General features: G+C 66.5%; 216 protein-coding genes, 1 tRNA gene and 5 pseudogenes (1 of these 222 running past the window's edge). 155 read left to right on the forward strand and 67 right to left on the reverse strand.

All coding sequences use genetic code 11. The annotated features are described in order from the left end of the window. Positions 1 to 286 carry the 3' portion of a tyrosine-protein phosphatase gene (locus tag P3L18_RS03530; protein ID WP_276113257.1) on the forward strand. 521 nt of this gene lie to the left of the window's left edge, so the window shows 286 of its 807 coding nt (coding positions 522-807); the start codon falls outside the window, past its left edge; it ends in the stop codon at positions 284 to 286. Between the two features lie 58 nt (positions 287 to 344). Beyond that, positions 345 to 1904 carry a DUF1266 domain-containing protein gene (locus tag P3L18_RS03535; RefSeq protein WP_276113258.1) on the forward strand — a complete coding sequence of 520 codons (1560 nt, stop codon included), beginning with the start codon at positions 345 to 347 and terminating at the stop codon, positions 1902 to 1904. A gap of 28 nt (positions 1905 to 1932) precedes the next feature. Here the strand turns inward: P3L18_RS03535 and P3L18_RS03540 are convergent, their stop codons facing one another. After that, positions 1933 to 2418: a PaaI family thioesterase gene (locus P3L18_RS03540; protein ID WP_079931272.1), complete on the reverse strand. Its 486-nt coding sequence runs from the start codon at positions 2416 to 2418 to the stop codon at positions 1933 to 1935. A gap of 42 nt (positions 2419 to 2460) precedes the next feature. Between P3L18_RS03540 and P3L18_RS03545 the strand changes: the two genes are divergently transcribed. The 7 genes from P3L18_RS03545 to P3L18_RS03575 all read left to right on the forward strand — a co-directional run bounded on the left by P3L18_RS03545 (position 2461) and on the right by P3L18_RS03575 (position 7796). Next, positions 2461 to 3066: a TetR/AcrR family transcriptional regulator gene (locus P3L18_RS03545; protein WP_006372502.1), complete on the forward strand. Its 606-nt coding sequence runs from the start codon at positions 2461 to 2463 to the stop codon at positions 3064 to 3066. A 129-nt stretch (positions 3067 to 3195) separates the two neighbouring features. Beyond that, the gene (locus tag P3L18_RS03550) at positions 3196 to 3873 is read left to right on the forward strand and encodes a DUF4166 domain-containing protein (protein ID WP_006372503.1); all 678 of its coding nucleotides are present in this window, start codon (positions 3196 to 3198) and stop codon (positions 3871 to 3873) included. Positions 3874 to 3950: 77 nt separating this feature from the next. After that, on the forward strand, positions 3951 to 4391 hold the full coding sequence (locus P3L18_RS03555; RefSeq protein WP_014358903.1) for an SRPBCC family protein: 441 nt from the start codon (positions 3951 to 3953) through the stop codon (positions 4389 to 4391). 232 nt (positions 4392 to 4623) lie between these two features. Beyond that, entirely contained in the window at positions 4624 to 5136 is a 513-nt protein-coding gene (locus P3L18_RS03560; RefSeq protein ID WP_006372505.1) for a DUF6764 family protein, read from the forward strand. A 107-nt stretch (positions 5137 to 5243) separates the two neighbouring features. After that, on the forward strand, positions 5244 to 6191 hold the full coding sequence (gene ppk2 / locus P3L18_RS03565; RefSeq protein ID WP_006372506.1) for a polyphosphate kinase 2: 948 nt from the start codon (positions 5244 to 5246) through the stop codon (positions 6189 to 6191). A 28-nt stretch (positions 6192 to 6219) separates the two neighbouring features. Next, complete coding sequence (locus P3L18_RS03570; protein WP_253194117.1) at positions 6220 to 7026, forward strand: hypothetical protein; 807 nt, start codon at positions 6220 to 6222, stop codon at positions 7024 to 7026. 74 nt (positions 7027 to 7100) lie between these two features. Continuing rightward, positions 7101 to 7796, forward strand: coding sequence for a rhomboid-like protein (locus tag P3L18_RS03575; protein WP_346348418.1), 696 nt, complete (start codon positions 7101 to 7103; stop codon positions 7794 to 7796). 23 nt (positions 7797 to 7819) lie between these two features. Here the strand turns inward: P3L18_RS03575 and P3L18_RS03580 are convergent, their stop codons facing one another. Genes P3L18_RS03580 through P3L18_RS03590 form a run of 3 tightly spaced genes read right to left on the reverse strand, consistent with a single transcriptional unit; the run spans position 7820 to position 10127 of the window. Further along, the gene (locus tag P3L18_RS03580) at positions 7820 to 8725 is read right to left on the reverse strand and encodes an acyl-CoA thioesterase domain-containing protein (RefSeq protein WP_079931278.1); all 906 of its coding nucleotides are present in this window, start codon (positions 8723 to 8725) and stop codon (positions 7820 to 7822) included. Further along, positions 8722 to 9201: a cupin domain-containing protein gene (locus P3L18_RS03585; RefSeq protein WP_079931279.1), complete on the reverse strand. Its 480-nt coding sequence runs from the start codon at positions 9199 to 9201 to the stop codon at positions 8722 to 8724. The genes P3L18_RS03580 and P3L18_RS03585 overlap by 4 nt, the downstream gene beginning before the upstream one ends. An 11-nt stretch (positions 9202 to 9212) precedes the next feature. Then, positions 9213 to 10127: a fumarylacetoacetate hydrolase family protein gene (locus P3L18_RS03590; protein WP_276113259.1), complete on the reverse strand. Its 915-nt coding sequence runs from the start codon at positions 10125 to 10127 to the stop codon at positions 9213 to 9215. 98 nt (positions 10128 to 10225) lie between these two features. On the opposite strand from P3L18_RS03590, the gene P3L18_RS03595 reads away from it, so the two are divergent. Then, positions 10226 to 10621, forward strand: coding sequence for a RidA family protein (locus tag P3L18_RS03595; protein WP_079931281.1), 396 nt, complete (start codon positions 10226 to 10228; stop codon positions 10619 to 10621). 78 nt (positions 10622 to 10699) lie between these two features. On the opposite strand, the gene P3L18_RS03600 is transcribed toward P3L18_RS03595, so the two are convergent. Then, a complete protein-coding gene (locus P3L18_RS03600) occupies positions 10700 to 11677 on the reverse strand; it encodes a helix-turn-helix domain-containing protein (RefSeq protein WP_079931282.1) in 978 nt (325 codons plus the stop codon). 185 nt (positions 11678 to 11862) lie between these two features. Here P3L18_RS03600 and P3L18_RS03605 point away from each other — a divergent pair, with 185 nt between their 5' ends. Next, positions 11863 to 12957 (forward strand): LLM class flavin-dependent oxidoreductase, encoded by a 1095-nt coding sequence (locus P3L18_RS03605; protein ID WP_079931284.1) that lies wholly within the window; start codon positions 11863 to 11865, stop codon positions 12955 to 12957. A 102-nt stretch (positions 12958 to 13059) separates the two neighbouring features. Here P3L18_RS03605 and P3L18_RS03610 read toward each other — a convergent pair whose 3' ends face one another. The 11 genes from P3L18_RS03610 to P3L18_RS03660 form a co-directional block, all read right to left on the reverse strand. Continuing rightward, positions 13060 to 13899, reverse strand: a complete 840-nt coding sequence (locus P3L18_RS03610) for a PaaX family transcriptional regulator C-terminal domain-containing protein (RefSeq protein ID WP_079931283.1) — start codon at positions 13897 to 13899, stop codon at positions 13060 to 13062. Between the two features lie 94 nt (positions 13900 to 13993). Further along, positions 13994 to 15712, reverse strand: a complete 1719-nt coding sequence (locus tag P3L18_RS03615; RefSeq protein WP_276113260.1) for a thiamine pyrophosphate-binding protein — start codon at positions 15710 to 15712, stop codon at positions 13994 to 13996. Next, a complete protein-coding gene (locus tag P3L18_RS03620; protein ID WP_276113261.1) occupies positions 15709 to 17316 on the reverse strand; it encodes an NAD(P)/FAD-dependent oxidoreductase in 1608 nt (535 codons plus the stop codon). The genes P3L18_RS03615 and P3L18_RS03620 overlap by 4 nt, the downstream gene beginning before the upstream one ends. Next, positions 17313 to 18119 (reverse strand): cyclase family protein, encoded by an 807-nt coding sequence (locus tag P3L18_RS03625; protein WP_276113262.1) that lies wholly within the window; start codon positions 18117 to 18119, stop codon positions 17313 to 17315. Before P3L18_RS03625 ends, P3L18_RS03620 begins: the two co-directional genes overlap by 4 nt. Positions 18120 to 18216: 97 nt before the next feature. Beyond that, complete coding sequence (locus P3L18_RS03630) at positions 18217 to 18627, reverse strand: PaaI family thioesterase (RefSeq protein WP_172398924.1); 411 nt, start codon at positions 18625 to 18627, stop codon at positions 18217 to 18219. Continuing rightward, positions 18624 to 20909, reverse strand: coding sequence for an FAD-dependent monooxygenase (locus P3L18_RS03635; protein ID WP_079931289.1), 2286 nt, complete (start codon positions 20907 to 20909; stop codon positions 18624 to 18626). Before P3L18_RS03635 ends, P3L18_RS03630 begins: the two co-directional genes overlap by 4 nt. A 10-nt stretch (positions 20910 to 20919) precedes the next feature. Beyond that, the gene (locus P3L18_RS03640; protein ID WP_079931290.1) at positions 20920 to 21162 is read right to left on the reverse strand and encodes a hypothetical protein; all 243 of its coding nucleotides are present in this window, start codon (positions 21160 to 21162) and stop codon (positions 20920 to 20922) included. A gap of 40 nt (positions 21163 to 21202) precedes the next feature. Then, positions 21203 to 22528, reverse strand: a complete 1326-nt coding sequence (locus P3L18_RS03645; protein WP_079931291.1) for a phenylacetate--CoA ligase family protein — start codon at positions 22526 to 22528, stop codon at positions 21203 to 21205. Between the two features lie 251 nt (positions 22529 to 22779). Beyond that, a complete protein-coding gene (locus P3L18_RS03650; RefSeq protein ID WP_276113263.1) occupies positions 22780 to 24513 on the reverse strand; it encodes a flavin reductase in 1734 nt (577 codons plus the stop codon). Then, positions 24510 to 25736: a styrene monooxygenase/indole monooxygenase family protein gene (locus tag P3L18_RS03655; protein WP_276113264.1), complete on the reverse strand. Its 1227-nt coding sequence runs from the start codon at positions 25734 to 25736 to the stop codon at positions 24510 to 24512. The genes P3L18_RS03650 and P3L18_RS03655 overlap by 4 nt, the downstream gene beginning before the upstream one ends. A 76-nt stretch (positions 25737 to 25812) precedes the next feature. Next, a complete protein-coding gene (locus tag P3L18_RS03660; RefSeq protein WP_079931866.1) occupies positions 25813 to 26622 on the reverse strand; it encodes an SDR family oxidoreductase in 810 nt (269 codons plus the stop codon). A 235-nt stretch (positions 26623 to 26857) separates the two neighbouring features. On the opposite strand from P3L18_RS03660, the gene P3L18_RS03665 reads away from it, so the two are divergent. Then, a complete protein-coding gene (locus P3L18_RS03665; protein ID WP_276113265.1) occupies positions 26858 to 27937 on the forward strand; it encodes an AraC family transcriptional regulator in 1080 nt (359 codons plus the stop codon). Positions 27938 to 28081: 144 nt separating this feature from the next. Here the strand turns inward: P3L18_RS03665 and P3L18_RS03670 are convergent, their stop codons facing one another. The 3 genes from P3L18_RS03670 to P3L18_RS03680 all read right to left on the reverse strand — a co-directional run bounded on the left by P3L18_RS03670 (position 28082) and on the right by P3L18_RS03680 (position 32517). Beyond that, entirely contained in the window at positions 28082 to 28810 is a 729-nt protein-coding gene (locus P3L18_RS03670; protein ID WP_276113266.1) for a tellurium resistance protein, read from the reverse strand. Between the two features lie 72 nt (positions 28811 to 28882). Beyond that, positions 28883 to 30835 (reverse strand): hypothetical protein, encoded by a 1953-nt coding sequence (locus tag P3L18_RS03675; RefSeq protein WP_276113267.1) that lies wholly within the window; start codon positions 30833 to 30835, stop codon positions 28883 to 28885. Positions 30836 to 30840: 5 nt separating this feature from the next. Further along, positions 30841 to 32517: an Hsp70 family protein gene (locus P3L18_RS03680; protein WP_276113268.1), complete on the reverse strand. Its 1677-nt coding sequence runs from the start codon at positions 32515 to 32517 to the stop codon at positions 30841 to 30843. A 77-nt stretch (positions 32518 to 32594) separates the two neighbouring features. On the opposite strand from P3L18_RS03680, the gene P3L18_RS03685 reads away from it, so the two are divergent. Beyond that, on the forward strand, positions 32595 to 33116 hold the full coding sequence (locus P3L18_RS03685; protein ID WP_276113269.1) for a nucleotide exchange factor GrpE: 522 nt from the start codon (positions 32595 to 32597) through the stop codon (positions 33114 to 33116). A gap of 4 nt (positions 33117 to 33120) precedes the next feature. Here the strand turns inward: P3L18_RS03685 and P3L18_RS03690 are convergent, their stop codons facing one another. The 4 genes and pseudogenes from P3L18_RS03690 to P3L18_RS03705 all read right to left on the reverse strand — a co-directional run bounded on the left by P3L18_RS03690 (position 33121) and on the right by P3L18_RS03705 (position 39235). Next, positions 33121 to 35211 (reverse strand): prolyl oligopeptidase family serine peptidase, encoded by a 2091-nt coding sequence (locus P3L18_RS03690; RefSeq protein WP_276113415.1) that lies wholly within the window; start codon positions 35209 to 35211, stop codon positions 33121 to 33123. Positions 35212 to 35739: 528 nt separating this feature from the next. After that, positions 35740 to 37028: pseudogene (locus P3L18_RS03695) on the reverse strand (DUF222 domain-containing protein). Positions 37029 to 37418: 390 nt separating this feature from the next. Beyond that, complete coding sequence (locus tag P3L18_RS03700) at positions 37419 to 38654, reverse strand: NADH:flavin oxidoreductase (protein ID WP_276113270.1); 1236 nt, start codon at positions 38652 to 38654, stop codon at positions 37419 to 37421. Next, a complete protein-coding gene (locus P3L18_RS03705; protein WP_079931294.1) occupies positions 38651 to 39235 on the reverse strand; it encodes a TetR/AcrR family transcriptional regulator in 585 nt (194 codons plus the stop codon). Before P3L18_RS03705 ends, P3L18_RS03700 begins: the two co-directional genes overlap by 4 nt. A 130-nt stretch (positions 39236 to 39365) precedes the next feature. On the opposite strand from P3L18_RS03705, the gene lpdA reads away from it, so the two are divergent. Further along, on the forward strand, positions 39366 to 40751 hold the full coding sequence (gene lpdA, locus P3L18_RS03710; RefSeq protein WP_026920339.1) for a dihydrolipoyl dehydrogenase: 1386 nt from the start codon (positions 39366 to 39368) through the stop codon (positions 40749 to 40751). Positions 40752 to 40848: 97 nt separating this feature from the next. Here lpdA and P3L18_RS03715 read toward each other — a convergent pair whose 3' ends face one another. Beyond that, on the reverse strand, positions 40849 to 41613 hold the full coding sequence (locus tag P3L18_RS03715) for a hypothetical protein (protein ID WP_014358915.1): 765 nt from the start codon (positions 41611 to 41613) through the stop codon (positions 40849 to 40851). A gap of 163 nt (positions 41614 to 41776) precedes the next feature. On the opposite strand from P3L18_RS03715, the gene P3L18_RS03720 reads away from it, so the two are divergent. The 5 genes and pseudogenes from P3L18_RS03720 to P3L18_RS03740 all read left to right on the forward strand — a co-directional run bounded on the left by P3L18_RS03720 (position 41777) and on the right by P3L18_RS03740 (position 46672). Further along, on the forward strand, positions 41777 to 42658 hold the full coding sequence (locus P3L18_RS03720) for a 3-methyladenine DNA glycosylase (RefSeq protein ID WP_079931296.1): 882 nt from the start codon (positions 41777 to 41779) through the stop codon (positions 42656 to 42658). A gap of 129 nt (positions 42659 to 42787) precedes the next feature. Next, entirely contained in the window at positions 42788 to 43624 is an 837-nt protein-coding gene (locus P3L18_RS03725; RefSeq protein ID WP_079931297.1) for an ABC transporter permease, read from the forward strand. Between the two features lie 14 nt (positions 43625 to 43638). Then, a complete protein-coding gene (locus tag P3L18_RS03730) occupies positions 43639 to 44391 on the forward strand; it encodes an ABC transporter ATP-binding protein (protein ID WP_020172352.1) in 753 nt (250 codons plus the stop codon). Between the two features lie 102 nt (positions 44392 to 44493). Beyond that, positions 44494 to 45534, forward strand: a complete 1041-nt coding sequence (locus P3L18_RS03735) for an ABC transporter substrate-binding protein (protein ID WP_006372524.1) — start codon at positions 44494 to 44496, stop codon at positions 45532 to 45534. Then, positions 45531 to 46672, forward strand: a pseudogene (locus tag P3L18_RS03740) (LLM class flavin-dependent oxidoreductase). Before P3L18_RS03735 ends, P3L18_RS03740 begins: the two are co-directional and overlap by 4 nt. On the opposite strand, the gene P3L18_RS03745 reads toward P3L18_RS03740, so the two are convergent. Both P3L18_RS03745 and P3L18_RS03750 read right to left on the reverse strand, forming a co-directional pair. Beyond that, positions 46623 to 47270, reverse strand: a complete 648-nt coding sequence (locus tag P3L18_RS03745; protein ID WP_276113271.1) for a methyltransferase domain-containing protein — start codon at positions 47268 to 47270, stop codon at positions 46623 to 46625. The pseudogene P3L18_RS03740 and the gene P3L18_RS03745 overlap by 50 nt on opposite strands. A gap of 10 nt (positions 47271 to 47280) precedes the next feature. After that, positions 47281 to 47817 (reverse strand): carboxymuconolactone decarboxylase family protein, encoded by a 537-nt coding sequence (locus P3L18_RS03750; RefSeq protein ID WP_014358922.1) that lies wholly within the window; start codon positions 47815 to 47817, stop codon positions 47281 to 47283. A 25-nt stretch (positions 47818 to 47842) separates the two neighbouring features. Here P3L18_RS03750 and P3L18_RS03755 point away from each other — a divergent pair, with 25 nt between their 5' ends. Then, complete coding sequence (locus P3L18_RS03755; RefSeq protein WP_020172349.1) at positions 47843 to 48310, forward strand: MaoC family dehydratase; 468 nt, start codon at positions 47843 to 47845, stop codon at positions 48308 to 48310. 12 nt (positions 48311 to 48322) lie between these two features. On the opposite strand, the gene P3L18_RS03760 is transcribed toward P3L18_RS03755, so the two are convergent. From P3L18_RS03760 to ramB, 4 genes are all read right to left on the reverse strand, one after another. Next, positions 48323 to 48508 carry a hypothetical protein gene (locus P3L18_RS03760; RefSeq protein ID WP_014358924.1) on the reverse strand — a complete coding sequence of 62 codons (186 nt, stop codon included), beginning with the start codon at positions 48506 to 48508 and terminating at the stop codon, positions 48323 to 48325. Positions 48509 to 48588: 80 nt separating this feature from the next. Beyond that, the gene (locus tag P3L18_RS03765) at positions 48589 to 48768 is read right to left on the reverse strand and encodes a hypothetical protein (RefSeq protein WP_014358925.1); all 180 of its coding nucleotides are present in this window, start codon (positions 48766 to 48768) and stop codon (positions 48589 to 48591) included. 71 nt (positions 48769 to 48839) lie between these two features. Then, on the reverse strand, positions 48840 to 51116 hold the full coding sequence (locus tag P3L18_RS03770; RefSeq protein WP_276113272.1) for a protein kinase: 2277 nt from the start codon (positions 51114 to 51116) through the stop codon (positions 48840 to 48842). Positions 51117 to 51203: 87 nt separating this feature from the next. Beyond that, positions 51204 to 52640, reverse strand: coding sequence for an acetate metabolism transcriptional regulator RamB (gene ramB / locus P3L18_RS03775; RefSeq protein WP_276113273.1), 1437 nt, complete (start codon positions 52638 to 52640; stop codon positions 51204 to 51206). A gap of 92 nt (positions 52641 to 52732) precedes the next feature. Between ramB and P3L18_RS03780 the strand changes: the two genes are divergently transcribed. From P3L18_RS03780 to P3L18_RS03795, 4 genes are all read left to right on the forward strand, one after another. Continuing rightward, positions 52733 to 53533 (forward strand): hypothetical protein, encoded by an 801-nt coding sequence (locus tag P3L18_RS03780; RefSeq protein ID WP_276113274.1) that lies wholly within the window; start codon positions 52733 to 52735, stop codon positions 53531 to 53533. A gap of 493 nt (positions 53534 to 54026) precedes the next feature. After that, positions 54027 to 55313 (forward strand): isocitrate lyase, encoded by a 1287-nt coding sequence (gene aceA / locus P3L18_RS03785; RefSeq protein ID WP_006372536.1) that lies wholly within the window; start codon positions 54027 to 54029, stop codon positions 55311 to 55313. 184 nt (positions 55314 to 55497) lie between these two features. Beyond that, the gene (locus tag P3L18_RS03790) at positions 55498 to 56382 is read left to right on the forward strand and encodes a 3-hydroxybutyryl-CoA dehydrogenase (protein ID WP_276113275.1); all 885 of its coding nucleotides are present in this window, start codon (positions 55498 to 55500) and stop codon (positions 56380 to 56382) included. 200 nt (positions 56383 to 56582) lie between these two features. Continuing rightward, positions 56583 to 57356, forward strand: coding sequence for a heparin-binding hemagglutinin (locus P3L18_RS03795; protein WP_079928634.1), 774 nt, complete (start codon positions 56583 to 56585; stop codon positions 57354 to 57356). Positions 57357 to 57390: 34 nt separating this feature from the next. On the opposite strand, the gene P3L18_RS03800 is transcribed toward P3L18_RS03795, so the two are convergent. Next, a complete protein-coding gene (locus tag P3L18_RS03800) occupies positions 57391 to 57972 on the reverse strand; it encodes a helix-turn-helix transcriptional regulator (RefSeq protein WP_079928635.1) in 582 nt (193 codons plus the stop codon). Between the two features lie 29 nt (positions 57973 to 58001). Between P3L18_RS03800 and P3L18_RS03805 the strand changes: the two genes are divergently transcribed. Both P3L18_RS03805 and P3L18_RS03810 read left to right on the forward strand, forming a co-directional pair. Next, positions 58002 to 59240 carry a benzoate/H(+) symporter BenE family transporter gene (locus P3L18_RS03805; protein WP_276113276.1) on the forward strand — a complete coding sequence of 413 codons (1239 nt, stop codon included), beginning with the start codon at positions 58002 to 58004 and terminating at the stop codon, positions 59238 to 59240. Between the two features lie 308 nt (positions 59241 to 59548). Then, positions 59549 to 60139 carry a hypothetical protein gene (locus P3L18_RS03810; protein ID WP_276113277.1) on the forward strand — a complete coding sequence of 197 codons (591 nt, stop codon included), beginning with the start codon at positions 59549 to 59551 and terminating at the stop codon, positions 60137 to 60139. Between the two features lie 214 nt (positions 60140 to 60353). On the opposite strand, the pseudogene P3L18_RS03815 reads toward P3L18_RS03810, so the two are convergent. The 4 genes and pseudogenes from P3L18_RS03815 to P3L18_RS03830 form a co-directional block, all read right to left on the reverse strand. Continuing rightward, positions 60354 to 61628: pseudogene (locus tag P3L18_RS03815) on the reverse strand (DUF222 domain-containing protein). Between the two features lie 626 nt (positions 61629 to 62254). Then, positions 62255 to 63130, reverse strand: coding sequence for a PPK2 family polyphosphate kinase (locus tag P3L18_RS03820; RefSeq protein ID WP_276113278.1), 876 nt, complete (start codon positions 63128 to 63130; stop codon positions 62255 to 62257). A gap of 57 nt (positions 63131 to 63187) precedes the next feature. After that, complete coding sequence (locus tag P3L18_RS03825) at positions 63188 to 63973, reverse strand: SDR family NAD(P)-dependent oxidoreductase (RefSeq protein ID WP_276113279.1); 786 nt, start codon at positions 63971 to 63973, stop codon at positions 63188 to 63190. Beyond that, a complete protein-coding gene (locus tag P3L18_RS03830) occupies positions 63970 to 64803 on the reverse strand; it encodes a TetR/AcrR family transcriptional regulator (protein WP_244421216.1) in 834 nt (277 codons plus the stop codon). The genes P3L18_RS03825 and P3L18_RS03830 overlap by 4 nt, the downstream gene beginning before the upstream one ends. Positions 64804 to 64855: 52 nt before the next feature. On the opposite strand from P3L18_RS03830, the gene P3L18_RS03835 reads away from it, so the two are divergent. From P3L18_RS03835 to P3L18_RS03875, 9 genes are all read left to right on the forward strand, one after another. Beyond that, positions 64856 to 66190 (forward strand): DUF445 family protein, encoded by a 1335-nt coding sequence (locus tag P3L18_RS03835; protein ID WP_014358936.1) that lies wholly within the window; start codon positions 64856 to 64858, stop codon positions 66188 to 66190. A 105-nt stretch (positions 66191 to 66295) separates the two neighbouring features. After that, positions 66296 to 66814: a helix-turn-helix transcriptional regulator gene (locus P3L18_RS03840; RefSeq protein WP_079928641.1), complete on the forward strand. Its 519-nt coding sequence runs from the start codon at positions 66296 to 66298 to the stop codon at positions 66812 to 66814. 61 nt (positions 66815 to 66875) lie between these two features. Beyond that, positions 66876 to 68051 (forward strand): heparin-binding hemagglutinin, encoded by a 1176-nt coding sequence (locus tag P3L18_RS03845; RefSeq protein ID WP_276113280.1) that lies wholly within the window; start codon positions 66876 to 66878, stop codon positions 68049 to 68051. Between the two features lie 39 nt (positions 68052 to 68090). Then, the gene (locus P3L18_RS03850) at positions 68091 to 68405 is read left to right on the forward strand and encodes a DUF2516 family protein (RefSeq protein WP_006372550.1); all 315 of its coding nucleotides are present in this window, start codon (positions 68091 to 68093) and stop codon (positions 68403 to 68405) included. Positions 68406 to 68590: 185 nt separating this feature from the next. Then, complete coding sequence (locus tag P3L18_RS03855) at positions 68591 to 69073, forward strand: Rrf2 family transcriptional regulator (protein WP_006372551.1); 483 nt, start codon at positions 68591 to 68593, stop codon at positions 69071 to 69073. Positions 69074 to 69127: 54 nt separating this feature from the next. Beyond that, entirely contained in the window at positions 69128 to 70318 is a 1191-nt protein-coding gene (locus P3L18_RS03860) for a globin domain-containing protein (protein ID WP_079929420.1), read from the forward strand. Further along, complete coding sequence (locus tag P3L18_RS03865; RefSeq protein WP_020172334.1) at positions 70315 to 70749, forward strand: hypothetical protein; 435 nt, start codon at positions 70315 to 70317, stop codon at positions 70747 to 70749. The genes P3L18_RS03860 and P3L18_RS03865 overlap by 4 nt, the downstream gene beginning before the upstream one ends. A gap of 93 nt (positions 70750 to 70842) precedes the next feature. Continuing rightward, positions 70843 to 71799, forward strand: coding sequence for a MerR family transcriptional regulator (locus P3L18_RS03870; protein ID WP_276113281.1), 957 nt, complete (start codon positions 70843 to 70845; stop codon positions 71797 to 71799). Positions 71800 to 71839: 40 nt separating this feature from the next. Further along, positions 71840 to 72931 carry an alpha/beta hydrolase gene (locus tag P3L18_RS03875; protein WP_079929418.1) on the forward strand — a complete coding sequence of 364 codons (1092 nt, stop codon included), beginning with the start codon at positions 71840 to 71842 and terminating at the stop codon, positions 72929 to 72931. Here the strand turns inward: P3L18_RS03875 and P3L18_RS03880 are convergent. From P3L18_RS03880 to P3L18_RS03890, 3 genes are read right to left on the reverse strand one after another with little or no spacing between them, the layout of a single operon-like run. Further along, positions 72876 to 74276 (reverse strand): HAMP domain-containing sensor histidine kinase, encoded by a 1401-nt coding sequence (locus tag P3L18_RS03880; protein WP_276113282.1) that lies wholly within the window; start codon positions 74274 to 74276, stop codon positions 72876 to 72878. The two genes, P3L18_RS03875 and P3L18_RS03880, sit on opposite strands and share 56 nt — an antisense overlap. Beyond that, positions 74273 to 74938: a response regulator transcription factor gene (locus P3L18_RS03885; RefSeq protein ID WP_276113283.1), complete on the reverse strand. Its 666-nt coding sequence runs from the start codon at positions 74936 to 74938 to the stop codon at positions 74273 to 74275. Before P3L18_RS03885 ends, P3L18_RS03880 begins: the two co-directional genes overlap by 4 nt. A gap of 59 nt (positions 74939 to 74997) precedes the next feature. Next, positions 74998 to 75717 (reverse strand): DUF5666 domain-containing protein, encoded by a 720-nt coding sequence (locus tag P3L18_RS03890; RefSeq protein WP_276113284.1) that lies wholly within the window; start codon positions 75715 to 75717, stop codon positions 74998 to 75000. Positions 75718 to 75901: 184 nt separating this feature from the next. Here P3L18_RS03890 and P3L18_RS03895 point away from each other — a divergent pair, with 184 nt between their 5' ends. The 3 genes and pseudogenes from P3L18_RS03895 to P3L18_RS03905 all read left to right on the forward strand — a co-directional run bounded on the left by P3L18_RS03895 (position 75902) and on the right by P3L18_RS03905 (position 79430). Further along, a complete protein-coding gene (locus P3L18_RS03895) occupies positions 75902 to 77206 on the forward strand; it encodes a DUF1800 domain-containing protein (RefSeq protein WP_276113285.1) in 1305 nt (434 codons plus the stop codon). A 131-nt stretch (positions 77207 to 77337) separates the two neighbouring features. Next, a pseudogene (locus P3L18_RS03900) lies at positions 77338 to 77808 on the forward strand (DUF1501 domain-containing protein); the annotation flags it as partial. 332 nt (positions 77809 to 78140) lie between these two features. Further along, a complete protein-coding gene (locus P3L18_RS03905) occupies positions 78141 to 79430 on the forward strand; it encodes an HNH endonuclease signature motif containing protein (RefSeq protein ID WP_276113286.1) in 1290 nt (429 codons plus the stop codon). A 502-nt stretch (positions 79431 to 79932) separates the two neighbouring features. Here the strand turns inward: P3L18_RS03905 and P3L18_RS03910 are convergent. Continuing rightward, on the reverse strand, positions 79933 to 81012 hold the full coding sequence (locus P3L18_RS03910) for a UDP-N-acetylmuramate dehydrogenase (protein ID WP_276113287.1): 1080 nt from the start codon (positions 81010 to 81012) through the stop codon (positions 79933 to 79935). A gap of 68 nt (positions 81013 to 81080) precedes the next feature. Between P3L18_RS03910 and P3L18_RS03915 the strand changes: the two genes are divergently transcribed. The 6 genes from P3L18_RS03915 to P3L18_RS03940 all read left to right on the forward strand — a co-directional run bounded on the left by P3L18_RS03915 (position 81081) and on the right by P3L18_RS03940 (position 85945). Continuing rightward, positions 81081 to 81575 carry a DUF2505 domain-containing protein gene (locus P3L18_RS03915; protein ID WP_276113288.1) on the forward strand — a complete coding sequence of 165 codons (495 nt, stop codon included), beginning with the start codon at positions 81081 to 81083 and terminating at the stop codon, positions 81573 to 81575. A 15-nt stretch (positions 81576 to 81590) separates the two neighbouring features. Next, the gene (locus P3L18_RS03920) at positions 81591 to 82100 is read left to right on the forward strand and encodes a DUF2505 domain-containing protein (RefSeq protein WP_006372565.1); all 510 of its coding nucleotides are present in this window, start codon (positions 81591 to 81593) and stop codon (positions 82098 to 82100) included. 34 nt (positions 82101 to 82134) lie between these two features. Next, the gene (locus P3L18_RS03925; protein ID WP_276113417.1) at positions 82135 to 82887 is read left to right on the forward strand and encodes a class I SAM-dependent methyltransferase; all 753 of its coding nucleotides are present in this window, start codon (positions 82135 to 82137) and stop codon (positions 82885 to 82887) included. A gap of 9 nt (positions 82888 to 82896) precedes the next feature. Next, a complete protein-coding gene (locus P3L18_RS03930; RefSeq protein WP_079928646.1) occupies positions 82897 to 83724 on the forward strand; it encodes a carbon-nitrogen hydrolase family protein in 828 nt (275 codons plus the stop codon). A 33-nt stretch (positions 83725 to 83757) separates the two neighbouring features. Next, the gene (locus P3L18_RS03935) at positions 83758 to 85023 is read left to right on the forward strand and encodes an LmeA family phospholipid-binding protein (protein WP_276113289.1); all 1266 of its coding nucleotides are present in this window, start codon (positions 83758 to 83760) and stop codon (positions 85021 to 85023) included. Between the two features lie 73 nt (positions 85024 to 85096). Further along, a complete protein-coding gene (locus P3L18_RS03940; RefSeq protein WP_271354914.1) occupies positions 85097 to 85945 on the forward strand; it encodes a DUF1542 domain-containing protein in 849 nt (282 codons plus the stop codon). Positions 85946 to 86027: 82 nt separating this feature from the next. Here the strand turns inward: P3L18_RS03940 and deoC are convergent, their stop codons facing one another. Beyond that, a complete protein-coding gene (gene deoC, locus P3L18_RS03945; protein WP_006372570.1) occupies positions 86028 to 86705 on the reverse strand; it encodes a deoxyribose-phosphate aldolase in 678 nt (225 codons plus the stop codon). A 28-nt stretch (positions 86706 to 86733) separates the two neighbouring features. Here deoC and purU point away from each other — a divergent pair, with 28 nt between their 5' ends. After that, positions 86734 to 87690, forward strand: a complete 957-nt coding sequence (purU, locus tag P3L18_RS03950; protein ID WP_020172324.1) for a formyltetrahydrofolate deformylase — start codon at positions 86734 to 86736, stop codon at positions 87688 to 87690. Positions 87691 to 87733: 43 nt separating this feature from the next. Here the strand turns inward: purU and P3L18_RS03955 are convergent, their stop codons facing one another. Together P3L18_RS03955 and P3L18_RS03960 are read right to left on the reverse strand one after the other, a co-directional pair. Continuing rightward, the gene (locus P3L18_RS03955) at positions 87734 to 88723 is read right to left on the reverse strand and encodes an NAD(P)/FAD-dependent oxidoreductase (protein WP_276113290.1); all 990 of its coding nucleotides are present in this window, start codon (positions 88721 to 88723) and stop codon (positions 87734 to 87736) included. Further along, positions 88720 to 89610: a class I SAM-dependent methyltransferase gene (locus P3L18_RS03960; protein ID WP_276113291.1), complete on the reverse strand. Its 891-nt coding sequence runs from the start codon at positions 89608 to 89610 to the stop codon at positions 88720 to 88722. The genes P3L18_RS03955 and P3L18_RS03960 overlap by 4 nt, the downstream gene beginning before the upstream one ends. Before the next feature lie 48 nt (positions 89611 to 89658). Between P3L18_RS03960 and P3L18_RS03965 the strand changes: the two genes are divergently transcribed. Both P3L18_RS03965 and P3L18_RS03970 read left to right on the forward strand, forming a co-directional pair. Beyond that, on the forward strand, positions 89659 to 90249 hold the full coding sequence (locus P3L18_RS03965) for an XRE family transcriptional regulator (RefSeq protein ID WP_006372574.1): 591 nt from the start codon (positions 89659 to 89661) through the stop codon (positions 90247 to 90249). 58 nt (positions 90250 to 90307) lie between these two features. Then, a complete protein-coding gene (locus tag P3L18_RS03970; protein WP_006372575.1) occupies positions 90308 to 91564 on the forward strand; it encodes an Ig-like domain-containing protein in 1257 nt (418 codons plus the stop codon). A gap of 19 nt (positions 91565 to 91583) precedes the next feature. On the opposite strand, the gene P3L18_RS03975 is transcribed toward P3L18_RS03970, so the two are convergent. After that, complete coding sequence (locus P3L18_RS03975; RefSeq protein ID WP_276113292.1) at positions 91584 to 92339, reverse strand: SDR family NAD(P)-dependent oxidoreductase; 756 nt, start codon at positions 92337 to 92339, stop codon at positions 91584 to 91586. A 122-nt stretch (positions 92340 to 92461) separates the two neighbouring features. Between P3L18_RS03975 and P3L18_RS03980 the strand changes: the two genes are divergently transcribed. Genes P3L18_RS03980 through P3L18_RS03990 form a run of 3 tightly spaced genes read left to right on the forward strand, consistent with a single transcriptional unit; the run spans position 92462 to position 95576 of the window. Beyond that, positions 92462 to 93592 (forward strand): ROK family transcriptional regulator, encoded by a 1131-nt coding sequence (locus P3L18_RS03980; RefSeq protein ID WP_276113293.1) that lies wholly within the window; start codon positions 92462 to 92464, stop codon positions 93590 to 93592. Positions 93593 to 93645: 53 nt separating this feature from the next. Beyond that, complete coding sequence (locus P3L18_RS03985) at positions 93646 to 94458, forward strand: transglutaminase family protein (protein WP_276113294.1); 813 nt, start codon at positions 93646 to 93648, stop codon at positions 94456 to 94458. A gap of 5 nt (positions 94459 to 94463) precedes the next feature. Then, positions 94464 to 95576, forward strand: coding sequence for a putative zinc-binding metallopeptidase (locus tag P3L18_RS03990; RefSeq protein WP_276113295.1), 1113 nt, complete (start codon positions 94464 to 94466; stop codon positions 95574 to 95576). A 31-nt stretch (positions 95577 to 95607) separates the two neighbouring features. Here P3L18_RS03990 and otsB read toward each other — a convergent pair whose 3' ends face one another. The 4 genes from otsB to P3L18_RS04010 all read right to left on the reverse strand — a co-directional run bounded on the left by otsB (position 95608) and on the right by P3L18_RS04010 (position 99676). After that, positions 95608 to 96390: a trehalose-phosphatase gene (gene otsB / locus P3L18_RS03995; RefSeq protein ID WP_276113296.1), complete on the reverse strand. Its 783-nt coding sequence runs from the start codon at positions 96388 to 96390 to the stop codon at positions 95608 to 95610. Next, entirely contained in the window at positions 96387 to 97958 is a 1572-nt protein-coding gene (locus tag P3L18_RS04000; RefSeq protein ID WP_276113297.1) for a trehalose-6-phosphate synthase, read from the reverse strand. Before P3L18_RS04000 ends, otsB begins: the two co-directional genes overlap by 4 nt. A gap of 3 nt (positions 97959 to 97961) precedes the next feature. Next, complete coding sequence (locus P3L18_RS04005) at positions 97962 to 98126, reverse strand: hypothetical protein (protein ID WP_172398723.1); 165 nt, start codon at positions 98124 to 98126, stop codon at positions 97962 to 97964. 122 nt (positions 98127 to 98248) lie between these two features. Continuing rightward, a complete protein-coding gene (locus P3L18_RS04010) occupies positions 98249 to 99676 on the reverse strand; it encodes a threonine/serine exporter family protein (protein WP_276113298.1) in 1428 nt (475 codons plus the stop codon). 4 nt (positions 99677 to 99680) lie between these two features. Here P3L18_RS04010 and P3L18_RS04015 point away from each other — a divergent pair. The 47 genes from P3L18_RS04015 (at position 99681) to P3L18_RS04245 (ending at position 125815) form a co-directional block, all read left to right on the forward strand. Then, positions 99681 to 99752 (forward strand) — tRNA-Thr (locus P3L18_RS04015). A gap of 389 nt (positions 99753 to 100141) precedes the next feature. Beyond that, entirely contained in the window at positions 100142 to 100375 is a 234-nt protein-coding gene (locus P3L18_RS04020; RefSeq protein WP_276113299.1) for a helix-turn-helix transcriptional regulator, read from the forward strand. Beyond that, entirely contained in the window at positions 100375 to 100833 is a 459-nt protein-coding gene (locus P3L18_RS04025; protein ID WP_276113300.1) for a WhiB family transcriptional regulator, read from the forward strand. Before P3L18_RS04020 ends, P3L18_RS04025 begins: the two co-directional genes overlap by 1 nt. A 216-nt stretch (positions 100834 to 101049) precedes the next feature. Further along, positions 101050 to 101334 (forward strand): hypothetical protein, encoded by a 285-nt coding sequence (locus tag P3L18_RS04030; RefSeq protein WP_276113301.1) that lies wholly within the window; start codon positions 101050 to 101052, stop codon positions 101332 to 101334. After that, on the forward strand, positions 101331 to 101597 hold the full coding sequence (locus tag P3L18_RS04035; protein ID WP_276113302.1) for a hypothetical protein: 267 nt from the start codon (positions 101331 to 101333) through the stop codon (positions 101595 to 101597). The genes P3L18_RS04030 and P3L18_RS04035 overlap by 4 nt, the downstream gene beginning before the upstream one ends. 43 nt (positions 101598 to 101640) lie before the next feature. Next, on the forward strand, positions 101641 to 101994 hold the full coding sequence (locus P3L18_RS04040) for a hypothetical protein (RefSeq protein WP_276113303.1): 354 nt from the start codon (positions 101641 to 101643) through the stop codon (positions 101992 to 101994). Beyond that, positions 101987 to 102832 carry a DUF2303 family protein gene (locus tag P3L18_RS04045; RefSeq protein ID WP_276113304.1) on the forward strand — a complete coding sequence of 282 codons (846 nt, stop codon included), beginning with the start codon at positions 101987 to 101989 and terminating at the stop codon, positions 102830 to 102832. Before P3L18_RS04040 ends, P3L18_RS04045 begins: the two co-directional genes overlap by 8 nt. After that, on the forward strand, positions 102832 to 103086 hold the full coding sequence (locus P3L18_RS04050) for a hypothetical protein (protein WP_276113305.1): 255 nt from the start codon (positions 102832 to 102834) through the stop codon (positions 103084 to 103086). Before P3L18_RS04045 ends, P3L18_RS04050 begins: the two co-directional genes overlap by 1 nt. Before the next feature lie 173 nt (positions 103087 to 103259). Continuing rightward, the gene (locus tag P3L18_RS04055; protein WP_276113306.1) at positions 103260 to 104048 is read left to right on the forward strand and encodes a hypothetical protein; all 789 of its coding nucleotides are present in this window, start codon (positions 103260 to 103262) and stop codon (positions 104046 to 104048) included. Then, positions 104045 to 104275: a hypothetical protein gene (locus P3L18_RS04060; protein WP_276113307.1), complete on the forward strand. Its 231-nt coding sequence runs from the start codon at positions 104045 to 104047 to the stop codon at positions 104273 to 104275. Before P3L18_RS04055 ends, P3L18_RS04060 begins: the two co-directional genes overlap by 4 nt. Next, positions 104272 to 104424 (forward strand): hypothetical protein, encoded by a 153-nt coding sequence (locus tag P3L18_RS04065; protein ID WP_276113308.1) that lies wholly within the window; start codon positions 104272 to 104274, stop codon positions 104422 to 104424. The genes P3L18_RS04060 and P3L18_RS04065 overlap by 4 nt, the downstream gene beginning before the upstream one ends. A 15-nt stretch (positions 104425 to 104439) precedes the next feature. After that, positions 104440 to 105189 (forward strand): hypothetical protein, encoded by a 750-nt coding sequence (locus P3L18_RS04070; protein ID WP_276113309.1) that lies wholly within the window; start codon positions 104440 to 104442, stop codon positions 105187 to 105189. Between the two features lie 2 nt (positions 105190 to 105191). Then, complete coding sequence (locus P3L18_RS04075) at positions 105192 to 105689, forward strand: hypothetical protein (RefSeq protein ID WP_276113310.1); 498 nt, start codon at positions 105192 to 105194, stop codon at positions 105687 to 105689. 74 nt (positions 105690 to 105763) lie between these two features. Then, positions 105764 to 106429: a hypothetical protein gene (locus tag P3L18_RS04080; RefSeq protein WP_276113311.1), complete on the forward strand. Its 666-nt coding sequence runs from the start codon at positions 105764 to 105766 to the stop codon at positions 106427 to 106429. A gap of 77 nt (positions 106430 to 106506) precedes the next feature. Continuing rightward, positions 106507 to 106722, forward strand: a complete 216-nt coding sequence (locus P3L18_RS04085; RefSeq protein ID WP_276113312.1) for a hypothetical protein — start codon at positions 106507 to 106509, stop codon at positions 106720 to 106722. Beyond that, a complete protein-coding gene (locus P3L18_RS04090) occupies positions 106719 to 107393 on the forward strand; it encodes a site-specific DNA-methyltransferase (RefSeq protein ID WP_276113313.1) in 675 nt (224 codons plus the stop codon). The genes P3L18_RS04085 and P3L18_RS04090 overlap by 4 nt, the downstream gene beginning before the upstream one ends. Then, on the forward strand, positions 107393 to 107890 hold the full coding sequence (locus P3L18_RS04095) for a hypothetical protein (protein WP_276113314.1): 498 nt from the start codon (positions 107393 to 107395) through the stop codon (positions 107888 to 107890). The genes P3L18_RS04090 and P3L18_RS04095 overlap by 1 nt, the downstream gene beginning before the upstream one ends. After that, positions 107887 to 109038 (forward strand): DNA polymerase III subunit beta, encoded by a 1152-nt coding sequence (gene dnaN, locus P3L18_RS04100; protein ID WP_276113315.1) that lies wholly within the window; start codon positions 107887 to 107889, stop codon positions 109036 to 109038. The genes P3L18_RS04095 and dnaN overlap by 4 nt, the downstream gene beginning before the upstream one ends. Next, complete coding sequence (locus P3L18_RS04105; RefSeq protein ID WP_276113316.1) at positions 109038 to 109385, forward strand: hypothetical protein; 348 nt, start codon at positions 109038 to 109040, stop codon at positions 109383 to 109385. The genes dnaN and P3L18_RS04105 overlap by 1 nt, the downstream gene beginning before the upstream one ends. Further along, positions 109382 to 109711 carry a DUF4406 domain-containing protein gene (locus P3L18_RS04110; RefSeq protein ID WP_276113317.1) on the forward strand — a complete coding sequence of 110 codons (330 nt, stop codon included), beginning with the start codon at positions 109382 to 109384 and terminating at the stop codon, positions 109709 to 109711. Before P3L18_RS04105 ends, P3L18_RS04110 begins: the two co-directional genes overlap by 4 nt. Further along, the gene (locus P3L18_RS04115; RefSeq protein ID WP_276113318.1) at positions 109708 to 109908 is read left to right on the forward strand and encodes a hypothetical protein; all 201 of its coding nucleotides are present in this window, start codon (positions 109708 to 109710) and stop codon (positions 109906 to 109908) included. The genes P3L18_RS04110 and P3L18_RS04115 overlap by 4 nt, the downstream gene beginning before the upstream one ends. Continuing rightward, entirely contained in the window at positions 109905 to 110609 is a 705-nt protein-coding gene (locus tag P3L18_RS04120; RefSeq protein ID WP_276113319.1) for a DNA methyltransferase, read from the forward strand. Before P3L18_RS04115 ends, P3L18_RS04120 begins: the two co-directional genes overlap by 4 nt. Before the next feature lie 10 nt (positions 110610 to 110619). Next, the gene (locus tag P3L18_RS04125; protein ID WP_276113320.1) at positions 110620 to 111084 is read left to right on the forward strand and encodes a hypothetical protein; all 465 of its coding nucleotides are present in this window, start codon (positions 110620 to 110622) and stop codon (positions 111082 to 111084) included. 30 nt (positions 111085 to 111114) lie between these two features. Further along, positions 111115 to 112011: an SPFH domain-containing protein gene (locus P3L18_RS04130; RefSeq protein WP_276113321.1), complete on the forward strand. Its 897-nt coding sequence runs from the start codon at positions 111115 to 111117 to the stop codon at positions 112009 to 112011. Then, entirely contained in the window at positions 112011 to 112451 is a 441-nt protein-coding gene (locus P3L18_RS04135) for a hypothetical protein (protein WP_276113322.1), read from the forward strand. Before P3L18_RS04130 ends, P3L18_RS04135 begins: the two co-directional genes overlap by 1 nt. Before the next feature lie 594 nt (positions 112452 to 113045). Next, the gene (locus P3L18_RS04140) at positions 113046 to 113402 is read left to right on the forward strand and encodes a hypothetical protein (RefSeq protein ID WP_276113323.1); all 357 of its coding nucleotides are present in this window, start codon (positions 113046 to 113048) and stop codon (positions 113400 to 113402) included. A gap of 13 nt (positions 113403 to 113415) precedes the next feature. Next, positions 113416 to 113889 carry a hypothetical protein gene (locus P3L18_RS04145; protein WP_276113324.1) on the forward strand — a complete coding sequence of 158 codons (474 nt, stop codon included), beginning with the start codon at positions 113416 to 113418 and terminating at the stop codon, positions 113887 to 113889. A 356-nt stretch (positions 113890 to 114245) separates the two neighbouring features. Then, positions 114246 to 114737, forward strand: a complete 492-nt coding sequence (locus tag P3L18_RS04150; RefSeq protein ID WP_276113325.1) for an HAD family acid phosphatase — start codon at positions 114246 to 114248, stop codon at positions 114735 to 114737. Beyond that, positions 114734 to 115177 (forward strand): DUF3310 domain-containing protein, encoded by a 444-nt coding sequence (locus P3L18_RS04155; RefSeq protein WP_276113326.1) that lies wholly within the window; start codon positions 114734 to 114736, stop codon positions 115175 to 115177. The genes P3L18_RS04150 and P3L18_RS04155 overlap by 4 nt, the downstream gene beginning before the upstream one ends. Continuing rightward, positions 115174 to 115593, forward strand: a complete 420-nt coding sequence (locus P3L18_RS04160; protein ID WP_276113327.1) for a hypothetical protein — start codon at positions 115174 to 115176, stop codon at positions 115591 to 115593. Before P3L18_RS04155 ends, P3L18_RS04160 begins: the two co-directional genes overlap by 4 nt. Beyond that, the gene (locus P3L18_RS04165; RefSeq protein WP_276113328.1) at positions 115590 to 115790 is read left to right on the forward strand and encodes a hypothetical protein; all 201 of its coding nucleotides are present in this window, start codon (positions 115590 to 115592) and stop codon (positions 115788 to 115790) included. Before P3L18_RS04160 ends, P3L18_RS04165 begins: the two co-directional genes overlap by 4 nt. After that, positions 115768 to 117120 carry a DNA (cytosine-5-)-methyltransferase gene (gene dcm / locus P3L18_RS04170; RefSeq protein WP_276113329.1) on the forward strand — a complete coding sequence of 451 codons (1353 nt, stop codon included), beginning with the start codon at positions 115768 to 115770 and terminating at the stop codon, positions 117118 to 117120. The genes P3L18_RS04165 and dcm overlap by 23 nt, the downstream gene beginning before the upstream one ends. Before the next feature lie 649 nt (positions 117121 to 117769). Beyond that, entirely contained in the window at positions 117770 to 120100 is a 2331-nt protein-coding gene (locus tag P3L18_RS04175; protein WP_276113330.1) for a bifunctional DNA primase/polymerase, read from the forward strand. Then, positions 120088 to 120702, forward strand: coding sequence for a hypothetical protein (locus P3L18_RS04180; protein ID WP_276113331.1), 615 nt, complete (start codon positions 120088 to 120090; stop codon positions 120700 to 120702). The genes P3L18_RS04175 and P3L18_RS04180 overlap by 13 nt, the downstream gene beginning before the upstream one ends. 13 nt (positions 120703 to 120715) lie before the next feature. Further along, positions 120716 to 121174, forward strand: coding sequence for a hypothetical protein (locus tag P3L18_RS04185; protein WP_276113332.1), 459 nt, complete (start codon positions 120716 to 120718; stop codon positions 121172 to 121174). Beyond that, the gene (locus P3L18_RS04190; RefSeq protein ID WP_276113333.1) at positions 121171 to 121764 is read left to right on the forward strand and encodes an exonuclease domain-containing protein; all 594 of its coding nucleotides are present in this window, start codon (positions 121171 to 121173) and stop codon (positions 121762 to 121764) included. Before P3L18_RS04185 ends, P3L18_RS04190 begins: the two co-directional genes overlap by 4 nt. Then, on the forward strand, positions 121761 to 122135 hold the full coding sequence (locus P3L18_RS04195; protein ID WP_276113334.1) for a hypothetical protein: 375 nt from the start codon (positions 121761 to 121763) through the stop codon (positions 122133 to 122135). Before P3L18_RS04190 ends, P3L18_RS04195 begins: the two co-directional genes overlap by 4 nt. Further along, entirely contained in the window at positions 122132 to 122275 is a 144-nt protein-coding gene (locus P3L18_RS04200) for a hypothetical protein (protein ID WP_276113335.1), read from the forward strand. The genes P3L18_RS04195 and P3L18_RS04200 overlap by 4 nt, the downstream gene beginning before the upstream one ends. A 167-nt stretch (positions 122276 to 122442) precedes the next feature. Beyond that, positions 122443 to 122787 (forward strand): endonuclease VII domain-containing protein, encoded by a 345-nt coding sequence (locus tag P3L18_RS04205; protein ID WP_276113336.1) that lies wholly within the window; start codon positions 122443 to 122445, stop codon positions 122785 to 122787. Next, entirely contained in the window at positions 122774 to 123079 is a 306-nt protein-coding gene (locus P3L18_RS04210) for a hypothetical protein (protein WP_276113337.1), read from the forward strand. The genes P3L18_RS04205 and P3L18_RS04210 overlap by 14 nt, the downstream gene beginning before the upstream one ends. After that, complete coding sequence (locus P3L18_RS04215; RefSeq protein WP_276113338.1) at positions 123079 to 123330, forward strand: hypothetical protein; 252 nt, start codon at positions 123079 to 123081, stop codon at positions 123328 to 123330. Before P3L18_RS04210 ends, P3L18_RS04215 begins: the two co-directional genes overlap by 1 nt. Continuing rightward, complete coding sequence (locus tag P3L18_RS04220) at positions 123327 to 123506, forward strand: hypothetical protein (protein WP_276113339.1); 180 nt, start codon at positions 123327 to 123329, stop codon at positions 123504 to 123506. Before P3L18_RS04215 ends, P3L18_RS04220 begins: the two co-directional genes overlap by 4 nt. Beyond that, a complete protein-coding gene (locus tag P3L18_RS04225) occupies positions 123503 to 124456 on the forward strand; it encodes a hypothetical protein (protein ID WP_276113340.1) in 954 nt (317 codons plus the stop codon). The genes P3L18_RS04220 and P3L18_RS04225 overlap by 4 nt, the downstream gene beginning before the upstream one ends. Before the next feature lie 62 nt (positions 124457 to 124518). Continuing rightward, a complete protein-coding gene (locus P3L18_RS04230; RefSeq protein ID WP_276113341.1) occupies positions 124519 to 124707 on the forward strand; it encodes a hypothetical protein in 189 nt (62 codons plus the stop codon). 73 nt (positions 124708 to 124780) lie between these two features. Beyond that, positions 124781 to 124936, forward strand: coding sequence for a hypothetical protein (locus P3L18_RS04235; protein WP_276113342.1), 156 nt, complete (start codon positions 124781 to 124783; stop codon positions 124934 to 124936). Between the two features lie 61 nt (positions 124937 to 124997). Then, positions 124998 to 125234, forward strand: a complete 237-nt coding sequence (locus P3L18_RS04240) for a hypothetical protein (RefSeq protein ID WP_276113343.1) — start codon at positions 124998 to 125000, stop codon at positions 125232 to 125234. Further along, positions 125231 to 125815 (forward strand): DUF5565 family protein, encoded by a 585-nt coding sequence (locus P3L18_RS04245; RefSeq protein ID WP_276113344.1) that lies wholly within the window; start codon positions 125231 to 125233, stop codon positions 125813 to 125815. Before P3L18_RS04240 ends, P3L18_RS04245 begins: the two co-directional genes overlap by 4 nt. A gap of 218 nt (positions 125816 to 126033) precedes the next feature. On the opposite strand, the gene P3L18_RS04250 is transcribed toward P3L18_RS04245, so the two are convergent. Further along, positions 126034 to 127632: a TROVE domain-containing protein gene (locus tag P3L18_RS04250; protein WP_276113345.1), complete on the reverse strand. Its 1599-nt coding sequence runs from the start codon at positions 127630 to 127632 to the stop codon at positions 126034 to 126036. A gap of 574 nt (positions 127633 to 128206) precedes the next feature. On the opposite strand from P3L18_RS04250, the gene P3L18_RS04255 reads away from it, so the two are divergent. The 4 genes from P3L18_RS04255 (at position 128207) to P3L18_RS04270 (ending at position 129709) form a co-directional block, all read left to right on the forward strand. Beyond that, on the forward strand, positions 128207 to 128428 hold the full coding sequence (locus tag P3L18_RS04255) for a hypothetical protein (protein ID WP_276113346.1): 222 nt from the start codon (positions 128207 to 128209) through the stop codon (positions 128426 to 128428). Positions 128429 to 128769: 341 nt separating this feature from the next. Further along, positions 128770 to 128979 carry a type II toxin-antitoxin system HicA family toxin gene (locus tag P3L18_RS04260; RefSeq protein ID WP_276113347.1) on the forward strand — a complete coding sequence of 70 codons (210 nt, stop codon included), beginning with the start codon at positions 128770 to 128772 and terminating at the stop codon, positions 128977 to 128979. Continuing rightward, positions 128976 to 129416, forward strand: coding sequence for a HicB family toxin-antitoxin system (locus P3L18_RS04265; protein ID WP_276113348.1), 441 nt, complete (start codon positions 128976 to 128978; stop codon positions 129414 to 129416). The genes P3L18_RS04260 and P3L18_RS04265 overlap by 4 nt, the downstream gene beginning before the upstream one ends. Then, the gene (locus P3L18_RS04270; RefSeq protein ID WP_276113349.1) at positions 129413 to 129709 is read left to right on the forward strand and encodes a hypothetical protein; all 297 of its coding nucleotides are present in this window, start codon (positions 129413 to 129415) and stop codon (positions 129707 to 129709) included. The genes P3L18_RS04265 and P3L18_RS04270 overlap by 4 nt, the downstream gene beginning before the upstream one ends. Before the next feature lie 4 nt (positions 129710 to 129713). Here the strand turns inward: P3L18_RS04270 and P3L18_RS04275 are convergent, their stop codons facing one another. The 3 genes from P3L18_RS04275 to P3L18_RS04285 form a co-directional block, all read right to left on the reverse strand. Next, a complete protein-coding gene (locus P3L18_RS04275; protein WP_276113350.1) occupies positions 129714 to 130013 on the reverse strand; it encodes a hypothetical protein in 300 nt (99 codons plus the stop codon). Between the two features lie 139 nt (positions 130014 to 130152). After that, positions 130153 to 130371: a hypothetical protein gene (locus P3L18_RS04280; protein WP_276113351.1), complete on the reverse strand. Its 219-nt coding sequence runs from the start codon at positions 130369 to 130371 to the stop codon at positions 130153 to 130155. Between the two features lie 846 nt (positions 130372 to 131217). After that, positions 131218 to 132129, reverse strand: a complete 912-nt coding sequence (locus P3L18_RS04285) for a hypothetical protein (RefSeq protein ID WP_276113352.1) — start codon at positions 132127 to 132129, stop codon at positions 131218 to 131220. Positions 132130 to 132856: 727 nt separating this feature from the next. Here P3L18_RS04285 and P3L18_RS04290 point away from each other — a divergent pair. The 35 genes from P3L18_RS04290 to P3L18_RS04460 all read left to right on the forward strand — a co-directional run bounded on the left by P3L18_RS04290 (position 132857) and on the right by P3L18_RS04460 (position 164440). Next, a complete protein-coding gene (locus P3L18_RS04290; protein WP_276113353.1) occupies positions 132857 to 133039 on the forward strand; it encodes a hypothetical protein in 183 nt (60 codons plus the stop codon). Further along, on the forward strand, positions 133036 to 133308 hold the full coding sequence (locus P3L18_RS04295) for a hypothetical protein (RefSeq protein WP_276113354.1): 273 nt from the start codon (positions 133036 to 133038) through the stop codon (positions 133306 to 133308). Before P3L18_RS04290 ends, P3L18_RS04295 begins: the two co-directional genes overlap by 4 nt. Positions 133309 to 133400: 92 nt before the next feature. Next, on the forward strand, positions 133401 to 133682 hold the full coding sequence (locus P3L18_RS04300; protein WP_276113355.1) for a hypothetical protein: 282 nt from the start codon (positions 133401 to 133403) through the stop codon (positions 133680 to 133682). 75 nt (positions 133683 to 133757) lie between these two features. Continuing rightward, on the forward strand, positions 133758 to 134228 hold the full coding sequence (locus tag P3L18_RS04305) for a phage terminase small subunit P27 family (protein ID WP_276113356.1): 471 nt from the start codon (positions 133758 to 133760) through the stop codon (positions 134226 to 134228). Between the two features lie 55 nt (positions 134229 to 134283). Next, the gene (locus P3L18_RS04310) at positions 134284 to 134514 is read left to right on the forward strand and encodes a hypothetical protein (protein ID WP_276113357.1); all 231 of its coding nucleotides are present in this window, start codon (positions 134284 to 134286) and stop codon (positions 134512 to 134514) included. A 190-nt stretch (positions 134515 to 134704) separates the two neighbouring features. Further along, positions 134705 to 135247: a hypothetical protein gene (locus P3L18_RS04315; protein ID WP_276113358.1), complete on the forward strand. Its 543-nt coding sequence runs from the start codon at positions 134705 to 134707 to the stop codon at positions 135245 to 135247. A gap of 3 nt (positions 135248 to 135250) precedes the next feature. After that, positions 135251 to 135559 carry a hypothetical protein gene (locus P3L18_RS04320; RefSeq protein WP_276113359.1) on the forward strand — a complete coding sequence of 103 codons (309 nt, stop codon included), beginning with the start codon at positions 135251 to 135253 and terminating at the stop codon, positions 135557 to 135559. 61 nt (positions 135560 to 135620) lie between these two features. Next, positions 135621 to 137327 (forward strand): terminase TerL endonuclease subunit, encoded by a 1707-nt coding sequence (locus P3L18_RS04325; RefSeq protein ID WP_276113360.1) that lies wholly within the window; start codon positions 135621 to 135623, stop codon positions 137325 to 137327. A 14-nt stretch (positions 137328 to 137341) separates the two neighbouring features. Then, the gene (locus P3L18_RS04330) at positions 137342 to 137590 is read left to right on the forward strand and encodes a hypothetical protein (protein WP_276113361.1); all 249 of its coding nucleotides are present in this window, start codon (positions 137342 to 137344) and stop codon (positions 137588 to 137590) included. Continuing rightward, the gene (locus P3L18_RS04335) at positions 137577 to 139154 is read left to right on the forward strand and encodes a phage portal protein (RefSeq protein ID WP_276113362.1); all 1578 of its coding nucleotides are present in this window, start codon (positions 137577 to 137579) and stop codon (positions 139152 to 139154) included. The genes P3L18_RS04330 and P3L18_RS04335 overlap by 14 nt, the downstream gene beginning before the upstream one ends. Continuing rightward, positions 139141 to 140460 carry a hypothetical protein gene (locus P3L18_RS04340; protein ID WP_276113363.1) on the forward strand — a complete coding sequence of 440 codons (1320 nt, stop codon included), beginning with the start codon at positions 139141 to 139143 and terminating at the stop codon, positions 140458 to 140460. Before P3L18_RS04335 ends, P3L18_RS04340 begins: the two co-directional genes overlap by 14 nt. A 3-nt stretch (positions 140461 to 140463) precedes the next feature. After that, positions 140464 to 141963: a phage major capsid protein gene (locus P3L18_RS04345; RefSeq protein ID WP_276113364.1), complete on the forward strand. Its 1500-nt coding sequence runs from the start codon at positions 140464 to 140466 to the stop codon at positions 141961 to 141963. 81 nt (positions 141964 to 142044) lie between these two features. Beyond that, positions 142045 to 142215 carry a hypothetical protein gene (locus P3L18_RS04350; RefSeq protein ID WP_276113365.1) on the forward strand — a complete coding sequence of 57 codons (171 nt, stop codon included), beginning with the start codon at positions 142045 to 142047 and terminating at the stop codon, positions 142213 to 142215. Next, the gene (locus tag P3L18_RS04355; RefSeq protein WP_276113366.1) at positions 142212 to 142784 is read left to right on the forward strand and encodes a hypothetical protein; all 573 of its coding nucleotides are present in this window, start codon (positions 142212 to 142214) and stop codon (positions 142782 to 142784) included. Before P3L18_RS04350 ends, P3L18_RS04355 begins: the two co-directional genes overlap by 4 nt. Next, complete coding sequence (locus tag P3L18_RS04360; protein ID WP_276113367.1) at positions 142781 to 143125, forward strand: hypothetical protein; 345 nt, start codon at positions 142781 to 142783, stop codon at positions 143123 to 143125. The genes P3L18_RS04355 and P3L18_RS04360 overlap by 4 nt, the downstream gene beginning before the upstream one ends. A gap of 47 nt (positions 143126 to 143172) precedes the next feature. Beyond that, positions 143173 to 143496 carry a hypothetical protein gene (locus P3L18_RS04365; RefSeq protein WP_276113368.1) on the forward strand — a complete coding sequence of 108 codons (324 nt, stop codon included), beginning with the start codon at positions 143173 to 143175 and terminating at the stop codon, positions 143494 to 143496. 11 nt (positions 143497 to 143507) lie between these two features. Continuing rightward, positions 143508 to 143903, forward strand: coding sequence for a hypothetical protein (locus P3L18_RS04370; RefSeq protein WP_276113369.1), 396 nt, complete (start codon positions 143508 to 143510; stop codon positions 143901 to 143903). A gap of 10 nt (positions 143904 to 143913) precedes the next feature. Further along, a complete protein-coding gene (locus tag P3L18_RS04375; protein WP_276113370.1) occupies positions 143914 to 144903 on the forward strand; it encodes a hypothetical protein in 990 nt (329 codons plus the stop codon). A 157-nt stretch (positions 144904 to 145060) separates the two neighbouring features. Beyond that, the gene (locus tag P3L18_RS04380) at positions 145061 to 145459 is read left to right on the forward strand and encodes a hypothetical protein (protein ID WP_276113371.1); all 399 of its coding nucleotides are present in this window, start codon (positions 145061 to 145063) and stop codon (positions 145457 to 145459) included. 158 nt (positions 145460 to 145617) lie between these two features. Then, positions 145618 to 145893: a hypothetical protein gene (locus tag P3L18_RS04385; RefSeq protein ID WP_276113372.1), complete on the forward strand. Its 276-nt coding sequence runs from the start codon at positions 145618 to 145620 to the stop codon at positions 145891 to 145893. A gap of 11 nt (positions 145894 to 145904) precedes the next feature. After that, complete coding sequence (locus P3L18_RS04390; protein ID WP_276113373.1) at positions 145905 to 151148, forward strand: phage tail tape measure protein; 5244 nt, start codon at positions 145905 to 145907, stop codon at positions 151146 to 151148. Next, a complete protein-coding gene (locus tag P3L18_RS04395; RefSeq protein WP_276113374.1) occupies positions 151145 to 152062 on the forward strand; it encodes a hypothetical protein in 918 nt (305 codons plus the stop codon). The genes P3L18_RS04390 and P3L18_RS04395 overlap by 4 nt, the downstream gene beginning before the upstream one ends. Positions 152063 to 152133: 71 nt before the next feature. Beyond that, complete coding sequence (locus P3L18_RS04400) at positions 152134 to 152553, forward strand: hypothetical protein (RefSeq protein ID WP_276113375.1); 420 nt, start codon at positions 152134 to 152136, stop codon at positions 152551 to 152553. A 19-nt stretch (positions 152554 to 152572) separates the two neighbouring features. Then, complete coding sequence (locus P3L18_RS04405) at positions 152573 to 156109, forward strand: hypothetical protein (protein ID WP_276113376.1); 3537 nt, start codon at positions 152573 to 152575, stop codon at positions 156107 to 156109. A 9-nt stretch (positions 156110 to 156118) separates the two neighbouring features. Next, positions 156119 to 156952 carry a hypothetical protein gene (locus tag P3L18_RS04410; RefSeq protein ID WP_276113377.1) on the forward strand — a complete coding sequence of 278 codons (834 nt, stop codon included), beginning with the start codon at positions 156119 to 156121 and terminating at the stop codon, positions 156950 to 156952. Between the two features lie 3 nt (positions 156953 to 156955). Next, positions 156956 to 158386 (forward strand): hypothetical protein, encoded by a 1431-nt coding sequence (locus P3L18_RS04415; protein ID WP_276113378.1) that lies wholly within the window; start codon positions 156956 to 156958, stop codon positions 158384 to 158386. Between the two features lie 130 nt (positions 158387 to 158516). After that, entirely contained in the window at positions 158517 to 159740 is a 1224-nt protein-coding gene (locus P3L18_RS04420; protein ID WP_276113379.1) for an SGNH/GDSL hydrolase family protein, read from the forward strand. A gap of 17 nt (positions 159741 to 159757) precedes the next feature. Beyond that, a complete protein-coding gene (locus tag P3L18_RS04425; protein WP_276113380.1) occupies positions 159758 to 160198 on the forward strand; it encodes a hypothetical protein in 441 nt (146 codons plus the stop codon). After that, positions 160198 to 160929, forward strand: coding sequence for an alpha/beta fold hydrolase (locus P3L18_RS04430; protein ID WP_276113381.1), 732 nt, complete (start codon positions 160198 to 160200; stop codon positions 160927 to 160929). Before P3L18_RS04425 ends, P3L18_RS04430 begins: the two co-directional genes overlap by 1 nt. A 12-nt stretch (positions 160930 to 160941) precedes the next feature. Further along, positions 160942 to 161889 carry a glycoside hydrolase domain-containing protein gene (locus P3L18_RS04435; protein ID WP_276113382.1) on the forward strand — a complete coding sequence of 316 codons (948 nt, stop codon included), beginning with the start codon at positions 160942 to 160944 and terminating at the stop codon, positions 161887 to 161889. Further along, positions 161886 to 162500 (forward strand): hypothetical protein, encoded by a 615-nt coding sequence (locus P3L18_RS04440; RefSeq protein ID WP_276113383.1) that lies wholly within the window; start codon positions 161886 to 161888, stop codon positions 162498 to 162500. Before P3L18_RS04435 ends, P3L18_RS04440 begins: the two co-directional genes overlap by 4 nt. Before the next feature lie 35 nt (positions 162501 to 162535). Beyond that, positions 162536 to 162922, forward strand: coding sequence for a hypothetical protein (locus P3L18_RS04445; RefSeq protein WP_276113384.1), 387 nt, complete (start codon positions 162536 to 162538; stop codon positions 162920 to 162922). Between the two features lie 80 nt (positions 162923 to 163002). Then, positions 163003 to 163371, forward strand: a complete 369-nt coding sequence (locus tag P3L18_RS04450; protein ID WP_276113385.1) for a hypothetical protein — start codon at positions 163003 to 163005, stop codon at positions 163369 to 163371. Next, positions 163368 to 163727 carry a hypothetical protein gene (locus P3L18_RS04455; protein WP_276113386.1) on the forward strand — a complete coding sequence of 120 codons (360 nt, stop codon included), beginning with the start codon at positions 163368 to 163370 and terminating at the stop codon, positions 163725 to 163727. Before P3L18_RS04450 ends, P3L18_RS04455 begins: the two co-directional genes overlap by 4 nt. A gap of 2 nt (positions 163728 to 163729) precedes the next feature. Further along, positions 163730 to 164440 carry a hypothetical protein gene (locus P3L18_RS04460; RefSeq protein ID WP_276113387.1) on the forward strand — a complete coding sequence of 237 codons (711 nt, stop codon included), beginning with the start codon at positions 163730 to 163732 and terminating at the stop codon, positions 164438 to 164440. A gap of 130 nt (positions 164441 to 164570) precedes the next feature. Here the strand turns inward: P3L18_RS04460 and P3L18_RS04465 are convergent, their stop codons facing one another. Next, on the reverse strand, positions 164571 to 164822 hold the full coding sequence (locus P3L18_RS04465) for a hypothetical protein (RefSeq protein ID WP_276113389.1): 252 nt from the start codon (positions 164820 to 164822) through the stop codon (positions 164571 to 164573). 68 nt (positions 164823 to 164890) lie between these two features. Continuing rightward, complete coding sequence (locus tag P3L18_RS04470) at positions 164891 to 165715, reverse strand: tyrosine-type recombinase/integrase (RefSeq protein WP_276113390.1); 825 nt, start codon at positions 165713 to 165715, stop codon at positions 164891 to 164893. A 366-nt stretch (positions 165716 to 166081) separates the two neighbouring features. Between P3L18_RS04470 and P3L18_RS04475 the strand changes: the two genes are divergently transcribed. Then, positions 166082 to 167305 (forward strand): arginine deiminase, encoded by a 1224-nt coding sequence (locus tag P3L18_RS04475; protein WP_276113391.1) that lies wholly within the window; start codon positions 166082 to 166084, stop codon positions 167303 to 167305. 2 nt (positions 167306 to 167307) lie between these two features. Further along, the gene (locus tag P3L18_RS04480; RefSeq protein WP_276113393.1) at positions 167308 to 168852 is read left to right on the forward strand and encodes a carboxylesterase/lipase family protein; all 1545 of its coding nucleotides are present in this window, start codon (positions 167308 to 167310) and stop codon (positions 168850 to 168852) included. Positions 168853 to 169255: 403 nt separating this feature from the next. Here the strand turns inward: P3L18_RS04480 and P3L18_RS04485 are convergent. Next, positions 169256 to 169432 (reverse strand): annotated as a pseudogene (locus P3L18_RS04485) (HNH endonuclease); the annotation flags it as partial. A 446-nt stretch (positions 169433 to 169878) separates the two neighbouring features. On the opposite strand from P3L18_RS04485, the gene selD reads away from it, so the two are divergent. Both selD and P3L18_RS04495 read left to right on the forward strand, forming a co-directional pair. Continuing rightward, positions 169879 to 170877 carry a selenide, water dikinase SelD gene (gene selD, locus P3L18_RS04490; RefSeq protein WP_276113394.1) on the forward strand — a complete coding sequence of 333 codons (999 nt, stop codon included), beginning with the start codon at positions 169879 to 169881 and terminating at the stop codon, positions 170875 to 170877. Between the two features lie 107 nt (positions 170878 to 170984). Beyond that, a complete protein-coding gene (locus P3L18_RS04495) occupies positions 170985 to 172148 on the forward strand; it encodes a GGDEF domain-containing protein (protein ID WP_079930583.1) in 1164 nt (387 codons plus the stop codon). On the opposite strand, the gene nrfD is transcribed toward P3L18_RS04495, so the two are convergent. The 4 genes from nrfD to P3L18_RS04515 are packed head-to-tail and all read right to left on the reverse strand — an operon-like array spanning position 172132 to position 179927. After that, positions 172132 to 173241: an NrfD/PsrC family molybdoenzyme membrane anchor subunit gene (gene nrfD / locus P3L18_RS04500; RefSeq protein WP_276113395.1), complete on the reverse strand. Its 1110-nt coding sequence runs from the start codon at positions 173239 to 173241 to the stop codon at positions 172132 to 172134. The genes P3L18_RS04495 and nrfD overlap by 17 nt on opposite strands. Before the next feature lie 7 nt (positions 173242 to 173248). Further along, on the reverse strand, positions 173249 to 174298 hold the full coding sequence (locus P3L18_RS04505) for a 4Fe-4S dicluster domain-containing protein (protein ID WP_079928789.1): 1050 nt from the start codon (positions 174296 to 174298) through the stop codon (positions 173249 to 173251). After that, entirely contained in the window at positions 174299 to 177634 is a 3336-nt protein-coding gene (gene fdh, locus P3L18_RS04510; RefSeq protein WP_276113396.1) for a formate dehydrogenase, read from the reverse strand. Next, complete coding sequence (locus P3L18_RS04515; protein WP_276113397.1) at positions 177624 to 179927, reverse strand: ATP-binding protein; 2304 nt, start codon at positions 179925 to 179927, stop codon at positions 177624 to 177626. The genes fdh and P3L18_RS04515 overlap by 11 nt, the downstream gene beginning before the upstream one ends. A 91-nt stretch (positions 179928 to 180018) precedes the next feature. Between P3L18_RS04515 and P3L18_RS04520 the strand changes: the two genes are divergently transcribed. Both P3L18_RS04520 and P3L18_RS04525 read left to right on the forward strand, forming a co-directional pair. Next, positions 180019 to 180642, forward strand: coding sequence for a response regulator (locus P3L18_RS04520; protein ID WP_276113398.1), 624 nt, complete (start codon positions 180019 to 180021; stop codon positions 180640 to 180642). A gap of 135 nt (positions 180643 to 180777) precedes the next feature. After that, on the forward strand, positions 180778 to 184881 hold the full coding sequence (locus P3L18_RS04525) for an Ig-like domain-containing protein (protein WP_276113399.1): 4104 nt from the start codon (positions 180778 to 180780) through the stop codon (positions 184879 to 184881). A gap of 79 nt (positions 184882 to 184960) precedes the next feature. Here P3L18_RS04525 and P3L18_RS04530 read toward each other — a convergent pair whose 3' ends face one another. Then, complete coding sequence (locus tag P3L18_RS04530) at positions 184961 to 185692, reverse strand: hypothetical protein (protein WP_079928800.1); 732 nt, start codon at positions 185690 to 185692, stop codon at positions 184961 to 184963. 383 nt (positions 185693 to 186075) lie between these two features. On the opposite strand from P3L18_RS04530, the gene P3L18_RS04535 reads away from it, so the two are divergent. The 5 genes from P3L18_RS04535 to rlmB all read left to right on the forward strand — a co-directional run bounded on the left by P3L18_RS04535 (position 186076) and on the right by rlmB (position 190202). After that, complete coding sequence (locus tag P3L18_RS04535; protein ID WP_006372593.1) at positions 186076 to 186564, forward strand: CarD family transcriptional regulator; 489 nt, start codon at positions 186076 to 186078, stop codon at positions 186562 to 186564. 57 nt (positions 186565 to 186621) lie between these two features. Beyond that, positions 186622 to 187305 carry a 2-C-methyl-D-erythritol 4-phosphate cytidylyltransferase gene (ispD, locus tag P3L18_RS04540; protein WP_276113400.1) on the forward strand — a complete coding sequence of 228 codons (684 nt, stop codon included), beginning with the start codon at positions 186622 to 186624 and terminating at the stop codon, positions 187303 to 187305. Continuing rightward, positions 187302 to 187772: a 2-C-methyl-D-erythritol 2,4-cyclodiphosphate synthase gene (ispF, locus tag P3L18_RS04545; protein ID WP_079928804.1), complete on the forward strand. Its 471-nt coding sequence runs from the start codon at positions 187302 to 187304 to the stop codon at positions 187770 to 187772. The genes ispD and ispF overlap by 4 nt, the downstream gene beginning before the upstream one ends. An 84-nt stretch (positions 187773 to 187856) precedes the next feature. Then, positions 187857 to 189251 carry a cysteine--tRNA ligase gene (gene cysS / locus P3L18_RS04550; protein ID WP_079928806.1) on the forward strand — a complete coding sequence of 465 codons (1395 nt, stop codon included), beginning with the start codon at positions 187857 to 187859 and terminating at the stop codon, positions 189249 to 189251. Further along, complete coding sequence (rlmB, locus tag P3L18_RS04555; RefSeq protein WP_276113401.1) at positions 189252 to 190202, forward strand: 23S rRNA (guanosine(2251)-2'-O)-methyltransferase RlmB; 951 nt, start codon at positions 189252 to 189254, stop codon at positions 190200 to 190202. It abuts the gene before it with no gap. 4 nt (positions 190203 to 190206) lie between these two features. On the opposite strand, the gene P3L18_RS04560 is transcribed toward rlmB, so the two are convergent. Next, positions 190207 to 190992, reverse strand: a complete 786-nt coding sequence (locus tag P3L18_RS04560) for a 5-oxoprolinase subunit PxpA (RefSeq protein WP_276113402.1) — start codon at positions 190990 to 190992, stop codon at positions 190207 to 190209. Positions 190993 to 191015: 23 nt separating this feature from the next. Here P3L18_RS04560 and P3L18_RS04565 point away from each other — a divergent pair, with 23 nt between their 5' ends. Beyond that, entirely contained in the window at positions 191016 to 192635 is a 1620-nt protein-coding gene (locus tag P3L18_RS04565) for a carboxylesterase/lipase family protein (protein WP_079928812.1), read from the forward strand. A gap of 69 nt (positions 192636 to 192704) precedes the next feature. On the opposite strand, the gene P3L18_RS04570 is transcribed toward P3L18_RS04565, so the two are convergent. Then, positions 192705 to 193511: an alpha/beta hydrolase gene (locus P3L18_RS04570; protein ID WP_276113418.1), complete on the reverse strand. Its 807-nt coding sequence runs from the start codon at positions 193509 to 193511 to the stop codon at positions 192705 to 192707. Between the two features lie 281 nt (positions 193512 to 193792). On the opposite strand from P3L18_RS04570, the gene P3L18_RS04575 reads away from it, so the two are divergent. The 4 genes from P3L18_RS04575 to P3L18_RS04590 are packed head-to-tail and all read left to right on the forward strand — an operon-like array spanning position 193793 to position 200529. Then, positions 193793 to 195760: a hypothetical protein gene (locus tag P3L18_RS04575; RefSeq protein ID WP_276113403.1), complete on the forward strand. Its 1968-nt coding sequence runs from the start codon at positions 193793 to 193795 to the stop codon at positions 195758 to 195760. Between the two features lie 10 nt (positions 195761 to 195770). Then, positions 195771 to 197309, forward strand: coding sequence for a hypothetical protein (locus P3L18_RS04580; protein WP_276113404.1), 1539 nt, complete (start codon positions 195771 to 195773; stop codon positions 197307 to 197309). Continuing rightward, entirely contained in the window at positions 197306 to 198865 is a 1560-nt protein-coding gene (locus P3L18_RS04585; RefSeq protein WP_276113405.1) for a glycosyltransferase, read from the forward strand. Before P3L18_RS04580 ends, P3L18_RS04585 begins: the two co-directional genes overlap by 4 nt. After that, positions 198862 to 200529: a glycosyltransferase family 39 protein gene (locus P3L18_RS04590; RefSeq protein ID WP_276113406.1), complete on the forward strand. Its 1668-nt coding sequence runs from the start codon at positions 198862 to 198864 to the stop codon at positions 200527 to 200529. Before P3L18_RS04585 ends, P3L18_RS04590 begins: the two co-directional genes overlap by 4 nt. Positions 200530 to 200558: 29 nt before the next feature. Here P3L18_RS04590 and P3L18_RS04595 read toward each other — a convergent pair whose 3' ends face one another. Further along, positions 200559 to 201686 carry a beta-mannosidase gene (locus P3L18_RS04595; protein ID WP_253193870.1) on the reverse strand — a complete coding sequence of 376 codons (1128 nt, stop codon included), beginning with the start codon at positions 201684 to 201686 and terminating at the stop codon, positions 200559 to 200561. Between the two features lie 36 nt (positions 201687 to 201722). On the opposite strand from P3L18_RS04595, the gene P3L18_RS04600 reads away from it, so the two are divergent. Then, the gene (locus P3L18_RS04600; RefSeq protein WP_079928824.1) at positions 201723 to 202295 is read left to right on the forward strand and encodes a DUF2599 domain-containing protein; all 573 of its coding nucleotides are present in this window, start codon (positions 201723 to 201725) and stop codon (positions 202293 to 202295) included. A gap of 22 nt (positions 202296 to 202317) precedes the next feature. On the opposite strand, the gene P3L18_RS04605 is transcribed toward P3L18_RS04600, so the two are convergent. The 5 genes from P3L18_RS04605 to P3L18_RS04625 all read right to left on the reverse strand — a co-directional run bounded on the left by P3L18_RS04605 (position 202318) and on the right by P3L18_RS04625 (position 206938). Beyond that, on the reverse strand, positions 202318 to 203205 hold the full coding sequence (locus P3L18_RS04605; RefSeq protein ID WP_094601913.1) for a metal ABC transporter permease: 888 nt from the start codon (positions 203203 to 203205) through the stop codon (positions 202318 to 202320). Then, on the reverse strand, positions 203202 to 204029 hold the full coding sequence (locus P3L18_RS04610; protein ID WP_276113407.1) for a metal ABC transporter ATP-binding protein: 828 nt from the start codon (positions 204027 to 204029) through the stop codon (positions 203202 to 203204). The genes P3L18_RS04605 and P3L18_RS04610 overlap by 4 nt, the downstream gene beginning before the upstream one ends. Then, a complete protein-coding gene (locus P3L18_RS04615; protein ID WP_006372623.1) occupies positions 204029 to 204973 on the reverse strand; it encodes a zinc ABC transporter substrate-binding protein in 945 nt (314 codons plus the stop codon). The genes P3L18_RS04610 and P3L18_RS04615 overlap by 1 nt, the downstream gene beginning before the upstream one ends. Positions 204974 to 205073: 100 nt before the next feature. After that, positions 205074 to 205685 carry a TetR/AcrR family transcriptional regulator gene (locus P3L18_RS04620; RefSeq protein ID WP_276113408.1) on the reverse strand — a complete coding sequence of 204 codons (612 nt, stop codon included), beginning with the start codon at positions 205683 to 205685 and terminating at the stop codon, positions 205074 to 205076. Further along, on the reverse strand, positions 205682 to 206938 hold the full coding sequence (locus P3L18_RS04625; protein WP_276113409.1) for a cytochrome P450: 1257 nt from the start codon (positions 206936 to 206938) through the stop codon (positions 205682 to 205684). Before P3L18_RS04625 ends, P3L18_RS04620 begins: the two co-directional genes overlap by 4 nt. Positions 206939 to 207084: 146 nt before the next feature. Between P3L18_RS04625 and mshA the strand changes: the two genes are divergently transcribed. Next, positions 207085 to 208425, forward strand: coding sequence for a D-inositol-3-phosphate glycosyltransferase (gene mshA / locus P3L18_RS04630; protein ID WP_020172289.1), 1341 nt, complete (start codon positions 207085 to 207087; stop codon positions 208423 to 208425). 56 nt (positions 208426 to 208481) lie between these two features. Next, positions 208482 to 209069, forward strand: a complete 588-nt coding sequence (locus tag P3L18_RS04635; RefSeq protein ID WP_006372627.1) for a YbjN domain-containing protein — start codon at positions 208482 to 208484, stop codon at positions 209067 to 209069. Positions 209070 to 209572 lie beyond the last annotated feature (503 nt).

The raw sequence follows: 209572 nt of genomic DNA on the forward strand, positions 1-209572 counted from the left end.
ATCCTTTCTCGCCTTGATGGGCGTGGCGAAAGACGATGTCTACCATGACTATCTGCTGACCAACGAGCGCCTCGTCCCGGCGCTGCGACCGATCTTCGACGACTTCGCCGCCGCCGGTGGCGATCCCGACCTACTGATTCCGGTGCTCGGGGTGGATGCCGCCTACCTCGACGCGGCCTTCGCCGAGGTGGACTCGACCTACGGCGGGATCGAGGGATATTTCAGCCGCGGTCTCGAGATCGGTGTCGAGGACCAACGGCGGCTCCGGGAGTCCTTCCTGAACTGACGTCGCGGGCCGGCGGTGCCGGCACGGCTGCAGCGCCACCGCGGTAGCGTCCTCGCTCATGACGACTCCGTCCGTGGGCGACGACATCGCCGGCTACCGAATCGTGCAGAGGCTGCGGCCGAGTGCTGCCGGGGATCGCTATCTGGCCGACCACCCGCGGCTGCCCCGACGCGATGTCCTGACTGTGCCGCATCCCGGGTCGGATGAGGATGCCGACGCCCGCGCCCGATTCACTCGCGCGGTCGACATCGCCTCGTCGCTGCTGCATCCGCATATCGTCCCGGTCCACGATCGTGGCGACAGTGGCTGTGGCAGTGATGGGGACGGGATGCCGTGGGTGTCGACGGCGTACGTCGACGGCGGTGATGTCGGGACCCTCCTCGCCGAATCCGGAACGAAGCTGTCGGCGGACACGGTGACCAAGATCGTCACGGCGGTCGCCGACGCCCTCGATCACGCGCACGCGCACGGCCTCGCGCACACCGACATCCGGGCCGGCGAGATACTGCTCGACGCGCACCACCGCCCCTACCTGACGGGCTTCGTCCTCGCCGATCCCGCCGAACTCGTCGACGATCAGACGCAGCTCGCCCGCACCGCGATCGACATGCTCGGGAGCGCGGTGGACTCTCAGATCGAAAGGGTGACCAGCCGTGCCTGCGCGGCCGACCCCGCCCGGCGTTACCCGTCGTGTCGTGACTTCGCCGCCGCGCTGCGAGCGGCACTGTGTGGCGCTGAGGACGGTGTGGCGAGCTCGCCAACCGTCGTCACGGCGACCGCCCCGCCCACGGTTGTCCCCGCGCCGCCCACTGTGGTGGCTGCTCCGCCGACCATGGTTGCGGCGCGACCCACGATGGTGGCCGCGCCACCGACCATGGCTGCGCCGCCGATGCCGGTCACCGGTGGCCCGATCCGATGGAGCGGCTATCCCGGAACCGTCGAGCAACTCCGCGGCGTGGCGTGCGGCGCCTACTTTGCCGTCACCACGTCGCAGGATCCCGTCGACCACCTGACGATGGCCGAAAGCGACCGCTCGATCCGCAAGATCGTCCGTCGGGCATGGGCGATCACCGACACCGCGTCGGCCATCGACACCACCGAACTACTGGCCCTCGGGCTGGTCACCGCCGACTACGACGCCGTCCTCGCGGGACTGACGCGCATGCAGCCGGGAGTGCCGCGGTCGGCGATGAGGTTCGACCCGGGGGCTGCCGACGCGATCACCGCCGCGAGTGGTGTGGATGCCGCACGAGCCCGGACCGTCGTGCAGACCGTCGCACTGTCGCACAACCTGCCGCAGCAGGTGCCGGTCAGCACCGCGGCGTGGGAACTCGGGCAGGCCGTCGAGTTGGTGCGGATGTGTCATCGCGCGGGACTGGTCGAGGAGATCTGGGCATGGGCGGCGATCGTCGACCTGGGCCGGCGCGCACAGCAGCGCTACGCCGACTGGATGGCGTTTGCGCTCGGATTCGAGTGGGGTCGGGCGCTGGCCTCGGCCGAGGATACCCGTGACCCTGCTGCCGCGGCCGACGAGTCCTGCGCCCGCACGCGTCCGGTGCTGAGCATGCTGCTCACCGATCCGAGCAGCCCCTGGACGCGGATACCGCTGCAGCAGTAGGTATTCCGACGCCCCCAAGGGATCGGCGCTACCGGAACACGATGCACGTCGTCGTGCCGTGTGCGACCAGCTTTCCGTCGGCGGAGAACACCTTGCCCTCGGCGGTCGCGGTGCGTCCGCCGACGTGGATGACGGTGCCGACGCCGGTCAGCTCGTCGGCGTCGAGGGCCACCGACCGGATGTAGTTCACCTTCAGTTCGAGGGTGGTGTAGCCGACGCCGGCGGGCAGGGTGGTGTGAACCGCGCAGCCCATCACCGAGTCGAGCAGGGTGGCACAGATGCCGCCGTGCACGGTGCCGAGCGGATTGGCGAAGTCTGCCTTGGGGGTGACGGCGAAGTGCACCTCGCCCTCCTTGATGCGGACCGGCCGCATACCGAGCAACCGGCCGATGCTGGGCCGGTCGTCGTCGGGGGTCGACTGCCAGGCGCGCAGGAGTTCGAGCCCCGACATCGCGCTCGGGTCGGTGGCGGCGGATGTGTTCGTTGAGGTCGTCACGATTATGTATGGTTGCATAGAAGCACCGAATTATGAAGGCCTACATAGGAGTGATGCCCGATGGGTGACGAGGCCACCGACATCGTGACGACCAAGACCCGCTCACGCGGACCGCGTGAGCGCATGGTGGTGCACGCCGCCGATCTGATCGGTCGCGACGGTGTGGCGGCCACCTCGATCGGCGACGTCATCGCGGCCAGTTCGGCCCCACGCGGCTCGATCTATCACCACTTCCCGGGTGGCAAGACGCAGCTGATGACCGAGGCGGTGCGCTATGCAGGTGACTTCATCGCCACCCGCATCGGAGGTCAGCATCCGGGTTCGCCCGCCGAGGCCATCATCGGCATCGGCGACGTGTGGCGGCGGATGCTGGTCGCCACCGACTTCCAGTTCGGCTGCCCGGTGCTCGCCGGGGGTCTCGCCCGTCGGTCGGAGCCGTCCGTCGCCGACGAGGCCGACGAGATCTTCGGAAACTGGCTGCGGCTGATCGCGGCCCGACTGGTCTCCGAGGGGGTCGCCCCAGAGCGTGCGGATTCCTTGGCCAACCTGGTCGTCGCCGCCATCGAGGGGGCCGTCGGGCTGTGCCAGACGCAGCGCAGCGTGGCGCCACTCGATCAGGTCATCGGCGAGCTCGCACGCCTCTGCGACGACGCCGCCGCACACTGATCCCCGCCCGTCGGGCCCTCGGGGTCGCGCGGGCCCCGACCACCTCGGGCTCCCGATGTGAACGACGACAGAGTAGGTTTCTCGTTCAAACATGTCGTGGGACACACATCTGCGGGAGGTGGTGGGGCGATGACACCGGTGTACCGAGATGTCCTCGGCTCCGACTTCGACCGTCTGCACCCCAACATCGCGTGGCGCTACAGCATCGACTCCACCTCGAACGTCGCCCAGATCGGGACCGGCATCCTCGAGTCGGTCTACATCACCCCGGCGCTGCCGCCACCGTTCTTCTGGTACTACGGCAAACGCAACGCGCTGCCCTCGAAGACGAGCCGGATGGTGCCGTTCAGCCAGGGACATTATTGCTACACCGACGAATTGGGTCGAGAGAATCTGGCCGTGCTGCGCAGCTTCGACTACACCTCGGGGACCCGCAAACTGAATTCGCTGCTCGTGGCCGGACGCACCGGCCTCGTCGACTATTTCGGCGACGGACCCGAACTGCTCTACCCGATCGAGCCGTCGGTGACCGCCGCCGGTGAACTGCTGCTGGAGAGCGGGCCGATGCGCTGGCTGGGCCGCGGCCCCAAGGTCGGGATGAAGGGCCTGTTCGGCGCCCAGATGAAGTACATCGAGGGATGGGACGAGGAACGTCAGCGGTTCCGGTGCGACGCCACCGTCCGCAACCCGGTGATCGGGGAGATCCTGCACTTCCGCGGCTGGTTCACCGCCACCGACATCGCCTGCAGCGTGCGCGACATCCCCGACGAGGCGTGGCCGCTGAACCTCGTCGACCGCGAGGTCTGACGGAGCTGCAGCCGGATCCGGCCCGCTCCGACGAGGTTCTCCTGCCGCGGCACTTCACCGCGCGGTACATTCTGCGCATGGCTGTCTCTGCGAGAACCGAGTTCGATGTCGCCGCACCCCCGTCGGTCGTGATGGAGGTGCTGATGGATGTCGAATCCCTGCCCGAATGGTCCGGTCCGCACAAGGCGGCCGCCATCGTGTCCGAACACGACGACGGCACGCCCGATCAGGTCACCATGACCGTCTCGGCCGCCGGTGTCAACGATGATCAGACCGTCTCCTATGCGTGGACCGACAACACCTGCTCGTGGAGTCTCATCGAGTCCAAGATGCTGGCCGAGCAACAGGGCAAGTACACGGTGACACCGTCGGGCGACGGGTCGCACGTCGAGTTCGAGCTCGAGATCGACCTCAAGGTGAAGCTGCCCGGCATGCTCGTCAAACGTGGCCAGAAGACGGCTGTGGAGACAGCCAAGAAAGGTCTCACCGCGGAGTCGGAGCGCCGCGCAAAAGCCTGATTTCAGACGTCAAAACTCAACGGGGCCTGCCGATTTCGATCGGCAGGCCCCATTGGCGTCCGGGTGGTCCGGTGCGGGGCGACCCGTCCGCGGGCAATAGATGCCGTTCCGTGACCGAGTCGGTCGGGCGGGTGTCGGTGACGGGAGTACGCTGTGCTCAGTCTGACCATCTGGTCATCACTTCCGCCATCGCCAGATGGCTGTCCCAATACGGCGAGGAGGCCGATTCACGTTGCGTACTCACAGGTTTGCGGCACGGGCCCTGATTGTCGCCGTCGGCGGCGCAGGAGCGATCTGGGGTCTCGGCCTCGGTGGCGGTGGTGCCCAGGCGGTCACCTGCAACGCGACGAATGGCCATGAGGTGCAACAGATTCAGGGCACCAGCGGGTGCGGCGCGCGCGCCGGTGTGGGCAGCAGTGCCAGCGCGCAGGAGACCGGTGGGGGTACGGCGGTGGCCGTGTCCGACCGCGGCGGCAACGCCAACGCGATCAACCAGGCGCCCGGTTCGTCGGCGCTGGCCGGGGCCACCACCAACGGCACCTCCTACTCCATCACCACCGGACCCAAGGCGCTCTCGGTCGCCCAGGCCCGCGCCGGCGGGTACTCGGTCGCCATCGGCGGCTGGGGAGGCCAGGCCTACTCGGGTCAGCCCGGCGTCGGCTGCTCGGGCGGTTTCGCCGCCGCCGCCGACACCACCAGCGGCAAGGCGTGCCTGAAGTACGGCTCGATCGACCTGCACAACTGATTTTCACGGGTCCGACTCCTCAGGTCTGTCTGACTTCACAGATCTGAGGGTCTCCTCGTTCACCCCTTCGACACACGACGTTCGTGACCGCGGCATATCGTTGATCCGTGACCGAGTTACACGACCTGGAAACCCTGGGCCCCGACTTCAGCAAGCTCAACGGGCGCGAAGCGCTGCAGAGCCTCGTCGATCTACACGACACCACCCAGTTCGAGGTGAATGACGACGATGACGACGATCCGGTGCTGCTGACGCTGCCCGAGCGCAACGTCGTCGACACCTGGCGTGAGGATTACCCGTACGAGGAGCGGATGAGTCGCCGCGAGTACGAGGTGACCAAGCGCAGGCTGCAGATCGAACTGCTGAAACTACAGAAATGGTCCAAGCAGACCGGCCAGCGTCACCTGCTGGTGTTCGAGGGCCGCGACGCCGCGGGCAAGGGCGGGACGATCAAGCGGTTCAACGAGCATCTCAATCCCCGCGGCGCCCGGGTCGTCGCGCTGGAGAAGCCCTCGGAACGGGAGTCCACCGAGTGGTACTTCCAGCGGTACGTGCAGCATCTGCCCGCGGGCGGCGAGATGGTCTTCTTCGACCGCTCCTGGTACAACCGGGCCGGCGTCGAGCGTGTGATGGGTTTCTGCACCCCCGAGCAGTACGACCAGTTCATGGATCAGGTCCCGGCGTTCGAGAAGATGCTCGTCGACGACGGCATCAACCTGGTGAAGTTCTGGTTCTCGGTGAGCCCGCTCGAACAGCGCACCCGCTTCGCGATCCGGCAGATCGACCCGGTCCGCCAATGGAAGCTGTCCCCGATGGACCTCGCGTCGCTCGACAAGTGGGATGCCTACGGTGCGGCCAAGGAGGCGATGTTCGCCAAGACCGACACCGACATCGCGCCCTGGACGGTGGTGAAGAGCAACGACAAGAAGCGCGCGCGGATCAACGCGATGCGCCACGTGCTCAGCCTGTTCGACTACAAGGGCAAGAACGACGAGCTCGTCGGCACCCCCGATCCGCTGATCGTCGGCCGGGCCCGGGTCATCGCCGACGAGTGAGCGAATCTCGGCAGGTACCCTCGTGCCGGTGCGAACGTTTCTCAGTGCGCTGCTGACCCTTGTCGCGATGGTGGCCATCGTCGTCGCCCTGCCGTCGATGTGGGCCGCCGAGCGGGTGGTCGATGCCGACGGTTTCGCCGATGTGGCTGCGCCGCTCGCGCACGACCCGCAGGTGCAGGCGTTCATCGCCGACGAGATCACCGAGCAGGTGTCCTCCCGGGTCAACGTGCCCGGAGCGTCGACGCTGATCGAACCGTTCGCGAAGCGTTACACGCAGGGACAGGACTTCCCCGCCGACTTCGCCGATCTCGTCCGCCAGCAGCATTCCTGGCTCTTCGATCCCGCCCCCGCGGGTGGCTCCCAGGAGATGCAGCTCGATATCACCGCGATGGTGAACCGGGCGCTCAAGAGTGCCAACCTGCCTTTGGTGACCTCGGTGCCGGGCAAGATCGAGGTGCCGATGGCCGAGGGCAGCGGGCTCGATGCCGGTCGGTATCACAAAGTCGGACAACAGATCACGACGATCGGATACGTCGCGACCGCGGTCGCCGTGATCGCCGGCCTCCTTGCCCTGCTCATCGCCCGACGACGCGGGACGGTGCTGATCGCTCTCGGTCTGGGTGGGTTGCTGGCAGCTTTGCTGAGCTGGCTGGCGGCGCTCAACGCGACGACTCTGGTCAACCGCCAGTTCGTCAATCACTCCACCGGCAACGCATTGACCCGAGCGGCCACCGATGCGTTGGCCAACGACCTCACCTGGTGGGCGACGGTCGGTGCGATCGCCGGGGCGATCGGGATCGTGCTCGGCATCGTCGTGCGGCTCATCGCGCGCTGAGTGTGTCCCGGTCCCCGGCGCGGGCGTCGCTCGACCGGCACACTGATCATCGGGGCTGACGAGTGGGAGACGAGGTGGACCGACTGACGAGCGCCGGCGCGTGGATCTGGGATCGAATCCGTTCCGCTCCCGTGACCTGTGTGTGGCTCGTGATCCTGCTGATGACGACCATCCTGCAGCACTCGATGTCGCCGAGGCATCTCAACCACGTGCTCGGTCATCAGTCGACCAATATCGTCAATCTGCAGAAGGATCCGTTCCAGGTTCTCCTCGCGAGCCTGTTCTGGCTCGACGGTTCGTACTGGTTTCCGTATCTGATCCTCTTCTGCATCTTCCTGATCCCGGCCGAACGATGGCTCGGCACCGCACGTTTCGTCGTGGTCGGTCTCAGCGCACACGTCGTCGCCACCTATGCCAGTGAGGGATTGCTGCGGCGTGCCATCGCATCCGGTGATGCGAGTGCGGACCTGGTACACATCCACGACGTCGGCGTCAGTTACTTTCTGGCGGCGGTCGCGGCGGTGCTGGCCTATCACATCGCCCGCCCGTGGCGGTGGGCGTACGTCGCCGGTTGCGTGGTGATCTACGTCGTCCCGCTTCTCTCGCACATCACCGTCACCAACATCGGGCACGCGTGTTCGGCCCTGATCGGATTCGCCTGGTACCCACTCACCCGCGGCCTCGCCGGGCAGCAGTGGGACCCGATGGTCGTCGTCCGGGCGATTCGGCGGCATCTCGGTTCCCGGCGCCGGTCACAGCCGGGCCGGTAGCCCCCGAAGGCCCGCCGGCGTTTCTATGATTCCGACGGTAAAGCCAACATGCCCTCTTGCACGACGCTGGCCAGGAGAACACCAGCGGAGTCGTAGATCTGGCCTCGTGCAAGAGCTCGCCCATTGCCGCTGATCGGGACGTCCTGGACCAGTGCGATCCATTCGTCGGCACGGCCGTCGTTGTGCCACCACATCGCGTGATCGAGGCTCGCGGTCACCACACCCTCATCGGCCCAGGCGTAACCGTGATACCGCAGCGCCGGCTCGAGCAGGGTGTAGTCGCACAGATACGCCAATGCCTGACGATGTACTGCCGGATCGTCGGGTAGTGCGTGAAATGCTTTGAGCATCACTGTTTGTCGGTGCACGCGCGGTCCGGTGATGCTGGTGTAGATCGCGCCCGGATCGTGGCGGATGTCGAAGTGGCGCTGATACGACCAGTACCGCGCGTCGCGCACCGTGGACCCGACGAGCAACTCTGCCGACGTCGGCAGCGACTGGGGATCGGGCAGTTCGGGGGCTGGTTCCTGATGCGCCGGCGAGCCCGCGCCGGTGTGGAAGGACGCCAGACCGGTGAAGATCTCCTTGCCCTTCTGCACGCCGGTCACCGCGCGCGCCGAGAATCCGCGTCCGTCGCGAGTACGGTCGACGGTCCAGCTGGTGGGTTCGTGCACGTCGCCGGGCCGCAGGAAGTAGCCGTGGAAGGAGTGGATGGATTTCTCGTCGCCGACGGTCTTCGACACGGCGGTGACCGCCTGAGCCACCACTTCGCCGCCGTAGGCGCGACCCGACGGGATCACCTGATGGCGCGCGGTGAAGGTGTCGGGCGCATCGGCGGCGGTCGGGTCGGTCTGGGGTGTCAGATCGAAGGCGTCGAGGAGGCTGAAGGTCTCGGTGCCGGGGGTCTCGGTCTGGGTCGGGGTGCTCATCCTCGGACGTACCCTTCCAACGTCGCGTCGTCGACCTCGTCGAGGTTGATGACGATGTTGTCGGGAGTGCGCGCGGTCAGCCAGACGAGTTCCTCGGTGGTGCTCATGTTGGCCTCGACGTGCGGCATGAACGGCGGCACGAAGACGAAGTCGCCGGCGTACATGTCGACATACTCGGAGTAGTTCTCGCCGAAGTAGATGCGGCCGTGCCCGGTCAGCACGTAGCCGCCGGTCTCGGCTTCGCCGTGGTGATGGGGCAGCGAGCGGTAGCCCGGCTCGTTGGAGACCTTGCCGTACCAGATCTTGGTGGCCGGGGTGTGCTGCGGACTGACGCCCGAGACCCGCACGGCCCCGCCGGACTGCGCGGTGGCACTGAACTCGTGGCCGTGTTTGGTGACGACAGGGACAGTGCCGCAGGGGAATTGGTCAGAATAGACGGTTGGCGCGGGGTTGGTGGCGGATTCCGTGGTGGACATGGTGGTACCTCTCATTCGTGTGTGGTGGGCTGGGCGGGTGCCGGGCTGATCACGATGCGGTTGGCGCACCGCCCCAGTCCGTCGATCTCGGTGACCACGACGTCGCCGTCACCCAGATAGTGCGGTGGTGTGCTCGCGGCTCCCACACCTGCCGGGGTGCCGGTCAGCACCACGTCGCCGGGACGCAACGTGGTGAAGGTCGAGATATAGGCGAGTAGGTCGGCGGCGGTGAACACGAGATCGTTCACGTCGGATTTCTGCTCGACGGTGGTGTTGACGGTGCACCGGATCTCATGGCCGTCGGCTGGATCGAACCCGCCCGCGGTGTCCGGGGTTGCGGCTGTGACCAGCACCGGTCCGATCGGGGTGGTCGCGTCGAATGCCTTGCCCGGCAACCACTGTCCGGTGTGACGTTGCCACGGACGGATCGAGATGTCGTTGGCGACGGTATAGCCGGCGATCGCGGCCCGGGCTGTTGCGGCGTCGACGTTTCTGATCGTGGTGCCGACGACGACGGCGAGTTCGGCTTCCCAGTCGAGACCGACGGCCGCTGCGGCGTCGATGACGATGTCGTCGTGTGCGCCGATCAGCGTGTCGGCGAACTTGGCGAAAATCGTGGGATGCGTGGGTATCTCGCGACCCATCTCGGCGATGTGGCCGCGGTAGTTGTGGCCACAGCACAGCACCTTGGTCGGGGTGGTGACCAGCGGCGCGTAGTCGGCGTCGGCAGCAGAGACGGTGTCGACGGGAGCCACCTGTGTCTGCGCAGCCGACCCTCGCCAGCCTGGCTCCCTGAGCAGGGCGCCGACATCGGCGCTGGGCAGCAACGAATAGGTGTCGTCATCGATGCGTATTGCGGCGCGGGTACCCGCAGGCGTACGCAGAGTGGCCAGGACGGCCGGACCGCTGGCGGTGGTTCCGGTCACGGGTTCTCTCCTCGAAATGTCGTATAGCGTGCACATGACGATCGTGACAACTACGATATAACAGAATGCCCCACTCTGCACCTGTTGAGGAGAATCCCATGTCCGTCTCGTTCGTCAATCCGGATACCCTGCTCAAGCCGTCGGGGTTCTCCCACGCCACCCGCCACGGCGACCTCATCTTCCTGGCCGGCCAGACCGCGCTGACCACGAAGGGAAAGATCGTCGAGGGCGGCATTATCGAGCAATTCCGCCAGGCCTTCGGCAACTTCCTCACGGCTCTCGAGGCGGCCGGCGGCAGCCCGGCAGGACTGCTCTCGGTGACCATCTATCTCACCGACATCCCCGAGTACCAGGCCAACGGCAAAGAGATCGGCCGCATCTGGCGCGAGATGACCGGCGTCTCGGACTATCCGGCGATGGCCGGTATCGGCGTCACCGGCCTGTGGCAGCCTGAGGCGAAGATCGAGATCCAGGGCGTCGGCGCCGTCGTATGAGGCGGGTTGACCCCCACTCGACACGCCCCCACACTGCGCCCTCCGGGGACGGCGGGGTGTGGGAGTCGGGCCGTCGGTCTATCGGTGACGTCGCAGCGTCTGGCTCGGCGTCTCGCCGTAGCGGACCCGATAGTCCCGGGAGAATCGTCCCAGATGCGCGAAGCCCCAGCGGGTTGCGGCGTCGGTGACGTGCTCGACCGTGCCGGAGGTCAGATCGGCGCGCGCCCGATCCAGGCGTACGCGACGCACATGTGCGGTCGGGGTTGTGTCGAGATGAATCCGAAACGCACCCTGAAGTTCTCGTACGGATAGGCCCGCGGACGCGGCGATCTCGGCAACGGTCAGCGGCTCGGCACAGCGACTCTCGACGATCTCCAATGCGTTCCGCAGCCGCCGCGGCGTGACGCGGGCCCGAGTCGATGCATGGTCTGAGTTGGTTCGGCAGGCAGCCAACAGTCCATCGACGACGGCCGACGAGAGCGATGCGACGAAACGCGCGTCGTGCGTGGGATCGTTGCCTTCGGCAAGGGTCAGGTCGAGGAGGGTGCGCCACGTGTGTCCGGCGCCGCTGGTCAGATCGAGTACCACTGATGCGTTCACCTCGGTAGCCGCGGTGAACGGTTCGGCTCGTGCGGCCCATGCGGCGGCATCGATCCGGATCATCAGTCGCGGATTGTCGTAGCCGTAGGTCATCCGCAGCGGCACGGCAGTCGGAGTGATCACCGCTTGGCCGACGCCGACGATGCGATCGTCGCCCTGTGCACTGATGACGCAGTGCCCGGCGATCGGAATCTGTACGAGGATGAACGGCAAGCCTTCGGTGCTGACCTCGGCGCCGCCGCGATAATCGATGTAGTGAAAGCCGCACTCACCCAGCGTCGTCACGTTGTGGACTGCGCGAACCACAGAGCCGGTGGCGCGCAAGCGATGCGGGCACAGGGATCGCCCGACCGACGCCCGCGCCTCGTCGAGATCATCGGTGGTCAGGACGTTGTGATTGGCGAGCGGGGTCAGGGACAGGCTGGTTGCCTGGATGGGTCCGGCATCGACGGTCATGGGGCTCCTCGTCGTCGCTGTGATTCCCAGCGTCCGACCGACGTGTAACGAGTTCGTGACGGTGGTGTCACTCTCACAATAAACGTCGTCGGGGGATAGTGGACGCGCTTGCTGGATAGTGCGATGCGGATGAATCGTCGACCATGACAGTCGATCTCTTTCACCTACTGCACAAGGGGCTGTCCATGTCAGCAACCACTCCGGCCGACCGCTTTCAACTCGGGCTGTTCTCGTCGAACTGTTCCGGGGGTTTGGCGGTCACCACCATCGACGACCGCTGGTCGGGTTCCTGGGCCGACAATCTCGCCCTTGCCAGGCTCGCCGACGAGGTGGGCATCGACTTCATGCTGCCGATCGCCCGCTGGATCGGCTACGGCGGGCAGACGAACTTCCATGAGGGAGTGCTCGAACCGATTCCGTGGGCCACCGCGATCCTGGCGTCGACGACCCGGCTGCGCGCGTTCGCGACCGTGCACACCGCGTTCAATCATCCGGTCGTGACGGCCAAGCAGATCGCGACGATGGACCAGGTGGCCTCGGGACGGGCCGGAATCAACGTCGTCGCCGGCTGGAATCAGCCCGAATATCTGGCGATGGGCGTCGACCTGCCACAGGATCACGATTCACGATATGCCTTGGCGCAGGAGTGGTTCGACGTCGTCACCGATCTGTGGAGCCGCGACGGTCGGTGGGATCACACCGGCGAGTTCTGGAACCTCACCGGTCTGGAGGGGGCGCCGAAGCCCCGCGGCGGTCGGGTGCCGGTGCTGAATGCCGGATCGAGTGCGCAGGGCAAGGACTTCGCCGCCCGCAACGCCGATCTGGTGTTCACCATCGTCGGCGATCCGGTCCAGGGTGCCGACGTGGTGACCTCGATTCGCGCCGCGTCGACTGCGCTGGGGCGCAGCACCGGAGTGCTGACCCCGACGCATGTGGTGTGCCGGCCGACACGCGCCGAAGCCGAGGACTACCTGCACTACTACGCCGTCGAGAACGCCGACTGGGAGGCGGTGGACAACCTGATGACGCTGCAGGGCATGCACGCTCAGTCATTCACCAAGGAAATGCTCGCCACCTTCCGCGGACGATTCGCCGCCGGACACGGTACCTGTCCGCTGATCGGCAGCCCCGACGACGTCGCCGCGCAGATCGCACAGTTCGCCGACGCCGGCTTTGACGGCATCACCATGTCGTTCGTCGACTACATCAGTGAGCTGGAATACTTTGCTGCCGAGGTACTTCCGCGTTTGGAGAAGATGGGCGTCCGGGCAGCCGGATAGTCGCGCCGCCGCCGGCTCGTTCCCTCGATTCCGCCCAGCAACGACGACCGGATTGCAACGCGCAATCCGATCCTCGAGCGGGGGTGGAATTGCGGGGACGCGTCAGCCGGGGTGGACGACGTTCTGGACGTGCTCGCGTGCACGGGTCTGTAGTGCCGAGTCGAGGTCGCCGAAGACCTGACCGGCGTCGACGCCGGGCCACTGTGCCGGCAGCAACTCCAGGGGTAGGCCGGGGTCGAGGTAGGGGAGTCGGCGCCAGGTGGTCAGCATCGGCACGTAGTCGGCGAATGCGGTTCGAGCGTCGATGCTCTCGGTCATCTCCTCGAGAACCGGGTGATAATGGTCCAAGAAGCTGCGGTACTGGGCGGCGAGCTCATCCAGATTCCACCACTTGGCGACCTTCGACGGTGCGTCGGCATCCAGCCGGCAGCCCTCGAACAGGTCGACGTAACGATCCATCCCGTTGCGGTGCAGCATTTTACGAACCTCGCCGATGATCACTGCGGGAGCGATCCATACGCCGGGAGCGGCGATGCCGAAGCCGAGGCGGGTCAGCGCGGTGCGCAGGGCATGTCGCTTGTCGCGCTCGGACTCGGGGATGGAGAACACCGCGATCACCCACCCGTCGTCGAGGGCGGCGCGGCGGCGACTGAAGATGCGGGCGTCCCCATCGTTGATGGTGTCGAGGACCGGCTGCGACAGCGAATAGCCGGCCTGCCCGTCGTGCCGCACACTGGTGAGGATGTTCTTGCGCTTGAGCCGCGAGATCGATGACCGCACCGACGGTCCGTCGACGCCCAGATCCTCCATCAGCCGCACGACCGAGGCCACCGACAGCCAATTGTTCTCCGGCCGTGCATACATGGCAAACAGTGTCACGATGAGGTGACGAGGTGCAGGAGCGGTGAGGGCAGGCGGCTGCGCATGGGCGACGGTCGTCATTTTTACACCATACGGGGGCCGGTGGTGGTTGTCGCGTCGGGGCGCTGGTGCCTGACGATCGCCTCCGGCTCAGTGCCTGACGATCGCCTCCGGCTCAGTGCCCCGCGAATGCCTCCGCCAGCCACCACGCGCCACCGTCGGCTGCGATTTTGGCGTCGATCACCAAGGGCCCGACGTCGGAGCCCGACACCGCCGCGGCCACCCACGTGCGGACCGGTTCCAGGTCGTCGAGGGACCGTACCGTCACGCCGGTTGCGCCATAGCCTGTGGCGATCGCGGCGATGTCGACCTCCGGGAAGGTCACCGTCGTCATGTCCGCGTCACCGAAGTGGTGGACCTCGGCGCCGTAGGCGGAGTCGTTGTAGACCACGATCGCCAGCGGAATCCGCAGGCGTACTGCCGTTTCCAGCTCCGAGATCGCCATCAGGAACCCGCCGTCACCGGTGCCGAGCACCGGCAGCCGGTCGGGGCGGGCGGTGGCCGCGCCGACCGCGGTGTAGAGCCCGAGGCCGATGGACTGGAAGGCCTGGGTGAAGCAGAAGCCAAACTCGTCGGGCACGCTCAGATGTGTCGACGGGTAACCCATGAAGTTGCCGGAGTCGATCGAGACGATGCGGTCGGCGGGCAGCACGTCGTCCAGGGCGATGGTCAGCTTTCGCGGATCGATCTGCTCGGTGGTGGAGATGTCGTCGACGGGGACGTCACGCCAGCGCGAGGTCGCCGCGATCGTCGCCGCGACCTCGGGGGTGCGGTAACCCGTCGGGGTCAGGTTCCCCCGCGCCGACAGCACGTCCAAGGCGTCTGCGGCGGTCAGTGCGCAATCGCCGATGACGCCGAGATGCACCGCACGGTGGGCGCCGATCGCATCGACGTCGACATCCACCTGCGCGACAACGGTATCGGAGCCGATCAGCTTGCCGTGACGCATCGTCCACATGTTCAGGGCGCAGCCCCAACCGACGATCAGGTCGGCCCCGGCCACGAGGTCGGCGGTCGTCGCCGACGAGAAACCGCCGGAGATGCCCAGCGAGAACGGATTTCCGGCGAACAATCCGTTCGCGACGGCCGAGGTGGCCACCAGGGCGCCGGTCGCCTCCGCCAATGCCGCGATCTGCGGTCCGGCGTCGCGGGCACCGCGTCCGGCGACGAACACCGGTCGCGCTGCCGCAGCGATGAGTGCCAGCAACGAGGCCACCGAGCCCTGGTCGGGACGCACCCGCGGGCGGGTGAGGTCGGCGACCACCGGCCCGGACACCGACGCGGGCGAGCCGGCGACGTCAATCGCCACGTTGAGCACGACAGTGCGACGCTGCGTGATAGCGGTTCGCATGGCCCGCACCACATCGGCGACGACGGTGTGTGCGCCGTGGACGCGCTCACTGACGGCGCCGACACTGGTGACCAGTGCCGCCTGATCGATGCGGAAGTTGGAGCGCAGGTCGGCGCTGGGGGCGTCGGCGGTCAATACCAGCATCGGGGTGCGGCTCTTGGCGGCTTCACCGATGCCCGTCATCGCATTGGTCAGGCCGCACCCCTGGTGCAGCGACACGACCCCGACCTTGCCCGACATCCGCGTGTATGCGTCGGCCATCGTGGCCGCGCCGCCCTCGTGGCGGGCGGCGGTGTATCCGACGCCGCCGGCGCGCAGGGCGTTGGTCATCGCGAAGTTGCCGCTACCCACCACACCGAAGACGTGACCCACACCGAGGTCGGCGAGGACGCGCCCGACGACGTCGGCGACGGTCGGACCGTAGGTCGACGGCGCTGTGGCAGAACCGGAGTGGGTGTCCGGGGCCGGTGCGAGAGAGGTCATGAGAAGAACCTTCGGATCGGGTTGCGGGAGGCCGGGGCAAGCAGATGCTGGGCGACGAGGTGTCCGGAGCCCGCACCGAGGCCGGGACCGGGATGGGTGGACGCACCGATATGCCACAGGTGCCCGACCGCGGTGCGGTGGCGGCCCTGGGAGGTGATCGGACGCCACCGCAGATTCTGGTCGAGTTCGGCACTGCCACAGTAGGGATCACCGTTGACCGCGTTGGCGTTGTGGGCTGCGAGATCGGCCGGTGAGAGGACATCGGACGCCAGAATCGTCGACGTGAAACCCGGCGCTAATGCCTCGATCTGGCCCAGCACGCGATCGACGTATCCTGCGGTGACCTCCGGAGTCCAGGCGCCGGCGGTCGCGATCTCGGCGGCTGCGTCGCTGGTAGGATCAAACGGCAACTCCTGCAATTGAATCCAGAGCGTCGACTTGCCCGCGGGGGCGCGGGAGGGATCCAGCAGGGACTGCTGGCCGACGACGATAGTCGGCCGCGCCGGCAGCATCTGCGCCTGCGCCTGGGCGCACGAAACACCCATCGTCGACGAGCCGTCTGTGACGTGGATCAACGGGACCTCACGCAATCGTTCGTCGGTCCAGGCGACCGGGGCGTCGAGGGCGAGGTGGATCTGCATCGCCGCACGCCCGTACCGGTACGTGCGTGCCTGCTCGAACGTGTTTGACGACACCGCATCGCGCGGCAGGAGCTGGGTATAGAGGGCCTGCGGGGTGACTCCGGCGACCACCGCGTGATCGGCGAGGTACTCCTCCTCGGCGGTTCGGACTCCGGTGGCGACGCCGTCGCGGACGACGATCTCGGTGACCGACTGCCCGAGTACCACCTGGACCCCGTGGTCGGCGAAGAGTTGGCTGAAGGCGTCGATGAACTTCCCGGCACCGCCGCGCACCACGGGCAGACCGAACTCGTGCATGGTGCCGGCCATCAGCGGCAGCATGACGCCGCCGGTCGCCGAGTCCGGGCCGAGGCCGGCGTGCAGCAGCCACGGCGACCACAGTCGGTCGGTCTCCCAGCCGGCGAACCGGCCGTCGAGATAGCTCCGGCCACTGGCCAATCCGTCGCGGATGAGGGCTTCGGTGCCGGCGATGCGCTGCCCCTTGAGGGTGGTCAGGGCGAGTTTGGCCATCGACGCCGGATCGAGTTCGGCACCGAGCGCGCCGAAGATGGTGGCCGCCCGGCTTTCGAGGTTGCCGAGCATGCCCAGGTAGGCGTCCTTGTCTTCAGACGCCGAGAAGCCGGCGAGGGTGGCGTCGACGTCGCGGTAGGCGACGGCAACCTGCCCGTCGGTGCCGGCGCCCGCGGTCACCGCACCGTCGGTGTTGTCGTAGGCGAGCCCGCGGGCGTGCAAGGCCTCACCAAGCACCGCGTAGGCGCCGCCGGAGACGAACAGCGGATGCCACGAGGAGAACGTGTCGTGGATGAAGCCGGCGGCCGTGCGCTCACCCGAGCCGATGAAGCCGCCCAACACCGGATTGGCCTCGATCAGGGTGACGCTGCGGCCGGCCAGTGCGAGTTCGGCGGTGGTGACCAGTCCGTTGATGCCGGAGCCGATCACCACCACATCGCTGCGCGAACTCATGCGCCCGACCCCGTCTCCAGCAGCGCCAGCACGCGCGACGGGCTGCCGGTGCCGCCGACGATCGGCAGTGGTGCGACCACCAGCATCGCGCCGGTTGCGGGGAGTTGCCCCAGGTTGCGCAGTGAGGTGATGCCGTACTTGTCGTTGCCGAGGAAGTGATAATGCACCGGGAAGGCGGGCTCGAAACCGCCGGCCATCCCGGCGTCGACGCCGACGGTTTCCACGCCGAGGCCGGTGATGGGACGCTGCGTGGCCAGCCACTGCGCGCACTCGACGGCGACACCTGGTGTGTGCGAACCGGTCTCGTCGGCATTCAGGAACTCCTGCTGCGATCCGCCGCGGACCTCCCAGCCGGTGCGCAGAAGCACCCAGGCGCCCTGTGGCAGGGCCCCGTGGGCGGCTTCCCACTCCCGCACGTCGGCGACAGTCAACAGGTAGTCGGGATTCTCGGCGACCTTCTCGGTCAGGTCGATCACCGCGGCCGGACCGATCAGCCGCTGTACCGGGATCTGCGACACGTCGTGTCCGTCGCGGCCGCTGATCCAGTGGATGGGTGCGTCGAGATGGGTGCCGATGTGCTCGCCGGTGTGAATATTGTTGTGCCGCCAGAACGGACCCGGCTCATTGTAGGCGCTGACCTCCTCGAGACTGAAGTCGATGAGGTTGACGAACGGGTCCGGCAGCACCAGGGCGGGGGTGTCGCTGCTGAGTGGGGTCGTCAGATCCAGGACGGTCACCGAACCGTCGGTGAGTGCGCTGAGGAAGGACGCGACGGCGCTGGGGGTGGTGAGTGACTCGGTCATGGTGGGCCTTTCGTCGGCCGGAGAACGGGCGAGTGGAGCGGGTGCGGTAGCGGGGGTGGACAAGTGTTGAAGGGGAGTCTAGTGGCCGGGCTGCGGCTCAGCTCGGCGTTCGCGCAAGGTAATTGGTGACACGGATACTCGAGAGCAGGGTGCCGTCGTCGGCCCGCAGGTCGACCTGGTGCACCGTCAAGCGCCGCCCCAGCGACACCGCACGGCAGTCGGCGTGGACCTCGCCGGTGTCGGTGCCGCCGACGTGGCTGGCGGTCAGTTCGGTGCCCAACGCCACCCGCCCGGCACCGGCATGCACCGACGCCGAGAGGGAGGCGATGGTCTCAGCGAGCGCGGCGTACGCCCCGCCATGTACCCTCCCGGTGACCTGGGTGTTGCCGGCCACCGGCATCACCGCACGCGAATGCGCGGCGGAGAGCTCGATGACACGGATACCGAGGGTGTGATCGAGCGGGCCCTGGGGGTATCCCAGCGCCTGCTCGACCAGATCGGTGGTCACGGGGTCTGCTCGCGCCGCCGCGCGCTGCGGCCCGAACGGTACTGCTTGGGCATCGGGCCGGGGCGATACCCCTGATCCAGTGCGGCATTGAGCGTCCAGTACGGGTCCACCAGATGTGGCCGGGCGATGGCGCACAGGTCGGCGCGGCCGGACAACACGATGGTGTTGACGTCGTCGACCGAGGCGACCGCGCCGACGGTGATGGTCGGGATGCCCAACACGTTGCGGATGCGATCGGAGAACGGCGTCTGGTAGAGCCGGCCGTAGGCGGGCTTCGCCTTGACCGAGGTCTGCCCGGTCGAGACGTCGATCAGGTCGGCGCCGTGCTCGGCGAAGATCGTCGACATGGTCATCACGTCGTCGTCGCTGATCCCGTCGTCGACCCAGTCGGTGGCGCTGATGCGGACGCTGATCGGGCCGTCGAACACTTCACGCACGGCGTCGAGGATCAGGGTGCCGAAGCGGGCCCGGTTCTCGATCGACCCACCGAAGTCGTCGGTGCGCTGATTGGTCAGCGGCGAGAGGAACGCCGAGAGCAGATAGCCATGGGCGTAATGCAATTCGATCATGTCGAAGCCGGCCTGCGCGGCGCGGATCGCCGACTCCCGGTACGCCTGCACCATCGCACCGATGTCGTCGACGCTCATCTCGCGCGGCACCTGGCTGTCGGGACGGTAGGGGATCGCCGACGGCGCGAGGATCTCCCAGGCGCCCTCCTCCAGCGGGTCGTCGATCCCTTCCCACATCACCTTGGTGGCACCCTTGGGGCCCGAATGTCCGAGCTGCAGAGCGATTTTCGCGTCCGAGGACTCGTGGACGAAGTCGACGATCTGCGCCCACGCGTCACGTTGGTCATCGTTCCAGATGCCCGGGCAGCCGGGCGTGATGCGGCCGTCCTCGGTGGGCGCGGTCATCTCGGTGACGACCAGGCCGGCACCGCCGACCGCACGCGAACCCAGGTGCACCAGATGCCAATTGCCGGGCACGCCGTCGACCGCACTGTACTGCGCCATCGGCGAGACGACGACGCGGTTGGGCAGGGTCAACCCGCGCACGGTGAACGGGTAGAACATCGGCGGCGTCGACGGGTCGACCGGCACCCCGGCACGGTTGTCGGAGCCGGCGAACCACTCGTCGAGGCGGCCGACGAAGTTCGCGTCGCGCAGTTTGAGGTTGTCGTAGGTGACGCGCTGGCTGCGGGTGAGGAGTTGGAACACGAACTGCTCGGCCGGGATGTCGCGATAGCGGTCGATGTCCTCGAACCACTCCATCGAGGTCTGCGCCGAGCGTTGCAGGGATGCGGCGACCGGCATCCGTTCGCTCTCATAGGCTTCGAACGCTGCGCCGACCTCATGGGCTTCGGTGACCCCGCGCAGGGCACTGGTCAGGGCGATGGCATCCTCCATCGCCATCTTGGTGCCCGAGCCGATCGAGAAGTGTGCGGTGTGTGCGGCGTCGCCGATCAGTACCGTGTTGCCGTCATGCCAGGACTTGTTGCGGACGACGGTGAAGTTCAGCCAGCCGGAGTTGTTGCCCAGCAACGGATGTCCCTGGAGGTAGTCGGCAAAGACCTCCTCGCAGAACTTCAGTGACGCCTCGTCGTTCTCCCCGGGCCGCCGCGGCACCTCGGCGTAGACGTCGAGGCCGGCGTTGCGCCAGGTCTGTGGTGAGCATTCGACGATGAAGGTCGACGTGTTCTCGTCGAATGGGTAGATGTGTGCCCAGAACATGCCGTGTGGGGTGTCGCGGAAGACGAACCGGAAGCAGTCGACCGGCGTGGTGGTTGCGAACCACACGTACTTCGACGGCCGCCGATCCAGGCTCGGCGAGAGCGAATCAGATAGTGCAGCACGGGTTCCCGAGTTGACGCCATCGGAAGCGATGACCACGTCGCTGATGGCGCGCAGTTCATCCAGGTCGGGTGCCTGTGTCTGAAACTCGACGTCGACCTTGAGTTCGGTGGCGCGCTCGCCGAGCAGTGTCAGCAATTGCTTGCGGGCCATCGCAGCGAAGGAGTGACCGTCAGAGCGGTCGATGTGACCGTGGTAGTCGACATCGATCGGCGCCCAGTAGCGGTAGTGGCTGCGCATCCGGTCCAGCAGAACCGGGTCGGCGGCCTCGAGATTGGACAGCGTGTCGTCGGAGAACACCACGCCGAAGCCGAATGTGCTGTCGGAGGCGTTGCGTTCGTAGACGGTGATGTCGTGCGACGGATCGTGCTGTTTGAGCAGAATGGCCGACAGCAGGCCGCCGGGCCCACCGCCGATGATCGAGTACTTCACGGTGTCTCCCTCAGCAGTTCAGGTCGGTGAGCGGTTCGAACTCGACGGCCAGATCGGTCAGCACGAGGCTGACCGCGGCCAGGGCGGCTCGCGCGTTGGATGCCGCGCACGGGGCGATCGAGTCGTCGGCTACCAGGCGCTTGAGCGCCTGGTAGACGTCGAGCAGGGTGGATTCGGTCGAGTCGAGTGGCGTGCCGAGGAGATCGGTGCGCGCCGCCGACCCGCCGAGCGTGACGGTTGCGTTGGGGGACATGACTGGTGCCTTTCTTCTTCAGTTCGCCTGGGCTCGACCGTCAGCGGTTGTCGACGAGACGCTTGGCCTTGAGCTCGAAACGGGGCAGCGTGCCGGCGTCGGCACGTTCGATGTGGAATCGCAAACCTTCGTGTGCGTCGGCGAGTTCGCGTCCGAGCTTGTCGGCGACGCCTTTCCAGGTATCGTCGGTGACCGAGGTGAACGGTTCGGCGGCCAGAAAGATCTCGTCGCGGATATCGTGGCGTTCGATGCGGATCTGGAATTCGTCGATCTCGCCGAAGGTCCGCACGATGCTCTCCACCGCACGCGGGTAGACGTTGGTGCCGCGCACCAGCTTCATGTCGTCGACCCGGCCGAGGATGCCGCCCTCATAGAGGTCCCAGGTGCGACCACTGCCGGCGACGGTGTGCGGGACCTTGACGACCATATCGGCGCTGCGATAACGGATCAGCGGGATGGTGGCGCGTCCGAACGAGGTACAGACGCGCTCGCCGCGCTCGCCGTAACCGAGTTCCTTACCGGTTTCCGGGTCGATGACCTGCTCGATGAAGTGGTCTTCGATGATGTGGCAGCCGCCGGGCTGATCGGCCGGCTCGAACATGAAGATGGTCGAGACCTCGGTCATGCCCGCAGTGTCGAAACACTTGGCACCCCATTGGCTTTCGATCAGCGCCTTGGTCTCGGGGATGGAGCCGGCCGGTTCGCCGGAGAGGATGACTGTGTGTACTTTGCTGGTCGGCAGGTCGATGCCGAGAGCTTGGGCCTCCTGCGCCAGGCGCAGCGCGTAGGTGGGCGTGGAAGCGACGACGGTGGCGTCGAAGTCGATGATCTGCCGGATGCGCTGGGTGGTGTTCTGGGCGCCGCCGGGGATGGTCAGCGCCCCCAACTTCTCCAGGCCGTTGTGCAGCCCCCAGAAGCCGATGAAGGAGCCGTAACCGAAAGCGACATAACCGATGTCGTGTGGACGGACGCCGGCGCCCCAGAGCGCGTAGCACCACATCTCCGCCGACCATGCCCAGTCCTTGCGCGAATCGAGTGCGCGCAGCGGGGTCTTGCCGCTGGTGCCGCTGGTGGTGTGCATGCGGATGGCGCCGACGTGATCGGTGACCGGCAGTTCACCATACGGCGGGAACTGCTCCTGGCTGCGCATCCAGTCCTCGCGGGTGAGGAAGGGGATGCGGTCGATGTCGGCGCGCGTCCTGAGCTGCTCGGGCGAGAAGCCGGCTGCGGCGAAGGTCCGCTGGTAGAAGGGGCTGCGCGCGGCCGCCCATTCGGTCAGGCGCCGCAGTTTGGTGAGTTGCAGGGCGTCGAGTTCAGCACGATCGAGCTGCTCGGTCTTGGGATTCCAGAAGGGCTGGTCGTTCATCGGAACTCTTCTCCATCTGTGGTGGCGGATGGGCGGATGGGGTGCGGTGCACGAGGAGTGGAGGTGGCGTCGGGGTGGACTCCGAAGCCTGGCGGGCGGGGCTGGTACCGGTGGCGGCGGCAACAGCCGCCATTCGATATTGCGATATTTTGACTGCCGTCGCAACAGCGATATATGAAGGTTTACACGTCCGTAACCACGGCCGGTGGTGGCGTGGGTGGGAGTGGGTGGCGGCCGCCCGCCACTGTCGGTCAGGTGTAGTCGGGATGCGTCGCGACCAGGCGATAGCCGCCAGAATGGAACACCAGCGGGTCGCCGCCGGGTGCGGTGAACTCCTCGATCTCGCCGAGGAAGATCACGTGATCGCCGGCGTCCACACGCGCCACGGTGCGGCATTGGAACTGTGCGACAACGCGATCGAGCAGTGGCGTGCCGCCGACGCCGTCGCGATGCTCGACCCCGGCGAACTTGTCGTCCGACGGCGTGGCGAACTGTCGGGACAGGTCGTGCTGGTCGGCGGCGAGGATGTTCACCGCAAACCGTCCGGCCGCCGTCAGATCGGCCAGGCTCGGCGCGGTGCGGGCGGGGCAGAACGAGACCAGCGGCGGATCGAGGGACACCGAGGTGAACGAGTTGGCGGTGAGCCCGATCTTGCGGCCTTCAGGCGATTTTGCGGTGATCACCGTGACGCCGGTGACGTACTGGCCCAGTGCCCGACGCAGTTCGCGCTGGTTGAGCACCGACTTGGCCTCTCGGCGGGCGGTCTCGACCAGTCGCTGGGCTTCGTCGGCAGAGAACCACCAGCCCTGCACGGTGCGCGGATCGTCGAATCCGCGAACCACCGCATCGGCGACCGTGGACAACTCCGAGGCATTGCCGAACACCGCCGCGATGTGGTCGGGGATGCCGCCGAGGACGCTGTTGGTCCACGCTACGGACCACTGACCCCAACCGCGCCAATACTTCTCGAAGGTGCGGTTCATCCAGGCGGCATCGAACGGGCGGTCGCCGCGCGCGAGGATCGCCTGGTGATAGGTGTGGGCCGAGTGCACCGCATTGTTGCTCCCCTGACCGGTGATCGGGTCGTTGAGTACCACCACGTCGGCCATGCCGAGTACCCGTCGTCCGTTGCACAACTGTGCGACCGGATGCCGCACGGTCGGGGTGACGGCACCGTGCAGCGTCGCATTGAGGTCGGTGAGGGCGATGTCGGCGGCCTGGGCGGCGATATCGGGGAAGTGCTCGGTCAGTGCGTTGGTGACGTAGTCGAGCCGCGCGGCTGCCGTGCTCAGCTCGCTTGCCGGATCCAGTGGACCGCCTGGTACCGCCTCGATCAGGATGATCTGACACGTCCCGCTGACGGTCAGCGCCGGCATCGTCAGGCACTCGCCGACGCCGGGCACCACGGTCATGGTCAGTTCCGCAGTCTCTTCGACATCCATTCCCGAGACGTAGACCAGGGTGGACACCCGCTGCGGTGCGTCGTAGACGGTGCGGTTGCCGTCGACCGAGAATAGCTGGGCGAGTGTGCCTTTGCCACTGGCAGCGATGGTCAGATCGTGGGTTTCGCTCAGTTCCTCGAGTTCGGCGGTACCGACCTCGCCCAGGCGCAGCGTGCCGCCGAGTTCGGTGAAGTCGTCGATCCACCGTGCGCACTTGAGTCGCTGATCCAGCGACGCGGCATGCTCGTCGAGTTTGCCAACCAACGACACCGCAGGCGACGGGGTGCCGCCGCCCGTCGGAGCGACCCTGATCGCCATCCGGTTGATCGCGGGCACATCGCCGGGCCAGTGATCGAGTCCGAGATCGGATTCGATGGCCAATGCCGAAGAGAACATGCACTGGCTGGAAAGTACTGGGCCGGTACGGATGTCATTGGCGCTGCGATCGGTGGCCAAGGTGACGTCGTAGCCGTCGCGGCGCAGGGCCAGCGCGAGTAGTGCGCCCGACTGGCCCGCCCCGACGATCGCGATCCTGCGGCTCATGACGCCACCGGTTGCAGGTACTCCGAGGCGGCCAACGCCGGGTCCATGAACCAGTTGAAGAAGTCACGCGGGTCGTCGAAGCCGTTGGCGAAGCGGCGGGCGATGCGGCTGTCACCGGTGGCGCCACCGAGCAAGGCCAGGACGTGCTCCGGCGGCGGCGAGAGCAGCGCGTTGGTCCAGTCGACGACGTACTTGGCGTAATCCCAGTAACGTTCGAAGGTTTCGGACATGAAGGCCGCATCGAACGGTGCATCGCCGTGTTCGAGGATGCTGGCCAGATACGAGGAGGCGCACTTGCTGGCGTTGTTGCTGCCCTGTCCGGTGATCGGATCGTTGAGCACCACCACGTCGGCCATGCCGAGGACCGGCGCGCCTGAGGGCAGTGTCGCGACTGCGTGTCGGATGGTGGGCGGGAACCGGCCGGCGAGGGTGCCGTTGGCGTCGGTCAGTTCGATGTGTGCCGAGCGGGCCGACTCCCACGGGGTGAAAGTGTCGACGACCCACTTGGCGCGTTCGAGATGCTCTGCGGGACTCGATATGTCACCCCAGCAATCCATCGGCCCGCCGGGGATCCCCTCCATCACCATGATCTCGCACGGACCGGCGGTGGTCAGTGCCGGGAATACGAAGTACTCGCCGACACCCGGGATCAGGTTGAACGCGACCGACGAATAAGGTTCGCGGGGAGGCATTCCGGTGACGTAGGTCAGGGCGAGGGCACGTGCGGGTGCAGTGTGCACCGAGCGGGCGTCATCGCGGGCGAACATCTTTGCGATCTCGCCCTTGCCTGCTGCGACGATCACCAGATCGCTGGTGGTGGCGTAGTTCTCAAGCGCTGCGACATCGGCGGCGGCGATCACAAGTGTGCCGCCGCGACGCTCGAACTCGTCCATGAACTTCGGCATCTTGACGCGTTGATCGACCGACTGGGCGGGCAGATCCAGGCGTGAGGACCAACTGAAGGCCGGGGTGCCGTCCGGGCCGGGTACGGCGAAGCCGATGCCCTCGACAGATGGACAGTCCTTTGCCCAGAAGTCCAGTCCCAGAGCGGCCTCGCGAGCCAGAGAGGATCCGAACATGCACTGGCTGGAACTGACCTTGCCGCCAGCGATCTGTTCGGGTGTTCGGTCGGAGACGATGGTGACGTCATAGCCGTTGTCCAGCAAGCCGATGCCGAGCTGGAGGCCGGACTGTCCGGCACCGATGATGGTGATGGTGGTCATGGGGGTGATGCTCCTCAGTAGACGGTGGGTGGGGATGACGCGAGTGGAAATACGTTGGGGTGCTGGATGTGTCAGGTCACTCGGCGAGCAGCGGGATTGCCGGCGCGGCGCGCTCTGGTCCCATGGCGGAGTACCCGCCGTCGACGGCCCAGTCGGCACCGGTGACGCCGGAGGCCAGATCGGAGGCGAGGAAGGTGATCACATTGCCGACTTCGTCGGGGTCGCCAACGCGGCCGTTGAGGTGAAAGGGGGCGGCTACCGCGTCGGTCTTGGCACGGTCGTCGCCGGAGAGTTCGCGCATGATCTTCGACCACGTCCAGCCAGGGCTGACCGAGTTGACGCGAATGCCGTCGGCCGCGTAGTCCATCGCCATTGACCGGGTCACCTGCACGACGGCGGCCTTGGACGCGGGATAGACCCAGCGGCCGGTCTGGGCGATTTTGGACGAGATCGAACCGAAGTTGATGATCGCGCCACCGCCGCGGGCCTTGAGCTGGGGGCGGACGGTTTCACTGAGCATGACCGCGCTGACGAGGTTGACATCGAGTGCGGCCAGCCACTGCGAGCGGGTGGTCGCAGCGCCCTCGTCGAGATACGAGCAGGCGAGGTTGACGAGGATGTCGATGCCGCCGAAGGTGCCGACCGTGGTCGAGACGGCCGCGGTCAACGACGCGTCGTCGGTGAGGTCGGTCTCGACGAAGATGATGCCGGCGTTGGTCTCGGCCAATGCCTTGCCGCGGTCGGCGTCTATGTCGGCGACCGCGACCTGTGCGCCCGCGGCGCGAAGGCGGTGCACGACGCCCCATCCGAGGTCGGTGGCTCCGCCGGAGACGAGCGCGACACGACCGGCGAGTGAGCCGGCGGCTGGGCTGGTGGTGGATGTCATGTGTCTCTTCTCCCTGGTTGGGCCGAAACCGCCGGATCGGCGATGTGGTGTGGGCCACGCTAGGCAGCGCAGACGTGCCGGTCTATGCGCGATGCGCAGGCTCTATCCGGAACGCGCAGCGGTGGAAAACGTTGACATCGGGGAAGCAAATACGGAACAGGCTTTTAACACGATTCTGTGACGACGGTCAGAATTGCGCAGTAGCGTGGCTGTCACACTCACGGAAGACGGCCCCATGATCTCTGCAGAGCGACGTACCCGCGACTTCTCCGCCATCGATCTCGCCGGCCCCGATCGCGACGGGGACGACCTCGGTGCGCTTTCGTGGACCAGGCCGGTGGTCCCGTCGACACCGCTGTCGAACTTCGAACTGGCCTACGCCGACGATGTCGACGCCGCGCGCGCCAGCGTCGGGGACGCCTTCTGCCGCCACGGGCTCGCGCCGATGGAACGCGCCGACGGATTCATGGCGCGTTTCCACGGCGTCCAGCTCGGCGGCGTCGGACTGTACTACCTCGACTACGGTGCCAGCGTCCGCATCGATCCGACCGCCCTCGACGATTTCTATCTGGTTCAGATCCCACTGTCTGGAAGTGCGGTGATCGTCGGCGAAGACTGGGACATGGTGTCCACGCCAAAGTCGGCGTCGGTGCTGCAGCCCGATGAGAAGATCTCGATGCGCTGGGCGGCGGGCAACCGGCAACTACTGGTCCGCATCGACAGCGTTGTGCTGCACGAGCAGCTCCGCAAACGACTGGGGCGCATTCCGCGCCAGCACCTGCGATTCGCGCCGGCCCTGTCGACCACGAGCCACGCCGAGCGTGCGTGGCTGGCGTTGGTACACACCCTTGTCGACAGTGTGGATACGTTGGGTCCCCACTCGAATCAGCTGGCGGTCGGTGAGCTCGGCGCAGCCGTCGTCAATCAACTGCTGCTGAGTCAGCCGCACAACTACAGCGCCGAGGTGCACGGCATCAGCGCGGCGACGCCGGTGCCCCGTGCGGTTCGACGCGCCGCGGACCTGCTCGCCGAGCGCGCCGATCAGCAGATCAACATCCCCGACATCGCCGACGAAGTGGGGCTGAGCGTGCGGTCGCTGCAGACCGGATTCCGCACCCACTTCGAGACCTCGCCGACCGAGTACCTGCGCACCGTCCGCCTGGAACGCGTGCGGACGGCGTTGATCGATGCCGACGCCACGCGCGCCACCGTCGCCGACATCGCGCTCCGTTGGGGATTCGTGCACCTGGGCCGGTTCGCGGCCACCTACCGGGCCGCCTACGGCGAGAGCCCGGCGACGACCCTGCGGCGGTAGTCCCCAAACTACCCGTCGTCGACCCCGAAATTCCGCCCGGGAGCGGGGTTCGGATTGCGTATTGCAATCGGTGTCCGGCTCCCGGGTGGAATTTGGGCGGCCGGGGCGGTAGCCAGGGTGGAATTTCAGGCCCGGGACGGCCCGCTACTTGCGGCCAGCCTTCCAGTTCAGGCCCCAGCGGTAGGCCTCGTCGACCTTGGACTGTGACCCGCGGATGTAGCGCACCTCGCGATTGACGACGAGTTCGCCGCCGCGGTTCTCCAGCAGTGCGATCGCGCACGAGATGGCGCCCTGATCGGCTTCGTCGAGGCGCACCTCGATCTGCGGTCCGCTCGCCGGGAAGAGGGTCACCACGCCGTTGGCGCTCGCCCAGTTGGGGGTGCCCTCGTAGATGTAGGCGAAGATCAGCACGCGACGGATCTGATTGGACGCCGACAGGTCGATGTACATGTTCTCGCCGCCGGTGTTCGAACCGGAGCGGTCGTCGCCGTCGAGCCAGATGATCGACCGTCCCTGGTACGGCGCCTGGAACGAGTTGCCGAGGGCCTGCACGATGCCCTTGCTGCCGTCGGTGAATTCCCAGAGGCAGGCGAGGTCGAGGTCGACGCCGGTGGCGCGCTTGAACAGTCCGCCCTTGGAGCCGGCGGTCCAGTTGAGGTTCACCCGGACCTGACCGGTCGCCGAACCCTGCTTGGTCAGCGACACGCTCGGCGCGGACTTGGTGAGTGTCACCTTCGACAACGACACCGGCGGCTGGGCTGGAGCCTGGTTCGGGTAACCCTGCGGCGGTTGCTGATACGGCTGTGCCTGTGGAGTCGGCTGTGGCTGTGGGGCCGGCGGCGTCTTTGGTCGCTTGGTGTAGTCGATTCCCATGGCAGGTGATTCCCCTCTGAATCAGGTGGTCGAGGTCGGTGATGTCCGATTCGGCGAATTCAGCCTAGCGAATCACGGGCGTGGGTTGGTGTTCGTCGCCGGCAGGGCCGCGCGCGCTCGGGGACCGAAGGCGGCGGCGACGGTCAGCGCGCCGCTGCCGTCGCGCCGGCACGCCGCCACCGCGATGTGCCCGGGACGTGCGATGGAACCGGGGATCGCGAACCCGCCGTCGATGGCGTAGCGGGTGTTGGTGATCTTCTTCGCCCACGCCGCCGGGTCGGTCGGCGACTGCGGAGGTGCATCCGCCCGAATGACGACGAGGGCCTCGGTGACGCCGTCGGGCCACGCGAAGATCACCCGGTCCCCGTCGACGCGGACGTCGGTGACGGCGGGCAGATTGTCGGTCGGTGGCGTGGTGGGAGCGGTGGGTGTTGTGGGTGCAGGGCCCGGGGGTCGGGGCGGGGGCGGCGGGTTACCGGAGATCGCGACGTCGGAGTGCACGCCCGCGCGGGTTGCGGTGACCTCGTAGGTGGGCAATGGGGTTGCGGTGCCGACGCCACCGTCGTCGAGTGCGGTCTCCGAGGTGCGGCCGACCACCTGCCTGCGGCCGTTCGGCTCGACGCGGGTGACCCGATAGCTCACCCCCGCGGAGGGTGAGGGTTCCCAGCTCACCCGCACGGTGCCGTCGACCGCCTCGGCCCGGACCTGCGACGGCGCTGCGGGGCGCGGCTCCGCTGACGCTGCCGCTGCCGGAGGCGGCCCTGGTGCCGGGGCCGGTTCGGGTGGCGGGGCGGTGGCGTCCAGGGTTCGCTGGGCCTCGTCGGCGACCGCATCGATCTGACGGAGTGCGGTGGGGTCGTCGCCGGCGGCCGCGCGCGCCTGTGCACATCGCCGTCGGGCTTCTTCGGGACGACCTTTGCGCAAAGCCTGTCTCGCCGAGCGCAATTCGCGCTGCCAGTCGCCTGATTCCGGGGCGGCGGCCGGCGGCGCAGGCGGGGTGGATGTGGGGCTCGTGGCCGCCGGTGGAGGGCTCGGCTCCTCGACGGCGCCGTCGTACTCGGCCGCGATCGTGGCGATCAGCCGGCGCGCGTCGCGGGTGCCGAGACCGAGTTCACGCGCCTCGTCGAGCATGAACTGGTGATCGTCGGGGTGCAAGCGATCCTCGACGAGGATCGCCGCCCGGATACGGGGCCGCAGATGTTCGGTGACCCGGTCGGTGACCGAGGCGAGGTACGCGTCGGTGACCTCGACGGGTCCGAGCAGGATCTCCTCGATGTCGATGAGGAGCTCGTCGACGATGGCGCGCATGCGGCCGGCGGGTAGTTCCCGTGCGCGGTGGCGCATTCCGTCGACGCGCAGCCGGATCTCGCCGCGGTCGGCGGCGTTGTCGGAGGTGAGATCGAGTACCGCGAGCAGTGTGTGGGCAGGCGGTCCGCTCCGGCGGCGGCTGAACTCGGTGAGCAGCTCGGTGATCTGGGAGAGTTTGTGGGCCGACAGCGTTTGCGGCGCGGCAGGAGTGGAAGCCGTTGCCCCGGAGGGGGTATCGGACACCACGCGGTGTCTGCGCAGTCGGGTCGCGACCTCGTCGGTACTGAGTCCACCCATCGCCCCGATCTCGTCGAGACCGGCGCGCTTTCCCTCCGGGATGTCGCCATAACGGGCGACGAGGCGTTCGATCGCGCTGTCCAACAACTGATATCGCTGCTCATCGAGCGCGGTGCGGCGCGCCTGCACGGACCGGGCCAGCGTCACGCGGCGAACCGACTCACGTAGCGGTGCACTGCGGTCGCCGTGTTCGGCGACCAAATGCTCCACGAGCATCCGGTACTTGGGGTGATCGCGTTGTTTCTGCCAGAACGCCCACACCTCGTCGATCCGGGCGGCCACCTCGGGGTCGGAGAGGGTGGCGGCCTCGGCGATCGGGATGTCGTACAGCTCGAAGGGGTCGGATTCCTCGACGCCGCCGCGGCGTTCCACCGCGGCGAGGACGCGTTTGCGGTAGTCGTTGCCGACGAAGGGTTCCACGGCGCTCAGACGTCCCGGCGTCGACTGCGGTGGACCTGGTCGAGTTCCCGCGCGACCTCCGACTGGGACAGCGTCGCACCGGTTTTCGCGGTGAGGGTCAGCGGTATGTCCGCCTCGACATGACGGGCTCTGACGTGCAGCACGCCGTCGAATCCCATCTCGAAGGTGACCCGCACCTCGCTGTTCTCGTCGTGGCCGGGCGGGATGTCCTCGATGGCGCCCTCGATCAGCATCTTCGCGTCGCGCGGTGAGGGCGAGACCTCCTGCCCGAGTTGTTCGACCACGGTCAGCTCGATGCGCCGCTGGTCGGCGCGCACCGTCCCGAAGGAGCGCTGGACGCGGATCGGCAAGGGCTGGTTGCGATGCACCAGCCAGGTGACCTCGAGTTCGCCGTTGCGACCGCTGACCGCGAGTACCCCGAAGCCGCGAGAAACCACGGTGTCGACGCTGATCTGGAGCATTCGACGGACTCCGGCGACCGGTATCGCGAACGCCGCGGCCACCCGGGCGGCGGCCTCGTCGACATCGGCCGGCGCGGCGTCGACGAGCGTCGCACCGGGCGCCAATCGACCTCGGGTGATCAGGTCGGCGGTGACCAGACGCTCGATCTCGAGTTTCTCCCCGTAGATCGCCGCACCACGCGCGACCGCCAGATCCGGATCGCGCAGTTCGGGGGTGATCCCGAGCCGCGCCGTGATCTCGCGTGTCACCGCAGGCATCCGGGACGAGCCGCCGACCAGCAACACCCGATCCACCTGTGCCACCCCGCGTCGGCGGGCGCCGGCCACACACGAGTCGGTGAGATCGAGGGTGCGTGCGAGGAGTCCGGCGGTGAGTTCCTCGAGTTCGGTGCGGGTCACGGTCAGTACCGACCGCACGCCGTCGTGCGAGACGATCACCGATGTCGAGTTTGATTCGCTGAGTTCGTGTTTCGCACGTTCGGCGGCCATGATCAGGGCCTGCGAACCGGCCGAGTCGTCGAGGGGATCCTCGGCGTCGGGGTGCTCCTCGCAGAACTTCCGCGACAGGTGCAGGGCGAGTCGCTCGTCCCAGTCGGCGCCGCCGAGCTGATGGTCGCCGTCGACGGCAAGCACCGAGATGCGCCGGTCGGCGAGTTCGATCACCGTGGCGTCGAAGGTGCCGCCGCCGAGGTCGTAGACGAGGACCGTCTCGTCGGGTGTGGCCGTGGCGACGGTGTCGGTCAACCGGCTGAATCCGTAGGACAGCGCCGCCGCGATCGGCTCCGACAACACCCCGGCGACGTCGAGTCCGGCGTAGGTACCCGCCTGGATGGTGGCGCGGCGTTCCTCGTCGCCGAAGTAGGCGGGCACGGTGATCACCGCGCGCTCCACCTTCTCGCCGGCGAATTCGGCGTTGGAGACCAACGATTTCAGGATGAGCGCCGAGATCGCCGGGGCCGACCAGCTCCGGCCGTGGGCGACGAATCGCCAATCTGCATCGCCCATGCGACGTTTGACGAGCGCACACACGTTGTCGGGGTCCAGTCGTGCCTGCCTGCGGGCACCCTCGCCGACGACGTGGTCGTGCGCCGACGGCAACAGCACGACCGACGGTGTCGTCGGCGCACCGTTCCAGTCGCCGATCACCTCGGGCCGTCCGTCGCGGTCGATCGCCGCGATCGCCGAATTCGTCGTGCCCAGATCGATGCCGTATACGCCCACGGTCGGGGATCGTAACAGCGCGACGCGCCCCGGGCAGGCGCCTGCATGTCGGGAACGCCGGGTTCTACGCTGGTCGGATGACCGAGGGTGCAGGCGACGTCGCCGGTGCGGACAACGTGGGTGGTGCCGATAACGTGGGTGGTGCCGACGAGGTGGCCGAGCCGTTCCGCCGCCTCGACGAGCGGCTCGAGGATCTCGGGCGGGTGATTGCCCGGCAGTCGCAGTCGCTGGACCGGCTCCTCGACGCCGAGAAGAAGCGGTCGGCGCGCGATGCGGCCGGCGCGGACCTGGCCCTGCTGGTGGACCTGCTGGCGCTCCACGGGGACGCCGCGGGCTGTGCGTCATCGTCGACCGACGCCGCCGACCGCGCCGCGTTCACCGCGCTGGCCGACGGCCTCGAACGCGTGATCGTCGGCCGCGGAGGCACGCTCGTGACACCGCGGATCGGCGACGACTTCGACGCCGTCACCATGGACGCCGTCGACACCCGGGAGACCGGCGCGGCCGACCGGTCACGGACGGTCGCCGACGTTCTGCGGCCGGGACTGAACGTCGGGCCGCGGTCGGTGCGGCCCGCGGCGGTCATCGTCTACCGTTGACCGCTCATTGGTCGGCCGATCCGATGGTGCGCCACAGGAATTCGTACGCCAGCGCCGACTTGAAGGCCGCCTGCTTGTTGTCGGCGGCACCGCCGTGCCCGCCCTCGATATTCTCGTAGTAGCGGACGTCGTGACCGTACTCCTCGAGTCGCGCAACGAGCTTGCGGGCGTGCCCGGGATGGACGCGGTCGTCGCGGGTGGAGGTGGTGACGAGAATCGGCGGGTAGGTCTTCTCGCGTGTGAGGTTCTGATACGGCGAGTACTCACCGATGTAGGCCCACTCGTCGGGGTCGTCGGGGTTGCCGTACTCGGCCATCCACGACGCGCCCGCCAGCAGCAGGTGGTAGCGACGCATGTCGATCAGCGGGACCTGACACACCAACGCGCCGAACAACTCCGGATATCGGGTGAGCATCACGCCCATCAGTAGGCCGCCGTTGGAACCGCCCTGCGCGCCGAGTTGGGCCGGGGTCGTCAGTCCACCTGCGACGAGGTCCTTGGCAACACTCGAGAAGTCCTCGTACACCAGGTGACGACCGGCCTTCTGGGCTTGGGTGTGCCAGGCCGGGCCGTATTCGCCGCCGCCACGGATGTTGGCGATGACATAGATGCCGCCGCGTTCGATCCAATTGCGTCCCGAGAGCGCCAGATAGCCCGGCGTCAGCGAATTCTCGAAGCCGCCGTAGCCGTAGAGCAGTGTGGGGCCGCTGGTCACGTCGCGGCGCCGGATCACGAAGTAGGGGATCGGGGTGCCGTCGTCGGACGGGGTGAAGAACTGTTCGGCCACCACCGATTCCGCGTCGAAGAACTGCGGGGTCTGTTTGATCACGGTGACCTCGGTGCCGCTGTTGCCGTGCAGCAGGCTCGGTGGCGCGGTGAACGACGTCGCCGACCAGAACACCTCGTCACTGTCGTCGGGATCGGTGTCGAGGACCGAGACGGTCGCGAGTTCGGGGAGCCCGGGTTGTGGCACGACCGTCCAGTCGCCGAGAGTGCGCACGGTCACCTCGGTGTGCACGTCGTGGAGGGTGAGCACGATCAGGTGTGACCGAGTGAAGGAGAATGACTGCAGGCTGGTGTGCGCGTCCGGGGTGAACAGCACCGTGTGTTCGCGCGCCCCGGCGAGGTAGGACGGGTAGTCGAAGACGAGCAGAGTGCCTGCCGGATAATCGGTTCCGCCGACTTCCCAGTCCGAACGGGGGCGGACAAACATCCAATCGTGGTGCACGCTGACGTGGGCATCGGTCGGCACGTCGAGCAAGATCTCCTCGGTGCCGCGGAGCTCGTAGGTGAGCTCGTTGAAGAAATCCGTTGCGCGCGAGACGAAATGACGCTCGAATCCAGGCGTGTGGTCGTACCCGGCGCTCACCGCCACATCGTCGACAGAGCCGGCGAACACCGTCGGCGCCGCATCGACCGGAGTGCCGCGCGTCCACCGTTTGATGACGCGCGGATACCCCGAGGTGGTCAGTGATCCGTCGCCATCGGACTGTATCCCGAAATCGGTTCCGACATAAACGGTGTCGCGGTCGATCCAGGAGATCGACGACTTCGCCTCGGGGAGCGTGAAGCCGTCGTCGACCCAGCTACGGGTCGCGACGTCGAACTCCCGGACGACGGCGGCGTCGGCACCGCCACGCGACATCGAGATCAGGGCGCGGTCGTACCCGGGCCGGTTCATGGTCGCCGATTTCCACACCCAGTTCTCGTCCTCGGTAGCGGCGAGGGCGTCGACGTCGATGAGGACATCCCACTCGGGGGAGTCGGTGAGGTATTGCTCGAGCGTGGTCCGCCGCCACAGTCCGCGGGGGTGCGCCGCGTCGCGCCAGAAGTTGTAGAGGTACTCGCCCCGGCGACGCACGTAGGGGATGCGGTCGTCGGTGTCGAGGATCTCCAGCGCTTGCGCTTCGAGCTGGGAGAACCGGTCCGAATCGGTGAGTTCGGCAAGGGTGGGCGCGTTGTGGTCACGCACCCAGGCGAGTGCCTCGTCGCCGGTAACGTCCTCGAGCCACAGGTACGGGTCGTCGGCGGAGGTGGTGGTGTTGCTGTCGGTCACCTCGCCAACGTACCCGGCCGCGGCCGGCGCGTCCCACATGCCACATGCTGAGCTCACACGTCGACCACGAACTTTCCGACCCCGTCCGTCTCGTCCAATGATGCCGGGCGCTCCCCAACCCAATGGTCGAGGTGACCCGCAACGGGATGCACCTGCCGTGCCACTCCCGATGGTCGAGGTATGGGCGAGGTGCCGAAGAGCGCCAGAGACGAGACTCGAGACACCGTGCGCCGAAATATATTCGGTCCACGGTGGTGCGAATCCAGCACCGGTGCAGTCGGTCTCGAGGCTCGCCGCACGCGGCTCGCACCTCGACCAGCGGGGTATGCTCCCCTCGAACGATGCTGACGCCCTCTCCACCCGGTGGCCTCCCCTCCCGGTGGTCGAGGTGCACGGCGCCCCTGGCGCCGGGCCTCGAGACCCCTTGTGCCGAAAGGATTCCGGGCCACGGACGGCACGACACCTCGACCATCGGGTGGGGATTATCTCTATGGAGTTCTCAAACAACAGATGCGGTCCCGGCCGGGCCGGGTGCAGGGAATCAGGCTGTAGTAGAGGCGCTTCGGGTCAGGCTGCTGCGTCGTCGAGTCGCATGGTGCGTCGGTGATACGACGGCACCGGCCGGCGTTGCGGATCGATGCTGGCGGGTGGAATCAGCCAGGGATGTCGGTCGAATCCCATGATGATGTCCCACCCGTGGTGGTGCACATCGTCGTGGCAACTGGTGCAGAGGAGGCAGCCGTTGTCGAGGTCGGTGGGCCCACCCTTACTCCAATGCTCGAGGTGGTGTCCTTGGCAGCGTCCGGCGTGCGCACCGCATTTGATGCACCCGCGGTCACGCACCAGCAACGCTTTCCGTTGTCCTGGGGTGAAGAAGCGTTTCTCTTCACCAACACTGAGGGGCACCCCGTTGGGATCGAGCATGATTTTCGTGATGGTGGTGTCACACGACAACATTTTGGCGGTGGCTTCGGTGATGGCACCCATGTTCTGCAAGTTCCCGCCGAGCGCGGGGTTGTCCGCCGACCACGTCCATAACAGTCCGTTGGTCGGTTTCGCCGAGAAGGTGGTGTCGGCCAATCCTTGTGCCGCCAACTCCACGATCGTTTCGAATGCGGCAGCGCAGATTTGTTCGGGTGTCCGCGGATCGGGGGACCCATCGGGCTGAGGTTCGGCGCCGACAAGGTGTCCATCAAAGTCCGTGTCTTTTCCCCGGCGACGATGTCGAGGTTCGCCGAGATCTCCAACCGTCCGTCGTCGGTGATGCGGTCGGTGTAGGAGTTGATCGACTTGTCCTCGGCAGCCGGTAACCCACCGGGTGTCTCGGCCGCCAGCTCGTTCCCCAGCTGCCGCGAGTAGAGGTTGATCTCGGCGGGGGTGAAACCGGCGAAGTAGTGCGACAGCAGCTTCCGCAGGTATTCACACCGTTGCACGGTGTCGACGGGTTCGGGGCATCGGGTGTCGATGTGCGCCAATCCGCGGACGATGGCATCGGTGTGTTCGGACGAGATGGACCCATCCGCCGCGTGCGCCAACAACAGATCCACATCGGTGGTGGCGGCAACCCGCACATATCGCGAAGCGACGGCGGGTGCGCAACCCATGCTGATCAACAACTCCCGCAGCCGGGTCGTCTTGTGATCGGCCACGCCCAGCCGGTCCATTTCACCGGTGAGGGTGGTCGCGTGATGATCAACCAGGTTCCGCAACAACAGGACTTGCTTCATCGCACCGAAGGCCTGGGGTCCGGTCATGTCCGGATTCCATTGCAGGTCGCTGAGTCGGGTGACGATGTCGGCGAAAACTGCTTCGGCGTCGACAGTTCCAGCGTCGAGAGCTTCAGTGGTGTCGATCATGGCCCCTCCCCGGTCGCTGATCGGTGTGATGGGTCCACTCTACTCGAACATGTGGATTAGGGCAAGGGTGTTCGATAGTTCTGTGGGGGGAAATATGCTTGTGGACAACGGGTTTCGGGGGTGGGCTGGCGGCAGTTTTCTGTCGGTGGGATGTGGTAGGCGGTGCGGTTTTCGCTGCGGCTGTTCGATGTGGTTGGGAAGCGTGTTGTCTCACCGGGTCTCGAGGCCCGGCGCCTTGGGCGCCGTGCACCTCGACCATCGGGGGGAAGGCCCGGCGCCTGGGGCGCCGTGCACCTCGACCATCGGGGGTCTCGACCAGCGGGGGAAGGGGCACATGACCATGGTGTCGCTCATCGCCGATTTCCAGGAGTCACATCGTGTGCGGTGGTCTCACCCACGTACCGGGCACTCGGTGCGTGTGTAGATCGTCGGCATGCACAGGTTGCAGTGGATGCATTGCGACGTCGTCGACGGGTCGGCGCTGATCCGTTGTGGCAGATCGGGTTCGCGGAGTAGGGCGCGTCCCATGGCGAGGAAGTCGAAGCCCTCGGCGAGCGCCGCATCCATGGTGGCACGGTCGGTGATGCCGCCGAGCAGGATGATCGGCAGATCGACCGCCTCCCGCAGCCGACGTGCCAACGGCAGCAGATAACCGGGGTGGTACTCGTAGTGCTTCAGGAAGAACGGGCCTGCGGCCTTCAGCCCCCAGCGCATCGGTCCGGTGAACGCGTCGGCGAACGCGGTCCGCGGCGCCTGACCGTGAAACAGGTACATCGGGTTGAGAAGTGAACTGCCCGCGGTGGGTTCGATGGCGTCAAGGTATCCGTCGGCTTCGAACAGCCGCGCCGCCGCGCACGCCTCGTCGACGTTGAAGCCTCGCCACCGGCGTGCGGGTGCGCCGACGGCTCCGACGCCGTCGTACATGTTGAGCTTGACCCAGATCGCGACATCGCTGCCGACCTCTTCGCGCACCGACTCGAGTACCTCGCGGGCCAGCCGGGCGCGGTTGACCAACGAGCCGCCATACCCGTCGCGACGGCGGTTGAGTAGCGGGGACAAGAAGCTGCTGAGGAGATAGTTGTGGCCGCAATGGATTTCGAGTGCATCGAAGCCGGAATCGACCGCGATGCGTGCCGCGCGGGCGAATGTGGTGCGCAGCGCGGCGATTTCCTCGACGGTGGGTGAGTGCGTCATCGACATCCCCATCGGCGCCGGGATCGGTGAGGCGGCCAACGCCCGGGCCCTGTTCGACACCGAGTTGGCGACCGGACCGGCGTGACCCAATTGTGCTGCCGCACGGGCACCTTCGGCATGAATGGCCTCGGTCAGCAGGACCAGTCCGGGCGCGGCCTCCGGGCGAAGCCAGATCTGATGCCGGTCGGTGCGGCCCTCCGGGGAGATCGCACAGTAGGCGACGGTACTGATCCCGACCCCGCCTGCCGCCACCTCCCGGTGAAACTCGATGAGATCGTCGGTGACGAGGGCGTCGGGGGTGCGGCCCTCGAAGGTCGCGCACTTGATGAGGCGATTGCGCAGGTGCAGTGGACCGAGCCGGGCGGGCGCGAACGGGTCCGGCGCTGAGGGGTCCGGCGCTGATGAGTCCGACGCAGTGGTGTTGGTGGTCATGACAACTCCTTGGAGACAACCGGTGCGCCGAGTCCGGCGACCACGAACGCGCGCAGTGCCGCGATCGCGTCGTCGGAGAGGGGCCCGTTCCCACCGAAGCGGTGGAGGATCAGCGTGAACGCGAGCGCCCACCGGCGTCGTGCAGCGCGGGTGTCGAGGCCGGGAACCAATGGCGTGAGCAGATCCACCCAGTCGTCCAGACGGAACCAACGGCGCGTCCACGCCGCGTCGCGATGGGCGTCGACGAAACGGGTCAGCAACTGCAGATGCAGATGACCGACGGGGTCGGCCCGAAGGCGGACGAGCGGGTCGACGACGAGGTCGATGAGGTCGGCGATGGTGTGGTCGGCGAGGTCGACGCCGCCGAGGGCGTCGGCCCAGAGCGGTGCCAACCGGTCTTCCAGCAGGGCCGCGACCAGGTCGTCCTTGGATCCGAAGTGATAGTGCACGGCCGCCGGATTGACCCCGGCCTCGGTGCAGATGGCCCGCACCGACACCGCGTCGGGTCCGTCGGTCAGGAATAGTCGTTCGGCGGCCATCAGCAGGTGTTCGCGCGTCACCTGGGCGCGTGTCGGTGCCATGCCTGTCGATCAAAGCAGATCCCCATCACTGATTCAATCAGTGATGGAAACCGTCGGTGTTCGAGGTGGTTACCGGCCAGTACCGGGGACGCTCTGCGCTGGTACCCGACGCCGTCGTAGGGTGGTGGCCGTGGCTGAACACTTCCAAACAGTTGTCCTGGGTGCTGGTCCAGGTGGGTACGTGGCCGCGATCCGGTCCGCCCAGCTGGGCATGAAAACCGCCGTCATCGAAGAGAAGTACTGGGGCGGTGTGTGCCTGAACGTCGGATGTATCCCGTCGAAGGCACTTCTCCGGAACGCCGAGCTGGCGCATATCTTCAACCATCAGGCGAAGACCTTCGGCATGTCCGGTGAGGTCTCCTTCGACTTCGGTCCGGCATTCGACCGCAGTCGCAAGGTCAGTGAGGGCATCGTCAAGGGTGTCCACTTTCTGATGAAGAAGAACAAGATCACCGAGATCGACGGATACGGTGTGTTCCAGGACGCGAAGACCCTGAAAGTGGGGGACCGCGAGATCACCTGGGACAACCTCATCATCGACACCGGATCGACCGTCAAGCTGCTGCCGGGCGTCGAGCTGAGCGACAACGTCGTCACCTACGAGACCCAGATCCTCACCCGTGAGCTCCCCGAGTCGATCGTGATCGTCGGTGCCGGCGCGATCGGCATGGAATTCGGGTACGTGCTGGCCAATTACGGGGTCGACGTCACGATCGTGGAATTCCTCGATCGGGTCCTGCCCAACGAGGACGTCGACGTCTCCAAGGCCATCGCCAAGGAATACAAGAAGCTCGGCGTCAAGGTGCTGACCTCGACCAAGGTGCAGACCGTCACCGACAACGGTGACAGCGTGACCGTCACCTACAAGGACGCCAAGGACAACGACGGTGAACTGACCGTCGACAAGGTCCTGATGTCGGTCGGCTTCGCCCCGCGCGTCGACGGCTACGGCCTCGAGAAGACCGGCGTCGAACTCACCGAACGCGGCGCCATCGCGATCGACGACCACATGCGCACCAACGTCGACGGCATCTATGCGATCGGCGACGTGACCGCCAAGCTGCAACTCGCACATGTGGCCGAGGCGCAGGGCGTGGTCGCCGCCGAGACGATGGCCGGCGCGGAGACGATGACACTGGGCGACTACCGCTTCATGCCGCGCGCGACGTTCTGTCAGCCGCAGGTCGCCTCGTTCGGTCTCACCGAGGCACAGGCCAAGGACGAAGGCTACGACGTGACCGTGTCGACCTTCCCGTTCTCCGCCAACGGCAAGGCGCAGGGACTCGGCGAGACCGCCGGCTTCGTCAAACTCCTCACCAACTCCGAGACCGAGGAACTCCTCGGCGGACATCTGGTGGGCGACAACGTCTCCGAGATGCTTCCCGAGCTGACGCTGGCCCACAAGTGGGACCTCACCGCGCGTGAGCTGGCACGCAATGTCCATACCCACCCGACGATGAGCGAAGCGCTGCAGGAAACGTTCCACGGCGCGATCGGACACATGATCAACCTCTGAGTCACGCGACGAACGCGGCCCGTCCCGGCCAACGCCCGTGGTGCACACCGGCGCGGACCGGGACGGGCCGCGTTCGTCGTGTTCGACGCCGGAGCGCTCAGCCGTCGGCGGCCACCTTGTTCACCGCCGCGGTGAAGAACTGCCGGAAGGCGGCGTCGTCGGGAGCGGAGCCCGGTGTGGTCGCGGTGTAGAGGGCCGAGACGCTGTACCCCTTCACCGACGCGAAACCGGTGTAGGTGGTGACGGTCACGACCTGGCCGGCCGTGGAGACCTTCTGGTCCTGACGCAGCACCAGGACATCGCCCGGATCCGCCTGGGTGGCCGGTGCGGGTATCACGGTGTTGGTCGCGGTCGCGGTGGTGCCTGCGGCCGCGCCGGTGTTGATCGTGATCGAGAAGTTCTTGCAGGGTCCCGTGGCCCTCGCCCGTGCCGCGGCGACGTCGCTCGACTGCGCGGCGAGGCCTTCGCTGAGAATGCCGCCGCTCGTCGAGGTCGCGACCGCGACACCGAGCTTCGAGGCATCCACGTCCGGCAGCTTCTGCAGATCGGCGCACGCGGACGGGGTGATCGTCGCGTTGCGGGTGGTCCCCTGGAACTGCGACACCGCCTGCTGGAACTGATCCTCCGGCAGCGGGGTGAGGGTGAATCCGGCCGGGAGATCGGCAGCGGTGACCACCAGGGCCTTGACCTTCGCCGGATCGCCGCTGGTCGTCGATACGGTGCTCGGCGACGCCGTGGACGGACCTGCCGACGTTGTGTCAGCGGCCTGCGGTGTCCCCGACGTCGTGCAGCCTGTGATCAGCAGAACCGAGGTGGTGGCCGTCGCGGCCGCCAGAGAACTGCGGATGACCGTGTTGCGCATGAAGTGCCCCCTGTGTCGATGGTTCCGGGCACACCGGAGCCACCGATGAGGGTAACGGCCGGCTGGGCGTCCTTTCCACGGATGGTCGTTCGCGTGAACGCCTCGTCCGCGGTGGTTCGTCCCCGCCCGGGAGTGTCGGGAACGATGGATACAGTCGAGGACGATGAACGCCGAGCGCACCAGGGTGTGGACGCCGCCGGGACCGGTGGATCTGCGATACACGCTGGGACTGCACCGGCGCGGCGGAGGTGACCCCGCGTTCCGCTACGGCCGCGACGGGTCGGTGTGGCGCGCGAGCCACACCCCGGACGGAGCGGCAACCCTGACCGTGCGTGTCGACGGTGAGCGCATCGTCGGCCGCGCGTGGGGCGACGGCGCCGACTGGCTGCTCGAATCGATGCCCGCAATGCTCGGCGGCGACGACGCCCCCGAGTCCATGCCCGTCCACGACGACGTGGTCGCCGGACTCGTTGCCCGCTCGCGCGGGTTGCGCATCGGGGCCACCGGGCGCGTGTGGGAGGCGCTCGTGCCGGCCATTCTCGAACAGAAGGTGGTCGGTGCCGAGGCCTGGCGGGCGTGGCGATACCTGGTGCGCCGCCACGGTTCCCGGGCGCCGGGGCCGGTGCCCGACGACATGCGGGTGCCGCCGCCGCAGGAGCTGTGGCCCTCGATCCCGGTGTGGGACTGGCACCGCAGCGGCGCCGAGCCGGTGCGGATGCGCACGATCCGAGGCGCCACCTCACTCGATGTGGAACGGCACGCCGGTCGGCTCGACATCCTGCGCGGTGTCGGCCCGTGGACCGTCGCCGAGACCCGGGCGCGTGCGGTCGGCGACGCCGACGCGGTGCCCGTCGGCGACTACCACATTCCGTCGGCGGTCGGGCAGACGCTCATCGGGGAGCCGGTGGATGACGCGCGCATGCTCGAACTCCTCGAACCCTATGCCGGACACCGCTATCGGATCATCCGGATGGTCGAGATGCACGGCTCGCGTCCCCAGCGACGGGGCAACCGGATGAGCGTGCGCGACTATCGCTCGATGTGATCCCCACCCGGCCCCGGCCTGCTCCGATACCTGCTGTCGCCGGACGGGGAGGTGGCACAGGGCACTTCGCCTCAGGCTGAGCGCAAGTGTTCTGTCGGCGTCGGATCTGCCGCATCATTGCCCACCATCATGGCTATCTCTCTTTCTTCCACGTCGCCGTCCGCGGCGCCACCGGGCACCAAGTCGGCTGCGCAGATACGCGCGGCACGACGCTCACGTGTGCTGACGTGGATTCGGGTCCTCTCACCCATCGGGGTGCTCGCACTCTGGCAACTCGGCAGCGCCCTGGGAGTACTGCCGCAGGACAAACTGCCCGCACCCTCGCTGATCGCCGAGGCGGGTTGGGAGAAGCTGCAGAGTGGTGAACTCACCGACGCCATTGTGGCCTCCACCGAACGCGTGGCGATCGGCCTGGGGCTCGGTGTGGTCATCGGCATCGGGCTCGGGGTGATCGTCGGACTGAGCCGGCTCTCGGATGCGATCATCGACCCCAACATGCAGGCGATCCGGGCGCTCCCGCTGTTCGGTCTCATCCCGCTGTTCATCCTGTGGTTCGGTATCGAGGAGACACCGAAGATCCTGCTGGTGGCCCTCGGTGCGATCTTCCCGCTGTATCTCAACACCTCTGCGGCGATCCGCCAGATCGACCCGAAGCTCCGTGAGAATGCCAAGGTGCTCGGATTCGGCCGCCTGCAGACGATTCGGGAGTTGGTCATCCCCAGTGCCATGCCGCAGATCCTCGTCGGACTCCGGCAATCACTGGCGATCGCCTGGCTCAGTCTGATCGTCGCCGAACAGATCGCCGCGACTTCCGGGCTGGGATACCTGATCAACAACGCGCGTGACTTCCTCCGCACCGACGTCGTGTTCTTCGGCCTGATCATCTATGCGGCACTGGGATTGATCACCGACGCGATCGTGCGCGCGTTGGAGAAGTACACCACGCGCTACCAACGGACCAACTGAAGGAGGGCCGGCCCATGACTGCCACCATCGATGCCGCGAGCGCCACGCGGACAACGCAATCGACCGAGATCGCCGGGCAGGTATCCGCGGCGACCTTCGCCTACGGCGACGCGGAACCGGTGCTGCGCAACGTATCCCTGACCGTGCGCACCGGCGAGATCGTCGCCATCATCGGCCGCAGCGGCAGCGGCAAATCTACCCTGCTGCGGCTGCTCGCCGGCCTGTCGCAACCCTCGACGGGTGACGTCACCACGTCCGGGGCACCCGCGGTGGCATTTCAGGAGCCCCGACTGTTCCCGTGGCGCACGGTGCGCCGCAACGTCGAATTCGGGGTCGTCCGTTCCCGACTCAAGGGTGCGGCGGCCGCCGCCCGGGTCAACGACACGCTCGCCGAGGTCGGGCTGGCCGACAAGGCCGACGCGTGGCCGGCGCAGCTGTCCGGCGGTCAGGCCCAACGGGTCTCGTTGGCGCGCGCCCTGGTTGCCGATCCGCAACTGTTGCTGCTCGACGAACCGTTCGGTGCTCTGGACGCATTGACGCGGGCGGCCATGCACCGGCTGCTGATCAACCTGTGGCAGGCCCACGGATTCAGCGTTCTCGTCGTGACCCACGACGTCGACGAGGCGCTGCGCCTCGCGGACCGGGTGGTCGTGCTCGCCGACGGGCACATCGCCGCCGACGTCACCGTCGACGCGCCACGTGATCCCGACGGCGCAGCGCAGACCGCGCATCTGCGGACCCGGCTGCTCGACGCTCTCGGCGAATAGGGCACTCACCGCAACCTCCCGCTCACCAGTTTTCTCGTGCCCGACGTCTGTCGGGTCGGCATCATCGAAAGGCTCGTGGAAGAAATGTCTCGTGGTTCACGCATGTCCGCCGGAGGGTTCCGCGGACGTGCGACGGTACTCGTCGTCCTGGCCGGGATTCTCGCGCTGGCGCTCAGTGGCTGTGTCAGCAAAGAGGATTCGACCGGCGCCGTGGCCGACGCCAGCGTCGATCCCGCACAGTTGGCCGGCCTGACGTTGCGCGTCGGCGACCAGAAGGGCGGTACCGAATCGCTCATGCGCGCTGCGGGAGAACTCGATTCGCTGCCGTTCAAGGTCGAGTTCTCGACGTTCACCTCGGGTCCGCCCGAGATCGAGGCCGCCACCGCGGGCAAGATCGACTTCGCCGTCACCGGTAACACGCCCCCGATCTTCGGTGCGGCGTCGAACGCGAAGATCAAGATCGTCTCCGCCTACACCAACAACGCCGGTGGTGACGTCATCCTCGTGCCCGCCGGCTCCACCCTGACCTCCGTCGAACAACTCAAGGGCAAGAAGGTCGCTGTGGCCAAGGGAAGTTCGGCCCACGGCAATCTCCTCGAGCAGTTGAGCAAGGCGAACCTGAAGCTCGGCACCGACGTCACCCCGGTCTTCCTGCAGCCCGCCGACGCGTTGTCGGCCTTCTCCAGCGGGGCGGTCGATGCGTGGGCGATCTGGGACCCGTATACGGCTATCGTGCAAAAGGATTCGGGTGCGAAGATCCTCGCCTCGGGGACCGGGGTGGTCAACGGCTACGGCTTCGGCATCGCGTCCAATGAGGCCCTTGCCGACGCCAAGCGCAACACCGCGCTGCGGATCTTCGTCGAACACCTGGCCAAGGCCAGCAAGTGGGCGTCAGCCAACGTCGAGACCTGGTCGCAGCAGTACGCGAAGGCGATCGGCATCGACCCGCAGGCCGCACTGGCGGCACAGCAGCGCAGCGTCCGGCCGGCCATCGAGATCGACGACACCGTGGTCGCCTCGGAGCAGAAACTGGCCGACGCCTTCGCCGCCGCCGGCCAGCTCGACCACAAGCCCGTCATCGCCGACTTCGTCGACAAGCGCTTCAACTCCACCGTGGCGCCCTACGCAGTGAGTACGCAATGACCGCAGAAGCCCAGCGCGAGGCGCACTTCCACTGGTTCCTGCCGACCTCCGGCGACGGACGCGAGGTCATCGGCGGATTGCAGTCGGCAGGCATCCTGGGCACCGCGTCCGCGATCCGGCCACCCGATCTCGACTATCTCGCGCTGGTGGCGAAGACCGCCGAACGGTTGGGTTTCGAGTCGGTGCTGACCCCGACCGGAACCTGGTGCCACGATGCGTGGCTGACCACCGCCGCACTCATCCGGGAGACGAGCCGCCTGAAGTTCCTCGTCGCCTTCCGGCCCGGGCTGATCACCCCGACGCTGGCCGCCCAGCAGGCCGCGACCTTCGCCGAGTTCTCCGGCGGCCGTCTCGCCCTCAACATCGTCACCGGCGGTGACGCGCAGGAGCAGGCGCGGTTCGGTGACCGGCTCACCAAAGGGCAGCGCTACGCCCGCACCGGGGAATTCCTGCAGATCGTCCGGCACGCCTGGTCGGGGACGCCGTTCGATTTCTCCGGTGAGCATTACGACGTCACCGGCGCGGTGGTGGGCCATCCGCCGAACCCGGTGCCGCAGGTGTTCTTCGGTGGTGCCAGCGAGTACGCGCGTGAGGTGGCCGCGGCCACCGTCGACACCTATCTCACCTGGACCGAACCGCCGGAGAAGGTGGCCGCACTCGTCGAGGACGTCCGTGCCCGCGCCGCCCGGCACGGCCGGGAGCTGACCTTCGGCATCCGGGCGCACGTGATCACCCGCGACACCCGCGAGGAGGCCTGGACCGAGGCCCGCAAGTTGGTCTCGCGGATGGACCCGGCATTGATCGAGCTTGCCCGCCAACGGCTCTCGCAGTCGGAGTCCGAGGGCAACGCCGGCAGCTCGCCCTCAACGCCGACCTCGACAACCTCGAGGTGTACCCGGGGCTGTGGGCGGGCTATGGTCTGGTTCGCCCGGGAGCCGGAACCGCGTTCGTCGGCAGCCACGCCGAGGTCGCCGACCTCATCGCACAGTATCGGGCGATCGGCATCGACCACTTCATCCTGTCCGGGCAACCGCACATCGAGGAGGCCTTTTGGTTCGCCGAAGGCGTGGCGCCGCTGGTGCGTTCGGTCAGTGCCGGCCGGGAGCCTGCGCCAGCACGTACTGCCCCTCACCGATGACGGTCTGCTCGATGTGCTCGGCACCGCCACGGCGTAGCGCGCCGGTGATCTCGTCGCGCCCGAAGACGCGGTAGCCGCCGATGGCCGCCAGCGTCTTCACCCCGGGCACCGTCGAGACCGGTCCGGCCACCGAGGTGAACACCACCAGCAGCGCACCGGGGCGCGCCACCCGCAGCATCTCGTCGAGCACAGGGAGCGGGTCGGGGATCAGGTAGAGCGCTGCCAGGCAGATCACCTCGTCGAAGGTGTTGTCGGCGAACGGGATCGCGTGCGCGTCGACACGGAGGTAACTCGCGCGGACGATGCTGTTGGTGGCGACCGCGGTGTGCAGCATCGACGGTGAGTAGTCGATGCCGACCACGCGTCCATCGCCGGTGAGACCCGCAGCAATGTCCCGGGTGTAATTGCCGGGCCCACAAGCGATGTCGAGAACCATACGTTCACCGGGCCGGCACAGGTAGGCGCGCAATGCGGCGTCGTAGTCGGCGGTCTCGGGACTGCCGAGACTGAAGCCGCGGGTGAACACCGGCCGCCATGCATGCTCGTAGACGCGGGAGAACAGGGGGTTACGCATCATCCGCGCGGCAAACGACCCCATCGCCGAACGCCTAGGCGCGAACGTCGAGCTGCACGCGCAGGGTGTGCAGGGTGGTGGCGAGCATGTCGTACTGACCGACGAGCAGAAGCAAGCCGATGGTGCGGCGCTCGTCGAGATGGCGGCGCAGCGCCTCCCACGCGACGTCGTCGACGTCGTGGGTGGTCACCAGTTGGTCCACGACGCGCAGGATGGCGCGCTCGCGATCCCCCCACCCGGCGTCGGGACCCTCGAGGATGCGCGCGAGTTCGTCATCGGTGATGCCCGCGCGTTTGCCGATCCGACGATGATGGTCGAGCTCGTAGGCCGACCCGCGCAGGTGCGCGACGCGGATGATCACCATCTCGGAGTCCTTGCGGGACAGCGTCCCGAACGGCATCAGCCGCGCCCCGAAGTACAGCCACGCCCGGAACAGACCACGGGTGCGGCCCAGCGTGGAGAAGATGTGGGTGTCATGGACACCGGTGACGCGCGCGGCGAGGCGGGTGAAGGCCCAATTGGCGGGACCGAGGTCACGGAATCCGCCGGGAGCGATCCGAGGGGTGCTCATGGCATCACGGTAGACTACGGCGACTATGACGACTATCACACCGCGCGTGTTCGGCTCCCTCGATGACGTCAAGGCCGCGATCGGCGAAGACCTCGGCTCCGGGGAATGGCTCGAGATCACCCAGGAACGGGTCAACCAGTTCGCCGAGGCCACCGGCGACCACCAGTGGATTCACGTCGACCCGGAGCGCGCGAAGGCCGGGCCGTTCGGTGCGCCCATCGCACACGGCTTCCTGACACTCTCGTTGCTGCCGATGCTCGCCGGGTCGATCTTCACCGTCGAGGGCCCCAAGCTCGTCATCAATTACGGCATGAACAAGGTGCGTTTCCCCAATCCGGTGCCGGTCGGGTCCCGGATCCGCGCCAACGCCGTGATCACCTCCGTCGAGGAGGGTCCCAAGGGCGTGACCATGGTGGTGCGCAACACCGTCGAGATCGAGGGCGCCGACAAGCCCGCATGCGTCGCCGAGAACGTCCGGGTGATGGTCTACTGACCCTCGTGCGGATCAGGGCGGCGGCGCCCCGGTGACGGTGGTCGTCGTGGTGTAGGTCGCGGTGGTGCTCACGGTCACCGTACTCACGCGCACCGTGGTGTTGGTGACCGTCGTCGTCTGTGTGGTTCCCGAACCGCCCCCGCACGCGGCGAGACAGGAGACCACGACCAGCGCCGCCACGCCCACGGCGAGGCGCATTCGCGTCCAGCGGACCGGCGGTCGTGTGTGATCAACCTGTGGCACAGCCGTTTTCCGGCGGTGCTTGTGGATGTGGCTCATCACGACGTCTCCGTGGCGGTCACCGTCGCGACCGTCGACGTCGTGGTGGTCGTGGTCGTCGTCTCGATGACCGTCGTCCGGGTCACCGTCTGCACGGTCGGCGCCGAATCGTTGCCGCACGCTGCCAGGCCGAGTGTCGCGACGGCGACGGCCACCAGTGCGCCGGTGAGGCGTTTCATGAGGCTCCCTGTTCTTGTGGTGGGCTGTCTGCCGGTGAACGGCTGTGCGCACGTGCTGGTTGCCGGCGGGGTCATGACGGGAGGTTCACCACCGCAGTCGGGCGGGTGACCGGCGACGTACCGAACTGATTGTTGCCGACCTGGCCGACTTCGTTTGCGCCCCAGCAGTAGATGACGAGATCGGAGATCGTGCAGGCCGTACTCCGGGCGGTGGTGATCGCGGTGACCCCCCTGTCCATTCCCGTGACGAGTTGCGGAACGGTGGGCTGGTTGCCGTCGTCGGTCGAGCCGGTACCGATCTGCCCGTCGTCGTTGTCGCCCGCGCAATAAGCCCTGGCCCCGGCGACCAGGCAGGTGGCGAAATATCCGGCCGAGATGTCGGTGACCGGTCCCGTCGGTCCGGTCACCGCCGTCGGCGCGTTCACCGGTGACGACTCGCTGCTGCTGATCTGATGAAAAGTGTTGTTGCCCCAGCAATATGCCTTCTCGTCGGCAACCGCGCAGCTGTGGTAGTAGCCGGCGCTGATGCGGGTGACGGTACCGGCGATACCCGGGACCGCCACGGCGGTGGTGCTGTCGGCGGTCGAGCCGTTGCCGACCTGTCCGTCGGAGTTGTAGCCCCAGCAGTACACCGCGCCCCCGGCTATCGCACAGACCGTGCGATACGCCGACGAGATCGCGCTCACGCTGCTCGGCAGTCCCTGCACGAGCGTGGGTGTGACGACGTCCGAGGCCGACTCCTCGACGCCGTTGCCGAGCTGGCCGCCCGAGTTGTAGCCCCAGCAATAGGCTTTTCCGTCAGCGACGGCACAGGTGCTGTAGAAGCCGATCGCGATGTCGGTCACCGTGCCGGGCAGGCCCTTCACCTGTGCCGGGCGAGCAACCGTAGTCGACGACGCCTGGCCGGTCCCGAGTTGCCCATTGCTGTTGTCGCCCCAGCAATACGCCGTGCCCGCGGCCACCGCGCAGCTGTGATCCGACCCGGTGACGACCTTGTCCACCTTGTCGACACCCTCGACGCGGGTGGGTGCCAGCACATACTCGCTCGTGCCGTCCGACGGCGCCGGATCGCCGTTGCCGACCTGGCCGCTGGAGTTGTCACCCCAGCAGTAGGCGTGGTGATCGACGACGGCGCAGGTGGTCTCGCCACTGGAGGACAGTGCCGTCGCACCGACGCGGGGTGGCGCGGGAGACGGCCGGGTGAGCACCACGGTGGTGACGGCGACGCCGACGACGAGCAGCAGCGTGAGGACAACCGAGCTGCCGATCAGCAGTGACCGTCGCCGTCGACGTTGTCTCGGCGGAGCGGCCGGCCACGCCGGTGGCGCTCCGGGATGACCCGCGCCGGGATAGCCGAGGCCGGGGTGACCGAACGGCACCGGGCCCGGCGGCGGCCCGGGTGGGGGATAGGAGCCGAACGCGGGCGGCGACGCCACCATCGTCGCCGGCGCGGGCAGCATGGCCGGACCGGACGGGGCGGCGGGACCGGACGGTCCCCACACGGGGCCGATGATCGTCGGCGGCGCCGGTGGGGTCGCCAGCGCCGATGCCAGCGCCTCGGCGAAGTCCGAACAGGTGCCGAAGCGCTGCGCGGGATCGGCGGCGAGTGCGCGCGCCAGCACGGGGTCGGCCGCGGCGTACGCCGGCTGGGTCGGTGCCAGCGGCGGCACGGGTTTGGTCAGCTTCGACGCGAGCAGCGCCGCGGGGCCTTCCCCGCCGAACGGTGCACGGCCCGAAAGGATTTCGTACGCGGTGCAGGCCAACGAGTACTCGTCGGAGGCCGCGCTCGCCGGTTCGCCGTCGATCACCTCGGGAGCAGCGTGGACGAGGGTGCCCAGGAACAGGTTGGTCGCTGTCACGTGCGGGGACTCCGCGGCGCGGGCGATCCCGAAATCGAGCGTCACCACCCGATCGATGGCGCCGGTTCCCGCGTCGCGGGTGACGACGATGTTCGCGGGCTTGATGTCGCGATGGATCACGCCTCGACGGTGCGCGTGATCGAGGGCGTGTGCGATCGCCGTGATCACGGTGGTCGTCTCGCCGGCCGAGAGCCTGGCATGGGACAGGTCGGCACCGTCGAGGTAGGGCATCGTGAACCACGGAAGGCCGTCCTCGACGCCGAAGGCGTGGATCGCGATGATGTTCGGATGATCGAGGGACGCCACCGTCCGCGCCTCGTTGATGAAGCGTTCCCGCAGGCCGGGGGAGTGGGCGGCGCCCGCGATGACCTTGAGTGCCTGCTTGCGTCCCAACGCGGGATGCTCGACGAGGTACACCTCGCCCATTCCGCCCGCCCCGAGCTGTCCGATCACCCGATGACCGGCGAAGACCTGACCTTGTTCCAGCATCGAATCCCCCCGTCGATCCGATGAGGATAGCGAACGGTCGATGCACCGCCGTGATCGGTGCTGCATTCGCCGGCCGGGGCGGTCTCGTCAGATGTTCATGTACGGCGAGACCGTGCTCCCGTGCTCGTTGACCCGCAGACGCGTGCCCAGCGAGGGGAAGGCACGTTGCGCGCAGTGCTGGCGCTCGCACACACGGCAACCGGCACCGATCGGGGTGATCCGCGCCTGCGGACCGATCTCGAGCCCGTCGGAGTAGATGACACGCGCGGCATGTCGTAGCTCGCATCCCATGCCGATCGCGAAGGTCTTGCCGGGTTGGCCGAAGCGTGCCGCCCGACGCTCCACGGTCCGCGCGATCCAGAAATATTCACGGCCGTCGGGCATCTCGGCGATCTGGGTGAGGATCTTGCCCGGTGATCCGAACGTCTCGTACACGTTCCACAGCGGGCAGGTGCCGCCGGAGGAGGAGAAGTGGAACCCGGTGGCGGACTGGCGTTTCGACATGTTGCCGGCCCGGTCGACACGCACGAACGACCACGGGATGCCGCGCAGATTGGGCCGCTGCAACGTCGAGAGCCGGTGACAGATCGTCTCGTAGGAGACAGCGTAGAACGCCGAGAGCCGTTCGATGTCGTACCGGAAATCTTCGGCCGCACCGTGGAACTGGCTGTAGGGCAACAGGGTTGCGGCCGCGAAGTAGTTGGCCAGGCCATACCGGGCCAGCGAGCGTGCCTCGTCGCTGGTGAACGTGCCGGCCTCGACGAGCTCGTCGATGAGATCACCGAATTCGAGCAGCGCCAATTCGGTCGCGAGTTTGAAGGCACGCTGCCCCGACGACAGCGCCGCCGACACCTCCAGTCGGCGGGTGTCCGGGTCGAACCGGTGCAGCACATAGTCACCCAGGTCCACGCGGCGGACGACGGTGACCCCGTGACGCTTCTCCAGGCGATCGATGATCTCGCGGCGCACATCACCGGAATGCATACGCATCCGGGTGGTCGTCTCCTCTGCGGCGACGTCGAGTTCGTGAATGTAGTTGCGGCGCTGATAGAAGTAGTCACGCACTTCCTCGTGCGGTGCGGTGATCGCGCCGCGCATCGATCGGTCGCCGCGTTCGTCGGTCGCCGCGGCGAGCTGATCGGAGGAGTTGCGGTAGCGCCGGTACAGCGTGACCATCGCGTTCGCGATGTCGGGGTGCCCGGCGACCATCGCGCTGATCTCCTGCGGGTCGAGCGCGGTGTCGGTGGCCTCGACGTCGTCGTCGAGCAGCACCTCGCGGAGCTCGGCAACGAGGCGGACGTCGTCCTGGGAGTCGAAGAATCCGGCGTCGACGCCGAAGGTCTCGGTGATCCGGGCGAGCACCTTGGCGGTGAGCGGCCGCGCATCGTGCTCGATCTGGTTGAGATAGGACGGGGAGATCTCGAGTGTCTGGGCCAACGCGACCTGCGACAGGCCGCGCTCGGAACGCAGTTGGCGTAGGCGTGAACCCACGTAGGTTCGCGCACCCGCATAGGTCTTGGTCACCACACACCTCCGCTGCTCACCGTCGCCGGGACCCGCCCGGCCGATGCGCCCGATCCCGGGGGAGTCGATGAGCTTCAGGGTACGGTGACGGCGTGCGGGTAGGGCGCGCTCATCGGCGCAGGGGGACGGGCTCGCGGCCGGCGGCGCTGGTGGTGGGCCTCGTCGCGGCGGTGACGGTGGCGTGTGGTCATGCACCGACGACCGTCCCCGATCTGGCGGCCGCGCCGGCCGACCTGCTGCTCGACCCGTCGACGCTGCCGGTCGGTTTCACCGCCACCGAGTTGTCGGTGCCCCAGCTCGTCGACGCCAACTCCACGCAACTCAAGGCCTCCGACGCCACCGAGATCACTCCGCCGCAATGCCGGCCCACCGCCGATGCGAAGCTCAACCCGACCCTGACCGAGGCGAATTCGGCGGTACTGGCCGCGCAAGCCTCCTTCGGCGGGCTCGTCGAGTTGGTGACCACACAGATGCGCGACATCGGCGCCGACGTGGCCGCCATGACCGGTGCCTGTGCGCGCACGCAGACGATGATCACGACGGGCAACCTCACCGGGACGAGCATCGTCACCGAGCACACCGAGATGGCCACGCCCGAACTCGGCAAGGACGCGGAGAAGGTCGAGCAGATGCTGCTCGTGAAGTCGGCGACGACGACCACCCTGGCGGATCGGTCGGTCCGCACGCGCATCGACTACGTGGGCTACGCGATCGTCGCCCGCCCGGGCGGGGCCGCTCCGGTCTCGGTGAGTCTCACGGTGTCCGGTGACCCGACCGACGCCGTCGCGCCACCCGCAGCGCCGCCCGCCGCCCAGCCCCCGCTCGCCGAACAGGACTTCGTGACGCTGTTCGGCAGTGCGCTGTCGGTGGCCGCGGCGGGCCGCAAGAGCTGACGACGGCGTCGCGCCGGGGCATTCTGCGGTGGCCCGCCGGCGATGGGCTGTCCGATTTTGTGTGAAGGTCGTCACATCCTCATGGCCGGGCGAGGCGGGCCGGCGCTCACGCTGGTTGCCCGCCCTCGCATCGAGGGCGTCGGTCGGATCGTCGAAAATCCCAGTACGCGCGTACTTTTTTATGAAACGCGCGCGGCCTTCACACATCGCCTTTCGCAAAATTTGCAAAACCGAGGGGAATCATGGCCAGTGTTCACACCACAAACCTCACTGGACCTGCGGCTTTGCCCTGTGGCACTCTTGGTTGCAGACACAACCGGATCGCTTCGGCGAGTTCGCAAAAGTGACGGCGGCCCTCGGGTCCCGGCCATCGATTGCACCACTCACCGAAACCGGGCGTCTGTCAGCAAGGGATTCGGCTCGGGTTTCACGCACGGGCCGGACCACCATCGGTCACGTCGGGCCGAGTAGTACAACGAAAGCGAAGTGGCTAATGAGCAACGTCGGAAAGCCCCGTACCGCCGCGGAGATCCAGCAGGACTGGGACACCAACCCGCGCTGGAAGGGCATCACCCGCGAATACACCGCCGACCAGGTCGTCGAGCTGCAGGGCTCGGTCGTCGAGGACCCCACCCTGGCCCGTCGTGGCGCCGAGATCCTCTGGGAGGGTGTCAACGGCGACAACTACATCAACGCGCTCGGTGCCCTCACCGGCAACATGGCCGTTCAGCAGGTGCGCGCCGGCCTCAAGGCCATCTACCTGTCCGGCTGGCAGGTCGCCGGTGACGCGAACCTCTCCGGTCACACCTACCCCGACCAGTCGCTCTACCCGGCCAACTCGGTGCCGTCGGTCGTGCGCCGCATCAACAACGCGCTGCTGCGCGCCGATGAGATCGCCAAGGTCGAGGGCGACACCTCGGTCGACAACTGGGTCGTGCCGATCGTCGCCGACGGCGAGGCCGGCTTCGGTGGCGCGCTCAACGTCTACGAGCTCCAGAAGGCCATGATCGCCGCGGGTGCCGCCGGTACCCACTGGGAGGACCAGCTCGCCTCGGAGAAGAAGTGCGGCCACCTCGGTGGCAAGGTGCTCATCCCCACCCAGCAGCACATCCGTACCCTGACCTCGGCTCGTCTGGCCGCCGACGTCGCCGGCGCGCCGACCGTCGTCATCGCCCGCACCGATGCCGAGGCCGCCACCCTGATCACCTCCGACGTGGACGAGCGCGACAAGCCGTTCCTCGATGGGACCCGCACCGCGGAGGGTTTCTACGGTGTGAAGAAGGGCATCGAGCCCTGCATCGCCCGCGCCAAGGCCTACGCCCCGTACTCCGACCTGATCTGGATGGAGACCGGCAAGCCCGACCTGGAGCTGGCCCGCAAGTTCGCCGAGGCCGTCAAGAGCGAGTTCCCGGACCAGTTGCTGGCCTACAACTGCTCCCCGTCGTTCAACTGGAAGCAGCACCTCGACGACGCGACCATCGCGAAGTTCCAGAACGAGCTCGGCGCAATGGGTTTCAAGTTCCAGTTCATCACGCTGGCCGGCTTCCACGCCCTCAACTACTCGATGTTCGATCTGGCCTACGGCTACGCCCGCAACCAGATGAGTGCCTACGTCGAGCTGCAGGAGCGCGAGTTCGCCGCCGAGGAGCGCGGTTACACCGCCACCAAGCACCAGCGTGAGGTCGGTGCCGGATACTTCGACAAGATCGCCACCACCGTCGATCCCAACACCTCGACCGCAGCCCTCAAGGGCTCGACCGAGGAAGGTCAGTTCCACTAGGACTCGACTGTCCGCGATTGTGCGTACCAGACAGGCGGCCCGCGACTCACGTTGCGGGCCGCCTGTTCCTGTACGGGCGGGGTGTGGTCTCCCGTACAGGTGTCACGCGTCGTCGCCGAAGTTCGTTGTCGTGTAACGACATCGAGTGCTGGGTTCTTATTGATCTGTCGCTAGGAGTGCTGCAATGTCCGGTGAGATCATCTCGCGCGTGGGTGTCGTCGGCGCGGGGCAGATGGGTGCCGGGATCGCCGAGGTGTGCGCCCGCGCCAACGCCGACGTCCTGGTCTACGAGGCCACACGGGAACTGACCAGTGCCGGGCGGTCGCGCATCCTGCGCTCCCTCGACCGCGGTGTGTCGAGCGGCAAGCTCACCGAGCGCGAACGCGAACAAGCCTCGTACCGGCTGCGATTCACCTCCGATCTCGGGGATTTCGCCGATCGGCAGATCGTGTGCGAGGCGATCGTCGAGGACGAACTGGTCAAGACCCAGGTCTTCGCGCAACTCGACAAGGTCGTCACCGATCCCGATGCGGTGCTCGCCTCCAATACGTCGTCGATCCCGATCATGAAGCTGGGCATGGCAACCCACTGCGCCGGCCGGGTGATCGGCATGCACTTTTTCAACCCGGTGCCGGTACTGCCGCTCGTCGAACTGGTCACCACGTTGGAGACCGCGACCGAGGTGAGCGAGCGCGCCGAGGCCTTTGCCCACGACGTGTTGGGCAAACAGGTGATCCGATCGGCCGATCGCTCCGGGTTCGTCGTCAATGCGCTGCTCGTGCCGTATCTGTTGTCGGCGATCCGGATGGTCGACACCGGTTTCGCGACCGTGGAGGACATCGACAAGGGCATGGTGCTCGGTTGTGCGCACCCGATGGGGCCGATGCGGCTGGCCGACCTCGTCGGCCTCGATGCCGTCAAGGCGATTGCCGATTCGATGTACGACGAGTTCAAGGAACCGCTCTACGCGCCGCCACCGCTGCTGTTGCGGATGGTCGAGGCAGGTCGGATCGGTAAGAAGGCCGGGCGTGGTTTCTACTCCTACCCCGAAGGGGTCGCCGACGCGTAGCGGTAAGCGTGGCCGGTCGGCTATGACGGTGCTAACAAAGCGCTTGCAATTGCTAGCGAAGCGTGGATACTGGTACATGGAAGCGCCGCAACACCGACGATCTCGACCAGCTTTCACCGTCCCGACGATCACTCAGTGATCTCGAGAATCGACATTCGTTGCGCTGCTGAACTTCTGACAACCCCACCAAGGAGGCCGCAATGAGCACCGCCGAACGAACCCTGGCAAATCCCTTCTACGCAGTCGTCGGCGCGGGCGATCTGGCCATCGCGCAGGTGACCGATGCCGTCGCGCAGCTGCGCGAGCGGACCGAAACCGCCACCGAGACCGCGAGCACCCGCTTCGAGGAGACCAAGAGCCGGTTGAACAATCTGCCCGACGAGGTCCCGAGCATCGACGAGCTGCGTGCCAAGCTGAACCCCGAAGAGCTGCGCAAGGTCGCCGAGCCCTACGTCGAGCTGGCCACCACCTTCTACAACTCGCTTGCCGAGCGCGGTGAGGAGACCCTCGAGCGCCTGCGTCAGCAGCCGCTGGTCCAGGAGGGCCTGACCCGCGCCGAGAAGACCTACAACGACGCGGTCGACCTCACCGAGGACGCCCTCGGGGTCGTGTCGACCCAGACCCGCTCGGTCGGCGAGCAGGCCGCCAAGATCGCCGGTCTGGTCGGAGCCCGCGTCGGTGAGGCAGGCGACGCACTCGATGACGCAGCCGATGCCATCGGCGACAAGGTCGACGAGGCTGCACTCGAGGCCGGCGAGAAGCTCGACGAGGCCGCCGAGGCTGTCACCGAGGCCGGCGAGACCGTCAAGGCGCAGGCCGCGACCGCCGCATCCAAGATCGACGGGGCCGCAGGCACCGTGGAGGGCAAGGCGCGTACCGCGAACGACTCGCCCGCCAAGAAGATCGCTGCCGCCAAGAAGGCTCCGGCGAAGAAGGCTCCGGCCAAGAAGGCTCCCGGTCGCGCGACCAGCTGAGCTGACCCGGACTGAAACGAATTCTCAACGCCCCCTACGGCTTCGGCCGTGGGGGGCGTTTTCTGTCGGGTGGTTGTCTATCGGGGGTGTTGGGCGTCTCGGGTGAGTCGATGGTGAGCACCGCCAGCGCACCGTCGTCGCTTCGATAGCTGTGGTCGGTATCCGACATCCATTGCAGCGATCGGCCGGGTCCGGCGGTGTTCTCGGCCCCGAGCGGGCCGGCGGTGACGTGCCCGCGTACCACCCGGACATGTTCGACGACGCCGGGTCCGTGGGCGGGTGAGATCGTGGTGCCGCCTGGATGAACCGCGAGCCAGAACACCTCGGTGGTGGCACCGCCGGGATGGTGTTCGACATGCAGGAGTCGCGCCGAGAGGTGCGGGCCCGAGCCCTCGGTGCCCGAGTCCTCGCCGAGTAACGCGGTCAGCGGTACCCCGAGCGGGCCGGCGACGGCGTACAGAGTGTCGAGAGTCGGGTTGCGCCTGCCGGATTCGAGTTCGGACAGCGATCCCTTGCCGATGCCGGCGGCGCGGGCGAGTGCCGACAGACTCATGCCGCGCCGCTCCCGGGCCGCGGTGATACGCGCACCGACCGCAGATCTCCCCGGGTGTTCCATAAACAGAACGATAGCGTTATGGTGGCCCGATGACCACCTCCCCGGCGTCGTCGATCAGTGAGCCGATCACCGCGGGAATCATCACCGCGCTGGTCGGCTTCACGTCGTCGTTCGTCGTGGTGGTCGCCGGGTTGCGTGCGGTCGGTGCCGATCCCGGGCAGGCGGCGTCGGGTCTGCTCGCGCTCACCGTGACCTTCGCGGTCGGGATCATCGTTTTGTGCGTGGCCACGCGGAAGCCGATCACCCTGGCCTGGTCGACTCCGGGAGCGGCGATGCTGGTGGCCGCGGGCGCGGACTATCACGCCGGCTGGCGGGCTGCGGTCGGGGCTTTCCTCGTCGTCGGAATCCTGATCCTGGCGACGGGGCTGATCCCGGCTCTGGGTGATCTGATCGGCCGGATACCGACGCCGATCGCGCAGGCGATGCTGGCCGGCGTCCTGTTGACGCTATGCCTGGCACCCATGAAATCGCTTGCAGCGCAGCCGCTGCTGACGCTGCCGATTCTCGCCGTGTGGCTCATTGCGACTCGATGGCTGACCCGCTGGGCGTTGCCTCTGGCATTGGTGACTGCCCTCGTCGTGATCGGCATCTACGTCGCGGTGCACGGTGTCGGCGCGGGTGTGACGACGCAGTGGTGGCCGCAAATCGCCTGGACCACGCCGAGATTCGATGTGTCGGCGATCGTCGGGTTGGCCATCCCGCTCTATGTGGTGACGATGGCGTCACAGAATGTTCCCGGCGTGGCGGTGTTGAAGTCGTTCGGATACGACACCCCTTGGCGTCCTCCGATGTTCGTGACCGGGATGGGTACGGTCGTCGGCGCGCCGTTCGGTGGGCACGCCATCAACCTGGCTGCCTTGTCGGCGGCGCTGGCCGCGGGAGAGGAGGCGGGCGCCGACCGAACCCGGCGATGGATCGCCGGGGTGTCCGGCGGCATCAGCTATCTGGTGCTGGCGGTGGCTTCCGGAGCACTGGTCACCATCACCGCGATTGCGCCGCAGGGGTTGCTGGAGTCCGTGGCCGGGCTCGCACTGCTGGCAACGTTCGCCAACGCTTTACTTGGTGCGTTCACCCACAACGAATTTCGGATCGCATCGGGTCTGACGTTCGTCACCGCTGCCGCCGGCGTGACGTTCTGGGGGATCAGCGGCGCCTTCTGGGCCATCGTCGTCGGGCTCGTGTCCCACGGTGTGCTGCGTCGTCGAGGGTCAGCGTCCGGACCCGACGGGCATCGCGGAGTTGAGGATCGGCAGCGTAGCGCTCAGTGACTTGTGGGCCGATGCGGACAGGCAGCCGAACCTACTTCGAGATCGACTCCATCGCGTTTTGGTGATCGTGGCATGTCCGCGATCGCTTACCATGACGCTCGACCGCCGTCGCCCGGACGGATCCAGTGGCGCTCAGGAATGGGCTGCTTGGACGATGAACAGGACGAGTCCGACTGCATCTGGAATCTCGAAAACTCCGACGACTCTGGTGACCTCGCGGGCACCAACCGTGTGTTGTCGACACTGAGCGGCGACACTGCGCTGGGCGTTGTACGCGAAGACGGTATTGACCGCAGTACGCTCTATGCGTGGGGAGTTTCGTTTTCGATGAGAAGAGTCGCGTCGACGAGATTGGCGACGGAATTCGTGTCTCGCGCGTCGTCGATCGAGGTCTGGATCGTGCTCTGGCCCGGGATGCGCTACGGGCATCGTCGGCGCGAATAGTGGGGTCCACGGTTGCGAATGTACTGACAGTATCGATGGTGTGTTTCGCGCTGTCCCAGTTCGTTTCTCGGGGCACGGTGGTAGGATTTGCGGCGGGTTATCTGCTGTATGAATTGCTTCGCGTGCTCGCAGCTGTCATAGATCCATTTGTCCGATGGCGTCGGCTGCTGCAACCGGGCCAATGGGTATGGGCGGAGTTTGCGCCCGATGTGGTGATCACTGGCACCGACAACGCATCGGATGCGGTCTCTCGGGACAAGATCGTGAATGTGCGCTCAGGTCACGCCACCCTGATCCTCACGACCGAAAGTGGCCAGACCTCAATCGTTCCCAGGGCACTCACGCCGCCGTCCGTCGAAACCCAGCTTGTTCGACGCTTCCAGGGAATGAGTCCTGCGCAACCATCATCGGCCGAGTCTGGGGATGTACGCAACTCGGCCCAGTCGGACAACTGAGATCACGGAAGTCGGGGCCATGGTTCCGATGGCTCTCACGGCCGAATTGCTTTCGCGCCTGCGCGTTCGATAAAGGCACCTTGACCATCCGGTGGTGACCCCCGTCCGCCGGGGGCCACCACCGTGGGGTTTCGCTATGGAGTTGTCAAAGATCGGATGCGGTCCCGGCAGGGCCGGGTGCGGGGAATCAGGCTGTAGTGGAGGCGCTTCGGATCTAGGCTGCGGTGTCGTCGAGTCGCATGGTGCGTCGGTGATACGACGGCACTGGTCGGCGTTTCGGGTCGATGCTGGCGGGTGGGATCAGCCAGGGGTGTCGGTCGAACCCGAGGATGATGTCCCATCCGTGGTGGTGGACATCGTCGTGGCAGCTGGTGCAGAGGAGGCATCCGTTGTCGAGGTCGGTGGGACCACCGTCGGCCCAGTGGTGCGCGTGGTGTGCTTGGCAGCGGCCGGCGTGTGTTCCGCATTTGATGCATCCACGATCCCGGACGAGTAGTGCTTTGCGTTGTCCTGGGGTGAACAACCGTTCTTTGAGTCCGACGTCGAGGGGTACGCCGTCGGTGTTGAGGATGATTTTGGTGATGGTGGTGTCACACGACAACATCCGGGCGGTGGCTTCGGTGATGGCACCCATGTTCTGCAACTCGCCGCCGAGCGCGGGGTTGTCCGTCGATCAGGTCCACAACAAACCGTTGGTCGGTTTCGCGGAGAAGGTGGTGTCGGCCAAGCCTTGTGCCGCGAGTTCAACAATCGTCTCGAACGCGGCAGCGCAGATCTGTTCGGGTGTCCGGGGATCGGGGGATCCGTCGGGTTGGGGTTTGGGCGCCGACAAGGTTTCCATCAGGGTGCGTGTCTTTTCCCCGGCGATGATGTCGAGGTTCGCCGAGATTTCCAGTCGTCCGTCGTCGGTGATGCGGTCGGTGTAGGAGTTGATCGTCTTGTCTTCGGCGGCCGGTAACCCGCCCGGTGTGTCGGCCGCCAACTCGTTCCCCAACTGCCGCGCGTAGAGGTTGATCTCGGCGGGGGTGAATCCGGCGAAGTAGTGCGACAAGAGTTTCCGCAGGTATTCACAACGTTGGACGGTGTCGAGGGGTTCGGGGCATCGGGTGTCGATGTGCGCCAACCCGCGGACGATGGCGTCGGTGTGTTCGGACGAGATGGACCCGTCCGCTGCATGCGCCAACAACAGGTCGATATCGGTGGTGCCGGCGAACCGCACATACCGACTTGCGACGGCGGGTGCGAAACCCATGCTGATCAATAACTCGCGCAGCCGGGTGGTCTTGTGATCGGCGACGCCCAGCCGATCCATCTCGCCGGTGAGGGTGGTGGCATGGTGATCAACCAGGTTCCGCAACAACAGGACCTGCTTCATCGCACCGAAGGCTTGCGGCCCGGTCATGTCCGGATTCCATTGCAGGTCGCTGAGTTGGGTGACGATCCCGGCGAAAACCGTTTCGGCGTCAAGAGCTTCGGTGGCGTCGATCATGGGCCCCTCCCCAGTGGCTGATCGGTGCGATGGGTCCAGTCTACACAAGTACGTTCGATGCAAGGGGTATTTTTGATCAATTCTGCTTGTGGACAACATGTTTCGACGCTGATTTTCTGTCGGTGGCGTGTGGTAAGGGGTTCGCTTTCGTTTGTCCTGCTCTCGATGTGGTTGGGAGGCTGGTTATCTCGCGGGGTCTCGAGGCTCGCCGCACGCGGCTCGCACCTCGACCAGCGGAAGGAAGGGGTGCCCGAGGCGATCGGGGGAAGGTGCCCGACCAGCGGGGAAGGTGCCCGACGATCGGGGGAGGGATCGACTGTCGGGCGCAATCGTCCGCGGCCCCAATGTGCAGACGCGGCTGGCGCAGCGGGGGCGTTTGAGAATTCGGCTCGCGTTCAGGTCGTGTGACGGTGAATGTGGTTGGGAGGCGTGTTGTCTCGCCGGGTCTCGAGGCTCGCCGCACGCGGCTCGCACCTCGACCAGCGGGGGACGGGCACTCGGTCATCGGTGGAAGGCGCCTTGACCATCGGGGGAAGGACACTCGGTCATCGGTGGAAGGCACCTCGACCAGCGGGAGGGGGACACCACGACCATCGGTGAGAAGAGTTGCTCGACCAAACCGAAGGTCAGTCGGGGAGGGCGGCCAGGCGCTTCTTCTCGGCGTCGACATCGAAATCGGCGGCGGGCCAATCGAGGTCGAGACCTGTCAGGGCATCGATGAGTAGTTCGCAGATCGCCAGGCGGGAGAACCACTTCCGATTGGCGGGGATGAGGTACCACGGGGTGGCGTCGGAGTCGCAGCGGTCGAAGATCGCTTGGTAGGCCTCGAGGTAGTCGTCCCAATAGGCGCGCTCATCGAGGTCGGCCGGGTTGTACTTCCAGTACTTGTCGGGACGGTCGAGGCGTTCGGCCAGTCGGGCCTTCTGCTCGTCCTTCGACACCACCAGAGCGCATTTCACCATCGTGGTGCCGGCGTCGACGAGTTCGTGCTCGAATCGATTGATGATGTCGTAGCGTGCTTCCCACTCCGATTGCGGTACCAGGGAATGCACGCGCACCGGCAGGACGTCCTCGTAGTGGGAGCGGTCGAAGATGCCGATGCGTCCGGCCGGGGGCAGCGCCTTGCGGATGCGCCATAGGAAGTCGTGGGAGAGCTCCTCGGGTGTGGGCTTGCCGAATCCCTTGATGCTCAGGCCTTGTGGGTCGAGCAGTCCGCCGACGTGTCGCACGATCCCGCCCTTGCCTGCGGTGTCCATGCCTTGTAGGACCAGCAGTACCGAGCGGTGGTCGCCGGCTCTGCCGTTGGCGAAGAGCAACTCCTGCAAACCTGCGAGGATCTCACCGCGTTCGGTGAGCAACTCCTCGCCGAGACGACGGTCGCCGTCGAATCCCGGTGTGCTGTCCGGGTCGAAATCGGCGATCGAGCCGACAGTACCCACGCGCAATGCGTCGATCGGTTCTTGTGCCCAGCCCTTCGTCGAACCTCCGCCGCGCCTGCCCATGATGCAACCTCCTCGTCGTGTGGTCCAGAGGGTACCCAACGCGACCAGGGCCGCGGGTCAGGTCGGCGGGTAGAGTGGACCGCCGCCGAAGGCGCCGCGATGCGAATCGGGCTGCGTGCCATCATTGTTGACGATTCCGTGCTCGCGCCCGTACTCCGCGCTGATCAGGGTGTGTCCGGTCAGGTTCGGCAGTGCCGGGTCGTCGGCGAGCGCCGCGATGACCCGACCCACGAACTCGGGGTCCTCCGCGCGCTCCAACGAGAACCCCGCGAACTCCTCGACGCCGAGGGACAGCAGCAACTCGGTACGGATCAGGCCCAGCCACAACGACACCGCGTGGACGCCGGTGCCCTGCAGTTCGACGGCCATGTCGGCGACCATCTTGTCCAGTGCCGCCTTGCTCATGCCGTAGAGCACCGAGTGCAGGTGACCGCGTGTCCCGAACGACGAGATGTTGACGATCAGACCCGACCCGGCGGCCACCATGAGTCGGCCGGCATGCACCGAGGCCACGTAATGGGCGCGCACGCCGACCCCGATCAACGAATCCCAGTCGCCGACCGGTCGCTGCCAGAACGGTTCGCTGAATCCGCCGAACCCGCGGGGTGCCGCCCACACGTTGTTGACCAGCAGATCGAGGTGGCCCTCGGCGTCGTCGATCGTCTCGAAGACCTCGCCGACGGCGGCATCATCGGTGTGATCGCAGGTGATCACCCGGGCCCTGTCGGGCCCGCGTCCACTGCGCGCGGTGGTGTAGACGGTCCATCCGGCGTCGAGAAGTGCGGTGGCCACCCCGAGACCGACGCCGCGACTGGCGCCGGTCACCAACGCCACCCGACTCACCGGAGTGGCGTCTCGTCGTCAGCCGAACCGGGCTCGTGATCGTCCCGGTCTCCCTCGGTTGCTGCGGGCTCGGGCAGCGGCGGAGGGTCGGCCATGAATGCGGTGCGGGAGCCGTTCACCGCGGCGACCCCGACGATCGAACTCCACACCATCATCGTCAGGTAGTCGATGAGATCGTCGACGCCGATGGATCGTTCACCCATCCACCAATCGACGGCGCGCTGGATACCGCCGACGAGGGTGTAGGCCCACACCTGGGCGCCCGCGGCATCACCGTCGCGTTCGCCCAGACGCATCACGATGGTCGAGGTGAGCAGCTGGGCCACCAGCTTCTCCGACTCCGCGGAAGTCACCGACGAACTCGGCGACGCCGACAACGCGAACCGATACAACGCGGGCTCGTCGGCGACGGCATGGACGTAGACGCTGATCACGGTCCGGGTCAGCGTGTACTCGTCGACGTCGTCGGTGATGGTCTCGATCAGCCGGGGCATCAGGGTGGTCTCGAAGAACCGCACCGTCGTGGCGACCCCGAGATCGTTCTTGTCGGTGAAATAGCGGTAGAGCACCGTCTTGGAAACGCCGATGTGCCGGGCGATCTCGTCCATCCCGACGTCCGCGCCGAGTTCACGGACCGCAGCGATTGTGCCGTCGGTCAGTTCGGTGCGGCGCTCCCGCTTGTGGGTTTCCCAGCGCTGCCGGCGACCATCGGGTTTGGAGCGCTCCTCGACCGCCCCGCCGAGCAACGCCTGCTCGATCCCGCGGGTCACGTTCGTCGCCGCCGACACCGCAGCGCGCGCCGCCGCGGCCGGACTGGGACGATTTGCGATCACCCGGCCAGCGTAGTCGCTGCCGGCAGGTAGAAATGGATGGGTGTCAACTGTGACGACCGACGTTTCCGGTACCGGCAGGCATCGGGCTGCGCCGACAAGTGCGCCCGGGTTCTCCTCGGGCGGTTCCGCGTCCGACGACCGCCGTCGCCGTGATCTGCGCAAGATGAAACTGCTGGCGACCAGCTTCCTCATCGTCGCCGCCGTCATCTACCTGTTCACCCGCTACCTCGAACACCGCGACGGCGCCGACGTCGCCGCATGGGTCGGCTATGTGCGCGCGGCGTCGGAGGCCGGCATGGTCGGCGCGCTGGCCGACTGGTTCGCGGTGACGGCGCTGTTCCGGCACCCGCTGGGCATCCCGATCCCGCACACCGCCCTGATCCGCAAGAAGAAGGACGACATCGGCGATCAGCTCGGTGGCTTCATCGAAGAGAACTTCATGACGCCCGAGGTGATCGTGCAGCGCGCCGAGCAGCTGGACCTGCCACGTCGTGTCGCGACCTGGCTGGCCGATCCGAACAACGCCCCACGGGTGTCCGACGAGGCGGCCCGCGCCATCAAGCTCGCGTCAGAGATGTTGCGCGACGAGGACATCGAGCAGTTCATCCAGGCCACCCTGCGGTGGGCGGCCGAACCCGAATGGGCGCCGCCGATCGGGCGCATCCTGCATCAGCTGATCGCCGAGGACCGTCTCGAGCCGGTCTTCCAACTCCTGTGCGACCGCGCCCACGACTGGGCGCTCGGTAGCCAGGACCTCATCGACCGGGTGGTGGAGAGCGACGTCGGACCGGCCTGGAAACCGAAGTTCGTGACCAACCTCATGGGCGATCGGATCTACCGCGAGCTCGTCGATTTCACCTACAAGGTCCGTGCCGACCCGAATCACGAGATGCGCCGGTCGATGCACGAATTCGTCGAGCAGTTCGCCGACGACCTGCAGAACGACCCCGAGATGGTCGCCCGGTTCGAGAACATCAAACGTGAACTCGTGGGCAGCGAGGAAGTGGCCGGCGCGGCGTCGACCGCCTGGAACACCGGCAAGGCCGTCATCGAGCAGATGCTCGCCGACCCGAACAGCACGTTGCGCAACACCCTGACCGACGCCGCGATCAACCTCGGCATACGGATCCGCGACGACCGGCCGCTGCAAGAGAAGATGAACTGGTGGGTCGCACGTGTCGCCAATCACCTTGCCACCAACTACTCGCGGGAGATCATCTCCGTCATCACCGAGACCGTGCGCGGCTGGGACGCCGAGGACACCAGCCGCAAGATCGAGCTCCAGGTGGGCCGCGACCTGCAGTTCATCCGCATCAACGGCACCGTCGTCGGATCGCTGGCGGGACTGGTGATCTACACGATCTCGGTCCTCATCTTCCCCTGACCGGCCCCGAGGGAGGGCTTCGACGCCGCGGCGCGCTGCATGCACTGTGCTTGCACGTGTTAGCACTGGGGTCGATACTGGGCTCGGTGAGCCACGGGAGGTGACATGACAGCGAAGAGGCCCCACAACAGCACATCCGAGGACCGCTCGGGCGACGATCCCGTCGATGAGGCGTCGAGCCCCGACGAGGACGATCGCGACACCGGCGGCGTCGGACACACCGTGGAAGCCGTCACCGCCGTCACCGCGGTGGCCTCGGATGCGGTCGCAACCGCGGCACAGGACATCGGCGGGTTCATCCGATCCCAGCGAATGGCCGCAGAGGTGTCGTTGCGGCAGTTGGCCGAACGGGCCGGCGTCAGCAATCCGTACCTCAGTCAGATCGAGCGTGGACTCCGCAAACCCTCGGCAGATGTGTTGGCGCAGATCGCCAAGGGCCTGCGGGTGTCGGCCGAGGTGCTGTACGTTCGGGCCGGGATCCTCGAAGAACGGCCGGCCAGCCCGGTGCGTGATGCGCTGATCGCCGACGACTCGATCAGTGAACGCCAGAAGCAGATGCTGCTCGAGATCTACGAGTCCTTCCGCAAGGAGAACGCCACCGAGGAGCCGATCCCCGACGAGTGACCACAGGGTGACTCGGGCGGTCGATTCACCACCCGCACAAGCGAATCGAGGAGTTCCGATCATGCCGGACAACCCGTTGTCGACAGCGTTGGGTCAAGTGTCGGCCCTGCTCAACGATTTTCGTGAGCGCGGTGAGGCCGCCACCGAGCAGGCCCAGACAAAGATCGCCGAGAGTATCGAGTCGGCGCAGGAACGGATCACCGAGTCGCGCGAGGACCTCACCGAACGCGTCGCCGAGCGAGTCGATTCCGCGCAGTCCACCCTCGACGAGACGCTGGCCACCGCGCTGGCGACGTTCGAGGAGGCCAAGAGCAAACTCGCCGCCCTGCCCGTCGAACTGCCCGCCGAGATCGAAGAACTGCGCGCGCGATTCTCCCCGGAAGAACTGCGCAAGGTCGCCGACGCCTACCTCGCGGTCGCGGCCGCGCTGCTGGCATCGTTGTCCGAACGCACCGAAGAGGTCGTCGACCGACTCAAGGCCCAACCTCTCGTCGGTGAGAACCTGCCGAAACTGGAGAAGGTCTACAACGACGCCGTCGCCCTCACCGAAGACGCACTGGGAACCCTGGCGACGCAGACCAAACTGATCAGCGGCCAAGCCGCCCGCGGAACCGGTGTGGGACAACTGACTTCGCGACGAACCGCCAAGAAAGCCGCTCGCGCAAAGGGTTCGGCCACCGAGGCGCTGCCCGCGGCGAAGAAGGCTGCCGTGACGAAGGCCGCGCCGGCGAAGCAGGCCGCGCCGGTCAAGGTCGCGGCCAAGGAAGCCGAGGCGAAGAAGGCTGCCGTCGTCGCGCAGGCGCCCGCGAAGAAGGCTGCGGCGAAGAAGGCTGCGGCGAAGAAGACGGCGGCGAAGAAGTCGGCGGCGAAGAAAACGGCGGCCACGAAGTCGGCAGCAACGAAGGCTCCGGCGAAGAAGGCCACGACACCGGCGGCCAAGAAGACTGCGACACCGGCCAAGAAGACCGCTGCGAAGAAGGCCGCTGCAACAAAGGCTCCGGCCAAGAAAGCCGCTGCCAAGAAGTCTCCGGCAAAGAAGACGGCAGCCACGAAGACCCCGGCCACGAAGACCCCGGCCACGAAAACAGCAGCCACGAAAACAGCAGCCAAGAAGACAGCAGCCAAGAAGACAGCAGCCAAGAAGTCCACCGCAGCAAAGAAAACCGCAGCCAAGACCACCGCAGCCAAGAAGAGCCCCGCGAAAAAAACGACCGCACGCAAGTCGCCGCGCTCCTGAGCGTCCGACAAAACCGACATGGAGAGCTAGAGTGGTCGCGTGAATTTCGTCAACGTCCTCGCCGCCGGTCAGAACCTCGTGTTGTGGGTGCTGACCGTGGTCGCCGGTGTCGCGGCCATCGTCGCCCTCGTCCACGCGTCCCTGCAGCGCAAAGACGCCTTCCCGGCGGTCGACAAGCAGAGCAAGGTGCTCTGGGTGTCGTTGCTGGCCCTCGCGACCCTGTTCATCTGGCTGTTCCAGGCGCCGACGCTGTTCTACCTCATCGGCGTCGTCGCGCTGATCGTCTACCTCGTCGACGTCCGGCCGCGCGTCGACTCCATTCAGAACAAGCATTGGTTCCGCAAGATCCGTTGAGCTGAACCCGGGTCCGCGCACCCGTCTGCGCCGCGCAGGTTTCACCAGCCGCCCGCGACCGTCCTCGTGACGGTCGCGGGCGGCTCTCGTATGACACGACGCCGGCGATGGCCCGCACCGACGAGTGACGAGCGCCACAGGCATTTAATATGCATCTCAGATGCAAATTATGATCTGATGATCACATGCAACTGACCCGCTTCACCGACATCGGCTTGCGCGTGGTGATGCGCCTGGCCGTCTCGGACGGGTCGATGACCACCCGGGTCCTCGCCGAGGAGATGGCCGTGCCGTATACGCATGTCACCAAGGTGACCGGGCGCCTCGCTGAACTCGGCGTCGTCCACTCCCGGCGGGGTCGCGCGGGTGGGCTGGTGATCACCGAGTTGGGCCGTACGGCCCGAATCGGTTGGCTCGCAGCAAGTCTCGAAGGTGAAGGAGAAGTCGTCGACTGCGACGGCGAAACGCCGTGTCCGCTGCGTCGGGCGTGCCGGTTGCGCGGTGCGCTCGCCGCCGCCCGTCGTGCCTTCTTCGACAGCCTCGACGACGTGACCGTCGGGGACCTCGTGACCGACCCCACCGGAGCGGTCCTGCTCTCCCTCGACCCCCCGCGTCGCGCCGAGGCGACGCCCCACGGTCGAGCGGAATCTCACAGTCAAGCCGAATAGGTTCGGCAACAAACGATTCCGCCACCGGGCGGAACAGATCAGATCGGAGTCGTCGTGCTCACCATGCCCACTCGCGAGGTCATCGCGGCCACCCTGCCCGCCGTCGACGGAGCACTCGGGGAGATCACCCCGAACTTCTACGCGCGGATGTTCGCAGCCCACCCGACGTTGCTCGACGACATGTTCAACCGCACCCATCAGCGGTCCGGTGAACAGCCGATGGCGTTGGCGGGGTCGATCGCGGCATTCGCCAAGCTGCAACTCGAGCCCGATCTGCGGCGGCAGCGATTCATCATCGACCGCATCGCGCACAAGCATGCGTCCCTCGGGGTCACGCGTGATCAGTACTCGATCGTCCACGAGCACCTGTTCGCCGCGATCGTCGAGGTGCTCGGTGCCGCGGTGACGCCGGAGGTCGCCAATGCGTGGGACGAATTGTATTGGGAGATGGCCGATGTGCTGATCCGTGAAGAAGCCGGCCTCTACGCCGCGGCCGGCGTCGAACCGGGTGCGGTGTGGCGCGATCTCGTTGTGACCCGACGCGATCAGGTGGCCCCGGACGCGGTGTCGTTCATCCTGGCCGCGCCCGACGGTGCGGATCTTCCGGCATTCTCTCCCGGGCAGTACATCTCGGTGCAGGTGCCGCTGACCGACGGCGCGCATCAGATCCGCCAGTACAGCCTGATCGGCACGCCGCAGGCGCGCGACGAGTGGCGGATCAGCGTCAAACTCGCCGGCGAGGTGTCGGCGTTCCTGCACGAGAACGTCTTCGAGGGCGACGCGGTGCACGTCTCGATGCCGTTCGGTGATCTCGTTCTGCCCGAAGATGATTCGCCATTACTGCTGGCATCTGCGGGCATCGGGTGCACACCGGTGATCGGGCTGCTGACCGCGCTCGCCGAGTCGGGCACCGACCGCCCGGTGACAGTCCTGCACGCCGACCACTCGCGGGCCGGCCAACCTCATCGTGGGCAACTCGGCGCCCTCGTCGAGCAGATCGATTCCGCACGGCTCTTCCAGTGGTATCAGCATGGTGCCGACCATCTGGTGTCCGACGCGGTGCGTACCGGCCGGATGTCGTTGGACGGCATCGACCTTGCCGACGGCGTCCACGCCATGCTGTGCGGTCCCACCGGATTCCTCGACTCGGTCCGCACCCAGCTACTCGACCGGAATGTGCCCTCCGAGCGCATCCACTTCGAGACCTTCGGGCCGGAATTGTTGCGCACCGGCGCCTCGCGATGAGCGTGTCGTACGCGGTGGCGACCGCGGTCATCTTTGTCTGGTTGGGCATGGTGATCGCGATCTCGTTCCTCGAGGCGCCGCTGAAGTTCCGTGCTCCGGGTATCACCATTCCGCTGGGTCTGGGGATCGGCCGGCTGGTGTTCCGCGCGCTCAACGCCGTCGAGGCGGGTGCGGCGATCGTGCTCATCGTGTGCGCGGTCGCCGGGGGATGGGTGGGGCAACCCGCGGGCATCCTCGCCGTGGCTGTGGTGGTGGTGCTGGCGGTCCAGCTCGTCGGTATCCGGCCCGCATTGAACCGCCGCTCGGACGAGGTGCTCGCCACCGGAGACGCCGACGGTCCGCGCAGTCACGCGCACCTGGTGTACGTGGCTGCCGAGGTCGTCAAGGTGGGCGTGCTGATCGCTACCGGCGTCGTGCTGCTGGCCGGATGACACGGTGCTCTTTGCCGGATGACCGGACGGGAGAGGCGAGTCGTCGGGCGCGGGTCGTCGGGCGTACGACATCCGGCGAATACACTGTCATTCGTGGCTGAGTATCGGATCAACGACCTGGCAGAGGCGTCCGGCGTCAGCGTCCGCAACATCCGGGTCTATCAGGATCGTGGGCTGCTGCCGCCGCCGACGATCCGCGGTCGCACCGGCTGGTACTCCGACGATCACCTCAATCGCCTGAATCTCATCTCGCGGATGCTCGAACGCGGATACACCTTTGCCACCATCAGTGAGCTCCTGCATGCAGCCCACTACGGGATGAAGGTCGAGCATGTGTTGCGTGGCGCGCCCACCAAGGGCGGCCGATTCCGCAACTTCAAGCGCGCGGCCACGATCACCTTCACCGAATTGCGCAAGACGCTCAACGCCAGCGAGCGCTCCATCGCGCTCAGCCAGAAACTCGGGCTGCTCGTCAAGGACGGCGCTCATTACGCGATCAAGAACCCGGAGGTCCTCGAGGGCGCCGAGGTGCTGGTCAAGAGCGGCGTCGACATCGACGTGCTGCTCGACCGCTTCGTGCGTGTGCAGGACGATCTCGAGGATGCGGCCCGCAGTTTCGTCTCGATCATCACCGACAAGTACCTCAACGAGAACCTGCCGACCCTCGGCGAGGCCAAGGTCAGCAAGATGGCCGAATTGATCCAGACGGTCCGGCCGATGGCTCACGAGATCGTGGAGACCACCTTCCGCAAAGCGCTCGACGACGAGATCACCCGGGCGATCGGCGAGGCGTCGACGTACTTCGACGTCGCCGACACCGATGTTCCCGCCCCCGATGTTCCCGCCCCCGATGTTCCCGGTGCCGACGTCGCCGACGGACCCGCTTCGGGCATCGATCCCGAGACCGCAGGCGATGGCGCCCCGAACATGACAACGGGTAGTGTTACATCGGATGCTGTGTCCCCCGACACGTCCGAGGACCCGACGCCGGGCACCGAGGAGCCGGTGGACACGCCGCGAACACACCGTCCGACTCCGCGATCGTCCTGATCGCCGCGCCCGGCCGGTGTCCTGGGGAGAGGGTGGACACATGAGTCGACGTGGGTGGGCCATCGGTGGCGTCGCCGCCGGGGCAGGTCTGATCGGGGTCGGGGTGGGCACCATCGGTGCCGGACTGGTACGCGAAGCACTACACGGCGATCCGGCCGTCGACGACGGGCCCGACGATCTGCTGGCCACCCCGACGGCCCCGAGTGACACCAGAACCGTCCGCGCCGCCGACGGCACCCGGCTCAACGTGGTCACCTACGGTCCCGGTGCTCGCGGTGACGACGACGCCGGTGATGTGATCGTCGCGGTGCACGGATGGACGTGCAACACCACCTACTGGTATCCCCAGATCAACGCCTTCGCCGGTGAACGCACCGTCATCACCTACGATCAGCGCGGACACGGAGCCAGTGAACTCGGCCGCAAACGACCCACCGTCGCGACCCTCGGCCAGGACCTCGACGCCGTACTCGACGCCGTCGTGCCGCCCGGGCGCCGAGCGATCCTCATCGGACACTCCATGGGCGGCATGACGATCATGTCGTGGGCGGCGCAGTACCCGCACAAGGTGTCCGATCGCGTGTCGGCGGTGGTGCTCGCCTCCACCGCGGCCAAGGCGGTCATGCAGAATCACCTGCTCATCCCGCTCGACCTGCCGCGCTACAGCAAACCGTTCGCGCCTGCGGTCACCAAGCTCATCACCTCGGCGCCACTTCCGGTGCCGCGCAGCTCGTATGGGCCGCGGATGTCGCAGTACATCGCGCTCGGCTCCACCGCTCGCGCCTCGCATGTCGAGTTCGTGGACAACATGATCATGAGCTGCCCGCCCCGTGCGCGGGCCCGCTGGGGCGCGGCGATGGGCAAGCTGGATGTGACCGCGGGGCTGGACGCGCTGACGGTCCCGACGACGATCGTGGTCGGCAGTGCCGACCGCCTGACCCCGCCCTCACACGCCGAACAGATGGCAGAGGTGTTGCGGCGTAAAGGAACCCTCCGTGATCTCGTCGTACTCGACGGGGTGGGTCACATGTCGACGATCGAGGCCGGGGCCGTCGTCGACGAGGCCCTCGCGGCGGTCATCGCGGATGCGGAGCAGCCGACCCCGCAGACCGATCACGTCCCGTCGGTCTGAACGGCAACTCCAGGCGGAACACCGCGCCCTGTGTCGCGCCGTCCGGTGTGCGCGGAAGCAGGCGCACCTCGCCCCCGTGGGCGCGGGCCAGACCACGCGCCACCGCCAGCCCCAGACCTGCGCCGCCCGAGCGTCGATCTCGTGAATCATCCAGGCGCACCATACGATCGAAGATCCGCTCGCGGTCGGCGTCGGGGACGCCCGGTCCGGTGTCGCTGACCGTCACGGTCACCCACCCGCCAGACTCGGTGGGTGCGTGGGCGACCGCCACCTCGACTCGCCCGCCGGCCGGGGTGGCCTGACAGGCGTTGTCGATGAGGTTGGCCTGGATCTGCGAGATCCGGCCGGGGTCGGCGAGTGTCGGCGGGGCGTCACCGGTGGCGACCACGGTCAGCTCGGGATGCAGGATCGCCACCCGGCGACACTGATCCTCGGCAAGGGCGACGAGGTCGACCGCCTCGGGATGCAGAGCCAGACCCGCGTCGATGCGTGCCATGTCGACCATGTCGCCGACGAGTCGTCCGGCGCGGCGGGTCTCCTGAACTAGCAACAGCAGCAACTGTTCCCGGTCCTCGGCGGATGCGTCGGCATCCATCTGCAGTAACGTCTCGGCGATTGCCTGCACCCCGGTGACCGGGGTGCGCAACTCGTGGGCCGCGTCGGCGACGAACTGCCGAACCGACTGCTTAGCGGCCCGCTGATTGGCTTCGGCGCCCTCCAGCGAATCGAGCATGTCGTCGAAAGCCGCTGCGGTACGCCCCAACTCGGTGTCGGTCCGGGTCGGGGCGAGGCGCTCACCGCGTCGGCCACGCGCGATCGAGCGCGCCACATCGGTCATGGTGTCCAACGGCGCCAGGGCATAACGCATCCCGAACCACAGCAGCAACGCGGTGAGGACGAGCGCCCCCGAACCGGTGATCGCCATCCCGATCAGCAGCCGTGACTGCACCCCGCCGAGCAGATCGCCGTCGACGGCGAGGGTCAGCGTCGCGCCGTCGGCCCAGGATGAGTTGGGCGCCTTGAGGGTGATGGTGCGGCGGGCGACCGCGTCGCGGGTCGGGCGGCCGAACACCTCACCGTCGGCGAGTTCGAGTCGGGCCCGCACCGAGCGGCCCTCGATGCGCTGCAGGAATATCTCCGGCGTGCGTGAGGTCCGGGCGTACTGCTGGGCGAGGGTGGCCCGATCACTGAGGAGCGCCCCGGCGGCGCGATGGCCCGCCACGGCGAACAGTGCGCTGCCGATGGCGATCAGCGCGATCAACGACACCGCGAGCACCACGACGGCCAGAGCCGTCACCCGGCTGCGCAACGAGCTGCCGGTCAGTCGAGTACGGATCGTCGTCATGACGGGCGCAGGGTGTAGCCGCGGCCGCGTTCGGTGTGCAACAGTCGCGGACCGTGGGCCTCGAGCTTGCGGCGCAACGCACTGACGTTGACCTCCACGAGATTCGGGTCGTATTGGTCGTAACCCCAGACGCCGGTGAGGATCTGGGTTTTGGTGACCACCCGGCCGCGGCGCTGTGCGAGGTAGGTGAGTACCCGGAACTCGGTGGGCGTCAGAGCGATTCGCTCGCCTGCGCGGGTCGCCGTCCCGCCGTCGCGGTCGATCTCGAGGTCATCGACGTAGAGGATGTCGGTGCGCCCGCCGCGTCGGCGCAGCACCGCGCCGACACGTGCCACCAACTCCGCCATCTCGAACGGCTTGACCACATAGTCGTCGGCGCCCTCGGTGAGGCCGTGCAGTCGGTCGGCGACGGCGTCGCGGGCGGTCACCATGATGATGCCGGCGTCGCTGCGCCGCCGTACCACGTCGAGCAGGGTGAAACCGTCCGAACCGGGCAGCATGACGTCGAGCAGGACCGCGTCGGGGCGTGCCTGTGCCAGATCGTGTTCGAGTCGTGAACCGTCGGGGCGTGCGAGGACCCGATGCCCGGCCTCGGTCAGTGCCGCGGCCACCGCGACACGGATCGGGGTCGAGTCCTCGATGACGAGGACCGTGGCGCTCATGTCATGTGATTCTGCCAGCCCGCGGTCACGTCTCGGTCATCATCGATCACCGTGCTCGATCAACTCGGTTGCGCCGAGGTCGGGGCCGGTGCACCACTGGTCTGCGGCGTCGCAGTGCCGGCCGGCGTCGGACGCTTCGCGACGATGCGCGCGGTGACGGTGTCGCCACTTCGGGTCCCGGCGACGACGACCCGGTCGCCGACGGCGAAGTCGCTCTGCTGCTGCGGTTTCCGTTCGGTCCCGAAATGGGTGTCGCCGGTGATGTCGACGGTCACCGTCTTGTCGCCGCGGGTCTGGACCGTCCAGGTCTGGCCGTTGATCGCGGTGATCTGGCCGGTCACCCCACGTCGGCTTGCCGCCGAGGTGGCCTCGTGGCGGGTCTTCTTGCCGTGCTGGGCGGTGGCTGCGCCTGGCTGTGTGTGCGAGTCGTCGTGTCCGGTCGCCCAGCCGATACCGCCCCCGATGAGACCGCCGATGATGAGGGCAGCGACCCCGGTGAGCAGCGCGGTGCGCTGACTGTGCCAGAACGACGGCTTGGGTGCCGGACCGGGAGTGCCCGGTTGCCCCTGCGGTGGCATCGACGGCGGTGGGCCGGAAGGGGGCGGTCCGGAGGGTGGCGGGCCGGCGTACGGGCCGGGCTGCCCCGGGATCGGTGTGATCGGCGTCGTCGGGTTCGCCCCCTGCGGTATCGGTTCGGTACCGAACTGGGTGGTGGGATCGTCGGGCGTGGTGTCGTGCGGTTGCCGGCCGGGTTCTTGCGGGTTCTCGGTGTCTGACATGGCGACCACCGTAGGGCGGGGGAGTACGGGGCAACTGAAGGCTTTCTGAAGGTTGCCACGACAGGACCGACGGTTTGCCGGTCGCCGGGCGGGATGCCGGATCTGCGAGGGTCGTGCTGAAGACTCCCTGAAGGACCGGCGGCGTGGCCTGGTTCCCGGCGCCGGGGTGGCCAGACTGGCAGCCATGACGCAATCGGTCGACTGGATGGCGGCGGCGAGAGTGGTGCGGCGGTTGGGGTTCGGCGCGACCGGAACCCAGGTCGACGCCGTGGTGGCCTCGGGGATCGACACCTACCTCCAGCGCGTGCTCACACCCGCCCCCGCACCCGATCGTGGGGTCGATGCCACCCCGGCCCCGCACTTCGGCATGGTGGCGCGGGTGCCGCGCAGCGCGTCGGCCGCGATGCGCAAGCAGGTCCGATCCGAACGTTCGGCGCAGACAAAGCAATTGGTGACCTGGTGGACACATCGGATGATCGCCGCCGAGGTGCCCGAACGCGAGAAACTGACCTTCATGTGGCACAACCACTTCGCCACGTCGATCGCCAAGGTCGGCTCTGCCGCGGAGATGCTCGCCCAGAACGAGAAGCTGCGCACGATGGGGCTCGGACAGTTCCGTCCGCTGGCCTACACCATGCTGACCGATGCGGCGATGCTGCGCTGGCTCGACGGCGCCAGCAACGTCAAGGGTGCCGCGAATGAGAACCTCGCCCGCGAATTCATGGAACTGTTCGCCCTCGGACACGGCAACGGGTACACCGAGACCGACGTCCGCGAAGGTGCACGGGCCCTGACCGGGCGGCGGCCGGACAATCGCGGGGGCACGGTACTCAAGCCGACGTTGCATGATTCGGGCACCAAGACCGTCCTGGGCGTCACCGGCGATCTGGACGCCGCGAGCTTCTGCGACGCAGTGCTCGATCACCCGACCTCCGCCGGCTACGTCGCCACCAGGGTGTGGCAGCACCTGGCCGGGGACACGCCGCCGTCGGCGGCCGCGCTGACCCGGTTGACCTCGGCGTACGGCCCCGACCGTGATCTGCGCGGTCTGGTCGCCGCGATCGTCACCGACCCCGAGCTCGGCAACTCCTCAGGAGTGGCCTCCCCCGTGCAGTGGCTCATCGGCGCCACCCGGGCGCTACAGCCGAAACCCGGTGCTTCCGAACTCAAACGAACAACCTCCATCCTCAAGACGTTGGGCCAGCAGCCCTTCTACCCACCCGACGTCGGGGGCTGGCCGTCCGGGCAGGCGTGGCTGTCGACCGCCGGCGCCGAAACACGCTGGAACACAGCGATGCGCCTGGCCCGCGACGCGCAGGTCGCCACCATCCACGACGCCGCCGCGGGGGAGCGTATCGACGCCGCGGCGCATCTGCTCGGTGTCGGCGGATTCTCCGACCGGACCGTGAAGGTGATGCAGGGGTCGGTCAAGAATCCGGTGACGCTCACCGCGATTGCCCTCAACAGCCCCGAATACCTGACCGTCTGAACACCATTCGCGCGATCCGAGGCAGGACCACATGAAGCACGTCCTACGCCGCCGAGAACAAGGCGGCGTCGGCGCTGCGTGGGGTGCGGGCGTCGAAGGGGACGACCGGCTCGGCGGGTGCAGAGGGCAAAGCGCTTGCCGAACAACTCGATACCGTCGCCCGGTGCGTGAGCGCCGGAGTGCCGACCAAGGTGTACTCGGTGAGCATCGGCGGATTCGACACACACGCCGACGAACGCGAGACACAGCAGAATCTGCTCGGTGAGGTCGACTCGGCCATGTCGTCGTTTCTCACCCGGATGGCCGGTGACCCGCGCGGCCGCGACGTCATCGTCATGGCCTACTCGGAGTTCGGTCGTCGCGTGCGCGCCAACGCCTCTCAGGGCACCGATCACGGCACCGCGGGCCCGGTCTTCGTCGCCGGCGCTCCCGTCCGCGGCGGCTTCTACGGTGACGAGCCGAGTCTGACCGATCTGGACGACGGAGATCTCAAGGCCACCACGGACTTCCGTGACATCTACGCCGAACTCCTGGGAACCGGCCTCGGCACCGACCCGACGCCGTCGGTGGGGACTGGCCGGCGGGCGGTCGGATTCCTGTAGGTGGGGTTGCCTACACAGGGGGTTTCGAGTACTTGTCGAGACCGTCCTGCTCGAGACCACCCTTTCCCCGGATGATCGAGAACCCTTCCCCTCCCGATGGTCGAGGTGCGAGCCGCGTGCGGCGAGCCTCGAGACCCGGCGAGATAACAAGCCTCCCAACCACATCGAGGACAAGGCGAACGAAAGCCGCACCCTTACCACACTCCACCGACAGAAAATTGACGCCGAAACATGTTGTCCACAAGCAGAATTGATCAAGAATAGCCCTTGCATCGAACGTACTTTCGTGTAGACTGGACCCATCGCACCGATCAGCCACTGGGGAGGGGTTCATGATCGACACCGCCGCAACTCTTGACGCGGAAACCGTTGATGCCGAGGCGATCTTCGCCGCCATCGTCGCCCGACTCAGCGACCTGCAATGGAATCCGGAGATGACCGGGCCACAAGCTTTCGGTGCGATGAAACAAGTCCTGTTGTTGCGCAACCTGGTTGATCACCACGCCACCACCCTCACCGGCGAGATGGATCGGCTGGGCGTGGCCGATCACAAGACCACCCGGCTGCGAGAGTTGTTGATCAGCATGGGTTTCGCGCCAGCCGTCGCGGGTCGGTATGTGCGGGTTGCCACCACCACCGATGTCGACCTGTTGTTGGCGCACGCAGCGGACGGGTCCATCTCCTCCGAACACGTCGATGCCGTCGTCCGCGGTCTGGCGCACATCGACACCCGATGCCCCGAGCCTTTGGGCACCGTCCAACGCTGCGAGTTTCTGCGGAAACTCTTGTCGCACTACTTCGCCGGTTTCACCCCCGCCGAGATCACCACCTACGCGAGGCAGTTGGGTAACGAGTTGGCGGCCGAAACACCTGGTGGGTTACCGGCCGCCGAGGACAAGACGATCAACTCCTACACCGACCGCATCACCGACGACGGCCGGTTGGAGATCTCGGCGAACCTCGACATCATCGCGGGGGAGAAAACCAGAGCTCTGATGGAAACCTTGTCGGCGCCCAAGCCTCAACCCGACGGGTCCCCCGATCCGCGGACACCCGAACAGATCTGTGCTGCCGCGTTCGAGACGATCGTGGAGTTGGCGGCACAAGGATTGGCGGACACCACCTTCTCGGCGAAACCGACCAACGGACTGTTGTGGACCTGGTCGGCGGACAACCCGGCGCTCGGCGGCGATTTGCAGAACATGGGTGCCATCACCGAAGCCACCGCGAAACTGTTGTCGTGTGACACCACGATCACCAAGATCATGCTTGATCCCAACGGTGTACTGCTCAGTGTGGGGGAGGCGAAACGCTTCTTCACACCGGGCCAACGCAAAGCGTTGCTGGTGCGGGATCGCGGATGTATCAAGTGTGGTGCCCACGCCGGGCGCTGCCAAGGACACCACCTCGTCCACTGGAGCAAGGGCGGTCCCACCGACCTCGACAACGGCTGCCTACTCTGCACCAGCTGCCACGACGATGTGCACCACCACGGATGGGACATCATCATGGGATTCGACCGACACCCCTGGCTGATCCCACCCGCCAGCATCGACCCGAAACGCCGACCGATACCGGCCTATCACCGCAGAAGCATGCGACTCGACGACGTAGCAGCCTGACCCACGCTGCCCCACAACCTGATTCCCCGCACCCGGCCAGGCCGGGACCGCATCTGTTGTTTGAGAACTCCATAGAGATAATCCCACCCGATGGTCGATGTTTTCGAGCGTCCGTGGCCCGGAAGCATTTCGGCACAAGCGGTCTCGAGGCTCGTCGCTAGCGCTCCTCGGCACCTCGACCATCGGAGTGGGAAGGGTCCGTCCATCGAGTAGGGCGGCCACCGGGCGGGAAGGGCCCGTCCATCGGGTAGGGCGGTCACCGGATGGGAAGGGCGTCAGCATCCGATCGTCAGGCGGGGAAAGGCGCGAGCATTCTTCGATGGCGAGTCGTCTTCCCCGCTGGTCGAGGTGCGAGCCGCGTGCGGCGAGCCTCGAGACCACTGGGCCGGTGCTGGATTCGGATCACGGTGGCCCGGATATCCATCGGTGCAACGGGTCTCGAGGCTACGTCGCTATCGCTCCTTCGCACCTCGACCAGCGGGGTCGATCGTCGGGCGGGGTACTACAGCGCGCAGTTCACCAAGACCGGCTCCGGGTGCAGGGTGATGCCGAAGGTGTCGGCGACGCCGTCGCGCACGTCGCGGGCGAGAGCGAGGAGTTCTTCGGTGGTCGCGCCACCGCGATTGGTCAGGGCCAGTGTGTGTTTGGTACTCAGACGCACCGGAGCGTGGGAGCCGGGGTAGCCCTTGGCGTAGCCGGCGCGCTCGATGAGCCAGCCCGCGGAGAACTTGACGCCATCCGGTGCCGGATAGGTGGGGACGGCGACGTCGGCACCGAGCCGGCCGGCGATGCGGTCGAGAATGGCCGGCGCGTCGTCGGCCCCGACGATCGGGTTGGTGAAAAACGAACCGGCACTCCAGGTGTCGTGGTCGTCGGGATCGAGCACCATGCCCTTGCCCGCACGCAGCGCCAGGACGGCCTCACGGACCGCCGCGGCGTCGGCGCGGCCACCCGGCTCGACGCCCATGGCGGCGGACAGTTCGCGATACCGCAGTGGCTGACTGGCGCGATCGTCGTTGAGCCAGAACGACACCGCAACCACGACCATCTCGTCGCGATGCTTGAGTCGCGACGTGCGGTAGGCCAGGCCGAGTTCACCCGGGGCCACCCATCGCAGGGTCCCCGAACGACGGTCGAGCACCTGGACCTCACGCAGCACGTCGGCGACCTCGACGCCGTAGGCGCCGACGTTCTGTACCGGCGTCGCACCGGTCGATCCAGGAATCCCGGAGAGACATTCCAGCCCACCGAAACCGGCCTCGACGGTCGCGGCCACCAGATCGTCCCAGGTGACCCCGGCGTCGGCGGTGACATGGGCCCGGCCCGATTCGCGGCCGGTCCCGAACTCGATACGGCTGCTCTCGATGCGGATGGCGGTTCCGGCGAAGCCCTCGTCGGCGATGACGAGGTTCGATCCGCCACCCATGACCAGGACCGGCTCGGAGACGGCGTCGGCGGCGAGGATCTCCTCGACGACCGATCGGGTGTCCTCACAGCGGAGCAGTGCCCGCGCCGGGCCGCCGACCCGCAGGGTGGTCAGGCCGGCCAGCGGCACTCCGGGCTGCAGCGAAGTCTCGGTCACGGGGCCAACGGTAACCCGAGGCGGCGCACGACAGCCGACGTCGGTGGCGTCGAGTAATCTCTCATCCCATGGCGAGCCCGCTGAAGCACTCGGTGTCCTATCCGTTCTCTGCCGACCGGTACTGGGAGATCGTGTCGACCGAGCAGTACTGGCACGACCTGCTCGAAGCCACCAACTCCAGCCACGGCAGGCTCGAGTCCTTCTCGTCGGACGGCACCACGGTGACGGTGAAGATGCTCCAAGGGGTGCCCGAGGATCGACTGCCGTCGGTGGTCACCAAGGTGCGTCCCGGCGACCTCGAGATCCCACGCACGATGACCTTCACCCGGGCGAAGGACGCGGTCAACGGCACGATGCACGCCTCGGTGTCGGGCGCTCCGGCCGACGTCGAGGGCGCTCTGGTGGTTTCCGGTGACCCGGCCGGCGTCGAGTACACGGGCACCGCCAAGGTGGGGATTCCCTTCGTCGGCGGCAAGATCGAGAGCGCCGTCATCGAACAACTCGTGGGCCTGCTCGACAACGAACGCGAGAAGACGGTGACTTGGGAGGCCGCTCACCGCTGACGTAACCTGGCCGTCATGGCACGACGTCTCAGCTACTCCGCGCGCTATGCGCATCCCGTGGAGAAGCTCTACGAAGCTCAGAGCTCCCGGCAGTATTGGGATGACATGATGGCGGGCTTCCAGATGATCTCGCCGCACTGCGAGGTGGAAGACTTCCGGTCCGATGAAACCGGCCTGAAAGTGGTGCTCAAGCAGCACATCGGCCGCGATCAGCTGCCCCCGATCGCCCAGACCGTCCTGATGAAGGACATGGTGATCACCCGCGAGGAATCGTTCGGGCCGTTCGACCCGGACAACACCAAGGGCAACTACACCGCGTCGATCCCCGCGGGTCCCGGCAATCTGCAGGGCTGGCAGGAACTGTTCCCCACCGAGACCGGCTGCACCATCCGCAAGACCACCGAGGTCAAGGTCTTCATCCCGTTCATCAACGGCAAACTCGAGCAACTCATGCTGGTCAACCTGGTGGATCTGTTCCGTGCGGAGGCCGAGTACTCCAAGGACTGGATCGACAAGAACCTCTGACCGCGTGACACCCACCCCGAGACCTCACGGGCGGGTGACCCGGGGTACCACCAACATCAACCGCCTGCGCCGCGTTGACCGGTGGATGGCGCACGAACCGTCGATCGTCGCGGCGCTGGCCGCCGTCGCGCGACCGATCGTCGTCGACCTTGGATACGGTGCACGGCCCGACACCTGTGTCGAGATGGCACGGCGACTGCGGCCCGTCGCTCCCGACCTGCAGATGATCGGCCTCGAGATAGACCCCGACCGCATCGTCGCCCCGATCGACGGCGTGCGATTCGCACTCGGTGGTTTCGAGCTCGCCGGATTCCGGCCACAACTGGTCCGCGCGTTCAATGTCCTGCGACAGTACGACGAGCACGAGGTGGCCCCCGCGTGGTCGCAGATGATGACGCAACTGGCTCCCGGCGGGCTGATCGTCGAGGGCACCTGTGACGAGATCGGCCGTCGGTGCGCCTGGGTGCTGCTCGACGCCGCCGGGCCTCGCAGCCTCACCCTGTGCTGGTCGCCCGCGCACACGGGGAGACCCTCCGACCTCGCCGAACGGCTCCCCAAGGCGCTCATCCATCGCAACGTGCCCGGTGAGCGCATCCACGAGTTGCTCGTCACCGCCGACCGCTGCTGGGACAACGCCGCCGGTCAGACGGTCTTCGGCCCACGCGCACGTTGGGCGCAGACCCTCACGCTGATGCGTGCGGCCGGCGTCGACGTCGCGATTCCACGCCGCCGCGTCGTCGACAATCTGTTGACCGTGCCCTGGGAGACGGTCGCACCACGCGGGTAGTTTGGCCACATGCGCATTGCGATGGCCCAGATCACCTCCGGTACCGACCCGGACGACAACCTGCGTCTGGTCGCCGAACACACGGCCGCGGCGGCCGCCGACGGTGCCGTTCTCGTCGTGTTCCCCGAGGCGACGATGTGCCGGTTCGGGGTGCCGCTGGGCCCGGTCGCCCAATCGCTCGACGGGCCGTGGGCCACAGGCGTCTCGCAGATCGCGGTCGAGAACTCGGTGACCGTGATCGCGGGCATGTTCACCCCCGGCGACGACGGGCGAGTCGCCAACACCCTGCTGGTCGCAGCACCTGACGGCACCCGCATCGGCTACGACAAGATCCACCTGTACGACGCCTTCGGCTTCCGGGAATCGGCCACCGTCGCACCCGGTGACGTCGCGCGGACCGTGACGGTCGACGGCGTCCGCATCGGCCTGGCCACCTGCTACGACATCCGCTTCCCGGCGCTGTTCACCGCGCTTGCCCAAAACGGGGCCGAGGTGATCGTCGTCCCCGCTTCCTGGGGTGCCGGGCGCGGCAAGGTCGAGCAATGGCGGACGCTGGCCACCGCACGTGCCCTCGACTCGACGTCCTATGTGGTGGCCGTCGGGCAGGCCGAACCCGCCGACGAGGAGCTCCGCGCGTCGAAAGCGCCGACCGGCGTAGGACATAGCCAAATCTCAGATCCCTTCGGTAGCGTGGTCGCGTCGTACACGGGGGAGCAACGGCTGGGTGTACACGACCTCGACCTGGGTGTTGTCGCCAAGGCTCGCGAGCAACTCGCGGTCCTCGCCAACCAGCGGGAATTCCGAATCGAACCGACGCCCGTCGCGTACGAACTGTGATCACGCAAGACCGACGCCCCTAGGACGGAGTGCATGGCCGACGACACGACCGACGATCCGCAGACCCCTCGTGGTCCCGAGGATCCGGATGCCACCAAGCAGGTCGGTCGGGAGAACGCGCCGCGCGACCACTCCGCGGGACGGGACTTGCCGGCCGGGCAGGTACCGGCCGATCAGACCCCGGCGGAGCAGACCTCAGCAGAGCAGACCCCGGCCCAGCACGGTGCGGGGGAGAATCCCGCCCCCGACACCGAGCAGTGGGAGCCGACCACCACCTCCCGCCACGCGCGCGCCTACTCGCAGATCTCCGACGCCACCACGACCCCGGTGACGCCGCCACCACCCGCGGCGCACCCGCAGACCGCGCAGTTCACCACCGGGGAGAACCCGATGGACGGAGGGGATCCGGGAACGGGTGCGCATGCGGTTCCCCCGACCGGCGACGGCGTGGTCACGACGGCGCCGACGAAACGCGGCAAGGGAAAGTTCATCGCGCTCGGCGCGGTCGGACTGGTGTTGGTGATCATCATCGCGCTCGTCGGCACCGAACTCTTCTTGCGCAGCCGGGCGACCGATTGCCTGGAGAAACAGTTCGGCGCGCTGACCGGTCAGCCCACCAACGTGTCGATCAGCAAGAAACCCATTCTGCTGCAGAAGTTCTCGAACGATTACCCCTACGTCCAGGTGGACACCAGCGACTCCAATTCGACGCAGATGCAACTGCACGTGCGGGCCGATGGGGTCAGCCAGGACGGGAACTCGGTCAAGGTCGATTCGCTCGCGGGCACCGGGTACGTCCCGTTCCAGCGGGTGATCGAGCTGAGCAAGCAGGGGCAACTCTCCGGTGGCTCGACCGACAACAGCGGGACCAACGGTGGCACCACCAACGGCGGCACCGGAACCGAGGGCTCCGGCATCTTGGGCAGTACCCAGGTCAGTTCGGTCACCGGCAACGCCGCCGACGGCACGATCAAGGTGGACGCCGCGGTACAGGTCGCGATCTTCCCGGTGCCGGTCAGCCTCACCATGAAGCCGGTCCTCGACCAGGGCAAGGTGCGCTTCCAGGTGGAGCAGGCCAGCGCCTTCGTCTTCGGGATTCCCGCCGACTTCGCCCAGCAGTTCGTCGACGGCTTCGGCGACAGCCTCTTCGGTGACCTCACCAAGGAAATCAAGGTCACCTCCCTGAAGGTCACCGACCAGGGCGTCGACTTCGCCGTCACCGGTAGCAACGTCGATCTCGGGTCGGCGGCCGCGTCGACGTCGAGCTCGGGTTCGGCGCCGACCTGCTCGATCCTCTGAGCCGGACGGGCCCCACCACCTCGCAGGTACGCTGGGAGATGTCCGATTTTCCGACCCCGTTCCGGAGGAACCCGTGGGCCAGCTGCTCCTGATCGCCGTCGTCATCCTGCTTGTTGTGGGGGTGGTGGTGGTCATGCAGCGGCGCTCCGGTGCCAACACCGCCCGCACCCTCGACGACGCGAAGGCCGACGCCCGACAGGCCATCGAACGACTCGGCGGGCAGGTGTACATGCTGGTCGGGGATTCGCCCGCCGCCAAGCAGGCGCTCGCCGACGCGGCCGAACGGCACACCGCCGCCGGCTCGCAGATCGACCAGGCCACCAGCCCCGCACAGGCCCGACTCGCCAAACAGACCGCCATCGAGGGCCTCTACTACATCCGCGCCGCACGGACCGCGATGGGCATGGACCCCGGACCGGCGATCCCCGAACTCGACGGACAGAAGAGTGCGGGCCAGGTCACCGAGAACCGTGAGATCGACTTCGAAGGCCGCACCGTGCAGGCCTCGCCCGCACCGTCGCCGACCACCCCGAACTACTACCCGGGTGGCCGCGTCGCCGGCCGACCGGTACCAGCCGGCTGGTACTCCGAACCGTGGTGGAAGCCCGCGCTCGTCGCCGGAGCGTGGGGTGTCGGCTCGATGTTCCTGTTCTCGGCACTGTTCTCCGGTATGGCCGGGGTCAACTACGACGCGGCCGCCTTCGAGAACGGCGTCGGCGACGGCACCGACGCCGGAGCCCTCGATGCCGGGGATTACGGCGATGGGGGCTACGGCGATGGAGGCGGGGGCGACATGGGTGGCGGCGACGCCGGGGGCGACATGGGCGGTGGTGACTACGGCGGCGGTTTCGGTGACTTCGGCGGCGGCAACGACTTCGGGGGTGGCGGGGACTTCGGCGGCGGGGATTTCGGCGGGTTCTGACCGCGAATCACCCATACGCCCAACTCTTCCGGGCTGATCCCGCGGGTGTGCTGTCGTGGCCTGAACCCGTTGCGGCCGATCGCTATTCGGTGAAGCCCTCCAACACCGCACGGCTGCCCGACAAGCCGAGTCGGGTGGCCCCGGCAGCGATGAGTTCGGCGGCGAACCGTGCATCGCGGATTCCGCCGGATGCCTTCACCCCGACCCGGGCCGGCACGGCGGCCCGCATGATCTCCACTGCCCGCACACTCGCGCCGCCGGCCGGATGGAACCCGGTCGAGGTCTTGACGAAGCTCGCCCCGGCGCGGGCCGCGTGCGCGCAGACCTCGGTCAGGGTGTCCTCGCCGGCGAGGTCGAGCAGCGCCGCCGACTCGACGATCACCTTGAGGACCGTCTCGTCGCCGACGGCCTCACGCACGGTGAGCACGTCGGCGAACACCTCGTCGAACCGCTGATCGAGCGCGGCCCCGACGTCGATGACCATGTCGACCTCGTCGGCACCGGAGTCCACGGCCAGGCGCGCCTCGGCGGCCTTGACCAGCGAATGGTGCTTGCCCGACGGGAAGCCGGCGACAACACAGGACTTCTGGTCACCGGTATCGATCGGCAGCATGGACGGCGACAGGCAGACCGCGTAGACGCCGAGCTCCGCGGCCTCGGCGATGGTGGCCTCGGCGTCGGCGCGGGTGGCCTCGGGCTTGAGCAGGGTGTGGTCGACGAGGGCCGCGACATCGGCTCGGCGTAGGTCGGTGATCGTCACACAGACGAGCTTGGCACACTGAAGGACCGTGACCACCCCCGCCACCGCTGTCCCATCCAGCTCAGTCCCCGCCACCTCGGTCCCCGCCACCGACGCCTCCGGTGCCGACCGTCGCTATGTGCTCACCCTCGGCTGCCCCGACCAGACCGGGATCGTCGCGCGGATCTCGAGCTTCCTCGCCGAGATCGGCGGCTGGATCACCGAGGCCGCCTACCACTCCGACGAGGACTCCGGATGGTTCTTCACCAGGCAGGCCGTCCGCGCCGACACGGTGACGATCCCCCTCGACGAGGTGCGCGCCCGATTCGCGGGCATCGCTGCCGAATGGGGACCGCAGACCGAGTGGAAGGTCACCGACACCGGCGAGGAGAAATCGGTGGTGCTGCTCGTCAGCAAGGAAAGCCATTGCCTCACCGACCTACTCGGTCGCGCCGACCGTGGTGAACTGCCGGCGACGGTGTCCGCGGTCATCGGCAACCATCCCGACCTCGGCGGACTGACCGAACGCTTCGGGGTGCCGTTTCATCACGTGCCGTTCACCGGACCCGACGGGAAGTCCGGTGCGCGCGCCAAACGAGCAGCCTTCGACCGGGTCGAGGAGATCGTCGACAGCCACACCCCCGACGCGGTGGTGCTCGCCCGCTTCATGCAGATCCTGCCGCCCGAACTGTGCGAGGCGTGGGCCGGGCGCGCGATCAACATCCACCACAGCTTCTTGCCCAGCTTCATCGGCGCCCGGCCGTACCACCAGGCGTTCGCCCGCGGTGTCAAGCTGATCGGCGCGACCTGTCATTACGTGACCGCCGACCTCGACGCCGGCCCGATCATCGAGCAGGACGTCACCCGGATCGACCACTCCGACAGCGTGCGCGACATGGTCCGGCAGGGCCGCGACATCGAAACCCTGGTCCTGGCGCGGGGTTTGCGGTGGCACCTCGAGGACCGTGTGCTGGTGCACGGCCGCAAGACCGTGGTGTTCAGCTGATACCGGTGTTCAACTGACAGCGATGTTCAACTGACAGCGATGTTCAGCCGGCCACCCGGCTCCCGAGCGCCCGCCGGGTGTCCTCCTCGATGAGGTCGACGTTGATCATCGCGCCGCACTGCACCCCGGCCGCCGCCGAGGCCCCGACCATCGCTGCGAGATCCACGGAATTGCCTGCCGCCCAGACCCCGTCGATCGGGGTTCGTCCGGTCCGGTCGGCGGGGATGATGCTGCCCATCGGGTTGTCCTCGAGTGTGCCACCGAGCGAGGTGTAGATCTCGCCTCGGGCACGCATTCGTGGTGCGACGACGAGTGCATCGAGCTCCAGCTCGCGTCCGTCGTCGAACAGCACTGCGCGCAAACGGTTGTCGGCGTCGGCATCAACCCGCGCCACCGGTCCGCCGATGATCTCGATCCCGCGTACCTCGGCCTGCAACCGCTGTTCCGGGGTGAATGGTGGCATGCCGTGATCGATGAGGGTGATGTGGGAGGTCAACTGGGAGAACAGCATTGCCTGGTGCATGGCCATCGGCCCGGTGCCGAGGACGCCGACCCGCCGACCGCGTACCTCGTAGCCGTGACAGAACGGGCAGTGGAGCACGTCGCGGCCCCAGAGTTCGGCGAGCCCGGCGACGTCGGGGAGTTCGTCGACGAGTCCGGTCGCGATCAGCAGTCGGCGGGCGACGGCGGTGGGCCCGCCGGTGCTGTGCACCTCGAAAGCGCCGGTGCTCTGCACCTCGAAAGCGTTGTCGGCCCGGTGTTCTGGGCGCACCACGGCGGTAACGGTGCCCTCGCGGATGGTCGCGCCGTATCCGATGGCCTCCGCGCGTCCGGCGCGCAGCAGTTCGGTCGGGGCGATGCCCTCCCGGCCGAGGAGGTTGTGCGCACCGGCGGCGGGTGCGTTGCGGGGTGCGCCGGCGTCGATGACGACGACCGTGCGCAGTGACCGCGCGAGGGTGACCGCAGCGGACAGCCCGGCTGCGCCGCCGCCGATGATGGCCACGTCGACGGTCTCGGTTGCCGTGGTGGTCATGAGATCTCCTGGTTCGCTTCGGTGGTCGATGCGGGCACGGTCGCGATCCAGATCGTGCGGGCGGCCCGTACGGCGACGTCCGGGCGGTGGCGCAGGGAGGTGGGTCCGTCGCCGAGTAACTCGTCGAGGGTGGCCGCGTCGGTGTCGGTGAGGTCGTCGGCGAGTCCGGTGCGCACCCGGGAGAGCCATGCCTGCGCGTAGGCGCGGGTGAGTTCGGTGGGTTCGGGAACGTCGATTCTCACGGTGTGCCGTGTGCGCATCTCGAATCCGGCGGCGGTGATCGTGTCGGTCCAGTCGGGAAAGCTGTTGGCGCCCTTGGCCCGCATGAGCTCCTCGATCCGTTCATTGAGGTCGGTGTGCGGTGTCTCGGTCTGCAGGAATCGGGGCTGATGCGGCATCTCGATGACCGCCAGCACGCCGCCCGGCCGCAGATGGCTGCGTGTGGTGCGCAGGAAGGCGGCGGGGTCGGTGACGTGATGCAGCGACGCCGACGCCCACACGACGTCGGCGGCCCCGACGCTCGCCGGCCAGCCGTCGTCGAGGTCGGCGGTCACCGTCCGCACGGTGCCCGGTCCGGCGGCGTCGATGCGTGCGGTCATCTCGGGGGAGCCGTCGATGGCGACGATCTCGGCGTCCCCGAAGGCCGCTGCGAGGGCGCGGGTGCCGACCCCGGTACCGGCGCCGGCGTCGACGATCACCTCGATGGGCCGGGTGGTCTCGGTGCGGATGAGGGAGATCGCCTCGTCGAGGTAGGTGCCGGTGACCGCGGCGTCGAGTTCGAGCAGATCGCCGATGTCGGTGCCGTCATGATCGTGTGCCCCATGATCATGTGTCCCGTGCGAGTGCCGTCCGTGGTGCCGATGATCTGATCCGTGCGTGCTGGTCATGATGTCGAGGCTAGCGAGCTGATGCGCAAGGGGCATACCATCTTGCCCATGGAGCAAGAAATCGATGCGGTGGTCCGTCAGCGCATCCGCGCGATGCGCGTCGCCAAGGGGTGGACCTTGGATTCGCTGGCACATCGCTGTCACCTGAGTCCGTCGACGCTGAGCCGGATCGAGACCGGACATCGGCGGGTCGCGCTCGATCAGCTCGTCCCGATCGCCCGCGCGCTGGGCACCTCACTCGATGTCCTGGTCGAGCCGGTCGGCGACGCCGACGTGGTGATCCGTCCCGAACCCCACTCCAACGAGGGCATCACGGTGTGGCCTTTGTCACGTGACAACACCCCGGCCGGTGTGACCGTGGCAAAGATGCGACTCGACGAATCGGTTCGGGACGCCGCCCGCGAGCTGCGGGTGCACCCCGGACATGAGTGGTTCACGGTGCTCAGCGGCACGATCCGGCTCCGGCTCGGCGAACGGACGATCATCATTCCCGCAGGCCACGCCGCCGAGTTCGCATGCACGGTCCCGCATTCGTTGGCCCCCGACGACGGACCCGCGGAGGTCCTCTCGATCTTCGACCACGACGGTGAGCGCGCCCATCTGCGTGGGTCGCCGGCGTCGCCGGCATCGCTGTCTTGACCGAATCACAGCAGGCAGAGAGCCGTTCATCAGCCGGTCTCGGTACCCTGGTCCCGACATGAACACGCAGCCGACACCCAGCCGACGCACCGTTCTCGCGGCGGCAGGCATCGCCACCGCGGGCCTCGTGGCCGCCGCCTGTGGACGATCCGACGACACCACCTCCGCCCAGAAGTCGAAGCAGCCGACCGTCAAGGTCACCTACACACCTGCACTCGACGATCCCGCCGCGCCCAATCCGACCGCCAAGGTCGAGGTCAAGGCGTCGGGCGGCACGCTGAACCCCGACGTCAAACTGGTCAACGCCAGCGGCAAGGCGGTCACCGGCACGCTCTCCGACGATCGCACCACCTTCACCGTCAACGAGGTTCTCGGCTACGGCACCACCTACACCTGGCAAGGCAGTGCCGTCGGGCAGGACCGACTGACGGTGCCGGTCAAGGGGTCGTTCACCACCCTCGATCCCAAGCAACAACTCAACGTCGTCGTCAACATCGCCGACGGGCAGGAAGTCGGCATCGCCGCACCGCTGATCCTCAAGTTCGACGGGACCGTCGACGACAAGGAAGCCGTCGAGCGCGCACTCACCCTGACCACCACACCCCCCGCGGAGGGCAGTTGGGCCTGGCTCGGCGAGGACAACGGGTCACGCGTGCACTGGCGCTCCAAGGAGTACCTCACCCCGGGCACCAAGATCCACATGTCGGCCAAGCTGTACGGGCTCGATCACGGCGGCGGGGCATACGGTGCCGCCGACGTCACCAGCGACTACACCGTCGGCCGCTCGCAGATCGTCAAAGCAGACGCGCCCAGCCACCAGATCGTGGTGGTCCGTGACGGATCGACGCTGATGACCTTGCCCTGCAGCTACGGCGAAGGCGACGTCGACCGCAACGTGACCCGCTCGGGTATCCACGTGGTCAGCGAGAAGTACGAGGACTTCTACATGTCCAACCCGGCAGCGGGGTACTTCAACGTCCACGAACGCTGGGCGGTGCGTATCTCCAACAACGGCGAGTTCATCCACGCCAACCCCGAAACCGTTGGCGTGCAGGGTTCGTCGAATGTGACGAACGGCTGCATCAACCTGTCGCTGGACAACGCGCAGCAGTACTTCACCACCGCGATCTACGGTGACCCCGTCGAGGTGACCGGCACCCGGATCGATCTGTCCGAGGCCGACGGCGACATCTTCGACTGGACCTACGACTGGGACACCTGGAAGTCGATGTCGGCGATCAAGGGCACCCCGCAGTCGGCGTCGGTACCGGCGACCCCGAGTGGTGCACCCTCGTCGGTGAGCGCCCCGAACTGAGGGCCCGGAGCGGCCCCGCCTAGCCGGTCTTGATGTTGCGCCGCGCCGAGGCCTGATCACGCGGTTTGAGCACGATCTGATCGAGATTCACGTGCGGCGGCCGGGACGCGACGAAGCCGATGACCTCGGCGACATCGTCGGCGGTCAGCGGCGTCAGGCCTTGGTAGACGGCGTCGGCGCGTTCCTTGTCGCCCTCGAAACGCACCAGCGAGAAATCGGTTTCGACCATGCCGGGCGCGATCTCGGTGAGCCGGATCGGCTTGCCGAGCAATTCGTAGCGCAACGTCCGATGCAACACTCCCTGACCATGTTTCGCCGAGGTATAGCCGGCGCCGTTGTCGTAGGCCTCCAGGGCGGCGACCGAGGTGATGGTGACGATCAGTCCGTCGCCGGAGGCTTCGAGCGCCGGGAGCAGTGCCTTGGTCATCCGTAGCGTCCCCAGAACGTTGGTCTCCCACATCCAGCGCCAGTCGTCGAGGTCGGCGGTGGCCACCGGGTCGAGGCCTTTCGCGCCGCCGGCGTTGTTGACGAGTACGTGCACCGAATCCAGGCCGTCGACGAATCGGGCCACCGACTCCTCGTCGGTGACGTCGAGTTGCTTTCCGGTACCGCCGATCTCGGCGGCCAGCGCCTGAACCCGATCGACCCGGCGGGCGCCGAGGACCACGTGGAAGCCCTGTGCGGCAAGGGCGCGGGCGGTGGCCGCGCCGATTCCGGAACTCGCACCGGTGACGACGGCGACGCGGGTGACCTCGGAGGCGGTGGACTCACTCATGATCGTGAGTTTACGTGCCGAGCCGGGTGGGGCCTGCGCCCCGGGCCCGGCACTGAATCCCGGACTGGGTCTCGACGCCGATCGGGGTGCGCCCGCCGACGGCGATGCTAGATTCTCCAGTCATGCACACGGTCATCCCGGCGACACTCGGTGTCGGGACGACCCCCGCGGCGCAGGTGTTGCAGCGCATCCGGGTCGGTGCGCCCATCACCCGCGACACCCTCGCCGCCGAGACCGGGTTGTCCCCGGCCACCATCAACCGACAGGTGACCGCGCTGACCGAACTGGGTTTCGTCCTCGAACGCCGCGACCTGGTCCATGCCGGCAGCATCGGTCGGCCCAAGCATCCCCTGACCCTCGACCGCGACAGCCTTTGCGTCGCGGGGATGCACATCGGCGCCCGACGGACCCTGCTGGCCATCGCCGACCTCGGTGGGCGCACCCTCTACAGCCACGCCGTACTGACCCCGCACGACGATCCGCACGCGTCGGCGGCCGAACTCTGTCACGCCCTGCGGGAACTCGCCGACCGATTCTCCGGGCGCCGCCTGCTGTGGGGCGGGGTCGCACTCGGCGGGCGCGTCGAGCGCGCCGGCGGTGTGGTCGATCATCCCGTCCTCGGCTGGCGCAATGTCCCCGTTGGAGCGCAACTCGCCGAGGCACTCGGCGTGCCGGTGTCGGTGTGCGAGCATGTGCAGGCCATGGCGGCAGCCGAACTGTTGCTGAGTTCGGCTCGCAGCAGCGCGAATACGGGACTTTTCTTCTACGCGCGCGAAACCACGGGCATGGCCCTGACCGTCGGCGGGCAGGTGGTGGTCCCCGACCGCGGGGCCGGCACGATCGCCCACATCGGTGTCGACGCCCCGACGCTGTGCGGGGGTGCGGCCACCCTGCAGGACGTGATCGGTGTCGACGTCGCACGCCGCGCCGCGCAGCGCCTCGGCGTCTCACCGGACGCGTCGGTGATCACCGACGAACGCGCCCGCATCCTCGGGGAGGTGGTCGCCGTCTTCCGTGACGCGGTCAATCCCGACGAGGTGATCGTCGCCGGTGATGCGTTCGCCGCGCATCCGCAGGGGCTCGGACCGGTGCAGGCGGCCTTCGACTCCGCATCCAGGATCGGTTGGCCGCTGGAGCTCACGGCGTCGCGGTTCGGGTTGTCGGTCCAGGAGAGTGCGGCAATCGTGGTGGCGCTCAGCGTGATCTACGCCGACCCGGTCGCGGCGATGACCCACTGTCGCGCCCGGCCGTAGCGTAGCGGGCGCCAGTGACGCAGAGTCCGGCGTTTTGCCCTACCGTGACAGGCATGACGATCCCCCCTCGCGACGTTGCCGCGACCATGTCCATTTCCGTCACCGCACCCACCGAGATCGAGATGCAGATCGCGGTGGCCCGCATGCCCGGGCTGTCCCTCGACGAAACCCTCCAGGTGACCCTCGACGGCAAGCCGGTGTCGGTGGAGGAGATCGTGGACAATTACGGCGGCCGCATCCACCGGCTGTCGGTGGAGTCCGGTCAGCTCGATGTCGACTATCGGGCCGCGGTGACCACGCCTGCCGATCCGGCCCAGGTCGGGGTCACCGATCATTCGATCTACTTGCGCCCCAGCCGATATGCCGAGGCCGACAAGTTCTTCGGATTCGCCGCGGGTCAGTTCGACACCTCGTTGCCGAAGGGGGAACTCCTCAACCAGGTGACCGCGTTCGTCGAGGATCGCCTCGACTACATCCCCGGCGCGAGTGACCCCATCGACGGCGCCGCCGACACCCTGCTGGCCGGTGCGGGCGTCTGCCGCGACTACGCGCATCTGGTGGTGGCGTTGCTGCGCGCGTTGAACATCCCCGCCCGGTTGGTCGCCGTGTATGCGCCGGGCTGCGATCCGATGGACTTCCACGCGGTCGCCGAGGCGCTCATCGACGGCGTCTGGGTGGTGGTCGATGCCACGCGGCTCGCGCCACGCCAGGGGCTGGTGCGCATCTCGACCGGGCGGGACGCCGCCGACACCGCATTCCTCGACAACCACGAGGGTTCGATCAACCTCGACTCGTATCAGGTGACCGCGGTGGTGCGCGGTGATCTGCCCATCGACGACGGAACGGACCGCATCAGCATAGGCTGAGCGGTGTGCGCGCACTGACGTGCCCGATCTGCAATGCGCTGTCGGGATTCGAGAACCAGAACTGTCCCCGCTGTGGCACCTCCGTCGGAGTGCACCTGCCGAGTCGATCGTTGGTGGTGGCCTCCGAGGACGGCGTCGACATCGACGGGCGTCGCTGGGAGCGGTGTTCGAGTTGGTCGCGCACGGGCTGCAACTGGATCACGCCCTCGGAGGTGGGGGAGGGCGAGATCGGTTTGCGGGGACTGTGTTTCCCGGATTCGCTGGTGCGCCACCAACCCGATCCGTCGGACACCATCGCCGTGGAGAAGCTCGTGCCGACCACCTTCGATCTGCGGATGGTGATCTATCAGCTCGCCGATCTGGGGTTGCCGATCGAACCGTATTGGCGCACCAAGGGTGGGTTGGCCTTCGACCTGTTGTCCAGCCTGTCGGAGGGCAAACAGGTGATCATCGGGCACGCCGGTGGTGTCATCACCATCGACCTCGCCGAAACCCTTGACGCGCATCGTGAACGGCTGCGGGTGTCACTCGGTGAGCCCTACCGCACCATGGTGGGGCACTTCCGCCATGAGACCGGGCATTACTACCAGCATGTGCTCGTCGAAACCGGCGACGGGGCCGACCGCTATCTGGACCGGTGCCGCGAGATCTTCGGCGACGAACGAGCGAGCTACAGCGACGCCCTCGACCGGCACTATCGGCAAGGGCCACCGGCGAATTGGCGTGACTCGTTCATCTCCGAATACGCCACCATGCACCCGTGGGAGGACTTCGCCGAGTGCTTCGCCCACTATCTGCACATCACCGGAACCATCGACACTGCACGTGAATCCGGGCTGATGCTCGAGAGCGATCAGGTGCGCTTCTCGATGGACCGCGACATCGTGCCGCTGGCGACGTACGCCGATCAGCCCATCGAGAAACTGCTGTACGACTGGAAGTGGCTGTCCACCATGTTCAATCGCGTCAACCAGGCGATGGGCAGCCCGCCGCTGTATCCCTTCGACATTCCGCAACCGGTGGTACGCAAGCTGGGCTTCGTCCATCGCGTGATCCGGGAGTCGGCCAAGCGTGATCCGGTCACCGATCCGATGGTCGCCGAGCCCGCGGTGTCGTGAACCCGCACCACTCGCCCGGGCCGCGGCCAGGTCAGCCGAGCGCCTCGCGGCGATGGGCGGCAACGAATTCGAGGACTGCGGCCACATCCGCGGGATCGCCGACGCGATACTGGGCGGCGCTGTCACCGGGGCCGACCTTGATGCTGATGTCGTGGTCGTGGCGCAGATGGGCGAAGGCCTTCTCGTCGGTGACGTCGTCACCGAGATAGATGACGACGTCGGCGCCGGTGCGGTCGCGCAGGAGATCTAGCGCGAGGCCCTTGCTGGTCTCGATGACGGCGAGCTCGATGACCGCCTTGCCCTCGGTGGCCTCGACCCCGTCCCACCGGGCCGGGCCGAGACGAGCGCGGTCGAGCGCGGTCGCGGCGTCGGCGGGGCTCGCATTGCGAACGTGCAGGGTGGTGCTGACCGGTTTGACCTCCACCGTGACACCGTCGAATTCTGCTGCGATGGACTCGAACTCGTCGATGATCCGGGCGAGGAGCTGCTGCTGCTCGGCGGTGACCGGTTGGCCGAAGCCGGTGTCGAATTCGCTGCCATGGCTGCCGACGAGGGTTATCGGGTCGTCGGCGAGACCGGACAGCGCGGCAAGATCCGACAGCGCCCGCCCGCTCACCACGGCCACCGTGGTGCGGTCGAGTCGTGCGGCGGCCCGTAGCGCCTCGATCGATTCGGGCAGACCGACCGCATCCTGCGGCCGGGAGACGATGGGGGCGATACAGCCGTCGTAGTCCGACGCGAGCAGCAGCCGGTCCACCGTGCTCGCCCGTAGCAGCGCGTCGGACAGCGGTGTGGGGATGCCCTCGGCGCTCATCGCCGGTCGACCGACTCGTCGGCCCCATATTCGATCGACCCAGACTCGTTGGATGCAGCCTCGTTGGTCCCAGTCTCGTCGGACTCGGAATCCAGTAGGCGCACACCGCGGTTCGCCGATGCCTCGGTCTCGGTCGTATCGGCCAGGGTGCCGAGGAAACTTGCCGCCCACTTGCCGACATCGTGGGCCAGAACCTGCCTGCGCAGGGCCCGCATGCGGCGTCGGCCTTCTTCGGGGGCCTGCTCGACGGCGGCGACGATCGCGTCCTTGACGCCGTCGAGGTCATACGGGTTGGCCTGATACGCCGACCGCAATTCGGCTGCGGCACCGGTGAACTCGCTCAGGACCAGGGCGCCGCCGAGGTCGTTGCGGCACGCCACGTACTCCTTGGCGACCAGGTTCATCCCGTCACGCAGTGGCGTCACGAGCATGACGTCGGCGGCGACGAAGAAGGCGATCAGGTCGTCGCGGGGGATCGGACGGTGCAGGTATTGCACGATCGGCCGACCGACCTCGCTGTAGCGGCCGTTGATGTTGCCGACGAGCTGTTCGATACCCGCGCGCATCTGGATGTAGCTTTCCACGCGTTCGCGGCTCGGTGTCGCCAGCTGGACCATGACGGTGTCGGCGGCGTCGATTCGCTTCTCCTCCAGCAACTCCTGGAGCGCTCGTAGCCGGACGTCGATGCCCTTGGTGTAATCGAGCCGGTCGACGCCGAGCATGATCGTCTTCGGGTTGCCGAGTTCTTTGCGGATCTCGGCGGCACGTTTGCGGATCTCCTTGGATCGCGCCTTCGCGTCGAGCTCGCCGGAGTCGATGGAGATAGGGAAGGCCCCGACCCGTACCGTGCGGAAACCGACCTGCACCACACCGAACCGCGACCGCACGCCGACGGTGCCCTTGCTGGTGGCCTGACCGGCGAGGCGTCGTGCGAGATAGAGGAAGTTCTGGGCGCCGCCGGGGAGGTGGAAGCCGATGAGGTCGGCACCGAGGAGCCCCTCGACGATCTCGGTTCGCCAGGGCAGCTGCATGAACAACTCGACCGGCGGGAAGGGGATGTGCAGGAAGAACCCGATCTTGAGGTCGGGGCGCAGCATGCGCAGCATCTTCGGGACGAGCTGCAGTTGGTAGTCCTGCACCCACACGACCGCACCCTCGGCGGCGGCCTTCGAGGCGGCCTCGGCGAAGCGGCGGTTCACCTCGACGTAGGTGTTCCACCACTCGCGGTGATATTCGGGTTTGACGATCACGTCGTGGTAGAGCGGCCACAGGGTGGCGTTGGAGAAGCCTTCGTAGTATTCGGCGATCTCCTGCGTCGACAGCGGCACCGCCTGGATGCCGATGCCCTCGACCTCAGGGTTCTCGTCGGAGTCGGCGATGCCCGACCACCCCACCCAGGCACCGGTGTGGGAGCGGAGGATGGGTTCGAGAGCGGTGACCAGACCGCCGGGGCTGCGCTTCCAGGTGATCTCGCCGTCGGCATCGACCGACTTGTCGACGGGCAGCCGGTTGGCCACCACGACGAACTCGGCGCCGGATTCGGGTATCGCTCGGCTCTCCGAGGTCACGGGTCAGGCGTTCTCGCCCGGTGCGATTCCCAACATCGCCAGCAGCATCCGGCACTCGTCGGCGTCTGTCGCGTAGGCGGCGACGACGCGTCGCGCGGAGATCGCGGTCTCGTCGGCCACCGGCTCCAGCTCTTCGTCGGCGATGTCGGTGGTTTTGGCTGCTGCCATCATGTCCCCTCGGTCGTGGCCCCGGATGGGGCGCCGCGGTCGTCGGATGTCGTGGTTGTCGCACCGTCGTGTGGTGCGCGCGACCTCCCATGGTACCCGGTCACCCGCTGAGGGCTTCGCGGTCACCACTCGATCCGGCGGCGTCGGCGCAGGCGCCGCCGGTGTGCCCATTCGGGCCGGACGATCTGGGGCCGACGCAGGGTGCGGGCGATGAACTCGCCGAGGGTCACCCCCGCGGCCAGCGCGCAGCCCACGCCCAGGGCGCTGCCCGCCCAGGTGAGTCCGTCGAGGGTCTGATCGTTGAGCAGCCCGTACAGACCGCGGTAGACGGCGAGACCCGGCAGCAGAGGCGTGATGCCGGCAACCGCGACGACCAGTGGTGGGGTGAGTGCGCGGCGGGCCAGCAGACCGCCGAGCATGCCGATGCAGACCGCGGCCAGACCGGACCCGATGACATCGCCGACCGGGATGAACGAGGCGCCCGCGGCCACGCCGACACCGATCACGCCGGAGATGAAGGCGACCGGCAGCGCGCGCCGCTCGGCGTAACAGGCCAACGCGAACGCGAATGCGGCGAAGGCGCCCGCGGCCACGCGTGCGGGGATGTCGACGGCGGCGAACTCGGTGGTGGTGGTGATGGCGGGCAGATAGATGCCGACCGCCGACAGCATCCGCAGCGCCATACCGACGCCGGCGATGATGCCACCGGTCATCAGCAACAGCTCGAAGAAGCGGGCGACGCCGGTGATCGGTGCGCCGGTGATGGCGTCCTGCACCGAGCCCACCAGCGACAGTCCCGACAGCAGCACGACGATCCCCGCCGCGATGACCTGGGACGGCATGATCTCGAACCCGAGTTTCTCGCCGCCCTCGAACACCAGCGCCGCCGGTACCACCGCGATGAAGCCGCCGGTGACCTGTTGGAAGAAGATCGGGGTGCCGATGCGATTGAGTAGCCGATTGATGGTGACGGTGACCCCGGTCGTCACGAACGCCAACAGCGCGATCAGCGGTCCGCCGCCGAGCAGCACGCTGATGCCTGCGGCCATCAGCCCCCACGCGAGAGTCGCGACCTTGTAGGGGTAAGGGTGCGGGGCGGCGATGATCGCGTCGACCATCCGGTGCGCGGTGGCCGGCGTGATCGCCGAATCCCGGATGCGGCGGATGAGTTTGTCGACCTGCGCGAGTCGGGTGAAGTCCAGCGAGCGGTAGTGGACGGTCTCCATCGTCGTGATGGGCGGCAGCGTCGCGCCGCGTCGGGCGCTGACGACGATGGTGTTGTAGGTGACATCCACGTCGACGTCCTCGATGCCGTAGATGTTCGCGACGAACTGGATCTGGCTGCCGGTGTCGATCGCGCCGGTCCCCGAGTCGAGCAGCACCGCGCCGATCTTGGTCGCCAGGTCGAGCACCTCGGTGATGGCCCCGACGTCGAACCGATCGATCGGACGCCGGGGCGCCACCATGATGCTGCCGGGTTCGATGGTGTCGATCGTGGCCTGGCTGGTGCCGATGAGGCGGCGGGCGGTGCGGCGGATATACTCGCGCAAGCATGCCTCCTTAGCTCAGTGGTAGAGCACTCGCCTTGTAAGCGGAAGGTCGACGGTTCGAATCCGTCAGGAGGCTCTGGTCACCCCCGTTCGGGTCGAACGTGGGGCCGTTTCCGGTGGTCAGCCACTCGAAGCGGATCCCAAGTAGTTCGCAGATGGCGTCGAGTTCGTCGACGCCGAACGCTACGTGCCCGTTCATCCGTCGAGCAAACTTGGACTGGCTGAGGTCGAGCGCTTCGCTGATGCGTAGCTGTGGAATCTGTTCTTCAGCGAGGAATCCCCGCAGCCTCTTGGCAATGGCCTGAGACCGTGGAGCGGCCCTCCTGCTGTGAATTTCGGTTGCTGCTGTCATGCCGCAGACATTAGTCGATAATCGGGTAATTGCAACGTCAGGCGTCATGTTATGTACGACACGCGGGCACCATGCACTTGTCGACTAGTCGATGAGCGACTACAAACGTACCCATGACACGGATAGGCGCTCAGCGACTAGCGAAGAGAGTACGAACCCGCACCGCTGCGGCGGGAATCACCCAGCAGCAGGCGGCCGACGCCCTGCATATGTCCCAGTCCGCGTTCTCGCGCAGGTATCTCGGCCGCGTCGAGTTCCGTGCCTCGGAACTCGAGACCCTGGCCAAGCTGCTCGGCACGACCGTCTCGGATCTCGTGGGCGAGTCGGGCGAGAAGGCGAGCGCGTAATGGCCATCGAGCTACGCCGGCCGCCCCGCATCCACGAGGGCGCGGGCATCACCACATCGCCGTCGGAATCCTCCGCGCTGAGCTTCCTGTCGTCTATCGAGATCGTCCCCGACTGGACCGACCGGGCCGCCTGTCGGGAGAACTACCGGCCGGACAACGACTTCTTCTTCCCGCGCAAGGGCTACTCGGGCGACCGGCCCACGGCCCGCAAGATCTGCGACGAATGTCCGGTCATCCAACAGTGCGCGGCCCACGCCATCGAAGTCCTCCTCAACGGCGGACTGGTGGGCATCTGGGCGGGCGAGTACTTCGCCGGTAGTGGCTGGGTCCGCGAGCACCGCATGAAGCAAGTGGAGCGTCTCTACGAGATCGCTGGCCTCGAGATGCCCGACTCCATTCACGAGCTCCTCCGTGGCCTTCCGGTCCGGTCGGCCAGTATGTCGGGCCTCCAGTCATGACCGACCGCGACCTCACCCCCTGGCAGGCGTTCTATCTCACGCTCTGTGGCCTCGCCTTCATCGTCATCCTCCTCGCCGCCCTCGGTTTCTAAGTCCCGGCCATGCAGCTCTGGGCGACCTGGATTGAGTGCATCTCCTGCTACCGAATGTCCCCTCTACTACGCGTGAACGTCGCCACCGGCCTCTGCTACGCGTGCACACGGAAAGCGAAAGAACATGACCGCGCTCGACCACATCGAAGGTGATGTCCGTGCCTACATCGCCATCAAGCAACAGATCGCCGAGCTGACCAAGCTCTCGAAGAAGCTCCAGGCCAACATCGTCTCGGCCATCGGCAACGGCGACGAAGCGACCATCGGCGGCGAAGTCGTCCTCACCTACGCCACCACCAAGAGAACCGCCTTCTCGCAAGCCATCCTCAAGCGCGACTATCCCGAGGTCGTCGACCTCTGCAAGGAAACCACCGAGGTTCGATCGCTGCGCGTCGCGGGCGAGTCATGACCTCGACGCCGGTGTTCCTCGCGCCGAAGCCGATCGTCCATGTCCACCAGCATCTGCACGTGAACGTCGACGCGGGTATCTCCGCGCGGCGATGGGTGGCCAACTGGGTTGGCCCGAACGGACTCGTGCGGATCTGTGACGCGTTCGCCCCGATCGCCGACGGTGGTCAGTGCGTCGGTCCCAACAGCATCTTCAGTCCGCAGTACCTCGAGCTACTCGGCACTGCCGACGTCGAGGTTCGCATCGTCAGGGACACCCGATAAGAAGCCACGTGGGCCAACCGGTCGACGGGAACAAGGAGAATCTATGTCCGACAATACGATTCGCCCATTCGCGGACTTCCTCCGCGAACTCCAGAAGGGCGAGATCCACCAGGAACTGTCCGAACAACTCCACGCGCTGATCGGACGCGTCGCCGAGGTCGGCAAGGCCGGGTCGCTGACGCTGACACTCAAGGTCAAGCGTGACCGCTCCGGCATGATCCAGATCGATGACGACGTGAAAGCCAAACTGCCCCAATGGGAACGGCCGTCGTCGATGTGGTTCGTCGATAAGAACGGCAACCCCACCAAGCGCGACCCACAGCAGCTCGAGTTCAAGGGCATCGAGGTCGTCAAGCCCGAGACCACCGACAACAGCCAGGAGGCAGTGAATGAGTAACGAAGACATCACCGAGGCCGGCGCGGTCGCCGACATCGTGAAGAACTCGGTGAACCGGCCGACCGAAGTCCCCGGCCACCCAGGACTTCTCGCGACGGTGTATAGCCGCGACGAGGTGTTGACGGTCGGCTCGTACGAGCGCTACCGCGAGGAACCCCGCCGCCAGCGAGGGACGTTCGACGTCCACGACGTGCCATCGTTCCTCGAAGCCATTCGTCTGCGGCACGACAACGACACCACCGTCTACGCCAACGTCGACAATCGAAGCCTGACCGCCGTACTCAACGACCAGGGATGGCGCGATCACCGCGTCAACTACGCGCCCGAGTTCAGCCGGGAGTTCGCGGCCTGGCAAGAGCGAAGCGGCAAGTACGTGTCCCAGCGCGACTTCGCCGAGTTCCTCGAGGATCGGGCGTTCGACCTCGTCGAACCCGAACCGGCCGAACTGATCTCGATCGCCCGGCAGTTCAAGGCCACACGCAAGGTGCAGTTCGAGTCCGGCACCAAACTGCAGTCGGGTGACATCCAGTTCGTCTACTCCGAGGAGACCGGAGCAGGTTCCGGCTCGAAGGGAAAGATCGACATCCCCGAGACGTTCGTCATCGGCGTGCCGGTGTTCAAGGGCACCGAGAAGATCTCGATCACCGCGACGCTGCGCTACAACATCGACCGCGACGCCGGGCTGCAGCTGTCCTACCGACTGCTCTTCCTCGACGACCTGATCGAGGCATCGCTGCAGCAGCAGATCATCGAGCCGGTGCGAGAGGGCCTCGTGAGCGGCAACTTCGGGTCGCTCCTGCTCGCCTCCGCGCCCGGCGTTGTGGGGGCCCTGGACTGATGACACCCGAGGAGCACGCCGAGCAGGCGCGAGCGTTGCTGGCGTCCGACGAGCAGCGGGACGAAGCCGAGGTTCCGCATCTGTCACCGCAGGAGCACTACGCGGTGGCCGAGAAGCTCGCCCACGAAGCTCGAAACCGACGTCGCCGCAACGATCTCGCGCTTGCCGGCGTGCTCCTCGCGCAGGCTCAGGTGCACGCCACCCTGGCCACCACGGCGGCGACGCCGGCCTACCGGCCAAGGAAGGAACACTGATATGCAACAACAGCCTTCGCGGCCATCGGGCGAGATGCAGGCGAATGCCACCCAGCTACATGAGATTTTCAGGGTGCACGTTGAGGCCGGGTTCTCTGAGGATCAGGCGTTCGCACTGTTGCTGGAGTTCGTGCGAGCCAATCGACCAGCCAATCGACCAGGGCGGCGGTGACATGGGCCTCGACGATCTCTTCTTCACCACCGAAGAGCGCGTGTCCCGCGACCTCGACGAGGTGCTGACTGTCTATCACCGCAACCGCCCGCGCAACTTGCAGGTGGAGTTGGGGCCATCAGAGATCGGTCACGCGTGCGCTCGCAAGCTCGGCTTCGCGCTCATGCGCGAGCCCGAGTGTAATCCGGAGTTCGACCCGCTGCCGTCGTTCGTCGGCACCGAGGCGCACTCCGGATTCGCCGACGCCGCAACGGCAATGAACGAGCGTCTCGGTCGCACGCGCTATCTCGTGGAGCATCGTGTCGAGGTCCGGCGGGGGACCGGCGGCAGTTGCGACCTCATCGACCTCGATTACTGGACGGTGATCGACCACAAGTTTCTCACCGCCGAGCGCATCAAGAAGTACATGTCCCATCCGCCGGAGAGCCTCCCGCTGCACTACCGCCGGCAAGCACATCTCTACGGGTTCGGTGCCCGCCGTGCGGGATTCCCCATCGAGAACGTCATGCTGCACTTCCTCCCGCGCGGCGGGTTGCTATCCGCTAAGCGGACGTTCTTCGAGTCCTACAGCCAGGAGATCGCCGAGGAGACCATGGCCCGCTACGACGGAATCATGGTGTCGCTCGACGTCTTTGACGTCGAGAACCATCCGGAGAACTACCGGATGTTTCCGGCCGCCGCGTCCGACGACTGCGTGTATTGCCCGTGGTACCGAGCAAAACCGCAGACGGTTTACGAGTGCAACGGAACGGTTCTCGGCGAGCAGATCCCTATTCAGGAGGCATCATGAGCCAGTACCGCTTAACGCTCGGGGCGTTTCGACCGCCGCGAGAGGGCGAGCTGGGGAAGTGGGAGCATCACACCGACCACAGTTCCGTCATCCTTCATCGCCGAGCGGCCTTTCTGCCGGTGGTCGGCATCAGTGGCGGCTATCTGCCGCCGCCGAAGCGCCGGCAGATAGCACTCGGCCTCGCGATCCGCTGGCTCGGAGCTATCGACGTGGTGCTCGTCCAGTGATGTGGCTCGTCTTCCGCCACCCCATCGTGACGGCGTCAATCCTCCTCGGTGCCGCGCTCATCCTGATGGTTCTCGGCCATCCCAACGCAGCGATCGGAATCGCGTTCGTCGAATGTCTGCTCGCCGCAACCTATGCCACGTACTACTAACGAAAGAGAAAGAGCATGAGCCACTTCACGACGACCGTCGCCCTGCCGGGCGACACGGCCTTTGATGACATCGAGACCGCGCTCGAGGCCGCACTCGCACCCTTCGACGAAAACACGATAGTTCCGCGTTACGTCTGCGCGACCAAGGCCGAATTAATCGCCGAGGAACGCAAGCGCATCGAGAAATTCCGGGACGGCACCTACGCCAAGTACCTTGCCGATCCCGAGAAGTACATCGCCGAGTGCCAAAACTCCGCTCACGTTCGCTACATCACCGGCGCTGACGAAGACGGTGGCTTCCCGGCGAAGCTCAACTGGACTGACGAGCAGGTGTACGCCTCAGCCGTCAAGTGGGAGGAGCCGGAGAACATTGGGCCGCACGGCGAGGTCTACTCGACGTACAACCCTAAGTCGCAATGGGATTGGTGGACCATCGGCGGTCGCTGGGGCGGCATGTGGCAGCTCAAGGAGCACGACGCCGCGCTGGTTACACAGACGCGGCCAAGCGCGTTCGGCATGGCCGAGAAGTCGCTACAGCCGTACCGTGCTGACGTTGCTCGGATCGAGCAGATCGTCCCCGAGTCCATGACGCCGACGTTCGCGCTCGTCGACCTCGGGGGCGAGTGGCACGAGTCCGCGAAGATGGGCTGGTTCGGGATGTCGTCGGACAAGAAGGATCCCGACGAGTGGAATGTCGCGTACGCCAACGCGATTACCGCGATGCCGCGTGATACCTGGCTCGTCAACGTCGACTGCCACATCTGATCATGGACGTGTCATCGCGAGACGTCGAGCGGTACCGACGCATCACATCCAACCTCCTGCATGGCTCATTCGAGCGTGGCGACAAGGAGGACTCGGGGTACTTTGCCATTGACGACTTCGACCAGACGGATTCGGTCGACGCGAAGCTAGTTACTTCGAGAATCGTTGACGAAGAGGGAAAGCCGACAGGCTCGCACAAGCTAGTCATCGACCTGGACCACGATGCAATTCTCCTTCCGTCTAGCCAGCCCGGCCATCATCATCTGATTGTTGACGTGACCATGTCGGATGCGAAGCTCTATCTCCTACTCGAGACGTTGGCGGTGGCTGGCGTCATCGAAAGGGGTTACGCCGACGCGTCTATCGAACAGAAGGGCACGAGCGCGCGGACCCCGTGGGCGCTGAAGTCCTCGGCACTGCCCGAGCGCCGCGCCTACGGCGACGAGTTCCGCGACCAACTACTGGCCATCGTTCACGGCGAGCGCCACGCACAGACCTAAAACTGAATACCCACAACACAATTGAACACTCTCCTCGATCTTCTACTCACGCAACTCACGAGGAGTGAATACGCATGACCATCGATTGGAACCAGGCCGAAGAGGTCGTCGCACCGGTAGGTGCGTTCATCGGATGGGCCGCCGCGCCCGGACAGGTCGTCATCGGCAAGGTGCTGATCTACGACCCGAACGGCGGAGTCGACTTCAACGGCGGTGCCTGCCCCCAGATCAGCTTGGAGCTGATCGAAGCCGCGCAGTCGTTCAACAAGCAGGGACAGGTGACCACTCTGGCCGCCGGCGAACTCTGCAACATCACCTGCGGCGCAGTGAATCTCAAGGCGAACATCCGCGCGGCCGATCCGAAGCCGGGTGACCTCATTCGCATCGAGTTGACCGAGATCGTCAACGTCACCAAGGGCACCGTCAAGAAGTTCAAGGTGCACATCATTCACGGTGCGGGCGGTCCTGTGTCGACTCCGACGGCTCAGCCACAGCAGCAGGTGGCCGCACAGCCACAGCAGCAGGTGGCCGCACAGCCACAGCAGCAGGTGGCCGCACAGCCGCAGCAGCAGACGGCCGCACAACCGCAGCAGCAGCCCGTGGCGCAGACGCAACCGGCCGCCCAGGCGGCTCCGCAGACGACGGTCACCGACCCGGCACCGGCGAACTTCGACCAGGCCACCTGGGACGGGTTCGACGAGAAGACCAAGGAGTCCATCCGTCGGATGCAGGGCGCGTAACCACCCGCCGTTCATGACATCCCGGCCCCGACATGGGGATGTGGGGCCGGGATGTCTACCCCGAAAGGCCACCAACAATGACAGACCAGAAAGTCGTCTACGCCTATCCGAAAGGCGATGACGAATGGATCGCGGTGCGCGAGGACGGGCTCGTCCTGGCGACGTCGCCGAGCCTCGAGGGTCTCGGCGACCTCGGCGAGTCGGTGCAGATCCTCGACACGGCCGATGACCTCCCGCCAGCCGTCACCCGCGCGCACGTTCGCCGCATCCTGCAGGACCGGAGAAACCAATGACCGCACCGTATTACGAAGATGAGCTGATCACGCTCTACAAGGGCAACTGCCTCGACCTCGCCCACCTGTGGGTGGTGGCTGATGTCCTCATCACCGATCCGCCGTATGGGATGGCCTTCAATTCGGGCCAGAAGTGGCAGAGCCGCGACGAGTTTCGCGAGCGAGCCATCGCTGGGGACAACACGACCGATGCGCGTGACGACGTCCTCGCAGCCTGGGGCACGAAGCCTGCCGCGATGTTCGGTACCTGGCGGGTCCAGCGGCCGGCGGCGGTCGCACAGATCCTGATCTGGAACAAGGCCGGCGCCGGGCCCGGAATGGGTGACGTTCGTTCGGCATTCGGTACCTCGCACGAGGAGATCTACCTGTTCGGCACGTGGCTGCGTGGCGAGAACAAGCGGATGGGCAGCGTCATCACGACGACCGTCTCGCCGAGCGCGATGACCTCGGCCGTTGGTCATCCCACACCCAAGCCGGTGTCACTGATGGAGACGCTGGTCTCCCGCGCACCGGCGGGCGTCATTGCCGAGCCGTTCGCGGGTAGCGGGTCCACGCTCCTCGCCGCGCGCAACCTCGGCCGCCGAGCCATCGGCGTCGAGATCGAAGAGAAGTACTGCGAGATCATCGCCAATCGGCTGTCGCAGAACGCATTCGCACTGGAGGAGCTGTGATGGCCGCCATGGGCGGATTCCCTGGTTCGGCCTACGCCAAGCACGAGGCCGCCGTTTACCTCAATCCGAAAGGGGCAACAATGCCCGATACCGACCGGCAGGCACTGCAGAACTGGTTCGACGTCTTCAAGGGCTGCGGCGTGGTCACCGGCCGCGTCGAGGACATCCGCTTCGGCATCGATGGGCGCCTGGTCATCGAGGGCCAGATCTACGCGGGCGACGTCAACGGCCAACTGCGCGTCGGAGACACGGTGCACGTCATCACCGACAGCGAAGACACCCTGCTGGCCGACGAGCTCGACGGGCGCGACAAGCTCGCCGAGGATCTGTTCTACGACCAGGGTCGCGAGGACGTCGAGACCACCTGGCGTAAGCGACTGAACAAGGCGCGGGGTCTCGCCGACGCCCTGCAGACCAAGGCGGAGAACGCCTGCTCGGAGTTCGTCGCAGAGATTGACGAGCTGGTCAATCTGCTCAAGGGAACGGACGAGAAGTGATCATCACCGTCAATCCCAAGGAGTTCGCGGCGGCGGTCGCCACCGTCGCGACGTCGGTCCCCGGGCGCCCGGCCATCCCCATCCTCGGCGCCGTTGTGCTTGAGCCGACCGAGAAGCGACTGCGGCTGTCCTCCTACGACTTCGAGCAGTCGACTCGAGTCGAGTGCGATGCGACGACCGAGGATCCGAAGCGCGTCGCTGTGTCCGGTCGACTGCTCCAGACCATCGCGAAGGTGCTGCCGGTCCGACGCGACGTCGAGATCACGCTGGCACCCAACGGGTCACGCCTCGTCGTGGCGTCCGGGGCGACGGAGTTCACCCTGCCGACACTTGAGGTCGAGGACTATCCGGAGCTACCCACCGCGCCGGTCGCGGTCGGCTCTGTTGAGACCTCGGTGCTGGCCGACGCCATCGTTCGGGCCGGCCACGCGGCCGAGCGCGAAGAGGGCACGATGCGCACGAAGACCAACTGCGTGCAGCTGGTCGGCCTTGGCGACGGAACGATGACCGTGACCGCCGTGTCGCATCACAGGCTGGCGACCGTCGACGTCCCCTGGACGCCGGAGGCCGCCGATTCCGACCCGATCGCCTTCCTGGTACCCGCCGGGCAGCTGACGGCGCTGGCGCGTACATGGGAGTCCCAGACGTCGGCACTGCGCACCAACGCCGCGCAATCGGTGTTCGGGGTCTCCGAGACCGGCCACGAGACGACGTCGTCGGTTCTCGACGACCAGTTTCCGAACTGGGAACGTCTGCTGCCCAAGCAGTACGCGGCGACGGTCGTCGTCGATCCCGCCGAGATCGCCGAGGTGCTCGACCGTGCGGCGAAGGTCGCCGAGAAGGCTCCGTTCATCGACATGAACTTCGAGGAGGACACCGCCGAGATCGTGGTCGACGACTCCATTCGCGACTCGTTCGACATCACCATGCACGGTGACCAGTCGCTCGCGTTCCGCGTGAACGCGGGACTACTGCTCGAGTCGTTGCGGACCGTCGGCGGTTCGCGCGTCACCCTCGCGTTCGACGCGACCCGGCGCATGGTCGTGTTGCACGCCGACGAGGTCGAGGACGGACCCGCGCCGAGCACCGGGTATCGAGTGGTGGTCATGGGCGGCGCACAGCGCCCGGCAGCCGGAGCGGCAGTCTGATGGCCGCCGAGACTGTCGGTTGGGTGTTCCTCGTCGCGATGTTCCTCGGATTCCTTACCGCGCTTATCGCGCTCGGGTTCGGAATTTTCGCGTGGGTCCAGGTGCACAGGGAGCGTCGCCCGCTCGTCCGCCACTGCGTCGGAGGAGCCGACTCGTCGGTACTTGTCCACGAGCTACTCCGAGCCGAGTCCCGCGACACGGAGCGTGCCTACCGCAAGGCCGAACGTATCGCGGCCTCGGAGGTTCCGCGCTGCACATCGTGCGGGCATCTCTCGTCCGGCCACAGCGAGATCGGACACTGCGCGTATCGGGGTTGTGGCTGCGTCGACTTCGAGGAGGACGAATGACTTCCATCGCGGAATGGTTGCGAGGCAACGGATCGGTGTATCTCGCGGGACCGTCGACCGCCGAGAAGTACTCAGAGGCTGCAACCGCAGAGTCGGCAGCCGTGTTGCTGCGGTCGCACGGCGTCGGAGTGACGTCACCGTCCGAGCTTCCGACGACCAATCGGCACGAGCAGATGATCGCCCTGCTCGGATGCGGCTCCGTCGTCATGCTCACCGACTGGTGGATATCGCGTCAGGCCCGCTTCGAGCGAAAGGTCGCGCTGTGGTGCGACATTCCGGTGTTTGAGTGGTCGTTCGTGCTCGCACAGTTGGCGGTGTCGGAATGAAGAGGACAGTCTACGTTCCCGCCGAGACGGTGATCTCGGATCCGGAGACCATGAGGCACATCCTCGGCGCGCTTGCAGTGTCGGTCACCACGGCCAACACCATCTCGGTGCGCATAGATACGACCGACTGCAAGTACGGACTGCTCGAGTTGAACCTCGTCGAAGTCACCGCAACCTCGGTGGAGGCGGTCTCGTGAAGGTCTACTACTCCGATGATTCTCGCGGAATCACGTTGTACCACGGCGATAGTCGGCCGTACCTCGAGACTCGAGCCGACGAGTCCTTCGCCGCCGTCATCACCGATCCGCCGTACACGGAGCGCACTCACAGCAAGTTCCGCTCACTGTCGGGTGAAGACATCACAGAGGGCATCACCGACTTCGAGTCGTTCAACGACGACGACCTTGCCGAGGCGCTCGCCGAATGTGGACGTGTCACTCGAGGCTGGGTGGTCGCCACGCTCGACTATCGGCAAGCCGTGATGTTCGACGTGATACCGCCGCACGGACTCAAGGTGCAGCGCGTCGGTGTGTGGGTGAAGACGAATCCGGGTCCGCAGATCACCGGCGACCGCCCGGCGCAGGGCTGGGAGGCCATCGCCTACATGCACCGCGCGAAGGGTCGATCCTCCTGGAGCGGTGGAGGATTGGCCGGCAACTTCGTTCTTCCCCGACCCGAGGCTACTGGGCACCCCACGCCGAAGCCGATCGTCATGTTCCGGCAGTTCGTCGAGTGGTTCACCCAACCGGGCGACGTCGTGCTCGACCCGTTCTCCGGCGGTGGCACCACCCTTCGCGCGGCGGCCGACCTCGGCCGGGGAGCCGTCGGCATCGAGAAGGAGGAGCGCTTCTGCGAGATCACCGCACAACGCCTCGAACAACAGTCACTAGCAATCTGAAAGGAAAGCCATGAGTAACAACAACAGTCACCGCCTGCCGGTGACGAAGTCGCGCGGACTCGACCTCCTCCGTGAAGTGCTCGACCAGATCCACGCCGACGCCAGTACCTGGGATCAGCGCAACTGGGGTGGCGTCGCGGTCGACGACGTTCCCAAGCTCGGCCCAACGTCCAAGCCCGCACCCGCACCCGTAGGCTGCGGTACGGCCATGTGCATCGCCGGTCACGCGTGCGTCATGGCGGGCGATCGACTGCGCGTAGGTAGTACGTCGGTGACGATCTCCGGGGTGGCAGCAACATCGATGGTGGTCACCGAATCCGGCGAAGCGCTGGGGATCGAAGAACGGGCGATGGATCTACTCCAGCTCGACTACGAGAACGCCGAGATCCTCTTTCATGCAAGCAATTCCCTGGAAGAACTCGACGAGATGTGCGACGCCCTCGAGCGAGGCGAAGACCTCGAACCACTTCACTAGTCCGCAGCCATACAAGGGAGAACTTCTGTCATGTCCGGATCATTCATCACCGCAATTGTTTTCGCGGTCCTCGCAATCCTCGCGGTGATCGCAGTGCCCTTCGGAAGAGCGGAGAAAGTCGACGACTCCGCGCCGATGTCGAGTCGAGCGCTGGCCATTTCGGTGGCCGTAGTGTTGTGGCTCGTCGTCGCGATCATCCTGCTGGCCGCGTCGCTGACCGTCGTGTCCACCCGAAACATCGGAGTAGTGACGACCTTTGGCCGGCCGACAGGGCACATCGGTAACGGCCTGCACTTCGTCGCGCCGTGGTCGTCGGTGACCGAGCTCGATGGGGCCATCCAGATCGAGCAGCGCACCGGGAAGGACGCGACGACCGTCCGTCTCGGCAACGACTCGACGGCGACCGTCGACAACACGATCCAGTGGCGCATCAAGCCGGACGCCGCCGACAGCCTGTTCCTCGACTACCGCACGTTCGACAACATCCGCGACAACCTGATCGACCGCGAGGCCAACGCCGCGCTGAATGACGTTCTGTCGACGTACAACCCGCTGGCGTCGGTACAGTCCGCACAGGATGCCGGTGGGGACAATGAGAAGCTGGCCGACCAGGTGACCAACCTTCTCCGTCAGCGCGTGGGTAGCCGCGTCGAGGTCACATCGGTCCTCATCCCGGTCATCCACTTCGACCAGTCGACCCAGGACAAGCTCAACCTCTACAACGCCGAGGTCGCCAACACGAGGATCGCCGAGCAGAAGCAGAAGACGGCCGCCGCCGAGGCGCAGGCCAACCAGATCCTGAGCCAGTCGGTCAACAACGATCCGAACGTCCTCGTGTCGAAGTGCCTCGACATCGTCAAGGCCAACGGCGGATCGCCGGCCGGATGCTGGCCCGGCGGTGCGGTTATCGCGAACGGTGGCAAGTGATGAGGGAATTGTGGATAGGCGACGCACCGGATCGATACGTCGGATCAACAGCGGCACTCTATGCCAGATGTGTCGAGCCAAGTGAGTTCAAAATCGTCGGCGTGTTCGATGATAATGATCGCCTAATCGAATGCCGTGATTGCACCTTCAATCTCCCGAAGGATGCCGTGCGCCTCATCCCGGAGTCAGAGCTGCCGAAGCCTGACAGGTATTCGGCCGAGCAGACTCGCTGGGTGATCCAATTCCTCGAGTTCTACGAGGTCACCGTCGGCAAGGAGGTTCTCGGCTTCCTCCGGGACATGCTTGACAATCTCGACAACCAAGACCTGATCGAACGGGCGAGGGTGGCGAACCCCAAGATCTTCGGCAGCATCCCGGATTACACCCTTCACTTGATCGCAAAGACCGGCTGGCTCCGAGACCCGAAGGACAACCGGTGAAGCGCGCGGTCGCGGCGGTGGCTACCGTCGCCGTGCTACCACTGGCCGCCTGTTCGCACGCAGCCTCGACTCCCGCCTACGAGGCTGTGTGCGTGAATCGGTCAACGCACCAACGGGTATCGGACTCATTGTGCGGTAGTCCGTTCGGCCTGAACACGTGGTTCTACGTTCCGCCCGGCGAGTATGTGCCCGGCATCGGCGGCTACGCGCACGCTGGAACCACCAACACGCCAGCGGCACCGACGAAGCGCGCGCCGGCCACGCCCACCACGGCCAAGCCGAAGACTCCGGCGACGACGAAGGCAAAGCCGACCAGTGGGCCGAAGGTGAACCTTCGGAAGGCTCCGACGGTGCGGAGTGGTCGACGATGACGGTGGCGGCGTTCCCGGCTCGCTATGAGGGTCGGTGCGATCGGTGCCGAGAGCCGATCAACGTCGAGGACATGATCGCGTTTGCTCCGGACCATCCCCGTGCCCTGCACGCGGAGTGTGTCCGTGCGGACAACACCGACCTCTCCGAACCCGACCCCACCGCGCTCCGAAGTCGTGAATCGGTCTGCCCCGACTGCCATCTCGTGCATCCAGGGGAGTGCTGATGGTCGACGCCGTGGATTGCGAGTGGATGACCGCCGACGACGGTCGGCGCGTCCTGATGTCGCCGTGGGGAGAAGTGCCGTCCGCTCCGACGATCCGATGTATCGCCGGCGTGGACTTACCAGAACTGGCAGGTGTCGACGCACTACCACCTCGGATGCTGTTCTCCAAGGCCATGATTGACGATATGCGTCGCGGTCGTGTGGGGCACACAGCGGAATCTCGTGCGACAGTGATGATCGACGACGATCACGTGCAGATCACCCTTTCGCAGGGCTCGTGGATTTACCGCCTGCATCCAACCTCGATCGCCCTCGCCGTGCCGGGCGACAGCTACTTCGGCGTCTGGCCGGACTGAAAGTGAGAGAACAATGATCAACATCCTCGAAGCCGCTCAGCACATCGTGAAGACCAAGACAATGGCCGAGATCCGGCAGCACGCACACGGCGGCCTGTGGGCCGTGTCGCCGGTGCCGGGGCGCCCCGGCTATGTCGGCATTTATGCCGGTCCGAACGGATATCCAGTTGCCAGTACGGGATTCACCGAGACCTCGGACTCGCCAGCGCTGTACGACGCCATCCTGATATGCGCGATGGTGAACAGCTTCGCCCACCTGGAGGAGCAGGAGGGCGTCCTGCGGGATCGACTACAGGCGATCGTGCACATGGTCGAGACCGACCGCGACGAGCGAGACGAGACGCTCGCACGCATCGCGAACGCGTGTGTCGACGACTACGACAACCCGGTGTCACGCGCCGTCCTCGAGGTCATCAGCGATGACGCTCGTATCCGACCGGCAACCAAACTCGTTGAGGCCGTGCGGGTCGCCGCGAGCGTGGAGTGATGGCATGGACCGCACCTGGCCGCTGCATCCGGGCTCCGGATTCCGCTGCGCGCCGGAGCATGACTTGCGTGTGACGAACTACCTCGGTCCCCACAAGCTGCCGTCACATCCCTTCCGACTCGGAGAGTCGCTGACCCGAATCTGCGATAGCTGTTACATGACCGCCGACCGGCATCAGCCCGACTGCCCGTCGCGGTGACCGGTCCGGCGAAGGGGTCCACCGGACCGAACGGCCGGCCGATGATCTTCACCCCGCAGGAGCGCGAGCATCACCACCGGTGCGCCTGGTGCGAGTGGCACGTCCCGAGCATGGGCGGCCACCACCCCAACTGCCGACGAAACAGAAAGAGAAGCGAATGAAGAAGAAGGCCGTGATCGTGGATGTCGACGGAACTCTCGCCGACGTCTCGGATGCGTTGCACCACATCACCACTCCGGGCGTGACCAAAGATTTCGACGCGTTCCACAAGGCGGCGTTCGACTGTCCTCCGGTCGAGCGCACGATGGAGTGGTGCCGGATGCACTACGACGCGGGTCTCGACCTGCTCGTCGTCACCGGACGCGGCGAGCGCTACCGCGAAGGCACCGAGGCGTGGCTCAAAACGTGGATGGACCGCCCGTACATCGGACCGTGGATGCGACCCGACAACGACCACCGGCCGGACACGGTCGTCAAGAAGGAGATCTACTCGACGCTCGTCGGCGAGTACGACTACGAGATCGTCGGCGCCATCGATGACCGGCCGTCGATCATCCGGCTGTGGCGCTCCCTCGGCATCGAGACGGACATCGTCTATCGCGAGGACTGGGTCACCGCCGGCGAGAGCTACGAAGGACTTCTGGCATGAGCGACAACGAGACTCACGACGCCGTCAACCACCCCGCTCACTACACCGCGCATCCCTCGGGTGTCGAATGCATCGAGATCACCCGACACCTGTCGTTCGACATCGGTAACGCCGTCAAGTACATCTGGCGGGCCGATCTGAAGAACGGCACCGAGGACCTCGAGAAGGCGCTCTGGTATCTAGAGGACCACTTCGCCAACGCCGCGACCATCGTCAGTACCGAGGAGGTCTACGGCGGCGAAGTCGTTCGGGAGTACCGCAACGGTTCTCGCATCGTCGTTTCCGAGATCGTCCAGATCCGGGCGAACCAGGTTGCGCTGCACGAGGCCGAGGCTTACGGAGCGCAGTCGGCCCGAGCCGTCTTCTTCTTCGTCCTGGCTCGTGGCTGGGTCGACGAGATGCGAGAAGCGGCGCGTGTCATGGTCAAGGAGGCGGCGTGAGCGCGTTGCACGACGCGAAGGCGTTCGTCTCCGAGGACTGGGGACAGTACGACACCGACGTCGAGGAGCGTGCCATCCAGGTCATCGAGAAGATGATCGAGGATTTCGAGGATCTCGACAGGCTGACCCGCGCTCTCGGATCGCGCCTGGCTATCGCACTGACGAAGCTGCAACGGTGCCGGGATCTTGCCGAGGATATGTCGACCGACGGCCTGCAGCAGCGATTCGCCCAGCGGTTGTTCATCGCCCTCGCCGAGCACAGCGACGATCCGACGCCCGGCGATGGATTGAGTGACGCCGCGTTCGCCGACTGGGTGCAGCGGTTCATGCTGTGGCCAAATCCGGGAATCGATTCGACCCCGGTCGAGCCGTTCATCCCGTTGTCGGGGCGCGGATTCGGGGGATCGTCGTCGTGACCAGGAAAGACCTCGAGCAGGCGGCCGAGACGCTACGCCGACGCAAGGCGTACCTCGTCGCCAAGGTTGAGGAAGCGGACCCGCGCTATCGCGGCACGCAGTACGACCGAGCCGAGATCGCGGCCATCAGTACCGTTCTCCAGGCTGCCGGCCTGGACGCCGAAAGTGAGAGCAATGATCTACCGAGAGTCGGCTGACGTCGTCGTCGGCTGTCTGTTCAGCGGCTACGGCGGCCTCTCCATGGCGGTGAACGCCTACTTCGGCTCGCGCACCGCATGGTTTGTCGAGTTCGACTCGGCGCCGAGCCGGATCCTCGACCACCACTGGCCCAACATCCCCAACCACGGCGACATCACATCCATCGACTGGAGTGCCGTTGAGCCTGTGGACATCCTGTGCGGCGGCTTCCCCTGCCAGGATGTCTCAGCCGCCGGGCGTCGCGCGGGCATCCGGGAAGGCACTCGTTCCGGTCTGTGGTCCCACTTCGCCGAAGCCATCAATCAGCTCAAGCCCCGAATCGTGGTGATCGAGAATGTCCGAGGACTCCTATCGGCCGCAGCCCATCGCCCAGTGGAATCCGAACCGGATGGTATGGGAGACAGCGCAACACAGTCTCCTCTCCGAGCACTCGGTGCCGTACTCGGAGACCTTTCCGATCTCGGGTATGACGCGCAGTGGACAACTATTGCCGCTGCCGACGTCGGGGCCTGCCACCGACGCGAACGCGTCTTCATCCTCGCCACTCCTGCCGACACCGAGCGTGGCGGATGGGATGGGCGGACATCTGACGCGTTCGGGCAGCCGGTCGGACGAACTCCTGTTGCCGGGAGTGGCGAAGGCGGCGACGGAGGGACGGCTCGGCTCCTGCCCACACTGACCGTGAAAGACGCTGCGTCGTCGAGGAACTCGACAGCAAATCGGAAGTCGTTCGATGGCGTTCACGTTGGCGACACCATCACTGACGCGCTCACGAAGTTGAACTTGCTGCCGACGCCGAAACAGACCGATCACAAGCACAACAGCAGCCCGGCCGAGCGCGAGCGTCGGTCCCCTTCACTCGGCGCGGTGGGCGCGCTCCTTCCGACGCCACGCGCGAGCGATACCAACGGCGCCGGCGTCCACGGTGACGGAGGATTGGACCTGCGCAGCGCGGCGCTCCTGCCCACCCCCTGTGCCGCAGACGGCACAGGGGGTGGGCAGGAACCTGCTCGCCGTCAAGGTCACTCGCGTCAGCTCATCGACTACGCGCTGGAGGTGGCCACCGACTGGGGCGACTACGAGCCCGCAATCCGTCGCGCCGAACTCGCCTGCGGTCGTCCCGTTCCACCGCCGACCGAGCCGAATCGCAACGGAAACCCGCGCCTGTCGTCGCGGTTCGCGGAGTGGATGATGATGCTTTCCGACGGGCATGTCACCGGAGTCGGGTTGTCCCGCAACGAGGAGCTGAAGGCCCTTGGTAACGGCGTCGTTCCAGCGCAGGCGCTTCATGCGATGCAGATCCTCTACCCGATTGCGGTACGGGCGTGATGCCGGACCAGACCCCGGCTCCGGGTTACGCCGACGCCGCCGACCTCTACTGGAACCTGGGCTCCTGGATGCCTGCCGATCGACTGGAGGCATTTGTGTCTCGAGTCCAAATCCGAGACCCGGACGAGTGCTGGGAGTGGATGGGTGCTCGCAGTGATACTGGATATGGCCACTTCCATGTCGACGGCAGAACCGTTGGAGCGCACAGATTGTCGCTGATGCTGAACCTTGGAATCACCCTCGGAAGGTGGCGATTCGTCTGTCACACGTGCGATAACCCGCCTTGCGTCAATCCAGCACATCTGTTTGTGGGCTCCCCGAAGGAGAACTCGGCAGATGCGAAACGCAAGGGTCGCATACGAGGAGGTGTTGAGACCCGATTCCAGCTGAAAGAAGAGTGTTCACGCGGACATAATTTGTCTCTTCCGGGGGCGAGGATTTGCCGATCTAACCGACGAGGTGAGTGTCGCATCTGTGCGAAGGACCGCCGCCGCACGCTTAGAGAAGCGCGCAAGAAGCCTCGGCGCACCCATTGTCGGCGGGGGCACCCTTACGACGACGAGAACACGTATTACTGCGCAAGTGGGAGGTACTGCCGTAAGTGCTTGGCGATTAATGGTGCGGCATATCGAGAAAGGAGAAAGGGGTGATGCCAGACAGCTTGGGCCGCGTCATGGGCTATGCAGATGTCGCCGATCTGTACTGGTCGCTGAACTGGAGAGGTTGCATGCCGGTGACCCGGCCCGGGAAGAAGTGGCCACCGCCCGACGGATTCACCGGCGGCACCGCGCCGATGCCCTCCTACGCCGACGTCGACCAGTGGAAGGCGATGTACCCGAGCGGGCACAACACACTGCTGCGTGTGCCGGTCGAGGTTGTGGGCATCGACGTCGACGCGTACGGCACCAAGCGTGGCGGCGCGACGTTCGACGAGGCCCAGAACCGTTGGGGCGTACTGCCTCACACGGTCATCTCGACGTCACGTGACGATATGGTCAGTGGCATTCGGTTCTACCGGATGCCGCCGGGGATGTCGGCCCGGCGGTCGATCATCCGCTTCGACGAGCATCTCGGCGACATCGAGATCGTGCGGCACGGTCACCGCTACGCCATCGTCTATCCGTCGATCCATCCCGAGACGGGCGGTGCGTATCGGTGGCTCGACTCCGAGACGTGGACCGAGACTGCGATCCCGGCCCCGACAGAGCTGCCCGAACTGCCGCCGATCTGGGCCGACGCGCTCGCGGAAGGGTCCGACACCGAGGTCGGTTCGGTCGACGTCAAGGCCGCGCTCGGCAACCTCACTACCGGGCCGATGGAGCCGGTCGTCGAGGAGAAGCTGCGGGAGTCGGTCAACGACCTCACCGAGCATCCAAGCTCACGATTCGACACCACTCGCGACAACGTCCTGAAGCTGATGCGGCTCTCCGAGCAGCGCTACAGCGGCGTGGTCGCGGCGCTCGACGCACTCCGCAAGGTCTACGTCGTCGCCGTGCGAGATAGCCGCCCCGCCAACGAGGCCCACGCCGAGTTCGATCGGATGATCACCAATCCGCGCGGGCACGCGCTGATCGCGGCGACACCTTCGGTCGACGTCTCGGTGGTGGAAGCGGCAGCCGAGACGATCGCCGCTGAGCTCGAGGAGGCCGGCGTCGACGCCGGAGCGTTTCGAGCGGATGTGGAATCGGCTGTCGCAGAGCCGGAGCCAGCCATCTCGGTGGTCGTCGACGACGAACCCGCCGACCCGGTCGAGGCACGCACCGCCGAACTCGTCGACCTCGAGGCCGGATTCTGGAACGCACGACCCGTGCTGACCGACATCTACCTCGCCGCACTGGCCCGCATGACGTCCCCGTGGGCGGTCCTCGGTGTGTGCCTCGCCCGCGCGCTCGCGCAGGTGCCGCCGTGGATTACGCTGCCTCCGCTCATCGGTGGCCGGGGCAGCCTGAATCTGTTCGTCGCACTCGTCGGGCCCTCCGGCGGCGGCAAGGGCGCGGCGGAGGGCGCCGCAGCCGACCTCCTCCCGTTGCCGGATCTGAAGATCGCGCCGGCGGGCTCGGGCGAGGGACTGGTGCATCAGTACGCGCACATGGAACGCCGAGAGCTGGTGCGAGACCACAACTCGGTGCTGTTCTCGGTGCCCGAGGTCGACACGCTGATCGCCGTCGGCGCGCGGACCGGGTCGACCATCCTGAGCAAGCTCCGCAACGCCTACTCCGGCGAAGACATCTCGTTCTCCTACGCCGATCCGACTCGGCGCATCGGGCTGGGATCGCACAGCTACCGCATGACCATGGTTCTCGGTGTCCAGCCGGGACGTGCGCGGCCGTTGCTCGACGACGCGGACGGCGGCACGCCTCAGAGGTTCCTGTGGATGCCGGCCACCGATCCGCGCATCAGCCGCGACCGGCCGCCGCTGCCGTCGCCGGTGTACGTGCCCGAAGAGGCCGAGTGGGGTGGACAGGCTCGATCGATCAGCATCCCCGACGTCGCGGCCGACACCATCCTCGACGCCCGAGTGACCCGTATGCAGGGGCATGACGGCGCGCTCGACGGCCACGCGCTCTTCACCCGGGAGAAGGTGATGGTCGCGCTCGCCGCTCTCGATGGACGTACCACCGTGCGCTCGGACGACTGGGAGCTATCGGAGATCGTCATGGGGATCAGCGACTTCGAGCGAGCGAAGGTCGCCGCGCTCCTCGCTGACGAGTTCGAGCGTGAGGCCACCGAGAAGGGTCGCAGCCAGGGCATCGCGCGGGTCGCGGCCGACGACGTCGTCTGGGATCGGCGACTCCAGCGAGCCATCAAGTTCGCCGCCCGCAAGCTCAGCAAGGCCGACGGTCCGGTCGAGGTCGTGGTCATCAAGCGCAGCGCGCGGTCGGACTTGCGCGACCAGATCGAAGACGCGGTCGCGCATCTCGCCGCAACGAGCATGGTCGAGCTCGACCGAGAGACGGGAACGGCGAAATGGAAGGTCTGAACCCGGAGTTCTGGGAGTCGTTCTTCGGCGAGCAACCCGAGATGGCGCTGACCATCGGTCAGGATCTGCTCGGGAAGCTGCGACCGCCGACGCCGAAAGCCGAACCGCCGGTGCTCCTCTCGAACGGAGTCCTCGACGGTCACGGTCGCACGCAACGGATCGCCGTTCTCGCCGCGCTCAAGGCGATGCACTCGGCCGGGGTCATCGTGCACCACGGCGGCGGAGCGATCAGCCTGCCAGCACCTCCGAAGAAGGTCCGACGACCGAGCCGCACGGCAGCGTCGACTCCGCTGGACATCGTTCGATGCCGTTGCGGCGTCATGGTTCTGCGTGGATACCACGAGGCGCAGTCCTGCAGCCTCGACACCGATCCGCTCACCCAGGCCGGCGCAGCCACCGCGCTCGCCGCCGGTCACGACCTGTTCACGGTGACCTCGGCAGAGAAGTGGAAGCGGGGACTGCCGACCGAGAACTCGCCGCCGACGGCCACCGTGCACCGAGATCACCAGTGCAATGCCGACCCCATCGAGTTCGCGCACCGGCGGCCGATGGTCGCAACAACGAAACAAGACAACAAGTTTGACGGCGAACCGCCGTACTAGGAAGGGAAAGAGAATGACCTACCCCATCGTCACCATCTGCGGCACGATGAAGCTGTACCGCCAGATGCTCACCGTTGCCGATGAACTGACCCGGCAAGGCGCTATCGTCCTGATGCCCTTCACTCGAAAGTGTGACAACAGCTGGGCGGTTCATTCTCGCGTCAAAACGTTGTCGCAGCGTGATGGCCGAACCTACGACCCCGACGCGATCCACCTGAACGCCACACCCATTGCCGACGGGGATTTAGATCGGATGCATCGGACGAAGATCGGCATGTCCGACCTAGTTGTGGTAGTCACCGACTTCACTGATCACGTCATGGTGTCGGATTCCCTCGACCTCTACTTCGGTGAATCCACGACGGCCGAAATAGAGTTCGCTCGGGAGCTTGGCAAACCGATCAAGCTGGCTCGCGTCGAGCGGAGCGAGTATTGCGACACCATCGTGTGGCTCGAAAGCGAGTTGCAATGATCCGCACGACGCTGGCGTTTGTCGACACCGAGACCACCGGCCTCGACTTCGACGACGAGATCTGGGAGTTCGCCGCGCTCCGGCGCAACCTCGACGGAACGACCGCCGAACTCCTGCTGCACATCGAGCACGACGTGGAGAAGGCCGTGGCGCTGCCCGACCGATTCCTCGACGACTACCGGTCGCGGTACTCGGTGACCGCGTCGCCGGTGACAAAGACGGCGGCTGCGTACCTCATTCGCGAGTTCCTCGACGGCGCAACGTGGGTCGGCGCCAATCCCGCCTTCGACACCCGGCTCACTGCCGCGCTGCTGTGGGCCAACGGTCTTCGTCCGTCGTGGAGCTATCACCTCCTCGACATCGAGGCGATGACCGTCGGCGCGCTGGTCGCGGTCGGCGAAGAGATTCCCGGCCGTCCGTCGTCGCACTGGCTCTCGCGCAAAGTCGGCGTCGAGCCGGACACCTACGCGCGGCACACCGCGATGGGAGATGTTGCCTGGGTGGCCGATTGGTTCGACGCGGTGAATCGAGGCGTCGTCGAACCGTCAGACCCGTTCGGGAATGTATCGCCGGCAGGAGGCAAGTGGTGAGCACCTACACCGAGCTCAAGCTCGACAACACCCTACGAGGTGAAGACGAAATCGTTGCTCTGTTGGCGCAGCACCTGATAGACGGCCGACACGTCGGCGTGGTCTGCGGCGACTCGGGCGAGCGGTACTACCTCCTGCGAGAGGTCGCCCAACGGGTTCGCGAGGACACCGGACTGCCGGTGAAGCTCTCGGATCAGTTCGTGCGGCATCGAGACGCCGAACTGGTCGGCATGACCTCGCGAACCGCCGGGATGATGTGTCGCGGGCACTATTTCGATGGCGTTTACATCTCGGACGCCCGGGAGATGTCGGAGTCAGATCTCCGTTCACTCTTGGTGTCGGTGTCTGTGCGGCGAGGAGGGCGGCGATGAAGAATCCGTTGTGTCTGTTCGGGATTCACCTACGCCGGGAATGGTGGTCGAGTCCTGGACTTCTCCTGCGCATCCGTCGTTGTCGGGATTGCGGAAAGACGCTGGGTCATGAGTTCATCTCCGTCGAGGGGGAGTGGTGATGAACGAGCGCAGACCTCGAGACATGTGCATCGACTGCTTCCGCGAAGGTATGCCGACGGAACCGAAGAAGTTGCGCCCGTTGCGAGTCGACCAGAAGGGAAACCTACTGCCGGGCCCACGCTGTACCACCCACCATCGAGAAAAGCTGAGGTCGCGCAAGGCGGCAATGGCCGAGAACAGGGCCACGAAGGTCTACGGACTACTGCCTGGCGAGTACGAGCGGCTCTACCTGGCGCAGGGTGGCCGCTGCTACGCGTGCCGCCGTGCGACCGGGAAGACGCGGAGGCTTTCCGTGGACCACGATCACCGCACCGGCGAGGTGCGCGGGTTGCTGTGTCGGCCGTGTAACACGCTGCTCGGCCGCGCTCGAGACGCCGTCGAGTTCTTCCAGCGGTTCATCGACTACCTGCAGTACGCCGAGCGAACGGGCGAGACATTCGCGTCAAAAGTGTTGGGACGTCGTGTGATCGTTCCAACCACCAAGGAGGAGACCGAAGATGCCCGACCATGACCACACACCGGATCGCGTCCTCGACTGGCGACGCGTAACACCAGAGTTCGATCGAGTCGAACATCGTGGGTTCTGGGTGCAGATGCCGCGCGTCGGCAACAACCGACAGCACATCAGCCGTCGGGCGATGCGTTGCGCACCAACGGGTGCGGTGCGTCGGAACGGATCTCGGATGATGTCGCTGACGTTGTCGATGCGAGAGATGTCCGAGTGGTTACGCCACGAGTACAAGCGGGGTCAGCGCGACGGCTGGCAGGCCGCCGAGATCGCCTCGAAGCTGAGGGAGGTCTGATGGCTCGACAGAAGGCGGTCTACGTCTGCGGAGGTGCCTACCACTCCCTCGACCCGCGCGAGGAGTGCCCGAATCCGCTGCACGACTGGCCGCTCCCGGTCGGCTACGGCGACGCAAGCGAGATGGCAGCGAGCCGCCTGAGTCAAGGCTGGAAGAACCTACGCTGCCCCGACTGTGGGATCTACGGCTGGGTGCAGGGCCGCATGGGCGGTGTCGCAGGCGAATCACGGCGAGTGCTGGCTCTGTCGTGACACCGCCGCGCAACCGCACCCTGCTGGTCCGCGCGGTCGACGTCGCGATCCGGGACTTCATGGCGGGCAACGCGAAGCCGGGACCGGACGCACTCGCCCGGCACATCGCGGCATCCGTCGACCGCTACTTCGAACTCGAGGTTCGTACACCCATCACCGTAGGAGGACGCCGATGAAGCACGCCGATCAGCCGCGCTGCGAGAAGTGTGCTGGCCCATCGATTGACACTCCGCTGTGTTCGCGGTGTGCGCGCGGTCTGCGAGACACACTGCGCAATCTGGAGTGGTGCTCGGAACGCATCACCGAGACGGCCGCCGGCATCCGCAACTTCGGACCACCGGCGGCGCCGACTGTCCGCTCCGACGACGTCGCCAACGAGTCGCCGGTGCCGTGGAACGACGGAGCCACGAAGTGGCGTCAGCGACTCGACAAGAAGCTCCGCGTCGAGATCATGGCCATGTCACTCGCACGCCGCGAAGTCCCGCTGCGGCCGGGATATGTCACCTGGTGGTTTATCGGCCCGCTCCGCGAAGGTCAGCGCCGCGCTCGGCCTACCGCGATGGAACTGCCGACGTGGTCGACAGTCGAGATGCTGCGCTGGATCGAGCGACGCACCCAGACGGTGTCGACCATCTCCGGCGCCGGACGCTTCGTCGCGCGGATGGAGGACGCGTACTCGCGCGGGGTGAACCTGATCAATCGTCCGGTGCCGCCGGCCTATCGCGGTCCGTGTCCGACGGTCACCGGGAAGGACGCGAAAGACCGTCCGACCATCTGCGGCGTCCCGCTCTACGGCCGCCGTGGCGACGACTACGTCGTGTGTTCGCGGTGCGAGCAGACCTACCGAGTCGAAGACCTCGAGCGAGAACTCCTCGACAGCGTCGGCTATTACCGCTGGACTATGCGCGAGATCCTCGACCTGATGCGAGAACTCGGAGAACCGGTGTCGCGGTCGACCTTCTACGAATGGCGCCGGACCGGAGATCTCCCGGTGTCGGGATATCTGCACGACGGCCGAGTCGTCGAGGTCGCCGTCGACAGTCGAGATCCCGCCGTCTACGTCCTGGCCGATGTCCGCGCACTGCGTAATCGGCAGAGTCATCCAAAGAGACTGAAGCACAACTGATTACCTTCGACTCGGCGTACTGTTCCGATCTGCCAACAACGACCAAGCACCAAGGAGGCACCGTGAGCGCGCAGATCGATTACGTCGAGGGCTATCTCGCCGGCGTCGAGGACATCAGCAGACTCCCCGGACCACTCGTCGCGCCCTTCGCCGAGAAGTTGCTCGGCGTCACTCCAGACGCCGAGGATGACGTGGCTTACGACGACGGATACCGAACAGCGCTGCGCGAGGCGGCATCTCAGTCTCGCTAGTTCGTCTAACCCACTAGACACTGAACGTCTAGTGGGTTAGACTATAGGTACCAACAACGAAAGGCCCGAGACCATGAAGCCCTACCGAATCCCCACCGACGACCACGGCGCCGAAGTAGTCGTCATGGCCGAGAACGAGACCGAGGCTCTCGCGAAGTCCGACCAGATCCTCAAGGACTGGTGGGACAAAGTGAACGTCATGTACGCCGAGGACGAATACGCCTGCTAGCCGCTACCCCCGGACCGCTACGGCAGTCCGGGGGTCACCTCCCTTCAAGAAGGAAAAGCCAATGAGCGACCACTTGACTCGCGTGCGTGAACTACACGGCGAGTACCGACCCTCAATGGACGTAGACGTCTTGCGAAGCTGGGCGATTGACATAAACGAAGCGGTGTCCGCAATTCTCGGCAGCCTCGCAGATCTCGCTGAACCCGCTCGTGAATGCCGGGAGAGTTACGACGAAGAAGTGGTCGCCTTCGAGTTTGCCGAACGCGTCCTCAAGACGATCGGAGAGGAGATCCGATGAAGAAGATTCCGACCGTCTTTCTCCGTGACCCCGAGAATCACGCTCGCGTGATCCCCGAGGTCAATCCCGAGTGCCAGTGGGTGCTCGACGGTGAAGGCGTCGCCACGGTGAAGTGGGACGGCACCTGCACCATGCTTGACGCTGACGGCCGCTGGTGGGCTCGTCGTGAGGTGAAGCCAGGGAAGACGCCACCGGACAACTGGATTGCGGTCGACGCCGACGAGGTGACCGGCAAGCGCGTCGGCTGGGAGCCAGTCGAACAGTCGCCGTTCGCGAAGTTCCACTCCGAAGCATTGACGCACGTGTACAACGGATCTATTCGCGGGCGAACCTACGAACTAGTCGGCCCGAAGATCAACGGGAACCCGCGAAACACCCCTTGGCATCTACTCATCCCGCACGGCACCACCGAACTGCCTACATTCCCACGGACATTCGACGAGATGGCCGACGCGCTCACTCATCAGTGGGCGATCGACCACATGGAGGGCGTTGTGTGGTGGCACCCCGACGGCCGTCGCGCCAAGCTCAAAGCGAAGGATGTCATACCCATCGATCGCCAGCGGAAGGAGTCCGACTGATGGCACGCATGCGCTACGGCACACGGCCTTTGACGATCGCCGCGATCAGCTCGGTCGAGCAGCCAACGGCCGCCGCGAGTCGCGGGTAGGTCCACAGAACCGGATCGTCTTCGCGCAGAACACGAACGAGGCGGTTGCGGGACAGTCGATGCTGTTCCGCAACCGCCTCGGACTCTTGGCTCCGCAGATGGTGCTCTCGCGCCTGCTGAGCGCGGATGTCAGATGTCACCGCGCGCGAATCCCGACAGCAGTTGCGGCGTCGCCGAGTCGAAGCCGACGACGTCGAGCATTCCGGCGTCGCTCGGATCGGCGATCGAGAAGCCGGTCGACGTCATGCCGACGACCACCATCTTCGCGTTCGGATTCACCCCACGGCGGTACTGCGCCAGAGCCTGGTGTGGATGGACGTTGCCGGCCCAGGTCTCGTTGTCGGTGTAGACCGAGAACACGTCGACGAAGGTCTTCGTCTGCAACGCCCAGAGGACTGGCATCGCACAGTCGGTGCCACCGAACGGCAGCCCGGACGTCATGCGCAGGACGTCGTCGAGGCGCTGACGAGGACTGACCGGCAGCTCGATGAGCGCCGAACCGCTGGACCACCGCTGGCCGTTCTTCGACGTGAATCCGACCATCTGGTACTGCGATTCGGTCGCTGCGGTGACCAAGGCCAGCGCCGCCGATGCCTCGCGGCACGAGATCGGCATACCCGCGATGGGTGCGCCCATCGATCCGGAGATGTCGAGAGCGAGCAGGTGCGACTTGCCCGATGACTCGACCGCGCCGAACGCCGCGTAGAAGGCGGCGTCGAGTGCGTCGACGATCGGCCGCGACGGAGTCCACGAGCTACCGCCTCGAGCGGAGTAGCCAGACGCGTAGGTGCGCTGAGCCACCAGGACGTTGAGCGGATGCACCCGGCCACGAATGAGACGCTCGGGGTCGGAAAGCAACGCGGCAACCTCGGCCGTGCGGCCACCCATCGCCGGCAACAGTCCGAGTCGGGTCAGGCGCGGAAGCTGACGCATCAGCGCGGTCACCGGAATGCCGTTGTCGAGCAACGCCTCCCAGACCTTCGGATCGGCGAGCGACTCGTCGGGCAGCATCTCCCAGGAGAGCCCGTACTTCGCCACGAGCTTCGCGGCCTTGTGCGGCTTCGCCTGGACCTTCTCATAACCCTCGACGATGCGGGGCACGCTGTCGGTGCGGCCGTGGGTGATGTAGTCGAACAACCCGACTCGTGCAGCCTCGTCGGTGACCGGATGAGCGAGGCGCAGCAGGTCGCGATGCGACCAGCCCTCGCGCTGGCGGTACTTCACCGCCTGGTAGGCGAGCGAGTCGACGGACTTGCCGAGGTACCACTGACCGACGGCGCGGCGCAGTCCGCGTCCCCAGCCTCGGAACTGCTCGACGTAGGTCGCGAATAGGAACAGGTGCGTGCCGGTGCGCGCGACATCGGACAACGCGGCGAGTGCCAGGCGGCGGCCGTCATCATCACCGAGCGATGCCGCAGCGGCCAGCGCGAACAACGCCTGGTTGTTCTTCGGCGCCCGGCCGGCCTGTGAAATCGCGACGATCTCGCGAACGAGGGTCGCGGTGTCGGTGCGTGCGAAGTCGAGGACGACCTCGGCGTTCTCGCGAGTGAGCTCGCGGGCCGAGGTGTAGTAGGTGCCGCCGTCGGTGCCCAAGATCAGGAACCGACGAAGCCGCCGCACGGGCGTCACGGTGAACGTGAATCCGCCGGCGTTGTTCTTCGTCTGACGCGGGTCGGCCTGCTCGAGCTGGCTCGTGCGCTTGGTGCTGACGGTGGTGAGAATGTCCATCTCGGCTCCTGGGTGTTGGTGGCGCAGAACGAAGGTCGCGGGCGTGTTGTCACCAACCGGAAGGGATTCGAACCCTTGTAACCAATGCGAGTTAACCGACTGGAATCCGGCCCGCGACCTTCTTCTTCGACGTGGGAGGACGGGCATGGTGTGCCGACCGGGTTTAGGGCTCTATCCGTTGAGCTACACCCGAAGGTGCCGGGATTCGAACCCGGATCTCCCCGATTACGAAGCGGATAACCGATCAACTCCGGCCCGTCCTCGTCACGTCGTGAAGCTCTGCGAGAACGGGCGTGCTGTGCCGACCGGGTTTAGCCGCTCTGCCGATTGAGCTACATCCCGAAGGATGACGGGACTCGAACCCGCAACCTGCCCATTACAAGTGGTAACCGATCAACTCCGGCCCGTTCTCGATGCAGACAGTAACGCCTTACACCTCGGTTTGTCGCGTTTATAAAAGTGTCTAACAAGCAGGACGGCAAAATGTCTAATCGACTTGACGTTTGGCCCCGATGGGCATAGTGTCATTGATGTCGCCAACGACGAATTGAAAATTCCAGAGAGAAGGTACGAAATGTTCGGAACCGCGTTCATCGAGACCATTGAAGCCGCCGGTACGCCGGCCCTACTCAACGCCCTCGACACCGCAACCACCTGCCGGCTTCGTGCCGGCACCGACACCGAGCGCGACGAGTTCAGCAAGGCCATCTGGGCGTTGGAGCTCGAAATCCAGGGCCGCATGACCTTCGAGCAGCGCCTCGAGGTCGCAAAGGGTCGCGTATTCGGCATTGCCTAGTCCCACCAACACCGCCCCAGAACGGCCATCGGGGGCGGTGTTTCTATTTGACACACACAACCGAAGAATGGAACACGCAAAATGACACTCACCGTCACTGCAATTCTCAACGCCTCCTATGTCGACGTGCGAACGCGAGTTCGTCACATCGAAGTCAAGACGGTATCCATCCCAGCGCACACGCTGGCCGGCAACTGTGATCACAAGGAGTCCATCTGCCCCGAGTGCACGGACTCGTGGCGTTGTGACTACATCCTCGTTGAGGTACCCGAGGGATTTCCAACGAGCTAAAAACGTCTAACCCGCTTGACTAGAGACGTCTAACGGGTTAGACTATAGTCATGATCAGCGAGGCACCCACCAAGGCAATCATCAAGCGACTCAAGGCAGCCGGTTTCACACCGCGCAAGGCGCGTGGTTCACACACCATGTGGATCAGCCCGTCGGGCAACCAGCAGGTGTCCGTACCGGACGGCCACCGCACGGTGTCGCCCGGTGTGCATCGCCAGGTGAACAAGGCCATCGAGGCCGCGAAAGAGGAGGACGGATGACCAAGAAGACGCGCTACCGCGTCGACGTCTACCGAGATGGGCGCTGGTGGATGATCCGCGTACCCGCGCTCGACGGGCACGTGGACGCCGAAGGTGTGAAGCTCGCTGGCGAGGCGATCACACAGGCGCGGCGATACGCCGATATCGAGACCGAGGCTCGTGACTTCATCGCGCTCGTCGCCGACGTCGCGCCTTCGACGATCGAGCTCGACGTCCACCACGACTACGACGTCGACGGCGACAACATCGGCGAGATGGCGGCCGATGCCATCGCGCTCAAAGAGCGTGCGGCGGCGCTCGAGCAAGAGGCTCTACGGAAGCGCCGGCACATCGCCGGTGTGCTCTCCAAGAAGGGCGTTCCAGTGCGCGACATCGGCGAGATCCTCGGAGTCACCTATCAGCGGGCCGCGCAGTTGACCTCGGAAGCGGCGCGATGAATGCGGCCCTGGAGGCCAGTCTCGAATGGTTCGACATCTGGCAAGCCGCTGAACAGCGAAGCCGTCGCGCGAGCGACTGCTACGACATCGTCATGTGCGAGATTGGTCGCTACGCTTCGTCGCGAGATCCGAAGGTGCGCAACCTCGTCGATTTCACGGTCACCTCCAGCCGACGCAACGAGGCTGATGTGTACGAGACGAAGTACGCCGCGCACGAGTTCTTCGAGTTGCGGCGTGAACTCAAGCCGTCCCCGTGGGCGGTCCTTGGCCTCCAAACGGGGGCGGATCGATGACCGCTCACGAGTTCGACCTCGAGCTCGACACTTGGTCTGTCGGCTCCCAGTCATCGCCGAGGATCTCGGCGATGCGATCGACGAGATCGGGCGTCTCCGGTCGTCGGCCGTAGGCGACGTCGTCGCATTCGACTGCGAGATCGAGTAATCGCTGATCCGGTGGCGACCAGGCGGCGTCCGGCGATGCCATCTGCTCGGTGACCTGCTGGATGTGCATTCTGGCCCGGATGTCGCGGGCCGCCGCGCGGAGGACGTTGCGATCAGTCACCAACGCCTCACCATCGCGATAATCCGGATCGTCCATACGGCGAGGTAGTAATCGAGCACTACCGCAACGAACTCGCCGAGATCGACGGATCTGCCGGACCGCTTCACCCGGCGAAGGCGAATCTGCGTTCTTCGGTGACTCGCGATAGCCGTGGTTGCAATCTCGTCGAACATCGTCACGGCAGCGCGCATTCGTCGCGCTGTTCGTCCTGGTTGCCGCTGGCGATCAGGATGAGGCCGCTTGTGTCAGTGCCATCCGGTAGCGCGAACGTGTGGCCCGACATTCCCTCTGGCACGGTGGCTTCGTCGCCGGCACCGCCATTGGCCGACCACGCTATGGTCTGTGGTCCATCTACCTGCACCCACAACTGACTACCGGTCAGTGTGTAGATCACCGGACTGCACTGTGCCGGTGCACCGCCGTTGTATGGCACACCCAGTGCATAGGGTCGTGTGTCGGTAGTCGTGGGCGGCGCGTGGTGTGTAGTCGTGGGCGCGGCAACGTGTGTGGTGGTAGGCGACGGTGCGGCGTGTGCAGCGCTACTGCTGGTTGTGGGTGCATTGCTGCGAGTAGACGGTGCACTACTGGTAGTCGTGGGTGGGTTGCTGGTAGTTGAGGTGGGCGTTGTGGTGGCGTGTGTTGCGGTGTTCGTGTGGTCCTTGTCGTGTGCGCCGAGGATGCCTGCGCCTACGAGCAGCGCTACCACCACGACACCAGCGCTACCGGCTATGACCTTGGTACGCCTCGTCATTGGTATGTCCCTTCGATGGTCGTTGTTGGTGCGGAGTGATCGTAGTGCTCGATCGATCGGGTTGTGGTCGCCTTGGCCAAGGGTCGACCTCGGCCGGTGCCCGGTGACCGGTCGGTGTCCGACCGGTCGGTGTGCCGGTAGTGGTCGGCGTGGAGGTGACCGGTCGGTGTCCGACCGGTCGGTGTCCGGTGTGGTGGTGACCGGTCGGTGGGTGACCGGGGTGCGGTAGTGACCGGTCGGTGTCCTGCTGACCGGTGTTCCGGGGCATTGACTGACCGGTCGGTGTCCCTGACCGGTCAGCGGCCACGTAGGGACCAGTGGCGGTGGTCCTGGCATGGGCGGCGTCGGCGGTGGGTGGACGATGGCGACGGTCACCGCCCGGCGATGGGGGTAGGGGGTGGCTGCAATCCCTACGGCGGCCTCGCAGCGACCGTTCCGCCGCCCTTTTGTGCACCGCTGGTGGTTTTCGCCGATATGTCGAATCGGACATCACGCGTTGGAGATCTGAAGGCGCACGGTGACTTTACGTCCGTGAAGACGACCTGACGCCTCGTAGGCGCCCGCGTCGAAGTCGACTTCGTCGACCGAGCGCAGCTCAAAATCGGCGAGGTGTCGAATTTCAGACTCGACCCACGCGGGCATCCCGGTCTCGGAGTTTGGCCGGCGCGTGGTCGGCGGAAGCACGGGCTGGGGTGCGGCCGGCGCGCGGGTAGGGAGGTCCTCCCAGAATGTGAGTTCATACCCATCGAACGTCGACCTGATCAGACCCATCTTGGAGAGCGTCTCGAGCGCATAGGGGACATGCTCGCGAAGCTCGCTTCGCAGCCGCGCGCGAATATCCTCGGCGGACACCTGCGCGTCACGGTACTTGACGACCTGGCGAATGATCCCACGCATCACGCGGGGCAGCAGTTTGTCGTCGGGTGGCTCGGCGGGTGGAGTCGGTGGCGGTGGGGCGACCTGGTTGGAATCGAAGCGGAATGTCAGCGCGTATCGACCACTACTCACCTCCTCCACGAGACCCTCTCCCTTGAGGATGGTCATGACGTCCGGCACGTAGTGGCGCACATCAGAACGTAGCGTGCCGCGAATCGTTGCTCCAGAAGCCTTCCCTCCATGTCTGATCAGAGTGCGAAGAACAGCTCGAGTCACTTGTACGCGGGGTGGCGTGATATCTGGTTGCGGCTTGTATCCGGGCTTCTCGCGGAGCTTCGGAACGTATTTGTCGTTGATTTTGACGACGACGCCGAGGTCGATCAGGACGTTGAGAGCGGATGGCACATCGTCTCTGTGGTCGGATCTCGTTGCCCGACGTAGCTCGCCTATCGTGATACCACGCTCGCCGGATAGCAGGATCTGGCGTGCGACTCGGCGCACTTCGCGCTGACGTTGGTCGATCATGGATGCTCCTCGATGTTGTTGGCTCGGCCATATTCCCTCCGCCTCGTCCTAAAGTCCAGCAGAGTCCAAAATGCCGGTCAGCAGGTCAGGCGGCATAACACGAGGCGGCTCGTACTATCTTCGACCAGACCCCGAGGGGCGCGACGAATACCTGCAGTTCGGCGCGTTGCCGCTAGCTTCGCGCGACGGAGGACGTCACGTCCCGGCGGTCAGATTTCTTGGACGGCCGGGACTTTCATTTTGGGGACGGAGGGAACGGTTTCTAGTGCGATAGAAAAATAAGAAGAGATTCCCCGTTGTAGAAGTATGTTTGTAATGCATATATAAGGGGAGCCTAACAATTTTTCGTACCTACGTCCTTGGGCAATCCATGGACTGGACCTTTAGTCCGTCGATTTTTTGCGGGGCGGCTGGGGACTCGCGCGAGGAGTCCCGTGTTTTCGCCGGGTTGTTCCACGGCCCGCCTCGCCGACGTTACCCGCGCCACAATCTGCGATTCACGCCGAGAATGCGGTGCACAGCGCTTGATTTCATCGGACACTCAGATCGTCTACGGTGGGCGGTCCTGTAGGCGAAACCTCAAAGTGTTCGATCGGCAACTACCCGCCCGCTAGCAGCCGGTCGACAGACGTCCTCGCCCCGGTGACCAGACGCGCGCTCGGCCTCGCACGGTGACCGAGCAGCAGCGCGGCACCGGGGCGGGTGACGGACCACCGAAGGGCGCGCAGTGGGCAAGAAGAAGTCCGACGAGGCTACGAAAGACCTCGCCGCCAACCTGTCTCGGCTCCCGCACCCATCCGGTAAGACGCTCCGCCTCGTCAACTACGAAGGTCCCGGCGCCGATCGGCTCCGGCTCGACCTCGCCGAGGCCATCATGGCGTTCCTGCGAGACCGTGGATACGCGAAGTGACCGTCGATGCCGCTCGCGCCGCCGCAGCCGCACACCTTGGCGTCACGGGGGACAGCGGCGGTTCCTACGCCGACAAGTCGGGGATCGATTCACGGGTCACCACCCCGGCCCAGCGCGAGTACGTCATCGCGGTCGCACTCAAACTCCTGCAACGCGGCGGCGTGAAAGCCACCGTGCAGACCAACGGCTCGAAGATGGTCGTGACCATCCATCGGCCGTGGCTCAAGAAGGCCAAGCGCCAGAAGAACGGCGGAAGGTACCGAGCGTAGTGCCACGCAAGCCGCCCAGGCCGTGTTCCCGGTGCGGAGCGCCCGTCAGGCGCGGCGGATTGTGCGAGCGGCACCTCGCCGACCACCACCGCATGACCGACGCGCACCGTGGCACTGCGCACGAACGCGGGTACACCTCCGATGGCCACCGCAGCTTCCGCGACGAAGTCCTCTGGCGAGATCGGTTCACCTGCTGCATGTGCGGCCGCGCCGCCGACGTCGCCGACCACTACCCGCGCTCGCGCAAGGAACTCATCGCGGCCGGGGAGAACCCCGACGACCCCGCCTTCGGCCGCGCGCTGTGCACGACGTGCCATAACCGGCACACCGGACATACCGAGGGTCGAGACAACCTGCGTCGAGATCGTCACTGACGCGGTAATCGGCACTTTCAGCCCACTTCTGGCCCCTTTTGGGCCGAAATCGACCACTTTCGAAGGAGGTTCGCCATGGGCAGACGCGGACCCGCACAGAAGCCGACGCACCTGAAAATCCTCGACGGTGCGCCCGAGGCCGAGATCAATCGCAACGAACCGACGCCGACCGAGTCGTCGCTGACCGAATTGCTTACCCCGCCGGTACCGATGACGGCCGCCGCGAAGAAGTTCTGGAACCGACTCGTACCCGACCTCGTCGACAAGGGCGTCATGACGGCCTGGGATCAGGACCAGTTCGTGCTGCTCTGCGAAACCCTGGCCATCTGGCACAGCTGCCGCAAGAAGCTCGGCCGCGAATACACCGCACGCGGCGCCGCCGGCGGCGTCATCAAGTCGCCGTACTGGCAGATCATGCGCGACGCACAGACCACCATCACTCAGATCTCCGCCCGCTACGGCCTGACGCCGTCCGACCGCGCCGCGCTGGTCATCAAGGATGCCGATCAGGCGCCCCAGAAGGGCTCAGAAAGGCTCCTCTCGTGATTCACGCACTCCTCGCCCTGCTCGATCCGTTCCGAGTCCTCGCGGCGGTGATCGCATGAAGCCCTCGGTCGGTCGCATCGTTCACTACACCGCCGAAGACGGAGAGCCTATCGCGGCCATCATCACGATGGTCGACCCAGCGGGCTCGGACGATGTCACCCTGACTGCGTTTCCGCCTGGGGTGATGCCCGGACCGATCCTGGACGGTGACAGCTCCGCGCCGGCGGCCATTCCGTACGCCGAGGCGCCCACGCCGGGGCACTGGTCGTGGCCTCCGCGCGTCTGAACTTCCTTCTCGACCTGCCGTTCGACCTCCTCGCGTTCCCCGCGTGGTTCGGCCGGCGGCGAGAGGCTCGGCGCAACCGCGAGGCTGCCGCCGACAGTGCTCGGCGCGCAGACATAGCTGCCGAGCTCGCAAGCGGCGGGGGAGCGTTCGCGCATCCTCATCCGCTACGTCACTACAGGGAGGGCGGCCGGTGACCAGTCACCGAGACATCGACCGATTCCTGGCCATCCACGGAGTCGACAACACCTCCGCGCCAGTGCCTTTCGCGCTGGCGTTCATCCTCACGATCCTCGGACGGATTCTGACCACACAGGAGAGCATCATGACCACCCAGGACCAGATCAACGCCGACGTTGCCACCCTGACGTCCGCGCTCAGCGAGTTCAACTCTGGTATCTCGGAGCTGCAGACCGAGATCACCAGCCTCAAGGCGGCGAACCCCGACGTCGACACCACCAGTCTCGACGACGTCGCCACCAAGCTGAAGGCGGCGGCCGACGCCATCGCCCCGGCGACCACGACCACCGCACCGGCCACCGGCGGCACAACCTCGTCCGCGACCGACTCGACCGGATCGACCGGCGTATCCGACGGCTCTGCCTCGGCGACCACGACCGGCGACTCGACTGCGACCACTGGCGCCGACGCCGGTGCGGCCTCATCCACCCCGTCGACCGACACCACCGCAACGATTCCGGACACCACCGGGATCGCCGCCGCACAGGAGGGCTGAACCATGGCAGACAAGACTCCCGCCGAAGCGGTTGCCGGTTTCCGCGCGGCCGTCGCACGCCTCAAGGCCGCCGCACCCGGCCTCAAGCACGCCATCACCTCCATCGAGGCGGCGTTCGAGGACTTGTCGCAGCACATCCAGGGCGTCGTCGACGACGTCGAGGACGGTGCGACCCCGCCGCAGACTGCCTCCGACGCGGCCTCAGCCGCGCCGGTCGTCGTGTCTGACGCCAAGTCGGCGGTCGCTGACGCCAAGTCGGCAACGACCGCCGTCACCTCCGCCCTCACCGGAAACGACACGTCGAGCAAGTAGCTCGACGCGACGCCGACCCTGTCCCGCTTCCTCGGGCAGGGTCGGCGTTTTTCGTGTCGCCATGCCCGCCACCGAACCCTGCGGATTCACCTACACCGATCCGAATCCACTCCTCTGCCATCGCTGTGACGAGGTCGGCGACCACTTCTGCCGCGCCCGCGCAGACCACGCGCAGGCATTCTTCGAAGAGCTTCTCCTCCACACCAAGGGCGCCTTCTATCGCAAGCCCTTCGTCCTGACCGACTGGCAACGGGACGACATCGTGCGGCCACTGTTCGGCGAAACGGTGTGGTCCGAGGAGTTCGGCTGGTACAAGCGGCGTTACGAGGTCGCCTGGATCGAGATCGCCCGGAAGAACGGGAAGTCGGAGCTCCTCGCCGGCATCATGCTCTACCTGCTGGTCGCCGACGGCGAACGGTCGGCCGAACTCTACGGCGTGGCGAAGAACCGCGACCAGGCGGCACTGGTCTTTGACGTCGCCGCGCAGATGGTGATCCTGAATCCAGTCCTGGCCAAGCGGCTCAACATCATTGGGTCGAAGCGCCGCATCGTCGACAAGAAGACCAACAGCTTCTATCGGGTCATCGCCGCCGACGCCGGCGGCGCGCTCGGTAGCAACCCGCACGGAGTCGGCGCCGACGAGATCCTGGCATGGCCCAACGGCGACGTCTGGGACGCCATGCGTACCGGCATGGGATCCGGTGCGCGTCGGCAGGCACTCATGGTCGCCGCGACCACCGCAGGCAACAATTCCGAAGGCTTCGCCGGCCAGATGCACCGCGACATGGAGGCAGTGCTGACCGATCCCGACGCCGAGAGCAATCGCCACATCTTCGTGTTCATGCGGAACACCCCGATGGACGCCGACCCCTGGGACGAGTCGAACTGGGAGTACGCGAACCCCGCGCTCGCGTCCGGCTTTTTGTCCTGGGAGGGTATGCGCAAGCAGGCGTCCGACGCCAAGCGTAATCCGGTCCAGGAGAACTCGTTCCGCCAGTTCAAGCTCAATCAGTGGGTCTCGCAGAGCGTCCGCTGGATGCCGATGCACGACTTCGACGCCGAATCCAACCGGGGCGAGGTCTACGCCACCGCCCAAGAGGCTCGCGCCGCGTTCAACGGCCGCGAAGCGTGGTTCGGACTCGACCTGGCCGCCCGCCAGGACCTCTGTGCATGGGCGCTACTGTTTCCCGACGATGACGGCAACCTCGATCTGCTCTGGCGGTTCTGGATGCCCGAGGCCGGCTACGAGCGGTTCAATCAGCAGCACAACGGCCGACTCAATCAGTGGGTTCGAGACGGCTGGCTCACCGTGACCGACGGCGACGTCCTCGACTTCGATCGGTTCTACGACGACGTCGAGGCCGACGCACTCAGATACACGATCCTCGGCGGAGATTGCGACAAGTTCGCGATCGATCCGGTTGTGCAGGAACTACTTCGGCGCACCAACCTCGATGACGACGCCATCTTCGCCTACAACAACACCTATTCCCACATGTCGAACGGTATGGGGGAGACGCTGAACGCGGTGAAGCGCAACGGATATCGCTGGCACGGCAACCCGGTTGCCCGATTCTGCTTTGAGGGCTGCGAGGCGGTCATCAGCCGCGACGATCCCGACCTCGTCAAGCCAGGCAAGGTCAAGCGGCAGGAGTCGTCCCGCCGAATCGACGGCGTCGCGGCGGCCGTGATGGCGATGAACGCCTACCTCACTCGCGGTGACGGCGCGCGCTCCATCTACGAGGAACGCGATCTCATCATTCTCTGACGGGAGGTGTCTTCGTGGCATGGTTCCGGCGTCCTGATGTCCTGCGCGACAAAGTCCTCGACAAGTTCGTGGTCACGTTGGTCAACGGCGAGGTAATCGCCGGGCTACTGCGGGAGTACGACGACTCGCGGCTGGTATTCGTCGATGTCCGTGTGGTGCGCGGACACGATGCGGTGCCGGCCGAAGGCGTGCTCTACATCGACCGCGCCCGAGTCTCCTACATGCAGGCTGTCGCCGAGGTTTCCGTCAATGCTGTTGTCTAACGGCGTCATCGCCAACACCGGCGCCGACGTCGCGGTGCCGCAATCGCTGGCCGAGTTCTCGCCGCAGCTCGAGCGAGGCTGGTACTACCCGCAGTCGATGGGCGTCGAGCTCGAGTCGGGTTGGGCGTTCTACCACTCGCTCTACCGCTATCAGCCATGGGTGCGGACGGTCGTCGACAAGGTGGCGAATGCTGTTGCGCGACTGTCGATCAACGTCTGGGAGATCGACAATTCCAGCGGCAAGGAGACACGCACCCTCGACCCGGTCGGCCCGTACGCGCGGCTAATCTCGTCACCGTCAACGAAGTTGTCGCCGTATAACTTCTGGCTGTGGCTGACCTCCACGTTCGAGATCTACGGGGAAGCCTTCCTGCTCAAGGTCCGTGACGCCAACGGACGGCCGACCGAACTGCTGCCCATGCATCCCTCGAGGGTGGCGATTACTCGAGATCCCGACACCGGGAAGGTCTGGTACATCTGGACCGGCCGCGCCGACACCGGCGGCGTGGGCATTATGGCGTTCCCCGAGGACGACGTCATACCCTTCCGCCTCTACAGCCCACTCGGCGAGGAGCGCGGCCTCTCTCGGCTGGATTCGTTGCGCTCCACGCTGTTCAGCGAAGACGCGTCTCGCACCGCCACCGCCGCGATGTGGCGCAACGCGGGAATGCCGAACTTCATGGTGTCCTCGCCCAAGCCGGTGAAGAAGGACGTCCTCGATCGCCTCAAGGCACAGTTCGATTCGCTTCACGCCGGGGCCCGCAACGCCGGCAAGACCGCGATCCTCGAAGACGGAATGAGCGTCACGCAGCTGCAGCTGACAGCCGTCGAGATGCAGTTCATTCAGTCTCGCCAGATCAACCGCGAAGAGGTCTGTGGCGTCTATGACGTCGCGCCGCCCATCGTCCAGATCCTCGACCGCGCAACGTTCTCGAACATCACCGCCCAGATGCGTGCGTTCTACCGCGACACCATGGCTCCCCGCCTCGAGCTGATCGAGTCCGTGCTCGACCATCACCTCGGCGACGAGTTCAACCTCAACAAGCGCGCGACGTTCGCCGTCTCCGACGTGCTGCGCGGCGACTACGAGACCCGAGCCAACGCCGTTGCCCAGCTGGTGCAGGTCGGCGTCATGTCCCCGGCGGAAGGTCGCGAACTCATGGAACTCGGCGACGCCGGACCGGTGGCAGACAAGCTCTACGCCAACAGCGCGATTCAGCCGCTCGGCGCACCGCCCATCAAGGAGACCGAGGCACTCACCGGCGTTGTCGGAAACGACCCCTTCGGTGTGGCCGGCGCGGTCACTCAGGTTCCGTCGCCGGCCGGCGGTGCGCCCATCGCGGTGCCCAAACCAGCCGCACCGAAGCCTGACCTTGTGCCGACGAATCCTCCACCGCCACAGGCGCAGAAGTACGTGCGTGCAGTGAAGGGTGCCGTCGGTCGCGGCGAGGAGATCCGCGAGTTCGCCATGAAGCTCGCCGCGAAGTATCCCGACGACCTCGACGACATCCTGCAGGCGGTGCACATCGCCATCGAGGAGAGGAGCACCCATGCAGATCACTAAGGCACTGGCCACGATTGAGGGCACCGACGACACCGGATCGGGCACTTTCGATGCCATCCTGAGCGCGCCGACCCTCGACCGCGACGGCGACACCTTCGCCACCTCGGAGTGGAAGACTCCGCTGCCCGACCACATCACCATCGACATCGATCACGGCATGAAGGTCGCATCGACGGTCGGCTCGGCGCAGCCATTCATCGACGACGACGGAAACCTGCGCATCAAGGGCTCTTTCGCGTCGACCGACCTCGGCCAGCAGGTGCGCACCCTGGTCAACGAGGGGCACATCCGCACGATGTCGGTGGCCGCGTTGGAATCTCGAACCAAGTCGGCCGACGGCGACGACGAGGTGTCTCGCGAACTTCTCAACGGCGCCTTCGTCGCCGTACCGAGCAACCGCGAGGCCGTCATCCTTTCCAGCAAGGCACTCGACGTCATCGAAAAGGCCACGGCCGCCGCCCAAGAGGACGACGCCGACCCCGCGCCGGGCACCCCCAAGCATGACGACATGGTGCAGGCCGTCCACGACGCCTCCGTCGCGCTTGGAGCCGATTGTGTTGTGCCGGGCGACGATGCGGGCGACGGGGCATCCGAGGGTGCGAACAAGTCCTGGGAGCCCGAGGTCACTGTCGCCCATAAGGCGGCCGGCGAGACCGTCCACCAGACCATCGACTTCAAGACCAAGGCTGAGTACGCCAACTGGATTCGCGGCGCATTCTCCATCGCGGCCCGAGAGGGGCTCGCTGACGTCGCCGTCGTCAAGAGCAAGGCGATCAGCGGATCGATCGACGATATGACTCAGCGCATCTCCGACGCGGTGCGCGCACTCGCTCCCGGGGCGAACGAATACGCCTACGTCCGAACCCTTTTCCTCGACACCGCAACATCGGGGACCGTCGTTTACGACCTCGAGGACAACACCGGCTGTCAGACGCTGTCCCGGCCCTTCTCCTTCGACGGCACGAGTGCAACGCTCGGCGAGACCGCGACTCCGGTCGAGATGGTCACCAGCGTGCAGCCGGTGAACGACACCAAGAGCTTCGAGGATCGGCTCGACGCCGTCCTCAAGACACCCGACGCCGATCCCGGCGCCGGAACTCGCGACGAATCGACGCCCGATGCGGCTGCCGACGACTCCGCCGCGTCCGACTCCGCCCCGCCAGCAGGCCGCGCGGACGACGACCCCGCCGAGCCTGACGTGACCGAGTCCGCCGACGACGACCTCGCGGCCAAGAGCCTGGCGCGGGCTCGCCTTCTGGCGATCGAGCTCCAGGTCAACTCAACGATCAGCACCCAGGAGGTGTAGGCAATGCCCACCGCAATTGCCCTCCAGACCCGTGGCCGCGAACTCAACGCCACGCTCGAGGGAATCAAGAAGGACTTCGAGGACGGTGCGATCACCGCCTCCGAGTTCAACGAGAAGCTCGACGTCTTCCAGAAGGACTTCGACACCCACCAGGCCGACGTCGCCGCCAGCGAACGCGCATCGGAGCTTCGCCAGAAGCTCGGCGCCAATCCCACCGGCTCCGCCGAGGAGACCGCCGAGCACGTCGCCAAGGCGTTCAACGGCGACCTCGCGATGGAGATCCTGAACCACGAGAGCTTCGCCAATGTGGTGAAGTCTGTCGGCGGCCGCAAGGGCCTGCTCCCGCGCGGCCAGTTCCGCGCACAGTTCGAGATCGGCCGCAAGGGGATCGAGGACGGCGAGGCCATCGCCCTCAAGGACTCCACCTCCGCAGCGAACCTCATCGGTGAGGGGCTCAACGGGACGACCGGCCCGACCGCGTTGGGACAGAACGTGTTCCTGACCGGTAACGCTGGTCCGGCCATCTGGCCGCACCAGGTGCCCGGACTTGTCGATCAGCGGTTCTACCCGCTGACCATCGAGTCGCTGTTCACCTCGAGCCCGACCGAGTCGCCGTCCATCACCTACCTGATGGAGGCGCTGTTCACCAACAACGCGGCAGAAACCGCCGAGGGTGGGCAGTACCCCTACTCGAGCGACCAGCTGGCCCGCGCATTCGAGCAGGTCGGCAAGATCACCAACGCCATCAAGCTGACCGACGAGACCCTGCAGGACGCCGACCAGTTCGTGTCGTTCGTGCGCGGACGCCTCGTCCTCGGCGTGCAGCGCAAGAAGGAATCCGCACTGCTCGCCGGCTCCGGCTACCCCGGCGTCAACGGTCTGCTCAACCGCTCGAACGGCTTCACCAAGGTCGGCGGCGCCGACGCCGCCACCGGAACGAACGTCGTCTTCCCGGCCGCCGGTACCGCCGGCGCCGGCGCGGCAGGCAACACCATCGCCACGCTGCACTACGGCCGCCAGATCCTCGGCACCGGTAGCGCCGGCACGGCCGCCTACGCCGACTCGGCGACCACCGCCGAGGGCATCTTCCAGGCCATGACCGATGTCATGTACTCGTCGTTCGTGGTGCCCGACACCATCGTGATCAACCCGGTCGATTGGCAGACAATCCGACTCGGCAAGGACAAGAACGGCCAGTACTACGGCGGTTCGTTCTTCGGAACGAACTTCGGCCTCGCCGCCGGCGTGCAGGACACCCTCTGGGGCAAGCGTGTTGTCGTGACCCCGGCCATCCCGCGCGGCACCGTCCTCGTCGGTTCGTTCGACGCCGACGTGGCGAACATCTTCCGCCGCCAGGGGCTGTCGGTCGAGATGACCAACAGCAACGGGACCGACTTCGAACACGGCGAGGTCACCGTCCGCGCCGAGGAGCGCCTCGCGCTGGCTGTCTACCGTCCCGCCGCGTTCGAGCTGATCCAGCTCGTCAACGGCTCCGGTAGCTGATCCATCGCAACCTGACGCCGCGAGTCCCACCACGGACTCGCGGCGTCTTGTTGTGCCCCAACAACACCCAAGGAGGACGCCATGGCCGTCACGCGCTGCGACGACTACCACGCCGAGCTGTTCAATCTCCCTCGTGCCGAAGGTCCGGGACACGGAAAGCATGAGGCAGTCGACGAGTCCGACGACAAGGTCACGACCAAGGTCGTCACGCCCGATACCGCAAGTCCGACCGAAGGCGTCGTGACCAAGTGACCGATCTCGCCCAGCCGAGTGACGTGACCGCGATTGCGGGCGACGGATTCGACTCCGCGACCGTGGCCTCGGCAATATCGTGGGCGAGCTCGATTGTGCGGGACTACACCAAGCAGCAGTTCGACCTCGTCGAGAACGACGTCGAGATCGTCACTCCGCATGGATATTCCGCCACCCTTGCACAGATCCCCGTGGTGGCGGTGTCCATGGTCGAGGCCAAAAGCATTGACCCAGTCACCGGTGCCGCGAGCTACGCGACCATCACCGCGTGGGATTGGGCGCCCAACGGGATCGTCTACTGCACAAAACGATCCGTGATGGGCGGCTGGCCGCAGTACATGCTCCCCGGTGGCCTACGCGTCACCTATACCCACGGCTTCGCCACAGTGCCCGAGGACATCACGTCGGTGTGCGCGCGGCTGGCCTTCCAGTTCATGACCAATCCCACCTTCCGGGTGGAGCACAAGGTCGGCGGCAAGGCCGACCGCTGGGCGACCAACGGCGGCAACGAGATGACTCCGTACGACCTGGCCATTCTCGACCAGTACCGAGTGGCGAATCTCGTATGAGCGGGCCAGTCGGAGGCGACACCATCACCGTGTGGGTGACCACCACGGGCACCACGCCGAACAAGCTCGGAGTGAAGCCGACAACGTCGACTCCCGTCGACCAATCCGGATGTTCAGTCGAGCGTCTCTCCGAAGAGGAAACCGAGACCAACGTCGACCGCACTATCACCCGACGCACCGTCTACGCGCCGCCCACCGCACTCATGCAGGCAGTGAAGACGCAGGACCGCGTCGGCTACATGGGCAAGGACTACAACGTCGACGGTGATATCGACATCGAGACCGACCTCGATGGACGAATCGACCACGTACGCTTCGTCATTCGACGGGCGGCCGGATAGTGGCGCGCGCGCGATGCTCCATCTCGGAGGCAGATCTGCGTCGGGCCATGACGACGTCGCCGGTTATCCGCGCTGCGCTGCTCGCGAAAGCGGTAGAGGCACAGAACTACTGGCGGTCGCTGCCTCCGGCACAGCCCACCGGCGCGGACGGCCACGGCCGGCAGCCGGACGGTTCCTATCGCGCCTCCATCCAGGTCCGCGTCATGTCCACGCCGACGCGCATGAAGGTTCGGGTCTACTCCATAGACCCGAAGGCGCACTGGATCGAGTACGGCGCGAAGCACATGCCCAAGTACGCGCCGATGGCCAAGACTCGAGCGCACGTCCTCGGACTCGGCGGCGCCCACGCGCTCGGCTCAATCAGCGAATAAGGCTGCGCCCCATGTTCATCAACACCGAGGAGCTTCTGGTTGCATACCTGACTCCTCTTCTCACTGCGGACCAGGTCAGCACCGAGCTGCCCAACGAACCGCCCTTGCCGTTCATCCTCGTGACCCGGATCGCCGCGACGGATGACAAGGTGACCGAACTCGCCATGGCCGATGTCGAGTTCTTCGCCAACAGCCGAGATTCCGCGAATGACCTTGCTCGGCAAGGGCATTCGCGGATGCTCTCACTTTCCCCGAAGACGCCCGTTGTGACGCCTTCGGGAACGGTGTGGGTCGACTGGGTCCGCACAGACCAGGGACCGGCCTGGCAGGACTACGCCGACGAGGATCTCGACCGCTATGTCGCGCGGTACGAGATCGCGTCACGCATCAATTCCCAACCGCTCTAAAGGAGTATCCATGTCTGGCGATTACGCCTACTGGGAGAGCCTGTTCGCCGGTGACGCGACCCGCATCGTGAAGGCGCTCTACGGTTCTTTCCTCATTCGCGACTTCGACGCCGCGAACACGTCTCTCACCGATTTCTCGCCGTTCGATCCGACGACCGGAAACCTGCGTGCCGATCTGCTCGTCCCCGTCGCCGATGGCGGACAGGGCTGGAACGACATCGGGCTCATCGACGAGAACGGTGTGCAGTTCAATCCGAAGTACACCACCACCGACACGATGGCGTGGCAGAACCGGATGGCCCAGCGCACCGACGTCACCCTCGACCAGGAGGAGTGCACGGTCACCGCGATCCAGTCCACTCCGCTGATCGACTACATCAACTACCAGCTGCCGCTCGACGAGGTGCCGGCTGTCGGTACCGTCGGCTACCAGCTGACCAAGCCGAACACTCCGGTCCTGCTGCAGCGCCAGATCCTCGCCATCGGCGTCGACGGCGCGACGGACAATGCTGAGTACTTCGGCACGATGTACGCCCGCGCCCTCATGATCAAGCCTGACAAGTACGACTACCAGGCGAAGACCGAGGTCCAGACCCCGTTCACCTTCGACAGCTACCCGGATCCGTACTCCGGGTTCGCCGTTCGGCGATTCCGCGAAGGGCCCGCATGGCGCGCCGCTGGTGGTACCACCACCTGGGAGACCTCGATGGCGGCACCGGTCGCAACGTCGGAGGCCGGACTGAAGGCAACCATCGCGTTCGCTCCGCCGGCCTCGGACAACGGTCCCTTCACCTATCAGGTGACTCAGACCGTCGGCGGCACGACCACCGCCGTTCCCGCGCAGAACGTCACCGTAAAGTCTTCGAGCTCGACGCAGGTCGTCCTCGAGGTCTCCGGTTTGACCGCCGGAGCGGTGACCTTCCGCGTTACCGCGACCGGCTCGAACGGCTCGCAGTCGACTCCGACCGCGTCGTCGAACTCCATCACCGCAGCGTCCTAGTCGACGCCCCCTGATCGTTCCGCCCGCGCGGCAACTCGGCTGGTCGCGCGGGCGGAACACCCACCTCCGATATGTGTTGTGGGATAGCCGATTCCAGCAGCCGAGTCGTGAGCCGAGGAGACTTCTGATGTCCGTAAACCGCAAGATCAAGCGCGAGATGAGCCTCGACGAGTTCGAGGAGACCGCAACCGACGCGCTGGGTTCGACGCCCGGCCTCAAGATCAATCTGGCCAACGGCGACTTCATCACCATCCCGCATCCGCTGCTCGTTTCCGACGAGACGCAGGAGCGCATCGAGCGCGTCCAGCGCCGCGACGACCTCGACCCCAAGCCGATGGTCGAGGATCCGGAAACCGGCCAACTGGTGCCGGATCCGGCGGCGCGCGACCTCATCGACGGCGAGCCTGCTCCAGTATTCAACGTGCGATTCGCCTTGGCTCTCCTCGGCGACGAGGCGCACGCGCGCTTCCTCGCGGCCGGCGGGTCGTCAAACAAGGTGCTGCTCGCCTGGCAGTACCTGACCGAGGGCCTCCAGGCCCCAAAACTCCCGAGGTAGTCGAGCTCCTCAAGTACTTCTCCGCCGAGATTGAGGGCGATTTCCTCGCTCGCGGAAAGCCTTACGTCCGCCAGTGGTGGCGCGGACAGCTGTCGAGTCGCGAACTCTACAACGCAATCGTCCACGGACTCCCCGACACCTCAGCGACGAAAACGGCGATGCGAGACGGGGACTGGACGCACGACCAGTACGTCACCGCCCGCCTCGCCAACGAGCTCATGCTGCTGCGCGGCGACCACGCCGCCGCCAACGGCGCAACGATGAAGCCGAAGCTCCTCGAGTCCCCGGCGCAGCTCGCCGAACGCGAAGAGCAGAGGCACCTCCAGGAGTCGTTGCACAACTTCCTTCACGATCAGATGACCGGGAAGCTGGTTCTGCCCAACAGGAACCGTGGACCGATGGTCACCGAGGACGGCGTCATGCGCCGGGACTGAGGGGGTGATCCGTGACTGAATCCGGTTCTGGCATCTTCCTCGATCTCGTTCCTGCATTCGATATGCGGGCTCTCGAGAAGATCTTCTCGGACATCACGTCACGGGCCACATCTCTCGGTGGCGACCTCGAGCGACGCCTGGGAAACACAGCGGGCACCGCTGCCGCCGAGAAGGCTCAGGCGTCGCTCGCACGGTCTCAGGCGGCAGTAGAGGCCGCCACCAATTCCGCCGCTGCAGCGTCCGACAAGGCCACCGCAGCGGCCGGCCGCTACGAGGTCGCCATGGCGCGGCTTCGAGAGACCACCGACCGCTACGCGGCCGGATCGTCCCAGGCGATTGCCGCCGAGAACCGCCTCGAGGCCGCGCGCACCGCGAACACCCGGGCCGCCGCCGCGCTCGCCGACGCCAATCGAGGGCTGACCTCGGCTCAGCTCGAGCAGTCTCGGGCCGCCGATGCGTCGGCGGTGGCCTCAAGGACCGCAGCGGGATCTCACGCAGCACTCGGCACCGCGATGAAGGTCGGTGCCGCCGCTACAGCGACGTTCGCCGTCGGAATGGGCTTGGCGGTGCACTCTGCCGCCGACTTCCAGCAGAGTCAGGAGCGACTCGTCACGTCGGCCGGCGAGCAGCAGAGCGCACTGCAAGGCGTGAGTGACGGTTTGATCAAAATGGCCGGTGACGTCGGATATTCGACCGGCGAGCTGTCCAAGGGGATGTACACCGTGGAGTCGGCGGGATTCCATGGCGCCGACGGCCTGAAGGTCATGACGTCTGCCGCCCAGGGCGCCAAGGCCGAGAATGCCGACCTCACCGAGACCACCGACGCGGTCACCACCGCGCTGCACGACTACCACCTCGGCGCCGACCAGGCCGGCACTGTGATGTCGAAGATGGTCACCGCCGTCTCGCAGGGTAAGACCACCCTGCAGGCGTTCGCCGGCTCGCTGCACTCCGTGCAGCCGCTCGCCGCCCAGGCGGGCATCTCCATCAATGACCTCTATGGCTCGCTCGCCCAGATGACCTCGAGCGGTATGTCAGCGGATCAGGCGACGCAGAACATGGCCGACGCCATTCGTCATCTCCAGAACCCGACGTCGGGGATGACCGCCGAGCTGTCCCAGGTCGGCATTAGCTCCCAACAGCTTTCGCGAGATCTCGGCAAGCAGGGACTGTCCGGCTCGATGGAGGAGATCTCCACCGCCATCATGTCGAACATGGGCCCGAGCGGCCAGGTCATGCTCAACACCTTCAATCAGAGCAAGATCGCCGCCCAGGACGCCTCGAAGATGATGGACGCCCTCGGCCCTGCCGCACAGAAGCTCGCGCAAGAGTTCTCCTCCGGCGAGATTGGAATGACCGCCTTTCGCAAGGGGATTGGTGGACTCTCCGCCGACCAGGCGGGCCTCGCACGGCAGTGGCTGTCGACCTATCAGACGGCCCACGGGTTTAACAACATGCTCAAGGCCGGCGGCTCGGACGTGCAGACCTACGCCTCGGCACTGGCGAAGGCGACGGGCGACTCGAGTTCGATGAATGTCGCTCTCCAGCTGACCGGCGAGAACTACGCGAAGACGTCGGCGAACGTGAAGCTCGTGTCCCAGTCGACCACCGAGGCTGACGGCACCGTCAAGGGCTTCCACGAGGCGATGGGCACGCTCAACGGGCAGCTCTCGCGCACCAAGGATGGGCTACAGGCCGCAGCGGTCTCCGCTGGAAGCACCTTCCTCCCGGCGGTGACATCGGTGGTGAAGGTGGTCGCCGACGCGTCAGAGTGGTTGGCGAAGAACAAGATCGCCCTCGACATCCTCGTCGGAGCTATTGGCGCGGCAGCCGGCGCCTACCTCGTATTCAAGACCGTCAGCGGCATCATGAAGCTCAACGAGCTGGCGATCAACGGCGTCACAACCGCTATGGGATTCTTTACCGCCTCGGAGGAGGCGGCGACGGTTGCGGCGACCGAGATGGACGTCGCGCTCGACGCAAACCCGTTGGGCGCCATCGTGCTTGCCATCGAGGCGGTCATCGCGGCGATCGTCGCACTCGGTGTCGGTCTGTACGAGATGTACAAGCACTGGACCCCGTTCCGCAACATCGTCAACGAGATCTGGGACGGACTGAAGACCTTCGCTGGTTGGATCGCAACAGGATTCATGGCCGCCTGGCATGGAATCGAAGACGGCATCCGAGTCGCCGTCGGCTGGTTCGAGACGTTCTGGCACGGCGTGCAGGCGGCCTGGACGGCGATTCAGCCGGTTATCCACGGCATCGAGCTCGGGGTCCGCGTCGTCGGCGCGGTGATCGCCACCGTGATCGGCGTAGCCGCACTTCTCGCGTTCAAGTTCCTCGCAGCGGGCGTGAAGATGTTGTACGACAGCATCATCCATCCGGTGTTCGAGGCGTGGGGCGCGATCGTGCACTGGCTGTACAACTCGGTGATCAAGCCGGTGTTTGACTTCATCAGCTCGGCGTGGCATTGGCTCGCCGAGTCCGTCATCCGGCCGGTCGTCGAAGGGATCAAGCTCGAGATTCAGGGCTTCGGGATCGTCGTGCACTGGTTGTACGACAACGTGATTCAGCCCGTGATGCATCTCATCGGCGACGTATGGAACTGGTTGTACAACAACGTGATTCAGCCCGTCGTCGAGGGGATCAAGGTCGAGATCCAGGAGTGGGGCAAGATCTTCCAGTGGGTTTACGACTCGGTGATCAAGCCTGTCGGCTCCGCGATCGGCGATGTGCTGAGTGGAATCAAGGACGCCTTCAAGGGCGCTGTCGACTGGGTTGAGCAGCAGTGGGATCGCATCGTCGACATCGTCAAGACTCCCGCGAAGTTCGTCATTGACACTGTGTACAACGACGCGGTGGTCCCGGTGTGGAACCACGTCGCCGGCGTCTTCGGCCTGCACACCATCGACAAGGTCGGTCTCCCACAGGGATTCGCGGGTGGCGGTATCGTGCCGTTCGCGGGCGGAGGCGTCCACTCGGGGCCCGGCGTGCTGCCGGGCTATTCGCCGGGGGTCGACTCGATTCCGGCCGTGTTGTCTCCGGGCGAGTCGGTTCTCACTCCCGAGGCAACCCGGATGCTCGGCCACGACTTCATCCTCGGCATCAACGCGATGAGCGGTCGGCCGTCGGCCAACTCCCAGATGGGTGGCCCAGTCCACGCCGCCGGCGGCTTCCTTGGCTCGCTCTGGGGCGACGCGAAGAGCATGGTCTCCGGCGCCTGGGGCGACGTCACCGACGCGGCCGACCTGATGTCGAAGATGGTCTCCGACCCCGGCGGTGCCATCAAGAAGATGTTCGAGAAGGTCATCGGACTGACCAAGCAGACGCCCGGCGATGCCTCGCAATGGAAGTCGGCGATCACCGGCATCCCAGGCAAGATCATCGACGGCGCGGTCGATCTGGTGAAGAAGTGGTTCTCGGATCACCCCGAGGCAGGACACGACAGCCCGGTCGCCGGCGCGCGGGCAGTGCAGGCATGGCGCGACATGGCAATGAAGGCGCTGGCCAAGGAGGGCTACAACCCGCCGTCGGCGTTCATCGACGCGATGCTTGCCCAGATTGCGACCGAGTCGGGCGGTAATCCGTCGATCATCCAGCAGGTGCATGACGTCAACTCGGGCGGCAACGAGGCGGCGGGAATCCTGCAGGTCACCCCAGGCACTTTCGCCAAGTTCCGCGACCCGTCCGACCCGAACAACCGGCTCGACCCGATGGCGAACATGGACGCCGCGCTGCGCTACGTCCGCGCCCAGTACGGCGGCGATATTAACGGCGTCTGGGGGCACGGCCACGGCTACGCCGGCGGCGGCATCGTCCCGATGTACTTCGCTGGTGGCGGCACCACCGACGACGGATCGGGCGGTACCACCACCGTCAAGAGCGGACCCGAAGTCGCCATCGACACGCTCAAGCAGCATTCGTCCACCCCATACGACTATGGCGGCGGCTCCTGGTCCGGGCTCGACTGCTCTGGACTCGTCGCGTTCGGAACCGATATCGCCGAGGGCAAGAGCCCTGCGCGGATTGGCACGACGACCTCTCTGATGGCCGGCGGATGGCCCGGCATGATCAAGGGTGCGTCGCAGTCCGACGCGCTGATCGTTGGCACCAACGCCGACCATATGGCGATGTCGATCCTCGGAACGAACTTCGAGGAGAGGACTAGCGGAGAAACGATGCGCGTCGGCAGCGACGCCGTGAGTCCGTTCGACCACGAGTTCACCGAGCAATGGCACCTCGACCCGAAGCTGTTCTCGCCGCCGTTCGACGCTGCAAAGTACTACGCGGACAACGCGAGTACGAACACGATGTCGCCGAGCACGGGCGAAGGTACGACCGGCACCATCACGCTGACCTCGGAGGACCAGCAGAAAGTCACCGACCTGCAGAACAAGGTGAAGGCCGCCAACGACGCAGCGGATAAGGACACCGCAGACGCCAAGGCCGCCGACGCCGCCGTCGCCAAGGCGACCGCCGACGCCCAGGTGGCCACCGAACACGCCAAGACCGCGAAATCCGACGCGGTCCGTCAGCAGTACCAGGCGGCCGCCAACAAGGCGCTCGCGCAGGCCGATCAGCAGCGCGCGGCGGCGAAGAAGTACCGCGACGACGCGACCACCCAGCAGTCGAACGCGAAGAAGTATCAGAACCAGATCACCCAGCTGCAGAACGGCTCGTCGACGAACACGTCGACGCCATCGACGAACTCCGACGATTCCTCGAGCGGTGGTACCGGCTCGCTGATGACCGCCGAGCAGTTCGGCCAGCAGGTCGGCGGCATCGCCGCCGACGGGCTGTTCGAGACGTTCGGGCTCACCGACTTTGAGGATCCGAATCAGTTCGCAGTGATCAAGGTGCCCGGCGTCATTGCCCAGTCGGTCATTGCCGGACAGTCCCGCAAGCCGAACGCGAACGACGAGAAGAACAGCCAGCTCGCCCGCAAGGGAGTCACGTCCGACGACACCACCGACAGCAACGGCAAGAAGACCAAGCGTGCGGCGGTGTCGATCTTCGACGATGGTGGCTGGCTCATGCCGGATGAGTTGGCGCTCAACAAGTCCAACCGGCCCGAGCCGATCCTGAACTTCGAGGACAAGCGCAAGCTCGACAGCCTTGCCTACAGCGAAGGCGCGGGGCCGAAGGCGACCGTGCTCATCGAGAACATGCACAACCACGGTGCCGACGGTCGCCAGGTCGCTCGAGACATCTATCGCGAGATGTCCGCACACCAGGGAGGTGGTACTCGATGATTCCGACCCCCGAGGCGACGGTCGGAGCCGTGCTGTCGCTGCGGTCCGGCGCCGAATCGGTGGTGCAGTACGTACCACCGACCGGGGCCGTGAATGATGTCTGGCACCTATCCGGCGGTCTCGCACCTGTTCTCGGAGCCCAAGAAGGTGTCATCGCGTCCAAGTTCAAGGGACTGATGGCGCCAGGCAAACCGATCACGCAGCAGACCGCCCGCGCTGACGGGGACGTCTGGCTCGATACGGTCTATGACCCGATGGAGATCGATTTCACGGCAACGATCTACGGGAACACCCCGTGGTCGTTCCGTTCCATCCACGGATCCTGGTTTGACTCTTGGTCGATGTACGCCGCCGGACGCCTCAACTGGTTCACGGCGAACCGGGGGGAGTGGTGGTGTTATGTCCGGCAGGGCAAAGAGATTGGCGACGAACTCACCCTCGGTCCCGGTCCTATCGGCTCCCAGTCCTACGCCTGGGTCGCCAAGACCGAAGGTATTCCGTTCTGGCGATCCTTCGACTCCACCGACAAGTGGGATCCACAGACCGCGAGCGCGTCGGGATTTGTCCGGCTCCTGAATCGAGGAGCCATCCCCTCCTGGCCTACCTATATCGCCCAGGGTCCGTTCGCGCTCTTAACCCTCGGTGACGGATTGTCCGGGGCCACAGTGACATTCGGTCCACTCGCCGCAGGCCAGGCAGTCAAGATTGTCACGCAGCCCAACGAGCGCAGCATCGTCGAGATCACGACCTCGACGAATCTCTACAGCCTGCTGTCCGGCCGGTTCGCGACGCCGTTGCCCGGGGTCGGCGATAAGCCGTCGTGGGCCCGCATTCCGGTCTCCATCACCGGTGCAACACCTGGCGTGACATCGATCGTCGCCGCAGTCACCCCCTATCGCCTCTGGCCCGAGTAGGCCATCGCCACCTCGCGCTCAAGTCAGTCCCGGCTCGAGCGCCGCTTCGTCATGAGTAAAAGGAGAACCCCATGTCTTCCGTAGGTCTCTCGCCCTACCTCGCCAACTCCTGGCTGAACATGCTGCGCGGTACGGCATTTACCGCGCCGAGCGCCATCTACGCGCAGCTACACACCGCCGTGCCCGGAGCCGCCGGCACGACCGGACTCAGCGCCGGTACCGCCACTGGCACGGCCAGCGACGTTCGCAAGGCGATCGCCCACGCTGCCGCATCTGGTGGATCGCTGTCGATTACCGGCACTGCACCGTCCTGGTCCTGCTCGGTGGCGTCGGTCTCGGAGACGCTCGCCTACATCTCATTCTGGGATGCGGTGAGTTCCGGCAACTTCCTCTGGGCCGCCGCGCTCAACTCGTCTCGTGCCTGGGCGACCGGTGACACCTACACGTTGTCGACCGACGTTTTGAGCCTCGCTCCGATCGCCGCGAACTGATTCTTCTGAAGGTCACTTCGTGACAATCTCCGTTGACGCCACCAACTCCCCGAGTGCGGTCACGTCCAACTCGTCGAATCCGGTACTAACGACCGCGTCGTTTACGCCGCAGTCCCAGACACTTGTAGTCGCGGTGGTCTGCACCGCCACGTCGGCCAGCAATCCAACCTCGACCGTCGTCGACTCTGCCGGAAACTCCTTCACGCTGCTCGTCCGCAGCAACAACGGGGGTGCTGGCGGCGCCGACGGCGTCGAGGTGTGGTGCCGGTACTACGCCACCGCGCCGGGCTCGATCACCGTCAAGGCCACCACCGCGAACTCCACGCACGGCGGCGAGATGTCGGTGAAGTCTGTACTTGGGGCGTCTCCGGTGCAATCCGGCGTGACGGTGGCGAATTACGCGGCGTCGACGGCCGCTGCAACGCCGGCAGCTACCTCACTCGTCTTCGGCGGCGTCACCGACTGGTCGGCGGCCAACACCCTGTCGTCTCCGACGGCTGCGACGACATCGCTGTCGCACCTCGGTACTTCGGCCGGAGATGACCTCTACACCTTCCAGGGATCGTGCTCCGGATCGAGCACGACCTACGGCTACACGGGCGCCTCCAACGGTATGACTTACGTAACGATCGGACTGGCCGAGATCCAAGCCGCGCCGGTCACGTTCGACGCTATCGCGAGTAACTCGAATTACTCGACCTCGTCGCTGAGTACTTCGCTCACCGTGGGGACTTCGGCGGCAACGGTCTTCGCGGCCGTGAGCCTCGGCTCGACCTCAATCACCCCCACCGTGACATGCGGCGGCGTGGCAATGACCGCGCTGGGGCATCAGTCGAGCACCGACAACGGCACGATATACCTGTTCGTCCTGACCGGCGTCTCGACCGGTGCACAGACGATAGCCGTGAGCTTCAGTTCGGTTACCACGGCAGAGGTTATTGCCGTGTCATACGGCGGTGTTTCGTCAATCGGAACCGCTGTCACCGCAACCGGAGCTACCACGGCAGCATCGTCAGGAGCGGTGACGGTGTCGGCTGCAACCGACTTCGTCGTCGGCGCCTTTGCGACAAAGGGCTCAGGTGCCTCGACTGCCACCTCCGGTCTGATTCGGGGCTACAAGGCGAACGGCTCAGCGCCCACAGCCGCTGGTGGGAACTGCGTCTTCGAAGACACCACAGGCGGGGCGACTTCGGACACGGTATCGGCGACTGTGCCGACGGCGATGTGGGCTGGCGTCTTCGTGAGGATCAGCGCTGCATACTCCGCGAGCGCGTGGACCGGCTCTGCGTCTCAGGCGATCACAGAGGCCGGCTCGGCCGGCGGCGTTCGCGCGACCTTCGGTGGTGCGGCCGAATCGATCACCGGGGCCGGCTCAGCCGACGGCGTCCGTGCCACCTTCGGCAGCTCTGGTCTGGTGGCTTCGGCCGGCGAGGGCTCCAACGGCATTCGGGCGACCTCCTCTGGTGCTGGACTAACCGGTGCGGCAACCACTTCGGACGACGGATATGCGGGTGGCAGTGCGTTCATGGCAGTCACCGTTACGGCCGCCGACGACGGTGCACTGACGAAGACGGGCACAGCCACCCTCTCCGTGATCGCCAATCCGGTCAGCGCCGGCAACCTCGGCGTGGTCGGGATGTCGACGACGACCGTCACCGAATCCACCTCCACCCAAGGCGTTCGAGCGACCTTCGGCGGCTCGTCGCTCGGCATCACGGCCACACCACGCCCCGACGGTGTCGGTGGCGACGTCGGCGGCGCCGGGTTGCACGCCACGGCAACGTCGACACCAGACGGCTACGCCGGCGGCTCGAGCGATCTGCACGGCATCGTGCGCACCAACTCCGACGGCGTACTCAAGAAGGCGCCCGGGGCTCCGTTCGACCTCAACAACTTTGACCCCTGGGAAGCGATGGTCGTTGCCGACCAGCTTGCCGACAAGCGCAAGGCCGATGATCTGCTGGCCGCGCCGCAGTTCGAGATCGAGATGTTCTCGAACGTCTACGGCACGGTTGCCACCATCGGTGACTACATCAGCTCGACCGTCACCTTCAAGCGCAACGGCGTACCGACGGCGACCATCGTCCTGCGCGGCGACGATCCGTGTATCCCTTGGGCGCTCAAGTGCTACACCACCGTCGTTCCGATCACCATCACCGTCAACGGGATGCGATGGTCCGGGCGCATCGACGTCGCCACCGACGACCTCGTCGACGGCGTGCCGACCGTCACCCTGCAGTGCCTCGGAGATTGGAACTGGCTCAACAAGATCCTCGTGTGGCCGAACTTCGCGCTACCGATCGAGGTGCAGATCCCGAAGGAAGCCGTCTACATCGGCGGCGCGGTCACGGTTATCGAGACCATGATCACCGAACAAATCGGTCGACTCCAGTCCGGCGCATGGGAACTCGTCAACAACATCACGAATCCGTCTGCCTGGTTCGCGACGATGATGATGAACGAGGGACTCCTCACACCCTGTGTCGTAGTCCCGAACCACACCAATCTCATCAACGAGATCTGGGAGGACACCTCCAAGACGGTTGCCGTGTCCGGCCGAATGGACACGGTCGCAACGCTTGTCGATCAGATCTGCAAGGACAACGGGATTCTCATCACCGTCGACCTGTGGATGCCCGGCGACGAACAGCCCGCGCCGACCTGGTACACACTCACCGAGCCGACAATCTGCATCCGGGTGCGCGACAAGAGCGGAATCACCGGCCCCACAGGAACCCTCGTCGATGGACTCATCGAGGACATTCCCAACCTGCTCGAGTCGGCATTCGGCGAGAGCATCCTGCCGTTCCTCAACCCGACGGGCGAGTATGCGCCCGACGGCGTGAACATCGCACCGGCGTTCGGTGTGGACTTCACGCCACCCTGGTCGATCTACAACTGTGACAATCCGCGCTCGGGCATCAAGGAGTGTCACACCAACTACCATCATCCTTTGGCCTACACCGTGATTGGTGGTGGTCGCTCGCCCGACTGGGTGAACAAGCTGATCGACGTCCTGCTGGAGGCGGCAATCTCGGCGATCATTGCCGCAGTAGCTGCAGCGTCAGCGGGGGCGGCGGCAGCCGTCTCGGGAATCCCGGATACCCTGCTCGACGGCGTGTTCGACAACGTCATCCTGGCCTTCCAACTCGTCGAGAACGCCGATCGACGAAAGGCACTGGGGCCCTACGGCTATCCCGAGTTCTATACCTCGACCGGCTCGACCGCCTACACGCTCGAAGAGTGGTTCGCCCTCGAGATCGCGATGTGGGATACACGCGGCTACGTCAGCGGCCAGATCATCGCCTACGACGGCGTGCCCTACACCCTCGGAAAAGACTATGAGGTCGGCGATCTCGTGTCCTGGATTCGTCGATCGAGGCTGTTCACCGACTACGTCGATGAAGCGACTGTGGTCGACGACCGCACCAACCGCGTGCACACCGAAGTCACTATCGGCGACGGCAGCGCGCAAGAGGCGCCCGAGGCGAAGCTCCAGCGAAAGCTCGCCGGATTCGAAACCGCTATGCAGGTCGCGCTGCTCTCGAGCAACTAGGAGAACCTTGTGACATCAACGGAACCCGTGATCCTGGACTGCCAGATCGCGTTCACCGGCACCATCGATCCATCGACGATGAACACCGCGATCCTGACGATCCTGCCGACCGGGAGTTACACCACCCTCCCGGCCGCTTACAACGGCACGCCAGGTCTGCCGCCGGTGATCGACTCGGTGGTCGTCACCGAGATTGGGCCGACAGACACCATGCCGACCCCAGTCATGTCCCTGGTCGACCCGGGCGGACCAGGGGAGGCGTCGCACTACATCCTTCGACTGGCGGTGCGCGACGGAGCGGCCGGCGCGGCCGGCACCAACAGCAAACTCTCGGGATGCTCGGACATCGAGAACATCTCCGCCCTCGCCGACGGATTCGGCCTCTACTGGGACGCGGCGAACAGTAAGTGGCAGGTCGCCGCGCCGAAGAAGACCTTCGGGCCGAAGACGACTCCCTACACCTCGTTCAACACCCCGTACTCGGGCGCCTCGGGCAGCTATCTCGTCGCCTCGCTCAGTGTCGCGGCTCAGCCGTTCGCATGGACGCCGCGAGTGGATGCCCAGCTGTTGTGCGGTGGCACCGCGAACACCAAGGTCGATCTCGCGGTACTCATGGGCGACCCGTCTGCCGGCACGCAGGTTGCCTATGGGCACGGCCAGTACGGCATCGGGCCGTTCCCGGTCACTGCTGGGCCGAATCCCGGCGCTGCAACGATGCCCACAGTTCCGGCGGCCACCGCGCAGACGTTCTACCTCGTCGCCAAGCAGGTAGCGTCCACTGCCGATACCTGGAGCACCACCAACACCCAAGGTCGGTTCTCGCTCGTCGGAGTGCCGGTCTAACCCATGGCCAGCGTCATCGACAAGGCGAAGTACGGGTACTACGGCACCGCGCTCGTCGACATGCTGCTCGCGGCAGTCGGATACGCGCTCGCCGGCATCAACGTGCTCGGCGTGAAGCCGTTCGCCTTTCTGCAAGCATGGGCCGACATCCAGGTCGAGAACGCAGAGAACGCGCTCGCACAGGCCGAAGCGGCCACGGAAAGCGCGGCCCTCGCGCAGGCGTCGGCCACCAACGCCAACGGGGTTGCGAGCAACGCCCAGACCGTCAGCAACAACACCACCTACAACGTCAGCTCGAACCGGCCGATGTGGTGGGCGATCGACCCGACCGCCGATGTCAGCTTCTCTTGGGAGAAGCTGGCGGTCGCCATCGGCGGCACGACGCCGTCGACGACGATCACCTCGACTCTCGCCCGGATCGCCGGTGTGCGGTTCATGATGGACGGCGCACGATCGACGATCCAGTTCCTCGCCAACTACTCGGGCACTGTCAGTACCTTCTGTGTCGACCTGTACAAGATGGACCCCAGCACCTACGCCTGGAATCTGATCTACTCGTCGGCCGACATCCATTCGACCCTCACTGGCACCCTGGCCATGGTCGAGGTGACGCTCGGTAGCTCGGTGCCCATCAGCGCGGGCGACGTCTGCGCGGTGCAATTCCGGATGACGGGAAGTGGTTCCGTTGGACTAGGGGCCGTTCAATTCCCCGGCGCCAGCTCGCTTCCCGGATTCGAGCCACTGCAGATCGGCGCATTCCGTAACCCCACCGACTCCTACGGCGCGGCACCGTCGTCGATGCCGAAGGCGTACATGGACACCCTCTACACCGCCATCACCGTGTGGGTGGGCATCGGCGTCGACCTGGGGCAGGCGGGAGAGCCGCGCACCTGGTACACCCACTTCGCCTCGCTCACCTGGGATAACTGGTCGCTGTCGAGCACGAGCAGCAACAACCTGACCATCAGCCAGACCAGCTCGGGCGGAACCGTCAACTACGGCAGCTCCACTGACGGTTGGGAATACGCACTCTTCGACTACCAGGTCGCCACCGACCAATGGCGCGTCCAGGCCGACATCGGATCTCCGACCATCGTTCAGACCGGCATCTGCGGCGGCATGGACAACACCGGATCGGGCGGCATGATGTTCCTTGTCGGCGCCGGATACAACCAGATCGTCACGCAATCAGGAACGGTCAAGGCATCGTCGTCAACGAACTATGGCGCCGGAACGTATGCCCTCGAATGCACCGTCAGCGGTGGAATCTACACCTACACAGCCAGGTTCAACGGTACCGCGATCCTGACGTGGACCGACTCCAGCGCGATCATCACCCACGGTCCGGGCCACCGATTCGCGCAGATCCGCATGAATCACGGGTTCTTCACCGCCGGGGCCAGCCTCACCAACTTCTACTGGATGGACATCTGACATGGCAGTGCTACTCCGATACGGAAACACCGACCTACAGCGATTCGTCGACGAGGACGATGTCACCACGTTTCTGAACCAGGGGTGGAATTACCCGACCTCGTACGTCGCACCGGCTGCGAATCCGGTGGTGCACCAGTCGGATCTGGCGTCGGAGGTGTCGGAGCAGATCACCTCGGCTGGCCTCCTGACCAAACTGGTTGCTGACGACACCTACATGTCCGCAGCCCAACGTATCTCCTTGCTAAATCAGCGTGCCGCCAACTTCATCGGTTTCCTCAATCGCGCCAAGCGTGAGCATCCACCCGGGGTCACCCTCGGGGCCGAGACATCCTCGCCGACAACGACCGGGGCCACCGCGTGGGTTAACGGCGACGCCTTCATCTCGACCAACGGCAAGGCGTCGCCCAACATCCGGCCAGGGTCGGTCATCGAGCCCACCGTGTCCGGCTATGCGCACTTCGTCAAAGCGGGCGGAATTACCGGTTCCTCAACCGGTGGATCGACCTATACTCTCGACTTCGATTATGACGGAATGGCTTTCGACATCGGGATGTCGATGGCATATCAGTCGCTCACGTGGCTTGAAATCTGGGTCGATGGTTACCTGTGCGCCAGCTACCCCGGCACCACGGCGACCGACGGTCATAACGGGTTCTTCCAGGTAGTGTTTCCCGACGCCCGAAGGCGGAACATCCGCATCGTGCGCGGGAACAACTGGACCTGCTGGCTCATCCCCGACTCGTCCGGCAAGTTCTACTATCCGAGTACGCCCGCCATCGGGCCGTACATGATAATCGCCGGGGATAGCTTCACCGAAGGGACCGGTGCGACAGCCACCAAGACTGCGGGATACGTCGACCTCTTGCCGATCATGCTGGGATGGAACGGGATCGAAGGTTCAGGACTCGGCGGTACCGGATACATCAACGTTCCGGCTGGGAGTGGTAAGACAAACCTGCAGGCACGGATAGCCACCGACATCGTTCCGAAGGCGCCGGACATCTGCATGATCGCCATGGGGTACAACGACGTTGACGGAATCAACACGACCGCCCAGATCGTTGCAGCCGCCGAGGCGACGTGGGCGCAGGCGACCGCAGCTGGAATTGCGCTTATCGTCGTTGGGCCGTGGGATTCGCCACCGCTGGCGAACAGCCAGCAGCGAACGCTGCTGCAGCAGACCGACGCCGCACTCAAGGCCGCCGCGCTGTCACAGGGGGTTCAGTACCTTTCGCCCTGGGATGAGACATGGATGGGCGGGAATACCGCATACCTGTTCACCGACAGCGTTCACCCGAATGATCTGGGCCACAAGCGCATCGCCTCGATGCTGGCTGCACACCTCGCCTAAAACATGAAGGGATAGTTATGAGCTACACCGAAAACGTCTGCGCCCGTGGGTACGCACCGCAGTCGTTCAGCAACGATACACAGTGGATCAACGGCTCCCATGTCTTCATCGACCCGACCGACGGCCCAGTGGAGATCACCCTGGATCTCGGCATTGTCGTATTCGGCAGCGGCACCGACGGCTCGACCGTTGAGTTCGAGGTCTTCATCCGCAATGCCGACACCAATGAAACTCTGGCCTACAACATCTTCACGAGTCCTGCACTGTCGGGTGGGTATTCGTCCGCCAAGCCGCCAGCGATGACGGCTCGCATCCCGAAGGGTGCGGCCGCCGGGCACTACGTCGGGGTGGTGTCCGGCGCGAACACCAACAACACCAATCCAGTGACGGTGACCCTGAATCCGACCTGGGCGCCGGACGGAACCTCCTTTGTGACCATGAAAGCGGTGAATCTGTAATGTTCAAGGCATACCGAGACGGTAACAACATCTCCGGACTGACCGACTTCTGCCAGTTCTGGTTGCCGACCGACTGGCAGCCGGGGGCGGGAACGCCAATGGTGTTGCTCGCGATGGGTTATGGCGATGACACGTCAGGGCTCATCACGCACCCGGAGATGGACGCGTTCGCCCGGGCGATCACTGACGCCGGATACGGTGTCGTCACGTCGCTATACGGCGGTGACAGCGGGTTCGGTAACGCCGCTACGCGCACCCAGGTCGGCGTCATTGCCGACTTCGTGCAAACCGGTGATAACTCCTTTGGCACACCGTATGTCGGTGCCGGAAAGCTAGTGCTGGTTGGATTCTCGATGGGCGGTACCACCACGCTGAACTGGGCGGGTAACCTCGCGACGCCGAGTGATCGGGTGAAGGGGTTCGTCGGGGTCAACGCCCTCGTGGACATCAATTACTCGGCGGCGGCGTCGGCGGTTGCTGCCGCCTACCCGTCGGGGGTGACCAACTCGACGGACGATCCGACGACGATGGCGCAGAACGGAAAGTACAGCGGCATCTCGTGCACGGTGTGCTACGCGGACAATGACACTGAGGTGCCGTATTCGACCATGCAGGCATTCGGTACGGCCACCAGCGCGACGGCGGTCGACGAAGGCTCGACCGGTCACCTTTGGACCAATATCGGACTGTCGTCGGTCCTATCGGCAATCATCGGTACCTGTGCAGCGTAAGGGGTTTCACTGATGACTCTACGAGGATACGACTACGCCGGTGGTCGTCCCACCGGCGCCCAGATCAAGTCGGCCGGTGGGTCTTTCGTCTGTCGGTACCTGACCGACGGCGGATCGGGACTACCTGGCAAGCAACTGCAGGAATGGGAAGTCGGCTCCATGCACGACGCGGGGGTTGCCATCGTCGCGAACTATGAGACGACCGCCGACCGAATGCTCTCCGGATATGCAGGGGGCCACGACGATGCCCTCTGGGCATCGAATTACGTTGCGTCGGTGGGTATCGGCGGTGCGCCGATCTACTTCTCGGCCGACTTCGATGCGACCGAGTCCCAGTCGGTCACCATCAACGCCTACCTGCAGGGCGCCTGCGATGCCATCGGCAAAAGCCGTGTTGGGGTGTACGGCGGCTACTGGGTTGTCAAGCGGGCCTTCGACGCTGGCGTGGCTACCTATGCCTGGCAGACCTCGGCCTGGTCCGGCGGCAACCTCGATCAACGAGCCCATATCTACCAGAACATGAACCTCGGCTACGCCTACATCGCCGGGGTGCCCTGCGACATCAACGAATCACTGAAAGATGACTTCGGCCAATTCGGCGGAAGCGGAACAGGAGAGCTCGACATGGACGAAGCAACACTGAAGCGCATCATCTTCGAGTGCCTGGAGACCTATTGCGGCCCAGGGATCTCGGACGGCAAGGACAACCGGTACCAGCTCACCGGCGCGCGAGATCTCGTCACGTCGACCGACGCGCACGGCAACGTGACCGTGGATCTCCAGAAGTCGTTCCCCGGCCTCGAGATGCTCGGCAACCGCACGCCCGCCGACGCGCTCGGCGCCGCATGCGCCACGCTGAATGCCATCGCAGAGAAGCTCGGCGTGGACATCGAGATCAAGGGCGCTCGTGATCCGAAGCCGGACGGACACGGGACGTACGTCGCACCGAGCGCGTCATGAAGGCGAACAAGGCGATCTGGGCGTCGGTCACCAGCGGCGCGGCTGGCCTGCTCGCCGTTCTGACGCTGCTGCTGCCATACATCCCCGGCAAGGTCGGCTTCGCACTTCTGATCGTCGTCCTCGTGGCGACACCCGTCGTCGTCTATCTCGTCCCGAACTGGGACAAGGTCAAGGCCGACGCCGAGAAGGTCATCCGAGATGCCGAAACCGGCAACGTGATTGGCCTGATCCACGACGGCACCCTACTGGTCCGCGCCGACGTCATCCCCGCGCTCAAGAAGGACACCTCGATCCTGTCCGGCGGAGCGGGCTACTCGGCCGACTCGGTCGCGAATGTGAACTCCAAGATCACCGAGGCCATGGCGAAGTACGCTGCAGCAACCAAGACGAATGACCCGGCCACCGAACCGATTCCGACGATCACCGATCAGATCATCGCCGACACCAAGGCGGCCATTCACGCCATCGAGACCGGTGATGTTCCGACGGTGGCTCAGGTCATCGGCAAGCGTGGCATTCCCGAGACGTCAACGGCGGCAATGGCGACGGCCGCACGCAGCGCCGAGCAGACCGCCTACGACGTGGCGGCCAGGTCGAAGCTGGGGTTATGAGCCGTCATCGGATATTCACGACGCCCTCGCGCTCCATGACACTGGCATCCGGACTCGGCATCGTGATCTTGCTCGGAGGTGAGCAACGATTCTCGACGCCGTCCCTGCACATCCTCGACGAGTACGGGCACTCCATCGGTTGGGGGCTCGGATTCCTTGCTCTCGCTCTGCTCTTCATGATCGCCAGCACCACGTGGCCGTGGCTACTGTCTCTGGCCTATCGCACAGCTGCGGTGGCCTATGTGATGTTCGCGATCGGTCTTGTCGCGGCTGCAGCGACATCTCCCTTTGCGAGTCTGACTGGAATCGTCGTCTTCCTCTGGATCGCCTGGCTGCACATCACCGCCGGCACCCGTGCGGTCGCACAGAAAGGCTCGGTATGGTCCACCCTGCACCGATTCCTCCCGAGTCGAACCGACTGATCAACCTTGGGCCACGTCCGTCGGATCCGTTTGAGCGGGCGATGTTCGTTTTCTCACTTGCCCTGGGAATCCTGTCGTTGGTGACTGAAGTCGACTTGTCGACCGCCGTCGCACAAGTAGTGCCCGAGACCAACGAGATGTACTACGTTGCACTAGGACTCGGTGGCCTCGTTGGCTGCTCGGTAACCTTTCGTCGAGCCAGCGACAGTGTCAGGGTGAATCGTCGGCGCCTGATCACCGAGGCGTTTGCACTGGCCACCACCGGCGGCCAGTGGCTGGTGTTCGCTGCGATCATCCTTCGGCACGGGCAGACGACGAGCTTCCAGACCGGCGCGCTGGCTATATCCGTTGGCCTCGCGGCCTTCTGCCGTATCGGTCAGATCGTTGTCGACCTCAAGGCGATCGACGCCGTTCCGAGAGAATTTGATCGATCTTCGGGGTACCGGTGAACGCACAGCTCATCGTCGAGCTTGCCACCGCCTTCGGCAGCGTCGGCGGGGGATCGTTGATCAGCTTCATGCTCGACCGGCGCTCCCGCAAGCAGCGCGACACGCGCAACCAGTCCCTCAATCAGCGCGACGTCGCCCAGCGCGACTCCATCAACGTCGCCACATCCATCTCGCTGCTGAATCCCATCCGCGAGGAGTCCGAGCGTCGGCTCGAGCGCATCGCCCACCTCAAGCGGGTCATCCGGCGCGTCGACGACTACCTCGACCAGATCCGCGATCTGGCCATGAGCCGGGGATGCGCACTCCCGGAGATGCCGGCTGACCTTCGCCAAGAGCTCGACGAGCTAGAGGAGTGACCATGCGCATCCTTCGTTGCCGTGGAATCGGCGAGAACCCGACCGGCGCCGGAACGATGCTTGAGGGCGTCACGTCGCAGCTTTCCGGCTACGACGTCGTCGAGGTGCCCTGGGCCGCCGACTACGGCCCGGTTGGCAACGGTGGCGCGCTTGGCATCGACTACGCCGACTCCCTCGCCCGAGGCGTGCCGATGGTCAGATCACTCCTCGACGTCGGGCCGGCCATTCTGCTGGGCTACTCCGGCGGGGCGGAACTCGCGCGGATGGTCTCGGCTATCGGCCATCCGCACCTGCGCGCCGCCGGATTCATCGCCGACCCAGCCATGCCGGTAGGCAAGGGAGTGCCCGGGCGCTCGGGCGTCACCGGACACCTCTACGCGCTGCCCAGTGTGCCCATGCACTGGGAGTACAACCCGTTCGACGTCATCTGCCAGTGCCCGGCCGACTCGCCGATCCGCACCATCAGCGACATTAGCGGACGGTTCTCCGCGACCAACTTCCCGGCCTGGTCGTGGGACATGATCGACCGGTTGCGTTCCGCACGCTGGCAAGTGCTCGGAAAGTACCTGCTCGCGAATCCCGTCCAGCAGTGGCAGCGATACAGCCAGGCGGCCACTGATGCGATTGGCTACCTCAACGGATCGCAGCACATCGCCGCATACAAGGGTTCACACCAGACGCTTCTTGCCGAATGGGTTCGTTCGGTGACGTAAACTCGTCACCGACGGATCAGGTGGAGACCCTCCTCTGTTCGTTGTTGGTGATCGGCTCCGTTTGGTCGCGGAGCCGACAGACAGAAGCGCCCGGATCGACCCCTCGTCGATCCGGGCGCTATTTGTGATATCAGTCTTGGTGTATCTCGCCGACGGTCTCGGTCGAGATGGCGATGTTCTTCTCGCCAAGCTGGATCGTGACGCCGGCCGTTCTCGTTCCGCTTGCGATCGCTCCCATTTGAGCTAGTACGGCAGCCCGGTCATCCTCGGTCATGGTGGCGATGCGGGGCCCGACGAGCGTCACCCACTTCAGTAGCTCAACCGGCTGAGATAGGACGTCCTCGGCGAGACCTTGTGGCAGACGATCGGCAGGTTCGCTCATCGCTCCACCGTACGTGCACGATTGTGAATTGTGGGCAGTCCGGTGCATAAGGTCGATCACCGGCGCGCTCACGACGCCAACCTCTCGATCGCCTCGCGCTTGCGCACGTCGGACACCGCCGTATAGATCGCGGTCGTTGCCAGCGACGAGTGCCGCATCAACTCCTGAACTACCCGGAGGTCGGCGCCGGACTCGACGAGCTGCGTCCCGTAGAAGTGACGCAGGCAGTGCGGCGTCCCTGGCACCTTGCATCGCAGCATGTGCAGGTGGATGCGCTCGGTGACCGTCCGGCCGCCGAGGTGGCGTGCGCGCTGTGACGGGAACCAGTACCCGCGCGGCATCCACCGCGCGATCTCGACGATCATCGGATGCGCGGGCAGCACGTAGGTTGCCCCACCCTTCCCGGTGACCTCGATGGTGCGGCCTTCGACGTCGAGGTGCCTCGACTGGAATCGGGCGATCTCGTGGACGCGCAGGCCCGCGAGGCCGTGCAGCAGGATCATCGCGAGCATCACGCGGTCGCCGGCCGCGCCATCGACGAGTCGATCAAACTGCTTCCGGGTGATGGGCCGAGGCTGGCGTCGGGGCCGTCGCGCGGCCCTGATCGTGGCCATCGGATGGTCCTCGCGCAGTTGCGACAGGAGGCACCAGGCGTAGAAGTTCTTCATCACCGAGTGGTAGGCCGACTTGGTGACCGTCGCAAGGTCGTCGCGGCCGAGCCAGTCGGCAATCTGTTCGGTCGTCGCCGCGAGCGCCGGAGTGCCGGCGTCGCGCTCGAAGCGCCGCATGATCGTGCGGCGCTCCCGGATAGTGCGGTTGGACTTGCCCTCTGCTCGGAGAGTGGCAATCCATCGTTCAACAATGGGGCTGGCGTTGTCGTTCACATTGCTCATGATTGCCCTCAAAGTTGTTGTGCGACGGTCAATGTCGGGATTTTGATGACGGAAACGTGAACTGGAATGGAACATGTTTCGTATTTGACTGGTTCGCGCTGCGGCACTCCCCGAGACGCGGACACGGGCCGGGGTCCGGGAACCTGCGACGAGGTGTCTCAGGCGGCCTTGAGCTGCATCACCGCAGCTAGCGGTCGGACCATGTAAGCGAGCGGTCGTCAGTTCAATCCTGACAGGGGGCTCGCCTGCAGACTGCGGCCCGTCCGGTGTGATTTCGGACGGGCCGTCGGTCTTGGGTGGGTGCAGTCGATGTCGTCGAGTTGTCATCGTCCCGCGCCGGCCTGTGTGCGCGATTAGAGTTCGCGTATGACTTTCCACGTCGACTCCGAAGTGGGTCCGCTGGCCCAGGTCATCCTGCACAAGCCGGGGATCGAGTTGTTGCGTCTCACACCCGACAACGTCAAGGGACTGCTGTTCGACGACGTGATGTGGGCTGAGAAGGCGCAGGAGGAGCACGAGCAGTTCCAGCAGATCCTGCGCGACCTCGGGGTGACGGTCCACCTCTATCAGGACCTGCTCGCCGAGGCACTCGCCCAGGACGGTGCGCGCGACGAGCTGGCGGCCGAGCTGATCACCGAAACCCAGTTCGGGACCGAACTCGATGGACCCCTGCAGGAGTTGCTCGACGAGCGCACACCCGACCAGCTGGCCGAGCTGTTGATCGGCGGCATGCTCAAACGAGAGGCGGCGCCGCATCTCGGTGGCGTGTCGAGCCTGCTGCTCCACAGCCTCGACGACGACGACTTCCTCCTCGCGCCGCTGCCCAATCATCTGTTCCAGCGCGACAATTCGGCGTGGATCTACGCCGGGGTCAACCTCAACCCGATGGCCAAACCGGCACGGCAACGCGAGACCATCAACTCCCGGCTGATCTACAACTTCCATCCGATGTTCACCGCGGAGGAGTTCGTGTTCTACAACGGCAACGATCCGATGCGGCACACACCGGCCACCATCGAGGGCGGGGACATTCTCGTCATCGGCAACCGCACGGTGATGATCGGTATGAGCGAACGTACCGCCCCGCAGGGCATCGAGGTGCTCGCCGAAAACCTGTTCAAGTTGGGGACCGTCGACAAGGTCATCGTCGTCGAACTCCCGATGGAGCGGGCGTTCATGCATCTCGACACCGCCATGACGCAGGTCGATCGCGACGCGTTCAGTGTCTACCCATATCTGCCGGATACCTTGCGCTCCTACACTCTGGTGCCGCGAAACGACCAGGGCCACTTCACCGTGACCGAGAACGCCGAGCTGTTCGCCGTGGTGGCCGAGGCGCTCGGGGTGGACACGTTGCGGGTTCTCAAGGCGCCGATCGACCGGCTCGAGGCGGCCCGGGCGCAGTGGGACGACGGCAACAACTTCTTGACCGTATCGCCGGGGGTCGTGGTCGGGTACGAACGCAATGTCACCACCAACAAATACTTGGGCGACAACGGCATTCAGGTCATCGCCATGTCGGGGTCGGAGCTCGGGCGTGGTCGAGGCGGGCCACGGTGTATGTCCTGCCCGATCGAGCGTGAGGCCTGAGCATGAGCGACACACAGTCCGGCGGTGGCTGCTCGTCTCCCGTGGTGGAGACCACCTCGGGCGCCTATCGCGGTGTTCGTGACCACTGGATTCACGTGTGGAAGGGCATCCGGTACGCCGCGCCACCCGTGGGTGAGAATCGCTGGTGCCGTGCGCGTCCGGCGATTCCGCACGCCGGTGTCGTCGATGCCGACCGGTTCGGTGCGGTGTGTCCACAGGCGCGTAATCCGGCGATCGGTCTGGGTAGCGATCCGGTGATGGACGAGGACTGTCTGTTCCTCAACGTGTGGGCCCCGGTGGCAGGCGCCGACTCACCACGACCGGTGATCGTGTGGGTACATGGTGGGGCCTACGTTTTCGGATCCGGTGGTCAACCCCTCTACGACGGCACCCGGATGGCCGCGCAGCGTGACGTCGTGGTGGTCACGATCAACTACCGCATCGGTGCCTTCGGGTTCGCCGACATGGGGTCGGTGATCGATGGTGCGGAAACCAATGTCGCATTGTCGGATGTGCTGGCCGCGTTGACGTGGGTGCGCGACAACATCTCCGGGTTCGGTGGCGACCCGGCGCAGGTGACGGTGGCCGGCGAGTCGGCGGGCGGTGGGATCGTCACCACGCTGCTCACGATCCCGGCCGCTCGCGGACTGTTCCATCGGGCGATCGCCCAGAGCTCACCGGCGACGGCGGTGGCCTCGGCGCAGCGGATGGGGATTGTTTCCGAGCGTATCGCCGCCGCTATTCCCGGCGATCTCCGCTCGGCGTCGTCGGCGCAGTTCGTCGACGCGCAGATGCAGGTCTTCGCCGAAGTACCACAGGAGAATCCGGGAATCCTGGCCTTCACGGTCACCGTTGACGGGGATCTGGTTCCGCATCACCCGATCGACGTGTACCGGGCCGGCGAATCGATCCCGGTGCCGTTGCTGATCGGAACGAACCGCGACGAGTCCGCGCTGTTCCGTTACATGAAGTCCCCGTTGATGCCGATCGACCTGTCGACGATCCGCACCATGTTCGAGCGGATCGCGCTCGAACAGCCCGAACTCCGTGTACCCGATGAGCACACCGTACTCGCGGCGTATCCGCGGAATGCCAAGGCCGCCGGGCTCGGCATTGCGCGTGACCTGGCTTTCCGGATGCCGACGCTGTGGGTCGCTGATGCGCACGCCGAGGTGGCGCCGGTGTACATGTACCGATTCGACTGGGCGCCCAGGATGTTCCGTGTACTGCGCCTCGGTGCCACGCACGGCACCGAGCTCAACTACACCTGGGGCAATCTTCCAGCGGGACGCAAGGACATCACCTACAAGCTGGGTGGGCGGGCAACCGGTGAACATATTGCCGAACGGCTCCTCGGTCGCTGGGGATCGTTTGTGCGAGAAGGTGTTCCCGGTGTCCGGCTCGACTCGGGCCCGACGCCCTCGTGGCCCCGATACCGCAGCGACGATCGCCGCTCCCTGGTGATCGACGAGGACGATCGCGTGGTCCAAGGGCTCGACGACAACCTCCGCGACACCTGGGGCAACGACATCCTCGCCTTCCGCTGAGGTATCGCGGGGACGAATCCAGCACCGGCGCTGGTGGTCTCGAGGCTCGCCGCACGCGGCTCGCACCTCGACCATCGGGGTATGACGCTCTCCTCGAAGGATGCTGACGCTTCCCATCCGACGATCGGATACTCGGACGCTCCCACCCCGGTGGTCGAGGTGTCGAGGAGCGCTAGCGACGAGCGTCGAGACCCGTTGTGCCGAAATGCTTCCGGGCCACGGGCACGACACCTCGACCATCGGGTGGGCTTATTCTATGGAGTTGTCAAACAACAGATGCGGTCCCGGCCGGGCCGGGTGCAAGGAATCAGGTAGTGGGGCAGGGCAGATCAGGCTGCGGTGTCGTCGAGTCGCATGGTGCGGCGGTGATACGACGGCACGGGTCGTCGTTTCGGATCCACGCTGTGGCGTGATGATCAACCAGGTTCCGCAACAACAGGACTTGCTTCATCGCACCGAAAGCTTGTGGCCCGGTCATCTCCGGATTCCATTGCAGGTCGCTGAGTCGGGCGACGATGGCGGCGAAGATCGCCTCGGCATCAACGGATTCCGCGTCAAAAACCGTGGTGGTGTCGATCATGGGCCCCTCCCCAGTGGCTGATCGGTGCGATGGGTCCAGTCTACAGGAAAGTACGTTCGATGCAAGGGCTATTCTTGATCAATTCTGCTTGTGGACAACGTGTTTCGGCGCTGATTTTCTGTCGGTGGGGTGTGGTAAGGGGTTCGCTTTCGTTTGCTGCGCTTTCGATGTGGTTGGGAGGCTTGTTGTCTCGCCGGGTCTCGAGGCTCGCCGCACGCGGCTCGCACCTCGACCATCGGGGGGAAGGGTTCTCGGGTATCGGGGAGGACGGGTTGGTCGACCATCGGGGGGGGAAGGGTTCTCGGGTATCGGGGAGGACGGGTTGGTCGACCATCGGGAGGGGAGGATTCTCGACCATCGGGGAGGGCGGGTTGGTCAACCACCAGGGAACGGGTCGAGCCATCGGGGGAGGGAAGGTGCGTCGTCCATTGCCGTAGCATCGGGGCATGAGTGCGGTGGATGACATCGGGGCGTTGCGGCTGACGGGGTTCGCGCACGGTGGAGGGTGCGCGTGCAAGATCCCGCCTGGCGAGTTGGAGGTCGCGGTGGCCGGGCTGACCGGGCAGGTGGGGGAGGACATCCTGGTCGGTCTCGACGACGGCGATGACGCCGCCGCGGTTCGGGTGCGTGACGATCTCGCCGTGCTGTCGACCGCCGACTTCTTCACCCCGGTCGTCGACGACGCGTTCACGTGGGGCGCCATTGCCGCCGCAAATGCGTTGTCGGACATCTACGCCATGGGTGGCCGACCCGTCGTGGCGATCAATCTCGTTGGCTGGCCCCGGGATACGCTGCCGATGGAGTTACTGACGGAAGTGCTGCGGGGTGGTCTCGATGTGGCCGGCCGGGCGGGATGTCCGGTGATCGGCGGACACAGCATCGACGATCCCGAACCCAAGTACGGGATGGCCGTGACCGGAACCGCGGACCCGGCCCGGCTGATCCGCAACGACGCGGCGGTGGCGGGACTGCCGATCACCCTGACCAAACCGATCGGCGTCGGGTTCCTCAACAATCGTCATAAGCAGACCGGGGAGGTCTTCGAGGCGGCGCTCGCGACGATGACCGAACTCAACGACGCCGCCGCGCAGGCGGCGCTGGCGGCCGGGGTGCGCGCAGGCACCGATGTCACCGGCTTCGGTCTGCTCGGACACCTGCACAAGCTCGCGCGCGCCTCAGGTGTGGGTGCCGTCATCGATCGGGCGGCGGTGCCCGTTGTCGACGGCGCACTCGAGGCACTGCGCGACGGATTCGTGTCCGGCGGTTCCCGCCGGAACCTCGATTGGGTGCGGCCGCATCTCGACGCCGCGGGCGGCGTCACCGACGACGATCTGCTGTTCCTCGCCGACGCACAAACCTCCGGCGGACTTCTGCTGATCGGTGAAGTGCCGGGCTTTCCGGTGATCGGTGAGACCGCAGCGGGCGCAGGGATCCGCGTGCGCTGAGGCTCCGAGACTCTCCGATGCGGAGAAGGGGTCTTTGGACCCACGTGCTCGCGCCCGGTGCGTCGTACACTCGGTCCGCAGGTTTTTCGGCGGAAGCGAGTACCAGGATGGGCGAGTTGGACACGCCCACTTCGACGTTCACATCATGGTTTGTCGCTGATGGTGAAGTCGAGTGGGGATTGCCGTTCTGGGAACGCATCGGCCACATGCGCCTCAAACAGGTCAGTTTCTCCCTCGGCACCCTGATCATGACGATCGCCGCGGCCGGCGGTGTGTTCAGTCCCGCCGGTGAGTACAACGACGTGGTTCGTTCGCTGCTTGCGGTCGGGGTGGTTCTCGGGGCGACCTACGTCGTGCGTTGGTGGGTGTTGCCGCCACGCGGACGCACCGAGGCCGTGATGCTCGTGGCGGCCACCGACGTGATCGTGGCACTGGCCTGCATGAGTCATCCCGATCCCGCGCTCGGACTCGCCGGTACCTCCGTGTTTCTCGTGGTCAGTATGTTGGCAGCGTTCTACTGCGCGCCGGCGGTCCACGCGCTGCATGCCGTCTTCGCTGCGATCGTCATGTGTGCGATCGTCATCCGGATGGCGGATGAGCCCGGCGCCGGGCACCTGGCGTTGGCGGTGTCGAAGGGCGTTGCCCCGGTTGCTCTCGTCCTGTTCGTGCTCCCGATGGCGCAGTTCATGTTCTGGCGCCTGGGCAGCGACGCGATGGTCGCCCAACATGATCCGTTGACTCGCTTGGTCAATCGGCGCGGGCTGGCACGGTTCGCACCACGCCTGCAGAGCACCACTGGTCGGGTCGCGATGATCATGATCGACGTCGACGAGTTCAAGCGGATCAACGACACCCGAGGTCATCAACTCGGGGATCTGGTGCTGGTGCAGATCGCGAACCGGATCGCCGACGTCGCCGCACGCGCGGAGGTCGCGGGCCGTGCCACGATCGCCGCGCGAATCGGAGGCGAGGAGTTCGTCGTCGTCCTCGATGGCGACATCGACGACGGATGCCGGATCGCCGCCGACCTCTGCCGCGACGTCCATGCACATGCGACGCCACCGGTGACCATCAGTGTGGGGGTGGCCGGTGCGCCCGCCGCGTCGTGGAATCTCCACGACCTCCTCCGCGAGGCGGATCTGGCCATGTACGAGGCGAAACGTCAGGGCGGCAATCGGTTCATCTTCTCACCGCAGTACCCGAGTCGGCTCCATCCCCACACCGGGTCGCCGATGCCGAGCCTGACCCACGGTGTCAATAACCCGTGGTGATCGAATCGTCGGTGATACCGGCCGCCCGGCGGGCCGCCAGGCGGCGTTTCTGCGGAATGATGGTGTAGCGCGGATCTTTTGCCGATTCAATGCCCGCGTGGAAGACCCCGAAGCGGGTACAGGCCGACGCCGCTAGCAACGTCACCCCCGAGACCGCAGACACCGTGCGGGACCGGCCCGAGAACAGTGCGCCGATACCGCCGACGACGGCGAGCCGTTCCGCCCAGCGCATGAGCGTGCCCGCACGCCCGTGGTGAAGCGGTTCGGCCGCAACCGAATCCATACGACGCTCCATGAGCCGGGTCGCCGCCACATCACCGATGACGCCGGCAACGGCGAGACCGCGGGCCGGCCCGGCCTCGGCAACCGGCGTGGTGACCATGGCCAGTCCGCTCGCCGCCAGGCTCGCCGAACCGACGAACACGAACGGCAGGTCGCGGTGCATCGCATTCCACGTGGGAGTGGCGGTGTCGCCCAACAGGACCGCGGTGTACACCGCGAGCAGCGGCCCGAACGCGCCACCGACGAGACCGGCGGGAGCCTCACCCAGCCGCAGGACGGTCCGCAACGGTCCCAACGGGAGTCTCTGCCCGCTCATCCGGTCCACCTCGGCGGCGGCGGCCACCCCGATGCCGCCCGAGAAGGCGGTGAGAATCCACGATCCGACGCTCATCGGAGAGGTGACCTTGAAGGTCCGCAACATGTTGTAGAACCGGTCCGGCCGACCCAGGTCGGCGACCAGCGCCACCGCACCCAACCCCACCGCTGCCAAGCCGCCCAGTCGGGCGTTGCGGCGCAACCTATCCCGCCCGGTGAGTTGGGCGCCTGCAGCCAGCACACCCGACCCGCCGCCGATGCCACCGAGGAAGAGGTACAACGCGATCTCGTCGCCCCACGGCGGTGGTTTGACCACCGGATGGCCGTAGTAGCCCTCGCCGGTGAGTTTCTCGAACTCGGCGTGGGGCACCATCGACATCTCACGCGACCCGTCGGTCCCACCGGTGCCACGCCGTCGCCGCGCGACCCGATTGCGGATGCGGTCGCGGCGTCGTGGCGGCTCGGGCGGGCGCAGCGCGTCGTACTCGGAGGTCATCAGGAGCTCACCGCCCGCGCCCGGTGAGGAACGAGACCGCAGCGGCGGCAAGCATTCCCACGGCGGCCACACCCGCGCGCCGATACATGCTCGGCAGGTCGGCGGTGCACACCCGCGGGTCCGGCGGCAGGCCGTACACCTCGGGTTCGTCGAGCAGCAGGAACACCGACCCGGTACCGCCGACGCCGTCGTTGGTGTTCGCCCCGTACAGCCGGGCCTCGGTCATGCCCTGTGCGTGCAGGTGCGCGACTCGCTCGTGAGCGGCGTCGACGAGGTCGTCGTGGTCGCCGAACTTGATGGAGGTGGTGGGGCAGGTCTTGGCACAGGCCGGGGTCTCGTCGTCGACGAGCCGGTCGTAGCAGAGCGTGCACTTCTGTGCGACACCACGTTTGGGCACCGGGGGCTGCTCACCCTTGCGCTGGCCCTCGCGGGTGGTGGGTTCGACGGTGCCGTCCGAGCGGCGTTCGACGACCCCGAACGGGCAACCGGCAACACAGGTTCCGCATCCGTTGCACACGTCGTGTTGTACGACGACCGTCCCGAATTCGGTGCGGAACAACGCGCCGGTGGGGCAGACGTCCAAACACCCGGCGTGTGTGCAGTGCTTGCACACATCCGAGGACATCAGCCACCGGAACTCGGGGGTATCCGGTGGACTGACATCAGCCTGTACACCGGCGACCCCCTGCACCTCACCGACCTCCTGCGGGTTGTCGGTCGACGTCGGCGCCCCGGCCGCGCCCGGCACCGCGGGCATCCCCAGATCGGTGAGTGCGCGGCCGGATTCACGTGCGGCACTGATCTGTTCGCGGTTCTGCTCGATGAAGGCGACGTGCCGCCAGGTACTCGCGCCGAGGGCGACGGTGTTGTCGTAGGACATGCCGGTCAACTCGAGATCACCGTCGCGAGGATTGCCGTTCCACTCCTTGCAGGCGACCTCACATGCCTTGCAGCCGATGCAGATCGAGGTGTCGGTGAAGAATCCCTTCCGTGGCCGTTCGCGATCGCCCCAGTGGGCGTCCGCGGTCGGGTCGGTCGGTCCGGACAATTGGCCCATCTAATCAGACCTTCCTGGTTCGCCTGGTTCGGGATACACCGTTTCCTGTGCCGGGTCGGTGATCCGGGTGTTGTCGGTCTCCACGGTGACCCCGGCGCGTTCCTGGTAGCGGCGTACGAGGTCGAGCAGCGCGGGACCTTGTGGGCGCCGGCCCGCGATCACGTCGCAGGAGGCCACCTTCGACTCCTGGATCTGCACATTGGGGTCGAGGGTGACGCCGAGGAGGTCGTTCACCGCGTCGCCGGTGACGACGGCGTCGCCGCCCTGACCCCAGTGATACGGCAGGCCCACCTGGTGCACCTCACGGCCGTTGATGCGCAGCGGCGTCATCCGATCGGTCACCAGCACCCGCGCCTCGATCGCCGAGCGGGGCGAGATGATCGTCGCCCACCCCTCGTTCACCAGTCCACGCACGGCCGCCAATTCCGGTGACACCTCACAGAACAACTCCGGTTGCAGCTCGGCCAGGAACGGCGACCACCGGCTCATCCCGCCGGCCGTGTGATGCTCGGTCAGCCGATAGGTGGTGAACACGAACGGGTACACCTCGTCGCCCCGGTCACCGGCGCTCGGCGCACCCAGATTGTCCTTGCGCGCGAACGTGATCCGCGCCGGCGCCTGCTGCTGCGGATACAGTGCGTTGGCCACCGGCGACTCGTGCGGCTCGTAGTGTGCGGGCAGCGGTCCGTCGACGAGCCCCTTCGGCGCGAACAGCCATGCCTTGCCGTCGGATTGCATGATGAACGGGTCGTCACCGGCCAACCCCTCGGCACCGCCGAGGTCCGGATCGGGCCGCGCGTCGGGCGCCTTGTCGACCGGGAAGTCGGGCACATCGTCGCCGGTCCACCTGCGGGCCTGGGCATCCCACCAGATGTAGCGTTTGCGCTCACTCCACGGTCGGCCCTCGGGGTCGGCGGAGGCGCGGTTGTAGAGGATGCGCCGATCGGCGGGCCACACCCAACCCCACTCGTGCTGGCTGACCGACTCACCGCCCTGCGGTACCCGGCGGGCCGCCTGATTGGTGGCGTGCGCATACACCCCGGTGTAGATCCAGCAACCACCCGCGGTCGATCCGTCGGCCGCCATCTGCGTATACGACGTGAGGTTCTCGCCCTCGTGCGGCCCGGAGGTGAAGTACCCGTTGATCTCCGAGAGCACCGCCTCCGGATCCGGGTTGCCGTGCTCGTCGAGCGGGTAGTCCCAGGTCAGATCGAGCAGCGCACGGTCGCGTTCGTCGGTCGAGTCGGCCAACCGTTCCCGGATACGCCGGCCGAGCTCGTAGAAGAAATCCAACTCGCTCTGCGCCTGCCCGGGCGGCGATACGGCCTGGTGGCGCCACTGCACCATTCGCTGTGTCTGCGTGAAGGATCCGGCTTTCTCCACGTGGGTGGCCGCGGGCATGAAGAACACCTCGGTGCCGATGTCGGCGGTGCGTAGTTCACCCGAGGCGATCTCGGGTCCGTCGCGCCACCAGGTGGCCGACTCGATCATGTTGAGGTCGCGGACCACCATCCACTTCAGCTTCGACATCGCCATCCGCTGCTGGCGGCCGTTGGCCGACCCGACAGCCGGATTCTGCCCGAGCACGAAATAGCCCTCGACCTTGCCGGCGAGCATGTCGACGGTGGTCTGATAGGTCCCCGCGGGACCGGACAGACGCGGCAGGAGATCGTAGGCCCAGTCGTTCTCGGCGGTTGCCTTGTCACCGAACCAGGCCTTGAGCAAGCTGATCATGTAGGTGTCGGCGTACGCCCAGAACCCCTTCTGCTGTGGGGAACCCACGGCGGCAAGGTAATCGGCGAGCGTGTCGTGCTTACCGACCGACGGCATCGGTAGATAACCGGGCAACAGGTTGAACAGCGTCGGGATGTCGGTCGACCCCTGGATGCTGGCGTGCCCGCGCAACGCCATGATCCCGCTGCCCGGCCGACCGACGTTGCCCATCAACAACTGCAGGATCGCCGCGGTCCGGATGAACTGCACCCCGAGGGTGTGCTGTGTCCATCCGGTCGCATACCCGAAACAGGTGGTGCGGTCGCGGCCGGAGTTGTCGGCGATCGCCTCGGCCAGATAGGTGAAGTCGTCTATCGAGATCCCGCACATGTCGCGCACCATTTCCGGTGTGTACCGGGCAAAATGGCGTGTGAGGATCTGAAAGACGCTGCGCGGGTGGGTCAACGACTCATCGCGGCGTACCCGCGCGTGCTCGAGGGGTGGGCCACCCGATCCGTGTTCGTCGCCGGCGGCGCGTGCCGACGCCGACGGCTCGTGACCGTCGGGCGAGGCGACCTTGCCGTCGGACGGATCGTCGTAGGCCCACGTCGTCGGATCGTAGGTGCCGGTCTCGGGATCGAACCCGGAGAACAGACCGCCGAGATCCTCGGTGTCGCGGTAATCCTCGGTCACCAGCGTCGCGGCATTGGTGTAGGCCACGACGTACTCCCGGAAGTACCGCTCATGGGTGAGCATGTAGTTGATCAGCCCACCGAGCAGCACGACGTCGGACCCCACCCGGATCGAGATGTGCCTGTCGGCGTTGGCCGAGGTGCGGGTGAAGCGGGGATCGACGTGGATCACCCGAGCGCCCCGCGCGCGTGCCTCGACCACCCACTGGAAGCCCACCGGGTGTGCCTCGGCCATGTTGCCGCCGATGAGCACGATGCAATCCGCATTGGCCATGTCCTGCAAGGACTGGGTGGCGCCGCCGCGTCCGAACGAGGTCCCCAGACTGGGAACCGTGGCGGAGTGTCATATACGCGCCTGGTTCTCGATCTGGATGGCACCGGCCGCGGTGAAGAGCTTCTTGATCAGGTAGTTCTCTTCGTTGTCCAGCGTCGCCCCGCCCAGCGAGGCGATCCCCATCGTGCGGCGCAGTATCCGGCCCTGCTCGTCGGTGTCCTGCCATGTGCGGCGGCGGGACTCGACGAAGCGGTCGGCGATCATGTCGATCGCGGTGTCGAGGTCGAGGTCGGTCCAGTCCGTGGCATACGGCGCCCGATAGCGAATCGTGGTCTGCCGCATCGGATTGTTGACCAGCTGCTCACTCGATGCGCCCTTGGGGCACAGCCGTCCGCGCGAGATGGGGGAGTCGGGGTCACCCTCGATCTGGATGACCCGGCCGTCCTTCACATAGACCTTCTGCCCACATCCGACAGCGCAAAAGGGGCACACACTTTGCACGACCTCGTCGGCGTCGGCGGTGCGCGGTGTCAGGTCGCGGGTCTGCGCCGACTGCACGGCCGGACCCCGGCCGAACCTGTCGCCGGTGCGCAACTGGCGGAACACCGGCCACTCCAGTGGGCGCAAGGAGGGCACGAAGGCGAGTCTAGACCCCATCGGTGACCCGGGTGCGCACCTCACCCCGGCTGTCGATCTCGGTGAACTCGTAGAGGTCATCGGACTCGACGACGACCGTCACCACGGTGCGGCGATTCGGTGGTGACGCCCTGACACGTACGGATGTGCCTTCGTCGGCCTGCCGGAGGGAATCGACGATCGTGTCGGTCGCGACCCCGGGCAGCGGTGGCGGGTCGTGGTCATCGAACTGGTCCAGGCCGCGATCATCGAGCAGGGTCACGATCACCCCGCGGCGTCGGGCATCGTCGACCGCGTCATCGAGATCCGGGGTGCACAGCCCACGTGCCCGGAGCAGATCCCGCAATCGGGCCTCGGTGAGAGCACAGTGCAGACGCAGGGCAGGTGTGATCGGGGCGCCCTGCGCCAACGAGATCAACAGTGGACGTGCCAGTGCGGTGATCGGTGCGAGCTGGACGGCACGCTCGTCGGCGGCCGCGCGCGTCGCCGCGGACTCGGCGGCGGTCTCGGTCGCCCGGGCGCGCGCCGACACGAGGGCCTGGGCCACGGAGCGGTTGACGGTGCCGAAGACGATGGCGATGGCGACGAAACCACCGGACGGCCCGATCAACAGGAGTCCGGGCACGGGGCCACCCATCTCGGCGGTCGCCCAGGCCCCGGTGACGGCGAGCGTGCCGAGGAAGCCGACGACGGCGATGCGGGGACGCCCACGCAACGCCAGAACGGCCATGATCAGGGCAGGCGGCCCGGTGATCCACAGCGGGATCACGTCACCGGCGTAGTCGATGTCGAACAGGTAGATGCCGCACATGAATCCGGTTGCGGTGATGACGAGAAGCGATGCGACCATCGGTATCGGGTCGGGTCCGTCCGCGAGGAGCAGGACCGCGGCGAAGATGAGCGCAGCGATCGCAGCCACCGGCACCCAGGGTGCGGTGACCGGCCCCGGATTGGCGATGGCCGAGATGATCATCACCGCGACGATGCCCAGCCCGATCAACCTGCTGGTGCCCGACCGCAGTCCGAGGAGATCCCCGGCGTCGACCGCACGTTCGGCCTGCTCGGTCCGCCAGGCCAGGCTCACCGTGGTGCCTGCGCCGGGTGCGGACGTGACCGTGGCGCGACCGCCATGGACTCGCGACATCCGTTCCTCGATGGAAACCCTGATGCCCAGTCGTTCGGGGGGTACGGCGCGAGGATCGAAACCCGGCCCGTCGTCGGTGATCGTCGAGCGGATCTCCTGATCACCCACGGTGACGTGACACCGCCGCGGGGTGTGTGCAGGTAGGTGTCGGGAGCAGTTGCGTGCGGCCTCGGCGGTGGCGCCGATCACCGCCGACGCCGCGGTCATCGACAAGGTCGCCGCCTCTGCGGCGCGCAGATCGATGGTCACCTGCATCGCCGGATCGTTGCGCCGTGCCGCGCCGGCGATCCCGGCCGCCACGAGGTGGGCATCGGAATGAACGGCGGAAGCCTCGTCCAGTACGGAATCCAATTCTGCGGCAGCAGATTTCGCACGATCGGCCACCCGGTTCGAGGTGTCGTCACGGATGGCCTCGAGGAGTACCGCGATGATCGTGTCGTGGGTGAGGGAGCGGGCAACGGTACGTTGCGCACTGCGGGCCCGCGCCGCAGCGGAGTCCTCGGCGAGGGCGATCGTCGCGGTACTCGTCTCGTCGAGTGCGGCCGCGGTGCGCAGACCTGCGGTGCCCACCGCGAACGCGACGAGTGCGAACATCGCGCTGCACGCGACATCGGTGATCATGATCAGCAACGACGGCGTCTGCTGAGCGATGTTGCCGGCCACCTTCACCCCGCACGCCACCAGGACCAGATACACCACGGCGACCGGCGTCGACCACGCCACGAGCGCGCAGATCGTGCCCAGCACCGCGAACGGTCCGAGCCAGAAGACCGTCGATTCGTCGAGTTGCGCCCCGGTCCACGCGATCGGCCAGAGCGCCGCGGCCACCAGCACGCCCGAGGCAGCGGCCGCGGCGAGGCCATGGCGGACCGCGGAGTTCGCCGACGCGACGCCGTGTACCCCGAGCGCCAGCCCCGGGACGACGGCCACCGTCACCGCCAGCGGCGTCCACCACCGGTCGGCGACCGCCTCCGCCTGCGTCATCGCGGGTATCAGGAACGGCAAGAAGATCAGGTAGGCGGCACCGGCGAAGATCGCGTAGCACCGATTGGTTCGGTCGTGGGCCGACTCCGACTGCGGCGCGGGGCCCTCCGTGGCCGTCGCCGCCACCACCCACTCGCCCAACCCGGTTCTCGGGCGGGTCCGCTCACCGGCCTGCCGTACACCCACATCGGCGATTATGCGGTGCCGCAACGGTCGGTGCGGCCTACTGTGGGAACGCGTTACCGAGTTGAGGCGGTGTCGGGTGTTGCGTGTCGGTGTGATCGACGACCACGAATCCATCATCGAGGGACTGCGTGCGTTCCTCTCGATGTCGCAGACGGTGGAGGTGGTGGCCGGCGCGGCCACCGTTGCCAACCTGCTCGCGATCACCGACGATCTCGATCTCGCGGTTCTCGATCTGCGTCTCGGTGACGGGTCCACACCGGCCGACAACATCGCCGCACTCGACTCCGCCGGGATCGCCACACTGGTCTATACCTCCGGTGACGAGCCGTATCTCGTGCGGCAGGCGGCGGCCGCCGGAACCCTCGGGGTGGTGCGCAAGAGTGCGCCGAGAGACGAGGTGCGCCGTGCGGTGGAGACCGCCGCCGCGGGAGATGCGGTGCCCACCATGGACTGGGCGGCGGCGCTGGACTCCGACCCGGCGTTCGTCGATCTCCCGCCGCGGCTCCGCGATGTGCTCGAACTCTATGCGTCGGGTGGCTCCGGAACCCACGTCGCGCGGGTGACCGGGTTGTCGGTGGAGACCGTCAACGAATACGTCGAGCGCATTCGCCGCAAGTATCACGATGCGCACCGGGATGCGCCCACCAAGACCGATCTGTACAAACGTGCGGTCGAGGACGGGTGGCTGCCGATGCCTCGCCGGGACGGTTCCTGAACCGCGATTGACCGGTGTCCTCTGATCGGATGCCCCCGAAAGTCGGGGCTATCGCGGTGATGTGGTGTGCGGCAGCGTCGACAGCGCGGGCGTGTCGCGTCCGTTCGGGGCCACCATCCACCGTGAGGATCGACGATGACCAGAAGGCGAGCGACCGGATCGACACATAGGGTACGAGCAGCGGCAGCCGGTGTCGGCGTCGGGGCCGTGCTGTGGTGGGGTGGCCAGGCGGTGGTCGACGGGGCAGTCGCCTACGCCGATCCCGTCGGGACGGGCACGACTACAACCGGTGAATCGACTTCGGGCAGTACGGATTCGACGGCCTCGGGCGAGGCGTCGAGTGGTGAATCCGGTGCCTCGGCCCCGGCCGGCTCCTCGGCCGGTGACAATGGTTCTGGCGCTGCCGAATCCCCGGCAACCGAGTCCTCGGGGCCGGACCCCGTAACCCCGGACCCGGTAACCCCCGAGCAATCAGGAGCCGAACCGTCTCGCACCGAGACCGCCACCCCTGAGACCGCCACCCCCGAGGCCGATACCACCGAGATCGCCAACACCGAATCTGCCTCCGCTCCACCGTCTGTCGGGACGCAGCCCCACTCCGGCGTGGGCGCGCAACCGTCCGGGGTTCCGGCGACCCCGGTGGGTGACTCCGCAACCGGGCCCGACGACGAGGGCTCGACGTCCCCGGGTGCCTCGAGCCCGGAAACGCGGCAAGCGCCCACCACGCCGACGCCGACATCTCCGATGGCGGTGCTGATGTCGGTCTCGACGACTGCGGCCCCGGTGACCGTCGTGGGGTCGGCGCCTGCACCCGCCACGGTCGACGACGGCGTGCCCGTGGTGAATGCACCGACGAAGTTCGTCGCCACGCTACTCAGCGTGCTGGGATTCAATCCCTTTGCGGTGGGCAATGGTTCGGCGCCGCCGCCGCAGCCCGCGCTGGTCTTCGCCTGGGCCGCATGGCAACAGATCAATCGGCGGCTCTTCAACTCGTATCCGGTCCTCACGCCCGGCGGACAGACGGTCGGCGCCGGCGGCGTGGTGACCGGTTCCCTCGGGGCGAGTGATCCCGATCGGGACACGGTGACCTATACCGTGACCGACGGCCCCGACCACGGAACCGTCGTGATCGGCCCCGACGGAACCTACGCCTACACCCCGGACCCGGACTACGCGCACCAGTTGACCGAGAACGGCGGCACCACGACCGCCGTCGACTCGTTCACGGTGACGGTGTCCGACGAGACCCCTTCCAACGGTTGGCATCTGCATTGGCTCTCGGCCACCGGCGCTTCCGGACAGACCGCGACGGTCACCGTCACGGTGGCCCCCGCCAACGCGGCGCCGACGATCACCGCCACTGCGGCGCCCGATGGGGCCTCGACGGTGTACACGGTCGTCACCGCCGATCCCGACGGCGACACCACAACGGTCGCCGCGAGTGCACCCGCGCACGGCACGATCGTCGACAACGGCGACGGAACCTGGACCTACACACCCGATCCGGCGTACGCCCACGGGTTGTCGGCGGGTGGGAACACCACGCCCGGATCGGATTCGGTGACGTTCACGGTGACCGACGGGCACGGCGGCTCCGTCACCACCGTCGTCACCCCGCTGATCGCGCCAACCAATGCCGCTCCGGTGCTGGTGGTTTCGGGGTCGAGCGGCTCGTCGGCGGTGATCGTGCTCGGGAACGCGCAGACGAGCCTGCCGAACGGGGTGACGGTGAGTGCAGACGGCAAGTACGCCTTTGTCGGCGACACGACGGCCGGTGCGGTGTACATTCTCGACGCGGATCCCTCGAGTGCGACGTTCGGTCAGATCCTCGGACAGATCCCCGTCGCCAATGCGACGGGTGCGGTCGCCACCCCGGACGGTTCCACCCTCTACGTCGCCGACATGTCGCAGTCCGGTGGCGTCGTCGTCATCGGTGTGGACCCGGAGTATCCCGGAACCGGAACGGTGATCGGGACCATCCCTCTCGGCAATCTGCCCGGTGATCTGGCGATGAGTCCGGACGGGAACACGCTGTATGTCGCCACCAATACCGGTGTTCGGGCGATCGACATCGGTTCGGGTTCCACCGCGGGTGATGTCGTGGCCACCTATCTGCCCGGCAGCAGTCTCACCGGCGTGCTGGTCGGCGCCGATAACAAGACTCTCTACGCGACGGGCGGCAGCCTGGTGCGGGTCATCGACATCGACCCGGACAGCGCCACCTATCAGCAGGTGCTCTTCACCATCGCCACGCCGGCGGCGACCGGGGTGGCGGCGAGCCCCGACGGCCGCACCCTCTACGTCAGCGAACAGAACGCGCGGGTGGTGGCGGTGATCGACATTGACCCGTCGAGCCCGACCTACCGCCAGGTGATCGCCACGCTGCCGGCCGGGGGAACTCCCACCGACGTGGCGCTGACCCCCGACGGCACACGTCTCTACGTCACCGGCCTCGACGGCACCGTCCGCGTCATCCCGACCGGGGGGATGACCGGAACCGCGAGCGCCACCGATGCCGATGCCGGTGACACGCCGTCCTATTCGGTGACCACCGGACCCGCACACGGCACCGTGACGCTCAACCCGACGACCGGCGGGTGGGTCTACACCCCGAACCCGGGTGCGGTCCTCACCCAGGATTCGTTCGTCATCTCCGTCGACGACGGCCACGGCGGCCACGACGCGGTCACTGTGACCACCAACGGGGCGCCGACGATCACCGTCACCCCGGCACCCGATGGGGCGTCGACGGTGTACACGGTCGTCACCGCCGATCCCGACGGCGACACCACAACGATCACCGTGAGTGCACCCGCGCACGGCACGATGGTGGACAACAACGACGGAACCTGGACCTACACACCCGATCCGGGATACGCCCACGGGTTGTCGGCGGGCGGGAACACCACACCCGGTGCCGATTCGGTGACGTTCACGGTGACCGACGGGCGCGGTGGCGTCACCACGACGACCATCACCCCGGTGATCGCGCCTGCCAATCTGGCACCGCAGGGCTCGGTACTCGTCACCTCCGACCACGGGTCGACGACCTCGACCATCGGTAGCGGCACGACCAGGCTCTGGGAGGGCGTGGCAAGTCCCGACGGGAAACGCCTGTACGCCAGCGTCCAATCCGGCAGCGTGGTCATCGTCGACGCCGACGTCGCCAGCGCCACCTATGGCCAGATCCTCAAGACGGTCAACGTCGGGCAGCAGACGGCCGGGATCACCGTCAGCCCTGATGGCACCTGGGTGTATGTGGTCGCGGGCAACAGCTTGCGGATCATCGACGTCGACCCGGCGAGCTCGACCTACGGCACCCTCGTCACAACCACCTACCAAGTGCCCAACGGTGCGCAGGACGTCGTGGTGAGTCCCGAGGGAAAACGCGCCTACGTGGTGGGCTCGACGATGCTGTACGTCGTCAACGTCGACCCGACGAGCGTCACCTACGGGCAATACGCCGCGTACACGTTCGCCGATGGTGGCGATCTGGCCATCAGCGCGGACGGCACCCATGTCTACGTGGCCGGCTACAACGGGTCCGAGGTATCGACGGTCACCGTCAGCCCGACAAGCAGCGGCTACATCCCCCCGAGCAATGTCAGGGACACCGGCACCGGGGCCAACCCCTCCGGGTTGGCGCTCAGCGCGGACGGGACCCGGCTGTATTCGTCGAATGTCGGCTCCGGCACGGTGACGATCCTCGATGTGGACCCGTCTACCACGCCCCAGGCGATCGGCACGATCACCATGCCCACCGGCGCCTCGCCGAGCGCGGTTGCCCTCGGCGCGGACGGTAGGACATTGCTGGTGTCCGACCAGCTCGCCGCTCTCGTCTACATCGTCGACGTCGATCCGAACAGCGCGCACTACAAGCAGGTGGTGTCGTCGGTGCCGACGTCGGGGCCGAACGGATCGCTCATCGCGAACGCCGACGGGTCGGCGGTGTACGCGATCGGCAGCGGGTCGACGTCGGCGATCACCGTCATCCCGCTCTCGACCTCGGGCACCGTCATCGGGACCGACGCCGACAACGACGCCGTCGGTTACACGCTCTCCACGGGACCCTCCGGCGGCTCGGTGACGCTGAACAGCGCGACCGGTGCGTGGACCTATGTCACGCGCACCCCGGGCACGATCGACGACACCTTCGTCGTGACGGTCTGCGACGGCCACGGGGGAGCCACCCCGGTGACGGTAACCGTCGGCGCGGCTGCGTCGTCGACCCTGACCTGAGTATCAGACAAGCCGCGGGGCCGCGTCCGGTATGGACGCGGCCCCGCGAATCTGTCTGTGGTTCTGCCGAATACGAGCGTCAGTGCCCGCCTTCGCCCTCGGCCTCCTGGCCGCCGCGCGGCTGATCGACCCGGGTCTGCAGGGTGGTCGCGTCGACCGAGGCGTCGGCCTTGATGGTGCCGGCGTCGACCCAGTTACCGTTGTCGTCCTGCACCTGGAAGTAGAAGGTGAGTTCGGTGGTCAGTCCCGGCGCGACCGACTTGCCGGCGCCGTCGAGTTCGGCCATCATCGCCGACTCTCCGAGTAGTGCCGAGGTCGGTCGGGCTGCGCTGGTCGTGGTCGCGGTGCTGCCGGCCTCCGTGCTACTGGACTCCACAGTGCTCGATGCCGTGCTGCTCTGCGACTCACCGGAGGCGCTCGGCTCCGAGCCGTCCGGCAGAACGTTTGCCGGGTTGCCTGCGCGCACGGCCTGTCCGGGCGCGATGGTCGGCTCGCCGGTGATGGTCACCGTCGCCGACGACGGTGCACCCTGTTGGGACACTGCGATCTTCGTCAGCTTGTAGGTCTTGGTCGGGCTGCTGTTGGCGATGGTGAACGACACCTCGAACGGTCCGCCCTTGTCGAACACGGTGTCGGCCTGATCGGCCGGGTAGACCACCTGGAGGTTGCGGATCTCGACCTTGTCCCAGGTCGCGGTGGCCTCGCCACCGTTGACCCCGGGCATCATGTTGGAGGTCTGCGCGATCTGTCCCGCACCACAACCGGTGGTGCCCAGTGCAATGGCGACTCCCGCAGCCGCGATGGCGGTCACCGACGCCAAGCGTCGTGCAGTCGAAGGTCGTCGCCGAAGTCGAGTTGGCACGGACACCCGTTCCTCCCAGGTAGTCGAACGCATAAACGCAGTGAACGAACGCTGCACTACGCAGCGTAGTGGGCGCGCGTCACAAAATCCCGGCGGGGTGCCAGATTGGCCCGTGTCGCGTCGAGGTCGCCGACGGAGCGGACCCGGACAGCGGGCGCGAGTGTGGCCGTGGATGCCGCGGTTGCGCAGAGGCGACACGCTTGCTAAGGGGTGGTGCCTCACCTGCCCAAACACCGAGGCCGAGCACCCATCATGGCCTTGACCTGCACCGTTGTCTGGGCCGTCTGGGGCGCCCGTGTTAGACTGGCCATACTCGAAAGGGGCACGGAACATTGAATTTCAAAGTTGGCGACACCGTTGTCTATCCCCATCACGGTGCTGCTCGGGTCGAAGACATCGTGATTCGGACCATCAAGGGCGAACAGATCGAATACCTGGTTCTCAAGGTTGCCGATGGTGACATGACCGTCCAGATTCCCTCATCCAAGCTCGAGTACGTCGGCGTGCGTGACGTCGTCGGCGAGGAGGGGCTCGATCAGGTTTTCCAGGTTTTGCGCGCCCCGCACACCGAGGAGCCCACCAACTGGGCTCGCCGGTTCAAGGCCAACCAAGAAAAGCTCATCTCCGGCGACATCATCAAGGTCGCCGAGATCGTCCGCGACCTGTGGCGTCGTGAACAGGACCGCGGACTGTCGGCAGGCGAGAAGCGCATGCTGACCCGCGCTCGTCGCGTCCTCGTCGACGAGCTCTCGCTTGCTCAGAACACCGACGACGAGAAGGCCACCAGCATTCTCGACGAGGTTCTCGCCGCGGCGTCGTAGACGTCGTCTGCTGTGACCGCAACACCCGGGTCGGCGTCGTCGGCTCAGGATGGCCGTGTGAACTCGCAGGTCTGCGTGATCATTCCGGCCGCCGGTTCGGGAACTCGGCTCGGTGAGTCGATTCCCAAGGCTTTCGTCGATCTGCACGGGCGCACCATCCTCGAACGGTGCGTCGATCAGGTTCTCGATCTCGATGCTCGTGTGGTCGTCGTCGTGCCTGCCGACCTCGTCGGTCGGGCACGATTGCTTTTGCCGCCGCACGTCGAGGTGGTCGCCGGTGGCGCCCATCGTTCCACCTCGGTGCGGGCCGGACTCGCCGCGGCCGGCGATGCCGGGATCATCCTGGTGCACGACGCCGCTCGTCCACTCACCCCGGCCGGCGTATTCGGTCGGGTCATCGACGCGATCCGTGCCGGACATCGCGCGGTGATCCCCGGGATTCCGGTGGCCGACACGCTCAAACAGATCGAGCAGTTCGACACCGATCTCGCACAGGTCACCACGACGGTCGATCGAGATCTGCTTCGCGCGATCCAAACCCCGCAGGGCTTCACCCGCGAGGCGCTCGTCGCCGCACATGCCGACGACGAGGGCCTGGCCACCGACGACGCCGGTCTGGCCGAACGCATCGGCATCCCGGTCCACGTCGTCGAGGGCCATCCGATGGCCATGAAGATCACCACCCCCTGGGACCTACGGGTCATCCGTCAGATCCTGGACTCCGGAGAGGTCGTCACGTGAGGGTCGGTATCGGCTCCGATGCCCATCGCGTCGAGTCGGGCGCGCCGTGCTGGATGGTGGGGCTCCACTTCCCCGACGACGCCGGCTGTGAGGGCCATTCCGACGGTGACGTCGGTGCCCACGCGCTGTGCGACGCGGTGCTGTCGGCGGCCGGACTCGGCGATGTCGGCTCCGTCTTCGGGACGGGCCGCCCCGAATGGGAGGGCGTGTCCGGTGTGCAGATGCTCACCCATGTCGCCGAGCTGGTGTCGCAGGCAGGGTTGCGTGTCGTCAACGGTGCCGTGCAGGTCATCGGCAATCGTCCCAAGATCGGCCCGCGCCGCGCGGAGGCGCAACAGGTGCTCTCGGCCGCGCTCGGCGCCCCGGTGTCGGTGTCGGCGACCACCACCGACGGGCTCGGTATGACCGGACGGGGCGAGGGTATCGCCGCGGTGGCCACGGCGCTGCTCGACGAGAGGCTGGACTGACCGCGTGGGGTCGGTACCGGTAGCCGGGGCCCGTCACGCGGGGGTGGACGGTCACGGGCATCGACCCGGGTAGAATCGCACGTCGTGACCCTGCGCCTGTATGACACCGCCACCCGGGAGGTACGCGACTTCGTGCCCCTGCACACCGGGCATGTGTCGATCTACCTGTGTGGCGCCACCGTCCAGGGAGTTCCGCACATCGGTCACGTCCGCAGCGGCATCGCCTTCGACATCCTGCGCCGCTGGTTGCTGCACCGCGGCGACGACGTGCTGTTCGTCCGCAACGTGACCGACATCGAGGACAAGATCCTGCGCAAGGCCGCCGAGGCCGGACGCCCGTGGTGGGAGTGGGCGGCCACGCACGAGCGGGAGTTCTCCGCGGCCTATGACGCGCTCGGCGTGCTGCCGCCGTCGGGGGAGCCGCGGGCCACCGGATTCGTCACGCAGATGGTCACCTACATGGAGCGTCTCATCGAACGCGGCCACGCCTACGCCGCCGACGGCAACGTCTATTTCGACGTTCGCAGCCTGCCCGAGTACGGCGCGCTCTCGGGTCACAAACTCGACGACGTCCATCAGGGCGAGAGCGCGGGCACCGGGAAACGTGACCCGCGCGATTTCACACTCTGGAAGGCGGCCAAACCCGACGAGCCGTCGTGGCCCACCCCGTGGGGTGCCGGGCGTCCGGGCTGGCACCTGGAATGCTCGGCGATGGCCACCTCGCTGCTCGGTGCGGAATTCGACATCCACTGCGGCGGAATGGATCTCATCTTCCCGCACCATGAGAACGAGATCGCCCAGGCGCACGGCGCCGGCGACCCGTTCGCCCGGTACTGGCTGCACAACGGCTGGGTGACCATGGGCGGGGAGAAGATGAGCAAGTCGCTGGGCAACGTGGTGTCGATCCCGGCGATGCTCGCGCGCATGCGGCCGGTGGAGTTGCGCTACTACCTCGGTAGCGCGCACTACCGCTCGATGCTGGAATACTCCGACGGCGCCCTGACCGAGGCGGCCGCAGGCTATCGACGCGTCGAATCCTTTGTCGAGCGCGTGCATTCGCGCGTGTCGGAGGTCGGCGTGGGTGAGGTACCCGCCGAGTTCGCGGCCGCCCTCGACGACGACCTGGGTGTGCCCGCGGCGCTGGCCGTCGTGCACAACACCGTGCGTCACGGCAACACCGCCCTCGAGAGCGGCGACGGGCCCGGGGCCTTGTCCGCGGCATCGGCGGTGCGGGCCATGACGGGCATTCTCGGCGTCGATCCACTGGACCCGCACTGGCATTCCGACGCCGCCGACGACTCGGCGGCCACGTCGGCACTCGACGTGCTCGTGCAGGCCGAACTGGCCCGACGGTCGCAGGCGCGCGCCGACAAGGACTGGGCCACCGCCGACGCGGTGCGAGACCGACTGGCGCAGGCCGGTATCGAGGTGACCGACACCCCCGACGGGGCACAATGGAGCTTGAAAGGCCGGGAGTAGATGGCGGGCAACTCGAAACGCAAGGGCGCCGTCCGCAAGGACGGCAGCAAGAAGGGGCAGACCGTCGGCTCCGGCGGCCAACGACGCCGCGGACTCGAAGGGCGTGGGGCCACCCCGAAGGCCGTCGACCGTCCGTACCATCCGGCGCACAAGCGCGCCAAGGCCGCCGCGAAAACCACTGCGGGACGGCCGAGGTCGCGCAAGGACGACGGCCCCGAGTACGTCCTGGGTCGCAACCCCGTCGTCGAGTGCCTGCGTGCCGACGTGCCGGCGACCGCCCTGTACGTCGTCACCGGCAGTGATCCCGACGACCGGGTCGCCGAGGCGGTCAAGCTGGCCGCCGACCGTGCCATCTCGATCCTCGAGGTGGGCAAGGGTGAGCTGGATCGGTTGTCGGCCAACGGTATGCACCAGGGCATCGCCCTGCAGGTCCCGGAATACAGCTACGTCCACCCCGACGACCTGATGCGCGATGCCCTCGACAGCGGCACCCCGCCGCTGCTGGTGGCGCTCGACAACATCACCGACCCCCGCAACCTGGGTGCGGTCATCCGCTCCGTCGCCGCCTTCGGCGGGCACGGGGTGCTCATCCCGCAGCGACGCAGCGCGTCGGTGACCGCGGTGGCGTGGCGCACGTCGGCGGGTGCGGCGGCCCGGCTGCCCGTCGCACAGGCCCCGAATCTGACTCGCACACTCAAGGATTGGGCGGAGACGGGTGCGCAACTCGTCGGTCTCGACGCGGAGGGGGACGTGACGCTCGACGCCTACGACGGCACCGGACCCACCGTCATCGTCGTCGGGTCCGAGGGCAAGGGCCTGTCGCGACTGGTCCGCGAGACCTGCGACTCGATCCTGTCGATCCCGATGGCCGGCGACGTCGAGAGTCTCAACGCGTCGGTGGCCGCGGGAGTCGTGCTCGCCGAATTCGCACGGCAGCGGCGGCTGACGTAACGCGCTATGACCCGGCGCTGACCCGAATCCCGGCCAGCCGCAACGCTTCCCGCACCTCGCGGGCATGTCCGACGGCGCCGGGGGTGTCGCCGTGCAGGCAGATCGACTCGGCCTCGACGCGCAGCACCGAACCATCGACGGCCACCACGGTGCCCTCGGACACGAGCCGTACGACGCGCTGCGCGATCTCGCCACTGTCGGTGAGCACGGCGCCCGGCTCGGTGCGCGGCACCAGGGTGGCGTCGGGGGTGTAGGCGCGGTCGGCGAACGCCTCGGCGATGACGGGGAGCCCGGCGTCGCGGGCGCGGTGCAGGACAGGCGATCCCGCGAGACCCATCAACGGCAGGGTGGCGCCGAGCTCACGCAACGCATCGATGACGGCGTCGGCCTGCCGGGTGTGGTGCACGATCGAGTTATACAGCGCCCCATGGGGTTTGACGTAGGTGACCTCGACCCCGACGGATCTCGCGAGACCCTGCAGTGCGCCGATCTGGTAGAGGATGTCGGCGGTGAGCTCGGCCGGGGCGATGTCCATGAAGCGCCGCCCGAATCCGGAGCGGTCGGGGTAGGAGACCTGCGCACCGACGCGCACCCCGGACACCGCCGCCCCGCGGCACGTCGCGCGCAGCTCGGCGGGGGTGCCCGCGTGGAAGCCGCAGGCGACGTTGGCGCTGGTGACGATCGCCAGCATCGCCTCGTCGTCGCCGCCGCCCTCACCGAGGTCGGCGTTGAGGTCGACCGACCGCCCGACCTCCTGCCCGGCGGGCACACGCACAGTGTTCGACGTCACTGCCGCATTGTAGATTCGACAGCATGGGAGTTCCGAACACCGCAGTGGCCGACACCAGGGTCTCGACCGCGGAGGGGATCGTGTCCGGGGTCCGCGGCCGGCGTTCACGGCGTGGCACCGTCGCCTGGCGGGGCATTCCGTATGCGGCGCCGCCGGTCGGCGGCGGACGTTTTGACGCCCCGCAACCGGTGGCCCCGTGGCCCGGCGTGCGGCGCTGCGAGAACTTCGGCGACGCCGCGGTGCAGGACAAACTGCTCACCGCGACCGGCCTCGGACGATTCCAGCCGGTGAGCGAGGACTGCCTGACCCTCAACGTCGTCGCCCCCGACACCGTGGCGAGCGCGCCGCGACCGGTGATGGTGTTCATCCACGGCGGCGCCTACATCCTGGGCACCGCGGCGACCCCGCTCTACGACGGCACGCACCTCGCACGTGCGCAGGACGTCGTCGTGGTCACCATCCAGTACCGGTTCGGGCCGTTCGGGATGCTCGATTTCAGCGGCTATTCGACGCCGGAACGGCACTTCGACGAGAACCCCGGTCTCAAGGACCACATTGCCGCCCTGCAATGGGTGCAGCGCAACATCGCGGCCTTCGGCGGCGATCCCGACAACGTCACCATCTTCGGCGAGTCCGCCGGGGGGACCTCGGTGTTGTGCCTGCTCGCCGCGCCCGGCGCACGCGGACTGTTCCACCGGGCGATCGCCGAGAGCCCGGCCACCGACCTGGCGATCTCCCGCGAGAGCGCCGCGTTGTTCGCCGACGAGTTCCTGCGCCTGCTGGCCGATCCGAACCGGCGCAGCACCGACGCCACCAGCCCGCGCGAGCCGATCGACCCGCACGAGGCGGCCCGGCGCCTCGACGCCGCCACCCCTGAGGAACTCCACCGCGCCGGCGGTCGGCTGATGGGCTTCGCCCGCCACGCCGACAGTGTCGAACCGACCCCGTTCGGACCGGCCTACGGCGTGCCGTCCCTACCGCAGTCGCCGTATGCCGCGGCCCGCGACGGCAACACCGCGCCGGTCCCGCTGATCATCGGCACCAACCGCGACGAGGGCAAACTCTTCGACAAGTTCTGGAATCTGCTGCCCGACACCCAGCGCACCCTGCTGGCCATCCAGGACGAGACCGCGCGCGACGAGATCATGAACCAGTACGCCGGTGGCCCCGACGACCAGTTGCGGCTGACCGCCGACAGCATCTTCTGGGCTCCGGTCACCGCCTTCGCCGACGCTCATCGCGAGGTGGCACCGACGTATGTGTACCGCTTCGACTTCCATACGCGTGCCCTCGCGCGCGCCGGACTCGGCGCCACGCACGCAACCGAGTTGTTCGCGGTGTTCGGCGGATATCGGATGCCGATGTTCGCCGGGCTGGCGACGGCCGACTGGCGCGCCGCGAGCGCGATGGTCGACGAGATGCAGTCCCGGTGGGGCGATTTCGCTCGCGGGCGGCCTCCCGGGCCGGATTGGCCCGCCTACGACGCGGCGCATCGGCCGGTGATGGTGCTCGACCGCACCAGCCACGTCGAGTCCGACCCGGACGCGTCGCGCCGGCAGGCGTGGGATCGGGGGCGTCAACTCCTCGTCGCGTCCGGCGGTTCACCGGAGGCGCCGTCCGACGTCGCCGCGCTCGACGTCTGAGCAGCCGGGTCTCCCGGCGGTCACGGAATCCAGCGATCACGGAGTCCAGCGGTCACGGAGTCCGGTGATTCACGGAGTCCACTGACTCGGCGGGTCCGACATCAGGAACGACAGCACCAGCGGATTGAACAGTTCCGGTGACTCGATCGGCAGGATGTGCGTGCCGGGGAGAATCGCGAGCCGTCCGCGGGGCAACGTGCGGGACAATTCCAGGCTCTGCTCGAGGTGCACCACGCCACGGTCGGCGGCGACGACCAGCACGGGTGCGTCGACTTCGGCGAACTCGGTGACCGCGTAGTCCGGTCCGTTGATCAGGAAGTCCTCGGTTTTCGCGTACACCGTGTCGAAATGCTCTGGGCCGTCCGGGCTTTCCTCGTTGTAGGTGCCGCGCAGGAAGTCGACCAGATCCGGATCCCGATCGGTCATCCGGGAGAAGAACTCGGGCGCGTCGCGTCCTGCGGAGTTGATGTAGTTGCAGGTGAGTACGACCCGGGACACCAGATCGGGGCGCACCCGCGCGGCGAGGAGCGCGAGCATCGCGCCGTCGCTCCAGCCGACCAGATTGGCCGGCACCTCGACCGCCGTCTCGAGATAGGAGACGATCTGGGCGAGCATCGCATCCATCGACCACGGCCCGGCGATGTCCGGACTGTGGCCGTGGCCGCTGCGTTCGGGAACGAACAGATGCAGGCCGGCATCGGTGAATCCGGCGATCTGCGCACCCCACGTCGCCGCCGACGCGAAGGCACCGTGTAACAGAACCGTCGGCGCCCCGGCCGGGTCGCCGCCGACGAAGTGCCAGATCAGGGCGCCGTCGACGTCGATGTAGCAGCCGGCGTCGACGCGGTCGCCGACGCGGATCCCGGAACGGGTCATCGCGGTTGTCGGGGACATGGCGCGCTGCGTCGGAGGAGGAACTCGGTGGGCATGGCGCCCATGCTCCCAGAGTCCCCGTAGCGCGGTGAGAACGTTTGAGAGTCGAAACGGCATCGGTCCGCCCGCGGACGAGCCGCGCGCCACGCGCCCGCCGTGTGTCGCCCGACCGAAGGCGCACATGCGGCGGTCTTTACCGATACGGTGACTTCACCAGACTCGATAAACCGCGAGAATTCTCGGGAGATCGCGTCATCGAGAAATGCCGGCCGTCGAAGGAACCCATGATCTTTCGTGTGCGCGTCACCCCCATTGTCCGCGCAGTGACTGTGTGCCTGCTCGTCCTCGGGCTCGCCGCCGGGCCTGCGGCATTCGTCCACGCGGCGCCGGGCGACCCGCCGCCACCGATGTCCCTCGAACAGATCGGCTCGTCACCGACCATCACCTTTCCCGGCCAACAGGGGGAGGTGTCGCTGTCGATTCCGGTGCCCGACAATCTGAATCCCGACGAACTGCGTGGCACGGTGTCGTTGCCGTCGTTCGTCACCGGCGGCACCGTCGACGTCGTGCAAGGGTCGCGGTTGATCTCGCGGACCCCGATCCCGACCGCACCGAACGCGCAGATCGTCCTGCCACTGGCCGGTGTCACCGTCAGCGCAGACGCCGCAGACATCACGTTGCGCGCCTATCTGACCGTTCAGGGAATCTGCCAATTCGAGCCCGACAATGCATTCACCCTCTCCGGTGCGGTGGTGTCGTTCACCGGGCGAGAATCCATTCCGCAGACCGTCGCGCAATTCCTGCCGCCGATTCTTCGGCAATTGACCCTCGTCATTCCCGACGACGTGAAGCAGGCCGAGGGCGCAGCGGCCGTGGACCTCGCCGCGGCTGTCGTCGCGCACTACGGAACCGCGTCGGTGCCGGTGACCACCGTCGCGCGTCCCCGCTCGGATCTCACACCGCCCACGGCTCCCGGGCCGCTCGAACGTCAGATCGTCATCGACTCGTCGGCACCGGCGGGGCTGTCGTTGCGCAGCGGCCCGCAGGGCTCGGCGTATCTCGTCGTCGGGGGTCCCGCCGATCAGCTCGTCGCCCAGGCGCGCATGCTGACCAGCAATCTCGCCTCGATCGCCGCGAGTTCGTCGGCGGTTGGCGGCCCCCTCTTCGACGCCCCGCAGCTCGCGCCGGACGTGCAGACCCTCGCCGATCTCGGCATCGGTGACCAACAGGTCGTCTCCAACACCTGGCCGTCGATCTCGGTGGGGATCGATCAGACCCGGTTGGGCCGTCCGTCCAAGAACATCCGGATCCAGCTGATCGGCTCCTACGCACCGGCCGGTGGTGACAACGCCGTGATCTCGGTGCGCATCGGCCGGCGGGTCATCGCAACACTGCCGACGGACTCCTCGGGGACCTTCAACAGCTGGGTCGACCTGCCCGACAACTCGGTCACCCGCTTCACCCAGCTCACCGTCACGCTCGAGCGCGGCGGGGTGAACGAGGGCTGCGGGAACGGCTCGCGCTCGAGTCTGTCGTTGAGTTCGGCCGGCGAGATCACCAGCGACGTCGCCGATCCGCCGCAACCGGCCGGACTCGGATCGGTCCCCGAATCGTTGATGCCGTGGGCCAAGCTGGCCTGGACCAAGGGCGATGTCGGCGACGTCAGCCGCGGTGTGGAGATCGCCGCCGGTCTGCAGCGGCTGTCGGTCGTCCCGCTGGGGCTCGACGTGGTGTCGATGGCCGACGCCGCATCGTCGCAGCAGCCGGCCGTGCTGATCTCGGCCGATGGTCGGGGCCTGCCCGATCTGACCCTGCCGGTCAGCTCGTCGGGCGGCACGGTGACGGTGCATGCCGCGAGCGGGTCGTCGGCGCAGATCACCCTGACCCCGGCGCTGCGGTACGGATCGTTGCAGGCGACGCAGTCCGGCGACCGGACCGTCCTGGTGGCGACGTCCACCGGGGACGGCTCCGATCTCGATGACCTGCTGCGCTGGCTCGACGACGACAACCGGTGGACATCGATCTCCGGGGATGCGCTGATCAAGGTGCGTGATCAGGACCCGGTCTACGTCGACGCCGCGGCGTCGACCCCGCCTCCGTCGGCGTCGTCGGGGCTCGGTACGGGTGCGACGATCGGCATCATCGTCGGCGTGCTCGTCGCCGCGGTCGTGGTGGCCGGCGCGGTGATCCTGGTGCTGCGTCGCCGCCGGTCCGCCGCCGGTGTCGCCGACAGCGCCCCGGACAAGCGGTGATGGTCCCACCATGACGGTGACCGAGCCGACCACCCCGCCGCCGGCGCCCGCCCGGCCGGGTGTGTCGCTGCGCCCGGCCGACCATCCGTCGGTGGTGCTCGCGGTGCGCTGGCTGGTTCTGGCCGCGCTCACCGCCATCGCCTTCCGGGTCACCATCCTCGCGGTGCTGGCGGAGATGCGTGCGCTCACGCTCATCATCTACGTCCCGGTGCTGCTGGCGCTGGTGCTGATCGCGGCGATCGGCAAGTCCTGGCGTCCCACCCCGGAACCGCCGATCTACGACCGGCAAACCGACACCATCGTCGGGGCGATCGTGTTGCTGTTGTCGGTGTCGGTGCAGTTCATGGTCAATCCCCGATACTCGCAGGCCTACATCACCGCGCACATGGACCTGCTGGCGTTGTGGTTGTTCGTGCTGGGCGGGGCGATCGTGATGTTCGGTCTGCGACCGGTGATGCGGTTTCGCTGGACCTGGGCGCTGGCGCTACTGATCTGGCCGGTACCGATGCGGGTGATGATCCTCACCGCGGGCGGCGGCCCGGTCGCCGCGGGCGCGGTGATGGTCGTCGTCGCCGCGATCGCGACACTCATCGCCGTCGGACGCAACCGTCGCCGGGCCTTCATCGGCGCCGCACTGTCGTTGGTCACCGGACTGGCGATCCTGATCCTGATGCACGTCTATGTCGAAGGCCTGCAGCGAATTCTGCTGGTGGTGGTGCCTGCGGTGGCCGCGGCGCTGATGTCGTCGCTGGTGATGTACTTCGACTACCGCAACCGGCATCGGCTGGGCTGGTCGCCACTGGGACGCAACGTCCATCCGCCGACGCTCGCCCGGGTCCGCAGGCCCGGGCTGCTGTTGCTGCTGGCGACCGTCGCCATCGCCTTCATCCCGGTTCCGGTGACGGCGTCGAGCTGGCCGAGCGCGACCATTCCGGGCATGTCGGTGGGTGTGCCGCTGGCCCTGCCCGCCGACTGGCGGCAGGAGTCGGTCAGCCGGTACGACTGGGCGGCGCGCTTCTACAGCTCGGGATCGGTGATGTACCGGCAGATGGTCGTGCAGCGGCAGGGCAGTTCCCGGTTCGACAAGCAGTCCCGGCCGCGGCGGGTGGCCGTCGACTCCGTGGACACCGGGCGTCCGCTGTCGCTGCAGACCTACCCCTACATCTTTCGTTACGACATGGTCGGCGACCGGTTCGGTCCCTCGGTGGAGGTGCCCATGCCGCACGGTGTGCGCGCCTGGATGTGGACGGTGATCGACGACACCCGCTACCTCAGCTACACCGTCGTGTCGTGGTGGTGGAACAACGGTGACCTCACCCAGCAGGTCGTGCTGTGGTCGGTCGACAACCACGAGACCGACGCCTACTTCCCGGCGCCGACGTACACCGTGGTCGGCAACGTCAACACCATGTTCACCGTCCTGTTCCGCGGGAACGCGGCCATCCGCGACACCACCCCCACCTACAAGGACCGGGATCTGTTGGTGGGCTTGGCCGCCGGCATCGTCGACGCCCAGGTCGAAGCGGCCGGACGGGAGGCCGGGACGTGAGTGCCGAGGACACCGGAGCGCCCGTGCGGGCCCGGCATCGCTCCGACGCCGACCCGCGGAGCCGCTGCACCCGGCCGACGCGTCCGGTCGCCGAGTTGCTCGTCGACGAGGACTATCGGCAGCAGGCCCTCTACGACGCGGTCGAACGACTCCGCGACGCCGACGCCGACGCCTCGGCCTCCACCGCGTTCTCCCGGCCACAGAAGTACGGCGGCCTGGCCCTGCTGCTCGTCATCGTCGTGTTGGTCGGCTTCTTCCCGATCCCGACGCTGGCCACCCTGATCGGCATCGCCACCGTCGCCTACGTGGTCACGCTGATCGACCGGCTGGTCATCTTCCGACGCGGCCTGGTCAACGGGGCCATCGCCGTCTCCGACGAGCAGGCCCGCGCCCTGTCCGACGACGACCTGCCGCCCTACACCGTGCTCGTGCCCGCCTATGGCGAACCCGAGGTCGTCGGCGACCTCATCAAGGCGGTCGAGTCGATCGAGTATCCGCAGGACAAATTGCAGGTGCTCCTGCTGCTCGAGGAGGACGACGAACCGACCATCCGGGCCGCGCGTGCGATGGAGGACGAGGGCGGCGTGGTGACGGTGGTGCTCACCCCACCGGCGCAGCCGCGCACCAAACCCAAGGCGTGCAACTACGGTCTGCACTTCGCCACCGGCGACATCGTCACCATCTTCGATGCCGAGGACAAACCCGATCCGCTCCAATTACGCAGGGCGGTTTGGGTTTTCCGAAACATCGGCGACGACTCGGTGGTGTGCGTGCAGGGCAAGCTCAGCTTTCACAACGCCACCGACAACCTGTTGACCCGCTGGTTCACCGCCGACTACGGCATCTGGTTCGGGTTCCTGCTGCCCGGCATGATGGTCAGCCGCGCCCCGATCCCGTTGGGCGGCACGTCCAATCACTTCCTGCGCGACGTGCTCGACGACATCGGCGCGTGGGATCCGTTCAACGTCACCGAGGACGCCGACCTCGGCGTGCGCATCGCCGACAGCGGATACCGCACCGCCGTGCTGGATTCGGTGACCCTCGAAGAGGCCAATGTCGATGCGATCAACTGGGTTCGGCAGAGATCGCGCTGGTACAAGGGTTACATGCAGACGTGGCTGGTGCACATGCGTCACCCGATCACGTTGTGGCACATCCTCGGTCCGGTGGCGTGGGTCCGATTCACCTTCCTCATCGCGGGCACCCCGCTCATCGCGTGCATGAACATGGTCTTCTGGTTGATCCTGATCATGTGGATCGCCGGCCAGCCACCCGTTGTCGCGCACCTGTTCTGGGGTCCGATCTACTATCTGTCGTTGCTCTCGCTGGTCTTCGGCAACGGCTCGGCGCTCTACATGAACCTGATGGCCATCCGCGAGGACGACCGCAGCGAACTGGTGGGTTCGGCACTGCTGGTCCCGGCGTACTGGATTCTGATGAGCATCGCCGCGATCAAGGGGATGTGGCAGATCCTGTTCAATCCGTCGTACTGGGAGAAGACGGTGCACGGGTTGGCTTCCGGCGGCGAGGAGACCGGTTCGGGTGGTGGCGCATGACCCGAAATTGGGTGCTGGTGCTGTTCGTGGCGATGTTCGCGCTCTACTGCGGGGTGGGCCTGTACCTGGCGGTCGATGTGCACCTGTACTTCGGCGACGCACTCTCGCGGGTGCAGTCCGCACAGTCGGTGTTGTTCAGTCGCAGTCCGCATCTGGCGGCCATCGGATTCGTCTTCACGCCGTTGACGGCGATCGTGCAACTCCCGCTCACCGCACTGACCCCGTGGATTCCGCAGATGACCACCGACGCGGTCTCGGCGGTGATCATGTCCTCGGCGTTCATGGCCGGATCGGTGATCCAGGTGTCCGGGGTCGCCCGCGACCGCGGCCTCAATCCGGTGGTGGCGACGCTGGCGACCGCGTGTTACGCGCTGAACCCGATGATCGTGCTCTACGGCGCCAACGGCATGAGCGAGGCGCCCTACCTGTTCTGCCTCGCGTGGGCGGCGCGGCGGCTCATGCGATGGGTCGACACCGATGACGTCCACGAATTGGCGGTCGCCGGAATAGCATTGGCGTTGAGCTACCTCACTCGCTACGACGGTGGTGCGGCGGCGCTGGCGAGCACGATCGGGGTCGCCTGGGTCAGTTTGTTCCGCGCCGATCGCACCAAACGGGTCAGTCGTACCTTCCTCGACGCCGTGCTGGTGGCCGCGCCGTCCGGTGTGGCATTCATCGCATGGGCCTTCACCGGTTGGCTCATCACCGGAAATGCGTTCGCGCAGTTCTCCTCCGAATACGGCAACGCCGCCATCATCGAGCAATCCGGGGGCAGTGGCTCCAACGGTGCGGGTGAGGCGCTGCGATTCTCGATGACCGAGTTGGCGATCCTCGCGCCCCTGTTGCCGCTGCTGGCGGTGCTCGTCCTGGTCGTGCGAGCCCGGCACCGCCGTTTGTACGCGGTGTTGGTGCCGCTGGCCATGATCGGCGCGGTGCTCGCGTTCCAGGTCTACACCTACGCACGGGGTTCGACGTTCGGTTTCCTGCGGTTCTACATGACGGTGATCCTGCTCGCCGCACTGGTCTCGCTGTTGGCCGTGCCCGCACGACGCCAGTCGCCGTATCGTCGGCAGGGTCCGCGCACCACTCTGGTGGCCCACTGGACCGGGGGACCGATCCGGCGATACGTGTTCTCCGGCACCATCGCGGTCCTGGTGATGCTGGTGTCGTTGCCCACCACGGCATTCGGGATGACCTCGCCGAAGTACGCGCCGCAGGAGTTCGCGCTTTCGTCGGTGGTGTGGCCGCGCCCGGATTCGGTCTCGCAGCGCCATCTCGACGAACGACGGATCGTGCGCAGCTTCTCCACCGAACGGACCCTCGCCCGCTACCTCGACTCACTCGACCTGCCCGACGGCAGCGTGCTCACCGACACCGTCTACGGATTCGCCGTCGTCGTGCAGTCGCGACGGCCCAAACAATTCGTCATCCCGTCCGACTCCGACTTCGTCGAGGTCCTCAACGACCCCAAAGCCGCAGGGGTGCAATACATGCTGGCGGTACCCGCGTCCGGACGAGGCCTGTCCGACGCCCTCAATCAACGCTATCCGACGCTCTACGAGAACGGTGCGCAGATCGCCGTGCGGGTCCTCGACGTGCGCAACCAGGGGGCCGACCTGCCCGACTGGCGGGTGTACCGGGTGACCGGGAGTCGGTCGGGCTGAGGGACACCGATCGAGCGACGTGGGGCGACTCAGACGATCGCCTGGTCGACGACCCGCCACGCGGGGTCGTCGTAGCCGATGTCGTAGGTGCACTCGTCGGGGCGCGGATCGGGGACGAACGCCCACAGCAACACCCCGGCGACACCTTCTCGCCGGATGTCGGCGAGGCGGGTGCGTAGTTCGGCGGCGCGGGTCGAGATCGACAGGCACGAACCGGCCTTGATGCCGAGTTCGTTGACGACGATCGGCTTGCCGAGGCGGTGCGCCAACGCGATTCGCGCGCTTAGGTCGCTGCCCGCGGGTGGGATGCCCTCGTCGTTGCGATAGTCGTGGTAGTCGAGTACGTCGAGATGCGGCGACTGCGCGACGATGTCCATGTCGGTGCCGGTGGTGCCGCATTGGTCGCCGCCGGTGAAGCCGGCGAACATGGGGTGGCGCCGATCGATGTCGCGCAAGGCGGCCCCGGCGGCATCGAAGAAGTCGCGCAGAACCTGCGCCGCGCCGGGTTGGCAGGTGCGGTGTGCCAGGTCGCAACCGCCTGCGCCGCAGCTGCTGGTCTCCGGCTCACCGACGAGTTCCCAACCGGCGAGCGATGTTTCGCCGGCCCAGCGCTTCACCGCGATCGACATCCAGTCGGCGTAGGTCATCCCACCGACGGCGCGGGTGGTGCGCCATCCGTCGGTGTACCAGGACCGGTCCTTGAACACCCCGTCCTCGCAATCGCCCGACGAGCCGGTCAACACCGGCAGCACCATCTGGTGGTGCCGCTTGGCGGCTGCGAACACGGCATCGAGCGGGCCGAAATCCAGTCCGCCGGTGTGTTTGTTGACCGCGAACATCGCATACAGGTTGAAGCGGGTGAGGGCGCGCGGCGGCAGTGCGCCGAAGTAGCGGTCCAGATCCACCTCGGCCCCGCACCCGGCGTTCACCGCCCAGTTGGTGCCGAGCTGATAGGCGTTGAATCCGGAAGGCCACCACGGCGTTCCGTCGAGGTGCAGACCGGTGGGGGTGGTGTCGACACGTCCGGCGAAATGTGTGGTCTCGGCACCGGATTCGGAACCCGGGTTGAGGTAGCTGCAGGCGTTGAGCCCGAACAGGACCACGGCCAGCACCAGGCTGATCACCGTGGTTCGTACGCGAGTGCGACCGTTCGGCACACCGCGCAGCCTACTCCGGTGACTATTGTCGCGGAGGTGAGACGTCAACCGTGGCACCGAATACTCGCTTCCGTCGTCGGCGCCGTTGCCTGCGCCGTACTGCTCGTCGGCGTGGCCGGCTGCGGCGACGAGTCGTCCTCTGCGACGGGTTCGGAGCCGAGCACGTCCCTGTCGCCATCGTCCCTGTCGCCATCCGCCACGGCGCCATCCACCCCGTCGCCGGATGCTTCCTCGCCCACCGCTTCGTCACCGTCGTCGTGGATCGAGCCGACGGCGTCCCCGACGACCGATCCGGTGCACCTGCCGCCGTACATCGATCACGTGCAGTGGGTGCAGACGCAGGTCGGGCCGAGCCTGCAGATCTATCCCACGCCCTCGGGTCGCAAGACGACCTCCGACAACGGCGCCGACGTCGCGTGGGCCGAGGTGCTCGCGCTGGCGCCCAACGCCGACACCCCGGGGATGCGCGCCCAGTTCGACTGCCACTGGACCTACGCGCGGATCGTCGCGCCCGACAAGCCGAGCTGGAACATCGAACCCGACCGCCCGGTGGTGTCGCAGCAGGAGATGATCAACACGATGTGCAACCCGGGCGGGCCGGAGGAGTGACACCTCGGCGCCGGTGGTGGGGTCAGGTGCGGGTGGCGTGTGTCCGCCGGGAGCCGATCGCCCGGCACACGAGGTAGATCACGAACGAGATCGTGGTGACGAACACCGAGACCGGTAGTTGCGGCGCCAACGAGAGCAGCAGACCGCCGACGGCGGCGATCTCGGCGAATAGCACCGACAGGCCCAGCACGACCGTCGGATTGGCGCTCAGGCGCGCGGCGGCGGCGCCGGGGGTGATCATCAGCGACATCACCAGCAGCGCCCCGATGATCTGCACGCCCTGCGCGGCGGCGAGGCCGACGAGGATCGCGAACACCACCGACAGCACACGCATCGGCACGCCGCGCGCCTGCGCGACCCGGGGGTCCAGCGAGGCGAACAACAGCGGACGGTAGATGACGGTGAGGACCACCAGCACCACGGCGGTGGTGATCGCGATGGCGGTCATCCCGTGCACGCCGACACTGACGACCTGCCCGGTCAGCAGCGCGAAGCCGGCACCGATGCGGCCGTAGAGTGCCAGGAACAGCACGCCCAATCCCAATCCGAAGGCCATTACGACGCCGATCACCGAATCGCGTTCGCGGGCACGATTTCCCATGAAACCGAAGACGGCGGCGGCGAGGACCGCGCCGATCACCCCGCCGAGATTGATGCTGACACCGGCGAGCAACGCCGCGGCGGCGCCGGTGACCGACAGTTCGCTGGCGCCGTGCACCGCGAATGACATCTGCCGCGACACGATCAGTGGGGCGAGGACGCCGGAGAGTGCGCCGAGCAGCGCCAGCGCGATGAGCGCCTGCCAGACGAAGTCGTAGTGCAGCAGTCGCGCGGTCTCGGCGAAGTCCCAGAAGTCGCGGAGTTCGACGTCGGCGGCCACGACGGTACGGGCGGCCAGAACGGTACTCACAGGCCCGGATGCTCCTCGTCGGCGTGGCAGTGTGCGATGCCCTCTTCGCCGCCGACGACGAGGAGGCGGCCGTTGACGCGCACCACCTCGACGTGACTGCCGTAGAGCGCCGAGAGTGTCGCCGTCGTCATCACCTTCTCCGGCGGCCCCGCGAGGAACTGGCCGCCGACGAGGTAGAGCACCCGGTCCACATACGGCATCACCGGGTTGATCTCGTGCGTCACCAGGATTACTGCGGTGTGCGCGGTGCGCCGGCGACGGTCGATGAGTTCGACGACGCGTTCCTGGCTGGCCGGGTCGAGGCTGGCCAGCGGCTCGTCGCAGAGCAGTAGCTGCGGATCGGTGGTCAGTGCCTGCGCCACCCGCAATCGTTGCTGTTCACCGCCGGAGAGCAGCCCGACCGGGGCATCGGCGTAGGCGGTCGCACCGACCTCGGCGAGTGCGGCGTCGACGATGCGTCGGCGTTCGAGTCGCCCGCGCAGACCGATACCCCACCGCGCCCCGTCGACGCCGAATCCGACCAGGTCGCGGGCACGCAGGGCCATGGTGTCGGCGTCGTCGGCGTGCTGCTGCGGGATGTAGCCGACGGCGTCGGTGACGTCGAGGTCACCGGCGCTCAACGGGTACTGGCCGAGCAGGGTGCGCAGGAACGACGTCTTGCCCGAACCGTTCGGACCGAGGACGGCGACGAACTCGCCGGCCTCGATCGTCAGGTTCAGGTCGTCCCAGAGCACCCGCTCGCCGAAGGCGAGCCGCGCGTGGCGAAACGAGGCGACCGGGATCGGCGTTGCGGGGCTCGGGGTGGCGGGGATCGGGCTGGTCATCAGGCTCCGGACGAGTTCAACGCATTCGCGAGGGCCTCGACCTGACCGCGCTGCCAGACGACGTAATCGCTGACACCGTCGGGCAGCGTTTCGGTGAACTTCACGACCGGTACTTTCGCACCTTGGGCGACGGTGAGCAACGCCTCGGTCACCGTGTCGACGGCCTGGGTGTTGTAGATGAAAGCCTTCACGGTGCGGGAGGTGAGCAGGTCCTGCAGGGCGGCGCGGTCGGCGGCCGAGGGTGACTGACCCTCCTCGACGGCTGCGGTGAAGCCGGCGGGGGAGACGTCGGAGAGTCCGGCCTCGGTGAGCAGGTATCCGGCCAGCGGTTCGGTCTGGGCGACCTTGGTCCCGTTGTGGGCGGCCTTGATCTGGCTCACCTGATTGCGGACGGCGGCGAGTTCGGTGTTGAAGCGCAGGGCATTGGTGCGGTAGGTCTCGGCGTGAGCGGAGTCCTTGGCGGCCAACGCCTCACCGAGCTTGGTGGCGACCTGTCCGACGACGGCCAGATTGTAGAAGACGTGCTCGTTGACCTCGTGCGAGTGACCCTCGTCGGTGCCGGTCTCTTCGGTGGACTCCTCGTGACCGCCCTCCATGATGTCGAAGGCGTTGATCACCGTGCCGGAACTGTTCTTGGCGGCCTGCTCCATGTACTCGTCGTAGTGGCCACCGTTCATGAGGATCACCGAGGCGTCGGCGACCTTCGCGGTGTCCGACGCCGACGGCTCGAACTCGTGCGGGTCGTCGGCGCTGTTGGTGAACAGCGCGGTGACCTCGGCGTCGTTCCCGGCCACCGCGGAGGCCACCGAACCCCACACGTTGGTCGAGGTGACCACGGTCGGTTTGCCGCCACTCGACGAGCCGCCGCCGTCGTCCGAACAGCCCGACAGGACCAGGGCCGCGGCGGTCAGCAGACCTGCGGAGGCGACCAATGCACGCTTCATGGAGTAGCACCCTTCGCGAAAACGACAATCGTTACCGAATGCAGTGTAGGGGACGGCATTCGTCGCGACGAATCGGCGCCCGTTCGCCGGTGGGTGCGGTTTACGCGGGAGGGTGCGAAGGAAGGACGACCGGCACGACGAAGCGGGTGAGCAGGTCGCGTTCGGTGTCGGCGTCGGGCGCGGGGGCGGCCAGCAGGGAGACCATCACCCGCACCAGCCAGCCGGCTCGATCGGAGAGGTCGGTGTCGGGGAGTTCGTTGTCACCGTTGTCACCGAGTTCGGGTGCCAGCCGGGCGAGGATGCCGGTGGCCAGGGCGTCGATCGCCGGCGAGAGCAGCGCCAGCTGGGTCGACGTGCCGGCCATCTCGGCGTCGAACCATGTGGACAGAGCCGGGTTCCGGCGCACCCCGGACAGTGCGGTCTCGATCGCGGCGACCAGCCGATCGGCCGGTGTGCCGACCGCGCCGATGCGTTCGGCGACGTCGGCGCCGATGATGGTCGCCGTGCGCTCGACGTAGGCGGCCAGCAGGCGGTCGCGGCCGGGGAAGTGGCGGTAGAGGGTGGCGCGCGAGCAGCCCACCGCATCGGCGACATCGCGCATGGTCACCGAGGCCACCCCGCGCGCGACGAACAGCGACTCGGCGGTGTCGAGGATGCGCGTGGCCGCCAGATCGGCGCGGTCGGCGGCCAGCCAGTTGGTGGGCGAGGTCATCGGTGGACCGGGCCGGTCCGGAACGGGACGCGGGTCGGTCGTCGGACGTAATGTCCTGCCGCCCATTCGATTCCGTCGACATCGATCTCGAACTCGGGGAAGCGGGCGAGGAGTTCGGTGAGCGTGACGTCGGCCGCCATCCGCGCGGCGGCCGCGCCGAGGCAGTGGTGGTCGCCATGGCTGAAGGTGAGGATGCCGCGCGGACGACGCGTGACGTCGAGGGCCTCGGCGTCGGCGCCGAAGACCTCCGGGTCGCGGTTGGCCGCGGCGTAGCAGAGCAGCACCTTGCGGCCGGCGGGGATCTCGACCGGACCGTCGGGGGTGTCGTAGCGCACCGGACGGGTCGTCGAGCGGCATAGCCCCTGCACCGGGGAGGTCAGTCGCAGCAGCTCTTCGACGGCGTCGCCGATGAGTGAGGGGTCGGCGACGAGTTGTGCACGCTGATCGGGATGTTCGGACAGTAGCGCCAGCGAGCCGCCCAGCAAGCCCGTCGTGGTGTCGTTGCCGCCGGCGATCATGGTGAACACGAACGCGAGGATCGAGACGAGGCCGGCGTCGTCGTCGGCGCGTCCGGCGGCGACGAGGGTGGAGACGGTGTCGGAGCCGGTGGCGCCTTCGGTGCGGCGCTGCGCGATGAGGTCGGCGAAGTAGCCGAGCAGTTCGCCGGTCGCGGCGCCCGCGGTTCCCGCACCCGGGTCGGCGGTCCCGCCGACTGCGCCGACAATGGCCTCGGTCCACTCGTCGAATCGTGCCCAATCCTTCTCCGGCACACCGAGATAATGCGCGACCAGCATGCTCGGCAACGGTTTGAGGAGCAGGTGTGCGATGTCGACGGGGGTGGCGGGTCCGTGATCGGCGATTTCGTCGAGGCGGGTGGTCACGAAGTCGTGGATCCGCGGCCGGATCGACTGCACCTGACGAGGGGTGAAGCCGCGCGCGACCAGAGCGCGGAAGGCGGTGTGGCCGGGCGGGTCCTGCATGACCATCGGTGGGTTGTCGGCCATGCCGATGGCCTCGATCTCACCGTCGACGACGGTGAGTCCCGCCGCCGAGGAGAACGTCGTCAGGTCGGTGGCCGCGGCCATGACGTCCGCATGCCGGGTCAGAACCCAGAAGTCCGCGCCGGACGGGTCGTCGGTGACGTGATGGACCGGGGACTCGGCACGCAGGCGCGCATACATGCCGAAGGGGTCGCGCCATTGCGCGCCCGAGCGCAGGCGGAAAAGCGGCTCGTGAGACGTTGCAGTCGTCATGTAGTGATAGTGAGACACTCTTGCCAATGTGTCAACGTCCGAGTCGAGAACTGTGGGGCATGTTGACCACACACGGTGGGTGGTCGGGGCCGTCCGGACGGGGCGCTGACCCGAGCCGTCGCCGTGTGCTTCTCTAAGCTGAAGGGATGAGCTCGTCACGGCCCCGGCGCATCGCGTTGATCTCGGTGCACACCTCGCCGTTGGCGCAGCCCGGTACCGGCGACGCGGGCGGGATGAACGTCTACGTCTGGCAGACGGCGCAGCGTCTGGCCCGGCGTGGGGTGAAGGTCGAGATCTTCACGCGGGCGACGTCCTCGGCGGATGCCCCCACGGTGGCGGCCGCGGACGGGATCACCGTCCGACACATCGTGGCGGGACCGTTCGAGGGGCTCGACAAGCGGGATCTGCCCGCCCAGCTCTGTGCGTTCACCGCAGGGGTGCTGCGCGCCGAGGCGATGCAGCGGCCCGGCTATTACGACCTGATCCATTCGCACTACTGGTTGTCGGGACAGGTGGGGTGGCTCGCCCGGGAGCGGTGGGGCGTGCCGTTGGTGCATACCGCGCACACGCTGGCTGCGGTGAAGAACGCCTCGCTGGCGAAAGGGGATGCGGCCGAACCGCGGTTGCGGGTGATCGGCGAGCAGCAGGTGGTTGCGGAGGCCGATCGGCTCGTGGCCAACACCGACACCGAACGCAACGAGCTGATCACCATGTACGACGCCGACCCCGGCCGAGTGGATATCGTGACTCCCGGTGCCGATCTCGACTGCTACACACCGGGTTCGCGCTCCGATGCGCGCGCAGAACTCGGACTGCCGGCCGAGGCGAGCATCGTGACGTTCGTCGGTCGTATCCAGCCTCTCAAGGCTCCCGACGTCTTGCTCGCCGCCGCGGCGCCGCTGATCGAGCGGCAGCGGGCGACGGGCCGTCGGCCGGTTCACGTATTGATCGTTGGCGGACCGTCGGGCAGCGGACTCGACCGGCCGACCGCGCTGATCGATCTGGCCGCCGAACTCGGCATCTCCGACGCCGTCACGTTCTTGCCGCCGCAGCCCGCGACGCGCCTGGCGGAGGTCTATCGGTCATCGGATCTCGTTGCGGTGCCCAGTTATTCGGAGAGCTTCGGTCTTGTCGCCATCGAGGCGCAGGCGTGTGGCGTCCCGGTGTTGGCCGCCAACGTCGGCGGACTCGGGGTGGCGGTGGCCGACGGCAGGTCGGGGATGCTCGTGGATGGGCATCAGATCGGGGACTGGACGACCGCGCTGGAGAAAATGCTCAGCAGTTCCGATCAGCTGGCCGCGATGGGACGCCGCGCACGCGAGCATGCCGAACAATTCTCATGGGAGCACACCACCGACGCGCTGTTGGCGAGTTATGCGCGAGCGATGGAATCCTTTGCGGGTAACCGTGTCCCGGCCGTCGGGGTGACCCCACTGGTGCGGGCGACCCGCCGCTGGCGACGCCGTCGGGCGCGGATGCCCCTCTGAGTGATGGTGTCCCGAGAGATTCTCGTGGCCACAACCGTCGAAGCGGAAGGAAGACGATGAGTCACACCGACCACATCGAATTACTCGAAAAGGTGCTCTCCGAACGGGAGATCCCGTTCACCCGTAAGAGTTCCGGCGCAGCCCAGGCCGAGCACATCGTGCTCGAGCTGCCGGGGGAGCGCAAGCTCAAGACGACGGTGCTGCTGACCGCGGGCACCTACGGTGTGCGGGTGGAGGCATTTGTCTGCCGCCACCCCGACGAGAAACTCGAAGAGGTCTTCAAGTTCCTGCTCAAACGCAATCGCCGGCTCTACGGCGTGGCGTACACGATCGACAACATCGGCGACATCTACCTGATCGGCCGGATCTCCGGGGATGCGCTCACCGCCGATGAGGTGGACCGTGTTCTCGGACAGGTACTCGAGGCCGCCGACGGCGACTTCAACGCTCTGCTCGAAATCGGCTTCGCCACCTCGATCCGTCGCGAATGGGCGTGGCGCGTCTCGCGCGGCGAATCGTTGCGCAATCTGCTCGCCTTCGAGCATCTCATCGACAAGGACTCGTTGCCCGAACCCGGAGAACCGTTGCCGGACAGGTACGTTCCCGGCGAAACCTCGGTGATCGACGACGCGTCCGGTAGCTGACCGTTCCGCTCGATCCCCGCTGGTCGAGGTGCGAGCCGCGTGCGGCGAGCCTCGAGACCCGGTGAGATGACAAGTATCGCAACCACATCCACCGCCGTGCACCAGACGCGCCTGCACAGTGGAGCCGCGTACTCATCACTCCCGACGGTCAAGGCGCCGACCTCCTCCGGATCGTCAGCGCCTTTCCCCGCTGGTCGAGAACCTTCCCCCGATGGTCGAACAACCCGCCCTACCGATGCTCGAGAGCCTTCCCCCCGATGGTCGAGGTGCCCGGCGCCCCAGCGCCGGGCCTCGAGACCCGGCGAGACAACCAGGCTCCCAACCACATCGAGAACAAGAAATACGAAAACCCGCACCCCTTACCACAACCCACCGACAGAAAATCAGCGCCGAAACACGTTGTCCACAAGCAGAATTGATCAAAATTCCCCTTGCGTCGAACACACTGGGCTCTACTGACTATTGAGTGGGTCAATTTCTTTGCGGGAGAGCAGGACACGCGC

Source organism: Gordonia sp. N1V (assembly GCF_029269935.1).
Lineage (GTDB): Bacteria > Actinomycetota > Actinomycetes > Mycobacteriales > Mycobacteriaceae > Gordonia > Gordonia polyisoprenivorans.

Bases quoted from the DNA above. Each gene is read 5' to 3' on its own strand.
- P3L18_RS03535 (WP_276113258.1), top strand. From the start codon at position 345: ATGACGACTCCGTCCGTGGGCGACGACATCGCCGGCTACCGAATCGTG.
- P3L18_RS03540 (WP_079931272.1), bottom strand. From the start codon at position 2,418: ATGCAACCATACATAATCGTGACGACCTCAACGAACACATCCGCCGCC.
- P3L18_RS03545 (WP_006372502.1), top strand. From the start codon at position 2,461: ATGGGTGACGAGGCCACCGACATCGTGACGACCAAGACCCGCTCACGC.
- P3L18_RS03550 (WP_006372503.1), top strand. From the start codon at position 3,196: ATGACACCGGTGTACCGAGATGTCCTCGGCTCCGACTTCGACCGTCTG.
- P3L18_RS03555 (WP_014358903.1), top strand. From the start codon at position 3,951: ATGGCTGTCTCTGCGAGAACCGAGTTCGATGTCGCCGCACCCCCGTCG.
- P3L18_RS03580 (WP_079931278.1), bottom strand. From the start codon at position 8,725: ATGAGCACCCCGACCCAGACCGAGACCCCCGGCACCGAGACCTTCAGC.
- P3L18_RS03585 (WP_079931279.1), bottom strand. From the start codon at position 9,201: ATGTCCACCACGGAATCCGCCACCAACCCCGCGCCAACCGTCTATTCT.
- P3L18_RS03595 (WP_079931281.1), top strand. From the start codon at position 10,226: ATGTCCGTCTCGTTCGTCAATCCGGATACCCTGCTCAAGCCGTCGGGG.
- P3L18_RS03600 (WP_079931282.1), bottom strand. From the start codon at position 11,677: ATGACCGTCGATGCCGGACCCATCCAGGCAACCAGCCTGTCCCTGACC.
- P3L18_RS03605 (WP_079931284.1), top strand. From the start codon at position 11,863: ATGTCAGCAACCACTCCGGCCGACCGCTTTCAACTCGGGCTGTTCTCG.
- P3L18_RS03610 (WP_079931283.1), bottom strand. From the start codon at position 13,899: ATGACGACCGTCGCCCATGCGCAGCCGCCTGCCCTCACCGCTCCTGCA.
- P3L18_RS03615 (WP_276113260.1), bottom strand. From the start codon at position 15,712: ATGACCTCTCTCGCACCGGCCCCGGACACCCACTCCGGTTCTGCCACA.
- P3L18_RS03620 (WP_276113261.1), bottom strand. From the start codon at position 17,316: ATGAGTTCGCGCAGCGATGTGGTGGTGATCGGCTCCGGCATCAACGGA.
- P3L18_RS03625 (WP_276113262.1), bottom strand. From the start codon at position 18,119: ATGACCGAGTCACTCACCACCCCCAGCGCCGTCGCGTCCTTCCTCAGC.
- P3L18_RS03640 (WP_079931290.1), bottom strand. From the start codon at position 21,162: ATGTCCCCCAACGCAACCGTCACGCTCGGCGGGTCGGCGGCGCGCACC.
- P3L18_RS03645 (WP_079931291.1), bottom strand. From the start codon at position 22,528: ATGAACGACCAGCCCTTCTGGAATCCCAAGACCGAGCAGCTCGATCGT.
- P3L18_RS03650 (WP_276113263.1), bottom strand. From the start codon at position 24,513: ATGAGCCGCAGGATCGCGATCGTCGGGGCGGGCCAGTCGGGCGCACTA.
- P3L18_RS03655 (WP_276113264.1), bottom strand. From the start codon at position 25,736: ATGACCACCATCACCATCATCGGTGCCGGACAGTCCGGCCTCCAGCTC.
- P3L18_RS03660 (WP_079931866.1), bottom strand. From the start codon at position 26,622: ATGACATCCACCACCAGCCCAGCCGCCGGCTCACTCGCCGGTCGTGTC.
- P3L18_RS03665 (WP_276113265.1), top strand. From the start codon at position 26,858: ATGATCTCTGCAGAGCGACGTACCCGCGACTTCTCCGCCATCGATCTC.
- P3L18_RS03670 (WP_276113266.1), bottom strand. From the start codon at position 28,810: ATGGGAATCGACTACACCAAGCGACCAAAGACGCCGCCGGCCCCACAG.
- P3L18_RS03685 (WP_276113269.1), top strand. From the start codon at position 32,595: ATGACCGAGGGTGCAGGCGACGTCGCCGGTGCGGACAACGTGGGTGGT.
- P3L18_RS03690 (WP_276113415.1), bottom strand. From the start codon at position 35,211: ATGTGGGACGCGCCGGCCGCGGCCGGGTACGTTGGCGAGGTGACCGAC.
- P3L18_RS03700 (WP_276113270.1), bottom strand. From the start codon at position 38,654: ATGACCACCAACACCACTGCGTCGGACTCATCAGCGCCGGACCCCTCA.
- P3L18_RS03705 (WP_079931294.1), bottom strand. From the start codon at position 39,235: ATGGCACCGACACGCGCCCAGGTGACGCGCGAACACCTGCTGATGGCC.
- P3L18_RS03715 (WP_014358915.1), bottom strand. From the start codon at position 41,613: ATGCGCAACACGGTCATCCGCAGTTCTCTGGCGGCCGCGACGGCCACC.
- P3L18_RS03720 (WP_079931296.1), top strand. From the start codon at position 41,777: ATGAACGCCGAGCGCACCAGGGTGTGGACGCCGCCGGGACCGGTGGAT.
- P3L18_RS03725 (WP_079931297.1), top strand. From the start codon at position 42,788: ATGGCTATCTCTCTTTCTTCCACGTCGCCGTCCGCGGCGCCACCGGGC.
- P3L18_RS03730 (WP_020172352.1), top strand. From the start codon at position 43,639: ATGACTGCCACCATCGATGCCGCGAGCGCCACGCGGACAACGCAATCG.
- P3L18_RS03735 (WP_006372524.1), top strand. From the start codon at position 44,494: ATGTCCGCCGGAGGGTTCCGCGGACGTGCGACGGTACTCGTCGTCCTG.
- P3L18_RS03745 (WP_276113271.1), bottom strand. From the start codon at position 47,270: ATGGGGTCGTTTGCCGCGCGGATGATGCGTAACCCCCTGTTCTCCCGC.
- P3L18_RS03750 (WP_014358922.1), bottom strand. From the start codon at position 47,817: ATGAGCACCCCTCGGATCGCTCCCGGCGGATTCCGTGACCTCGGTCCC.
- P3L18_RS03755 (WP_020172349.1), top strand. From the start codon at position 47,843: ATGACGACTATCACACCGCGCGTGTTCGGCTCCCTCGATGACGTCAAG.
- P3L18_RS03760 (WP_014358924.1), bottom strand. From the start codon at position 48,508: ATGCGCCTCGCCGTGGGCGTGGCGGCGCTGGTCGTGGTCTCCTGTCTC.
- P3L18_RS03765 (WP_014358925.1), bottom strand. From the start codon at position 48,768: ATGAAACGCCTCACCGGCGCACTGGTGGCCGTCGCCGTCGCGACACTC.
- P3L18_RS03770 (WP_276113272.1), bottom strand. From the start codon at position 51,116: ATGCTGGAACAAGGTCAGGTCTTCGCCGGTCATCGGGTGATCGGACAG.
- aceA (WP_006372536.1), top strand. From the start codon at position 54,027: ATGAGCAACGTCGGAAAGCCCCGTACCGCCGCGGAGATCCAGCAGGAC.
- P3L18_RS03790 (WP_276113275.1), top strand. From the start codon at position 55,498: ATGTCCGGTGAGATCATCTCGCGCGTGGGTGTCGTCGGCGCGGGGCAG.
- P3L18_RS03795 (WP_079928634.1), top strand. From the start codon at position 56,583: ATGAGCACCGCCGAACGAACCCTGGCAAATCCCTTCTACGCAGTCGTC.
- P3L18_RS03800 (WP_079928635.1), bottom strand. From the start codon at position 57,972: ATGGAACACCCGGGGAGATCTGCGGTCGGTGCGCGTATCACCGCGGCC.
- P3L18_RS03805 (WP_276113276.1), top strand. From the start codon at position 58,002: ATGACCACCTCCCCGGCGTCGTCGATCAGTGAGCCGATCACCGCGGGA.
- P3L18_RS03820 (WP_276113278.1), bottom strand. From the start codon at position 63,130: ATGGGCAGGCGCGGCGGAGGTTCGACGAAGGGCTGGGCACAAGAACCG.
- P3L18_RS03840 (WP_079928641.1), top strand. From the start codon at position 66,296: ATGACAGCGAAGAGGCCCCACAACAGCACATCCGAGGACCGCTCGGGC.
- P3L18_RS03845 (WP_276113280.1), top strand. From the start codon at position 66,876: ATGCCGGACAACCCGTTGTCGACAGCGTTGGGTCAAGTGTCGGCCCTG.
- P3L18_RS03855 (WP_006372551.1), top strand. From the start codon at position 68,591: ATGCAACTGACCCGCTTCACCGACATCGGCTTGCGCGTGGTGATGCGC.
- P3L18_RS03865 (WP_020172334.1), top strand. From the start codon at position 70,315: ATGAGCGTGTCGTACGCGGTGGCGACCGCGGTCATCTTTGTCTGGTTG.
- P3L18_RS03875 (WP_079929418.1), top strand. From the start codon at position 71,840: ATGAGTCGACGTGGGTGGGCCATCGGTGGCGTCGCCGCCGGGGCAGGT.
- P3L18_RS03880 (WP_276113282.1), bottom strand. From the start codon at position 74,276: ATGACGACGATCCGTACTCGACTGACCGGCAGCTCGTTGCGCAGCCGG.
- P3L18_RS03885 (WP_276113283.1), bottom strand. From the start codon at position 74,938: ATGAGCGCCACGGTCCTCGTCATCGAGGACTCGACCCCGATCCGTGTC.
- P3L18_RS03890 (WP_276113284.1), bottom strand. From the start codon at position 75,717: ATGTCAGACACCGAGAACCCGCAAGAACCCGGCCGGCAACCGCACGAC.
- P3L18_RS03895 (WP_276113285.1), top strand. From the start codon at position 75,902: ATGACGCAATCGGTCGACTGGATGGCGGCGGCGAGAGTGGTGCGGCGG.
- P3L18_RS03905 (WP_276113286.1), top strand. From the start codon at position 78,141: ATGATCGACACCGCCGCAACTCTTGACGCGGAAACCGTTGATGCCGAG.
- P3L18_RS03915 (WP_276113288.1), top strand. From the start codon at position 81,081: ATGGCGAGCCCGCTGAAGCACTCGGTGTCCTATCCGTTCTCTGCCGAC.
- P3L18_RS03920 (WP_006372565.1), top strand. From the start codon at position 81,591: ATGGCACGACGTCTCAGCTACTCCGCGCGCTATGCGCATCCCGTGGAG.
- P3L18_RS03930 (WP_079928646.1), top strand. From the start codon at position 82,897: ATGCGCATTGCGATGGCCCAGATCACCTCCGGTACCGACCCGGACGAC.
- P3L18_RS03935 (WP_276113289.1), top strand. From the start codon at position 83,758: ATGGCCGACGACACGACCGACGATCCGCAGACCCCTCGTGGTCCCGAG.
- P3L18_RS03955 (WP_276113290.1), bottom strand. From the start codon at position 88,723: ATGACCACCACGGCAACCGAGACCGTCGACGTGGCCATCATCGGCGGC.
- P3L18_RS03960 (WP_276113291.1), bottom strand. From the start codon at position 89,610: ATGACCAGCACGCACGGATCAGATCATCGGCACCACGGACGGCACTCG.
- P3L18_RS03965 (WP_006372574.1), top strand. From the start codon at position 89,659: ATGGAGCAAGAAATCGATGCGGTGGTCCGTCAGCGCATCCGCGCGATG.
- P3L18_RS03970 (WP_006372575.1), top strand. From the start codon at position 90,308: ATGAACACGCAGCCGACACCCAGCCGACGCACCGTTCTCGCGGCGGCA.
- P3L18_RS03975 (WP_276113292.1), bottom strand. From the start codon at position 92,339: ATGAGTGAGTCCACCGCCTCCGAGGTCACCCGCGTCGCCGTCGTCACC.
- P3L18_RS03980 (WP_276113293.1), top strand. From the start codon at position 92,462: ATGCACACGGTCATCCCGGCGACACTCGGTGTCGGGACGACCCCCGCG.
- P3L18_RS03985 (WP_276113294.1), top strand. From the start codon at position 93,646: ATGACGATCCCCCCTCGCGACGTTGCCGCGACCATGTCCATTTCCGTC.
- otsB (WP_276113296.1), bottom strand. From the start codon at position 96,390: ATGAGCGCCGAGGGCATCCCCACACCGCTGTCCGACGCGCTGCTACGG.
- P3L18_RS04005 (WP_172398723.1), bottom strand. From the start codon at position 98,126: ATGGCAGCAGCCAAAACCACCGACATCGCCGACGAAGAGCTGGAGCCG.
- P3L18_RS04020 (WP_276113299.1), top strand. From the start codon at position 100,142: ATGACACGGATAGGCGCTCAGCGACTAGCGAAGAGAGTACGAACCCGC.
- P3L18_RS04025 (WP_276113300.1), top strand. From the start codon at position 100,375: ATGGCCATCGAGCTACGCCGGCCGCCCCGCATCCACGAGGGCGCGGGC.
- P3L18_RS04030 (WP_276113301.1), top strand. From the start codon at position 101,050: ATGACCGCGCTCGACCACATCGAAGGTGATGTCCGTGCCTACATCGCC.
- P3L18_RS04035 (WP_276113302.1), top strand. From the start codon at position 101,331: ATGACCTCGACGCCGGTGTTCCTCGCGCCGAAGCCGATCGTCCATGTC.
- P3L18_RS04040 (WP_276113303.1), top strand. From the start codon at position 101,641: ATGTCCGACAATACGATTCGCCCATTCGCGGACTTCCTCCGCGAACTC.
- P3L18_RS04045 (WP_276113304.1), top strand. From the start codon at position 101,987: ATGAGTAACGAAGACATCACCGAGGCCGGCGCGGTCGCCGACATCGTG.
- P3L18_RS04050 (WP_276113305.1), top strand. From the start codon at position 102,832: ATGACACCCGAGGAGCACGCCGAGCAGGCGCGAGCGTTGCTGGCGTCC.
- P3L18_RS04055 (WP_276113306.1), top strand. From the start codon at position 103,260: ATGGGCCTCGACGATCTCTTCTTCACCACCGAAGAGCGCGTGTCCCGC.
- P3L18_RS04060 (WP_276113307.1), top strand. From the start codon at position 104,045: ATGAGCCAGTACCGCTTAACGCTCGGGGCGTTTCGACCGCCGCGAGAG.
- P3L18_RS04070 (WP_276113309.1), top strand. From the start codon at position 104,440: ATGAGCCACTTCACGACGACCGTCGCCCTGCCGGGCGACACGGCCTTT.
- P3L18_RS04075 (WP_276113310.1), top strand. From the start codon at position 105,192: ATGGACGTGTCATCGCGAGACGTCGAGCGGTACCGACGCATCACATCC.
- P3L18_RS04080 (WP_276113311.1), top strand. From the start codon at position 105,764: ATGACCATCGATTGGAACCAGGCCGAAGAGGTCGTCGCACCGGTAGGT.
- P3L18_RS04085 (WP_276113312.1), top strand. From the start codon at position 106,507: ATGACAGACCAGAAAGTCGTCTACGCCTATCCGAAAGGCGATGACGAA.
- P3L18_RS04090 (WP_276113313.1), top strand. From the start codon at position 106,719: ATGACCGCACCGTATTACGAAGATGAGCTGATCACGCTCTACAAGGGC.
- P3L18_RS04095 (WP_276113314.1), top strand. From the start codon at position 107,393: ATGGCCGCCATGGGCGGATTCCCTGGTTCGGCCTACGCCAAGCACGAG.
- P3L18_RS04105 (WP_276113316.1), top strand. From the start codon at position 109,038: ATGGCCGCCGAGACTGTCGGTTGGGTGTTCCTCGTCGCGATGTTCCTC.
- P3L18_RS04110 (WP_276113317.1), top strand. From the start codon at position 109,382: ATGACTTCCATCGCGGAATGGTTGCGAGGCAACGGATCGGTGTATCTC.
- P3L18_RS04115 (WP_276113318.1), top strand. From the start codon at position 109,708: ATGAAGAGGACAGTCTACGTTCCCGCCGAGACGGTGATCTCGGATCCG.
- P3L18_RS04125 (WP_276113320.1), top strand. From the start codon at position 110,620: ATGAGTAACAACAACAGTCACCGCCTGCCGGTGACGAAGTCGCGCGGA.
- P3L18_RS04130 (WP_276113321.1), top strand. From the start codon at position 111,115: ATGTCCGGATCATTCATCACCGCAATTGTTTTCGCGGTCCTCGCAATC.
- P3L18_RS04135 (WP_276113322.1), top strand. From the start codon at position 112,011: ATGAGGGAATTGTGGATAGGCGACGCACCGGATCGATACGTCGGATCA.
- P3L18_RS04140 (WP_276113323.1), top strand. From the start codon at position 113,046: ATGGTCGACGCCGTGGATTGCGAGTGGATGACCGCCGACGACGGTCGG.
- P3L18_RS04145 (WP_276113324.1), top strand. From the start codon at position 113,416: ATGATCAACATCCTCGAAGCCGCTCAGCACATCGTGAAGACCAAGACA.
- P3L18_RS04150 (WP_276113325.1), top strand. From the start codon at position 114,246: ATGAAGAAGAAGGCCGTGATCGTGGATGTCGACGGAACTCTCGCCGAC.
- P3L18_RS04155 (WP_276113326.1), top strand. From the start codon at position 114,734: ATGAGCGACAACGAGACTCACGACGCCGTCAACCACCCCGCTCACTAC.
- dcm (WP_276113329.1), top strand. From the start codon at position 115,768: ATGATCTACCGAGAGTCGGCTGACGTCGTCGTCGGCTGTCTGTTCAGC.
- P3L18_RS04175 (WP_276113330.1), top strand. From the start codon at position 117,770: ATGCCAGACAGCTTGGGCCGCGTCATGGGCTATGCAGATGTCGCCGAT.
- P3L18_RS04180 (WP_276113331.1), top strand. From the start codon at position 120,088: ATGGAAGGTCTGAACCCGGAGTTCTGGGAGTCGTTCTTCGGCGAGCAA.
- P3L18_RS04185 (WP_276113332.1), top strand. From the start codon at position 120,716: ATGACCTACCCCATCGTCACCATCTGCGGCACGATGAAGCTGTACCGC.
- P3L18_RS04190 (WP_276113333.1), top strand. From the start codon at position 121,171: ATGATCCGCACGACGCTGGCGTTTGTCGACACCGAGACCACCGGCCTC.
- P3L18_RS04200 (WP_276113335.1), top strand. From the start codon at position 122,132: ATGAAGAATCCGTTGTGTCTGTTCGGGATTCACCTACGCCGGGAATGG.
- P3L18_RS04205 (WP_276113336.1), top strand. From the start codon at position 122,443: ATGGCCGAGAACAGGGCCACGAAGGTCTACGGACTACTGCCTGGCGAG.
- P3L18_RS04210 (WP_276113337.1), top strand. From the start codon at position 122,774: ATGCCCGACCATGACCACACACCGGATCGCGTCCTCGACTGGCGACGC.
- P3L18_RS04215 (WP_276113338.1), top strand. From the start codon at position 123,079: ATGGCTCGACAGAAGGCGGTCTACGTCTGCGGAGGTGCCTACCACTCC.
- P3L18_RS04225 (WP_276113340.1), top strand. From the start codon at position 123,503: ATGAAGCACGCCGATCAGCCGCGCTGCGAGAAGTGTGCTGGCCCATCG.
- P3L18_RS04235 (WP_276113342.1), top strand. From the start codon at position 124,781: ATGAAGCCCTACCGAATCCCCACCGACGACCACGGCGCCGAAGTAGTC.
- P3L18_RS04240 (WP_276113343.1), top strand. From the start codon at position 124,998: ATGAGCGACCACTTGACTCGCGTGCGTGAACTACACGGCGAGTACCGA.
- P3L18_RS04245 (WP_276113344.1), top strand. From the start codon at position 125,231: ATGAAGAAGATTCCGACCGTCTTTCTCCGTGACCCCGAGAATCACGCT.
- P3L18_RS04250 (WP_276113345.1), bottom strand. From the start codon at position 127,632: ATGGACATTCTCACCACCGTCAGCACCAAGCGCACGAGCCAGCTCGAG.
- P3L18_RS04255 (WP_276113346.1), top strand. From the start codon at position 128,207: ATGTTCGGAACCGCGTTCATCGAGACCATTGAAGCCGCCGGTACGCCG.
- P3L18_RS04260 (WP_276113347.1), top strand. From the start codon at position 128,770: ATGATCAGCGAGGCACCCACCAAGGCAATCATCAAGCGACTCAAGGCA.
- P3L18_RS04265 (WP_276113348.1), top strand. From the start codon at position 128,976: ATGACCAAGAAGACGCGCTACCGCGTCGACGTCTACCGAGATGGGCGC.
- P3L18_RS04270 (WP_276113349.1), top strand. From the start codon at position 129,413: ATGAATGCGGCCCTGGAGGCCAGTCTCGAATGGTTCGACATCTGGCAA.
- P3L18_RS04275 (WP_276113350.1), bottom strand. From the start codon at position 130,013: ATGGACGATCCGGATTATCGCGATGGTGAGGCGTTGGTGACTGATCGC.
- P3L18_RS04285 (WP_276113352.1), bottom strand. From the start codon at position 132,129: ATGATCGACCAACGTCAGCGCGAAGTGCGCCGAGTCGCACGCCAGATC.
- P3L18_RS04300 (WP_276113355.1), top strand. From the start codon at position 133,401: ATGACCGACGCGCACCGTGGCACTGCGCACGAACGCGGGTACACCTCC.
- P3L18_RS04305 (WP_276113356.1), top strand. From the start codon at position 133,758: ATGGGCAGACGCGGACCCGCACAGAAGCCGACGCACCTGAAAATCCTC.
- P3L18_RS04310 (WP_276113357.1), top strand. From the start codon at position 134,284: ATGAAGCCCTCGGTCGGTCGCATCGTTCACTACACCGCCGAAGACGGA.
- P3L18_RS04320 (WP_276113359.1), top strand. From the start codon at position 135,251: ATGGCAGACAAGACTCCCGCCGAAGCGGTTGCCGGTTTCCGCGCGGCC.
- P3L18_RS04325 (WP_276113360.1), top strand. From the start codon at position 135,621: ATGCCCGCCACCGAACCCTGCGGATTCACCTACACCGATCCGAATCCA.
- P3L18_RS04335 (WP_276113362.1), top strand. From the start codon at position 137,577: ATGCTGTTGTCTAACGGCGTCATCGCCAACACCGGCGCCGACGTCGCG.
- P3L18_RS04340 (WP_276113363.1), top strand. From the start codon at position 139,141: ATGCAGATCACTAAGGCACTGGCCACGATTGAGGGCACCGACGACACC.
- P3L18_RS04345 (WP_276113364.1), top strand. From the start codon at position 140,464: ATGCCCACCGCAATTGCCCTCCAGACCCGTGGCCGCGAACTCAACGCC.
- P3L18_RS04350 (WP_276113365.1), top strand. From the start codon at position 142,045: ATGGCCGTCACGCGCTGCGACGACTACCACGCCGAGCTGTTCAATCTC.
- P3L18_RS04360 (WP_276113367.1), top strand. From the start codon at position 142,781: ATGAGCGGGCCAGTCGGAGGCGACACCATCACCGTGTGGGTGACCACC.
- P3L18_RS04365 (WP_276113368.1), top strand. From the start codon at position 143,173: ATGACGACGTCGCCGGTTATCCGCGCTGCGCTGCTCGCGAAAGCGGTA.
- P3L18_RS04370 (WP_276113369.1), top strand. From the start codon at position 143,508: ATGTTCATCAACACCGAGGAGCTTCTGGTTGCATACCTGACTCCTCTT.
- P3L18_RS04375 (WP_276113370.1), top strand. From the start codon at position 143,914: ATGTCTGGCGATTACGCCTACTGGGAGAGCCTGTTCGCCGGTGACGCG.
- P3L18_RS04380 (WP_276113371.1), top strand. From the start codon at position 145,061: ATGAGCCTCGACGAGTTCGAGGAGACCGCAACCGACGCGCTGGGTTCG.
- P3L18_RS04385 (WP_276113372.1), top strand. From the start codon at position 145,618: ATGCGAGACGGGGACTGGACGCACGACCAGTACGTCACCGCCCGCCTC.
- P3L18_RS04395 (WP_276113374.1), top strand. From the start codon at position 151,145: ATGATTCCGACCCCCGAGGCGACGGTCGGAGCCGTGCTGTCGCTGCGG.
- P3L18_RS04400 (WP_276113375.1), top strand. From the start codon at position 152,134: ATGTCTTCCGTAGGTCTCTCGCCCTACCTCGCCAACTCCTGGCTGAAC.
- P3L18_RS04415 (WP_276113378.1), top strand. From the start codon at position 156,956: ATGGCCAGCGTCATCGACAAGGCGAAGTACGGGTACTACGGCACCGCG.
- P3L18_RS04425 (WP_276113380.1), top strand. From the start codon at position 159,758: ATGAGCTACACCGAAAACGTCTGCGCCCGTGGGTACGCACCGCAGTCG.
- P3L18_RS04430 (WP_276113381.1), top strand. From the start codon at position 160,198: ATGTTCAAGGCATACCGAGACGGTAACAACATCTCCGGACTGACCGAC.
- P3L18_RS04435 (WP_276113382.1), top strand. From the start codon at position 160,942: ATGACTCTACGAGGATACGACTACGCCGGTGGTCGTCCCACCGGCGCC.
- P3L18_RS04440 (WP_276113383.1), top strand. From the start codon at position 161,886: ATGAAGGCGAACAAGGCGATCTGGGCGTCGGTCACCAGCGGCGCGGCT.
- P3L18_RS04445 (WP_276113384.1), top strand. From the start codon at position 162,536: ATGACACTGGCATCCGGACTCGGCATCGTGATCTTGCTCGGAGGTGAG.
- P3L18_RS04460 (WP_276113387.1), top strand. From the start codon at position 163,730: ATGCGCATCCTTCGTTGCCGTGGAATCGGCGAGAACCCGACCGGCGCC.
- P3L18_RS04465 (WP_276113389.1), bottom strand. From the start codon at position 164,822: ATGAGCGAACCTGCCGATCGTCTGCCACAAGGTCTCGCCGAGGACGTC.
- P3L18_RS04470 (WP_276113390.1), bottom strand. From the start codon at position 165,715: ATGAGCAATGTGAACGACAACGCCAGCCCCATTGTTGAACGATGGATT.
- P3L18_RS04475 (WP_276113391.1), top strand. From the start codon at position 166,082: ATGACTTTCCACGTCGACTCCGAAGTGGGTCCGCTGGCCCAGGTCATC.
- P3L18_RS04480 (WP_276113393.1), top strand. From the start codon at position 167,308: ATGAGCGACACACAGTCCGGCGGTGGCTGCTCGTCTCCCGTGGTGGAG.
- selD (WP_276113394.1), top strand. From the start codon at position 169,879: ATGAGTGCGGTGGATGACATCGGGGCGTTGCGGCTGACGGGGTTCGCG.
- P3L18_RS04495 (WP_079930583.1), top strand. From the start codon at position 170,985: ATGGGCGAGTTGGACACGCCCACTTCGACGTTCACATCATGGTTTGTC.
- nrfD (WP_276113395.1), bottom strand. From the start codon at position 173,241: ATGACCTCCGAGTACGACGCGCTGCGCCCGCCCGAGCCGCCACGACGC.
- P3L18_RS04505 (WP_079928789.1), bottom strand. From the start codon at position 174,298: ATGGGCCAATTGTCCGGACCGACCGACCCGACCGCGGACGCCCACTGG.
- P3L18_RS04525 (WP_276113399.1), top strand. From the start codon at position 180,778: ATGACCAGAAGGCGAGCGACCGGATCGACACATAGGGTACGAGCAGCG.
- rlmB (WP_276113401.1), top strand. From the start codon at position 189,252: ATGGCGGGCAACTCGAAACGCAAGGGCGCCGTCCGCAAGGACGGCAGC.
- P3L18_RS04565 (WP_079928812.1), top strand. From the start codon at position 191,016: ATGGGAGTTCCGAACACCGCAGTGGCCGACACCAGGGTCTCGACCGCG.
- P3L18_RS04570 (WP_276113418.1), bottom strand. From the start codon at position 193,511: ATGACCCGTTCCGGGATCCGCGTCGGCGACCGCGTCGACGCCGGCTGC.
- P3L18_RS04575 (WP_276113403.1), top strand. From the start codon at position 193,793: ATGATCTTTCGTGTGCGCGTCACCCCCATTGTCCGCGCAGTGACTGTG.
- P3L18_RS04580 (WP_276113404.1), top strand. From the start codon at position 195,771: ATGACGGTGACCGAGCCGACCACCCCGCCGCCGGCGCCCGCCCGGCCG.
- P3L18_RS04590 (WP_276113406.1), top strand. From the start codon at position 198,862: ATGACCCGAAATTGGGTGCTGGTGCTGTTCGTGGCGATGTTCGCGCTC.
- P3L18_RS04610 (WP_276113407.1), bottom strand. From the start codon at position 204,029: ATGACCAGCCCGATCCCCGCCACCCCGAGCCCCGCAACGCCGATCCCG.
- P3L18_RS04615 (WP_006372623.1), bottom strand. From the start codon at position 204,973: ATGAAGCGTGCATTGGTCGCCTCCGCAGGTCTGCTGACCGCCGCGGCC.
- P3L18_RS04620 (WP_276113408.1), bottom strand. From the start codon at position 205,685: ATGACCTCGCCCACCAACTGGCTGGCCGCCGACCGCGCCGATCTGGCG.
- P3L18_RS04625 (WP_276113409.1), bottom strand. From the start codon at position 206,938: ATGACGACTGCAACGTCTCACGAGCCGCTTTTCCGCCTGCGCTCGGGC.
- mshA (WP_020172289.1), top strand. From the start codon at position 207,085: ATGAGCTCGTCACGGCCCCGGCGCATCGCGTTGATCTCGGTGCACACC.
- P3L18_RS04635 (WP_006372627.1), top strand. From the start codon at position 208,482: ATGAGTCACACCGACCACATCGAATTACTCGAAAAGGTGCTCTCCGAA.